This window comes from Breoghania sp. L-A4 (assembly GCF_003432385.1).
Taxonomy (GTDB): domain Bacteria; phylum Pseudomonadota; class Alphaproteobacteria; order Rhizobiales; family Stappiaceae; genus Breoghania.
The window spans coordinates 1,310,762-1,541,447 of the sequence record NZ_CP031841.1 but is presented as its reverse complement, the minus strand read 5'-3'; the positions used below and the strand labels follow the sequence as shown (position 1 = coordinate 1,541,447).

Genomic DNA, 230,686 nt, shown 5'->3' with positions numbered 1-230,686 from the left:
GCAAACGACCTCGTCGGCGGCTTCGAAAAACTGACCCCAGCCCTCGCGCCACTGGTCGATCGTTTGGGCTTGCGGGTTGCTGGCATAGGGGTTGTGCGGCAGGCAAGCGCGACAGGTGGCCAGATCGGGGATGCCGCAGAAAATCCCGTCCTTGTTCAAAAGGGTGTAGGCGGGGCACACGGGGTAGAAGTCGTGCATCGCGATGCGCATCCGCGCCGTGTGGCGTTGCTTGAGCCGGATCGCGAAGGCCACCAGATCCAGCGGCGCGCCATGGCTGACAAGGTTGTTGTAGAAGATCTCGCCAACGGCGACATGATCGTCGATGAGCCTGTCGATCTCGTCGAGCGAGTGGGTCACCAGATCAAACCGGCTGTCGTCCAGGTACAGGCGCAGCGCGAACCCGCCGGCCGCTGTGCCGCGAAGATTGTGCAGCAAGAGCACGGCCTGGCCGGCCGCGGTGCGCTCGTGAATCAGGCGGTCACGATAGTGCGTGGCGCCACCGCCGAGATCGTGGTCAATCACCAGCACCGGGGCCGCGCCGCGGCGCGCGCCGGCGATCAGCAGCGCAGCGATCGTACGGGACTGCAGCGGCGGATCGCTCTTGACAAATGCGTCCACCGCGGCCGCGTAACCAGGGTGGCGGTCCTGCACGCGGCGCAGGTTCTTCTGGCGCAGACGCTGGCGTGTCTCGCCTTCGAATGAGCCGCCATGCTCGTGTTGCACGAACAGGTTCTCGACCAGGACGTTACGGTGACCAGCCGCAACGGCGCGCAGGCACCAATCGTTCTCCTCGCCATAGCCAAGGCCGAAGGCCTCAGCATCAAACGGGCCGATTTTCCGCCAAACATCACGGTTGACGCCCATGCAGAAGCCGATGGCTGTCGGCAGTTCGATCGGCTGGACCGGGGGGCGGATCCGGCCGAACGCCGCATCCACGCTCTCAACGCTTTCCCCGCGCAGCATCCTGTTGTCATGGCAGAAATCCGGGAAGCTGCAAATGGTGGCGGCGTTGGAGAAGGGTGTCGTGGAGGCGATGGTGCGATCGCGCCCGATCGGCGCCATCAGCCGTTCCAGCCAGCCCGGCGGCACAATCGTGTCGGCGTTGAGCAACACGAAATCGTTCGATGCGTGCTCCACGGCGCGGTTGACGGAGCGCACGAAGCCGAGATTGACCTCGTTGCGGAGCAGAAGCGGATTGTCGAAGCCGTCAAGCAGTCGTTCGAGCAGCGGTTCGATCCTGGGATCCGGGCTGGCATCGTGAATGACGAGCAGACGAAAGGGCGTCGACGTATTGCGGCGCAGGCTGTCGAACAGCGGCTTGAGATGGTCGAAGCCATTGTATACGGGCACGATGACATCGATGGGCGCGTCGAGAGGGGCGAATGACGCCGGTTCGGCGATCCGCTCGAGTGTGGCGGCGAGAGGGACCGATTTGTGCGGTGGCGAGCCGCTGTCGAGCAGCCCGAAGATTTCGCGTCGGAGGCGGCGAAAGTCGCCGCGCAGTATCCAGCCGGCGGCGAGCCGGATGTTGCCGGCGTCAAGTTCGGCCCACACGGCTTTCGCCAGAGACCACCAGGCCACCGGGGCGCGGCGCACGCGCGCGGTGACAGTGTGTTTGCGGCCGTCGGAGGCGGTGAAGACGAGCTGCACACTGCGGCTGCGGAAGGCGGGCACCGGCATGCTTGCGGTGAAGCCGCAATACTGGCTTTGGGCAGAAGGGAGGATATCGCGCACGTCACCGCGTGCGAGCCCGTATTCGACCGAGAGAAGCCTGCTGTCGCGCCGCGGATCGCGTCCGAGCACGACACCATCCACGGCGGCCATGGCGGCGTCCTCGAAGAACGCCCAGCCGCGGACTGTCAGCGTCGTCGGGCTTGTATGGCACCGGTCGACACAGGCATGAAGCCGAGGCGCCACACTGAAGCGGTTCAAGCGATTGCGGCCGTTCGCCGCGCGCTTGCGAAACAAGTCGAAACGGCGGAGCATTTCTGAGACGGCTCTGGACCCGGACAGAGTCATGCTTGAGATCACCTTGCCGCCATCGATAAACGTATTGGTGTTTGCCAGAGGATGGCTCTCGAGTTCATCGGAGCGGGCGACAGCCTAACGCAAATACTGGCCACCATTCACATCCAGCACCGCCCCTGTAATAGAACGTGCCGATGCACCCAGGAGCGTGTCGACCAGCGCGGCGATCTCGCTTGCCTCGGCCGCGCGGCGCAGCGGTATCGTCGACAGCGTGCGCTGATAGAGACCATCCACCAAGTCGTCGGTCATGCGTGTGTCGTTGGTCATGCCGGGCGCAATGCCAACAACGCGTGTCCTGGGAGCCATCTTTAGCGCAAGCGACTTGACCAGCGAATGGATGGCGCCCTTGGTCGCGGCATACGGATCATCATGACTGCCCTTGAAGCCCGAGATGGAGCCGAGCAGCACCACGGCGCTGTCCTCAGCCAGACAAGGCGCCAGGGCCTTGATGATGACCATATTAGCGATGACGTTGACGCGGAAGAGATGCTCCATTTGCGCCGGCGTCGATTCAAACATTGTTCGCCCTGGCAGTTCGCCCGCGAAAAGCACGATGCCGTCGAGCGGCGCGGAGAAATCCTGCAGGGTCTGCTCGAGGAGGTCGAGGTTGTCGAGATCGGAGAGACCGTTCCAGACGATCACGTCCGAGTGCACGGGCCGCCGGGACAGCGCGCTCACCGAGTAGCGCCCGCTCTCGGCCGCAAACTTGAGAAAGGCGGCACCGATGCCGGAGGTGCATCCTGTCAGGAAAACATGCTTTGCTGCCGTATCTGCCACATCGTCTCCCTTAACCAGCCTCGGCCGGCCCACGGGGCCGCAAGACCTTGAAGGCCGGCCCATCTCCATCAGAGTGAGCTAAGGAACTGGGGCGCTTCCTGTCCGAGGAACATCTTCAGTTCTTCGCGGGTCCAATCCTGTGCGTACATGACGGGCGCCGACAGGTCGAGTGGGCGCGTTCTTCCGAATGGAATCTTGATCAGGTTGAACTTGCCGCCAAGGTTTTCGCTGAGGCGCACCTCGGCCGGTTTTTCGCCGTCTGTGTACGGTCCCTCGACACAAGCCTTCATCAGTGAGATCAGCCCGTCATTGCGTGCAATTATCAGCGAGACCTGATTGAAGCCGGCAAGTTGCACCAGTTCGGAGGTGCCATGCTTGTAGCCCTTACCCGGAGCGGCCCCGAGCCAGACCGGATAGATGCTCGAATGGGTGGCCTCCTGGAGGAGATTGGGGCCCCGTAGCAGACAATCCTGCTCGACATAGACAAACCAGTCCGCATCGCAGGCCAAGGCATAGGCGCTGCTGAGATAACACGACCGCGTCCAGCCGCTATACTTGGTTTGTATAGTGCCGTTCCTGATAGCGTTTCCGGTGCCGTAGTTCTCGTCGAGATTGATGACCTCGACGCCGTCGTACGCTTTGAAATTCGGCTTGCGTTCATTGGCGGAATTAATGACGACGATTCGATCCGGGTCAATGTACTTGCGAACGAAATGGTGCCACATTGGAAATATTCGTTCGTGTCGGGTCAGAGTGGTTTGCGACAGGGCATCGGGCGCCCACCATCCCGTACCAACAATAATCTTCATGCTTTGATCCCGTCAGAATATTGCGAACTGATCGCTCTCGATAGCGGATACGTTGCCGTCTTTAACGTTGACGATGTCGCTTATAATCGCATTGGCGGCGAAAAATATAGTGTCTATTTTCTCCAGGAAAAGCGAATAGATAGTGTGCTGCCGGCGGACAACGCAGGCGCGGAAAGCTGTTTTTGCAAAGAATTTTGTCTTTACCGATTTCTGAACGCCGGCGAAGCGGAAGGTATCCCGAAAGGCTGGAAAATAGACCATCGCTTCCGATTCCATGGCCTCGCGCAGGGCGGCGACTTCGTTCTTGTCCACCGCATCGAGACGCGCCTGCGCCTCCTGAAACGAGGGGTATTGACCGAGCGGCGTGTGTCGCACGGAGGACAGGGTAAACAGGTTGTCGGCGACCGGGTAGATCGAGAACAGATCGCCGTCGACGAGGGTCAGGGCGAAGAAATCGGGAGTGCCCTCGTAAAACATCAACAGCGCTGGCTCGAAATAATACTCCTCGCGAAACTGCTCCGCAAAGAGTGTGCCCCACGTCGCATCGACGACATAGTCGAACCGTTCCGATCCGACGCTGACGCCACCGTCGGCCGTATGGCAAATGGGGCCAGCCGGTGTGCCGAAGTGGATCTTCGAGCCGAGTTTCTTGGTGAAGTAGTCGACCGCCTTTTCAGTGTAGATCAGCCGTTCATCCACGGCGACCGCGCCGCTCACGTGGTGCAACCCGTAGGCCGACGCGTCGACGGCACGCGACTGCAGCCCGCTCGACGACATGATCGCCAAATAGGTCTCCAGGTCGATCAGCGATTCGTGCTGCGAGACGGCGTAAAGATTGCTGTCCGGACTCGGCGAGATGAGGCTGTTGTAGCGTTCGAGAAAGCGATTGAAGCCATCCCGCGTCTGGTTGCGCGTCGAGAAGGAGCGCGCATAGTGGAAGCCCAGGTGCAGCCGGAACTGGTTGTTGCCGGACGCTCCACTGAAGATGCGGTCTTCCTTTTCGAAGAGATGGATATCCCAGCCCAGGCTATCCATAAGGTTTGCCGTATGGCAGCCGTACCAGCCGGCACCGATGATCGCGACTTTCGCCATTCTGTTTCCCGATAATTCCGATGCGCGTTGCGGCAGGTTCTTGCCGCGGCAGCGCTCCGCGCCGACGTCCGCGACCACTTGCTGCTCAGTGGTTCAACTGAATCGCCACGACGGCGCCTGTTGCAGCAGCGGGCTCCATTCCGGATAGCGTCCGAGAATGGGATACAACAACGGATAGCGTTCGAGAGCTTCGAAGAAAAGCTCTTTCAGGCGCGGGTAGCAGGCCACGATGTCCGGCGAGTGATAATGGGAGAAATAGACGTGACGGGGCGGGAACGCCTTGAGGTGCGAGGGATAGTTGAAGTCTTCCGGGAGTTGCTCCAGATCGTAGCCAAGCCGCAGTGCGGCAACGGGTGCCGCGATCTGATCCAGCCAGGGGCGCTTGTTCCACACGTCCTTGCAGGCATTGAGCGTCTGCGCGACCTCCAGCCATTCCTCGCAAAACCGCGCCGGTTCGTTGACGGCGATGAAGCCGGCATTGAAATAGGGGCGCATACGTTCTCCCGTGGCGGTCGCCACCATATCGGCCTTGGGAAGCCTCATCCCGAACAATCGGTAGACCGCATGCCAGTCGCCACCGCCGCGGCTGAACGTGTCGATGTCTGCCGGCTTTGCGGCGAAATCCGACATCAACAGATAGTGGCTGGTGAAGGGCCGCAGCAGCATCATGTCGCTGTCGAGGAAGATCGCCGGTTCGTCGATACCGCGGAGGCTGCAGATCTTGTTCCCGTACGGGTACTCGAGATCGATCTCGTTGCGGATGGCTACGGTCTCGATGCCGAGCTGGTCGAACAGCGCTTTCGTTTCCGGGCTGAGCGCCCCCCAGCGTTGCACAGGCTCGACCACGCAGCAGCGCACCACGCCGGGCGTATAGTTCATTGCAAGAGTGGTGGCGAGGAGCGCGCTCTTCGCCTCCAGCGGTCCGCCATGAGCAACGAATACGAGCTTATGCATGGGCCTTTACTGCCGCTCCCGAAGCGCTCGCGGCCTCGCGGTCGCGCAAGGCTTCGACGAGGGGAAGGATCTGAGTGTCGGGATTGCAGTAGCGTTCCCAGAACATCTCGGTGCGCCGGCGGGCCTCCGTGCGGGCTCCCGTATCGCCGGCGATTGTTCGAAGAATGTCACTGACAGTGCTTTTTTCGCAATCCGGCACCACCCAGCCGGCACCGGTCTCCTCGACGAGTCCGCCGAGTTCGGTGAAGGCCATCTGCAAAACCGGGCAGCCCGACGAAATCGAACTGACGGTGCGCGTCGAATAGGACATCTCGCGCTCGTCATTGAGGGCGGAGATGTCGAGCGCGACGTCCGAGCGCGCATTCAGCATGCGGTAGCGTTCGAAATCACAGAAGGCGTACGTTGTGACATGCGGTGTCGCCACGATCGTCTCGTAATGCAACTCGGTGCCTGCCGTCAGCAGTTTGGGGTCGAGATTCGGGTTCGTCTCCGCGCCAATGATCAGCATGGTCGCTCCGATTTCCTCGGACAGGTCGATAAGGTCGCGCGGCGTGAGGCTGGAGATCCAGAGCTGGCGATAGCCGCCCGAAAAGATTGCGAGCGGTCGCGATTGATCGGCTGGCCGCTCGATCCAAGGCAGCGACATCCTCACGTTGAGGACATCGCCCTTGGCGGCCGCGCCGGAGAGGCTGGCGCAATAGTCCTGAGCATAGGCGGTATGCCTGGCGCCGTTGGCGATGACGATGTCCGCCTGGCGGAGTACCGCGTCCTTGACTCGCTTCGACTGTTGCAGCCTGCCCGGCGCGTGGATGAAGCTGTGCTCGATCTGTGTCGCGCTGAGAAAGTCGTAGATCAAGGTGACCTCGGTGCTCTTCTCGAAAGCTTCGAGCGTCACCCAGTTGGGACACAGCACATGTGTGTACTGTTTGTTGAGCAATGCGAACATGTGGTTGTCGGGCAGAATCCGCAGATAGGGCGGAAGTGTCATCGGAAAGCCCTGCGACCACCGGTTCATGCGCTGCTGCGCGACGCGGCGCGGCACAACGATGTCGACGGCATAGCCGTGGGCGGTCAGGCCGCAATACAACCCGTAGGCGCGCAAGCCCTGAGCCCCGACCGGCATATGGCAGCCGGGCACCAGATCGTTGCACGTGATGGCAATGCGCATGGTCATGAATATGCGATCAGATTAACAAGAACGGAAGGGCTTATGCCGTCGTAGACGGGATAGGAAATAGTCTGAAACGTCTCGACATTAATACACCCGCCGAAGGCGCCGCCCAGATCGAGTACAATCTCCTCGATCGACACCGCGTGAATGCCAGTCGTGTCGCACGGCAGAACGTTTTCTAGAAGAATCAGAGAGCCCCCGCAGTTTAGCAGCTTGCGCCAGAGTGCGTAAAGCGCCCGCCGCTCCTCGGCAGTGCTGTGCTGCAGCACGTTGAAAGACAGCAGGATGTCGAATCTTCGCTCGGCTGTATCGAGAGCGTCCGCGTCGACAAAGCGGGCCGAGGGATGCCGCGCGCGCGCCGCGGCAAGTGCCTTCGGGTCGCGGTCGACGCCGCAATAGCGTGTCCGCGGCATGCATTGCGGGTACAGCCGCCCCCGCCGCAGCCAAAATCCAGGAGCGACGGGCGGGATGCGAGGCCGACGCGCTCCAGGGTTGGCCGGATCGCCTTTTCCAGGGCTTGGATCTGTTCCATGTGAACGATCTTGCTGGCTTTACGGCTGCCCAGTTGCGGTGCGTCCCTCCATGCCGGCTGCCCGGCGTAGATTGTGGCGAGGACGGCAGAGAGGTCGAGGAACGAGGGCAACTCGACGCGCTCCAGTTCTTCGCGCGCCAGCCTGATCAACGTGTCCCGTTCGGTGTCGGGAGCGATGATATACTCCGCCGATCCGGAGGTATCGCTCGATTCCGTGACCACCAGGCGGTCGTAGTCGGTGAGAGCAAAGCAGGCCGCCGCGGTTCGGCCGTCGGAAAGACACTGGTCCGGGCCATCGACAATGTAGAGTGGCGTTCGCCGCAGGGCCGCGCGAAGCATCCCGAAGTCCACTGGACGGTTTCCGATCTTCTCCGGCAGGCTGCGAAGGACAACGGCGTCGGCGGCGGCCACCGCGTTGACGAGCGCGTTGACATCATCCGGCGCACCGGTCTTGCCACCGCTGTCGTCGATCCATCCGGACTCGTCGATCAGAACAATCGTCATCGGCTTGCGCCTTCCGTGTTGCGCCTAGTCGGCCTTGCCCAGCCTCTTGCGCAGGTCGGTGATTTCCGCGGCCTGACGATCGATCACATGCTGCATTTGACCAAGACGCCGCTGAACGAGTTCGAAGTCCTCTTTCTTGGCCTCGTAACTGGCGTGCAGACGCGCCTGATCCTTGAGCAGGTAGGCGTTCTCATATCGAAGGATATCAAGTGTGGCTGACAACCGAACCGCGTCGGGCAGCAACTCGAAGATCTGTTTTTTCATCGCGCGATCTTTCTCCTGTCGTTGGCCGTCCGGGATCGTTCTTACTGACCGCCGTGGTCCTACCCGGCGACCGGACCGATGCGGCGAGCGCCGCTACGCGTGGTGTTTCTCTTTCGCCGCGGCGGAGGCGGGTTCCGAACACCTCATCAGCGTCTCGCGGTCGCGTTGCACGAGCCGCGCGAACCGGTGTTCCACGCGCTCGATCTCTTCGAGGAGGCGTTCGTCGTGGATGAACTCGTTGGGGCCAGCGTCGGTCATGCTGGATTCATCGAAAATTCCGCCGATCGATTGCCGCTTCAGCGGATATCCCCAGCTGTCGCGCAGGGTGTCGAACACGTCGCGCCCGCGGACCAGGTCGTCGATGCTGACCACCAGGCTCCGTCCCTCAAAGGTTTCGAGGAACTGGAGCGCTTTCTTGGAGTAGGTGAGATACATGTTCACTGCGAGGTCCGGCTGTTTCCAGAACTGGATATTGCTGCCGACAGCCTCGTTTCGCCGCAAATGCGCCGCCGCTCGCTTCTTCAATGAATGAACACATTGCACGCATGGGCGGAAAACGTAGAGAATCGACATGCCGGGAAAAACCCGCTGCCACTCGGGCAGGAACAGGCAGATGCGGGGATCCTTGACGCCCCACGCCGGATAGCGCGACTTGCGCATGCCGTATTCCGCCAGCCAGTTCCAGTCGGCCGTGGCGACGCTCGGCAGGAAGATCTTCGAGGTTTGCCAATCGGTGCCCGCATTCGCCAGCAACCGATTGTGGAACTCGATGACCTCCAAGTCCTCATAGTGGCCAAAGGGGTTGGACTCGTGAGCGCCTAGCAAGTTGTCCCCCAAGTGGAGCCCGGCATTATGCAGCAGGTTTGCCGTCAGAGACGTGCCGCTGCGATGAAACCCGCCGATGATCAATGGCGACGCAAACTGCGCCTGTCCGCCGCGGCCCATCACGACGTGTTTCCTTGGCTGCCTTCTTTGCGGTTGCAGAGGCGGCTGATGCGCATCCTTCAGGCTACTCGTTGAGTCGGTGGGCTGGCCGAGATGCTCGAGAAAATGCGCAAGCGGTTCAATGCCGCTTTTCGCCACCTCGGGATTTTGAGCAAGATAGGCCTTGATGTCGAAATCGGGGCAGGGATTGCGCCCTTCCCTCCAACCGAACTGACGATAATGAAGCAGCGGATCCATCTTCGCTGCCGCAACGTCGGGATTGGTCGCAAGATACCATTGAGCGTCGAAATACTGGTTCGGGTTGCGCAACTCCGCAGCACCCCACCGGGTATAGTGATAAAGCGGCTCCACACCACTCTCGCGCACATCCGGATTCGACTCCAGGTACCACTCCGGCTCGAAAAGCGGACCCGGCTTGCGTCTGCTCTTCCATCCAATGACGGTGTAATGCCATTTGGGCAGCAGCCTGGCCACGACTGATGAATGGTTCTGAGCCGCATACCAAGCTTCATCCAGAAGCGTATAATTTGCACGAAGCCGGTCAAGAAACGAGGTCATTCACATCGTCGTTTGTGTCGTGTTGGGATACTGCAGCACAATCGCATGGTCCTCTGCGCACCCCATCCGCCCGCGGAATGCCGAACGTTCCGGACGCTCCATCCGAATCTGACTCACTCTGAATTCGATTCGCCATGCCGTGCCACGCCATATTGTTAGGACAAGCGCCGCATGTACATGCGGCGCGGGGCTTCGTTTGTCAATTTACAGGTCGTCTTTTACCCTTTAATTGGCCAAGCTACGGGCCGGTATCGTGTTTCCGCCTCCATGGGTGATGACGTTTGTATTCACACATCCGATTTAAGTGCAAAATAAGGAGCAATGAATGAAAAACGACTGGTGCCGCAAGGTTGCGAACGACCACATCATGGATTTTTTCCGGGGACACGACTGCGGCGCGAAATCTTGCCTTGAAATATCCGGAATGGGCTGGGGCGCCGCCCATTTCAACACGTATCGGCACACGCGATATCCGGAAGTCGACGTGACGAATTTCCGGCTCCCGGAGCGCTATGATTTCGTTGTCGCCGATCAGGTTTTCGAGCACATCGCGGAGCCGCGCCGAGGGATCGAGAACTGCTTCTATCACCTGAAGCCTGGTGGCTATTTTGTCATGTCCGTCCCGTTCTTGATGAAGGTGCATGGCGCTCCGGACGACCACAATCGGTGGACTGAAAACGGTCTTCGGCAGTTGCTCATCTCTTCCGGATTCGAGGACACGCGGATCGAGAGCCACAGCTGGGGCAATCGTGATTGCGTGATCGCCAACTTTGACAGCTGAGCGCCTTATGATGCGGAGACCTGTTCGCTTGAGAATGAGCCACGCTTTCCAATCATGGTCTGGGCCTACGCCCAGCGCTAGGCAGTCGGTGCCGACCGGTGCCGGCACGGATTTGGTGCACAACGCGCGGGCAATGATGCCCGCGCCTTGCACCTGACCCCGCAGGACGCGGGGTCCCTGAGCCTCTTGGACCTGCGGGCAAAGTTGCGTGCAGCAACGACATCGTCCGGATGGCGCCACGACTGGGCGCGAACACGCCAGGACGAGTCAGACGCCCCGGCGTCAGATCCTCGGAGACGATGAGCGAGGTGACGAGGGCCGGGCCGGATGTTATATTTGACAGGGCGTCCGAAAACCGAATTCCTGTCGCAAATCATCCGGGAAGGGTCGCAAGCGCGCTGGGCGGTAATGATTTTTATCACGCGTGCTGGTGCGGTTTTGCGCGACGTTCAGGGTTGACCGAAACGCGAGCCCGGGCCCAGTATTGAGTGGCAATTTAATGTATTGACCCATCTCGCCTGTTCGAGGGCGATCGGCGTCCGCGCTTTTGCACAGATGCCGCGGATGCGAGAGATAATCCGACGTAGCGTTTCGTCTAATGCGGCGATGGTGAAGGCAGGGTGCCGGACAGCGACGTGTTCGCATATTTCAATCATTGGCAAATGCGAGTGGCCGCCTGACGCTTGCTTGGAAAAGGGCGGGCAGACATAGTCTCGGCCACGGGAATTTGAGGGAGTGGGGATCATGGAATTGATCGTGTTGCGGCCGTTCGGCAAACGTTTCGTGCTGGCGTTGATGCTGGTGGCGGTTCTGGCCGTGCAATTCTGGACTCAGTCGCGCTATCCGGCGCTCAACGAGAAGGCGATGATGAGCGGTGCGATCCAGCTTGAGGATCCGCTCGGTTTTGAAGCCTGGTTCCCGCTGAGCGACGAGGACACCACCGTGGTGCGGATCGGCAAGTCGACGCTGAACTGGATCAAGACCAACAAGCGCGGCATGACCTTCGGCATTCTCTTCGCCGCCGCCTTCCTGACGCTGCTGGGCTATTTGCGACGACACAGTTTCAAGGGCAGTTTTTCCAATTCGGCGCTCGGACTGGTGATGGGCGCGCCGTTGGGGGTCTGCGTCAATTGCGCGGCACCCATTGCCCGGGGGCTCTATTCGGGCGGCGCGCGGGCGGAATCGACGCTGTCGGCGATGCTCGCTTCGCCAACGCTGAACATCGTCGTCCTGACGATGCTGTTCTCGCTGTTTCCCTTCTACATGGCGGTGACGAAGATCGTGCTGTCGCTGCTGATGATCCTGGTCGCGGTCCCCATCATCTGCCGCTTCCTGCCCAAGGAGCAGTTGCAGGCCGCGACGGGCACGCGCGGCGCCACCGTCACCCCGGATCCGCATGTCAGCGCCGCGGATCAGGAAAACGTCTTCTGGGCGGTGCTCTATTTCGTCAAGGATTTCGCCTGGAACCTGTGGTTCATCCTCAAGACCACGCTGCCCCTGATGTTGCTGGCCGGTTTCCTCGGCGCGCTGGTGGCCACCCTGCTGCCCTCCAGCCTGCTCGAGAACGCGGGCTTCGGCCTCTTCGGGCTTATCGGCGCGGCGGTGATCGGCACCTTCCTGCCTGTGCCTATCGGCCTTGACGTCGTGGCCTCGGGCGCGCTGCTTCAGGCGGGTCTCGCGCCGGGCTACGTCATGGCGCTGTTGTTCACGCTGGGGATCTTCTCCATCTATTCGTTCTTCATCGTGGCGACCGCGATCTCGCTGCGCGCGGGGCTCATGCTCACCGCCGTGATTGCCATCGTCGGCATGCTCGCCGGCTTCGGCGTCTCGCAGTATCACGACTGGCAGACCCAGAGGGCGCTCAAGATCCTCACCGGATGGGAGTTCTCGCTGATCGGATCCGCGCACGCCGACGAGCTCGATCCCTTCCGCATGGTGCGCGATGGCGACAACCGGATCGCGCTGCATCAGCGGCCGTTCCAGCCGCGTTCGCCGGCCGCGGAGACGCCGTTCACGCGCACCGAGGCCTGGCACTTGGGCATCGACAAGCCGGTGGAGTTTTCCTTCGCCGACATGTGGCCGCCGTTCTGGGAAGGACGCTCGATCGCCTCGGGCGATTTCGATCGCGACGGCGACATCGACCTGGTGCTCGCCTCGACCGTGAAGGGGCTCTATTTCTACGCCAACGACGGCGCCGGAAAATTCGAGCCTGTGCCGTTTCCGATCGGCGGGATCGCCGACATGCCGGTGTTCAACGCGGTGCTGGTCGATGTCGACAATGACGGCTGGCTGGACTTGTTTCTCGCCACCTACCAGCAGGGCAATTATCTGCTGCGCAATGTGGATGGACGCTTCGACGTCGCCAACATGACGCCGGTGAAGAACCGGGAGGACGCGCCCCTGTCCCTGGCGCTGAGTTTCGCCGATGTTGATCGCGACGGCGATCTCGACGCGGCGCTGGGCAACTGGGCCGCGGGCTGGTACCGCCGCATTCCCGGCGAGGAGGCGCGCAACCGCATTGTGTTCAACGAGGACGGCGCGCTGACCGGCGAGCGGTTCACGGATCTGCCCGGCCTGCCGGGCGAGACGCTGAGCATTCTGCTGTCGGATATCAATGCTGACGGCGCGCCCGACCTGCTGGTCGGCAATGATTTCGAGCAGCCCGACATCTTTTATTACGGCGATGGCAAGGGCGGCTTTGAGCCGATCCGCCGCCAGGACGGCGTCGTGCCGATGACGACCACAACAACGATGAGCATCAAGACGGCGGACCTGGGCAACAGGGGCGGTCAGGACATCTACGTGGCGCAGATCGCGGGCCGCTCGTCAGGCGTCTCGAAGACGCTCAAGATGCGCGATCTTGATCAGTATTGCGATGCGGTCGAGCGTGACGGGGACAAGGCGACCTGCGCCACCAACATGGCGATCAAGACCTGGTACAAGTCCGGCCACAGCTTCAATCCCGGTTTCGCCGGCAAGTGCCAGGAACTGTCGGGCAACTATCAGACGGAGTGCAAGGCGATGCTGGTCAAGGATCTGGCGATCCAGAACCGCGACCCGGCGATCTGCGCGCTGATCCAGGCGGATCAGGTCCGTGTGCGCCACTTGTGCGACATGCATTTCAAGCCGTTCCGCAAGCCGACCGAGGCCGAGATGGCGGAGACAATTCCGCAGATCCTGCGCCGCAACGTGCTGCTGTCACGTCAGGAAGACGGCAGTTTCGTCGAAGGCGCGGAGGCCGCGGGCCTGGGTGTCGGCGGCTGGAGCTGGGACACGAAGGTGGCTGACGTCGACAACGACGGTTGGCAGGACATCTACATCGTCAACGGCACCTGGGTCCCCAACGAGGTCAGCCCCTCCAACCTGTTTTTCCGCAACAAGGGCGACGGGACGTTCGAGGAAGCCTCCGGTCCCTTCGGGCTTGAGGACTACCTGATCACCGCGGCGGCCGCGTCGCTGGACATCGACGACGATGGCGATCTCGATTTCATCACTGTGCCGGTCAATGGACCCGTGATGGCCTTCGTCAACAACTCGGCGGAGGGCAATGCGATCGCCTTCTCGTTTTCCGACCACATCGGCAACCGGTTCGGCGTGGGCAACAAGGTTGAGATCCGCTACGGCCCCAATGGCGAACAACGCCAGACCCGTGAGATCCAGTTGGGCGGCGGCTTCATGTCGTTCGATGCCTCCGTGGCGCATTTTGGCCTCGGTGACGCCGACCGGATCGACAGCGTCGCGGTCACCTGGGCGGATGGCGGACGGACGGTGATCGACGGCGGCCTTCCGGCGGGATCGCATTACCGGATCGAGAGGCGCGCATCGACGCCGCAATAGCCGGATTCGAGGCGCGCGACGCCGTTCATGCGCCGTCCGGCGCCGCGGCAATGACAACTGAATTCAAGAATCCGGGTGCCAAAAAAGGGCCCGGGGCTGGATCGTGTGAGGCGTTTTCATGAAGTGGCAGGAAGTCCGGATTTCCCGGTGCATTGGTATGGCTTTGGCCGTGAGTTTCGCCTGCGCGGCCGCACCCGGCGCGCTTGCGCAACAGTCCTCAGCCCCCGATGGGACGCCCGCGGCTCAGTCCGGCGCGGCGGACGTGGCGCCGGAGATGGCGCAATCGGAAGCCGCGTACAAGCAGGGCGACTATGCGACCGCCATCGCCATCCTCAAGACGCTCGCCGAGCAGGGAGATCCGCTGGCGCAGTTCCGGCTCGGGCACATGTACGCCGAAGGCAAGGGCACAGAGACGGATTACAAGGCGGCCGCGGAATGGCTTCTCAAGGCCGCCGAGCAGAAAAACGTCGAAGCGCAGACGCTTTTGGCCAAGTTCTATCTGCACGGGGCGGGCGTCGAGAAAGACGCCGAGACGGCCGCCAAGTGGTTTCTCAAGGCCGCGGAAAAGGGCAACGCGGTGGCGCAATACCATATCGGCTTGCTCTACCGCCAGGGCCTCGGCGTCGAGGCGAACCCGATCGCCGCCCTGAGCTGGCTGCAGGCTGCGGCCCGCCAGGACCTGGTGCTGGCGCAGTACCAGCTCGCGGTGATCTACGCCTCCGGGCTGGGAGTCGAAAAGGATGATGAAGAAGCCATCCATTGGATGACCCGGGCGGCGGAAGGTGGCTACCCGAAGGCGCAATATTTCCTGGCGCGAAACTTTGAAGCCGGATCGGGCGTGCCCAAGGATATGGCCGCGGCCGCGAAGTGGTACGAGGCCGCCGCCGAATCCGGTGTTGTCGACGCGCAGCGATTGGTGGGCGGGCTCTATCTCAAGGGAGAAGGCGTTGGCCGCAACGCCGAGAAGGCGGTGAAATGGCTGTCCGCGGCGGCCGACAGTGGCGACGCGGGCGCGCAGAGCACATTGGGCTATATGTACGCGACCGGCGATGGCGTGCCTGCGGATGATGCCAAGGCCGCCACGTGGTACGCGCAGGCGGCGGAAGGCGGCCTGCCCCGCGCCCAGGCGGCCCTGGCCGTATTTTATGAAAAGGGGCGCGGTGTCGCACAGGATGTCCAGCAGGCGGCGCATTGGTATCGTGCCGCGGCGAAAGCGGGCAACGAGCCGGCGCAAGTCCGGCTCGGAATGCTCTATGCAGAAGGACAGGTGGACATCGGGGATTCGGCGGAAGCGGCTGATCTCGTTTACCAGGCCGCTCTGAGCGGTGAGGACGCTGCCCGCGCATGGCTTGAAAAGGCGGCGGCGGACGGGCTTGCCGCCGCGCAGGGCCGGCTCGGGCAGATCTACTCGGAAGGCGCGGGCGTTGCCGTGGATGCCGGGAAGGCGGTGGATCTTCTTTCCAGGGCCGCGCGACAGGGCGATGCTTTTGCGCAGCTTCAACTCGGGCTCAAGTACGCCCGTGGAGACGGCGTGCCGCAGGACTATGTCCAGGCTCACAAATGGGTCAATCTGGCGGCGGCGACAGGCGATGAAGAAGCCATCAAGTCGCGCGCGCTCTTCGCCAAGCTGATGACGCCGGAACAGGTCTCTCAGGCTCAGGCGCTTGCGCGGGATTGGGAACCGTCCTCAGCCGACGGCGCGCAATGATCTCCCACGCCCCACGCGTTCAGAAAATGACGACAGAAACCTTCAATTTCTACCCGGTTTCGCGTGGGCGCGGTTTGCAGCGTGCCGCACGCGCGCTCGTTCTGGGTGGCGCGCTGCTTTGGGGCGCGCCGGCCCTTGCGGGGGAAGCGGTTGATCAGACAGCCGGGGGGCGCCTTCGGCGTCCACGGCGGACCCGATGGCGCGAATGGAGGCGCTGACAAGGGCGCACACGGCTTTGGAGCGCGGACACCATGCGGCCGCGCTGAGTTTGCTGACACCCCTTGCCGAACAGGGACTCGCGGACGCGCAGTCGGCGTTGGCGGGACTCTACGATCGCGGACTTGGGGTGCCGCAGAATTACGCGGCAGCCGCAGCGTGGTACCGCAAGGCCGCGGATCAGGGCGATGCGGCCGCCCAGAATGGCCTTGCGAGGCTGCTGGCGGGGGGATTCGGCGTACCGCAGGATCAGGTTGCGGCCCTTGCCTATTTCCGCAAGGCCGCCGAGCAGGGCGCGGCCGAGCATCAGTTCGATCTCGCGACCGCCTACGACAATGGCATCGGGGTGGACAAGGATCCGCGCGAAGCCGCCAAATGGTATGAGCGTGCCGCTAGTCAGGGCCTGGCCGAGGCGCAGGCGAGCCTCGGCGTGCTCTACTATACCGGGGCCGGAGTGCCGCGGGACCTTGGCAAGGCGCTGGAGCTGTATCGGGCCGCTGCCCAGCAGGGATCGGCGCGGGCTCAGAACAACTTGGGCCGGATGTACACCAAGGGCGAAGGCGTCGCGCAGGATTATGCATCGGCCGTCGACTGGTTCAGGAAGGCCGCGGAACAGGGCCTGCCGCAAGCGATCCGCAATCTCGGCGTGATGTATGACAACGGCTTTGGCATTCGGCAGGACGACGCGGCAGCCATTGAACTCTATCGCCTCGCGGGCCGAAAGGTCACTGTTCAACTCGATGATGTGCTTGCGGAAATCGGGCTGGTCTACGACCATCGCCTGGCGCCGCCGCTGTCGACGGGCGATCCCGCAGCGGAATTGGCCGCGACACGGGCCGCCGCCTCTCACGGCGATCCCGTCAGTCAGTTCATGCTGGCGCATGTGCTCGCCCAAGGGCTCACCGGCGCGCCGGACCTGCGCCAGGCCGGTGATTGGTATCGCAAGTCCGCGGAGAGCGGGCTCGTGTCCGCGATGACCAACCTCGGCCTGCTCTACCTGACCGGACGCGGGGTGCCGCAGGATTTTGTGCTGGGCTACATGTGGATCAACGTTGCGGCCGCCAGCGGCCAGCAAGACGCTGTGCGGGTTCGTGATGCGATCGGCCCGCGCATGACGTCACAGCAGATCAATGAGGCCCAGAAACTGGCAAGCGCGCGGTGGCGGAGCGCGCGTGAATCCGGCGTCCTTAATCAGGAACAATAGCGGAACAAGGCAAGCGCCCGGCTCAGCCCGATCCGGACCGGGAAGGCGTGGCCGCAGAGGTTCGTTAAATTCATATTTTATAGAGTTTTCAAGAGCCCGGCCTGGCGATCAGTATCCTGTGATTTGCGGCAGACAGGCCTCTCAAAGCGACAATTGCCATTGGCATGCCAAGCATCATTGTTTAATGTGCATCCCGTAACGTAATTTCCGAGTGGGACAAGTGCGCATGCACGGTCCCGCCGATCGACCCAGGGCCTCGCGATGAGGGGACGGGTGACTGTGTTTTGGAGAATGGGGACGATGACTCGATATTTGAATGGACAACGCATTGCAGTCGGTTTGACCGCATGCCTGTTGATGGGCTTTGCGAGCTCCGGCATGGCGCAGGGATTTAGCGCGAAAGGTAATTTTTCTGGCGCAACGGTGGCATTCGGCGCGCCGGCCGGTTTCACAAACTACCAGCTCACGGTCACCGGACCGAACGGCTTCAATGCAACGGTCTTCTCCAAGAAGGGCGCTCCCACGATCAATCTTCGCAAACTCGGTGTCGTGGATGATGGCGTCTACAATTACCAGTTGACGGCCGCCAGCACCGAACGCGCGCCCGTGCGGACGCCCATCGACAACGGTCGCGGCGCGCAGGAAAATACGGAAACCCTGGTGGGGGCGTCCAGCAGCGGCACCTTCATCGTCAAAGGCGGTGCGATCGTTCAGCCCACGGCTGAGACCGAAAATTGAGACCTGGGCTCAGGTGGAGAATTAGATCATGACAAATTTCAAGACATTCCGGACGTCGAAGATTGCCGCACTCTGTCTCGGAGCGACGCTGATTGCCGGTGGCGCCAAGGCGGACATCGTTCACAATGATGACGTGATCATCACCTTCAGCCTCTGCGTCGGCATGGACTGCGTCAACGGAGAAAACTTTGGTTTCGACACGATCAGACTGAAGGAAAACAACACCCGCATCAAATTTGATGACACCAGTAATTCGGGTAGCTTCCCGTTCAACGACTGGCAGCTGACCGCCAACGACAGCGGCAACGGCGGCGCCAACAAGTTCTCCATCGACGACATCACAAACGGCAAGACGCCGTTCACCATTGAGGCGAACGCGCCGACCAACGCGCTCTTTGTCGATGACGGTGGCCGGGTGGGCCTCGGCACTGGGGCACCAGTTGTGGAGTTGCACGTCGTGGACGGTGACTCGCCAACGATCCGGCTGCAACAGGACGGCAGTTCGGGCTTCACGCCGCAAACCTGGGATATCGCCGGCAACGAGGCGAATTTCTTCGTCCGCGACGTGACCAACGGCAGCAGGCTGTCCTTCAAGATCAAGCCGGGTGCGCCGGAGAACAGCCTGTTCGTCGCCGCCGATGGCGATATCGGCCTCGGCACCGGCAGCCCGGATTCGAAGCTGCACGTCAATGGTGGCGCAGCCCACATCCAGTCCTCGACCGGCGTTGCGAGCCTGCTCGTCGAAGAAACGAATACCGATGCGACATTCCGGACCATGTTCTCGATGACCAATGCCGGTACCGGCGGCATTGCCTACCGGATGACCACCAATGGCCTGTCCATCGACACCAACAATATCGGCGGCCAGTATCGCATCAACCTGGTGGATGGTGACAATCAGGAGCTGACTCTGGACACCGACGGCAACCTGACGATCGATGGCGGCCTCGTCACAGGCACGGCCGGTAGCTGTAACGCAGGAACGCCTTGCGATCTGGTCTTCGACCAGGAAGCCTATACGGTCCCCTCCATCGAGGACCACGCGCGCGAAATGTGGGCCAAGAAGCATCTTCCGGCTGTCGGCCCGACGCGGGCCGGCGAGCCGCTCAATGTGACCGTCAAGCTGACACGGATGCTCAACGAGCTGGAAAAGGCGCATATCTACATCGAGCAGCTGCACAAGCGGAATACCGCAATGAACGAACGCATCGGCGAGCTTTATGCGCGGCTTGATGCGATTGCGGAGACGAAGTGACCTGGTAGCGGCTCACTGACGGGAGGAATGGCTGGGGCGCGGGCATGATGTTACCCGCCGGCGCCCCGACGCGAAACCGGTGACTTGCGCAGGTCACCATGACGTCTGTGTCGTCGGACGTCTTTCGGTGTCATCCATGTGCTGTTGGTGGCATGGCGCATCACTTACCGTGCAGAATGGAAATATTCATCCGAAAAATCTGCCGGCGAGTAGCGAATATATTGACAAATATCACAGAGATTTTTGTGACATTGAATTATCAATGCTGGTGAGGTGGATATTTACTTCCCGTGCGCGGTCGCAATCGGACCCGCATGATTGATTGTGCATCGGGCACGTCCGGCGTTCCTCCTTGGGAACGATGGTTTCAGTGAGCACCCGGTGAGAAGTGGCCTTCCGCGGGACGGCCAGCCGCTTTCGAAAATGGGCCGGACGTTTCCCGGCTGTGCGGCGGCAGGACGTTTTTTGCCCCGCGCGATGTCCTGCCTGACGCCGCGGGGTCGCGCGCGCATCGGGCCGCTGCGCTCTCACGCGGTTTGAGCCGTGCGTCACCGCGTCGTTGCGACGCCTCAAACCGGCCGCCCCTTGCGCGGTGACAACAATCGGCGATGGCCCCAATGGGCGCGGTCCGGTTCACCGGACGTTGTCTTGCTGTCCGCGCCAAGGTCGCGCCGCGCGTCGTATGAAACATTTATTGTCGAGGAGAAGCATTATGAAACGCGTCTCAGCATGTTTGGCGGCAATTCTGGCTGCGGGGCTTGGCGCCGCGGTCAGTCCACAAGTCGTCTCGGCCCAGGGACTGGAGGCAACGATCAAGTTCACCGATACCGCGGTGATTGTCGAGACCAAGGGTCCCTACACCAACATGATGCTGTCCATTTCCGGACCCAATGAATTCTACACGGACCAGTTCTCCGGGCGCGAGCCGCCGGCCATCGATCTTCGCAAGATCGATGAGTACGACGACGGCGTCTATCGCTACCGGGTCACGGCGGCCTCGCGGCAGGTCGCGCCGATCCGGACCGCGCTGGACAACGGCCGTGGCGACATCGCCAAGGAACGCCTCGTGGGTGTTTCCACGAGCGGCGCGTTCATCGTCAAGGACGGCGTCATCGTGAAACACGAGGATATTCCAGAGGAAAAATAGGGCCTGGACTCTGACCGGAAGGAATTTTGATATGAGTGATTTCAAACACTTCGGGAAGGCCGGCGCCACTATCGTCAGCATCGGCACCCTGTTCGCAGCCAGCCAGGCGCTGGCGGATTTCGTCATCCTCGACGATCTCATCGTCGATGGCAGCGCCTGCATCGGTTTTGACTGCGTCAACGGCGAAAGCTTCGGTTTCGACACGATCCGGCTGAAGGAAAACAACCTGCGCATCAAGTTTGACGACACGAGCACCGCAGCGAGCTTCCCCAGGAATGACTGGCAGATCACCATCAACGACAGCGCCAACGGCGGCACGTCAAAATTCTCCATCGACGACATTAGCGGCGGCCGCACGCCGTTCACGATCGAGGCGAACGCGCGCTCGCACTCGCTTTACGTCGATGATGGCGGCCGCATCGGCAACCGCACCTCCACGCCATCGACGGAGCTGCATATCGTTGACGGCGACACCGCCACCGTGCGTCTTCAGCAGGACGGGACTGCCGGCTTCGCGCCACAGACCTGGGACGTGGCGGGCAACGAGACGAACTTTTTCGTCCGCGATGTCAGCAACGGCAGCACGCTGCCGCTGCGCATTCGTCCCGGCGCGCCGAGCAGTTCCATCTTCATCGATGTGGATGGCGACGTCGGCATTGGCTCGTCGTCTCCCGATGCTGCTCTGAATGTCGAGCGGAGCGACGGCACCGCGAAACTTCTTGTCGGCGATCTGGGCACTGGCTCCGACTTCCTGACGATGCTTGAGCTGAACAACGCCGGAACCGGCGGCATCGCATACCGGATGACGACAAACGGCCTGTCGATCGACACCAACAACATCTCCGGCGAGTACCGCATCAACATCGTCGACGGCGACAACCAGGAACTCGCCCTCGATGCCGACGGGAACCTGACGATTGATGGCGAGATCACAACATCGGGAAGCTGCAGCGGTGGCTGCGACCGTGTCTTTGACGCCGGCTATGCGTTGCCGACGATCGAACAGCAAGCGGCCGCGATGTGGGCCAACCGGCACCTGCCAAACGTCGGTCCGACGCCGGAGGACGCTCCGTTCAACATTAGCCGAAAGGTCGGCGGCATCCTGAATGAGCTGGAAAAGGCGCATATCTATATCGCGCAGCTCCATGCTCGCATCGAAAGATTGGAGACACGATTCGACGCCAGTGACGATCACTGAACCGTCATCGGCGTTCTTTTTGATGCCTCCCCGCCACGTGCCTCCGGCTTGGGTTGGAGATTGTTCGTGTCCCGTGGCGTGGCTGACGGTCGACGGCCGCGCTCTGCGGCGGGCCGGTCAGCGCGCCATGGCAGGCAAGCTGGTGAGGGGATCATCGCGCATGCTTGTCTGGACAAGATGCCGGCCACTCCGGTGCGCCGCTTGATCCCGCCATTCGACCGAGTTCGTGCTGTGCGGCCTGGCGCGCTCCCGGGCGGGAAAGGTCATGTGGGCTGGAGCGTGGGTTCCCGCGCCATTGTTCGCAGCCGGCGTCGGACTGGGCGTCCGATGAAGAGCGAGACGCCGGCCCTGTCGCCCGGCGCGGGCCGGCGCGGTCCTCACGCACGTGAAGCCGGCAGCGCCCTCGACTGGCCGAGAACACCTTGGATGCCGGCCGCCTTGATGCCTTCGTTGCATGGCGGGCCTTCCGACAGGAGATCGCATCCTGCTTCGGTGTCCATCACACCGGCGGCGAGGCGCGCGGCGGCATCGGTTCCTGAATGGACTGTTACAACCGGCGGCGCCCACACGCGGGCCTCGCCGGCAGGCGCCTGACGAGGATCATGCTGCGGCAAACATGACAGAGCCGTTGGCGGCATGGAAACGGAACCGATCCACCGCGGCCGAGCCGCCAGACTGAATAACCGAGCGGAGCCCCTCAGACGGCGGCCGCCCGGCCATTTCCCTTGGCGTCGCCGCTGTTCAGAGCACGCGCGATGCGCGCGACGAGTTCGTCCGGCGAAAATGGCTTCACGAGATAGTCCGCCGCGCCAAGCGACAGGCCTTCCACGACGTCGTTCTCCATCCTGCGCGCGGTGAGCATGAACACCGGTATCGTCGCCCAGCGATCGTCCGCCTTCAGTTCACGCAGGACCTGAAACCCGTCGAGGTGCGGCATCATGCCATCGAGGATCAGCAGGTCCGGGATGAAGGTCGCAACCTGATCCAGGGTCGACTGGCCGTCGTAGACGCTTACAACGTCGTACCCCTTCTGGCGCAACTTGTGCTCGAGCAACGAGACAAGCAACATATCGTCATCGGCGATCAGAATTTTCTCTTGTGCGCTCACAACGCCACTCCAATTCCATCTTCCGTCCGGAACACCCTCGCTCTTAGGCGACAAACAATGACGTTCCACACTCCAGCAACAGGCAACGCCGTTGCCATCTTTCCCCCTGAATCATCGATCTACCATCACTACATAAACTCGGAATCGTTAAATTATGGTTGTTTTCGAATTTTTACTATGTTTCATATACAGCATTGGCACTTTAAACATTACAACAATACACAAATACGTAGTTTAGACCGACACTCAACAGCAACGGCACAGGACATCATTCGTACCGAATACCTTTCATGCGGAATGACAACCCGGGGCGCATCAATGGGCGCTGTGTGGCTCGACGGGCTCCCCGCGCCGACACCTGCATCGCAGCCCGCGCCGGACCTTAAGAAACTCCGGACTTTATTATAACAACTTTCAAGTATTTTTATTACAATACACGTAGTATTGCAGATTAATTTTCGGCAAATCGCCCCTTTTGAAAGTGCGATAAGCATATTGTTAATATGAAATCGCATACGATGCTTACAACAAGACAATCAAGCGGCGGCGGGCGCGGTCGCCTCAACCACGGGCCGCCAGCCGCACCCGCTCCCGCCACAACAGGGAAACGTCATGACCGGCTCGCAGACGTCGACTGCCCTTGAGGATCCACTGCGCAAGCTCGCGCTCGCCTTCAGGCAGCAGGCGATCGCGGACGCCAGGACGCTGCGCGCGCTCGGCGCAACGGCTCATCACGAACAAAACGACGAAGCCCGCGGCGCCGCCCTGAGCGCCATCCAGACCCTCGCCCACAGACTGGCCGGGCGCGGCGGCACATTCGGGTTCCCCGAGATAAGCACCATCGCCTCCGAACTCGAGGTGAGCATCGACGCCGTGCTTCCCCGCCATTCCGGACTCCCCGCCGGCGCATCCACCGTCGCGAGAGCGTCCGCCCTCCCGAAGACTGCTCCCGGCGTATCCGAGCGGATTCAGGCGCTTGTGGAACACCTGTGCGCGACGATCGAGACCCTGAAGGTTTGAGCGCCTCGGATGATCTCGCCGGAGCACTCTCTCTGAGATATCCGCATGTTTTTGACACTCTGAAACCGCAACTGGAGAATATGTTCACAAAGTTTGAATATAATTTCCATACAGGCATGTAATATATGGACATATAGTTACGCATAAACATCAATATATGCGCTATTTTCTTCCGACTAACGACGATCCGACCATGGAATACATCGTGGTCGAAACGTTCCGGGAGGGGTGCCATATACGACCCGAGACAGTCGCACCGCACCGTCGGCGGCACGCGAACCATGCCCACCCTGAGATGCTGGAACCATGTCCTTTCGATTGAAGACCATTTTGGGAATTGCCGCCATTGAAGGCGTGCTCCTGCTGAGCCTGGTCTTGGGCAGCATCGACATTTTACGCAGTTCGAACGAGGAGTCGCTGCAGCAGCGCGCCCAGACGCTTGCCCGTGCGTTCGCCGTGATCTCGGGCAATGCGGTGGTGTTCAGAAAACACTCTCTGATGCAGACGGCCCTCGACGAAGTGGCCACCGAGAAGGGTGTGATCTATGCGCGGCTCAAGGACGTCGATGGCAATATCCTGATCGCGATCGACTTGCGTGACGTGCCCGGCCAGGCCTTTGTGGCCGACCGCACGGTCCGGACACGGGACGACGACATCTTTGAAACCTCCGCGCCGATTGTCGAGAACGGCCTGACGGTGGGCCGGGCGGAACTTGGCGTGAGCACCGCCTTCATCAACACGATGATTTCGTCCTCGGTCATGGAATTCATGATCATCGCGGGGATCGGCATTTTCGTGACAATCGTCTTCGCCTATGTCTTCGGCAGCCACCTGACGCGCCAATTGCAGACCCTGCGCGCAACCAGCAGCAGAATCGCCGATGGCGGCTCGGGAGAACAGGTTCCCGTCAGCGGCGATGCCGAAATCGCCGACACCATCCGCGCGTTCAACGGGATGTCGGCGCGGCTGAAGAGCTACTATGACGAGGTCAAGTTCAGCGAACGGCGCATGCGATCGATCTTCGACAATGTGGCGCTCGCGGTCACCACCTTCGAGGCGGATGGAACCATCCTGGAGTTCAACGCCCCGGCGGAATGGATCTTCGGCCACGCGGCGGAGGATGTGATCGGCAACAATATCTGCATTCTGATGGACACGCCGAGCCGACTGCCGTTCACGGCCCTCATGGAGGACTGCAGGTCCCGTCCCGCCGATGAGCGGCTGGAATTCCAGCTCAACATCGATGCGGTGCGCAAGGACGGACGATTGTTCCCCATCGAACTGATCATAAGCCGTTACGTCTTCGACGGCGCCGACAGCTATACAATGCTGATGCGCGACGTCTCGGCGGAAAAGACGCTGATGCAGAAATCGCTTCAGGCGCAGAGCGTGTTCGAGAACATCGGTGATGCCATCGTCATCACGGATTCCGAGAACAAGGTGGTGCAGGTGAACCCCGCCTACACTCGGATCACCGGTTTCGGGGCCCATGACGTGATCGGACAGACGCGGCGGATCAGCCGCACCGAGAGCCTCGACCACGATTTTTTCGCCACCATCTGGGAAAGCCTGACCGAAAACGGCATCTGGTCAGGCGAGGTCTGGGACGCGCGCAAGAACGGCGAGATCTTCCCCGCGTGGATGACCACCACGGAACTGACCAGCGACACCGGCGAGGTCACCAACTACATCAGCACGTTCCGCGACATCACCGAATCCAAGAAGGTGGAACGGATCAAGCAAGAGTTCGTCTCCACAGTCAGCCACGAATTGCGCACGCCTGTCACGTCGATCAAGGGGTCTCTGGGCATCCTGCAAAGCGGCGCCTTCGGCCCGTTGCCGGAAAAGGCCGCAAAGATGCTGACGCTTGCGGCGAACAATTGCGACCGGCTGATCCTATTGATCAACGACATTCTCGACATGGCGAAAATCGAATCCGGCACCGTCGGGTTCAAGATGAAGCCGGTCAACCTCAACGCCTTCCTCGACGAGGCGATTGCCTCCTGCCAACACTATGGGGAGGATCGCGACATCCGTATCAAGCGCACCGGCGCCGCGCTGTCGGCCTTGCTGCTCGCCGACAAGGGACGGCTCGTCCAGGTGATGGCCAACCTGATGTCGAACGCGGTGAAGTTCTCGCCTGACGGCGGAACGGTGCGCGTCAGCACCAAACGCCTTGATGGCGCGATCCGCATCTCGGTGTCCGACGATGGTCCCGGCATTCCGCCCGCGTTTCACAGCCAGTTGTTCGAAAAATTCACTCAGAGCGACGCGTCCGACGGCCGATCGCGCGGTGGCACGGGTTTGGGGCTCAGCATCGCCAAGGCGATCGTCGACATGCACGGCGGCTCCATCCACTTCGTGACGCAAGAAGGCAAGGGAACCACATTCAACGTCGATCTGACGGAAACGAAAGACCACATCCAGTCCCCCAAGAAGACCGGAAACGGGCCTCGTGACCCCCAGCAACATGACCCGCAGCCAAACCGGATCGCGAGAGGAAGCACAGATGCCGCAACTCAGGAAGATTGTCTACGCGGACGACGAGCCGGATATTCGTGAGGTCGTTTCCATCATCCTCTCGGCAATCGGCAACTACGATGTGGTGTCCTATGCATCGGGCGCCGAAGCGCTCGAAAAGGCCGCGCACGAATCCCCTGATCTGATCCTGCTCGATGTGATGATGCCGGGCCTGACGGGTCCCGAAACCCTTGCCGAGCTCCGTCTCCGCCCGGAAACAATGAACATTCCCGCGATCTTCATCACCGCCAAGGCCCAGGCCCATGAGATCGCCTGGCTGATGGACACCGGCGCCGTCGGCGTGGTGACCAAGCCCTTTGATCCCGCGACGCTGACACAGCGGATCGAGGAGATCTGGGCGGCGCATTCCAGGCAGCTCCTCGCCTGACCCGCGCCTGCCCGCCGCCTGACGGACCTCAACGAAAAGAGCCCGCTCCGGTTTCCCGGGCGGGCCCTTGGCCGCTTCGGATATCCGGAGCGGCCATTTTGTATTGAACGCAGTCCTTGAAGACTGCCTGCTGACAGACGTCAGGCGGCGGCGACCCGCTCAAGGAAGCTGTCGACGGTCAGGCGCAGCTTGCCGCTCTGTTCGTTGACCTCGCCGGAGGCAACCAGAACCTGATTGGCCGACTCCATCGTCTCGCTGACCGCGCCGGTGACATGGTTCATGTTCGCGACCACCGACTGTGTACCGGCCGCGGCTTCCTGGACGTTGCGCGAGATCTCCGTGGTGGCGGCCCCCTGCTCGGTGACGGCCGCCGAAATAGACGACGTGTACTCGTTGACCTTGTCCATCGTCTCGGTGATCAGGCGGATAGCTTCCACAGCCTCTTCAGTCGACGCCTGGATTGCAGCAACCTGCGACCCGATTTCTTCGGTCGCCTTGGAAGTCTGCGTCGCCAGTTCCTTCACTTCGGAAGCAACAACCGCGAAGCCTTTGCCGGCCTCACCGGCACGTGCCGCCTCGATCGTAGCGTTGAGAGCCAGCAGGTTGGTCTGTTCAGCAATCGCCTGAATCAGGCTGACCACGTCGCCGATCTTGGAGGCTGCTGTGGCGAGGCCGCCAATCTTGGAGTCCGTAGCGGCAGCATTCGCGGTCGCCTGGCCAACGATGTCAGTGGTCGTGGTGACCTGACGGGAAATTTCCTCGATCGAGGCCGCCAGTTCTTCCGCGGCCGCGGCCACGGTCTGCACGTTGCTGGAAGCTTCCTCGGAGGCCGACTTGGCGCCGGCAGCCTGCCCGGACGTCTCATTGGCAATGCCGGTCAGGGTGCGCGCGGTTTCCTGCATGTTGTCGGCATTGGCGCCGACGGCGTCCAGCAGTTCGCGAATTTCCGTGCGGAAGGTGCCGATCAGGCTGTCGACGGTCTGCTGGCGCTTCTGACGGGCTGCCTGCTCGATTTCACTCTCCGATGCAAGACGGGAGCGTTCGATCGCGTTGTCGCGGAAGACGGCGACGGCGCCCATCATGTCGCTGAGTTCGTCGTTGCGCTTGCCGCTGTCGAGTTCAAGCCCGGTGTCACCATCGGCAAGCCGCTTCATCGCATCGGTCAGGCCACGGATCGGTGACGTCACGGAGCGCCCGACAAGGATGTTGAAGGCCACCAGGAAGACGCCGCCAAGAACCATCGTTACGACGAAGATGATGATCGATTCCTGGCGAAGGCTCGAAAAGAACTCCGTGTAGTCGCGGACGAAGGCGACAGAACCGATCGGCTCTTCGGATTTTCCAAAGAAGACCGGTGCGGCAGCGACCTGAAGGTCCGTCGCGCCCGAGAAAATAATTGTTTTCTCTACGAGTGCCGCCTTGGCGAACTTCATGGCGTGTTCGGCCTGCGCCTCGATGACAGCCAACTGCGAGATCACCGCACCGTCGTTGTCAAGCGCAATGAAGTAGGCGCCTTCAAAATTCACGTCATCTCGCAGGCTGGCGAACAGTGCGTCGATTGCGTCGGCTTTCTTGAAGCGCACACCGCCCGAAATCTGGCCGGCGGCGAGGCTAATCACCTGTCGCTGCGCGATTTCGATATCGTGGGCCGCATGTTTATTCGACGACCAGAAGGCGAGGCCGGAGGCCACGAGGAAACCAGCGAACAAGCACAGGAAGGCATAGCCCGTGATCTTGAAGCGTATCGACGTACGCCTTGGGCTGCTGCCATTCCCCTTTGCATCGTTCTTAAGTGCTTTCGGCATCTTCATGACCTCCGCCCTCCCTTTGTTCAGTTCAAGAGTTCGACGTTGACACCAACGGTGATTGCACCGATCGGCTCGCCGGAATCCGGATCCGTAACGGTCATGCTCACCTGGCTCTGATAGGCTTGGGTCGATTCATCCTGCTCGACGTCACCCAGATGGATCGCGCCGGCGCCCATGGGGAACGATTTCTGCCATTTGGCTTCATCGCCCTGCCAGTAGTCGGAGGTCACGTCACTCTGGGCGACGTTCAGGCCCTTGGCGTCGGTGACAAAGATCTCGGAAAACAGCCCGCCGCTGGCCTCGCGCTTGCCGGCGAGGAATACGGACGCGGGCTTGGCCAGCGTGGCGCTGATCAGCGGCTGATCGGACGCGCCAACCTCGGCGCGCCACTGCTTGTCGAGCGCGTCGATCTTTGCCTGGTCATAGCCGGAGGTTTCCGCATTCTGGGCCTTCACCGCGGCAACAACTTCGGCCGACTGGGCAATTGCGGCGATGTCGCCGTTCGCCAGTTCGGTCAGCTGCGGTGCAAATTCATTGGCGCTGGCCGAACAGACGGCCAGTCCCATTGCCGCTGCGGCGAGCGGCATCATCAAAAGTCGGAAGTTCATCGTGCGTCTCCACTCTAGGGATATCGTTCTATTGCTTTTATTCGCCGGATCATGCCGACGCGGAATTAACCTCAAGTAAATAACGAAAGTCCGCTTTGTATTTTTTTCGAACACGCCTATGGACAACTACGCATTGAGGCAATTCATAAGATACCATACAAACAACGATCTCGAATAAAATCGATTATCATGCCAATATTTTTAAGTTTTTAATGTCGCAACAACCAAGCCTGATACCGCTCGAAAATATACCTAGAGTCATCGACTGTTTTTTACAAATCTAATTAAATTGGATACAATCCCACTCTTTGTTTCTCGCACCAAATAATCTGTATTTCCAACGCAATATCAAAATATAAAGCTGCCAACTTCCTTCTTTTTCATGTAGCCACACATTTAAATGGTTGTTTAAATTTCCCTTTTTTAAGTTCTGCTCTCTCCACAACGTTCAATCCCGGCTCCTGGTATACCAAATACCTGTCCGCTCGGAGGACAGTCACGGTGCAACGCAAACAAAACCCTGCCGAGTGCCCTGGCGCTGTCATGTCGTCCGCCACACGGCGCGCGATGAACACGCCGGGGGTCTCGTGCATGATCGTGTGCCTCCACAATGATCTGAGAAGAGCGACGCGGCGTGGTCCGGATCACCCGTGACCAAATCGCGTTACACCACGCGCGACGCCGTCTGACGCGCGGGATCAACGCACATATCCTTGAGGATGGTCGATATACGTTATTCTACAAGTTTTCCGACGAATTGGATTCACAAAATGTGAATATATATTGCTTATATACTGAAAACTCGCGGGATCTGTCACCATACATTGAGACTCTCTTGCCCCACAACGCAAACGCTCCGCAAACATTTAGCTGGACCGACAGATGGCTCGACTATGAGTCATTGAATTTCGACATCCCGCAACTGCGATATCTACTAAGTATATTTCCAGAGTCCGTCGCTCTCTTCGATTCAGACATGCGCTACATGGCCGCGAGCAATCAGTGGCTGTCGGACCACGGGCTGGAACACCAGGATTATGTTGGCGTCTCGCACTACGAGTTGTCTCCCGAGATCCCCGAACACGGGAAGGCGCTGCATCGGCGCGCGCTCGATGGCGAGGCGATCGTCAGCTACGATGACGATGTTGATCAGACGGAGGCGACACGAACCTGGCTGAAACGGGAGATCATGCCCTTGCGCGACGCCGGCGGCACCGTCCGCGGGCTGGCGATCTTTGCGAAGAACATCAGCCCCGACATCGAGCCTCAGATCCGGTTCATCGAGCAGGCGCGGGTCCTCGACGAGACCATCAGGCGCCGCACGGCCGAACTGGAACGCAGCGAAAGACGCTTCCGTTCGGCCTTCGAGAACTTCCCCATCGGGCTCGTGATCTACTCCAGTGAAGGCACGATCGAAACCTTCAACGCCGGTGCGGAGGCCATATTCGGCTGGAACGCGGCCGACGCGGTGGGCCGCAACGTATCCACCCTGCTCGCCGACGGGCTGCCCGGTGACCGCGATGCCGAACTGAAGCATCTGTTCCAGACGGCCGATCCGAAGGTCGCCGGCAGGCCCATCGACGCCATCGGACTGCGCAAGAACGGCGATGCCTTCCCGGTGCAGATGAGGGTCGGTGCAATCGACACAGGGGAGGACGGATCGTATCTGGGCGCGCTGACCGACGCCACCGAGATCAAGGCCTTGCAGGAGCAATTGCTGCGCGCCCAGAAAATGGATGCCATGGGCCTTTTGACCGGCGGCATCGCGCATGACTTCAACAACATTCTCGGCATCATCATGGGCAACCTCGAGATCCTCCGCCTGGAGATCGACGAGAACAGCCCGGCCGTGAAGCTCATCGACAGCGCGCTGGCGGGCACGACGCGCGGCGCTGAGATCACGCGCAAGCTGATGGTGTTCTCGCAGGGTGAAAATCCGGTCTCCGGCCTGCACCATCTCAATGACATCATTCGCGGTTTCGACGAGTTGTTGCAACGTTCGCTCACCGCGTCGATCGACGTGGAGCTCGCTCTGACCGATCCGCTGTGGCCTGTGGAAATCGACCCGGGCGGCTTCGAGGAGACCATTCTCAACCTTGCGCTGAACGCCCGAGACGCAATGCCTGAAGGCGGGTCGCTGATCATCGAGACCGCCAACAAGTGGCTGGACGAGGCTTGCGCCTCGCACAATTCGCAAAGCCAGGCTGGCGAGTTCGTCATGATTTCCGTCAGCGACACCGGCTGCGGCATGTCCGAGCACGTGAAGGCGAAGGGGTTTGAGCCGTTTTTCACGACCAAGCCCCGCGGCACGAGCACCGGTCTCGGGCTGGCGATGGTCTATGGCTTCGTCAAGCGCTCGGGCGGGCACATGAAGATCTATTCCGAGATCGGCGAGGGAACCACGATCCGCCTGTTCCTCCCCCGCGCCCGCCTGGGCGAGGTCACGGAGACGCCGGCGGAGGATACGCACGCCCCACTCCCGCGCGGCCACGAAACAATCCTGGTTGTCGATGACGAGCCGGGCCTGATCGCCATCGCCGCAGCCGTTCTTGAGCGTCTGGGTTACACGGTCCGGCACGCCAGCGATGGATCACAGGCCCTGCGGCTGCTCAGGCAGCACGACGACATCGACCTGCTGTTCAGCGACGTGGTGATGCCGGGCGGCATCGACGGTTACAAGCTGACCACGCTCGCCCGGGATATCCATCCCGGGCTGAGGGCGCTGCTCACCAGCGGCTTCACCCCCAAGCATGAAGAACACTCCCAGAGCAGCCGCGGCGAGTGGACTCGGCTGAAGGCCAACCTGCTTGGCAAGCCGTACAATCAGGCGGAACTGGCGGTCGCCATCCGCGCGGCGCTGGACGCCGGGGAAGACCCAGCCTTGGGCTGATGAATGGGCCGGACCTGGCGTTCACGCGCCGGCGCTCCGGCCCGCGGCCTCTACGCTCCGGCCGGCAAGACCGCCTCGATCGCGGCAATCTGCTGCGCATGGCCGATCACCATCTCGCCGATGTTCTGTAACCGGCGGTCTTCCAGCATGTCCTCGCCCGGATGCGCCGCGCCCCATTCGTTCAGCACCGCGTCACGACGGCGCAGGAGGCTCTCCAGCTGCGGCTTGTAGAGCACGACCATGGCGTTGAGCCACTGGCTCACCGCCCAGTTGGGATGCGCCAGGCGAATGGCGAAATGGTCGATCAGGTCGATGACGTCGGCGGCGCGATAGAGCGTCTCGTTGGTGACCCAGCGGTTGGTGGTGAAGATCCGCAAGGGGCGGCCGTGGCTGTCGACGCTGATTGCTCCGATATGAGCGAAGCGCGCGCGCTCATCCTGCGGCACGACGGCGCCGGGCAGGTCCCAAGGCTCAAGGCCCGGCGCGATTTCCGCCGGACGCACGAAGAGATGGAAGTGCCCATTCTCGCCCTCGGTCATCTCTTCGGCCGCATGGGCATGATAGAAATACTGGCTGTGCGTCTCGGCATCGACGATGTCGCCCTTCGGGTAGCGCTCCCAGGTGACGAAGTCGCCCTGCCCGCGCAGAACCTCCGAGACGACGCTCATGCCGGATTTGGCGAGTGCCTGCTCGCATTCGAGCACCGTCGCCGCCGCGTCGTGCATCGCCTCCAGCCGCTCCGGCGAAAGCCGCGCTAGATCGGGGCCTGCGGCGTCGGCCGCCCTTGTCTTCACGGCAGCGGCTTCGGCAGACATGGCATCGATCCTCCTTCGGACATGGCTTGCGGACGCTTTCCCAAAGCAAAACGGGGCCGGCCGGTGGCCAGCCCCGCATGGCGTATCGGCGTTCCGCTCAGAGCGGCGGCATGCCGAGCTGTTCGCGCACCGCCGCCTCGCGGCTCGTTTTCAGACCCACCGTGCGGCCTTCCTGGATGGCGATGTCCTTCGGAATGCCCGTGGAGGCGCGGTAGAGCGCCCAAAGCGCGCCGACGCGGTTGGACGACTCGCAGTGGACCAGGATCGGATAGTTGTTCGGATCGGCAGCGATCTTGGCAAACTCCGCCACCTGATCGTTGCTCGGCGCCTTGGTCGGCACGGCGATGTTGATGTAGCTCATGCCGGCCTTCTCAACCAGCGGGCCTTCCGCCTTTGCGCCTTCTTCCTCGGTGTTCAGGTTGACGATCGTCTTGAATCCGAGCCCCGCCAGCATTTCGATGCCGGTCGGCTCGATCACGCCGCCGGTGCCGATATAGGGCGTGGCGCGCAGGTAGTTGCTGACGATGTTGGGCATCTCGTTTCCGTAGACGGCCTGCTTGTACTTGGTCGTCGTATCGTAGAGATCCTTCGGCAGCGCGGCCGGGACTTCGGCTGCGGGCGCCGCGGCCGGGGCGGCGGCGGCCGGAGCGCACGGATTGACCGGCGCGGCTGCCGCGGGGCGCAGGGATTGGTGGCCTGGGCGCTGACGGCGGCGGGAACGGCGGCGCCAACGGCGATCGCGGTAACGGGAACCAGGGCCGCCTTCAGCAAGCTCTTGCGGGTGGATTTCTTCATGAGACGTATCCTGCCTGTGTGCTGGGAGTGGGGTTGTTCTTGGCGCCGGCGGCGTCGCCGGGCACGCAGACGTCCTCGGCCGTGAACGGGCCGCCGCGGGCGCGTTCCAGTCTGCTGCCGAGACGGAATCCGAGGATCGCGATGACGATCAGCCCGGCCAGGATCTGCCATTCCGGCAGACCGAGAAGATCGGGCAGGCGCTGGGCATCCGGCCCTTTCGCGGCGAAGTAGAAGCCGGTCATCGGCTCGAAGCCATAGGCGAAGACCGCCGTTCCGCCGACCATGCCGGCCACGAAGACCAGCGCATCGATGCGCCCGGAAGCGAGGCCGACGATGGAGGTGCCGGGGCAGTAGCCGCCAAGCGCAAAACCCGCGCCGATCAGCATCCCGCCCGCGGCGATCGCCCAGAAGAACAGCGTCGGCACGAAAACGGCGTTACCGGCAATGACGCCGCCCACGCGCAACAGATAGAGACCAACGGCCGCCACGAGGACCGCGGTGAACATCACCTTGAAGACGGCGAAGTCCTTGAGCGAGAACTGACCCGTCAGCTTGCGGGCGCTGCCAAAGCCGGCCGCTTCCAGCACGTATCCGAACAGGACGCCCGCCAGCAGGCCGCTGGCGACGCCGCCGTCATAGAACGGAATGCTCATTGCCAGACCCTCCGCGCAAGCATGCTGACGAGGAAGCCGGCGATGAAGAAGCCGGCCAGGAAGACGAAGCCGGCGACCGCCAGCGTCGCGCCGCCGGACAGGCCAAGGCCGCTGGTGCAGCCGCGCGCCAGCCGTGCGCCGAAGCCGACGAGCGCGCCGCCGGCAAACGCGTAGGCGAGCCGCTGGCCGCGAGACACATTCGGCCCCTTCTCGATCTGCACGCTGGAACGTCCGGCGCTGCGGGCGCCGAGATAGGCGCCGATCAGCACGCCGATCACTTCCCAGGTGATCCAGCTGGCAAGCACCGCGCCGGCCTTGACGAAGGGACCGAAGTAGGCGTTCGCGAGCGTCGCTTCCGGTGCCAGCCAGGCGCTGATCTGCGCCGCGAGCCGCGTCACGAAGCCCGAGGCCCCAAGACCATGGCCGGTGATCACGAAGGTCAAAAGTAGTGCTAGTCCAAGGGCCAGGCCCGCAGCGAGCGGCGGCCAGAACGGACGAGGACCTGCTGTCATCAGCATCCAACTCCCCATTTGAGTGCGATTTGATTTATTATATTATTATATACTAATGTTCATATTATTGCAATGGAACAAAGGTCCCCTCCCCGCATCACCCGGTCTCGCGCTCCAGGCGCGGGCAAGGCGTGGCATGGCCCCGCCTTGCCCGCAGACAGGCCGGTGCGGCGGATCGGCGCGGCGTCAGAACAGGTTCTCCACCGTGGTCAGACCCAGCACGGTCCAGTCCTGCATGCCGCCGCGATAGTAGTAAATCTTCTGAGGCGGAAAGCCCTCGCGAACCATCGCCTTGATGGCCTGCGGGCTTTGCGGACAGGCGGGGCCGTTGCAGAAGGCGACGACCTTGAGCGCGTCCGCGCAATCCCATGTCTCGCCCTCTTTCGCGCAGCCAAGCTCATCCAGCCGCTGCGCGACTTCGGTGTAGGGGATGTGCATGGAGCCGGGAATGGTGGACTTCACCCGCCATTCCACCGTGCGCATGTCGACGACGCGGAAGCTGTCGTCGGTCAACGCTTCCAGAACCTCCACCTCGCCGACAGGCACCACGCCCGGCACCGGCACGATCGGCTGCAGCACGCCGCCGATCAGCATCACGTCGTTGCGCGTCCGGGTGATCTCGACCGGCCCCTCCTCCGTCTGCACCGTGAGCGAGCGCATGTCGCCGATCATCTTGAGCCCCTCCTCCGCCAGGACCGGGGATGTGGCGCAGGCCATGCCAGCCAGCAGCGCCAGAAGCGCGACCCTCGTCATTTGTCTCATTGCGTTCCTCCATCAAATTATTACATACTAATATACGCATATGATAACAAAAGAATTGCGCCAGCGCAAAGACATTGGCGGACAATCCCGTTCAATGGGGAGCAACAAGGTCATCCGCGAATGGCGATGACCGGGGCGCGCGGGCGGAATCAGGCAGCACCGGTCCGCATCTGCGCCGGGGGGAACGCGCAACACGCAGTGCCGCGAGGCATCAGGAGACACGATCATGGCTCATATCGTTATTCTCGGCGGCGGCATCGCCGGGGTTTCTGCGGCTTATGAAATCCACGAAGCCCTGGGCAAGTCGCACAAGGTCACCGTGGTGTCCAAGGCACCCTACTTCCAGTTCACGCCCTCCAATCCCTGGGTCGCCGTCAAATGGCGCACCAAGGCGGACATCACCATTGATCTCGCCACCACCCTGCCGCGTCATGGCGTTGATTTCATCCATGCATCGGCTGAAAAGGTCATGCCGGAAGACAACAAGGTGGCTCTGTCGAGCGGCGAGCCGATCGCCTACGACTATCTTGTCATCGCCACCGGTCCCGAGCTGGCCTTCGACGAGATCGAGGGGCTGGGGCCCGAGGGCTTCACCGCTTCCGTGTGCGATGTCGAGCATGCCGCCGCGGGCGCCGAGACCTGGGAGGCCTTCTGCGCCAATCCCGGGCCGATCGTCGTCGGCGCGGTGCAGGGCGCGTCCTGCTACGGCCCGGCTTATGAATTCGCGATGATCATGGACACCGACCTGCGCAAGCGGAAGATCCGCGACAAGGTGCCGATGACCTTTGTGACCGCCGAACCCTACGTGGGTCACCTAGGCCTCGGCGGCGTCGGCGACACCAAGGGTCTTTTGGAAAGCGAAATGCGCGAGCGGCACATCCGCTGGATCACCAACGCCAAGGTCGACAAGGTCGAGGACGGCACGATGACCGTCACCGAGCACAACGAGGACGGCAGCGCCAAGAAGACGCAGGAACTGCCGTTCAACTACTCGATGATGCTGCCGGCCTTCCGCGGTATCCCGGCGGTGCGCGACATCGAGGGATTGGTCAATCCGCGCGGCTTCGTCATCGTCGACAAGCACCAGCGCAATCCGAAATATCCCAACGTCTTCGGCGCGGGCGTCTGCATCGCCATCGCGCCGCTCGAGGCGACGCCTGTTCCCGTCGGCGTGCCCAAGACCGGCTACATGATCGAAAGCATGGTGACGGCCATCGCCCAGAACCTGAAACAGATCGTCGCGGGCGAAACACCGACCAACGAGGGGTCGTGGAACGCCATCTGCCTCGCGGATTTCGGCGACGGCGGCGTGGTCTTCGTCGCCCAGCCGCAGAATCCGCCGCGCAACGTCAACTGGTCGGCCAGCGGCAAATGGGTGCATCTGGCCAAGATCGCGTTCGAAAAATACTTCCTGCGCAAGATCCGCAAGGGCACGACCGAGCCCTACTACGAGAAGATCGTCATGCAGACGCTCAACATGGGCGGCAAGTTGAAGGCAAAATAGCCCGGCACGGGACGGCGGGATCGCAACAGGCGATCCCGCATCCGTGGCGCGTCCGGGCCGGCGCTATGCCCGCACGATCACCGGAGTGCCGAGCGGCACGCGGTTGTAGAGATCGATCGCGTCCTGGTTGAGCATGCGGATGCAGCCGGACGACACTGCCTGGCCAATGCTCCACGGCTCGTTGGTGCCGTGGATCCGGTAAAGAGTGTCGCGATTGCCCTCATAGAGGTACAGCGCTCGGGCGCCCAGCGGGTTGGCCAATCCCCCGTCCATACCGCCATTGGCGTATTTCGAGAGTTCCGGCTGCCGCTCGATCATCGAGGCGGGCGGATGCCATTTCGGCCATTCCTGCTTGTCGCGAACCGTTGCGTTGCCGGACCAGGAAAACCCCTCACGACCGACGCCGATGCCGTAGCGGACCGCCGTGCCGTCGCCACGCACATGATAGAGAAAGGTGTTGCGCGGATCGACGACGACCGTTCCCGCCTGTTCCGGCGCCGGGTAGGACACCACCTGGCGATAGTAGACGGGGTCGATGCGGTTGAGCGGGACCGCGGGCACGATGATGCCGCCATCATTCTGGGCGGAATACATCGAGACGTAGTAGGGATCGATGCGAGATGCCGCCGACGCGGAGGGGCCCCTGCGCGGTGCGCCAGCGCAGCCCGCGAGCGCGAGCGAGGCGCCGCCGGCCAGAAGCGCCCGGCGGGTCATTTGCCCGCCGGGCGCCCCGTCCGTCTCATCATTCAAAAATCCAGCGCCGCGCTGGCCACCTTCCGGAAGAACATTCGTCGATTTGGGCATGTTGTTTCTCACCGTTGAGTTCCAATCCGGGACCGACACGCGAGACCTGATCCCTGCGCCTTTCCAGGCGAAACCTTGTCGAAAACGCGGAACAGCGTCCCCTCCACACAGTCAGGGCCGAAATTCGGGCACCACCGCCCGGTCTCCGCCCTTCGACACCCCCCGAATAGACATTCATATCCTGGCGACGCCGCTGATCTGTTCGCAAGGATAACGATTGCGGATGCTTCCGGTTCCCGAGGCCCGCGGAACGGGCCGCCCGCGAGCGGTCCGCTCGGCATCTTTCAAGGATCAATGCGCGGGAACCGACATCCAGACGGTGCTGCCTTCAACCGTTCCCGGCTGAAACGTCACAACGTCATAGGCATCCCCATGATCTCCCATCCCGGGGGAGCCTGCCGGCATGCCTGCGACAGCGATGCCGCGGATCTCCGGCCGCTCGCTGAGCAACCGGTCAACAGCCTCCAGCGGCACATGGCCTTCCACGACATATTGGTCAACCAGCACGGTGTGGCATGCCGCCAGGTCGTCGGGCACGCCGTGCTGGCGCTTGAGCGGAACGAAATCCTCCCGATGCACAATCTTGACCGTGTATCCGGCGGTTTCGGCAATCTCCACCCAGGCGGTGCAGCAGCCGCACCAGGGCGACTTGATGACCGTCATCGGCGGCTTTACGCCCTCCGCATGGGCTGCGGGAGCCGCCATGAGTCCGGCGGCGAAGGCTCCCGTTACAAACATTGCAATACGGTTCATGGGACTGTCTCCATTGCTGATGCGACGCATGGTTATTTCTTCTCCCGATAGCGGGCGTGGCAGCTCTTGCAGGTCTGCGCCGCCATGGTGAACAGCCCGCGCGGCGGCATATCCGCCAGCTCCGCGGCGCTGGCGGTTCCCGTCATCATACCGCCCATGCCTGGATTCGACATCCTCATGCCGCCGCTCCCCAGCCCCCGCCTTCGCGCTGCAACGACACCGCAAGGGCATCCGCATAGAGCTCCAGATCATCGGCCAATTGTTCGAATTCGGCCCACTCGTCCCAGATTCGCTCATGCGCCTCGCTGGTGCCCTTCACGCTGCCTTGCGGAAACAGCTCCGTCAGATCGCCGCCGGAATGCGTGCGCAAGACCGCGGCCGCCTTCTCTGCTGCGCCCGCGTCAAAGGGAACTTTGCCGGAAATCATGTGACCGAGCGCTTTCATGGCGCCGCCGAGGTTTCCCATCATCTCCATGCGCTGCTTGACGACGCCCGTCGCCCCGTCGTGCCCAAAGGCATGCTGCTGAAGTCCCATGCTGCTTGCCGTTGCAAGAATTCCGGCAATCAAGGCCATGCGCGTTGTCGTTCTCATGTAAAAATTCATTCTCTCATCCTGTCCGGGGATCCAAATGCGACCGATGGACAATCGGATTCCGGCCACAGCCTGCGCCGTGACGCATGCGGCAGCGCGTGCGCAACGGCGCAGACGAGGCGCCTTCGCCTCAGCGCCGGAGCGCAATCCGTATTGTCCGCGCTCAACTCCTCGGAGGAGGCGGATCGAGAGAAAACTGGGATAAAGACGACCGTTTCAAGCCGGCAGCCGCCAAACTGGCGCGCACCCATGCGCGCAACGTCATCGTGCCGCGGTCCGCCAGCACTCCGGCGGGCATGCAATGAACCTCGGAATACGTGCAGTCTTGATCGCGACCACCCGCCATGTCCGGGCAGGGGCCGCCCGCGCACGGATGCGCCGCTTCAGGCATCTTGATCATGGCGGCATGCGCCTGAGTGTGCGAGGGCGCCGCATAGGCGGACCCCGCTTCGGGCTGGCCCGCAAACGCACGCGATGCCACCGCCCCGAAGCTCGAGAGAGCGAGAAGCAATGCCAGCAGAATCCGCAATGAACATGCGCGCGCGATCATGAAATCTGGGTAGCGCCAATGCCGGCCAAAGGCAACACGTCAGCGATCACAACAGAGTCATTCCGCAGCCCGCTGGCAACGCCGGACCACCACGCCGCTCGCCGCCGGCATACGCAGTTGTGCGTTTCGCGCCATCCGCGCTGGCATTGCGCCATGCGGCCTCCTATCGTCTGTTCCCGTCGATTCCACGGGCTTGCGATCACAGCCTGAAGATCGGCATTTCATTATCCGTCGACATCTCGAGTGACCATGACCGAAACAGCCGCAGCCCCCTCCCCGACCCAGATCGCCTCAGGCATTGCCGCGCGCATCGCCGGCGAAATCGGCTGCCGGGCGGAGCAGGTCGCCGCAACCGTGCAGCTGCTGGATGAAGGCTCCACCGTTCCCTTCGTCGCGCGCTACCGCAAGGAAGCCACCGGCGGGCTCGACGACACCCAGTTGCGCACGCTGGAGGAGCGGCTGGTCTATCTGCGCGAGATGGAGGACCGCCGCGCGACGATCCTGAAATCGGTCGAGGAGCAGGGCAAGCTGACGCCGGAACTGGCCGGGCAATTCCGCGCCGCGGACACCAAGGCGGCGCTCGAGGATCTCTACCTGCCCTACAAGCAGAAGCGCCGCACCAAGGCGCAGATCGCGCGCGAGGCGGGGCTGGAGCCGCTGGCCGACAGCCTGCTCGCCGATCCCGCCCTCGATCCGCAGGCAACGGCAGCGGGTTACGTGGATGCGGACAAGAACGTCGCCGACACCAAGGCGGCGCTGGATGGCGCCCGCCAGATCCTGACCGAGCGCTTCGCCGAGAACGCCGCGCTGATCGGCCGCCTGCGCGACTTCGCCATGCGCAACGCCGTCGCCCAGTCCCGCGTCGTCGAAGGCAAGAAAACGGAAGGCGCCAAGTTCTCCGATTACTTCGAGTACCGCGAGAAATGGGCCGACATCCCCAGCCACCGCGCGCTGGCGCTTTTCCGCGGCCGCAACGAGGGCATCCTGGCGCTCGATCTGGCCATGGACGGCGAGACCGGTGAGGCGGCGGACGCCAAGGCGCTGTCGCAGCCCGAAATGATGATCGCCGGCGCGTTCGACATAGCCGATCGCGGCCGCCCGGCCGACAAGTGGCTCACCGACTGCGCCCGCTGGGCGTGGAAGGTGAAGATCGCGCTGCATCTCGATCTCGACCTCATGAACACCCTGCGCGAGAAGGCCGAGGAAGAGGCCATCCGGGTCTTCGCGCGCAACCTCAAGGACCTTCTGCTGGCCGCGCCCGCCGGCCGCCGCGCGACGCTCGGGCTCGATCCGGGCATCCGCACCGGCGTGAAGGTCGCCGTGGTGGACGCCACCGGCAAGCTGATCGACACATCCACCGTCTATCCGTTCCAGCCGCGCAACGACGTTCAGGGCGCGCTGGCCGCTCTCAAGGCGATGGTCGTCAAACACGACGTGGATCTCATCGCCATCGGCAACGGCACGGCGAGCCGCGAGACCGACCGGCTGGCCGCCGAGCTGATCAAGATGCTGCCCGGCGCCACGAAGCCCACAAAGGTCATCGTCAGCGAGGCCGGCGCGTCCGTCTATTCCGCCTCCGCCCTCGCCGCGCGCGAAATGCCCGACGTGGACGTGAGTTTACGCGGCGCGGCCTCGATCGCCCGCCGCCTGCAGGACCCGCTGGCGGAACTGGTGAAGATTGAGCCGCAATCCATCGGCGTCGGCCAGTACCAGCACGACGTCAACCAGGCCCGCCTCGCCCGGGCGCTCGACGCGGTGGTGGAAGACGCCGTGAACGCCGTCGGCGTGGACCTCAACATGGCATCCGCGCCGTTGCTGGCGCGCATCTCGGGCCTTTCGGAAGGGCTGGCGCAGGCGATTGTCGATCACCGCAACGCGTCGGGCGCCTTCAAGAACCGCAAGGAGCTGCTGAAGGTCGCCCGCCTCGGCCCCAAGGCGTTCGAGCAATGCGCCGGCTTCCTGCGGATCACCGGCGGCGACAACCCGCTCGACGCCTCCTCGGTTCACCCCGAGGCCTATCCGCTGGCCAAGAAGATCGTCAATGCCTGCGGCCGCGACATCCGCCAACTGATGGGCGACGCGAAGCTTCTCGCCGGCTTCGATCCGTCGGAATTCACCGACGAGCGCTTCGGACTGCCCACGGTGCAGGACCTGTTCAAGGAACTGGAGAAACCCGGCCGCGACCCCCGGCCCGAGTTCAAGACCGCCGCCTTCCAGGACGGCGTCGAGACCATTGCGGATCTGAAGCCCGGCATGATGCTGGAAGGCACCGTCACCAACATCACCAATTTTGGCGCGTTCGTGGACATCGGCGTGCATCAGGACGGGCTGGTGCACGTCTCGCAGATGGCCGACCGCTTCATCCAGGACCCGCACGCCGTAGTCAAGACCGGCGAGGTCGTCACCGTGCGGGTGCTCGAGATCGATCTGCCGCGCAAGCGCATCGCGCTCACCATGAAGAAGGACACGGGCGCCGCGCGCGAGACCCACGCGGATGCGCGCAAGGAGCGCCCGGCGCAGCCGAAGCGCAACAACAATCAGCCGAACCGCGGCGCCCAGGGCAAACCCGGCGGCCAGGCAAGCCGCGGCGCGTCGCCGGATGCGTCCGGCGGCAACAGCGCCATGGCGGCGGCGCTCGCGGCCGCGATGGCCAAGAGCCGCAAGGACTGAGCGGAAGGCGTCCAGGGCCAATCGCGTTTGACCTGGCGCCAACCGGCGGCTATGCAGATTCCACTCGTATTTTGGCCAAGGGATCCGCATGAGCCGGCTTGACAGCTTCATCCGCCGCATGACGGCCCAGAAGATCCTGCTTGAGCGGATTGCCGAATGGATCGCGCCGGTCGCTGGGCCGGTTCTGGAACTGGGCCTGGGCAACGGCCGCACGTTCGACCATCTGCGCGAGATCCTGCCCGGCCGCGAGATCTTTGCGTTCGACCGCAACCTCTACTGCCACCCCAGCTGCGTGCCCGACGACCATCACATGATCGTCGGCGAAATCCGCGAGACGCTGGAATTCTGCGGGCCGCGCATCGGCGCAAAGGCCGCGCTGATCCATTGCGACCTCGGCTCCGGCGATCCGACCACGGATCTCGCCACCTGCGCGTGGCTGTCGCCGCTCATCGACCGGCACCTGGGTCCCGGCGGCTACGTGCTCTCGGGCCTTCAACTGGATCTGGATGGTTTCGACCCGATGGATCTGCCCGAAGGCATTCGCCCGGGCCGCTATCACCTGTACCGCAAGCACGGCTGAGCGGCAGCTCAGAGCAGAAGCGACGCGCCCACCGAGACGAGCAGAAGCACGGCAAAGGTGACGTTGACGATACGGCTGGCGCGCGGGCTGCGCAGAAACCGGGTCATCGCCGCGCCCGCATGCAGCCAGACGATGTTCACCAGCATGATGATGAGCGCGAGAACCCCGATCTTCAGAACGACGTCCCACACGGGATGCGCGCCGATCAGCGCGAAGCCGGAAAAAAGCGCCGCCATCGCCGCATAGGCCTTCGGATTGACCAGCGAGACGAAGGCTCCACCCGAAAACGTCGGCTCGCGCCGGCCGGCAGGATCCCCGTCCAAGGGCGGCGCACTGGCGATGCGCCAGGCGAGATAGACGAAATACAGCGCCGCGGCCACGCTCACCACCGGCACGACGCCAGGCAGCGTCAGCATCAGCCCGGCCAACCCGGTCGCGATCACCGCCATGACCGCCACCATGCCGGTGAGAATACCGCCCAGATAGGCCGCGCCGCGCCGGGGACCGAAGGCCGCGCCCACGGCGGCGATGCTCAGCGTGTTGGGGCCCGGACTTCCGGTCAGCGCCAGTCCAGCGAGGATAAAGCCGAACAGATCCTGCATCCCAGTTCCCATCACCGATCCATGGCTGCGCCTGATGCGGCACGCCGCATTCGCATGTCCGGGCGAGGCTAACGCCGTCCGACGCGCCAGATGTTGAGGTAGTTGCCCAGAAAGACCAGCCCGCCGCCGATGAACACATATGGGTCCAGCGCCTCGGAATAGAAGATCATGCCAACCACGGCGATCAGCGGCAACCGCAGGAAGTCCATCGGCGAAACCACCGAGGCATCGGCATAACGGAAGGCGCGCGCCATGGCGAAATGCGCCGTCAGCCCGCCCAGCGCCACGACGATCACCCAGGGCACGTTGATCATGAGCGGAATTTTCGGCTGACCCAGCATGATGACAAAGGCCATCACGGCCTGCGTCAGCGTCATCCAGAAAACGATCGACAGTGTCGTTTCCGTACGCGAAAGGGCCTTTGTCGTCATGACATTGAAGGAAAAGCAGATGGCCGCGGCAAGCGCCGCCATCTCGCCAATGCCGATGGCGGTCATGCCCGGACGCACCACCACCAGCACGCCGATGAAGCCGATCGCCGTTGTGCCTAGCCGCCACAGGGTAAACCGCTCGCCGATGAACAACGGCGCCAGCACCGCGACCCAGATCGGCGTGGTGAATTCCAGCGCGAAGACCTGCGCCAGCGGAATGATGCCGATTGCATAAAACCAGAGGTTCTGGCCGGTGAAATGAAAGACGTTGCGGGTGAGGTGCAGTCCGATGCGCTGGGTCTTCATCTGCGCAAACTTGCGCGAGACGCCCACCACCGCACAGACGATTGCAAAGCCCATCACGCTGCGCCAGAACATCAGCGAAAACGTGTCGAGATCGCCGGTGACCTCGCGCCCGCCCACCGCCATGGCCGAAAACGACACCAGCGCCAGCGCCATCCAGGCCGCGGCACGCAGGGGGTGGTTGTCCACGGCATGCATGCCGCTGGTCTTCACCAAGGCCGGCGCCTCGCTCATGTCGTGAGATCCTTGCTTGGCCGCCGCGTCTGAGCGCCGGTCTCCCCGTGTGGCGAATGTCCGCTCCGCTTCACGCCCTTATATCCGACTCCCGCGCACTGCAAAGCCCCCTTGCGCGGGCGTCGCCTGCGGTGGCGCAATCCACCGCGCTGATCTTCGCACCTCCCAAAAGGCAACACCCCGCCCGGCAAACCGGACATTCCGCTAGGTCACTTTGACGGATGAAATCACCGCGTCATTCCGATAAGATTCCAGTCTTCCATTGGACGCGTTTTTTCGCCTCTTCCGCGAAGGAGGATTTCAAATGATTTTCATCAAACCATCCGCCGTCCTGGCCTGCGGGGCAGTGATGCTCGCAGCGGCGAGCCTGAGCTGCGGCCTGTCGGGCGATGCGCGCGCGCAAAACCTCAACACGCTGTATATCGAAGCGACGCCGCAGCCGCTGACCACAACCGGCGATACGATTTCCACCTCGGAAATCTCCGCCCTGGCGAACAGCGACTTCACGACCATCATCTTCGCCTTCCTCAACTATTGCGACCCGGTCATCTCCGGCGGCAAGCCGACCTCATGCAAGACCGATCCGCAAGATCCGAAATGGGTGTGGAACCTCTATGACCCGTATGATCAGGGCGGCGTGCACACCGATCTCGCCAAAGCCATCCAGGCACTCGCGGACAACGGCAAGGCCGTCTACCTGTCGATCGGCGCGGGCTCCAACCCGGAGACCTTCAACTATTTCACCAACCACTCCGGCCCCGACATCGCCAAGGCCATGGCCGGGCTGACGCGGTTCATGAAGGACTATCATGTCACCGGCATCGATCTGGACTATGAGGACAGCGCCAATACGCCTGGCGCGCCGCTCGCCAGCAACACCACCGGCTTCATCACGCTCGCAAGCGAGATCGCCGCGCTGTCGCCGCGACCGCCGGTTTCCATCGCCCCCTATACGCCGTCCGACAGCGACCCGGGCGAGCCCGAGCTCACGTGGCCGCTGACCGCCGGCATCACGGCGGACGCCTTCACTTCCGTGCGCTGGCAGACCTGCGCGCTGCTCAACGCCGGGCTCACCGCCAGCATCATCAACCGGCAGTATTATTCCGGCGGTTTCGTCGCCGATGTCCCGGCCGCCGTGGCGCAGGACCTGCAACCCTTCGCCTGCCCCACAAGCGCGACGTGCGGCACGCCCGGCAACCCGGCGTGTCCCAGCCTGAGCATCAATGCCGGCACGCTCGCCGCGGGCCTCGCGCCAGGGCAGAACTGCCAGACGGCGCCCAACGCCCCTTCTTCGCGGGCTGCCAGAAAATCCTGTGCTCGGTGATCACGTCAAAGACCATCCCCGGCGCGCGATCCGCCGGCGTCATGGAGTGGAACTGGTCGGTGCTGGGATCGAAAGCCGACGACTGGGCGGCGGAAATGGCCAACGCGCTGGCGGACGCTCCCGGCGCGTGCAACTGATTGACCACACCGGCCCCCATCCATCGCTGTTGCCGCGCGTCCGCACTGCGTTTTCCACCCTCGCCCCACCTTCCCCGTTGACGCCTTGGCCTGCGCCGCCTACGCACATCGAATGGATCACGTCTCGAAACTCGCTCTGGGCAGCATCGGCATCGGCGTGCTGGTGCTGGCGCTGAAATATGCGGCCTTTGCGCTGACGGGGTCGATCGCGCTTTATTCCGATGCGCTTGAGAGCATCGTCAATGTGGCGGCGGCCTGCGCGGCATTCATCGCCGTGCGCTACTCGGCCAAACCGGCTGACCGCAACCATCCCTACGGACACCACAAGGCGGAGTATCTCGCCGCCGTTGTGGAAGGCGTGCTGATCGTTCTCGCGGCCGTGTCGGTGTTCTACGAGGCCTGGCAGGCCTTTGAGGTTCCCCGCGCCATCGACGCCCCCTGGCAGGGGCTGGGGCTCAACGCGGTGGCCAGCGTGCTCAATGGAATCTGGGCCGTGGTGCTGATCCGCGCCGGGCGCGCCCGGCGCTCGCCCGCCCTGAGAGCCGACGGCCGCCACCTGATGACGGACGTGTTTTCCTCCATCGGCGTCGCCGCCGGCATCATTCTGGCGATCTACACCGGCTGGCTGATCCTCGATCCGCTGCTGGCCGGCTTCGTGGCGCTCAACATCCTGTGGTCGGGTTGGGTCCTGGTGAAGGAAAGCGTCAGCGGCCTGATGGACGAGGCGCCCGCGGCCGAGATCCTCGACCGCATCCGCGCGCAGATCTCGGAGGCCGGGGAAGGCGCGCTGGAGGCGCACGACCTGCGCACCCGTCAGGCCGGCCGCATCACCTTCATCGATTTCCATCTGGTGGTGCCGGGCGATCTGACCGTCTCCGCCGCGCACGCCATCTGCGACAACATCGAGGCGGCGCTTCAGGCCGACATCAAGGGCTCCGTGATCACGATTCACGTCGAGCCCGAGGAAAAGGCGAAACATTCGGGCGTGATTGTGCTGTAGGCGGCGCCATCGGCGCGCCACGCGGTGCCGCTGGCGCCGTGCAACATCTCAAGGCACCCGAAAATCGATATCCTTGACTATCTTTCAAGACAATACCCAATAATTTTGTACATTTTTCAATATATTTCGTCGTAATATTTACTAGATCCCTCTCTTTGTCTTGTACGATGCCCTCGATATTTATTTATTACAATCTTTTGTCATTCTTATATTTCCATATCGAAAATTTAAGTTCAAGAATTTGCATTCGATTTTCATTTCACTATATTAGAAATCCTAATCATAAATACACATCGTCACGTGCACGCATCCTGCGGCGGCAGGGTCCTCGCGCGATCCGCGCCGGTGCTCCAGCCAATCAGTCGCTGCGGGCTCCGCAGCCGGCCTGTGCCGCGACGCGCTGTGAAAGGGAGACCGCGATGAGCGACGAGATTGCCTTCGAGGAGATCAACGAAGCCAAGTTCAACATGGATCACATCTACAATCAGGCGGATCCGCGCGGCTATTTCCGGGAACTGAGGAAGTACGGCTATGCGATTCCCGGCGCCGCCCAGCCGGTGTTCGACACGCTGGTCCGTCACCTGCGGGCCCGGCGCCGGCACACCATCCGCGTGCTGGATCTTGGCTGCTCCTACGGGGTCAACGCGGCGCTTCTGAAATACGATCTTTCGCTGCCGCAACTCTACGACCACTGGAGCGCCTCCGCCTCGGATCCGGCACGATCGGACGAGGTGGTCCGCACGGACCGCCGCTTCTTCGACACGCTCGGGGTCAACAGCGACATCGAGGTCATCGGCCTGGATCAGGCCGAAAAGGCCGTGGGCTACGCCTCAAAGGCCGGACTGCTGGATGAAGGCCTGGCGATCAATCTGGAAACGGATCCGCTGCCCGAGGCCGCCCGCGCCGAGCTGTCGGCGGTGGATCTGGTCACCTCGACCGGCTGCATCGGCTACGTTACGGAGAAAACCTTCGCGCGGCTGCTGCCCGTGATCACCGAGGGCGAAAAACCGTGGCTCGCCAACTTCGTGCTGCGTATGTTTCCCTTCGACGCCATCGAGGAGGAAATCGCGGAATGGGGCTACGTGACGGAAAAACTGCCCGAACGCACCTTCGTGCAGCGCCGCTTCGCCTCGCAAGAGGAGACGGATCAGGTCCTTGAAACATTGCGATCGCTCGACATCGATCCCACGCCGGAAGAAAAGACGGGAAACCTGCTCGCCGAGTTCTACCTCTCCCGCCCCAGGGAAGAGGCAGAGGCGATGCCGATCGAGCGCCTCATCAGCCTGTAGGAGGCCTGCAGCGGCGGCCCGCCAACCGGCGCAAGCCGGCGCCCGGCCATTCATCTGCCATGGAAAGCGCTGTCACGCGGGCCGCGGCGTCACCGGGTCGATGCGATCGCCACCGCCCCCGGAATGGAGCGTAGCGCGGCCGCTTTTCGCCAGATGGCGCAGCCCCTTCGGCGTCGCCTCGACCATCGCGCCGTGCCCGTCCCACACCCGTGTGACGAAATCCTCGTCCCGCGCCGTCTCCCAGACCGTCAGCCTCGGGCACGACGTCCGCCATGCGTCCATCACATCCGCATAGGCGCGGGGTTTCTCCGCGACCCACTCCACCAGATCCAGCAGCAGCGCGTCGAGTTCGTCGGCCATGACTTGCTCCATTGCAACGGCGCCTCGCACGCCTCTGCGGGGCGACAACAGGCGCCGCCACTATAGCGCAGGGAACCAGAGGCCGGAAACCGCGGTCATGTTCCTATTCACATTCATTACTTTGAATGTATAGTGATGGCAAACCACCGCCTGAAGCGGAAGACAACGGGAGACACGCCATGAGATTTCCGCATATGACTGCCGGGAGCCGGGTGAGGGCGTCGGCATGGACCATAGCCGGCCTGCTCGCGGCGCTGATCGCATGCCCCGCGACGGCGAGCCAGGACATCCCTGACCAGTATCCCGCATCCCTGCTCTACTCCAAACCGATCGAAGTGATCCCGAACGTCTGGTCCGCCATCGGCGCCACCGCCCTCCCGGCTATGACAATTCCGGCCACAACAACAATCTCTCCTTCATCGTCACCGGCGACGGGGTGGTGGTCGTCAACGGCTCCTCCGCCTACCTGCTGGCCAAGGCGCTGCACGACGAGATCAGGAAAATCACCGACCAGCCGGTCAAGCTGGTGATCAACGAGAACGGCCAGGGCCACGCCATGCTGGGCAACAGCTACTGGGCGGAGCTCGGCGTGCCGATCCTGGCGCATGAGGACGCCGCGGCCGAGTTCGAGGACCGCGGCGCGCAGGCGCTCGCCTCCATGCAGCGCTACAACCGCGAGAAGGCCGAGGGCACAGAGATCGTGCTGCCGACGGAGACGTTCGAGGACGAGAAGGTCATCGAGATGGGCGGCATGCGCATCGAGGTGAAGAACCTCGGCCCGGCGCATTCGCCCGGCGACATCGCCGTCTGGCTGCCGGAGCAGAGGCTGGTGATCGCCGGCGACATGGCGTTCCACGAGCGCATGCCGCCGATCTTTTCCGACACCAACACCGCCGACTGGCTGGAGAGCTGGGAGAATTTCGAGGCGCTGGGCGCGCTCTACGTGATCCCCGGCCACGGCCATCCCACCAACGTCGACCAGGTGCGCCGCTACACGAAGGACTATCTCGTCTATCTGCGCGGCAAGATCGCGGAGGTGCTGGAAAACGGCGGCACGCTGGACGAGGCCTATTATGTCGACCAGAGCCCCTACGCCCGCCTGGACACGTTCGATGAACTGGCCACCAAGAACGCCGGTCAGGTGTTCACCGAAATGGAGTTCGAGTGATGCGGGCGATGCTGATCGCGGCGCTGGCGGCCTGCCTGGTCGCGCTCCCGGTCCGGGCTGACGAGGACGCCATCGAGGCGATGCAGGGCTACATGGAGTTCGCGCCCTATGACGCGGGCATCATCGTGCCGGAGCAACTGACCGAGGACGTCTTCCCCGACATCCTGTTCATCGACACCCGCGACGCGGAGCAATTTTCGGCGGAGACCATTCCCGGCGCGGTCAACATCGAGTGGCGCGAGGTGCTGGGGCGCATCGACGAAATCCCCGACGACGGGAAGGTCGTCGTCTTCTGCAACACCGGCAGCCTGTCGGCGCAGGCGGCTTTTGCCCTGAGGGTCGCAGGCCGCGAGAACGTCGTGGTGCTGCAGACCGGGTTGATCGGCTGGAAGCAGAACGCGCCCTACAGGCCCTGACGCCATTGCCCTGCCGGGCCGTCCTCTACCCCGGCCAGGGAAGGTCCTGGTGAAAGATGACGGCGAGCACCAGGACATCGAGCGTCAGATGGAATCCGGTGTAGACCGCCGCGCTCCGGGGCTTCAGGCTTTCAACGATCGCGGCGCGGTTGTCCATCTCCCCGGGAAGCATGGCCAATAACGCGCTGCGCAGGCGCCCGAGCTGCTTGATGGCCCCCAGATTGGAGAGCGCGAAGACGATGAAGGCGCCGGCCAGCACCGGCTTGATCGCCGGCGCGGAAACCGTTGCGTCGGAGCCCGACAGCGAGATAACCGCCCCGATGACGGTCGACGCGACGGCGATATAGATGTTCCAGTAGGTGTTGACCGCGCCGGCGCGGTCGATTGCGAAGCCCAGGATGCGGTCGGCGTCCATGGCGAAGGTCCTCCTGCGGTTGCGCGCTGCATGGAAGAGGCTCAGCAGGTCTCAATCGACCGGCATCACGGCGGAATCCTAAATCCTGCAAGCGCTGAAGCCAGCAGAGCGGCACAACGCACCACAGCGTCGGGCGCGCCTGCGAATGCAAATCCCTGCACTGCGGCGACACTGGTCACGGACGAGCGGTCGCAACTCCAGTCGCTGCCGGCCAGCGCGTGGAACCGGTTGACCGTTCCGGCAAACGCCAATGGATCGGCGTCAATGATCAGCGACGCCTCGACGATGACCGCGCCGTCGCCGCGCCAGCGCTGCGCCAAGCCGCCGATCTTGCGGCCGCCTGCGGCGATGTCGTAGCCCCCGGCGCAGGGCGCGCGCGCCACCGCGCCGATGCGCGCCCGCACGCCGAGACGCTCCAGCGCCGCGATGCAAGGCTCCGCCAGCGCCCGGTACATCGCGTCGAAGGACGCCCCGCCCGCGTGCTCGCGGGTCGTGATCACGCTCACCTGCAGCGTGCCGGGCGACACGGCGAAGGCGCCGCCGCCGCTGGCGCGCACCACCACCGGCCAGCCCTCGCCCGCCATCACCTCGCAGGCGTCAGCGTATGAGGGAAGCCGCGTCTGCGAACGAGTCACCACAAGCGCCGGCAAGGCGCGCCAGACCAAGAGGAAAGGCGGGCGCGCGCCCGCGACAACCGCCTCCGCCATGGCCGCGATCCTCGCCAGGCGCTCCTCCGCCGGCGCCGGCTCGAGCAGATACAGCGTCTCAAGCGGCGGGTCCGCGGATTCAGCGGTGGCGGCGGCCAGCAGAACGCTCATGCCGGCTCGATCCGGCCGATCACCGTGCCCGGCGTCACCACGCCATCCTTGGGCACCAGAATCGTCAGCCGGCCACTGTCGGGCGCTCCGATATCGTAACTGGTCTTCTCCGCCATGACTTCCGCGATCGTCGCACCCTCTGTCACGTCGCTGCCGTCGGCGTAGAACCAGTTGGCGACGATGGCCTCGGGGATCCGGCCCGTGTCCCAGAGGCCATCGGGAATCCGCACCTCGCTCATGCGGCCACCCTGGGCAGCATGGCCCGCGCCGCAGCCATGATCTTCTGCGCATCGGGAAGCGCGAAGTTCTCCATGGGCCGGCTGTAGGGCACCGGGATATCGGGATAGGCGATGCGCTTGGGCGGCGCCTTCAGCATCGCGGGATCCTCCTCGGCGATAGAAGCGATGATTTCCGCCGTCATGCCGTAGCTGGAATAATCCTCGTCGACGACGATCAGCCGCCCGGTCTTCTTCACCGAGGCAATCACCGTCTCGCGGTCCAGCGGCACCAGCGTGCGCAGATCGATGACCTCCGCATCGACGCCCTCCTTCGCCAGTTCGCCCGCCGCTTCCATCGCCCGGTGCACCATCATCGACAGCGCCACGATGGTCACATCCTTGCCCTCGCGCAGCACGTTGGCCTTGCCGAAGGGGATCTCGTAGGCGTCTTCCGGCACCACAGCGGCCGCCGTCTCCGGCCAGTCCATCCAAGCCAGTCCCTGCAACCCCTTGTGGAACATGAAGATCACCGGGCTGTCGTCGCGGATCGCCGAGATCATCAGCCCCTTGGCGTCATAGGCGTTGCTTGGTGCCACCACCTTCATGCCCGGCAGATGCGCGAAGGTCGCGTGCAGCGCCTGCGAATGCTGGCCCGCGTCGTTGTAGCCGCCGCCGGTCGCCGTCATCAGCACCATCGGCACGGTGCAGTTGCCGCCGGAGAAATAGATGTTCTTGGCCGCCAGATTCGAGATCGCGTCCATGCAGACGCCGTAGAAATCCACGAACATCAGTTCCACGATGGGCCGCATGCCGGCCATGGCCGCGCCGACGCCCGCGCCGATAAAGCCGGTCTCGGAGATCGGCGTGTCGCGGACGCGTTCCTCGCCGAACTCGTCCAGAAGCCCGGTTGTGGCGCCGAAGATGCCGCCATAGGTGGCGATATCCTCGCCCATGACGAACACCCGTTCGTCGCGTTTCATTTCCTGGCCGATGGCCTCGGCCATGGCACGGGAGATGGTCAGCACTCGATTGCTCTGCATTGTATCCTCCCCGGATGCGGGACTGCGGCGCTTGAGGCGCGCGAGATTGGTGAAACTCAGGCGAAGACGTGCTCCAGCGCTTCTTCCGGCTCCGGATAGGCGCTGTCGCGCGCATACTGGATCGCCGCGTCGACCTCCGCCTTCACCCGCGCCCGGATACCGTCGAGATCAGCCTGGGTCGCGGCGCCAGCCTCGACCATGTGTTTTGCCAACCGGTCGATCGGGTCCTTGGCCTTCAATGCCGCCACCTCGCCCTTGGGCCGGTAGAGTTCCGGATCGCCCTGGAAATGGCCGTAGTAACGATAGGTCTCGATCTCGATCAGGCTTGGCCCCTCGCCGGCGCGGGCGCGTTTCACCGCGTCGCCCGCCGCCGCAAACACCTTCAGCGTGTCGTTGTCGGCAACATGCACGCCTGGAATGCCGTAGGCGGCCGCGCGCACCGAATTGTCCTTGACCGCCGTCGACTTGGACTTGGGCACCGAGATGCCCCAGGAATTGTCCTCGATGACGAAGATCACCCCGAGTTTCCACACCGCCGCGAGGTTGAGCGCCTCGTGGAACGCGCCCTGGTTCGCCGCGCCATCGCCGAGATAGGAGACGGCGACGCTGTCCCTGCCCTGCATCTTCGCAGCCAGCGCGCCGCCCACCGCCGGCCCGGCGCCTTGCGCGATGATGCCCGAGCAGGCGAAATTCACCTTCGGGTCGAGCAGGTGCATGTGTCCGCCGCGGCCGCCGGCGAGCCCGGTCTTCTTGCCGAAGATTTCCGCCGTCATCTTGTTGAGATCCACGCCCTTGGCGATCGCCGCGTGATGCGGCCGGTGGGTCGCGGTCACGGTGTCGTCGTCGCGCAAATGCACGCAGACGCCGGCCGCGCATGGCTCCTGTCCGGCAGAAAGATGCATCTCGCCGGGCACCGGCCCGGATCCGATGTCGAATTTTGGCGATTTGCCTTCCATGTAGATCGCCGCCAGCGTGTCCTCGTAGTAACGCGCCTTGGCCATCCTCTCGTACATCCAGGCAAGCTGTTCATGCGTCGGCGTCATTGCGCCTCCTCCCCTTGGCTTTTGGCCGGGTGCGCACAGCGTCCCGGCACAACGAAACCCTACGGAAGGCCACGGCCCGGGGCATTGAGATGCATCAAGAGAAATGACAGGGGTCCAGCGCCGCCAAACGAAAAACGGCACCACCGATTTGACCCATCACAAGGCACGCGCGCTCCAGATCCTGCAAGATTTGACAAGGTACATTCATCCCTGTGAGAGAGGTCGTCATGTTCTCCCTTCGATGCATCAGAACCACACGCGCTGTCTGCCTGGCGGGGCTTCTCGCCGCGGCATGCACCGTGCCCGCCGCATTTGCGGAAGACGAGCCACGTGAGAACGTCACCTTGTCGGGCAGCCATGCGGACGTGCAGTTTCTCGCCGGGCGCTCGGTCACGGTCACCGCCGACGTCAGCGACGATGTCTTCGCCGCCGGCCGCTACGTGACGTTCGACGCCGCCAGCATCGTCAACGCGATCGTCGCCGGCTACGCGGTGGAGCAACGCGGCGGCAGCATGTCCGACATGATCGCCGCCGGAAACACGGTGACCGTCTCCGGCGTTATTCGCGACGACATCGTCGCGGCGGCCCGCAGCCTGCGCATCACGTCGAGCGGCTCGGTCGGCGGCGACGCCCGGATGGCGGCGGAGACCATTGATGTCGACGGCGCGATCGGCGGCAGCCTGCGCGCGGCGGCCCGTCAGGTCACCATCAACGGCACCATTTCGGGCAAGGCCGATCTCTTCGCCGAGCGCATCGTCGTCGGTCCCGAGGCGACGATCACCGGGGATCTCATCTATCGCGGCGATACGGCTCCAGAGGTCGCCGCCGGCGCCACCATCGGCGGCGCGATCCGCCACATCGACAGCACGCTGCCACAGATGACCCGCATCGGCATGGCGATCCTGGGCGTCGGCATCGCCATCGCGGTGGGCTGGGTGATCGCCAGCTTCGTTCTCATCGCTCTCGTCCAGCTTGTCTTCCCTCGCCTCGTCGCCGACGCGACGGTGCGCCTGCGCACACAGCCCTGGTCCAGCCTGGGAATCGGCATCGCGGGCGTGCTGATCGGCTGCATTCTGATGGGGCTTGCGTTTGCTTCGATCTTCGCGATCCCGCTGGGGGTCGCCCTGATGGTGAGCCTCGGCGGCGTCAAGCTGCTCGGGCTGACGGCGCTGGGTTACTGCATCGGCCTGATGCTCGACCGCAAGAACGGCGCGGCGGAAGACCGGCCGCGCGGCGCGCGCATCAGCTGGTCGCTGCTCGGCGCGCTCATCGTGACCGCGGTGTTCCTCATTCCCTTCGTCGGCGTGGTCCTCGTCGTCCTCGCCGTCGCCGCCGCAATGGGCGCCGCGGCGGTGGAACTGTGGGGGAGGCTCCGGACGGTCTGACGAACAGCCGGATCGTGTTATAGGGTGGTGTGGCAGACGTCGTCCCAAAGGCGCCGCCGCGCCATCCTTCCTTGTCCCGCCCGCGAGTATCCATGACCCTGTTCACGCCGCTCACGCTTCGCGATGTCACGCTACGCAACCGCATCGCCGTCTCGCCCATGTGCCAGTATTCCGCCGGCGACGGTCTCGCCAACGACTGGCATCTGGTGCATCTGGGCAAATTCGCGCAAGGCGGCGCGGGGCTGGTGTTCACCGAGGCCGCCGCCGTCTCGCGCATCGGCCGCATCACTCACGGCGATCTCGGCATCTGGTCGGACGAGCACGCGGCGGCGCTCGCCCGCATCACCGGCTTTTTGCGCGCCCATGGCGCCGCCTCCGGCATCCAGTTGGGCCATGCCGGCCGCAAGGCCTCCATGCAGCGCCCCTGGGAGGGCAATGCGGCGCTGACCGGGGCCGAATTTGCTGCCGGCGACATGGCCTGGCCGACGCTCGCGCCCTCCGCCCTGCCGGTCGACGACGGCTGGCTGGTGCCGCGCGCCATGACCATCGACGACATCGCGCAGACGGTCGCCGACTTCGCGTCCGCCGCCCGCCGCGCCGACTGGTGCGGCTTCGATGTCGCGGAGATCCACGCCGCCCACGGCTATCTGCTGGCGAGTTTCCTCTCTCCCGTCTCCAACAAACGTGACGATGCCTACGGCGGATCGCGCGAGAACCGCGCCCGCGCGCTGTTTGAGACGGTCGACGCGGTGCGCGCCGTCTGGCCGGAGCAAAAACCGCTGTTCGTACGCATCTCCTCGGTCGACGGGTCGCCCGACGGCTGGTCGCTCGACGACAGCGTGTGGCTCGCCGGGGAACTCAAAACGCGCGGCGTCGATGTCGTCGACTGTTCATCGGGCGGCATTTCAGGCTCGGCGACAGCGGCCAAACGCGCCGCACCCGAGCCCGGTTTCCAGGTCCCCTACGCCGAGCGCATCCGCCGCGAGACCGGTATGAAGACCCAGGCTGTCGGGCTGATCTTCGAGCCTGCACAGGCCGAGGCGATCGTCGCCTCGGGCCAGGCCGACATCGTCGCGCTGGGCCGCGAGATGCTCACCGATCCCAACTGGCCCCTGCACGCGGCGGATGCGCTGGGCGCCGACACGGCCTTTGCGACCTGGCCGAAGCAATACGGCTGGTGGCTCGACAAGCGGCGGCAACTGGTCGGCCGGTAAACGAATCCGGTATGCGTGGCGCTCAACGCCTTCCTCACCTCTCCCAAGGGGAGATGTCGGCGCGACTGCGCCGGGTGAGGGGTTTCACTCGTCCCAACCTGCCTCCCCCGCCCGTACTCCTGTCAGCCGAGCGCCCCCCGGACGCCCATCCTTCGAGACAGCCGCTGCGCGGCTTCCTCAGGATGAGGCAGTGCGTGTTACGATTTTCTGACCCATCAACACGATGACCTCATCCTGAGGAGGGCCGGAAGGCCCGTCTCGAAGGATGGGCCGCATCTTCGATGCCCCGCAGAGGACGGCGGGCGCCTATTCCAGCGAAACCCAGATGCCGCCCTTGCCCGACGACTCGATACAGGCCTCGATGAAGGCGAGACCGGCCACGCCGTCGCCGACGGTGGGATAGGTGACGGCGGGATCCGGCGGCGTGCCGTCACGCGCGGCGCGCATGGCGCTCGCGGCTTCCGCATAGATGTTGGCGAAGCCCTCCAGATAGCCTTCGGGATGGCCGGCCGGCACCCGGCTCATGCGCGCGGCCTCCGCGCCCGCTCCCGCACCGGCGCGGGTGATCAACCGCTTCTGCTCGCCGAACGGCGTGAACCACAGCCTGTTGGGTTCTTCCTGGGCCCATTCCAGCCCGCCCCTTGAGCCGTAGACGCGCAGCCGCAGCCCGTTCTCGTTGCCCGGCGCCACCTGGCTTGCCCACAGCATGCCGCGCGCGCCGGTCGAATAGCGCAGCAGCACCTCGATGTTGTCGTCGAGCAGCCGCCCCTCGACGAAGGTGGAGAGTTCGGCCAGCAGGCTTTCCGGCATCAGACCCGAGACGAAGCCCGCCAGATTGTAGGCATGGGTGCCGATGTCGCCGATGCAGCCGCCGGCGCCCGAGCGTTTCGGATCGGCGCGCCACTCCGCCTGCTTGTTGCCGGTGCGCTCCAGGGGCTCGGTCAGCCAGTCCTGGGCGTATTCCACCTGGACCACGCGGATGTCGCCGAGCACGCCTTCGGCCACCATCGCGCGCGCCTGACGGATCATCGGATAGGCGGTGTAATTGTGCGTGAGCACGAACAGCTTGCCGCTGCGCGCGACGATCCCGGCCAGCTCCCGCGCCTCAGCAAGCGTCGTGGTCAGCGGCTTGTCGCAGATCACGTGGATACCGGCTTCAAGGAATGCCTTGGCGGGGCCGAAGTGCAGATGGTTCGGCGTGACGATGGCCACCGCCTCGATGCCGTCGGGCCGGGCGGCCTCCGCCTCGGCCATGGCGGCAAAATCGTCGTAGACGCGGTCGTCGCTAAGCCCCAGTTCCCGTCCCGAGGCGCGGTTGCGCGCCGCATCCGACGACAACGCCCCCGCGACAAGCGTGAAATGCCCGTCCATCCGCGCGGCGATGCGGTGCACCCCGCCGATGAACGCGCCCTGCCCGCCGCCGACCATGCCCAGCCGGATCGGAGATCCCGCCGCCGTTTCGTCGCGTCCCTCGATGGTCATCATCGTCCTCCCGCTGTTCAGCTCAGTCCCAGCATGCGCCGGTTGGCGGCCTCGTCGGTGCCGGCGCCCGCGAAGTCGTCGAACGCATGCTCGGTGACGCGGATGATGTGATCCTGGATGAAGGGCGCGCCCTCCGCCGCCCCGTCCTCGGGATGCTTCAGGCAGCACTCCCATTCCAGCACCGCCCAGCTGTCGTAGTCGTATTGCGCCAGTTTGGAGAAGATGCCGGCGAAATCCACCTGTCCGTCACCCAGCGAGCGGAAGCGCCCGGCCCGGTCGACCCACGACTGGTAGCCGCCATAGACGCCCTGGCGGCCGGTCGGGTTGAACTCCGCGTCCTTGACGTGAAACGCCTTGATGCGTTCGTGATAGATGTCGATGAAGGCGAGGTAGTCGAGCTGCTGCAGCACGAAATGCGAGGGATCGTAGTTGATGCAGCAGCGCGGATGATTGCCGACGCGTTCGAGAAACATCTCGAAGCTGGCGCCGTCGTGCAGGTCCTCGCCGGGATGGATTTCAAAGCAGACGTCGACGCCGGCCTCATCATAGGCGTCGAGGATCGGCCGCCAGCGCGCGGCGAGTTCGTCGAACGCCGCTTCCACCAGCCCCGCGGGACGCTGCGGCCAGGGATAGACATAGGGCCAGGCCAGCGCGCCGGGAAAACTCACGTGCGAATGCAGCCCAAGATTTCTTGAGGCGGCGGCGGCCAGATGCATCTGCTGCACGGCCCATTGCTGGCGCGCCTTGGGATTGCCGCGCACTTCCGGCGCCGCGAAACCGTCGAACGCCTCGTCAAACGCCGGATGCACGGCGACAAGCTGCCCCTGCAGATGCGTCGACAGATCGGTGATCTCCAGACCGTGGCCGGCGAGCATGCCCTTGATCTCATCGCAATAGGTCTGCGAGGAGGCCGCCAGGCCGAGGTCGAACAGCCGCGCGTCCCAGCTCGGGATCTGCACGCCGCTGTAGCCCAGGCTCGCCGCCCAGGCGCCGATCGCGTCGAGCGAATTGAACGGCGCGTCGTCACCCGCGAACTGGGCGAGGAACAGCGCCGGGCCCTTCATGGTTTTCATGTCTCTGCCTCGTCGAAAAGGATGTCGCCCGGATCTCTTGCCGGCCACACGCGCTTGTGCCGCGGGCGTCGGGGAGCGCGCGTGATGGGCCGCGCGCCCCCGCCGGGTGCGGAGGTGCCCGGGCATCGTGTCCGCGGTCCGGTGACCGCGGGATGCCCGAGGCACGGGAGGTTTCTAGAACGGGCTGTCGGGGTAATAGAATTCCTCAGCGTTCTCCGGCGTGACCAGCGGCGCGCCGAGGATGTAGCGGCCCTGGATCACGGCGTTGGAGACGTATTTCAGCGCCGTGACTTCCATTGCCGTGGCGATCATCGCCGGCGGATAGAGCACGTCCACGGGGACCAGCGAATCGTGGTCCATCACCCGCTTGATGATGTCCTTCATGCCGGCGCCGCCGACGATGAAAAGCTCCTTCTCGCGCCCGGCCTGCTTGACCGCCTCTATGACGCCCAGGGCGATGTCGTCGTCCTGCGCCCAGACCGCATCGATCTTGGGAAAGCGCGACAGGAAGTCCTGCATCACCTCGAAGCCGTCGTCGCGGTTCCAGTTGGCGTGCTTCATGTCGAGGATCTTGATGTCGGTGCCCTCGATGCCCTTCTGGAAGGCCTCGACGCGCTCGTCGTCGATCACCGTCGGGATGCCACGCAGCACCACGATGTCACCCTTGCCGCCGAGCTTTTCCTTCATGTATTCGGCCGAGACGCGGCCCAGTTCCGGGTTGTTGCCCGCCACATAGACATCCTCGATGCCGGGCTGCGACAGGCCACGATCCACCACGGTGATGAAGGCGCCGCTGAGCTTGACCCGGCGCACCGGCTCCGTCAGCGGCTCGGATTCAAACGGCAGGATCACCAGGGCGTTGATGTTGTGCACCGACACGAGGTCTTCCAGATCGTTGGCCTGCTGCGTCGGGCCGCTCGCCGTCACCAGCACGATCTCGAGGTTCGGATAGGTCGCCTCCAGCCGCTTCTTGGCTTCGGCGGCGTGCCAGTTCAGGCCGCCCGCCCAGCCATGGGTCGCGGCCGGGATCGACACGCCGATCTTGACCTTCTCCGCGGCCGCCGCCACGCCCGGCAGCACCATCAAGGCGGATAAGGCGATACCCGCCAGTTTTGCCTTCAGTGTCATCGCATTGCACTCCCTGTTTTGGTGAACGGCCGCGATTGTCGCGTGCCCTTTTTCAGACCGGGATCTAGCGTCCCGTTCGATTGCGGGACCTTATTTTCCCGTGTCCTTGCGCCAGCTTCCGCGCTGCAGATAGACAGCCACGATGATGATGATCCCCTGCACCGTGCCGTTGAGATAATTGGAGATCACGTCGGTGAGGTTGAGGATGTTGCCGATCATCGTCAGCAGGATCGCGCCGATGACCGTGCCGCCGATGCGGCCGTAGCCGCCCTTGAGCACCGTGCCGCCGATGATCACCGCGGCGATGGCTTCCAGCTCCCACAGCACCCCGGTGGACGACGACGCGGAACCCAGGCGCGGCACGTAGATGATGGTCGCCAGCGCCACGCACAGGCCCTGCAGCATGTAGGTCAGCGTCTTGACCCGGTCGACCTGGACGGCGGAGTAGCGCGCCACGTCCTCGTTGGAGCCGATGGCGAAGCAGTGCCGGCCGAAGCGCGTGCGGTTGAGCAGCACCCAGCCCAGCGCCGCGATCACCACGAAGACGACCACCGGTACCGGGATACCCAAGATCGCCCCGTAGTAGACGGGGCGGTAGGCGCCGCGAATGGCGAAGTCGAGCGACAGCGTGCCGCCGTCGGCGAGATAGGTCACCAGCGAGCGGAAGATGCCCATCGTCCCGAGGGTGACGATGAAGGCCTCGATCTTGCCGCGCGTCGAGACCAGGCCGTTCAGCGCCCCGGCCGCGAACCCCAGCCCCAGCGACAGCACGACGCCGATGGCGATCACGACATAGGGATTGTCGACCGAGCCGGCGGCCGCGTTCATGGCGATGATCATGACGCCGGAGATGAAGGCGGCCATGGCGCCCACGGACAGATCGATGCCGCCGGCGGTGATGACGAAGGTGGCGCCCACGGCGATGACGCCGATGAAGGCGCTGCGGGTCAGGATGTTGGATATGTTGCCGTAGCTGAGGAACGCCGGGTTCACCAGCGTGCCGACGATGATCAGGGCGATCAGCGCCAACAGCGGTCCCCAGGTCCGGAAATCGAACTCGAACGACCGCGGCAGCAGCCCCATGTTGCGCACAAAATCAGGCATCGGCGTCCACTTTGTTCTTGAGACCGGCGGCGTAGCGCATGATCTCGTGCTCCTCGATTTCGTCGCCCTCCAGCAGGCCGACGATGCCGCCCGCCCGCATCACCGCGACCCGATGCGACATGCCGATGATCTCTGGCAGTTCCGACGAGATCAGGACGATGGATTTGCCCTCGGCCGCCAGCGCCGCCAGGAAATGATAGATCTGCTGCTTGGTGCCCACGTCGATGCCGCGCGTCGGCTCGTCGACGATGATGATCTCGGGTTCGATCTCCATCACCTTGGCCAGCAGCAGCTTCTGCTGGTTGCCGCCCGACAGGCTGCCCACAAGTGCGCCGGGGTCGCGGGCGCGGATGTCGAAGCGGCGATTGGCGCGCGCCAGGGCCAGTTCCTCGTGCCGCTCGTCGATCAGCCCGTGCCGGGTGAAGCGCTCGAGCGCCAGAAGCGTCAGGTTGATGCGGCTGTTCATGTTGAGCAGCAGCCCCTTGCCCTTGCGGTCCTTGGTGAGATAGGCGATGCCCGCCTGCGACGCCTGCGCCGGTGTCTCGAATCGGGCTTGCTCGCCGCGCAGGCGCAGGCTGCCGGCGTCCATGCGGCGCAGACCCGCCACCGCCTCGAACAGCGCCGTGCGGCCGGCGCCGACCAGGCCCGCGATGCCGAGAATCTCGCCCTTGCGCAACTGGAACGCGGCGTTCGTCACTTCGCCGGCAACCGAAATCCCCTCGCCTTCCAGCACTATTGGCGCATCCACGTCCGGTTCGTATTTGGGCGGGAACATGTCGCTGAGTTCACGCCCGACCATGGCGCGCGCCATGTCTTCCTCGCTGAGTCCGGAGGCCGGCCGTGTCGTGATCCTCTGGCCGTCGCGCAGGATGGTGACCCGGTCGGCGAGCAACTTCACCTCGTCGAGCTTGTGCGAGATGAACACGATGCCGACGCCCTGATCGCGCAGCCGCCGCACCTGCTCGAAGAACGAGACCGTCTCCGCCGCGCTCAGTGCCGCCGTCGGCTCGTCCATCACCAGCACGCGCGCGTCGCGGCTCATCGCCTTGGCGATCTCCACCATCTGCTTGTCGGAGACGGCGAGATCCTTGATCCGCGTATCGGGATCGAGATCGACATGCAGGCGCTCCAGCACGTCCTCGGTGAGCGCGCGCATGCGGGCGCGGTCGAGGAACCAGCCGCGGCGCAATTCGCGGCCCAAAAAGATGTTCTCCTGCACCGTCAGTTCGGCGGCGAGGTTGAGCTCCTGGTGAATCAGCACGATGCCCAGCGCCTCGGCGGCGCCGTTCGGCGGCAGCACGACGGGTTCGCCGCCCAGCATCAGCTGCCCCAGCGTGGGGCGCAGGAAGCCGGTCAGGATCTTCATAAGGGTGGATTTGCCGGCGCCGTTCTCGCCCAGCAGCGCATGCACCTCGCCGGCGCGGATGTCGAAGTCGACGGAAAACAGGACCTGCACGTCGCCGAACGACTTGCTGATGCCGCGGCCCTGCAGCAGCACGGGGGCTGAGTCTGCGGTCGCACCGGTGGCGTCCATGGCTGTGGCGGCTTGCGACACGGTGCTCTCCTCCCAAAGAACAGGTGCGGTCACGACGGCAGGCTCGCCATTGCCTCTGGCGATTCCCGAACGGGATTACGCCGCCGGCGACGGGCCTCACGGGGCGGACGAATGAACGTCTCTTTTCCCCACGTTTCAGCCAATGTAAACCTTTTCATAAAAAGTGCAAACATTTTCAATTTCGCCATCATTCGGGCTATCATCGCCACCGCGCCACACAGTAAGACGGCGGAGTCGTTCGGACGACGCCGGATCAGGTGCCAGCCATCCGACGGGCAGCGGGAGACCCTTTTGCAGCACAGCAAGCCGGCCACGATCGAGGACGTCGCGCGAATCGCGGACGTCTCCATCGCCACGGTCAGCCGGGCCATTCATTCACCGGAAAAAGTCGCCGAGAGTACGCGCAAGCGGGTGCACGCGGCGATCTCGCGCACCGGCTACATGGCCAACGCCATGGCGCAGAACCTGCGCCGGCAGTCGTCGCGGATGATCCTCGTGATGATTCCGGACATCGGCAATCCGTTCTTCTCCAACATCCTGCAGGGGCTTGAGAGTGTCGCCAACAAGCGCGGCTACGGTCTGCTGATCGGCAACACCGAGCGCGACCCCGAAATCGAGGCGACCTATCTCGCCTTCACCCGCTCGCACAAGGCCGACGGGCTGGTGCTGCTGACCGGCAACCTGCCGTGGGGCGCCGGCGCCACGCCCACGCGGCTGCCGCCGGTCATCGCGATTTCGGAAATGCTACCCGATGAGGCTGCCCCTTTTGTCGGTATCGACAACGTGCAAACGGCGCGCGGCGCCACCCATCACCTGATCGAGCAGGGACACCGGCGCATCGCCCACATCGCGGGACCGTCGGGCAACATTCTCTCCGTCCAGCGCCGCGCCGGCTACAATCAGGCGCTGATCGCGGCGGGAATCGCCGTTGACGAGGCGCTGGTGCTGGCGGGGATTTCTCCATCGAGAGCGGCCGTCAGGCGGTGGAGCGGCTGTTCATGCGCGACACGCTGCCCACGGCCTTCTTCTGCGCCAACGACGAGATGGCAATCGGCGTGATGCTGGCGCTGAGCGCGCGCGGCCATGCGGTGCCGCGCGACTTTTCCGTGATCGGCTTCGACGACATCCAGTTCGCCAGTTGCACGGTGCCGCCGCTGTCCACCGTGCGCCAGCCGCGCCGCAAGATGGGCGAGGAGGCCATGACCGTGATGCTGGACATGCTGGCGGGCAAGGACGCACCGAAGGAGCCGGTCATTCTGCCCACCGAGCTGATCATCCGCGGCAGCACCGCGCCGCCGGGCGGCGATGCCTGGGGCCCAGGAACTGAAGGCACTGAGCCCGATTCAGATGTGCACCGTCTCGGGATAGGTCTCGCACAAGTCGTCAAGAAAACCGCTGGCGTCCCATTTGCCACGGCCGGCGCGCGGCAGCGGCACGGCGACGTCGCCGACCACGGACGCCGGATGGCCGCCCACCAGCAGCAGCCGGTCGGCCAGACGCACCGCCTCGCGCACATTATGGGTGACCATCAGCACCGTGGCGCGCTGCGTCTGCCACAGGGTCTCCAGCAGGCTGCGCAGCCGCTCCGCCGTGCGCTCGTCCAGCGACACAAACGGCTCGTCCAGCAGCAGGATATCCGGCATCACGGCGAAGGCGCGCGCCAGGGCCGCGCGGCGCGCCAGCCCCAGCGACAGCTCGGAGGGGTAGCGGTCGCGCATCTCCTCAAGGCCCAGCGTTGCGAACAGCGCGTCGAGATCCGGCGTGCTTCCGGGCGGCAGCGCCAGGCGCACGTTCTGCTCCACCGTGCGCCACGGCAGCAGCCTTGGCTCCTGGAACACCGCGGCGATGCGCGCGCCGCCGTCGGTGTCCGCGTCGCCGGCCTCGCGCCGGGCGTCGGGCAGACGGATTGCGCCCTGATAGTCGTCGTCCAGACCGAGGATGATGCGCAGCGCGGTCGTCTTGCCGCAGCCCGACGGCCCGATCATGCAGGTAAACGTCCCGGGCTCCAGCGTGAAGGCGAGATCGCGCAGCACCTCGATGGAACCGCCCTCGGCGATATCGAAGCCCTTGCGGCGGATCGCGACCTCAAGCCGGTTTCGGCCGCCAGCGGTTGAGATGGGCTTCAAGGGGCTGCACCATGAAAAATTCGATTGCGAGCATCACGATGACGAAGGCCAGAGCGTAGCCGAGAATCGCCGCCACATCGAAAAGTTGAAAATAGAGATGGATCTGGAAGCCGACACCGTTCGACCGGCCGAGCAGTTCCACCACGAGCACGATCTTCCAGATCAGCGCCAGGCCCGAGCGCCCGGCCGCCGCGATGAACGGCTGCAACTGCGGCACGATGACATGGCGCAGCATGCGGGCGCGCGAGAACTTGTAGACCTTCGCCATTTCGCCGAGCTGCGGATCCAGCGCCCGCGCTCCCTCGCGCAGGGTGATCACCACGTTGGGGATCTTGTTCAGCGCCACGGCGGTGATGGCCGCGGCCTCCGTCAGGCCGATCCAGATGTAGCACAGCACGATCACCACCAGCGCCGGCATGTTGATCATCAGGATCACCCAGGGATCAAGCACCCGGTCGAGCGTCCGGTGCTGGCCCATCGCGACGCCGATGGCCGAGCCGATGGTCATGGAGATGACGAAGGCCGCCACCACCCGGGCAAGCGTGATGCCGAGATGCGGGAACAGCTCGCCCGCCAGCGCCTCGCGGATCATGAAGGAGACCACGGCCTGCGGTCCCGGCACGTCGGAGCTGCCGGCGATGGCGGCGATCCCCGCCCACAGGGCGAGGAACCCGGCCACCGACAGCAGGCCGATGGGAAGACGCGTCAGGCTTCGCAAGGCGCGTGCTCCCCATCGTCCGTCAGGCCCGCCATGGACACTCCGCCCGACCCGTCAGGACCCATTGACCAGCACGGGCCAGAAGGTGCCTGGCGTCATCGCCTTGGCGGGCCGACCAGCTTCTCGCCGCCGATCTCCGCCAGCACATCGTAGATCCGCGCCGTGTCTTCCATTTCCTCGGCGATGGGGCGGTCGGGGATGCCCTCGCGGAACCGGTCGCGCAAGGCAGCCAGCGTCGCGTCATCGCCCGCGCGGGTCGCCGCGCGCAGCTCCTCCCAGACGGCGTCCGAGGTGCGCATCAGTTCCTTGGCATCGCGCGACGCCTGGATGAAGTTCTTCACCGCGCCCACGTGTTCATTCGCCCAGTCCTCGTTGAACACGTAGCCGATGGCCGAGATGGGCCCGCGGGCGCCGAGCTTCATCGCCGCATCGTTGGCGCCGATCAGCTGGGTGAACCCCTTGGCTTCCAGCCGTGCGCTGTAGTGCCAGTAGTTGAGCACAGCGTCCACTTCGCCCTGCTCCGCCTTCTTGGCCAGCAGCGGCGGCGCGCCGAACACCTGTTCGGTCTCGTCCTTCAGGTCGAAGCCATATTCTTTCTTTGCCAGGCCACGCAGCATCAGCCAGCTCTTGTCGAGCGGCCCGCCGGCCACCGCCAGCGTCTTGCCCTTGAGATCCGCCAGCGTCTTGATGCCGGATCCGGGCGGCACCATGATCGCGCCCACCGACGAGCTGTACGGCACGAAGGTCAGCTTCTTGCCCAGGGAGCGCTCGCGCGAGACCCACAGCCAGTCCGAGACGATCATGTCCACGTCGCCCGACAGCAGCGCCACCGTGGTCGCCTGATTGTTGGCAAGCTCCACCACATCGAGCGAGATCTCGTTGGCCTCATCCAGCTTGTGGCGCTGGATCACGTCCAGTTCCCAGTTGACCGTGCCGAACTTCAGCACGCCGATGCGGATGGTTTCCGCGGCCTGCGCGGCAGGTGTGAGCGCCACGGATGCGAGAGCGGCAACGCCCGCAAGCGCCAAAGCCGCGGCGGATGGCCTGCGCACGCCGGTTGTGTCGCACCAGCCGGCGGCCAACGTCTTGAAAATGCCCATGTGGTCCTCCCAACGGCGGTTCCGGCTGGAACCGGTCACGCCCGCCCGCCGGCGCGCGGCCGGAAGGCTTGTTTCTGCTATCGGGGCTTTGCGGCGGCGTCCGGGTACCCGTGTGCAACCGCCAGAATCCCCTGCAAACGCCTCTTGCGGACGCCTGACTGGCCGTGATCGTAACCAATGCCCCGCACACGGGAAATAGTGCCTATGGGCTATGCGGAACCGGATGATATTACATGTAAGATGCGGACGGCGGCACGCAATCCGCCAGAGGCCGCGCGGCCGTTGAGAAGCCTGCCTCACGGGGTGAGACCCGGCAATGCTTGCGCTGCATGCGACGCGCGCAATAGGCTTTCCCCAACGATCATTCAAATGGATGATTCCCATGGGCGGGGGAGACCATATGAACGGCTCGATGGATCTGGGAATGAGCGACCGCGTCGCGCCACTGGTCGCCGCCGTGCGCGCCATGGTGCGCGAGGAGATCATGCCGCTCGACGTGGAGTATCACACGGAGATCGGCAAGGCCGGCGACCGGTTTGTCTTCACCGCACGCCAGAGCGAGATCCTGGAAAGCCTGAAGGCCAAGGCGCGCGAACGGGGCCTTTGGAATTTCTGGCTGACGGATTCGACACGCGGCTTCGGCCTCACCACCGTCGAATACGCCTATATCGCGGAACAGACCGGATGGGCGCGGATCGCGGCGGAGGTCTTCAACTGCTCGGCGCCGGACACCGGCAACATGGAGGTGATCGAGCGCTACGGCACGCCCGAACACAAGCAGCGCTGGCTGAAGCCCCTGCTCGACGGCGAGATCCGCTCCGCCTACCTGATGACGGAGCCGGACGTCGCGTCGTCGGACGCCACCAACATCGCCATGCGGGCGCATCGCGACGGCGACACCTGGGTGCTCAACGGCGAGAAATGGTGGGCGTCGGGCGCCGGCGATCCGCGCTGCGAAATCTACATCGTCATGACCTGCACCGATCCCGGCGGCGCCAAACACGCCCGTCACTCGCAGTTCTTCGTCCCCGCCGGCACGCCGGGCATCGAGGTGCTGCGGCCGATGGAGGTGTTCGGTCATGACGACGCGCCGCACGGCCACATGCATATCCGCTTCACCGATGTGCGGGTGCCGGCGGAAAACCTGATCCTCGGCGAAGGCCGCGGCTTCGAGGTGGCGCAGGGGCGGCTCGGGCCCGGCCGCATCCATCATTGCATGCGCGCCATCGGCCAGGCGGAGCGCGCGCTGGATCTGATGTGCCGCCGCGCGCTGGACCGCACCGCCTTCGGCAAGCCGCTCACGGATCTCGGCGCCAATCACGACATCATCGCGGAATGCCGCATCGACATCGACCAGACGCGGCTCCTGTGCCTGCGCGCGGCGCACGCCATGGACACGCAAGGCGTGCGCGAGGCGCAAGCCTTGATCAGCCAGATCAAGGTGGCCGCCCCGCGCATGGCCTTGAAGGTCGTCGACGAGGCGATCCAGATGCACGGCGGTATGGGGATCTCCCAGGACACGCCGCTGGCCGCCATGTGGATGCAACTGCGCACCCTGCGCTTCGCCGACGGACCCGACGCCGTGCACCGCCGTCAGGTGGCGCGCGCGGAGCTCAAACGCATCCGCGAGGCCAACGCCTGAACCGCGCGTCTTCGTTTCCACGGCCCGCGCGAACGACGGGCCGATGATCACATGCACCGTCACAACCGTCTCAAGCCGGACGTTGATCCGGCGCCAACCCGGGGAATCAATGGCAGACAAGGACGCAACGTTCGAACGCGGGCTCGAGATACGCCGCGAGATGTTCGGATCGGCGGGCGCCGAGCAGCAGACCGACAACGCCACGGACTTCACATGGCCGCTGCAGGACATGGTCACGCGCTACTGCTTCGGCGAGGTGTGGGATCGTCCCGGCCTCGACCGCAAGACGAAATCCATGATCACGCTGGCAATGCTCATCGCGCTGGGCCGGCCGCACGAGATCAAGATCCACGTGCGCGGCGGCCTTGAGAACGGCGTCACCAAGGACGAAATCCGCGAGATCCTCGTCCACTCGATGATCTATTGCGGCGTGCCCGCCTGCGTCGACGGCTATCGCGCGGCCACCGAGGTGCTCAAGGAACTGGGGCTGGAATGACCATGGGTTCGGAAAACAACACCACCCGCGTCGGCTTCATCGGCATCGGCAACATGGGCGGGCCGATGGCGGCCAATCTCGTGCGCGCCGGCTTTGCCGTCACCGTGCACGACACCAATCCGGAAGCCGCAAAGGCCTTCGCGGCCGAGCACGGCGGGACCGCCGCCGCAACACAGGCCGAGCTGGGCGCCGCGTCGGACATCGTCGTCACCATGCTGCCGACGGGACAGATCGTGCGCTCCGTGCTGCTGGAGGGCCGCGGCCTGGTCGAGGACCTGCAGCCCGGATCGCTGGTCATCGACATGAGCTCCTCCGACCCGCTGGGCACGCGGGAGCTCGGCGCGCAACTGGCGCGGCGCGGCGTCGCGCTGATCGACGCGCCGGTATCGGGCGGCGTGCCGCGCGCCATCGACGGATCGCTCGCGATCATGATCGGCGCCGACGATCCCGCCGCCGTCGCCCGCGCCGTGCCGGTGCTCAACGCCATGGGCGCCAAGCTGTTCGAGACCGGCCCGCTCGGCTCCGGCCACGCCATGAAGGCGCTGAACAATTTCGTTGCCGCGGCCGGTTTCGCCGCAGCCAGCGAAGCGCTGATCGTGGGGCAGGATTTCGGGCTCGACCCGTCCGTGATGATCGACATCATGAATGTGTCAACGGGGCGCAACTTCTCCACCGAGAGCACCATCAAGTCCCAGGTGCTGACCGGCGACTTCGCCTCCGGCTTCGCGCTTGCGCTGCTCGCCAAGGACGTGAAGATCGCCGCCGACCTCGCGGAAGGCATCGGGCTTGACGTGCCCTTGATGCGGCAGACGTCCTCGCAGTGGCTCATGGCGCGCGACGCGGTGGGCGGCGACAAGGACCACACAGAGGCGATCAAGGCGTGGGAGCACGCCGCGAAAGGATAACCAAACCCGCCGTATCCGCCCCCTCTCCCTCAGGGAGAGGGTCGGGGTGAGCATCTGTGTTTCAGGTCAAGTGTATTTTGGGGTCCACAGTCTGTCCTCCTTGAGCAGGGTGTTGGCGAGGATGATGAGCTTTCGCATGACGGCGGTGAGGGCGACCTTGGGTTTTTTGGCGTTGTCGCGCAGGCGTTTGTAGAAGGCGGCGAGGTCGGGATTGTACCTGGCGGCGGACAGCGCTGCCCAATAGAGCGCGCGGCGGGGCATGGCGCGGCCGCCCCTGATGTGGCGCGGCCCCCGGATGTCGCCGCTGTCGTTGGCGAGGGGGCGACGCCGGCCAGGCTGGCGCAGGCGTGGCGGTCGAGCTGGCCGAGCTCGGACATGTCGGCGATCAGCACGGCGGCGACGGTGGCGCCGATGCCGGGGATCGAGGTGAGGATGGCCTGGCGCCGCGCCAGCCCCGGATCGTCGGTGATGCGGCGCCCGATCTCGCGGGCCAGCCGCGCGATGTGCCTGTCGAGGCCGGCCAGCCGCCGCCTGAGCTCGGCCTTGAGGACGGCGACGTGGCTGGCCGTCAGCCGGTTGGCGAGCGCGGTGCGCTCCTGGGTCGCGGCGGCGCGCGCATGCACCAGCTCCCGCAGGTCCTCGAGCGCTTCGGGCGCCGGCGGCGTGGCCTGGGGGGCCAGCGTCGCGCCGAGGATCGCCAGCATTTTCGCGTCGACGCGGTCGGTCTTGGCGCGGCTGCCGAGGACTTCGGCGAACAGCCGCGCGCGCAGCGGGTTGACGACCGCCACCGGCCAGCCGGCCTGGGCCAGCGAGCGGTGGACGAGCCGATGGTAGCTGGCCGTCGGCTCCAGCACGACGCGCGCGACGTCGTGTCGGGCCAGCAGCCGCTTCAGCCGGCTCACGCCGTCGCGGTCGTTGGCGAGCCTCAGGCCGTGCCCGAGGGGATGCAGGTGGATGTCGAGATGGTCTTTACAGACGTCGATGCCGACGTAGACTGGCTGTGCGCCGGGTGTTTGCGGCTGGATCTGGCCTTGCATGCGGGTCTGGCTCCCAATCATCTGTTCAGAACAGGCGCAAAGGGATCGGCGGACCAGGCTCACCCGCGGGTCTTGACCAAGGGGATCGCGGCCCCGTCGATCCGGCCGCGTGCGGATGGCCATCCGCACGCGGCCAGCACAAATCATCGCCGATTTGCGCTGGAAACAACATGCAAGGGGTTGCGATCATTCGGGGTTGCGGAGAACCCTGCTCCCCTCACCCGGGCGTGCCGCTCGACTTCTCTCCCCATGGGAGAGGTGATCGGGCCGTCAGTCGTTGAGGATGACCGAAGGGGCAAAACCCCACGCGCCTACCCGGCTGCGTGGGCCGCAAACCCCTTGGCGCGCAGCTCGCAGGCGGGGCATGCGCCGCAGCCGTAGCCCCAGGGGTGCAGCGTGTCGCGGGTGCCCATGTAGCAGCTGTGACTGTGCTCGACGATGGTCTCCACCAGCGGCGTGCCGCCCAGATCCTCGGCGAGCCTCCAGGTCCGCGCCTTGTCGATCCACATCAAGGGCGTGTGCAGCACGAAGCGGCTTTCCATGCCCAGGTTCAGCGCCACCTGCAGCGCCTTGATGGTGTCGTCGCGGCAATCGGGATAGCCGGAATAGTCGGTCTCGCAGACGCCGGTGACGATGTGCTTGATGCCGCGCCGGTAGGCGAGCGCGGCGGCGAAGGTCAGGAACATGAGGTTTCGTCCGGGCACGAAGGTGTTGGGCAGCCCGCCTTCCGCCATGGCGATCTCGACGTCGCGGGTCAGCGCCGTGTCGGAGACCGCGCCCAGCGCGGACAGATCGATCGTGTGATCCTCGCCCAGCCGCTGCGCCCATTCGGGCTTGAGGGCGGCAAAGCGGTCACGCAAGGTCGCCCGGCACGCCAGTTCCACCACGTGGCGCTGGCCGTAGTCGAAGCCGAGCGTCTCCACATGGGCGTAGCGTTCCAGCGCCCAGGCCAGACAGGTGGCGGAATCCTGTCCGCCGGAAAACAGCACCAGCGCCTTGTCCAAATCAGCCTGTGTCGCGCTCATCGATCAATCGCCCTCGTATTCCGCCCAGCAGTCGGCGGTCTCAAACACGCGCACGGCGCTCAGCAGCGGCAGAAGCGGTTTCGTACGCTGCCAGATCCACACGGCGATGTTCTCCGCGGTCGGGTTTTCCAGCCCCTCCACCTCGTTGAGGCAATAGTGGTCGAGCCGCAGCAGCAGCGGACCGAAAGCCGCCTCCACGTCGAAGAAATCCACCACGAATCCGGTCTCGGGATCGACAGGGCCGTCCAGCACCAGCTCGACCCGGTAGGAATGGCCGTGCATGCGGTGGCAGCGATGGGTCTGAGGCACCTTCGGCAGCCGGTGCGCCGCCTCGAAAGTGAAGGCCTGGGTAATCTTCATGGAATTCCGATCAGCTTGTGCGTTTGCAGGCTGAGCCGCCAGCGCGGATGCGCCATGCAATAGGCAACCGCGGCGGCGGTGTTCTGCGCCACGTCCGGGCCGTCCATCGGCTGCAGCCAGAACGTCTTGAAATCGAGATGCGCCACGGCCTCGGGCATCAGTCCGGGCTGCGGAAACACGAGCTTCAGCTCGTGCCCGCGCGTGGCCACCAGATCGGCGCCATCCTTGGGACTGACGCAGACCCAGTCGAGCGCCTCGGGAGGGGCGATCGTGCCGTTGGTCTCCACCGCACATTCGAACCCACAGGCGTGCGCCGCGGCCAGAAGCGCGTCGTCGATCTGCAGCAGCGGCTCTCCGCCGGTGAACACGATGAAGCGGTTGTTCGGATCGTCGCCCCAGGCCTCGGCGATCGCCGCGACCAGCGCCGCCGCGTCGCGGAACTTGCCGCCGCCCTCGCCGTCCGTACCGATGAAATCGGTATCACAGAACCGGCAGACGGCGGTGGCGCGGTCCTGCTCGCGGCCCGACCACAGGTTGCAGCCGGCAAAACGGCAGAACACTGCCGCGCGGCCCGCCTGGGCGCCCTCGCCTTGCAGGGTCTTGAAGATTTCCTTGACCGCGTAGCTCACGATCGTCTCTCAGCAGTTGGTTGGACGGAGGCGGCCCGCTGCGGTTCGGCCTTGCGTCATCCCCGGATCCGATGATCCGGCGCAAGACGCAGTAGCGCACAAGCCGCGGCCGCGCAAACGGCAACAACCCGCGCGCGGACAGGACAATCCGCTCGCAGGTCGTTTGATCTTTTCAGAAAGACGGTGGCCCGAACGCGCCCGCCTGCTCTAAAGAACAAGCGCGGGCAGCGGGATCAGGCCAGGAGCCTCAGCCGCGGCTGCGGGGAGCGACTTCCGGCTTCTTCTTCGGGCCCGGAATCAGGCCTTCACGCTGAGCGAGCTTGCGCGCAGCCTTGCGGGCGCGGCGGACGGCTTCGCCCTTTTCACGGCAACGCTTCTCCGACGGCTTCTCATAAGCGCGCCGTGCTTTCATTTCGCGGAAGAGACCTTCACGCTGCAACTTTTTCTTCAGTACCCGAAGAGCCTGGTCGACATTGTTGTCGCGAACGAGAACCTGCAATTGCTCACCTGATTAAGTGTGTGCGCCCCGTCGCATCGGACGACGGAAGGCAATCTGTTGATGGCCAGGATGGCTGACCCATGGGAGGCGCACAATATCAACTTTTTCGCCAAATGCACCCCTTGCCCCGGGCTTTTTTCGCCTTTTCCGCCGGGATACGGCCAACACAGGGAATTTTCGGCCGCTGAACCGCGCCAAACCCGCACCACGCCGCCGATTGCCGGCACGCCGGCGGTCTCGCGAATGAGGGCCAGGGACCTGCCCCGCGCCGCCGCGCATCGCCATAAAGCCGAATGCGACAAAGCCGCATCATTGTTTCTGCGCGCCCGATGGGGTACATGAGCGGTGCGGCGCATGGCGTATTGCCGTCGAGCGGCCGGACGAACGGCCGCCCCGTATCATCACCCCACACTTCGTCGGGCGACACCATTCAGTCGGGCGCGATTACCGCGAACGACACAAACGGCACTGACTTCAACACGCACGAGGACTCACTCTAGTATGAAGCAAACGATCGTAGCTGGCTTTTCAGACCGTCGCAAATCAGCGGACGAAGCCAAACAGGAGCTTCTCAAGAAATTCAAATCCGCGCCGAAGGCGGACGATCCTGAAATGATTGCCAAGCGCCAGGAACGCGAAGCCGTTGCGGCGGCGCGCGAAGAGCGCCAGGCCGAGCGCCTGCGCCTCAAGAAGGAAAAGGCCGACCGGCTGGAGGCCGAAGCCAACGCGGTCGCGGAAGCCGAAGCGCGCGCCAAGGAAGAAGCCGAAGCCGCCCTGCGCGCCGAAGCCGACGAGCGCGAAGCCGCGAAGAAGAAGCTGATCCAGAGCGTCGTGATCAACGAAGAAGAACGCAAGGCCGAACGCGACCGCAAATACGCCGCGCGCAAGGCGCGCCAGAAGCGCTAGGCGGAAGCACCCGGAATGCCTACCGGCCGGCGCGGGACGTCCCCGCGCCGCCGGGGCTTGCGAACCAGATCACATGGCGCGCGCCGCGCTTTGCCTTGTTGGCGCGCACCGTAACCTCCTCGACCGCGAATCCCGCCTTCTTCAGCCGCTGGGCGAATGCCCGGTCCGGGCCTGACGACCAGACGGCCAGCATGCCGCCGGGCCGCAGAGCCGCGCGCGCCGCCAACAGCCCCTCCATCGCGTACAGCCGGTCATTGGACGCCCGCGTCAGCCCGTCCGGGCCGTTGTCGACATCCAGCACAATCGCGTCGTAGGCGCCCTTGCCATCCCGAATCAGCGCGCCAACGTCACCGACGTGGACACGCACGCGGGGATCCTCGAGACAATCGCCGAACACCGGCGCCATGGCGCCGCGCGCCCAGCCGACGACCGCGGGCACCAGTTCCGCCACCGTCACCCGCGCCTTGTCACCGGCGGCATCGAGAGCCGCGCGCAAGGTGAATCCCATGCCGAGCCCGCCGATCAGCAGCCGTGGACCGTCCTTCAAGACCGAAGCCCCCAGCCGGTCGCAGGACATCGTCGCCAGCGCCTCCTCGGAACCGCTGAGCCGGCTGTTCATCAGCTCGTTTGAGCCCAGCATGATGGAGAACTCGTCGCCGCGCCGCTTCAGCCGCAGTTCCTCGCCGTCCGGCGCCGTCGCGGTATCGAGGTGAATCCAGGGAATCATGGGCCGCTCGTAGCAATAGGCAGGGTGTCTGCGCCCTCTATAGCGCACCTGAACGCGCAATGGGCGCCGGATGCGATGCGGATGCGAATTCGGCCGCCGATTGACGGCCTTCGCGCAATGGCGGTACAGCAACGCCATGCTCAACACCCCGCCCCGCCCCTTCGTCTACGATCCGCCCGCCGAGCCACGGCTGTGCGTGCTGCATCGCGACGACGATCTTCTGGTGCTGGCCAAGCCCAGCGGACTTCTGTCGGCGCCCGGCAAGGCGATGGACCATGCCGATTGCCTGGAGGCGCGGGCGCGCGAAATGTACTCCACGGCCACCATGGTGCACCGGCTGGACTGCGACACCTCCGGCGTCATGGTTTTCGCGCTCAACCGCGCGGCGCACCGGCATCTGGGACTGCAGTTCGAGCGGCGGATGATCGGCAAGCGCTATGTGGCGCGCGTCTGGGGCGACGTTGCGGAAGACGAAGGCGAAGTCGACCGACCGCTGTGCTCCGACTGGCCGAACCGGCCCAAGCAGACCATCAACCACGAGCGCGGCCGCCCGGCGCTGACCCGCTGGAGCGTGCTGGCGCGCGAAGGCGGCGTCACCCGGATGCTGCTGAGCCCGCACACCGGCCGCACGCACCAGCTTCGCGTGCACATGGCCTCCCTCGGCCATCCGATGCTCGGTGACGCGCTCTATGCCCCCGATGCCGCGCTCAACGCAGCGGGGCGGCTGCAGCTCCACGCCGAAAGCCTGAGCTTTCGCCATCCCACCGGCGGCCGGCCGTGCACCTTCACCGAGACCTGTCCCTTCTGAAGCTGCCCAGGTCATGGTTTGGCGCCAAAAGCGGTTGCATTGCGGGCCGTCAGAGCCTTGTATCTGCGTCAATGTTTCTGAATGCACGCGCCGCTCCCTTCCGTCGGCGCGCGGATGTGACCGGGGATGCCGGCGGAGCGCGCCGGCGCGTTTTTCAGGGTTCGCTCCCGCCGATGCCCGACAAGAGGATCGTTTCATGACACCTGGCCTGTTTCGCGCCGCCGCCGCTTGCGCGCTCTTCCTTGTTCCGGGCGGACTGGCCCACGCGGCGCCCTATGGCGCGGACGATGCGCGCTATGTGACGTCGTCGCAGGATCCGGCCGTGATCGACTACGTCATGTGCCTGGAGCGCGAGGTCGGCCGGGTGCCGCGCAATGTCGGCATTCAGGATGCCATCGACACCGCCGCGCGCGCCTGCCGCGATGCCGCCGACCGGATCCCCCGCCGGCCCGGCATCCCCCGGCCCTCGAAATTCAGGTGATGGTGCTGGAATGCGGCTTCCGCCCAGGCGACGGGGCCCCGACAGCGGCTGTGGCGAAGGCACGGGGCTGGACGTCCCCTCTTCGCAGCCCGAGCCGCCCGTGCCCGATCCCGATCCGGCGGACACGGTGACACTGCAACCGCGCGTCATTGAGCTGGGCAAATGGGCCGAGGGCCTCGCCTACGACGGCCAGTGGCTGTGGGCAGCGGAGAGCGGCCAGCGCACCATCGCCCGCATCGACCTGCCGCGCGGCCGCGTGGCCGACCGGGTCCGAATCGGACGCCTGCCCGTCGACATGGCGTCCGCCGGCGACGGCACCGTCTACGCCATGGTCAACACCGACAAGCTGATCCGCCGCATCGACCCGCGCGGCCGCGACAGCGTGCTGGCGACGTTTTCCGGCTGCCCCGAAGCCATGAGGCTGGACGGCGACGATCTCTTCGCGCTGACCATGCCCGAGTGCAGCTCGGTCTCCAGCCGCGTGACGCGTGTGCACGCCCGCTCCGGCGGGATGGCGCACTCCGCCGTGCTGGCGGAGTGGGGGCAGGCTCTGACCACCCACGGCTCCGACGTCTGGGTGGCCCACGCCCGCGTCCCCGCGCTGACCCTCGTCGACAAGCAGACGATGCGCAGCGTCGAGCTCGACGTGCCTGGCGCCTCCTTCTGGGCCATCGCCGCCAATTCCCGCGCCGTCTACGCCGGCGGCCGCGTCGATGACGACAACAGCCGCGGCCTCGTCGTGATGTTCGACCCGGCGACCCGAACCGAGGTCGCCCGCGCCGCGCTGTCCGAGCGGATCGCCGAGATGACGGCCGACGACGGCCACGTGGTGGCGGTCGGCGAGAGCGGCACGGTCTGGGTGTTTTCCGCCGATGACCTGCAGCTTCAACGCACCATTCATCTGTCCACCGGCCCGTTCGAACCGCGCTCGGCGATGATCCTCGACCGCGAGCTGCTGATCGCCAGTTCCCGCTACCGGGGCGACAATGGCGCGGTCTTCCTGCTCGGCGGCTGGCGCCCGGGCGAGCAGCCGGCACGGGCCGGCGGCGCGATTCCGCCGCCCCACGGCGGCGACGATCCGGCTGGCGGCTTCCCCGTCGCGGCCGGCTCCTGGGGCGGCAAGGTGCGCGGCGGCCCCGGCATGAACTACGAGCAGGTCGGCTCGCTCGCCGAGGGCGCGCCGGTGCTGCTGCTCGAGGATACAGGCGTCATGATGAACGGCTATCCGTGGTTCCTCATTCGCTTCAACGGAAACCGGACGGGGTATCAGTGGGGCGGCATCCTCTGTGCCACGCGTGACCCGGTGGACGGCGTCTTCGAGACCTGCACGCGGCCGCCGCGCTAGCCGCCCCGGCTCGCGCCGCGGTACCACACGCACGTCAATCGCAGGGCCGGCCTTGTCCGCTCACACTGGTCTGGTACGAAGCATCCGCGCCGCGCGCCCGCCTGCACCAGTACAAATCACAGTTGACCGCAATAGATAATTGAGATGTACTTTCCATTCAGGTCAATTTCTCCGTATTTATTCGTATATTCCGACCCATAAAGCAGGAGTCATACTGAATGAAACCTTACTTAAGACCCCTTTTTGCAGTATCCATGACAGTTCTCCGGATTCTGGCCCTGGTCCTGGCGGTCGGATCCTTCGCGGGTCTCGCGAGCGCCACCGAGGAACACCTCGGCGCCCCGTCGGCCGGCGCCCAGGGCATGCCGGGCGCGCAAGGCACATTCGAGTTCAAGCCGACCGACTGGACGGGCATGGGCACCTCCTCGTGGTGGACGGACACCGACGGCGTCGATCCGGGAAGCGCGGGCTGCCACATCGGACGCACGGAAGACGGCACGCTCAGCGGCCGCACCTTCGGCGAGGCCTGCACCGAGGCCGGACTTCTGGTGGAATCCAATCCCGGCGCGGAAGAGCTGCACAAGCACACCGACGACATCGGCCATCCCGATCTGTTCGACTGCAACGCCTGGTGCACGGGTCAGGGCAAGGCCTCGGGCATGTGCGTCGCGGCGGAAGCCCCGCCCTGCGCCTCCTCCGCCATCTGCAGCTGCCAGTAACACGACTGGGCACCCCCGGCACAAAGGCGCGTCATCGGCGCAAGACTGACGACACCGCCTTCAAGCCTGTGCCCGGAGGCGGTTTTGTTTGCGCGCCAGACCCGCGCAGCCGGTCCGGGCGCTCAGCGCGCCGCGGGCACATGCCGTGGCTGGTATCGGCCGGCGACGCCGATGCCGGCGGCGATCAGGCACAGGGTGCCGCAGGTGAGCCACAGCGGGTTATAGCTGCCGTACTCGAGCCACAGCAGGCTCCCGGAGTAAGCCATCAGCCCGGCGCCGAGCTGGTGGAAGGTGTTGACCCAGCCGAACACCGACGGCCCGTCCTCGCCGAAGACCCGGTTGCAGACCGCGATGACCGGAGGCACGGTGGCGACATCCATGATGCCGAAGACGATGGCGAAGGTGACGATGCGCGCGTCGAAGACGCCGGTGAGCACGAAGGGCAGCGACAGCAGCGTCAGCGCCCGGGCGGCGAAGACCACCGCCAGGATGATCCGGACCCCGATGCGGTCCGTCAGCCACCCCGACGCCGTCGTGCCGGCCACGTTGAACACGCCGATCAGCAGCAGAACCCAGGACGCGGTCGTCACGGTCAGCCCGCAGATGCTGGCCGCCACCGTGAAGTGGCTCCACATGATGCCGTTGGTCGTCGCGCCGCAGATCATGAACCGCGCCACGAGAACCCAGAAGACCGGCGTCCTGACCGCCCCCAGCAACCCGCTGAACAGACTTTCAGTCATGCTCGCGCGGCCCCGCCTTTGGCGCGCGGAAGGGACATCCGGCTCGGCGCCGCGCAGGAAAATGGCGTTGACAAGAATGGCCAGCAGCGCGAGCCCGGCCGAGCCGATGAGAGGCGCGCGCCAGCCGAAGGCGGTCATCACCTCGGACCAGACCGGCAGCAGCGCGAATTGCCCGAAGACGCTCGCGGCAACCAGATATCCCGAGATCGTCCCCTGCCTGTCGGGAAACCACGTCCGGACGATGAGGCTGCCGTAGGCCATCGTCAGGCAGCCGGTGCCGACGCCGATGACAATGCCCCACACGAGGTTGAAGACCAGCGGCAGCGGCACGAGCGCCATGCCGCTGCCGAAAACAAGCATCAAGAGGGCGGCATTGGCGACCCTGGCGATGCCGAAACGCTGCATCGCATGGATCGAAAAGGGAGCGGTCAGACCGTAGAGGAGCATGTTGAGCCCGATTCCCGGGCCGACGGAGCCCACGCTCCAGCCGAGCCGGGCGACGAGATCCGTGGTCAGGAGGCCGGCGAGGGTCGTATAGGATCCGGCGGCGACAATACTCGTAATGCCCGCGATCAGGACCCCGCGCCGGACCTTTCGCAAATCCAGTTCCTCGCGGCATTCCGAATTCATGGATCCATCGCAAGCGTCCAGCGTGCGTGGGTTTGTCGTGGACATGGAAACGGTCGCTCCCTTGGGTTCAGCAGCTACTCCCCTTGGTGCTTTTTGTTCGCCTCTTTCACAAACGATATAAAGTTGCGTGGGGTTAAGTCTGTCTAATGCCTCCAGAATTCCGCCCCCGGCGCGGCATGCCTCCCTTGAACTGGCTGCGGGCTTTTGAAGCCGCCGCGCGGCACATGAGTTTCAAGAACGCGGCGGAAGAGCTCAACGTGACGCCCGCCGCGATCAGCCAGCAGATGCGCCAGCTCGAGGACTATTACGAGGTCCGCCTGTTCGACCGCTCGCCGCGCGGGCTCACGTTCACGCGAGTGGGGATGCTCGCCGCGCCGCTGCTGACGGCGGCCATGAGCACCATGGAGTCCGCCTGCGACGCGATGAAGAACCACGGCAAGAAGGACGTGCTGGTGGTCACCGCGCCGCCCTCCTTCTCCATGAAATGGTTGATCCCGCGTCTGGAGGATTTCCGCGAACGCCATCCCGACATCGAGATCCGCATTGATGCGCGACGCGCTGACGGACTTCAAGGATGGCTGGGCGGACGTCGGCATCCGCTACGGACCCGGCGACTATACCGGCGTGCACGTGGAGCCGCTGGTCGAGGACGTGTATTTTCCGGTGTGCAGCCCGAAGCTGCTTGAGCCGCGCGGCGGTCCGCTGCGCCCGGAGGATCTGCGGCGCCACCGGCTGCTGCATGTGGACTGGCCGGCGCTGGCATCCACCGCGCCCAGCTGGGAGATGTGGCTGCGGGCGGCGCACATCGAGCATCCCGATGCCGACACGGGCCACCGGTTCACCAGCGAGATGATGGCGCTGGATGCGGCGATCGCCGGGGTCGGCGTCGCGCTGGTCAGCAGCGCGATCGCCGACATCGACATTCGGGCCGGCCGGCTGGTGACGCCCTTTGCGGACAACGCGATGATCAGGACCGGCTTCCGCTACCACCTCGTGCTGCCGAGCGACCGCAAGCCGAGCGGCGACATCTCGCTGTTCTGCGACTGGCTGCGCACCGAATGCGCGTCTCGGAGCTACGTCTCCACCGCCTGGCGCGGCGCAGGCCAAACAGGACAGGCATGGATGCCCGGTCGAGGCGGCGGCGCGGGTATCGGGTATCGGGTATCGGGAAACAGGCTTCGGGAAGGCCTTGAATCCAAGGAAAGAATGGTCGGAGTGGCAAGATTCGAACTTGCGACCCCCTCGTCCCGAACGAGCTTTACCGCATCAAATTTCGCAGAAAACCGCCGTTTTTGATTCGGAACAGCGCGGGAACATCCCGGTTTGTTCCGGGGTTTCCGGGCGGTATATGGGCGGGCGCCCGGTTTTGTTCTCAAGCCGCGATAATCGGGTTCACAAGGCGCCGCCTGGGCTGAACCGATGGAAAGAGCAATCGCGCTTTTTCTAGGGAACCTCCCGCGCGATGGCTGTCCGATGGGGTGCCAAAGCGAACCGGTGTCTGAGACCGTAGCCGGCGGATCTATTTGCCGGTCTATCAGATCGAATTTTGACTTGTGATATTTGCAACATTGGCTGCATTAATTGCAATATACGCATTTGAACCGCGTGGCTATCGTTCCTCCAAACTTGGGAGGAGTTGATATGAAGCACTTCATGAAGCGGATCGTGGGGCCCTCGCTGGTGGCCGCCGCGCTGTTTTCCGTACCCGCAATGGCAGGGCCGGATGACGACACACTGCGCGCGGCGATGAGCGAGGAAATCCTCAATCTCGACTACAATTACACCACCAAGCGCGAGTATATCATTCTTGCGCAGATGACCGACACGACCCTTTTCGATCTGGATCCGGTCACGCAGGAATACCGCCCCGCCGTCGCCACGGGCTACACCTTCGTCGACGAAACCACGCTCGACATCACCCTGCGCGACGACGTGACGTTTCACGACGGCTCGGTACTGAGCGCCGAAGACGTGGCCTATACCTACAACTGGATCATCGGCGACGACAGCAAGTCCAACGCGTCGGGCACGATCGGCCGCTGGCTCGAACATGCGGAAGTCACAGCCCCCGACACGGTGCGGTTTCACCTCAAGAGCATTTATCCGCTGGTGCTGCGCGACATGGCGCAACGCGTCATGCTGCGTAAGGCGGGGACCTATGACGCCGGTGGCACCATCAACCGCGACGCAATGGCCCAGAAGCTGATCGGCACAGGCCCGTACAAGGTCGTCCGCTTCGAGCCCGGCCAGGAACTGGTGCTCGAGCGTTTCGAGGATTTCTTCGGCGACAAGCCGGCCATCAAGACCATCGTCGTGCGCAACCTGCCCGATACCGGCACGCAACAGGCCGAGTTGATGAACGGCAGCATCGACTGGATGTTCAAGGTGCCGCTGGACCTGGCCGAGAGCCTGGGCGCCACGCCGCTGGCGACGCATCTGAGCGGCCCGGACCTGCGCGTTGCCTTCGTGGTGCTCGATGCCGCCGGCAACACGGATCCGAAAGGGCCGCTGACCAAGGTCAAGGTGCGCCAGGCCATCAACCATGCGCTGAACAAGGCGGAAATGGCCAAGTTCCTCATCGGCGGCTCGGCCGAGCCGATCCACACGGCCTGCCATCCGGCGCAATTCGGCTGCGACCAGTCGGTGCGCGACTACCCCTACGATCCCGCCAAGGCCAAGGCGTTGCTGGCGGAAGCCGGCTATCCGGAGGGCTTCGATCTGGAGCTGTGGGCCTATCGCGACAAGCCCGTCGCGGAAGCGGTCTCGGCCGATCTGACGGCGATCGGGATCAACGTCAATCTGCGCTACGTCAAACTGGAATCGCTCAATCAGGCGCGCGCTGCGCACGATATTCCCGCCTATATCGGCACCTGGGGATCGGGCGGAACCGCCGATACCGCCGCAATCGCGCGGATCCATTTCTCGATGGAGACGGACCGCAACCTGTCCGGCGACGAGGCGCTGGCGGCCGACGTGCTCGCGGCTGAGCAGACCAATGACCAGGAAGAGCGGGCGGCCGACTATACCAAGGCGCTGGGCACGATCGCCGAGCAGGCCTATTGGGCGCCGCTGTTCACCTATTCCGCGAACTATCTGGTATCGCCCCATCTCGATTTCCCGCTGGATCCGGATGGCCTGCCCAGGCTGCAGAATTCCAGCTGGAAGTAACAGGCAAAGGGGCGGGCCGGCGGCCCGCCCCACACCGGAGGGCGTCAACATGCTGAAATACATTCTGCTGCGCGGGCTTCTGGCCCTGGCGGTGGCCTTCACCGTCTCGCTTGCGGCCTTCTTCCTGCTCAACATCGCCACCGACCCCGCGCAGGCCATTGCAGGGGAGAATGCCACCGAGGAAGTCGTGCAGACGATCCGGGACCGCTACGGGCTCGATCAGCCGATCCCGGTGCGCTACGCGCGGTGGCTGGGCGGCGTGTTGCAAGGCGACTTCGGCGAAAGCTACTACTGGCACAAGCCGGTGGCCGAGCTCGTGGCCGAACGCGCCGGGGTCACCATCACGCTGGCGCTGGCCGCGCTCGCGGTGACCATCGCGATCTCCATCCCGCTGGGCGCTCTGGCGGCGCTGAATCCCAATACATGGATCGACCGCATGGCGCTGGGCGTCGCGGTGTCGGCGCAAGCCGTGCCCAACTTCTGGCTGGGGCTGATCATGATCATCCTGTTGGGGGTGATGCTGCCCATCCTGCCCATTTCGGGCGACGATAGCTGGCGCCATTTCATCCTGCCGGCCTTTGTCCTGGGCGCCTCTTCGGTGCCGGCGGTCATGCGCCTGACCCGCACCGGACTGATCGAGGTAATGGGCGCGGACTACATCCGCACCGCCAGATCCAAGGGTTTCCGCGGCATCGGACTGCTGCGCCGGCACGCGCTGCGCAACGCCCTGCTGCCGGTCATCTCGGTGCTGGCGGTTCAACTGGGCCAGAAATTCGGCGGCTCGGTGATCACCGAAAGCATCTTCGCCATCAACGGGCTGGGGCGGCTGGCGCTGGAGTCCATTCTGGGCGCCGACATTCCCACCGTGCAGATGCTGATCTTCGTTTTCGCCATCGTCTTCGTGGCCATGAACCTGCTGGCCGATATCCTCAACGCCGCCCTCGATCCAAGGATCCGCATCGCATGACGCAGATCGACACAGTCGGCGCCCTCGAGCCCGAAGAAGCCGCGCCCTACTCGCCACGCGAACTGATGCTCCGCCGGGCCAGGTCGCACAAGGGCTTCCTACTGGGCGCGGCGATCATCGCCACGCTTGCCATCATCGCCCTCTGCGCGCCTTTGCTGGCGCCGCATGATCCCTTCGCGCAGTCTCTGAGCAGCCGCATGCTGCCGCCGGCGTGGAGCAGCGGCGGCGTCTGGGATCACCTGCTGGGCACGGACCAGAACGGGCGCGACTACCTGAGCCGGCTGATCTACGGCGCCCGCATCTCGATCTCGATCGGACTGGGCGCCGCCACCATCGGCCTGCTGATCGGCGTGACGCTGGGCGTCATGGCGGGCTACTTCGGCGGCTGGATCGATCACGCCGTCAGCTTCCTGCTCACGGCGCAACTGGCCCTGCCCGGCCTGCTGCTGGCCATGGCGCTGGTGTTCATCATCGGGCCCTCGATCTGGGTGGTGATCGGCATCATCGGCGTGCTGCACTGGACCTACTACCTGGTGGTGACACGCGCGGCCACGCAGCGCATCCGCAACCTCGATTTCGTTGCCGCCGCCAGCGCGTCCGGCGCCACGCCGCTGCAGCTGATCTGGCACGAGATCCTGCCGAACCTGATCCCGCAAATCATCGTCATCTTCACCTTCGAGCTCGGCATCGCAATCCTGGCCGAGGCCTCGCTGTCGTTTCTCGGCGTCGGCATCCAGCCTCCTACGCCCTCGTGGGGGCTCATGATCGCCGAGGGCAAGCAGGCCATGTTCTATCGGCCCTGGCTCGTGGTGCTGCCCGGCATGTGCCTGTTCATGCTGGTGATCGGCGCCAACCTGCTGGGCGACGGATTGCGCGACATCACCTCCCCGGACGGGCGCAACTGATGAGCAAACTCCTCGAAATCGAAGACCTTTCCGTCTCCTTGTCGGTGCCGACGGGTCGCCTGCATGCCGTGCGCGGCGTCTCGCTCGGCCTCGACCGCGGCGAGGCTTTGGGAATTGTCGGCGAAAGCGGCTCGGGCAAGAGCATGACGGCCCTGGCGCTGATGCGCCTGTTGCCGGCCAGTCCCGAGACAAGCGGCAGCATCCGCTTCGACGGCGCCGATCTCGGCGCGCTCTCGGACGCGGCCTTCTCGGCGCAGTATCTCGGTCACCGCATCGCGATGATCTTCCAGGAGCCCATGACCTCGCTCAACCCCGTCTACACGATCGGGCGGCAGTTGACCGAGGCCGCGGTGATCTTTGGCGGGCAGAGCCAGCAGGCGGCGCAATCGCGCGCCCTCGCCCTGCTCGATCGCGTGGGCATCCCCCAGCCCAAGGCCCGCATGGCGCAATACCCGCACCAGTTGTCCGGCGGACAGCGCCAGCGGGTGATGATCGCGCTGGCGCTGATGCTGGAACCGGAGCTGCTGATTGCCGACGAGCCGACAACGGCGCTAGATGTGACCGTGCAGGCGCAAATCCTCGACCTGCTGTCAGGACTGCGCCGGGAAATGAACATGGCGATGATCCTGATCACCCATGACTTGGCCGTCGTCGCCGAACAGACCGACCGTGTCGCGGTCATGTATGGCGGCGAGATCGTCGAACAGGGGCGCGCCGCAAGCGTCATGGCGGATCCCAGCCATCCCTATACGCGGGCGCTGCTCGGCGCGATCCCCAGAATGGACGGCCCGCCGCGCCGCCTGGGCGCGATCCCGGGCACGGTGCCCTCGCTGACGACGGAACCCAGGGGCTGCGTTTTCGCGCCGCGCTGCGGCTTCACGCGGCCCGACTGCGTCACGAGCCGCCCGCCCGAGCGGGGCGACGCCGATCACTGGCGCCGCTGCGTGCTCACCGACGCCGAACGCCCCGGTGCCGTTGCGGCCGCGCCGCGCCGCGCCGATCATATCGCGGCGGGACATGACGAAGCGGTCATCGAGGCGCGCGACGTCACGCAGGTCTTCACCTCGCGCAAGGGCCTTTTTGGTCCGCGCCACACCATCGTGGCGGTCAAGGACGTCAGCCTGAGCCTGAAGCGCGGCGAAACCCTTGCGCTCGTGGGGGAAAGCGGCTCGGGGAAATCCACACTCGCCCGCATCATGCTCGGCCTGACCCTGCCGAGCGCGGGCAGCGTCACCATGCTGGGGCGTCCGGTCGGCGAGCTGGCGCCGCTCGAGCGCGCCGGTCTGGTGCAACCCGTGTTCCAGGACCCCTACTCGTCGCTCAACCCCCGCCGGACCCTGGCCGAGATCATCGCAAGGCCCCTGGTGCTCCGCGGCACGGACGACGCGGCGAGCTGCGCGGCCAAGGCCCGCGAGGCCATGGAAATGGTCCGCCTGCCGCCGCGCCTTCTGCATTCCTATCCGTCGCAGCTCTCCGGCGGCCAGCGCCAGCGCGTGGCCATCGCCCGGGCCCTGGTCACCCGGCCGCAGGCGCTGATCTGCGACGAGCCCACCTCGGCGCTCGATGTTTCCGTGCAGGCGCAGATTCTCAATCTGCTGACCGACCTGCAGGCCGAGCTGGGGCTCAGTTGCCTGGTCATCACCCACGACATGGCCGTGGTGCACCAGATCGCCGACCGCGTGGCGGTGATGCTGGACGGCGAACTGGTCGAAGACGGCCCCTGTGAAACCGTGCTCAAGACGCCGTCGAGTGCGTATACGGCGAGCCTGCTCGCCGCCGCCCCCCAATTTCGTCCCGAATGGCTCCCAGTCGCATCGGTACAGGAGCCCCAGCAATGACCCTCACCCCCGACACCCTGTTTGCGCGCGATACGCTTTGGCAATCCTGGCTCGATGTCGAGGCCGCGCTGGCGCGGGCGCAGGCCGATCTCGGCATCATTCCCGACTGGGCGGCGGAGGCCATCACCGACGCGGCGCGCCTGGACACCCTGGGGCGCGAGGCCCTGGCCAGCGACATCAAGATCACCATGGCGCCGATCCTGTCGCTGACGCGGCTTCTGGGCAAGGCGTCGGGGAAGGCCGGGGACTACGTGCATTGGGGCGCGACGACCCAAAACGTGATGCAGACCGGGCGCATTCTGCTGATGCGACAGGCCGACCGGGCGATCCGCGAAAATCTGGCGCGCGCCACGCTGCGCCTGGGGCAGCTCGCGGCGGAAGGCGCCGAGACCGTGATGGCCGGCCGGACCAACCGGCAGCACGCCCTGCCGATCACCTTCGGATTCAAGATCGCCGGCTGGATCGAGGAAATGGACCGGTCCGAAGCCCGGCTTTCCGACGCCGCCGGCAGGCTGTTCGCCTTGCCATTCGGTGGGGCCGTCGGCGCGATGCACGCCTTCGGCGGGCAAGGCCGCGCGCTGAACCGCAAACTCGCCGCCGACCTCAGCCTGCGCGAATTGCTGGTGCCCGGCCGGTCGGTGAATGACCTGTTCGCCGAATACGTGCTGCAACTGGCGCTCCTGGCCATGTCCATCGAACGGATCATGTCGGAGTGCTATACGCTGATGTCCGAGGAAATCGGCGAACTCGCCGAAATGCTGGATCACGGCACGGTCGGATCGTCCACCATGCCGCAGAAGGTCAACCCGAAATTCGTCGTCCGCACCATTGCGCAGGCGATGGAACTGCGCGGCCTCGCGGGACCAGCACTGGAGACCGGGCGGTCGAGCCACGAGGGAGACGCCGTCGCCAATCACCTGCTCTCTTCGGTTCTGGACGCGGCGATCCCGCTGGCGTGGCGGCTGAGCGAGGGCTTCGCGGACTCCCTCCGGCGTCTCAGTCCGCGTCCGGACCGAATGGCGCGGAACCTGGCGCAAAGCGGCGGCGCGATTACATCAGAAAGCTTGATGATGGCCCTGGCGCCCCACGCCGGGCGGGCGCAGGCGCATGACATCGTGCATCACGCCCTGGAAGCCGGCGGGCCTGCGGCGCTGCCGGACGACCCGGCGATCACCGCCCATCTCAGCGCAGCCGAGATCGCCGCCGCGCTCGATCCGGCCGGTTATCTCGGCGACAGCGTGTCCATCGCCCAGGCGGCGGCGGATCTGGCAACCGTCGTGGCCGACCGGTTCAACGTAGCCGGCTAGATCAGCTGGAGGAGTTGGCGGGCTTGCGGCTCGCGGGTCCGCAACTCCTCGATGGCATCGCACATGGCATCGAGAAAACGCTCCGCCAGCGGGGCGCGAGGACCGGGCGGGTGCAGGATCGCATAGGTAATCCAGTGCTCTCCCTGCAACGGCCGCAGCACCAGACCCTCGCCCAGCAGAGGTGGCGCGCAGACTCGGTCGATCAGAGTGATTCCGAGCGCGGCGCGGACCATCTCGATGGTGACCAGCGTCGATGAGGTCTCGAACGGCGCGGTGATCGCATGACCGGCGGCACCCAGGATCTCGTCCAGGCGAGCCCGCCAGCGCTGGCCGGGCTCGAGCGTGGCGAAGTCCTGCCCCGCCAGATCCTGGATCGTCACCTCGTCCTTGCCGGTCAGGGCATGGGTGTCGGGCATCAGGACGCAGAGCCGCGACCGCAGGAAGGGAATGATCTGCAAGTCGATGATCGCGTTCTCCACCGGCAGCGAGATCAGCCCCAGATTGTAGCCGCGCGCGGCAACCTTGCTTTCGATCTCGAACCGGCTCTCGACATGGACGGTGCAATGAAAACCCGGCGTATGGGCCTTGAGCCAGGCGAGCCCGGCAACGGCGAGCCCATTGGCCAGCGGCGCCGCCGTGACCACCGAAAGCCATTGCTTGGGCCGCTGCCGAATGTCCTGGGACACCCGGGGAATTTCGTCGATGCCGATCAGGGTATTGGCGATCTGACGGTAAAACTGCTCCCCCTGCTCGGTGAGTTCCAGCCGGCGGCGCCCGCGCGAAAACAGCGCCAGTCCGATGTCCCGCTCCAATTGCGACAAGAGCCTGCTTGCGGCGGAGGTCGACATGTTCAGCCGCTCCGATGCGGCCGACAAGGTGCCGGCGAGCACGATCTGACGAAAAAGTTGTAGCGCGCGCAGGTTCATCCGCCTCAAGCACTCCGGTCCGTTGTCGCTCTGGTTTGTCATGTTAACCCAAACACGCCGGAGGATGGCCTGCTTGTCGATGGGAAAACACTTGACGCTAATATCACCAGGGAAGAATTGACCAGGCCCGAGAGCGTTTAATCAGAAACACCCCTGCATCGCGCGGATCGGACCCTTGGTATTATCGGCATGGACGTCCGCTTGTGGTTTCGCCGGATTGAATAGCCCCTAGATTTTTAGACGCCTTCCTTCCCAATTTTGAGGCAATGAGGCCTATATTGGCAAAGCCAATTTCACTGAAGAGTTCAAGCGCGATGCGGTGCGTCAGATCACCGAGCGGGGCGATCCGGTTTCCGAGGTGTCGCAGCGCCTGGGCGTGAGTGCACATTCGCTCAACGTGTGGCTGAGGCGTAGGCACCGGCGACTGTGAGGATGTGTGTTCTTAGGTTTATGCGGTCACAATTGCGGTACCATAACCCTTTATCAATAAAATTTACCGCATGACCGAACTTGGCGACAATCCAATCGTTTTGCGCATCGACGCGCGTCTCAAGGAGTTGGGCTTGAGCCGCGAGGCTGCTGCCGTCCAGGCCGGCCTGAGCCGCGATGCGATACGAAATCTTGCGCAAGAACCAAATCGCAAGCCGCGCGGCAGCATGCTCGAACGCTTGGCAGACGTTCTTCGCGTGCCGCCAGGCTGGCTGTTAACCGGCCACGACGCCGAGCAGGATCGTTTCACCCAATCGGCAGACTTCAGCCCATCTCCTGCAACGCAGCCAACGCGAAACGATGTTCCTGTGATGGGAACTGCGGCCGGGTCATTGATCCACGGTGATTTTGAAAGCTTTTCGACGAACGGCCCGATCGACCACGTCAGGCGTCCGCCGGTGCTTGTCGACGCCAAGGATCTATGCGCGATCTACATCACCGGCGACTCCATATCGCCCGAGCAAAAGCCGTGCGTCCTGCGATTTGTGCATCCTCATCGGCCGGTTCAACCCGGCTGTACGGTGATCGTTCAAACCCGCCGTTGGAACGACGATCCGAGTCAGGCCTACATCAAAACATTTGTCCGCCGGACAGCAGACCGCATTGTTGTTCAGCAGATCAACCCGGCCGCGACCATCGAGATCCCGATCGAGCACGTCCACACCATGCGGCGCGTCCTGACGATAAATGAGTTGTTTGGCGTGTAATTATCCGGCACAGATAATCTTCAGATCGCAGCCCTAAAGGGCGTTCGAATTTTATATTTTGCGTCAGCGCGGAGTCGCGACGCGACCACTATCCGAAACCGCAGTTCGATCGCTCAACAAAGCTGTTCAAATGATCCTGTTACGAAGAACGGGTCATGCTAGTCATTTCGGATTTCGGGCCGACACGGCCATTTGCGCGATACGCGACGAAGGTCGGCTTAGCGCCCCCCAATTGGACATTCATCAGCTCTCGGATCGCTCGCGAAAGCGGTCGCTCGTTCTGATCCGCACAAGGTCCCAGGTGGGCGGGAAGCGGAAGTTCGCTGCGCCGGACATGAACGGCGGCAACGTGCAGGGAGCAGGCGGCATATTGCACCGTCCAAACAGTTGGAGAAGCGCAGGCCAAGAGACCTAACGTTTGGCACCCATTAGATTGGCGGCGAGATAGTCGATCAGATCACCGTTCTGAGTACCTTGGCGGAAGCGTCGTTGCTCTTCAAAATCGATTGATGGCAGCATGTGGATGAATTGTTCGTCGGCATACAGGGCCAGCAACTGCTCAGGGTCGAGACCGCCACTGCGCAATCCAGCCAGATTGTTCCCGGCTTCGATTGCGGCACCGATCATCACGTCTGCGAGCTGCACCGCCGGGCTCTTCTTGGAATCCACTTGCTTGACCTCGGTCAGCTTCAAGGGGAAGCTGAGGGTCGTGATCTCGGTTGCACGGAATTGCGCGGTGTCGTTGTAGTAGATGAACCGCTGCAAAAGCTCATGATATGTGGCGAGGTTCTTGGACTGGTCGTGCTCAACACGATAGGGGCCATCTGCCATCACTTCCATCCGCGTTATCAGCGACTGCAGTACAACTATCGCTACGTCGGTGCTCAGTTCTGGGGTGGCAATGGCTTCTAGACATTCGGGGTCGGCGTACCGCGCGAGAGGCCCGATAACCTCAGGTATCTGCCCCCAGTTCGTCCCTCTGGCGGCTGCCACCAGTTCGTTGAGCACTCCGTCGGTTTTTTCCTTCATCGCTCGCTGAAAGGACACCATCAGCCTCTTGAACTGCGGCTTTCCGAGCAGAGTTGGCCCAGCCATGTGCAGCATGGAGGCCATCGCGTAATTCTGGCCATCCGCGTAGAAGTCGAAACCCCGTTCATAATAGTAGGGCTCCACGGCGTAGTCGACAAACATGAGCGTCAGCATGAATCGCTTGTCGCAGACGCAGGTCACGCACTTGAAGTCGCTCAAAAGGTCGCGCATCAGCCCAATTAGACGCGGGTGGTTGGTTTCCCGCCTCGACAGCGAACGGTATTTGAGCTCAGGCGCCTGCAATTTCGGAAAGTGCTGCTTAATCAGTCGCTTTGCGTCGTCATCAGCGATGGCGATCGCTGCCGCGCCCTGAAAACGTTGATCTGCGTTGAGCAAGTCAAACCCAGTATAGCCACTCTCGTCAATCCGAAAACATTCCATTGCCAAGCCATCCGTCCAGCACCACACGTCATAGGATAGGTGTCTATGATACTATTGACCAACCAATTCCCACCGAGTGTTAGCTTTCTGGAAGATGGACGTGGAACTTCACACCTGCGTGGACGCTGCATCAGGCAAGAATGTCCGAGAAGAGCTGGCTCCGGACCTTCGCCGCTCATTGGGTGAGGGGCCGGGAGCTACCTTTTACCCGAAACGTGAGAATGTCGGCTTCGCTTGTTCCATGGTCAGAACCCGCCATTCCCCTCCCGGCGCCGATGCTGCTGGGCTGCAACGCGCGCCCATCTCAGTCGTTCGGCGACCTATTCGACGAGCCCGAAAGCGGACGTCAATCGGACGCCGCTTGAACGGCAATGCTGTCGGACGATCCGGAACGGCAGCTGTGGATCCCTAATCGGGCTAAGCTGCCTTTCGTTCACGAAATTGGCGGCCCGCCCGACTAGCCATCAAAGGCTCGCATCATCCGCTTCCAGTCCCTCAATGAGGATCCGAAAGCGTTCGGCGTCGATTGCTGAAGCACGTCGGCGAGCAAGCCATTCGTCCGGCAACCCGGCGATCGCTCGAAAGCGAGGATAGAAGTCGCGCCGACGGTCTGCGTCTAGCGTCTCGAGCGCAAGCTTGGCCTTGTTGGACAGGCGTTGAGGCAGCCAGACCTCTCCGCGCCTGTTCGCGACCGCGATGAGGGACCGGTGGGTAAAGGGACTTGTATCGCCAGCGCGCAAGCTCGATTTCCCCCGATGATACTTCTGCAGCTTGAGTAGAAGGAGGAGGTTTCGATCCGTCGCCTCCAGAAGCGAATTCAACGCAGAGGTGCTGACGAATATTCGTGATCCCGTCTCGCTCCACGCTTGCTCCCCGCGGCCTCCTTCTGCACCCCAAGCCTCGGCATAAAACTGCGGGACGGCGTCGCTCGTCCATTGACGGACGACAGCATCACTAGGGACGACGCCGAGCGAATTCTTGGTGGGTTCTGTCGGGAACGGCCTGTCTAGGGCAGACGTACACCCGTAGGGGTCGTGACGGTCGAGCTGACGTTGGGTATTTGGCGTCTCTGCGATCCATGGTTGGACGCTATGACCCTCTTCCCCGAAATGGCGGGTAATTTCGTCCTCGTCATCCGGCAGCCAGCGAAAAAATGGCTCATCGGAAAGCAAGGTCATAGCCGCCGAACGAGCATCGGTCGGGTTCGCGAACACACTCTGGAGCGTCAGGGTTGTGTCCCGATTGATCGACCAACGACCGGACACTGGCGTCCATTCCGCCGCCAGTTTTCCGTCGCAAATGCCTAGCATCGGTGCCAAAAGCCCGGCATCTTCATGAATGGTGCTCCTCCTGTCACCGCACTCTGGCATGGGAACGTCTGATTCCCTGGCCAAATTGAGCGGATATGGATCGGTGAGATCAGCGAGCCACAATCCGTCATCGCGGGAAAGCAGGTATTCGTTCAGGAAAGCTGCCCAAGCGTCGCCGTTCCAATCTTCACCCACCACCTGACGCGACGAGAGAAAGTCGCCCGCGACAAGCATGAGGGCGTGCCAGCCGAGATATCCTCCATAGCGCTCACGATCGGGAACATAGCCGGAGGACCAACTCTCATCGTAGCTTGAGGTGCGCGGGCATACGTGCATTGCGCTGACGGTGCTGTCCCAACGCCGCACCCAGGCGCCAATACGATCCTCTACCTCCCAGCCAGGACAAGCGAAAACATGACACAGGCGCTCGACCTGATACTTGTTGAAATCGTAGTCTAGATGAAAGGCGTCCTCCGGTCGTGGCGAGGTGTCTGGCCGGGCGACGTAGCGGAACTCTCTATAGTCCACCTTGGAAGCGTGAAGGAAAGGCGAGACATTGGAGGCGGACAGCGTGCTGATGAGCGCCGCACCTTCCGCGGGGACGAGCGTGTGAGCAATTTCTCGCAATGTATCGATCGCGAACGACCGCATCACCACATGCGGAAAATCCGCGGACAGTGCGATGCGCTCAAAGAAGATCCGGTGTTGAGCTAGTCTTTCGGGATCGTCCTTGCTCACTCGCGCGAGCGCAATCAACAGCCAAAGCTGGGCGTGCATCGCATAGAATGGAAGTTTTGCGTCGCTGAAGGGCAGCCCCACGCCGGAGCCGAAACGGGCGATCAATAGATCTATGACATCAAAACGCCGGACCTTTGCTAAGCGCCTCACCGCGTGAACCGCACGCCAGCGCATCGCCGCGACGGGATGTCCAAGTCGAGCCCATACGAGACCAGCGACTAGCTCCGCCTCGTCCGCGGGGACTGAAAGTTGATCATTCCATGGGCCGTCGCCGACTTCGGTCGGCAACTTCTCGCCGCTGCTCGCCAAAAATCGTTCCAAACCATCGGCGATCGCCTGATTGCTGACGTCGGCGGCCAATCGAGCAGCCAATGCGAGCCAGGCGTTACCTCCCAATTCGTGCGCAATACCGCGGAGGCCGGCCACGACGTGCTCGACCAACGCTACCCGGTCAGCGAAGAAATACTTTTCGAGCCCTCGCCAGGCACCCCATGCGTCCGTGCTCGAGTTAGCAAGTTCCGCTGCATGTTTCGATGCTAAGCGCAGTGCAAGTTCTGGAAGCGCATCACGCATTGCAGCGGAGGTTTTACTCCACTCCTCGACGTAATCGTCCAGTGATCTGACCTTGTCCGCCAGCGTTGCATTGCTGGTTTCGACAACAGCTCTTACAAAACCGAGCCGCGCCGCCGGGGTGGATGCTCGCTTTGCAAGATCGAGTAAGGTTCGAACCGGCCATCGCCGACCGGTCTGATCCACTTCTTCGCTTGAGATTTGCCAATCGATCTCATCCGGGTCACTGAGATCCACCGGGAATATCGGGAGTGCTTCGGGACCGGCAGCCGCGGTCGATGACAATGGCGGTGTCACTGCCTCCTTACCACGGCGAGCAAGTAGCCCCTCGATCCGGCGGCGAGACGCCGATGCCGGAGGAAGCATCTGTCCAGCTAGTCGGTGCAAACCTTCGATCGTCTCCCGCGTCGGCGCGAGTTGATCGTCCCGATCAATCTCGACGAGAAGCATACTGAAGAACCACTCGTAGTGCTCCGGCGGAAGGGTCTTAAGCGCCTCGGACGCAAAATCCGAAATGTGCCAGGTCCACGCCTCTCCAGGCGGAGCTAAGCCGAACAGCGCCGCTGCGGTGGCGGGAGGAAGTTTCGATTGACGTATTAGGACCGTAAGCGCCGGACCAAGTGAAAGTCTCAGCCGCGCGACATCCCTGTCGTCAAGCCGAGCCAGCATCGCCAGCACGGCGCGACCGGCGATAGGTACCATCGTCTGAGCATATTCAATCCAAGGGAAACGCCCATCCTCACCTAGGTTAAGCTCCAGGATACGGGCCAGTGTGTGAGCCGCCTGCGCTGGCAATTCCGGGCCGGTATAGTGCGCTGTAAGTTCGAGCAAATGATTGGTGCGATCAAAGTCGTCCGAGCCGATGGCCTCTGCGAGGTCGAGCGCTCTTCTGACGTATGCCGCGGCTTCGTCGGTACTTACCCTCCACACCGCTCGTGCGAGCTGTCCATAGGCTGCCACTCTGGAACCGACATCTGTGTCGAGCTGAATTCTACGCTCAACCTGGCCGGCTAGGGTGAGTGCGGCATCATGACATGCCGGTATGCGCGAAAGTCTCGCCACGATTTCGGTAAGATCCGGGGTGAACATCCCCGGGGCACTCGCCAGCCAATCTGTCATTCGTTTTGCGATCGCTGGATTCAACGTGCCCAGCGCGTCGGCCACTTGGAATATTGCTCGAAAACCGGTCCGTGCGAGATATGCCTTTCCGTCGCGATAAGGGTAGTTTGAAGACCTCTCGACATCGCTAACAAGGCGATCGAACGCCGCATTCAACATCTCCGTCCGCGTGCGTCCAGCGGGCGGGCGGACAATGGTCGCAATGTTCTGAGAATATTGCACTAGCGGCCTAATCCGGCTGCTCAGAGCGCGCGAATAGTCCGATCGATCTTTGCCATTGAGTCCGGTACGTCGCTTTCGGCGCGGTTTGGTGCCGTCGTTTTTTGGCTCTGCCAGCTTCTGTTCAAGTGCGCGCGAAAACGCTGCTGCGCCGCGCCCGCGAGCACTTGCCGGGACGAGGTTGATGAGCTCTGAAGGCGCGATATCGATCAACGTGACGGGCCTTCGCCGAAGGGCCGATTTTACTCCGGCGGCCGCTACGGTCATATCAATGGTGCGGTCGACCGGGTAGTAGCTCGAATAGGCGTGGATGGATTGAACCTTGAGTCCGGCACCTTCTAAAAGGCTCATGCCCACTTCAGACAATCCAAGATCGGCAGCCCGGACTGCCGCCAGTACGCTCGCCATAGCCAAACCTGCGCTCTCGGCGGCGGTAGGCGGCGCGGCGGCCATCGCTCGGAGCATTTTCATATCTCGGATGTCGTCACGCGCAGTAAACAGCAGCGCGGCAGCGAAGAGTGAGCGTGATGGCAGGCGGCATCCTGACAATTTCGAAACAATGCGTACCGACGGGGCGTGAGACGTAATTCCGTGGCGTTCAAGAAGGTCGAAGAGATCTCTGAATTTTGCGAAGGCCGAACCGTCCTCTCTTCGTCCAAAAAACTCTGCTACGCGGACGTCGTTTCCGGCGAGCATTTCTACATATGCGAAGCCAACATCATCCCAATCTCCAGAAACGTCCGCAGTGTTAAACCAAGTGCTGCGTCGTGTTTGCGCTGCCCAGTTATGCCAGTCGATTGACCTACGGGAATGTCGCCGAGCTTCATCCTGATCGCCTACGAAAGCATTTGCCAAGGCCAGCGCAGCGTGCTTTCCCCCTGGCCAGCCAACATTCGTAACGGCGAGCCGTCTTAGCGCCTCGGGATCGTCAGAGACGGCTGCGAGGTCAGGATGCTCATAGAGAAATCGGTCGGAGCGCTCGTGACCGGCCGCAACGAGAGACGCCTCCAGCAACAGCTTTAGTAGATCATCTCGTCGGCCGAGTTCTCCTGTCAATGCTATGGCTGCTGTAATCCGGGCCAGGCGGATGTCTCTCGTGCTCACCTGCGTGGCACCTGCCGGCACACGAAGATCGTAAGCTAGCTGAATGAGCTGGTCGGTATCGCGAAGAGACGTCAGCAATGCCGGGAGCGCTCTGGCGGCGTAGTTCGACGTGAGTTGCCGGTCCTGTAGTGCGGCAATGACGCGGCTTCGGCTAGATTGATCGATCCCGTAGGTTGATCGAATTAGGGTTTCCGTCGGTTCGTCGCGGAACATCAGGCCATGGGGCGTGCGTTCGAGCAGCGGCGCCAGGTCGGTTGCGAAGCTTTCGACCTCTTCGGCCATCAGGCCTTGCGCGGCGGCGAGTTCCCCTATGGGCACCGGGGGCGCGAGCAGCGCGATTCCGGCGAGCAAGAGGTCGATGTCGGCGTTTGAGGCCCCCGCGTCCTCGCCGTGAGGCGTGCATCCTCAAGACGTTTCCGCAACAGAGCGTCGAGAAGATCGTGCGGTTCAGCGGGCGCATCGGGAAAAAGCAATGGGTCAAATGGGCGGCCCGATGTGATCAGGCTATCGAGACACCGTGGATTGCAACCCGACCGCGTAAGCAGCGCAGCAAATTCATCACCCGACGCATCCGGCACGCGCAGTGCAATCAGTGTTCGCGCTTCCACGTCTGTGAACGGCGGTATTTGGTATTCCCGATGGGCGCAGTCGCCGTTTGCGATCGCTAGCCTTTCGGTTCGACAGGAAGCGATCAATCGGACGCCGTCGATGGGGTCGACGCTTATGCTTCGCAAAAGGAGATGGGCAAACGACGTAGTAGCTGTTTCGTGTGCTGCTAGTCCCGCGTGGTCGATCGCGTCTAATACCAACGAGATGTGCGCTTCACGATGCGTGTTCCGGGCAGTAGCGACAGATTGGGCAAGGCGACGACGAAAGGCTTTTAGCAGGCTGGTTACATCAGCGACGGGAAGAAGAATGTCGCATAGTCCTTCGCCAGCGAGCAAGTTGGCTAGATGCACCAACGTTCGATCTGGAAGGTGTCGGTTGTCCGCTGGGTCACGCCACCGACCAGCGCCGAAGCCATCGAATAGGACTACCGGACCGTCAGCTCGAAGCTGATCGGCAAGTCCCTGCATCAGAACGGTCTTGCCCATGCCGCCTGCGGCGTGGACTATGAGCGGCGAACCTTGTTGTCGAGCCAGGGCTAGTATGTCGGCCAGCGCACCCCTTTGAACGACGTCGTCAACCTCTGGAAAAGCATCAGGCGTCGGATAGAGCCGATCCTCATGCTCAACCTCCAATTCGGCCAAGACGGCAACTCGGTCGACCCGCTTATCGGCTTCGCTGCCAGGACCGGCTTTGATTCTGATGAGGTTCCGGAGCTTGAGTAAGCGCTTCTCTGCGTCTGGGTCGCCGGGCTCGCTCCATGCCGCGAGCGTTGCAGAAATGACGCGTTCTGCGTCGAGCAGACTGCCCTTGCTTCCAACTAGTTCTAATCTGCGTAGCAGCTCGGAGGATCGATGAGGATAGTTCTCGAGAGCTTTCTCTATCTGCTTCGCTTGGCGAGCTATATCACCTTCAACCTCTGAGCCGGCAATAACCGCGGCAATGGCCAGCCCCAGATTATCGTGGATAGGTCTGTTGGTGGCGAATTCGTACCGGACGACATTTTGAACATGATCGTCACCATGAGTGGTACGAAGCTCGGCATCGGTGATCGCAAATTTCGAGAGGGTAGCAGCTAGGTCCGCGGCTCTCACCGCGATATCCGCGCTGGCGATCGAGTATTTGAACTGAACCGCCGTAGCCCGATGCGATCGAGCGACATCGGTCCCGCCATGGTATCGGACAAGGTCGGCAATTTCGACTGCGCCTGCTCCGAGGTCCTCCTCATCTTGCTCATCAAACCCTTCGAGCGTGATGGCAGTGAGGTCGGTCGACGGCAGAAGAAGCTCTAACGCCGTTCGTGCGGCCCAAGCCTCATGATAAGCGTGACCAGCCTTCGATGCTCGCACCTTATCAATAGCTATTGTGTCAGTGGCCGGAATTTCATCGCTCATCATCGATTCTTTTACCACGTGTTGTGTCTGCCTGAACTTAATCTACATCGGCTAAAGTGCCCGCTTCGATAGCGCCCTGCGACGAGTGTCGATCGCTTTCCCGAGAAAAGACGTTCATTAGCGACAGGTATCGTCAAAAGTGGAGTTAGAAGTCGAACGTCAGCTAGCGGCCCAGATCACGCGATTCGGATGCCGCGAATGCGACGAACGTCCGTTATTAGGCGAGCCCGTATGGATCGCCAATTTCGGCTTTGTTCGCGGCTACTGACCGAGACTTCGGTGCACCTGAATGTCAGCTTTCCCAATCTCTACGCCTGGGACCGGTCGGGCAGAAGACAGCCCCTGAGCGGACCTTAGCGGCTTTATCAAGACACTCCCGTGCGGCCCGTCAAAGCTGCCGTTCGAACGTGGTGCAGCATTTTGTAAATGCATTACATACTTTCGCCGAATGTTCAGACTGGTTACAGGTAGCTCATGGCGTACTTTTTTTTGGACGATAGTAAGCATCACTCCGGGGGTTTTCCCTCGCGGCCTTCGCCATTTGCGAAACAGACCCACAGGTCGAACTAGCCTCTCTCCATGTAAAAAACGGATTTGACCCATCTCTCTATGAGTTCAAGTCCTCTGCACGGATGAAAGACAATCCCAGATTGCGGAGTTTACGTGATGACCTCAAACAGTTCATTCGAAGCAGATGCAAGGTCTCTGTTTGCGTCGTCGAGGGAGACGAAAACATAGGTCCCGCTTCCCTACGTTTGCTTCAAAAAGCTCTCACGCACAAAAGATTCAAAGAACATCGGCATAAGGTTTACTTTGATGAGGGCCTGTTTTCTTCAAGGCAAGCAGCGGAGAAAATTGCTAGTGAGAGTGAGGGCCTCGAAAAATGCAGTTTCCATTTCGAGCAAGATTCAAAATCCGTTGCAGGCATTCAAGTTGCTGACCTCGCAGCTCACACATGCGGGATAATGCTTTTGGATGCGCTCGGGCATGTCGATAAAAAGGTGAGGATCAAGAATTCAGGCTATCTGGAGGAGGACGAAATCGAACTGGGCTTCGAGCTATGGGCCAGTTTACGGTATGAGTTCTTGAGCGAGAACAAAACAGATTTCAAAGACGAGTTTGATATCGCACTCGTGGCGGTAGAGCCTTACGGCCTATTCATTCATGATAGCGTTGGTGACGCGGTTACAGAAGCGGCGCGCGAACGATTTGGCGAAATGTATCTTGGCTGCATCCACTGAGCTAGTAGCTTGTACTGTCGTTGGGTGATGTTGGTTTTCGGCTCAAAGTTGAACTTGGTCTCCCCTTCGATCAACGACTGCTTTGCGCCAAATCCTGACGTCGACAGCCAAGGTGTTGCTTCGAGGCCGCGGGCAGAGGATGTCAAGGCTGCCTGATCGAGAACCGCGTTGCCAATATTCGTCACCGAATTTACATTGCACCATGGCATTAACCTGGTCGCAGAAAATTTCAATTAGGGGATAACAAGTGTCCGACGAGCGCGTCACCAAGAAGGAGAAGGACTTCTGGGGGAACGAAAGGGAGGTCGTCTACGAGAACGACCGAAAAGTAGGAGAGATCCGCAGCGAGGAACGTGGGGGATTCTTCGGATTCGGAGCCGAGACCGTCCGAGTCGAACGAGACACCTCTGGCAACGAGGTAGGCTACTCGAAGACCGAGGAACGTGGCGGGTTCTTTGGATTCGGTGCAGAGCCGACGCAGGTCAACTATGACACAAGCGACAACGAGACGGGCACCTCTCGCGTCGAGGAGCGCGGGGGCTTCTTCGGGTTGGGAACAGAGCACGTACGGGTCCATCGGGACAAGGACGGCAACGAGGAAGCCGTAAGTAAATGGGAGGACCGGGGCGGAGCCTTCGGCTTCGGTGCCGAACGCGTACGCGTTACCCGGCTCTCGGGGAACCAAGGGGCACAGCGGGGAAAGGTCGGCGTCGCCGACGGGTACTCGGGATCCTCGGGCGGATACGGCGGGACACCCGGCTCGACGCGTGCTGGAGGCCCGGGTAAACTTGTTCTATGGGCTCTGGGAATCGTGGTCCTCCTCGGCGTGGTTTCCCAGTTCTCCGTAGACCGACCGCGTGTTCCTCCGCCGCCGCCACCGCCCGTTTGGGTCGAAGCGGTACCGGTGCCGATTCATGCCCCCATGTTCAACACACCTCAGAAACTGCTCCGCTACACCTTTGGCTCCGTCTATCGACTGAGGTATTCCTTTATCATCGACACCGACGGAAGCGTCGGCGGCATCACCTACATCGATAAGTGCATTGTCGCTGCATCCTTCAACAATCCGCTGAACTCCCTCGGAGCGCCTGCCAAGGCATCGATGCGCTGGCCCGACATGCACGCGGGACCGGCGGGGGTCGCGCTCGCGAATTGGAGGTTCAGGCCCCAGGTCAACGGCGGCGAGACACAGCAGAGACGCGCTTACGTCGATTTCGTGATCCACAGCACCAGCAGGGATGCATGGCTGAAGCAATACGAAGTCCGTACTTCGCCGCCTGACAGGAGGCGGTGCTAAGGGGTTAGATCGCCGGCATTCGCTTGTGTTGCCATCGATCAACTCGCCAGCGTCAGCTTCTGGCCAAGAGCAGTCATTTCGAGGGCAACGCAATACCGGCGGCAATAGGGCCGCGAGGGGAACGTCCGCTCTCGATGGGTAATCAGAACAAGCGGACGCGATGCTGAGTGACTTGAGTGATTTGCCATCGCGACCTCAATGGTCGCATTGGCAAATCACGTGTTCACCTGCGCCTAGACTTTCCATTTGTCGTCCCATGTGTCGGCAAGCATAGGTACAGAAATTTCTTTTGGGCTTCCATCTTTCTTGAAGCTCTCCTCTCGGTGAACGGCCAAGCACAGGTAGATTATCGCGGCGCGTGCAAGTCCGATTAGCCTCAGCGCCTTCGCCTCGAAATCATGCCTTCCGACATGCAGGCCGATCTTTTCGGCTTCTGCATCATCAAAATTAACAAGGGTCACGCCCCATTGTTCGTGAATCTGGCAGTATTTGTGCTCAAGATGATGGCGCAGATGCGCCAGGGCTTCCGCGTCCGGTTCTGTGGCTTCCTGAAAGTCAGGATGATGAAGGTCTTTTGATAGCCAGAATAAGCCCCGAAGCGGCCAATTCTCCCTATCTTGGAAAAACGGCCGGATCGGTTTTGGGTTTCCTTTTGTCTCATACCAGATCGAGCTGAAGAACACTTTCTTTTCGGGAATGCCGAGTTCGAGGTAGTGGTTCAGGAAAAAGGCAATCTTATCGAATAACGCATACGTCATTCGATAGCCTTGTCGGGCCTTCTCGACGTTCACCCCGTAGCTCGGGTAGTCGAGCGTGTTTATGAGCTTCACGCCCTTGTCGGCGAAGTGCGCTGTGTCAGCCGTCATTCCCTCAAAAAGGAATAACCTTGCCGTAGTAAATTCCTGCTTGAGCTGATTGAAAAGTCCGAAGACTGTCGGCGGCATCGCTCCGACCTTGTCGAAAGGAAGTGTGATCGACGGCAGAACCAAGCTGTCGGCAGCGGCAATCGAGTATGTACCGAGGTCATTCATGGGATTGAGAAACAACCGTTTCTCCAAGCACCAACGACGATAGGCCTTCTCTGCCCTTGAGCGGCCCAGACTGTGCTCCTCTTCCAGGTTCTCATTGGCGGATGTGACATTGAGCCACGTTGAAATATCTTTCGCTCGCTCGGCAAAATAAGGAACAAGCTTTGCGTTCTCCGTACTTTCGTGCACAGCATCACGAGCTGTTGCTGCCACGAAGTTATCGTGAGCTTGCGCTGCAAGGAGTTGGGAGTGTCCGGGATCGCTGACTGAATCAGCATAGCTCAGCAGCCCCAAGCCTTTATTGAAGAGCGCCATGGCAAAGCGCCCCTCAATCGCGAGAGCTTTGTCCCAATAGTGAAGGGCTTCCACAGGGCGGCCAACTGAATTGAGCTTGCTGCCGAGATTGGTCAGAATTTGGCAGCGCCTGATTGGATCGAGTTTTTCGAATCCTTTATGCCTGACGGCCATACGCAGTTCGAGCAACTCGCTTTGGAGATGTTCCATCTCCCATTGCCATGATCGCGCCAGTCCCTCGTGGTGCTGGCGGTTGTTGAATGCGTTTGCGCGAAAGTAGTGCAGGAGAACTGCATCTTCATCGTGGATTGTCTTGCATGTCGCAAGCTTGTCGAGAACCGCAAACGCCCGGTCAGTGAGCTGCGGATCGCTCAGGTCAAAGCCTTCATCAATGTACTCACCCGCCTTGGCGAGCGATTTCTGGAATGTGGACTTGGCCAATAGACCTCGCATATTTGGGATGAGTTTGCGTTGACCAATTTTACGGCCAACGCTGTGCGAGCCGCAATAACTTTACTCCGAATTCTATTAAGAGGCTGCTCAATCCCGATCAAAGCGTGCGCTTAGCATCGGCGATAAAATTTCATTCTAGCACTTTGTCTGCTATGAGGAACCCGCGAGAAACGCTTGAACGACCTAATTGGGGGCGCGAAGCCGCCATCAGGTGAAGATCCGGCCAATGTCAGCTATGGGCCGTAAGCTGCCATTTAAAGCTACCTATCCTGAATGTCCCCTATGCGGACCTTCCGGCCGTTCGCCGCACCTGCAGCCTCACCTTCTCTACTTATTTCCATATTTGCCCGAGAAGCAAAGAGCCGCCTGATGGCGGTGCAGCATGCCGGGCGTGCTGCCTCCGATAGCGGCCATCCACATTCCGCTTCATAGACGGCAAACTCCTAACGCGCAGCTAGTATGCGGGGCCGGTATGTTAACCGTATAGAGCCGACGGTTCCACAAAGATGATTGTGGAGCTCAGGCTCTATCTGAGACGCATACAAGGAGTACGTCAGTCGATGAAGAAGCGGGCGGCTCATGTATAGAGCGGAACCGTCCTATGACCGCCTGACGGTCGGTCACACCACCACCACCGTGCCGCCGATCTTCATTGCATCGGCTATCGGTTTTGGGAGAAGGCTAGGTAGCAGCCTCCGCAAAGGATGAAAGCCATACCGCCCCATGTCGCGGCCAACGGAATTTCGCCGAAAAAGAGCCATCCGAAAAGGGCGCCCCAGATGATCCAAGTGTAGCGGATTGGACCGATTAGGGCGGCATCCGATCGTCTGAAGGCGAAGATGTTGCAGAGCTGGCCCGCCAGGGCGATTGGTCCCAGAAGAAGAAGCAAACCGGTTGCGGCGGGACCGAGTGAATTCCAAGAAGCCGCGGCCGGAACCGAAAAGAGGACTGTTCCGAAAAGACTGACATAGAAAAGTACGCTCACGCTCATCTCTGATCGCGCCAGCTTCTTAATCATGATGCTCTCAGTTGCCACGAGAAGCGCACCTAGTAGTGCCACACTGGCCGGCAACATGTCCTCAAGCTGCACCGTGGCCGCCCCGCTGGCAAGAACGACTACGGCTGCCCCGAGAAGGCATAAAGCGGCGGCCGCCCACTGCTTGGCGGAAAAGCGTTCGCCCAACAGCACCAAGCCTAAGATGATGACGAACAGGCCGTCCAAGAGTCCGATTGCGGTTGCACTGGTTACCGACATATGGCTCGCGGCGTAGATCGCGGCCATGCCGCCGCCGCCCCCGGCCATGGCTCGCAGCCCATGCACCGGCACCTGCCGCGAGCGCACCTTGGCCCGTTCAGAAGGAAAAATGGCGATCCAGAGTGTCATCGCGATCAGCGCGCCGACGTATCGGAACCAGATGAGCTGGCCTGCGGAGATATCGCCGCCGCTGAGCCTTCCAGAGATGTAGATGAAGCCGAACAGCCCTACGCCGAGGAATGCCCAGAACACCCCGGTCAGGTTGCTGCCCGCAAGATCCGGCTTCATTGTCGCATAGGTCATGGGGGCATGTCTTTATGAGAGGTTAGTGTCAGAAGAGGAAGCGCAAGCTGGAGGGGCTGGTCCCGAAGGCCGACGTGACGAACTCGTGCTGCACGCCACCCATCCATTTGGCGATGCGCGGGATCGTAGGGGCGCAGTCTGTCCCGTGGAAGTCGGTCGTGAGGAAGCACATGTCGCCCGTCGTGAGGTTACCGCCTCGCGCGGATTTGGCAGCGATGGTCGAGATGTTCATTGATTGCCGTCCAAGGAACCTGTGAGGCGAACCATCGGGACCTATGCACCAGGCCGGTAGCTCCGTTTTCCCGATGCCTTGCTGATAGCGGCTCAGGGTCAGCCAGCCTGCACCTAGGAGAGCCACGTCCTCACCGTTCGCCGCCTCGACTGCGTATGACCGCTCATAGCCAACCGTCTCCCCTACCTGACGGTGCACGACATCACAGACAGCCGTGGATACGTGCATCACCTGGGACGTGTTCCGCTCGCCATGCCCGTTGCCCTCCGTCAATCCGAGGAGCGAGCTGCCGATGCGGTCGAATACAGCACAGCCGAGATCTAGGAGACTATCGCTCTGTCCGAACGCACAGGACGACGCGGATGAGTAGGCGGATAGTTCTGGCAGCTTGCGACCATTCTCCCGCATATGACGCAAGAGCACCGACACCGCAGCGCGAAACTTGTCGATGGCAACGCGGCTCGGGTCGTCTCGATCCGACGGGTCTGCGCTTCCGGCATCCGGAAGATGGCAGGCGATGCTCGCGACCGTTACATTCGGCATGGCCATGATGTCGCGCGCTAGGACGTCAATATCATTAAGGTCCCTGAAGAAGAACCCGTTCCGTCCTAACCCGGCCGCATCTAGGCTGAGGTGGATCTCCGCGCGGGCCCCAAAATGGGCGTAAAGACGGGCGATCCGCTCGATCTTGTCGCGCGAGGCGGCCATCTCGCGGATGCGCCACCCGGCGCGGGCGGCCTGGCTGATTTCGGCCTCTGTCCCGACCCTGAGCCGGAGGAGCGGGGTGTTGGGGGCCATCTTCCGCAGCGCGACGAGCTCATGGTTATCTACGGCTGCCATGTGAGTGCACTGGTCAAGAAGGCACGAGCCAACGAGGCCGATGCCATGCCCATAGGCATCGCCTTTCAGGACCGCGCAGAGGCCTCGCGCTCCAAGTCGACGTCGGATGATGCCGACGTTTAGGGATAGCGCCTCACGGTCAATGCCCACCAACACCGGCCTCCCGCCGTCGCGCTGTTGAGATGCCAAGGCCGCTCTGTTGAACCTCCGCCTGCGGGATGCACTGAATGACGAATCGGAATGCATGTTCATGGCGCTGCCCTTCAGGGATTGTAACCAGCGTGCCGGGGGAGCGGCGGGTGACCGGCGACGGCCTCGAAGGGCTTCCGGCCCCACGTCATCCGGCACCACCCTCGGTAATGTCCTCAAGGCTTTCCTTGTCTTGGGGCTGTCCCACGTTGCACGCAGGTCGTCCGGCCAGCGATCGAGCCATTCCGGATCAAAAAGGGTCTCAACATATCTCACGCCGTGATCGGGAAGGATCGTCAGCACGTTGCGGTCCGGCTCCCGTTCCGCATGCCACTTCGCTACCGTCAGCGCGGCTCCGCTCGACGCGCCGACCAGCAGCCCGGTCTCGGCGTGAAACTGATGGACCTGCCGCACCATCTTGGGAACCGGCACCCAGTGGACCTCGTCGCAATCTTGGAAGCTGACATTGCCCATTGGAATGCCGGCGCCCATAGCGAGAACCTGCTCGAAGGACTCACGGCACATCCGTGTGATTTTGCTGGCTTTCGCCCCGAAAATGACACTCCTGTTGTGGTCGACCGCAACGACTTTCAGGCTGGGGTTATCTTCTAGCAGGACGCGGGCGAAGCCAAACAGGGATCCCCCCGAGCCGACAGTTCCGACGAGCGTGTCAAAACGGCGGCCTTCATCGAGGAGCTGCGTGGGAAAAGGGCGATAGGACGCGGCATTCAACGGGTTCGTGTATTGCTTGGGCCAGAAGGCGTCAGGGTTCTCTTGGAGCAGCTCTGCAAGCACGCCAAGCCGCGCCTGCTGGATCCCGCCTTCGCAGAGATTGCTCTGATTGACCACATGGAGCTTTGCCCCGAGACTTTCGAGTCTCCAGCGAACGACTTGGGAGACTGGCCCTGTGACGAGGGTGAGGCGTAATCCGAATTGGGAGCACAGGATCGCGAGCGCAAGGGCAAAGGTGCCCGAACTGCTTTCGATGACATGACTGCCGTGCACCAAGCGCCCGGATGAAAGCGCGTCCTCAATGATGCTCTTTGCCGGCGTGAATTTCATGAGGTCGAACTTCGCTGCGGTCAGGTTCGGGCGGAGGTTGACGAACATCGGCTCGGAGAAGGTCCGAAGCACACTGGGGTGGGGCTTGGCAAAATTGATGGTCATGGTGAACTTTCCGATGTCAGATTCTGTAAAGACCGAGATAGCGGCTGCCCCATGACGTGATTTCCGATGAGGCTTCATTTAGGCTGGATTGGAGGGGGAGAGCATCAAGGGGAAAAATTAGTCCTGCGATCGTTCCCGAGTGAGAAATGCAGATACCCGACGCACTCACCGTCTTCCGGAGTACCAGCAGGTGCTCAATATTGCTCTTTGGGTATTTCCGCTCGTTGATCATGGCGCTTTCCGTGGCGATCGCCGCCACGGAGCGGACGTCGCCGTCGCGGACTGCAAGTCTCAGGCGTTGCAGGAGCTCGTCGAAGTGGCCGATTTCGGCAGCGGAGTATTCGGCCGGAGGCATGTCATCGGTAACGAAGACTTCGCCAGGCATCATGTTGACGCCAAGGACGTAGAAGGGCGGAAGCCTGACGCCGAAATCCTCCCTGACCTTGCCATCGCGCTGCGCGAAAAGCCTTACGTTGTGATCCAGCATCGTGGAATCGCACGCGTCCTCGACGCTGAGCACGAGCGCGACGAGATCATCCATGCCCGTCAGGTGTCCGCATGCCTGATCCAAGGCGCGGACGGTGGCAACGATATCGGCAGTTGATGAGCCCATTCCGATGCCAGGTGGGATGCTACTGACGATGTCGATCCGGAAATCTTGATCACGCGGCACATGGTGGAGGTTGCGGTATGTTTCTGCGGCCCGTGCCACCTTGCTCAGGCCGCGGGGCGCCTCGATGTTGCCATCCCCGGGAAAGATGATCGCGCGAGCAGTCGAGCCGACGCTCCGGCACGACAGCGTCACCAAACCCCTGAAGCTGCCTCCCTGGCCATCGCTAAACCGCCCTTGCAGCAGTTCCCCGAAGTGCCCCGAGCAATGGCCGACCCCCTGCCACAGCCAGCTATGGAGATCCAATCTCTCGAAATTCACCATCTGCCGCATGCTCGCACCCGGATTGCGTTGCAGCGCGGCACACGCTCATGAAAATGCATGGCACCATACCGCAGCAGATAATTGTAGAAACACGCTCCCCGCCTATCGCGCGGGCAGCCCATACTAACAAATAGGTAGAAGTTACCCCTACGGTCATGACCATATCTACCGAGATTCACAGAGATCAAATAGAGATGTTCACGTCTTCCATTCATTTGTGATATGGATAAGCGATGAAGTTGACGACGACCCAGATCGAAGCCTTTTCCGCAGTCTTGGCGATGGGAACAGCGACGGGTGCGGCGAGTATTCTCAACACATCTCAACCCTCCGTCAGTCGTTCCATCAAGCAGCTGGAAGACGCGACGGGGCTGCGGTTGTTCGACCGCTCTAAAGGAGGTTTCCTCCCGACCGCTGCGGCAGCGGAGCTGTCGGCGGTGATCGAAGAGTCCTACCGCGGCATGAACGACATCCGCAGGACGGCCGAGGCTATCAGGAAGCGTGAAACAAAGCACATCCGCATTGCCTGCCTGCCGGCATTCTCAAACATGTTTCTTGCCGACGCTATCTCGAGGCTGATGGAGAGGGATCCTGCCCTCTCCGTCTCAGTCCAGTCCTTGCTGTCGAAGGAGGTGCATTCAGCGGTGCACAAGGGCCTCATCGACATCGGCATTGCTGCCTACGAGGTGGATGATCCCAACCTTTCGGTTCACCGGTACACGACCATGAGCGAGGTCGTCTTACTGCAGCGCTCCCATCCGCTGGTAGAGGAGGAAGTGATCAGGCCACAGCATCTGTCAGGGCAGAACCTGATCCTGCTGTCGGCCTTCGACCCGTATCGCATCCGTCTTGATAATCTTCTTGCCTCCGAGAATGTCTACCCGTCCAGGACGCTGGAGGCGGAGACATCTGCCGGAGCCTGCGCCTTGGTAGCCTGCGGGATGGGCGCGGCGATTGTGAACCCGATAACCGCTCTGGAATATCTCGACAGGGGACTGGTGATCAGGCCGTTTTCTCATGACCTTCCCTTCGTGACGACCGTCGTCTCCGCAAAATCCGGCTCGCAGCCAAGGCTCGTCCGCGAGTTCGAGAAGACCCTTATAACGAAACTTGCGTTGGCGAAGGCCGAAATCGCATGCGGCCTATGCTCTCAATGACAAATGTCCTCTGACCTGAGACCCGACTCTCTTAATCCGGTCTCGCTGCACAGCCAGTGTGCCACCGAAGCGCCAGATAACTCTTTGCAGAAATCAAAGCGGCCTTGCTGAGCCCTCACATGGGTTTCTAAAGATGGCAACGGCGGTGAGGAAACCTGCGCGATCCGCTTGTCGCAACTGCTAATGCCGCGGAAAGCACGGGTAATGGTAATCCTCCCCGTTTTAACGGGGCGCAGAAGTAGAATTTACGCGGCCATCTTCAGTTTCTGGACGGGTGTCATCCCGCCGTTGCCCATGTTGGGGCGTTCGTTGTTGTAGGACCACAGCCACTCGGTGGCAATCTTCTGCACCTCGTCGATGGTTTCGAAGATATGGAGGTCCAGCCATTCGTGCCGGACCGTCCGGTTGTAGCGCTCGACATAAGCGTTCTGCTGCGGCTTTCCGGGCTGGATGTGGGCCAGCGTGATGCCATTGTGCTCAGCCCATTCCATCAATGTGCCGCTGATGTATTCCGGGCCGTTGTCGACCCTGATCGTCTTCGGCGCGCCGCGCCATTCGATGATCTGGTTTAGCGCCCGGACCACGCGTTCGGCGGGAAGAGAGAAGTCGATCTCGATGCCTAGGCCTTCACGGTTGAAGTCGTCCAGCACGTTCAGCAGCCGGAACTGACGACCGTCGCCGAGCCTATCAGCCATGAAATCCATCGACCAAACCTCGTTTACGCCTTCCGGCACCGCCAAGGCTTCAGGCTTGTCCCGCTTCAGACGCTTGCGCGGCTTGATCCGCAGGTTCAGTTCCAGCTCGCGGTAGATCCGGTAGACCCGCTTGTGGTTCCAGCCATGCCCTTGGACGTTGCGCAAATACAGGAAGCACAGGCCGAAGCCCCAGGTCTTCCTTGCTGTTGTCAGCCCGAGCAGAAGATCGGCGATCTGCTCGTTCTCATCGTCCAGCTTCGGGCTGTATCGATAGCACGTCTCGCTGACCTCGAAGGTCCGACACGCCAGCGCAATGCTGACGCCCTTCATCGCCACCGCCTTCACGGCCAACTCTCGGCGCCGAGCTGGCCGGATCATTTTTTCCGAGGCCTCCTTCAGAAGGTCATTCTGCATGCTGACATCGGCATACATGCGCTTCAGGCGACGGTTCTCCTCGGCCATGGCCTTCATCTCGGAAATCAGGCTCGCATCCATGCCGCCATACTTCGCCCGCCACTTGTAAAGCGTCGCACTGCTCATGCCGTGCGCGCGGCACAGCTCGGCAGCAGGAACACCGCCCTCCATCTGGCGCAGCACGCCCATGATCTGCGCTTCGGTAAATCGTGTCTTCTTCATCGGAATCTCCTCGTTCATCCTGCCGAGAAAATTCTACTTCCGTATCCCCCTAAGATCGGGGGATTACCCCCGCACCAACGGCTGCTTTGGAGAAGCTGCACCGCAGCAGCAGGTCGGGCCTCATAATCCGCTACGACTCAACTCTAATTGCTGTGACTGCACTCGCTGCGACAAGCATGAACGTCGGAGATGGGCTCGAAGCAGACATCGACAAATCGAACGTTGAACGACCGGGATGGGGACGCAAAGTGGTCGTGTCAGGAATTTCTCCTCGACGACCGCTATGGAGCCGATTCCTGTCCTTCCGCTAACGCGTGGTCGCCAGCATAAACAGTTGTGAGATGTTGGCCGGCGGTGACCGCTACCGGCCCATTGCAGCCGTTCGCAAAGAGACGTGTGAACGGCCGCAATGGGCCGGAGTTTTACACCGCAAAACGGATCAGTTTTGCGATTGAACCTAATGTTCATTCGAATTTTGATAGCGCGCTTCTAATACACTCCACACAAACATGGCGAAAAATAAAAACAAGGCCCATAACAAAACCAGTCTTCCTACCCAGAACTTCCAACTCGTCAATCTAAGTTGCCAATTTTGGGTGGTGTCGTGGAATATTGATCCAAGTGAATATGCAGGCAACCGAAACGCAAAAAATAGATCTTCGACTAAATCAAAAGTAAGAAAGACGAAGCAAACTAATACTGAAATACGCAATGCGTACGTCACATTTTCGCGATTAAAAGATCGAGAACTAAATAATAGCCAAGAAATTGATATTAATAGGTAAAATACTGCGAGAATGCACATTGCCCAAAATGTAGGCGCTCCAAGTCTGCCTGAGAATCCAAAGATTTTAGGAAATTCGATCCCCATATCCCCACTGTTTAGTGCCGGTGTATTTTCAAGCAAACTTAAGCCGAAAAATAATACTGAAAGCACGACCAATATAGCGAAGGTGGAATAGCTCTTATCCCAAGCCTTTGCATCCTCAGCTACGGCAAGGAGACTTACTTTCCGAGGGCTAATTACGATATCGAATAGCAATTTTGGTAGTAAAAATATTGATGAAATGATCTCGAATGTGAAACTCATTTTGGTAAACCTTCAACGGGAAATGAGATGTTACCAACGAGATGCTCTCGTGATGGATGTAATATTTCATCTGGAATTTTAGCTATTTTGTGGGGCTTGGCAAAGTGCAATTTCGGCCACATAGTTGCCCCTCGTCACTTCTGCAAACATGGCAGCTTCGCGCCCCCAGTCCCGGTCATTGAGCTGCTCTTGATCTGATCCTGAAAGCAGCCGCTCGCCGCTGGGCGAAAGAAGCTCGAGCAAGGCGCGGATCGAGGGCCGGAACGATCAGGCCGCCTATAGCGGATCGTGGCTTCAGGTCCCGAAAAACGACAAGCGGGCGGTCTTCACGCCCGCCGTACATGCGCAGCGAGCTGTCGACTACCTGCACGGCCTAAGGAAGTCTTGGCGGATAGAACCTATGCGATGGAAAATCACAATCGCAACAAGATCAGGAAGGCGCTCGGCGACACACCGGTCGTCACGCCCGGTATTCCCGATAAATACGAATTCATGCAGCCCCAATTGGTCGCGCTGCTCAAGGAGCGGTTGCCGCGCTACGCTGATTGGCTGCGCATGATCATGATGATCGCCATGGTGGTGATCATCATAGTCATCTTCGTCATCATCTTCGTCATCATCGTCGGCGCCGACGTCGGCGTCATGGGCGCCATGGCGGCGATGATGGTGCCGATGGTGTAGGCATTGTAGCTGCGGTGGGGCGCAAGCCCCCGGTACCGTTGCACGGCCCCTTGGTCCCGACCGGTGGGGAGGGACGGTGGCGACATTCTAACCTTTGCGTGCATGAAATACGCGAAAGTTAGAAATTCTTGACATCTGATGTGAAAAATTATAACTATCCCGTAGGTAAAATACGCGAAAGTTAGAAAATTGCTCTATCTCGTCGGCGAAAACCTCGACAAAACCCGTGCCCACTATCAGGCCGAAACCGGCAAGATCGTGCAGCTCATGCGCGGCATCTATGTCGATGCCGACGCCGATGCCGATGCCAGTGTGCTCAGGCATGCGATCCGGATCGCCCGCTATCTCTATCCGCGGGCCTATCTCTCGGCCGCCAGTGCCGTTCTGCTCGCGCCGACGCGCGATGGCCGGCTCTTTATCAGCGGGCCGCGCAACCAGCGCACCCGGATCAGGACCCTGGAAATCATCCAAAATGCTGCACCCGATCACCCGGCTGTTGCCAGCGCCACCATCGATGACGGGCTAGGAGAGTTCCGAACCAACGTCTCGTCCATTCGTCAGCGCTTTCTCGAAGCCTTCCGGCTGCGCAGCGAACACGCTGCCTCTATTGATGAAGCGATGCGCGCCGACATCGCGCAGCGGCTGGTTGCCGAGTATGGCGATCCCAAAGCAGCCGCTGATGCACTCTGGGCGCTGGCCCGTGAAAACAAATGGTATCGCGAAGGGGAGCAGGCCGAGCGCTATCTTCTCCATACGCCAGCTGAGATTGAGGTTCGCAATGAGGCGGCACTCGATTTCATCGTCGCCTGGCATGGGACCCACATCGGGCATCTCTTGTATGACGGCTTTGAATGGCGCTGGAAGCCAGACAAAGGGTTCGATCTGGCGCTGATTCAACAGCGCGTTCCCGGCAAGCTGCCGCCCTTCATTCTATCTCTTTTGCCCGAAGGGTGGCTGGAGCGTGTCCTCAAGGAAAGTGACGAGCGCGCCGTTCTGCGCTCGGGCAAGCGCTACATGTCAAATATAACGATCAGCACCAAGGCTGCCGATCTTGACGCCTTGCCCGCAGATGTTCTGGTCAGTCGTCTGGACGACTTCAAAACCGGCGGCATGTTCACCGGCACCTATGCCGGCCCAAGCCGCGGCGACATCGAGCAGAGCTTCGAAGAAAAGCTCGCGCGCCTTTACGCCAGCGCCGACACACCGCGTCTGTCCGGCGTCCAGATCAAGGCGCCGATGTTCCTCAGTGAAGACGGGAAACTTGTTCCCAGTACCGGCCTGCCTTTTACGCACATACTCAAACCTGCCGGGACCAGCGGCTTTCAGGCGCTGCCGGTGATCGAGTTTCTCGCCATGGCGCTTGGCCGCCATGCCGGGCTCGACGCGCCGTCGACGGCGTTGACCGTTATGCCGGACGGCATGCCACCGGCACTGATCGTCGAGCGCTTCGATATTCGCACTTCGACGGATGACACGCGGCGTCTCGTGCTCGAAGATTTGTGCTCGGTCCTCGATCTTCCCCCCGACGCCAAATATGACGGCACGGTAGAGCGTATCGCCCGCGCCGTCAGACCGCTCTCGACCAATCCCGAAGCCGATCTGCTGCTGGTGCTTAAACGCGCATTATTCGCCTGGCTCATTGCGGACGGAGACATGCACCTCAAAAATCTCGCGCTGCTCAAGATCGCGCAGCCGGACGCACGCAGCTTTGAGACCGTGGGGCTCGCGCCGCTGTATGATGCCGTCACCACGGTCGTCTTTCCCGGCCTTGAGCATGACCGCATGGCCCTGAAGATAAACGGCAAGGATAATCGCCTGCGCCGCGCTGACTTCCTTAAGATGGCAGCGACGGCCGGCCTGACTGCCACGGTAGCGAACCAGGCGATCGAAGAATTGCTTTCAGGACTGCGTGCGGGCGTTGACGCGGTCACCATTCCGGATGTCGCCCGCATAGACGAAGACATTGCCGGCAAAGCCGAGCAGATGCTCGCAATCTGTCGTGAGCGCATCGGCGAATTCAAATGATGTTGGACCTTATCCTTCCGAGTGAATCGAACTTCACGTGGGTGATCGAAGCAAATACGGCACGTCCACTTCCCTGCCTCTTTTTCCAGAAGCCGCCATTCCCCTCACGGCCCCAATCCGGCCGTTTGTTCGGCCCGCAGCGAACGACCGATTTCCGCCCTTTGTGGGCGTTTGTTCGGTTCGCAACGAACGGCAGCATTGCAGATTGGACCGAGCACCGACGAACGGCCGATGTGGCGGCGCGAAACGGTCCTTAATTGAGTGGCTATGCGAAGAGGTTCATCTCAATCTGGGCAACCGCTGGTTCCACCGTCTCGATCTGAACAATCCGACGCCGGACCACTCCACCATTTCAAAAAACAGGCATGGGCGGTTCCACAACAGCGACCTACTGGAGCACGTCTTCAAAACGGTCGTGGCGCGTTGAATCGAGAAAGGGCTGGTGAGCGGGCAGCGCCTTGCCGCCGACACGAGTCTGATCCAGGCGGACACCAACTGGCAGAACTCCGCGCCGCAATTGGAGTGGGCGCCTGACAAGATTGATCCTTCTATTGCCCCGCGAGCGGTCAGGGAATATCTGGAGCCGCTCGATGATACGGCCTTCGGTGCGGCCAGCCCGGTGGAGCCGAAGTTCACCTCTCTTTCCATTCCGATCGGCTTCATGCCATTGTACGTTGCGTCATTTTCATGAACTTGGAAGCAGTGGATTGGCGTTTATTTTGATACGTTTCGGAATTTTCGGGATGATTTACTTTTTCGGACGGCGCAAGCGAGCAGAAGACACAGCCTCCTCCACGGAACCGGATCAACATCCGGTTCCGCAGGAGCGGTGGCGAGGCGAGCCAACGTCGGCTCGCCAGGAGGCAGGAAGAGCAGTTGCACGCTGGATCGTGCCGGGCCAACTGGTCGTCATCGCCGGAATTCGGATTACAGACGGCAACTTCTATTTGGGTTCGCTCCTCGGCGCGCCCGACCATTCCGGGCCTGACAAGGCGCTGGTGAACCCGCATTTGACTGTCGGCAACGACACTGATCACAGCGGCGACACCATGCCGTATTGGCCCTCTTACAGCGAGGTCCACCCAAACGCTCGGCGCAGTTACCTCACGTGGCTCGCCTCCGATCGCGACGATCCGGCGACCTACATCGGATACGTCTTCCTCTATTTTTATGGGCTCGAGCGCCGGTTCTTCCTCGATGACGCGCCCAGTGATAACGCATTACTCATCGCTGAGGTTCGTCGGCTCCTGTTGATCTATGGCGAGAACGATTCATTCAATCGCTATGCGACGCAGTTCCTCGAATTCGCGCATTCGATCACCGGCACTCTCGATACGAGGCCCGACATCGACGCCAGGCCTCGCTCCGGCTACGGCTATGAATTCCCCTTGCCGGCACGGCTCTATCTCGGCACCCGCCTCGACAACGGCCACACTTTCGACGCGGACGATTGTCTCCTCTGGCTCGTCTCGTCTCCCGACACACGTCTGCGGACACCCGCGAAACGGTGCTTCGATCTGTTCCGCCCCTTGTGGCGCATCCGCTTCCGCGAACGCCACCCTGACGGGCTCGCGGTCCGCACACCGAAGCGGACTCTGAAGAATATCGGCTACAGGGCCGCGAGCGGCACATTTACGGCAAATCTGACCGGGGCCGAAGCGCTGCCCGACATCGCGGCGCTGACAGGGCCGTTGAAAGGGCTCAAAGCAATCGCCGAGACCTGCACGAGCGAACTGGAGAGCTACAGCCGCTTCATAGGCAAGCGCCCCGGCGCGGCATATGAGACGGAAGCCGCGGTCCTGCTTCCCAACGCCTTGCTGAAGGCCGAGGACCACAATCCGCTCAAGGCTCTGGCCGGAAAACTTACGGATGAGTTGGGATATCGCAAGACCGGCAGGCTTGCGCTCGCCCGGCTCTGCGAGACAATTGGGCTGGACGCGCCACCGGAAGGCAAAGTGCCTGCCGCTCATCTGAACAGGCTGGGCGCGGCACTCGACAGGCTGGACATCGGCTTTGAGCCGGACCGGCGCTACGGCGCGATATCCCCACCCGCTGATGGAACAATCGTCTTCTTCCGCGCGTCCAGTGCGGGAGCTGTCGACAGCGGGAGCGCCCCGTTCCGGGCCGCGCGGACCGTGGTGGAGATCAACGCGCTTGCCGCCCTGGCGGACGGAACGGTGGATGCCAGTGAAGTGGCGGCGTTGCAGGAGGAAATCCGGGCAATTCCGGACCTCGGCGCCATGGAGCGCGTCCGCCTTCTCGCCTATGCTAGCGCACTCCTGGCCGGGACTGCCAACAGCCGCGCCTTGATGAAGGGAATCGGCAACCTCAGCGACGCGGACCGGCATCGCGTTGCACAAGCGGCGGTCGCCGTCGTCCTCGCCGACGGCCACGTCTCGCGCTCGGAAGTCGTCTTCATCGAAAAGCTATGGAAGTCGCTCGGCCTTCCCCGGGACGAGCTTTACAGCGCCCTTCACAGCGGTACCGTCACCGCGGATGAACCTGTGACGGTCCTGCCTGAGACATCCGAGCGCGGCCATACCATTCCCCGGCCCCGAACGGCCGAAAAGCCTGGGGTGGAAATCGACAGGGCACGGCTCGCCCGCATCGTGTCCGAGACCAGCGCCGTATCCAGCCTACTGGCCAATATCTTCGTCGAAGACGACCGCCCGGCCGCGCGGTCCCGCTCACGCGCGAATGTCGGCCCGTCCCCCTTCAACGGCCTCGACAGCGAACACGGCAATCTGTTGCTGTTTCTGCTCAACGAGGAACGTGTGGATCGGTCGGCATTCGAGTTCCGCGCAAAGCAGTTGCGGGTTCTACCGGACGGCGCCATCGAGACGATCAACGAATGGGGCTTCGAGATCTACGACGAGCCCATTCTTGAGGATGAGGACGAACTCGCGGTCATCGCCCATCTGCGGCCGCTGCTGGAAGACGTGTGTCGGGAAAAGAGGGAGATGGAGCTATGAGCACGCACAAGCCGATCCGCGGCAAGGACCAGGATACGATCCTCCAGGCGCTGGCCGCGGGCGTTGTGCCCCGCGCGGGTCTCCAGCACATTCAGGTCGGCCGCGTCGGCGAGATCTCGGCTCTCGTGCGCGACATCGACCGGATTGCCGAGGGCGGCGCAGCGCTTCGTTTCATCATCGGCGAATATGGGGCCGGCAAGACCTTCTTCCTCAACCTGACACGCCTCATCGCGCTCGAACGCAAGCTGGTGACGATCCATGCCGATCTTGCTCCCGATCGGCGCATTCATGCAACCGGAGGCCAGGCACGTGGCCTCTACGCCGAAGCCGTACGCAATATGGCAACCCGCACCAAGCCGGACGGCGGGGCACTGGCCAGTGTGGTTGAGAAATTCGTCACCGAGTGCGCGCGTGAGAGCGAGCATCTCGGTTCGTCTGTGGAGCAGACAATCGATGAACGGTTGGCGCATCTGCAGGATCTGGTCGGCGGCTACGATTTCGCCACCGTGCTCAAGGCCTATTGGCGCGGCAGCGAGGGTGACGACGAGATCCTGAAAGGCGCCGCCCTGCGTTGGCTGCGCGGTGAATATTCGACCAAGACGGAAGCGCGCCAGGCGCTTGGTGTCCGCACGATCATCGACGATGCGGATGTCTATGGAGGATTGAAGCTGCTGGCGGCCTTCGTTCGGCAAGCCGGATATTCGGGGCTTCTCGTGGTGTTCGACGAGATGGTGAACCTCTACAAGCTGCAGAGCGCACAGGCGAGAAACCAGAACTTCGAGCAAATTCTCGCCATGCTGAACGACGTGCTGCAAGGCGGTGTCTCGGGCCTCGGTTTCCTGTTCGGTGGCACGCCTGAATTTCTGATGGATTCGCGCCGGGGTCTGTACAGCTACCCGGCTCTGCAATCGCGCCTAGCGGAAAACGCCTTCGCGCGCGGCGGACTGGTCGATTTCACCGGCCCCGTCATCCGCCTCCAGAGCCTGACGCCGGAAGAGCTGCTCGTGCTGCTCGGCAACATCCGCAAGGTATTTGCCCTCGGCGATCCGGAAAAGCATCTCGTGCCGGATGAGGCGCTGGCAGCATTCATGGATTACTGCAACCAGCGTATCGGGGAGGCCTATTTCCGCACCCCGCGTTCCACCATCAAGGCCTTCGTCCAGTTGCTGGCCGTCCTGGACCAGAACCCGGGAACAAATTGGCGGACGTTGCTGGGAGAAGTCCAGCTCACCGCAGACATAGATGACGGCGCCGAGGATGAAGGCGACGCGAGTTACGGCGCGGATGACGACCTTGCCTCCCTCCGTCTCTGAGGCCGCCTTCGACCGGCTGCACCCGGAGATCCGCCGTTGGATCTGGGAGCAGAACTGGTCGGAGCTGCGTGATATGCAGGAGAAGACGATCCACGCCGTTCTGGAAGGAACGGACGACGTCCTGGTCACCGCCGCGACGGCCGCGGGCAAGACGGAAGCAGCCTTTTTGCCGGTCCTGACGCGGATCGCCAACCACGAGGGAGGCGGCCTTTCCGCGCTCTATATCGGCCCGCTGAAGGCGTTGATCAACGACCAGTTCCGCCGGCTGGAGCCCTTGTGCGATCGCCTCGACATTCCCGTCGTTCGCTGGCACGGGGATGCTCCCTCGGGCGCCAAGACGAAGGTGCTGCGCAACCCCTCCGGCATCGCGCTGATCACGCCGGAATCGATCGAGGCCTTGTTCGTCCGGAAGCCCGACGCCGTGCGGTGTCTCTTCGGCGCGTTGGATTTCATCGTGATCGACGAGTTGCACGCCTTCCTGCAAGGCCCGCGCGGCCTGCATCTGGCGAGCCTGCTGCGCCGGATCGATGCGTTCGCGGACAAGCGCGCCCGCCGGATCGGCCTGTCCGCCACGATCGGCGATCTCACCATCGCGGCACGCTGGCTGAACTGGGAGGCCACCGCCGACGTCCAGATCATCGAGGCCACGTCCGGAACGCCGGAACTCAAGCTACAGATCCGCGGCTACGTGGAGCCCGCGGACGTCGATTTCTTCGACCTCGTCGAGAACGAACAACCGCCTGCACGGGCACTCGATGAGATCGGCGACCACATGTTCGCGACGCTGCGCGGCAGCAACAATCTCATCTTCGGCGGGTCGCGCAAGATGGTCGAGACGATGACTGATCGGCTTCAACGACGAGCCGAGCGCCATGGGACTCCCAACGAGTTCTTCGCCCATCACGGCAGCCTCTCCAAGGAAGCGCGCCACGAGGTTGAGGCGCGGCTCAAACTGGGCTCTTTGCCAACCACGGCGGTTGCCAGCACGACATTGGAACTCGGCATCGATCTAGGCTCGGTCAAATCGGTTGCACAGATCGGCGCGCCACGCTCGCTCGCCTCGCTGAAGCAACGGCTCGGCCGCAGCGGCCGGCGCAAAGGGGTCCCGGCTATCCTGCGGATCTACATTCGCGGGCCCTACCTGGTGCCCGAAAGCGGCCCACTCGACCGCCTGAGGTTCGACCTTGTACAGGCCGTGGCCGCGATACGGCTCTTGCAGGCGCGCTTTATCGAGCCGCCGGAGCCCGATCCGGCCATCGTCACGGTCGCACTGCACCAAACCCTGTCGATCATCGCTGAGTGCGGCGGTGCGCGGGCAGATGCACTCTATCGCGCAATCTGTGGGTCCGGACCGCTCTCGGCGCTTGCGCCCGGGGACTACGCCACCTTACTGCGCCACATGGCATCGCTCGATGAGCCGCTGCTTGAGCAAGCACCTGACGGCACGATCATGCTTGGGCCCCAGGGCGAACAGCTGACGACGGCACGCGACTTCTACGCCATCTTTCCCACAGACCAGGAATGGCGGCTCGTCGCCGGCGATCGCTTTCTCGGCACGATCCCGATCTTCAACAAACTCGGCCCGGGATCGATCCTTCTGTTCGCCGGGCGCCGCTGGCGCGTCGAGACGGTCGACGACCACGGCAAGGTGCTGCAGGTCGCGCAACACAGGGCCGCGAAGGTGCCGCTGTTCGAAAACAGTCCCGCGGAGCAGGCCCATGATCGATTGATCGAGGAAATGCAACGGGTCTTGCTTGACGATGAAATACCGGCCTATCTGGACACAATCGCCGGCCAGATGCTGACTGAGGCGCGAGAGGCATACCGGGACCTGCGCCTGAACCGAACGAACGCAATCCCCGAGGACGACAGCACCCACCTCTTCACGTGGCGCGGAAGCAAGGCGAACGAGCTTCTTGCCCTGTATTTTCAAACCGCTGGCGTGAAAGCGTGGCCGCACGAGGCCGGCATAACCCTTGGCGACACGGATTGCGACGAGGCGCGACGGCTGCTCGAGCACATGGCGGCGAGCCCCACGCCCACGGCGGAGGCGCTCGCGGATTTCATCGAAAATCTGGGCGACGCCAAGTACGACGAATACGCGCCATCTTCCGTGCTGCGGCGCCTTTGGGCGAGCGAACGGAAAGCGCTGGCGGCAACGTTGCCTGCAATCGCATCAGCGATGTTGTCATGAAAGCAGAGCTGCTGTCGCATCTGCGAAACCGCCGATTGTACGTCGGGTCGAAACATCGAGAGCCACGCCAATCCGGAGCATCGGAAAGACAATCCGCTGAGCGCAGCCAAGAATAGCCAGATTGGCGCGACCACGACGTAGGAACGCGAATTTTAGCTCGCCAACCATCGGATGTTTCAGGCCGCGAAGCGCTCCCGGGCGGCCGACAGGTCCATGGAAAGATACCCCGGTCGATCACAGTGCGGGGCAAGCCGCACCGGAGCGTTTTGCGGCGCCAGCCTTCCAAACGGTCGATCAGTGTTTGAGACAAACCGCCCATGTGCCGGCAGCAGGCCACGCTATTTAGCCCGGCACTTTAGCTCTTTAGGCTTTGCGTTTCGTGTCAGACTGGCGAGATCCTGCGCGGCCGCGCCCCCGCAGGTGGTTTGGGCGGATACGGTCCCTAAATCCGGGGGGCCCGCCTGCCCTCGCCGCGCTTTGACCGATACAGCCCCGGTTGAGGCTGCGGTGGCCACCCTGCCTCCTGTCGGGGGCCACACGGACCGGCAGGACCGGCAAGGGGTGCTTCGCGTGGCGGTCCTGATCCCCTCGCCAGCCCTGTCGCGGCAGGACCGCCCGATGAGACCACCGGCGCGGGCATGGCACCCCTGCCGGTTCTTTAGCGCCTCAACCGCTGAGTTTAGCGGGCTGGCCTTTTGCCCCCAGAGGCCTCAACTCGCGATGCTGACCGCATGACCTTCACGCACCGAGACGGTGCCTTGCCGGCCAGCACCCTGCCCCTGTTCCATGAGTTCCTCGATCAGATCGGAGATCCCCATGCCGAGCCATGGCTCAAACGGCGCGCGTGGTCCGGTGACCGCATGGCTCGTCAATCGCGGCCGCAGCAGGGCTGCAAGGAATGCCAGGGCAAACCGCCAGTCGCGATAGATCGACCAGGCGTGGGCCACGACTTCCAGCGATGGGCGCAACTCCAGATCGCAGCGATGCGGCACGTCGCGTAATCCCCGTTGCCCCCGCTCCACCCGCTTGACCACCTCCGGCTTGCCGTTGGCCCCGATAAAGGGGCGCAGTTCCGGCTCATAATCCCAATCCGGCCGTGTGCCCGCCATGCCGTAGCCCAGAACAAGCCGACGCTCGTGCTCGTCCATCCCGCGCAAGGCCTCGCCGACCAGCACCGCGTCCGGGTGCATGGTGCCCTTCCCGTTCGCGCGCCCGAACGTGTCGACCCTGGTGCCCAGCTGCAGGATCGTCTCCACACTGTGCCAGCTCGACCGCAGCCCCTCCGGCCCAAAGCCACCTTCCGACAGATCATGCCCGACCGCCTGATCACGCAACGCCCAATGCACCAGATCCTCGATATCGATTGATTTCATAGCCGGAACCACCTTCTGTTCACATTAGGGACGCTGGGGACGATGGGGACGCAACAAAAGACGCCATAATGGCCTTACTTCCCTATCTTAACATTCTGATTTATATAGTTATTTTGTCTATTCTCGATGATCTAGGGAAGGTAGGGATGATGAAAGTGAAGAAACGCATGAGAGAGAGAATTGCATTTCCCCCAGACCCCGCTTTCAAGTCTCACGCGCGTACCCGCAATTTGCGTCCCTAGCGTCCCTAGCGTCCGAAGCCCTTGTTTCCCTTCGTACTTCCCAAGGGCAGCAAGGCGACGGGGCATCCGCTTGCGCCCCCAGCGCCCCTGATTTGGGCGCATTGCCCGCTCACTCGCGGCCGTCGGGGGTGTAAGAGGGGATCGGAGCGGAGCCAAAATCGCTCCTGAGACGAATGCCGCGATAGACGGTGTTGCCGTTCGTCTTGGCCTTGGCGAAGCCGAGCTTTGAGGCCTTGCGTGGCAGCTGCCGATTGAAGGTCGAGGCGGTCCAGTGATTGAACGCGGCCTGGTCACAAAATATCTTGTAAGCGGTGTAGAGCGCGCCCGGCGTCATCACGTCGTTCGGGTCGCCGGTGATATCACACGCCGCCGCGATGAATGCCCCGACAGGGTCGCTTTCCTCGCGATAGCTGTCGGTCGCGGCGCGCACTTCGTCGGGCACCTCCAGCCCATAGGTCAGATAGTCGAGCGCGCCCTCGATCATCCAGTTGAGGACGCCGGCACGTTCCGCCCACAGCTTGTCCGGCAGCCCCTGGTCAACGTCCTCGCGCGGGATCTGGATCTCCCACGGTACCAGCAGCACCCGGCGCCAAATCCCGTCGTCGGTACCACGCACATCCGGCTTGTGGTTGCCCGAGATCACCAGCTTGAAGGTCGGATAGACTTCATTGAATTCCGCGTGCAGCCGCCGGATCAGAATGGGCTCGCCGCCCGTCAGTGCCTTGACCACGCTTTCGCGCAGCTTCATGCCTTGCTCCGGCTCCGAGGCCCGCACCATGCGCGCGCCGGGCAGCCGGGCCAGGTCCGGGGTCGCCTCGCCGCCCTTGCGGCGCTCGTCACCGGCCAGTGTTTCAAAGGGCACTGTCGTGGAATAATCACCCAGGATGCGCGACACCAGATCGACCAGCGTCGACTTGCCGTTGCGGCCCTCGCCGTAGAAGAAGGCGAACACCTGTTCGGTCGTCAGCGCCGTCAGGCAATACCCAAAATAGCGCTGCAGAAATTTCCGGATCGTCTGGTTCGGCTGCACCCGTTCAAGAAACTCATGGAACAAGGGCGCCGACGCGCCGGGGCTGTGGTCGACCGGCATCAGTTTGGATATCAGATCGCGCCGATTGTGCTCCGACGCCTGGACACCCCATGCGTCGGGAACCGTCGGATGAAGCCCCTGCACAAGCCGGATCGTGCCGTTCTGGCAATTGATCGCCAAAGGGTCCGCGTCGAGATCAGAAACCGTCCAGCTGACATAGGGCGCGCCCTCGCGCAGCATGTTGTCGAGCTTGCCGCTGGACCCTGACGTCTTGCCGTAACGCCGGCGCCCGGACTTGCGCCCCTTCAGCGCCTTTTCCGCGTCCGCACCCTCAGCAACGATCCGCTTCAAGCCCGCGTCCGCCGCCTTGTCCTCGCTGCGTGTCAGCGCGTCCGCAGCCTCCTTGGCCGCCTCGATCGCCTTTGCCTCGAAGGGTGCTGCATCGATCAACCGCGCTTCCAGCACGATACGCTCGACCACCTGGTGCGCCAGCGGCCGGATCAAACGCCCCTCGACATCTTCCGCCCAGCGCATGCCGTCATAGACATGCCAGCCGATGCGCGCGACGTAGAGCACGCCATCGCGATTCCAATGCAGGAACCGGCGCCCGTTGCCGATATCGGTTTCCGGTTCCGCGGCGCAAAGACCGAGAATGGCCTCATTGACAGGTCCACTGCCGCCCTCATGGCTTTCGCTTGCGGGGGGTGACGGAGGGGCGGTGTCATCGCCGCCATCCGTTGGGCCAAAGTCATAGGCCTCGGCCGCATCAATGCGCGAGACGATTGCACCATAGGCTTCATGGTCATCGCTCATGGCGCCCCTGGTCCGCTGTAAACATCCGCGCGCTTGGTCGACGCCGCCGGCCTGCGCAATGGATCGTTAAAATCCTCATCATCATCCGCCCAGGCACTGCGGATCGTGCGGCCCGGTTGCATCCAGCGCCGTGCCGCCCGCATGTGGACCTGTTCGGCCGTGAAACGATCGCTGTCGCCATCGCCCAGCATCAGGGCCTCAATGATCGTCTCAGGAAGCATGAGCGCCCGCTCGTCGTTGGGATGAGGCTCCGGTCCCGGCACCCGTGAGGCGCGCAGCTGGCCGGTGCTGGTCGTCACGGTCATGGTCGGATGCTTCACCGTGGCCACCGCCTTGCCGCCCAGGTGCTGCAGGTCGACCGAGGCCGCATAGCCGGTCGTGGTGAGCCGCGCCTGCCCGCGTACGCGCAGCTCCGCCTGCCACACCGAGCGCACCGTCTCGATCCCCTCGCCGATCACCAGCCGCTGAAAAGCCTGACCATAGCGACGCGGGTCATGCAGCAGGATCCAGCCGCGTTTCTTCGAGCCGCGGATTTTCTTGGCCGGCAGATCCTCGCCGGTGACCGGATGCGCGAGGGAGAGTTTTGCGCCGGGTCGGTCCTTGTCGAACCACGTCATATGCACGCCGAGGAACCGTCCGTCAGGACCCGTGATCGCGGCCAGCATCGCCGGGCCGGAATAGATCAGCACCGGCCTCTCGCCTTTCTTCAAAGGCGGCAGCCAATAGGGACACTCGTGCAGATAGCGCAGCGGCGCGTCTTCCGGCGCACTGAGGCCGCGTCCGTGGAAATAGAGAAGATTGCCCGGCGAGGTGACGAAGCCGCGCCCCGCTTTCCAGATCCGATAGGCCTTGCGCCGCTCTTTCTCGCGAAACGCGTTCTCGGCTTTCTCGCTCGCCACCTGGCGCGCCGCGCGATCCGCTTGCCGCAGCACCTCTTCTGCCGGGTCCGGTGGCGGCGCATCCGCACGCCCGCCAAGCAGCTCGACGGCTTCGACAAAAGACAGCCCGTGCCGTTCCATGAGGTATCGAATGCCGTCGCCGGCCGCACCGCAGCCAAAGCACTTATAGGTGCCGCGCCGGTCATCGACATGGAAGCTTGCCGTGCGCTCCGCATGGAACGGGCAGCACGCCCAATGATCGCCCGCGGAGACATTGGACTTGGACGCATCCCAGCTCACATCGCGACCGACGGTTTGCGAGATCGGGATCGCCTTGATGCGATCGAGTTCTGACGCCGAGAAGGTCATTGCCACCGCCCCGCAATCCGCGTCTGTCTCGGAGCTTTCTCCCGCGACGCACTCGTGGCCACCTCGCCGCGCTGGCGCCGTGCGACGGCCGCACAGAGTTGTCCTAGCCGGCACTTCATCCAGCGGTTTTCCGCTTCCAGAAAATTGGTGTAATCGGCTTCCGCGTCGGTTCGCTCCCACCGCCTGCGGGCACGCTCCATCGCCATGGCAAGGGCGCCTTCTTCGAAACTCGTCAGCATGGCTCGCCCTCCCCCTTCCATTCCATCAGGATCGACCAGGCGCCGTGATGTGTGCCGTGCAGATCGTCCGCGACGACCCAGCCCGCAGCCAGAAAATGAACGAAGTCCGTCAGCAGGACGTATCGCAGCCAGCGGATCATGGGCGGGCCTCCAGCAACTCGGCGAAGCGGATCAAAAATTCGGCGCTCACCATGGTTCCCCAGGATTTGCACAACGTACCGCTGGCCGTCGTCCGGCAGACTGTCCAGTTCGGCCTCGGCCTTTGTGAGCAAGCCCCGCAAGCGCTCAATCTCGGTGCGGTCGAGCCGCGGCCCGGTGCCGTCGCGCGGCAGGCAAAGCCGCACGTATTCCGCACCTGTTTCCAGCCGGACCGCATGCGCGCCGATGAAGGGTTCACCGCGCATCGCGATACCGCTCGGTGATTTGGACGGTGCGCCCGGACCGGGTCTCCACAAGGCTCAGCACGCCTTTGACGGCGAGCCGGCTGGCCAGAACCGCCGTGACCGAGCGCGACATCGCGCTCACGGTCGCCAGGCGATCGATGGAGACCGCGCCCGCTTGCGCCTCAGTTGCGACCAGACGCAAAAACGTGCGTTCATCGCCGCCCATCGGCGGCAATGCATCCAAGGGCCAAACTGCCGTGACATAGCCTTGCGGCGTCGCGTGAAACGCCACCTGTCTTGAGACCACCAGTTCGATCAGAACGGTGGAGGCCGAACGCAGGTGCAATCCGTGCGCCGCGATCAAGACTGCAGCCGTGATCCCGCCCGGATGGGCCGCATAGAGATCGGCAAGCCCCGCCAGGACAGAAGTCGCGTTGCGTTCAAGTGCGCGACGCGGCGCAGTTTTGTCAGAGAGAATGCGGGGCCTCATTCGGACACCCGCTTGCCTTCGTGGCGCGCAACGGCCTTGCGCACGGTTGCACGCCCCGTTTGCCCCGCCGCACCAATGCGGTGCGCGCTGTACCAGCGGGCAATTTGGCCCACCGACCACTGCAGCTCGTGCCGCAGCCCGTGAAACAACGCGTCGCGGGCATCGACGACCATCCGGGTTTTGTCCTGGCCGAAAAGCTCGCTGGTGGAAACGCGGTGCCGGCCCTGGACGCCGGCCATCAATGCCTCGACTGGTGAGCCCGGGTCACAAAAGGCCGGAACATCAACGCCGATCGACATCGTGTCGAGCCAGCGCAGGATCGCCTCGGCCTCCCCATTTGAGGTCACCTCGTGGGCCAGCCTCAAGCGCGCCAGCAAGGCATTGTTGGCAGCCTGCGCCCGCGCCTCCCAGGTGGGATCCACCTGGTCGTCGAGATCCACGTCCTCGCCAGGATCGAGGCCAGCGTCAAGGTAAGGGTCAGCGTCGAGGCCAGGGACAGCGTCGGGCGCCAGTGCCGCTTGCGCAATGCGTGCCAGCGACGCCGCAAACCAGTCGTCGACACGCAGCAAGGCCGCATCCACGTCGAAGGAGACATGCGCCAAAAACTGAACAGCCGTATTCATGCCCCTGCCCTCGCCGGTTTGTCATCGGTCTCTTCAAGATGCTGCAGGTGCATGTCGACGGCGGCCAGCGCCTCGATCGCTTCCTTGACCTCGCGCCTCAGATCCATGTCTCGGGACTCATCGACGGTGATCGTGCCGCCGGTGGACAAGGCCTCGCAAAGCCGCGACACCGCTTGGCCGGCCTCGCGCGCCACATCACCAATCTCACGAGCCCAATCGGAGCCGGCGCCCACCGCCGGCAGCGGCACAAAGACACCACCGGAAAGTCGGCACAGTTCGACCAACGCCACAGGACCGCCGTCGAGCGTCAGGTCAAGCAAGACGTCGACCGGGCACTGAATGTCGCGATAACGATCGTTGGCGGCATTGGCGTAGTCGGACAGCGTCTGCGGCCCGACGCGCGTGATCGATGCGGCGGATTCCTGCCCGGCGCAGGCTTTTATCTGGCGCTTCATCGCCAGCTTGAGCGCGTTGCGCTGATGATCCGTGGAAGCGCGCGCCAGCTTCATGCCGAACCCTCCGCATTTGCGACGGGGTTGCGGGATGACACCTGCGTCAACAGACGCGAATGTAATGGCGAAACTTCTGAGGTCATGCCAACCCCTCCTGAGCAGAAAATTGGGGCTGCGCTTCCACCAGAGGGCGGGAAACTTCCTCGGGCCATTCGGCGCCATCGGGCCAATTGTTCGAGAACCAGGACATGGCTCGCTCATAGCGACCAGTCGAGATATCGGCGCCGTTCGCGATCTGATCGAGCTTGCTACCCTGATCGAGTGACAGCGTGGACACCCGCGAGCGCGACAATCGTCGCGTATCGGCAAAGGCGTCAGCGATATGGAGAAGTTTTGTGCGCAATGTCATCATGCGGCAAAATATGCGGCTTATTAACCGCGTCGTCAAGGCATTTTTACCGCTTACACAAGCCTTATGTTTCGCGGCAGAATGACCGCACCATGAAAACCACGGCGAATCCCGGGCCTGCGGGCCACAAAAACGAACGGCTTATCGCCAAAATTGAGGAGCGATTGCAGACGCTCAACATGTCCCGCGCGCCGCGTCGCTGGAAGTTGGACAAAATCCGGATCTACTCCGCAATATCCTGTCCGGGCGCGCCCAGAACCCGCGCATGGACACACTTCGAAAAATCGCCAAAGCTTTGAAAACAAGCGAAGAGTGGCTTCTCGAGGGGGCGGATGAATCAATGTCATCAGCGCCCGAAGTTGATAGGAGCGCCGCCACTGCGCCAACGCAAACGGACATGATGCGCGATATTCCGGTCATGGGAACGGCGCGAGGCTCGGCTATTCATGAGGATTTCGAGGGTTTCGACATCAATGGCCCGGTCGACTATGTCCATCGCCCACCCGCGCTCGCTGGCGCAAAGGACATATATGCCATCTATGTCGCGGGCGATTCGATGGCGCCGCAGCACTCTGCCGGCGAATTGCGATTTGCCCATCCGCATCGCCCCGTCCAGCCTGGGTGCACGATAATCATCCAGACCCGGAAAGAGAACGGCGATCCCGGGCAGGCCTATATCAAGAACCTTGTGCGGCGCAGTGCCGGAAAGGTCACCGTTGAACAAATCAATCCGCCAGCGACCATTGATATTCCAACCGAGAGCATCGTCAAGATGCACCGCGTGTTGACGCTCAACGAGCTGTTCGGCATATGATCGCCAATAAGGCGGCCCTGGCTTCAGACTGCTTAACTCACCGCCGCAACTGGCGCACACCGCCAAGTTGGCCACGGGGCTTCAATTGCCTTTGCAGCGCAAAGATGCCGTCATAGGCGCCCTCCCCAACTGGCATCGCGGCATTCTCGTATAATTCCAAAACACTTTAGCGCATCAGGATAAGACGTTGAGGCCACCGCTCAAAACTTGAACTTGTGCGGTGCATTGCCAAGGCCCTTGCGGATCTCCTCCTTCAAGCAAACGTCGAGCAGAAGTAAGAGTCTCCGGAACAACTAGCCACATCATCGCGATGACGGCCGTCGCTGACGGAATGCTGTCCCAGCCCAGCTTTAACTGGTCATAGGCCGGCTGCTCCTGATCAAAGCATGCGCCAATTGTCACCTCCGATGAGGCCCCCGAAAATCGGCAACTTCCGGCGATACTTCTGAGAATCGTAGTGCGGCAGATCCTGCGCAAAAGCACCGCCACTCCACGCCACTGACAACGCCACGAATGGTCAACGGCCACACATTTCATACGCGATAACAAGCTGCCTTCGGCCATTTGCGAGCCCAAACACCAGCGCACTCAGGAGAGCGAGCCGGGCTCTATGTTTGGCGACCATTTAACATAGCTGCAATTCGACTGCATGAATTACGGACTAGAGGTATATTTACCTCAGACTATTGACGCGGTAAATTAGCCGCATTATCGTCTCCCCCGAAATACGACAAACGGTCAGGGAGAGCAGTATGCCGGACACTTCTTATCGCACCCTTGTCGCCTGCCAGGCTGAGGCTACGGCAACAAAAGCCGCAGCCTGTCATATCGCTTCAGAAATCGAGCGGCTGACGGCCACAGCGAACGGCGCTCCCCTGCAAGCCGCATCCCACCCGTCGCGGCAGAGGACACTTTCATGAACGCGCTACGCGATGCGGCAGCCCTGTGCGCCCTCCTTTCCCTTCTCCTCAGCGCCGGTTTATGGCTCGACGCGATCGCTAAAGGGTTTTGACGATGGATTCCAATTCAGGCGGTCAGGCAGCCGAACTGCTGCGCTCCTTCCGCGACCGTATCGTGCGGCTTGAGGAAGAAAAAAAGGCGATCTCCGACGACATCAAGGAGGTCTACAAAGAGGCTGCAGGCACCGGCTTCGACCGCAAGGCGCTGCGTGCCATCGTCAAGGAATCCATGGAGAGCGACGCCGATCGCGAAGCGCGCCTTGAAGTTGAAGCCGTCACAGACCTTTACCTCGCCGCCCTCGGCATGCTCGGTGGCACACCGCTTGGCGCCGCCGCGCGCAAACGGATGTCCGGCGGCGAGCCGGAAGCCACACACGATCGCCCGGACAACATGGCACCGGACATCGATGAAGATGGCGCCATGTCGCCCGATGCTGTCGAGGACGCCCGCGAGCGCGGCCGCCAGGGCGCGCGCGACCGGCGAAAAATCACCGACAATCCTTACACGGCCGATGACCCGCGCCGGGCAGCATGGGACGAAGGCTGGTGCCAGGAATCCGGATCTGACGGCATGGACATTCCCGATGCGTGGAAACGCCGTAAACCGAAGAAAAGAAGACCGTTTGGCGACAACGGTGAGGCCCCCGAATGAGCGCCGCCACGCGCCGGCAGTCGGGTCTGGCCGACATGGAAAAGCTGCGCGCGGCATTGCGCGGAAAGGCCGAGGTGCTGGCCCCCGGTGATGCCGAAGAGCCCATCCTGCACCCGGCCGTGCGCGCCGCAATCTATGAGTGGCTGACGGAAATCAACGCCGCTGGCGAACTCTCTGCCGTTGGCGTGAAGCCGCGCACCACGGCGCTGCTGTCCGGCCCGCCTGGCTGCGGAAAGACAACCCTCGCCCACCACCTGTCCGCCCGGCTTGGCGTGCCAATGGTCAACGTCGGGCCAGAAACGCTTTACGACGCGCACCTGGGCGCCAGCGAGCGAAACATGGCCGACCTCTTCGACGTCCTCGCGACGACGAAAGGCCGCTGCATTGTCTTTCTCGATGAGATCGATGCGGTCGGCACCAAACGCGCGGCGGATTCCGGCGGCGGCGCACAGAACGCCCGCAATTCGATGCTGACTGTGTTGCTGCGCCGAATTGAATCCTTCGCAGGCATTCTGATCGCCGCCACGAACCGACCAGATACGCTCGACCCCGCGCTTTGGCGCAGGTTCGGCATGCAGATTGATGTGGCGTTGCCGGACGAGGACGCCCGCTACGCCATTCTCAAGCGCTACGGCATGCCATTCCTGTTCGACGAGGCAGCGCTCGACTTGCTCGCCGCAGTGTCCGAAGGCGCAGCGCCGTCGCTGCTGCGCCAGCTGATGGAGGGTGCCAAGCGCCAGATCGTGATCGGCGGGAGGATGCGCCGCATGCCCGCAACGGCGGCGGAAGCTTTCCGCCTGGTCGTGGCGCAGACGCGGCCCCACCCCGACTATGAGCCGCCGCCACTCTGGCGCGACACAGATGTGCTCGCCGCGCTTCAACCAACCCCTTGGCCGCCGGAAGTCGCCAACAAAGCGGAAGATTGATCCCATGACGAATTCCGTGACGTCGGCGGGCGATCCACGCCCCGGCAGCATCAAGCTTCCATTGCGGCTTTGCGACGAGAGCATGGGCGTCATCCTCGGTGCCGACGGCTCTGACTTCCTGACGGTCGACATCGATCGCGCCAGGGATGACGTAGCAGCCGCCGAAATCGCGCGGTGGGACGTGACCCACCATAAACCCCATTACAGCGCCCAGGCGGCGGCTGCAGACCACGGGAATGCGAATTGATGGGCAGCAACACCAACATGGAGGGGGCAGAATTATCATGACCACCCAGCCCGCGCCGTCATGGGATGACGACACGCCCATCACGCTTGATGAAGCTTGCGAGGTGCTGTTCCGCGGCGCCATCAAGTCGGCGACCTTGATGGCCGAAGCCGAGCGCGGAAATTTGCAACTTGAGAAAATCGGGCGGCGGTTTTTCACGACGCCAGAGGCAATCCGGGAGATGAGAACACGATGCCGCGTCCAAGAAAAGAAGCAAGGCTCCGACTCAGGAAAGACGGCGACCGAAAAATCTGGGTCATCAAAGACGGATCGAGATACGTCCGCACAGGCTGCTTTGAAGAAGATGTTAGCGGGGCTGAAGAGCGGTTCGCCGAATACCTCGCCGACAAATATGAGCCGCCCGTCAGCCGAAGTGGTGCCGATATCACAGGGGCGGACGTGATGCTGTTCTACGCCAAGGAGCGGGTTCCGAAATTGGCCAATCCCAGCATGGAGGCCGACTTCATGACGCGATTGCAGCTGTTCTGGGGGGCCAAGGCGCTATCCGAGGTCAAGGGCTCGACGTGCCGGGCTTATGCGGCTCTGAGGATCGCCCAAGGGGTCAAGAGCGCCACTGCGCGCCGGGAACTGGAGACCTTTCGCGCGGCCATCAATTTCTACGTGAAGGAATTCACGTTGCCATTCCGGCCGACCGTCGAGTTGCCGGCAAAATCGCCGCCGCGCGAACGATGGCTGACCAGGAGCGAGGCCGCGCGGTTCATCGCTGCGGCGCGCGCGCGCGGCAATCATCATGTCGCAAGGTTTATCCTGATTGGCCTTTACACCGGCACCAGATCGAATGCGATCAAGACACTGCAATGGACGGCGAACACGGAAGGCGGATGGATAGACCTGGAGCACGGCGTCTTCTATCGGCGCGGTCTGGAAGCGATCGAAACGAACAAACGCCGGCCGCCCGTGCGCATTCCTGAACGCCTGCTGCCGCACCTCAGGCGCTGGAAAAGGCTCGATGGAATCGGGAAATACGTCATCCACCGGGATGGCAAGCCGATGGCCTCGCTGCGCAAGGCCTGGGCGAACAGCCGGAAGGACGCAGGGCTTGGGATCGAAGTGATCCCTCACACGCTGCGGCACACCTGCGCGACGTGGGGAATGCAGAACGGATCGGAGGTGTGGGAATTGGCCGGATACCTCGGCATGTCACCGAAAATGCTGTCCGACACCTATGGTCACCACCATTCCGATCACCAATCGGGCGCTACGCGGGCGATCTCAATGCGGCCGGGCGGGCGCTAGAAACAGGGTTTCCGGGCGGTTTCTGGGCGGACACAAAGACAGGGAATCGGGATTCACATGCTAAGTGATTGGAAAGAATGGTCGGAGTGGCAAGATTCGAACTTGCGACCCCCTCGTCCCGAACGAGGTGCGCTACCAGGCTGCGCTACACTCCGACTGCCTTGGTGGCGGACTTATAGCGTTGACGGCTGACGCCCGCAAGCGCGATTTGCGCGTCTTTTCAGACGAATGCCCGTGCTTGTGGATGACGTGCCAACGCGCGGCCGCCGCGCGCGGCCGGGCAACCGGTCACCACCGCCGTCCGCGGCGCGAAGCCGGCCTCTTTCCTCGAGACATCCTCCCCGGGACATCGCCAACCGCGCGGCATCGCCCGCGCCTGGCGGCGTGCGGCAGGGGATCGGCGCCAAGCTGTTGATGGTCGTGCGCCGCCTCCCCGATCCGGCCTTATCCGTCTTGCGGGCCACGTTTGCAGCCGCTATACGGTGGGCGCTGCAAGCGTGGCTTGGCACAGACGGGTCACACATGCACGCGATGGGGCGTGGCCAAGTGGTAAGGCAGCGGCTTTTGGTGCCGCCATTCGCAGGTTCGAATCCTGCCGCCCCAGCCAACCTTTTGCCAAAGCCTTTTATGACTTAACGATTTCGTCCGGCCTCGAGTCGTGACCATGCGCATCATGCTTTCAGGTCACATAACGATAGCAATTGCACGACAGCCAAGGCCCTCCCCGGCAAATTGAAATAGGCAATGTTTACGGCTTGGCCACAAGGCATCGATTCCACTCTGCCGCACGGTCAAGTTCGCCAGATTGTCCATAACACCAACCGATGCCCTTGAGGCTCTCGCCAATCTCCTCACGCCGCTCGCAAGCGTCGAGTGTCGTGACCTCGTCGCCTGGACCACCGCGACATAGATCGTTTTCCTTGTGCCACAAGCCGACGATCCGAACAGGCCCAGTCGGCTTGGCATCACGTTGGCGCACTTTGCTGGATTCAGAGAGAATAAGCTGACGGTCGATGTCAATCGTTAAGACTAAATCCGCAGCACCTGAAGATGTTGCCTGGCGCAGATCGCTATGCGCATACCAATTCACCTCCGCACTGACCGTGCATGCCCCATGACACCGCACAGTTGCTGAACCGGGTGAGAGGGCGTAGATCCGCGTCGGCCATCGCTTTGCAAACGCATTCTTCTCCTTGAGAATTTCGCTCCGCGATGTCGGCTTGCCGTAGAAGGAAACCGTTTCAGCATAAGCGCCCGACAGGACCTGCAACGCCACTTCGTTTGGCAGCGACCAAGCGGCATGCACCCGTTTGATGAAATCAAGCGCCATGTCTTCTTTTCGCAAAACCGCTGGTCGAGAAGGTGGCAAGGGTACGCCCGACGGCATCGTTGTCGGTGAAGACTCCGGAGGCGCATGACTGGTCACGGCGTACTGCTGCATCTCTGCAGCCGTCAGATAGCGAATATCACGGCTATCGATCGAGAGGCTCAGCCGAAGCAGCCCAGGATCCACCCCCAACTCTATTAAATAGGCGATTACCTCAGCGGTTAGCGCCTGTATCGCACTCACCGCTGTCTCTGCGTCGATGCGCGCGTTCGGTGCAAAAGAGGCACGATGAACTCCGATAGATCCGGCTTCCGCAATACGCGTGACACCACCCAGAAATGCCAATGCGCAGGCTGATGCACACTCTGCAGCACGAAGCTGAAATGTTCCGAGACCAAGACTGCGGATCGTTCGTCCAAACCTCATCGCGGCATCAACATTTCCGCCTGCGGAGTCAAACGTAACAAACAGTGGGCGATACCGCGCCGCAGCCACGATCAAAGAATTAACGTCGTCGTCCAGGGCGAATTCGCCGCGCACGATAAGTGCGCGAACGTCGCCATTGATTGGCTCAACAGTCACCGCTGAAGCGAAGGACATACCGGCCAAAACAAAACCAAAAAGCGCAATTATCAACCGCATCTGCTGTTTACCCCTGTGCCATAGAGACTAGGACAGAAGATATGGTGCAATCCAGCGCCGGCTTTCCCAATAGACACAGGCCCCACTGGCGCTCTCGGATTCCGGCAAGCCCAACTTCAATTGCGGCGAACTAACCACTTCCGCGACATTTGCTAAATCAAACAATTCACCCTATAGAACCCCGGCGTTGCTGATCGGCGGCGTGGCTTTTTCAGTGAAAGAGAATTTTGGGGACCGGGGCCTCTCGTTGACGTCGTGAGGCCGCCGCTGGGGGATTGTTTTATGCGAAATATCCATGTGCTGGTGGCGCTCGGCCTGGCTGTGTCCGGCTGTGCGACGGTGACGCGCGGCACGACCGAGGAGGTCCGCGTCGTGGTGGATCCGGCCGACGCCAAGGTCGAGACGACGATCGGCCTGTCGTGCACGGGAATGCCGTGCAATCTGCAGGCGAAGCGCAAGGCCGAGTTCACGGTCACCGCCTCCAAGCCTGGCTACAAGCCCGAAAGCGTCTTTGTCTCCACCGGCATGTCGGCGGGCGGGGCGGCCGGCGTTGCGGGCAACATCCTAATCGGCGGCGTGATCGGCGTCGGCGTGGATGCGATTTCCGGCGCCACGCTCAGCCACGCGCCCAATCCGGTGCTGATCGCGCTCGAGCCGCTCGATCCGGCAAACAGCGCGACGCCGCCGGGCGACGTCAAGAAGCTCGAGGAACAGGAGTGGGACCGCAAGAACAAGCCCCAGGGCCCGCCGATGTCCTGACCGGGATGATCTGAATCCGACGCCCCCTGGTGTCCCGGCCGGGACACCAGGGGGCTGGCGCGCGGCCAAATCGTCAGCGGCGGCGGCATATGCTATAGGGGCGGGATACGCCCGACAGCCGCGAGCCTCTCCATGTCCGACAATGACGACACCCCCAATTCTTCGCCTCGCCGCCCTGCTTCATGCATGAACTGGAGCCGGAGTACGCGGCGGCGGGCGGCGACGCGGATCTCAAGCGCTGGCGCAAGGCGGAACGCGCACGACAGATCGCGGCCCGGCTGGCCATCCCGGCGGACGAGCGGCGCGGCCATTCCGAGCGCATTGGTGAAGCGCTCGACCACCTCCTCGGCACCCCCGACGGTCTGACGGTCAGCCTCTACTGGCCGTTTCGCGGCGAGCCGGACCTGCGCGACTGGGCCGCCGGGATTGCCGCGCGCGGCGGGCGCTGCGCCCTGCCGGTGGTCATCGAGCCGGCGGCACCGCTGATCTTCAGGCGCTGGACCCCCGGAGATCCGCTCGACCGGGGCGTGTGGAACATTCCCATCCCCACAGCAGACGCCGAGCAGGTGATGCCGGACGTCGTCATCGCGCCGCTGGTCGGTTTTGATCCGCGCGGCTTTCGGCTGGGATACGGCGGCGGGTTCTTCGACCGCACCCTGGCGGCGATGCCGCGCAAGCCGCGCGTCATCGGCGTCGGCTACACGGCCCAGCGCATCCCGACCATCTATCCGCAGCCCTATGACATAGCGATGGACGTGATCCTTACCGAGGACGGTGTTTTCGGCGCCTGAACCGGGCGCGCGTGGTCAGTCGCAGCGCGCGGTCATGCCGCCGTCGACGACGATCTCGGTGCCGGTGATGAAGCGCGCCTCGTCAGACGCCAAAAACAGCGCCGCGTTGGCGGTGTCGCGCCCGTCGCCCATGAAGCCGAGCGGAATGCGCGCGACGCGGGTCTTCAGCAGCGCCTCGACGTCGCCACCGGCGCGCTGGCCCGCAAGCCGCGCCTCCACCATCGGCGTGTGCAGCTGCCCCGGCACCACGGTGTTCACGCGGATGCCGCGCGCGGCGTATTCCACCGCCACCACCTTGGAGAACTGGATCACCGCCGCCTTGGTCGCCGCGTAAGCCGTCTGGGCCGCCCCCGTCCAGCGCATGCCGGAGGTCGAGGACGTGTTGACGATGGCGCCGGAACCCTGGCGCTCCATCACCGGCAGAACCGCCTTGCAGGTGAGATAGATGCTCTTGAGGTTGAAATCGATCTGCCTGTCCCAGACCTCCTCGGACATCTCCACCGGCCCGCCCTTGGCCGAGCCGCCCACATTGTTGACCAGCACGTCGATACGTCCGAACCGGGCCACACAGGCCTCGGCCATGGCGGCGACAGCGGCAGAATCGGTGATGTCGCAGATGTGCCCGACGATCTCACCGCCCGCGGCTTGCGTGCGCTCAAGGGTCTCCTTGAGCGCCTCGGGATTGAGATCGACGGCAAAGATCTTCGCGCCTTCTTGCGCGAAGCGCACGCAGGCGGCGCGACCGTTGCCCCACCCGGGACCGACGCAGCCGGCACCCGTGACAATCGCGATCTTGCCTTCAAGCCGTCCGGCCATGATCAGCTCCTCACTTCTCGAAGCGATACAAACGCATCGGATTGTCGACCAGCAGCTTGCGCTGCAGCTCAGCCGTCTGCGCCATCTGCGGGATCAGGTCGACGAGCACGCCGTCGTCCGGCGGGTCGGCCCGGAAATTCGGGTGCGGCCAGTCGGTGCCCCACAGCACCCGGTCGGGAAATTTTTCAACCAGCGTGCGGGCGAAGGGCACCGCGTCGGCATAAGGCGCATCCTGCCTTGAGGCGCGCTCGCAGCCCGAGACCTTGACCCACATGTGTTCGTTCTCCATCAGCCGCTGCAGCGCGCCAAACGGCGCCTGATCGAGCCCCTGGCTGGCGTCGATGCGGCCCATGTGATCAATGATCACCGGCGTCGACGCCTTCGCCAGCCCCGGCGCCATGCTCTCGATCAGCGCATTGTCCATGTGGATCGCCAGATGCCAGTCGAAGCGCGCCAGCCGCTCGGACAGTCGCAACAGCTGCTCCATCGTCGCCCCGGGCGTCAGGTGCGCCATGTAATTGAAGCGGATGCCGCGAAAGCCCATGTCGTGATGCCGCGCGATGTCGTCGTCCGACACGTCATGCGGCATCAGGGCGACGCCGAGGTACGTGCCCTGCCTTGCGGCCAGCGCGTCGGCGGTGGCGCGGGTGTCGAACCCGTGCACGCCGGAATGCACGATCACGCAGCGCTCGATGCCAAGCGAGTCGTGCAGCGCGAAGAGCTTGTCCTTCGGCGCGTCGCCCGGATGCAGCTTGCTGGCCGGATCATAGGGAAACACGGCGGCCGGCCCGAAGACGTGGCAATGGGTGTCGCACGCCCCCTTGGGCATGGTGAAGGCGGGCGCGGACGGCGCGGGATGATAGGTGATCGGGGCGGTGGTCATGGCAGGGCTCATCAGGTTGAACGGGGTCTCCGCCCGCACGAACGGGCGTGCGGGCCGGCGGGGAGGACGCCGGCCCGGAGACATCGCGGACTACGCGAGTTCGGGCACATGGCCTTCGGGCGGCGGCACCTCGAAGACGTTAATGGTCATGGAAATCAGCGTGTAGTAGCCAAGGATCCCGGTCAGATCGACAACCGCCTCCTGTCCCAGAACCTTGACGGCGCGGGCATAGAGATCGTCGCCAACCCTCCGCTCCACGTGCAGGGTCTTGGCGAACTCGTAGACCACGGCCTGATCCTCGGCCTCGAAGATCGGCTCGCCGCCGGTGCGGATCGCCTCGACGGCCGCCTCCGGCACGCCGGCCTTCAGCGCGATCGCCTTGTGCGCCGCCCATTCGAACTCCGATGCCCAGACGCGCGCGGTTGCCAGGATCGCCAGTTCCGACAGCCGCGGCTCCAGCAGGCTGTCATAGCGGCAGTAGCGGCCCAGCGCCTGCGCCGCATCGGCCAGATCGGGACGGTTCAGCCACACGGCAAGCGGGCCGCGAACGCCTCCGCGCGGACCGGAGGCGATGGCGTCGTAGACTTGCTTCTGGCGCTCCGACAGGGCATCGGGGTCAAGCGGCGGAATGCGGCTCATGCGGTCACCTCTTGTGGCATGCGGGTGGCGTTGAAGGCGGGCTCGTGGGCGGCGAAGGCCTCCAGCCAGCCGGTCAGAGCGGGATAGCGGCCGCGCCACTCCACCGGCTTGCGCCAGTCGAGATAGCCCAGCGCGCAGGCCAGCGAGATCGACACGATGTCGGTGACGTTCGCATCGGGCAGGTTTGCGGACATCTCCGCGAGCCCGCGCTCCACCTTGCCGCGCTGATGCGCCAGCCACACCTGGGAGATCTGCGCGGGCTCGCGAAACCGCCCCTCGTAGACCATCAGCAACGCGGCATCCGCGATGCCGTCGGCGAGTGCGGCGCGGGTCTGCGCGACGGCGCGGGTCAGGGCCGGCGCCGGCAGCAGGGCGTCGCGGCCCGACCAGCGGTCGAGATACTCGATGATGACGCGGCTGTCATACAGCGCCGTGCCATCGTCGAGCAGCAGGCAGGGCATCTTGCCCAGCGGGTTCTGCGCGCGCAGGCTGTCGCCCTCGTCCCGCGTGTCGGCCGGCACCACCTCGATCCGCCCGGCCAGATCCAGCACCTCGATGGCGATACGGACCTTGCGCCCGAAGGGAGACGTCAGGGTCGAGCGGAGGGTCCGCGGCGCCGGCTTGGCCGGCCGCGGCTGTGTCGCACGTGCGGTCATGCTCGTGTCCTCACTTCATCGTCTGCGGCAGGAACAGCGCGATCTGCGGGAACAGGCACAGCAGCAGCAGCATGACGAAGCCCGCGAGCACATAAGGCACCAGCCCGCGGAAGACGTCCTCGAGCTTCACGCGCCCTTCCGAGGAGGCCTGCACCACGAAGCAGTTGATGCCCACGGGCGGCGTCACCGCTCCGATCTCCACCAGCAGCACCACGAAGACGCCGAACCAGATCGGATCGAAGCCGAGCTTCATCATCACCGGATGGGTGATCGGCAGCGTGATGGCCAGCAGCGCCGGCGCGTCCATCATCATGCCGAGCAGCAGATAGATCACCACGATGATGCCCACCACCACCCAGCGGTTGACGTCGAGATCCGTGAGAAAACCGCCCAGCGCATTGGCGACGCCGCTGAGCGCGAGGAACTTGGAAAACACCAGCGCGCAGATGATGATGGCGAAGATCATCGCCGAGGTGCGAATGGTGTCGAGCAGCGTCTCGTTGAGCTTGACGCCCTTCAGCCCGCGCTGGCGGATGACGGCGAGCGAAAGCGTCAGCGCCGCGCCGATGCCGCCGGCTTCCGTCGGCGTGAAGATGCCCAGGTACAGGCCGGAGATGATGCACACGATCACCAGCAGCAGCGGTCCGGCGAGACGCAGCGAATAGACCTTCTCGCGCAGGCTGTAGTTCGCCTTGACGACCGGCGCCAGCGCGGGATTGCGCAACACCGTGAGATAGGTGGCGAGGCACAGGATGGTCGCGAACATCACGCCGGGAATGACGCCGGCGATCAGCAGCCCGCCGATGCTGGAGTCGGTGAGGATGCCGTAGACCACCACCAGCGCGCTGGGCGGGATCATCACCGCCAGGGTGCCGGCGATGGCGATCGACGCCGAGGCGAGCCGCTTGTCGTAGCCGCGATCCAGCATCTGCGGCAACGCCAGCTTGGTGAACACCGTGGCGGTGCCCACCGAGGAGCCCGAGGCCGCGCCGAAGGCGGCCGCGCCAATCGTGGTGGAGATCGCCAGACCGCCCTTGAGGTTGCCCAGCCACTTGCTGGTCGCCTCGAACATGTCCTCGCCGAGCCCGGCGCGCATGGCGAAGAAACCCATCAGCAGGAACAGCGGGATGACGCTGAAGTGGAAGGAATGGGTGGTGTCGAAGAACACCGTCGACAACATCGCTGTGGCGCCGTGCACGCCGACGATGGAGGCCAGGCCCAGCGCGCCGACGGCGCCGAGCGCCACCATCACGTTGACGCCGAGCAGGATGGCGGTGAACAGCGCGGCAACGCCGATCATTCCGATTTCAAGACCGGCCATTATTCGGTGACCTCTTCATCGCCCGCGCGCCCGAGCGCCTCGCGGACGGCACCAAGCGCGAACTGGACGGCAAGCAGACCCAGCCCGGCGAACACGACGAATTTCACGGGATAGAGCGGGTAGCGCACCGCGCCCCACTGCTGCTCGTTGATGGCCAGGGACTGCATGGCGTACCCCCAGGCGGCAACCGCGCACCAGCCGAAGAACAGGGCGCCCGCGATGAGGGCGAACAGACGCGCTGCGCGGCGCAGCGGCGGCGCCAGCCGCTGGGTGATCAGCACGACGCGGATGTGCCCGCCTTCGTATTGCGTCAGCGCCAGCGACAGGAAGATCAGCACCGTCAGCATGGACTCGGTGATCTCGAAGGCCCCCGATACCGGCGCGTTGAACAGAAAGCGCGACACCGCGTTGGCGACCACCAGCACCATCATGGCGAAGGTGATGTAACCGGCGGCAAGCCCGCATATGCGCAGCACGGTGCCGTAGCCGCGCCAGAGCTGGTCGAATGACGACATGGAAACCTTCCCCATTGGAGCCGGGCCGCCTCCGCACGAAACGTGAAGCGGCGCGGCGGCGATCACCCAAATTCAAACGCTCGCAGCATCGCGCGGCCGCGTGACCGCCGGCAAGATGCGCGGCATGTTTCGCCCGATTGTCAGCACGCCGGACCACGGACCGGGCGGCGTGGTGAAGAGATCCGGGAGAGGCTTTGCCGCCCCCGGATCGGTCCGGTTCGCCGTCAGGCCGTTGCCTGAACGCGCAATCGCGACGATCAGAACTTCAGTTCGGAGATGATCTCGTCCGAGGGGACGCCGAGCGCGTCGGCCCGCGAGATCCATTCCTTGCGCACGTTCTGGATGCGCTCGTCGTCGATGACCGCGATCAGCTCCTCGCGCGGGAAGGCGATGACCTCGACGCCCTTCTCCGGCCAGCCGGCGCGCACCTTGGCGTCGTCGGAATCCAGCTCATCGGCGTATTCCCTGGCATAGTCGTGACCGAGCTGGTCGACGACGGCCTTGGTCTCCGCGTCCATCGCCTTGTAGCTGTCGAGGTTCATGGCGATCAGGTGGCCGAAGGACGCGCCAAGCGGGATCTCGATGTAGTATTTCGCCACTTCATCGTACTTCCAGCCGTGCGCCAGCGCCGGGCCGATCGGCGTGCAGTCGAGGATGTTGCGCTCCAGCGCCTCATAGGCCTCCGAGGTGGCGACGGAGACCGGCGTGGCGCCGAGTGCTTCCACCAGGGCGGGATAGGCGAAGCCGTAGGTGCGGATGCGCTTGCCCTTCAGATCGGCGGCCGAGCGCACCGGCGAGGTGCACAGCATGCCGTAGCTTTCCAGCGGGCGGAAACCGATGGCCTTCAGGTTCTGGCTTTCCAGCTCCTGGGAGAACTGCGGATACTTGGCGTGCCACTTCTCCATCAGCTCGGCGATCTCGATCGTCGACTTGGGCTGCGGAATGAAGAAGCCGACCGCGTTGTTGAGCGGGAACTTGTCCGGGAAGTACGGCGTGATGATATCGCCGAAATCGCCGACGCCGGCCGCAAGCGAGTCCGGAATCTCCCGGGTCTTGGCGACGGAACCGCCCCAGAACACTTCGATCTCGTGCTTGCCGCCCGTGCGTTCCTTGAACTGGTCGACGAACCACTGGGTCGAGATCGCCTGCGCGTCTCCCGCGCCCTGCGGCTTGAATGTGATCCACTTGTAGGTCGTGGCCTGCGCCTCGAACGAGAAAGTCGAGGCGGCAAGGCCCAACGCAAGCGCGGCGCTTGCCGCGAAACCGCGGCGGCGTAGTGCAGTCATGTTTTCCTCCCAGGCGCTTTTTCGTAACGCCGATTCAGCCCATCAGAGTCATCGGCCGGATGCGTGCCGGCGATGTTGGGGATTAGACGGGTCGGGCAGCTATAATTCAAATACTATAGTTTTATGCATGCCATGCCTTTTGGGCATGGATGTGCATTCCCGGCGAAGCGCCCGCCGCCCCTGCCCCATCATTTCCAAGTTCCGTCGCGCAGCAGTTCCTGGACAATCTCACGGATCAGATCCTCGATGACCACCAGCGTCTGTTTGCGGCTCTGGTCCTTGCGCATCGCCACGCACAGGGTCCAGGTGATCTCGGGCTCGTGGATGGGCACCGCCTCGAGCTGGCCCTGCTGCACCTCGGAAATCACCGCGCCGTAGGTGAGGATGGTGAAGCCGTTTCCGTGCCGCACCAGCGACTTGGTGTGCCACAGGCCGTCCGATCGCGTCACCACGTTGAGGGTCAGGGCGAGACGCTCGGAACTGTCGTCGAGCAGAATGCGCAGGAAATTCGGCCGGCTCGGCAGGATCAGCGGAAACTCCGCCGCCTCGGTCAACGTGTACAACGGCTTGTCGAGACTGCCGGGCGGGCCGACCAGGCACAGCCGCTCCACCAGCAGCTCCGAGATCTTGATTTCCGGACGCGAGGCCGGATCGTGCATCACCGCGACGCCGATCTCGTTGTTGGCCAGCTTCTTTTCCAGCTCGCCGGAAAATCCCTCGACGAAGCGCAGCTCGATTTCCGGGTAGAGCTCCCGGGTCCGGCGCAAAAGCGGCGGCGCGATGAACTCCCCCGGCGTCGGCGGTATGCCGACGGTCACCACACCGGCCGGCGTCGCGGAATGACTCGTGACATCGTGATGGGTCTGTTGCAGCTGGTTGAAGATCACATAGGCGCGGCTGAGCAGGATCTCGCCGGCCTCCGTCAGCTCCACACCGCGCACGTGGCGGATGAACAGCTCGACTTGGAGATCCTCCTCCAGCTTGCGGATCTGCCGGCTGAGCGCCGGCTGCGCCACCCGCAGCCGGCTGGCGGCGCGGGTAAAACTCTTCTCCTCCGCGATGCAGACGAAATAGCGCAGCGCGCGGAGTTCGATTTGCCAGTCGGCGTTCATGGTGTCCGCGATTCCGTTGACAGTGTCGGCTTACGGGACGCCGAGGCGCTCCCATGGTTCAGGACCGCAGATCAATACACGAAGATCGCGCCGCCGCCGCAATGGTTTTGCGGGGCCGTTTCCCCAAGGGCGCGCCGGCACGACTTTCGTCTAAGCCGGCTTGCGAGCCGCGCCGCGCCGCGGATCGGGAATCCCTGACTCCATCGGGACTTCGTGCGATCCGCCCCCGCGCCGGTCCCGCCCGGCCGCAGCCGGGTGTGGACAGGGCGGTTGATCGCGCGTTCCAAACCATGCACAAATTCGGATCACCCCGCCGGAAAAGATAGCTCCCATTGCATCGCCCGCGCGGGTCCGCTAGAAAAACTAAATCGATTTAAAAAAAGCACACCAGGGAGAGAAATGCACATGTTCAAGACCATTTTGGGCGCCGCCGCCATCGCCGTGTCGGCCCTTGCCTTGTCCGGTCCCGCCGTGGCCGCGGACTACAACTGGACGTTCCAGACGTCCGAGACCGCCGGTGAGCCGGGCTTTATCAACAAGCAGAAGTGGGCCGATAGCGTCAAGGCGCTGTCCGGCGGCCGCATCGAAATCGAGATCCTACCGATCGGCGCGGTCGTGCCGCACACCGACACGCTGGAAGCGGTCGGCGCCGGCATTCTTCAGGGCCACCTGACCGATCCGAGCTATTTCGCCGGCCGCGACCCGGCGTTTGCCATGATGGGCAACCTCGTTGGCGCCTGGTCGGACCCGTTCGAGCTTCTCGGCTTCATGCAGTCGGGCGGCGGGCATGAGCTCTACGCGGAGCTGGTCGAACCCTACGGCGTTCACTTCATCGGCGCCGCCGCGACCGAGCCGGAAGCCTTCGTCTCCAAGGTACCGATCCGCACTGTCGAGGACCTCAAGGGCGTCAAACTGCGCGCGCCGGAAGGCATGGTCTACGAGATCTTCTCCAAGGCCGGCGCATCCCCGGTGGCCCTGCCGGGATCGGAAGTCTTCACCGCGCTCGACAAGGGCGTGATCGACGCGGCCGACTACACCGTCTTTGCCGCCAATCAGGGCCAGGGTATGAACGACATCGCCCACTACCCGCTGTACCCCGGCTTCCATTCGCTGCCGCTGATCGACATCTCCATGACCAAGTCGATCTGGGACGACCTCCCCGACGACCTGAAGGCGGTCCTCAACGCGTCGGTGGACACCTTCATCTTCAACCACGTCTATTCGGTGCGCAAACTCGATGCGGAAGCCGTCGCCAAGGCGAAGGCCAACCCGGAGATCGAGATCATCAACTGGTCGGGTGACGAGCGCGCCAAATTCCGCCGCATCGCGCAGCAGGAGTGGCAGAACTGGGCCGGCAAGACCGAGATGACCCAGCGCTACTACGACGCCGTCATCAAGTATCTCGAGGGCCGCAACCTGCTGTAGCATCAGCGGGTCTGTTCTCAATCTTATCTGCGCCCGGAGGATCCTTCCGCCGGGCGCAGTCTTGCGGCCGGAGAGACAATCAATGTTGGACGATTTGGATGTGGACGCCCACCGCGACGGCGGCGATCCAGAGGTGCGCACGAAGCTGGACCGCGTGGTGGCCAATGCCGCCAAGCCACTGTCCTGGGCGATCTTCATCGCCTTCGGCGTCAGCGTGTTCGAGGTCATCTCGCGCTACGTCTTCGACAGCCCGACCTTCTGGGCGCATGAGACCACGACCTTCCTGATCGCCGCGATCTTCCTCATCGGCGGTCCGATCGCGCTGGCGCGCAACAAGCACATCCGCGTGCGCATGATCTACGACAGCGTCTCGCCGCGCGGCCGCCGCTGGCTCGACATCCTCAACTCGATCATCGCCATGGTCTTCTTCGCCGGCCTCGGCTACGCCGGCGCCACCATGTCGTGGAAGGCCACGCACACGCCCACCGGCGATTTCCACTTCGAGGGCACCGGCACCGCCTGGAACCCGCCCACGCCGGCGCTGTTGAAGATCACCATCTTCCTTTGCGTGTGTCTGATGTTCATCCAGACCCTGCTGCATCTGATCAAGGCCATCCGCCGCGACGTCTCCGCCACCGCGGGCAACGACGCGACGGGGGAGAAGTAGCATGGGCCTGAGCAGCATCGGCATCGAGCTGGGCACCTATCTTCTGGTCGCCAGCATCTTCATTCTTCTAATCACCGGACAGCCGCTCGCCTGGGTCACGGGCCTTGTAGCGCTGGTCTTCACCTTCGGCTGGTTCGGCGGTAACGCGCTGCCGCTGGTGACTTCGCGCATCTTCGGCTTCATCACCGAATATTCGCTCGTCGCCATCCCCATGTTCATCCTCATGGCCGCGCTTCTGGACAGATCGGGCATCGCCAAGGACCTGTTCAACGGCATGCGCGTGCTGGCCGGGCGCCTGCCCGGCGGCGTCGCCGTGCAGACGCTGATCGTCGCCATCCTGATGGCCGCCATGTCCGGCGTCATCGGCGGCGAGATCGTGCTGCTCGGCATCCTGGCGCTGCCGCAGATGCTGCGGCTTGGCTATGACCGAAGCCTGTCCATCGGCGTGGTCTGCGCGGGCGGCTCGCTCGGCACCATGATGCCGCCTTCCATCGTGCTGATCATCTACGGGCTGGTCGCCGGCGTCTCGATCGCCGATCTGTTCGTCGCCGCCATCACCCCCGCGCTGCTGCTGCTGACCTGTTACGTGGCCTACGTGCTGGTGCTGTGCCTGCGCGATCCCCGGCTTGGGCCGCCCATGTCGGCGGAGGAACACGCCGAGGAATCGGTGTCCAGCGCGCTCAAGTCGCTGGTCGCTCCGCTGTTCATCGTGTTTGTGGTGCTGGGATCGATCTACGGCGGCGTCGCCTCGATCACCGAAGCCGCGGCGCTGGGCGTTTCCTCGGTGCTGATCGTGTCGGGGCTGCGGCGCGAGCTCAACGGCAAGATGATGCAGGACAGCCTGGTGCACACGCTGGAAACCTGCGGCATGATCATCTGGATCGGCATCGCCGCGGCCGTGCTCGTCGGCGTCTACAACCTGATGGGCGGCAACCGCTTCGTCTCCGCCGCGATCCTGGGACTGGACGCCTCGCCCGTGGTCATCATCATGGTGATGATGCTGATCCTGCTGGTGCTGGGCATGTTCCTGGACTGGATCGGCATCGCGCTGCTGACCCTGCCGATCTTCGTGCCGATCGTCATCAAGCTCGGCTACGATCCGATCTGGTTCGGCATCCTGTTCGCGGTCAACATGCAGGTGAGCTACCTGACCCCGCCCTTCGGCCCCGCCGCCTTCTACCTCAAGAGCGTGGCGCCCAAGGACATCACCCTTCAGCACATCTACACGGCGCTGCTGCCGTTCATCGTGCTGCAGCTTCTGGTGCTCGCCCTGCTGCTGTTCGTCCCCGGCATCGCGACCTGGATGATCTAGAAGAGAGGCCCGTTCGGAAGCGCGAAAGCGCCCCGCCTACAGGCGCCATCACCCGGCGATGTGGCCGACATCTCCAGCGATGGCATCGGCACGCTGACCAACACGATCGTCTGATGTCTCAGGCGGCCACGCAAAGCGCCGCCCCGGATCCGATCCGGGGCGGCGTTTTCAATGGATCACGCACATCCCCGCACATGGTCCCGCCTCCACTGGCCGGCGGAATGCAGGCGCGCGAAGGACCCCGCATTCCCGCGCCCGGGACGCGCGCTTGTCGCGGCCGGGCGCGCCCGCAACAACCAAAAGCCTTTCCCGGCCTTCCGGAATGCGTTCGAAAAACCTAGACGAAGGTCTTAAACACGGGCCTGTTCGCTGCAATGCAACATTTGCGTAAACACAAGATTTCGCACACTGAATTTACTCGTCAGTAGAATTTAGTACTATGGTGCTATCGACAACCAGAGACCATTTCCGGAGAGTCATCGATGCTAGTTTGCGCTTCACCGCGAGCGGTCGTCGTACGCGAGTGCAGGACAACAACAAGCGTAGGGGATGGAAATGCAAAGGTTAAAGCTACTGGCAGCCATATCGGTGGCTGCGATGACGGCGTCATCAGCGGCGATCGCGAACGATGGCTTGCTGGAGATGCAGAAAAACGCCAGCGACTGGGTCATGCCGCTGGGCAATTATTCCAGCACGCGGTACTCCGAACTGGACCAGATCAACAAGGACAATGTCGGCGACCTGCAGGTGGCCTGGACATTTTCCACGGGCGTCCTGCGCGGCCATGAGGGTGGCCCGCTGGTGATTGGCGACGTGATGTATGTGCACGCGCCGTTCCCCAACACGGTGTTCGCGCTGGATCTCAACGACAACGGCCGGATCATCTGGAAATACGAGCCCAAGCAGGATCCGAATGTCATCCCGGTGATGTGCTGCGACACAGTCAACCGCGGCGTGGCCTACGGCAACGACACCATCTTCCTGCATCAGGCGGACACCACGCTCGTGGCGCTCGACGCAGCCACCGGCGCGGTCAAGTGGTCGGTGAAGAACGGTGACGCTGGCAAGGGCGAGACCGGCACCTCGGCACCGCTGGTCGCCGGCGACAAGGTGCTGATCGGCATCTCCGGTGGCGAGTTCGGCATCCAGGGCCACATCACCGCCTACAACATCTCTGACGGCGCCATGGCCTGGCGCGGTTACTCCGTCGGCCCGGACGAGAACATTCTCGTCGATCCGCAAAACACCACGCATCTCGGCAAGCCGGTCGGCGAAAACTCCGGCACCAACACCTGGGAAGGCGATCAGTGGAAGATCGGTGGCGGCGCCACATGGGGCTGGATGTCCTACGATCCGGAGCTGAATCTGGTCTACTACGGCTCGGGCAACCCCGGCACGTGGAACCCGGTGCAGCGCCCCGGCGACAACCGCTGGTCGATGACCATCTTCGCCCGCGATCTCAACACGGGCATGGCCAAGTGGGTCTATCAGATGACCCCGCATGACGAGTGGGATTACGACGGCGTCAACGAGATGATCCTTGCCGATCTGGAAATCGGCGGCGAGACCCGCAAGTCCCTGGTCCACTTCGACCGCAACGGCTTCGGCTACACGCTTGATCGTGTGACCGGCGAGCTGCTCGTGGCCGAGAAATACGATCCGGCCGTCAACTGGGCGACCGAAGTCGTGATGGACCCCAACTCCGATCAGTACGGCCGCCCGCAGGTGGTTGCCGAATACTCGACCGGCCAGAACGGCGAGGACGTCAACTCCGAGGGCATCTGCCCGGCGGCGCTTGGCTCCAAGGATCAGCAGCCGGCCGCCTATTCGCCGAAGACCGGCCTGTTCTACGTGCCGACCAACCACGTCTGCATGGACTACGAGCCGTTCCAGGTGTCCTACACGGCCGGTCAGCCGTACGTGGGCGCGACGCTCTCCATGTATCCGGCACCCGACAGCCATGGCGGTCTGGGCAACTTCATCGCCTGGGACGCCGCCAAGGGTGAGATCAAGTGGTCGCTCCCCGAGCCGTTCTCCGTGTGGTCCGGCGCGCTAGCAACCAACGGCGATGTCGTCTTCTACGGCACGCTGGAAGGTTACCTGAAGGCCGTCGACGCCTCGTCTGGTGACGAACTGTTCCGGTTCAAGACCCCGTCCGGCATCATCGGCAACGTCAACACCTACGAGCACGGTGGCAAGCAGTATGTAGCCGTACTGTCGGGCATCGGCGGCTGGGCAGGCATCGGTCTTGCGGCCGGCCTGACCGAAGACACAGCCGGTCTGGGTGCGGTTGGCGCCTATAAGGCACTGTCGAGCTACACCAACCTCGGCGGTCAACTGACGGTGTTCGCCCTCCCGGACTAAGGTCGCCAGACCTGAGCCAAACGAACGCCAGCGGGGCCGGTCCTTTGAACCGGCCCCGCCTTTTCTGAAGATCCGGGATTCACGACACGAATATTCGGCAAGGCCCGGGCGCAAGCCGGGCCGCGATGAGCCGGCAGACCGGCCGGAACGAAACCACCAAGACACAACAAGACACGGCGACGGGAGAGAATTTGATGCGTTCAGGGTTGAGAGTGCTGTCCATCGCGGCAGGCGCCATGCTGGCCATGGCCTTTGCGGGGCACACGGCCTTTGCCGATGACGGTGAGGAGGTCGACTGGGAGAAGCGCCCCTATATCGTCCGCGACGGCAAGGTCGACTACGGCACCTACAACGGATTCCGGCGCTACCACTCCGCCTGCCACGTCTGCCACGGTCCCGACGGGCTGGGTTCCAGCTACGCGCCGGCGCTCAGGGATTCGCTGAAGACCATGAGCTACAGCGAGTTCCTCGATGTGGTCGTCAACGGCCGCCAGGTGGTCAACACGGCGCAGGATTCCGTGATGCCCGCTTTCGCCGAATCCGCAGACGTTATGGAATACATCGATCACATCTACGCCTATCTGAAGGCCCGCGCGGACGGCGTCATCGGCCGAAACCGGCCGCCCCGCATCCCCGCCGACGAGGACCCTGTGTTCAAGGAATGGAAGGCCAGCCGCTGATGCAGGCGCTATTCGCACGGCGCGGCGTCGCTGCCGCGAACCTCTCTGCCATGCGAAGACCTCTGGCCGCCGCCCTCGCGGCGGCGGCCATGGCCTCATTGGCGCTCGCGCCGTCCGCGCGCGCCGCCACAGGAGAAGTCGTCGACCGCAGCACGCTGAAGGTCTGCGCCGACCCGGGCAACCTGCCCTACTCCAATGACAAGGGCGAGGGCTTCGAGAACAAGATCGCCGAGCTGATCGCCAGCGACCTCGGCGTGCCCATCGAGTACACCTGGTTTCCGCAGACCGTCGGCTTCGTGCGCATGACGCTCGCCGCCAAGCGCTGCGACCTGATCATCGGCGTGGCCACCACCAACGAGCTGATGCAGAACTCCAACCCGTACTATCACTCCACCTATGTGATGGTGCGCCGGGCCGATACCGAGGTCTCTGGCCTCGACGATCCCATCCTCAAGACCATGACCATCGGCGTTCAGCCGCGCACGCCCGTCGCCAGCCTGCTGGCCCGGCGCGGATTGCTGACGCGGCTCAAGAGCTATCGTCTGGTGGTCGACACGCGGCTCGAGAAGCCGATCAAGGCAATGGTCGAGGATGTGGCGGCCGGAGAGATCGACGTGGCGCTCGCCTGGGGTCCGCTCGCGGGATATTGGGCGCGGGAAACCGACCCCACGCTGGTGGTGACGCCGGTCGCCGCCGACCCTTCCGGGCCGCGCCTGAGCTACCGCATCTCCATGGGGCTGCGCTACAATGAACCCGAATGGAAGCACACGCTCAACGAGATCCTCAAGCAGCGCCAGGACGACATCAACGCCATTCTCGCCAGCTACGGCGTGCCGCTGCTCGACACGCTGGGCAGGCCGATCGTCATCAAGGCGGAGGCCACGGACGACGATGCGCCCTTCGAGGTCACGGTCGAGGAACCGGACGACTACCGCGTTACCGATTACCGCGCGCCGGTGCCCGCGGGGCTCAAGGGCGCGACCACCGTCAACGCCGCCGGGCTGAAGGATCTGCTGGCGGGCGGCGGCGGCGTCCTGATCGACGTCTACCCCGCCGCGCGCAAACCCGAGAAGCTGTCGCCGACCGCCATCTGGAACGAACCCAAGCGCGACACGGTGCAGGGCGCGCACTGGCTGGCCAACATGGGCCTGGGCCGCCTGCATGAAAGCGAGGCCGAGGCCTTCCGCGGCGAATTGGCCGCGCTGTCGGACAACGGCGCGAAACCTCTGGTGTTCTTCTGCGAGCCGGAGTGCTGGATGTCGTGGAACGCCGCCAAGCGGGCGCTGGAGTTCGGCTTCAAGAATGTCGTGTGGTTTCCCGGCGGCGTCACCCGCTGGCAGGAGGCCGGCGGCGCGCTCGAAACCGTCCGCCCCTGGCGCCCGGACATCGCGCACTGACGGGCACGCCATGAGAGCGCAAGGACAACCCGATGCTCTACGAGGTCCTGATCACCGTCTGCCTGATCGCCAACCCGGCCCATTGCCGGCAGGTTCCCGTGCCGGTGAAGCTTTACGCCAGCATCCGCGAATGCTCCGCGCACGCGCAGGTCGACGCGCTGCGATGGGCGGAACGCAAACCCGGATGGCGGATCGCCGGATGGACCTGCGCGCCGCCGAGTGCAACCATCTGATGAGCCGGACCGCCTCCCCACACGCCACGCGCCGCCGGGTGCTGCAGGGCCTCGGCGCCGCCGCCGCCATCCTCCCGCTCGACCCCGGCCTCCTGCACGCCGCCGCGGAGCTGCCATTCGTCGAGGTGGCCAGCGGGATCTACGTGCGGCACGGGGTGCAGGAGGAACTCTCGGCGGCCAACGGCGGCGCCATCGCCAACATCGGCTTCATCATTGGCGCCGACAGCGTCGCGGTGATCGACAGCGGCGCCACCCGCCAGCAGGGCGAGGCCGTGCTGCGCGCCGTCGCCGCGGTGACCGACCGGCCGGTCAGCCACCTCATCGCCACGCACGTGCATCTGGACCATTGCTTCGGCCACGCGGCATTCGACACCGGCAGCCTTGTCTCGCTGGGCCATCACCGCCTGCCGCGCGCGCTCGCCGAACGCGGCCCCTTCTATCTCGAGCGCATCCATGCGCTGTCGCCGGACTTCGCCAGCACCACCTTCGTGCCGCCCACGCGGACGGTCGAGGACACGCTGACCATTGATCTGGGCAACCGCCTCATCGAGCTCGCCGCCTGGCCGGCCGCGCATACGGACAATGATCTCACAGTCTTCGATCACCGCACGAAAACGTTATGGGCGGCGGACCTGCTTTTCGACGCCCGGTTGCCTACACTGGACGGCAGCCTGCTGGGCTGGCTCGAGGTGCTCGACCGGCTGATCACGCCCGATGTGGACCTGGTCGTTCCGGGCCATGGCGGCATCAGCGACGGGCGCGCCACGCTCGCCCGGCAGCGCGGCTATCTCGCGGCGATCCGCGATGGCGTCCGCGACGCGCTGGACGACGGGCTCGACATTCCGGCCACGCTGCGGCGGCTGGAAGACACCGGACGCGCGGACTGGCTGCTGTTCGACGCGTTTCACGGCCGCAACATCGTCACCGCCTACACGGAACTGGAGTGGGAATGATGGTACAGACACCTCTCGGATCGATGGCGCCCCTCGCGGCACGTGTCGCCTTGGCCTGCGCCCTGCTGCTTCCGGCAACCCTGGCCCGGGCCGATGAGGGCAGTTGGGCCGACATTCGCGCCAGCCTGTTCGGCGAAACCCGGGCAATTGAGGACGGCGCCGGCGTCATCGCGCTGGAGGCCCCCTACCGGGCGCTGGACGCGGCCACCGTGCCGATCAAGATCGTTCCGCAAATCCCGCAAAGCGCGAACCGCTACATCAAGACGCTGACGCTGATCATCGACGAGAACCCCTCGCCCGTCGTCGGGACCTTCCGCTTCTCGCCCGACAACGGCATCGCCAGCCTCGCCACCCGCGTGCGCGTCAACGCCTACACCAACATCCGCGCCATCGCCGAGACCAACGACGGCGCGCTCTACATGACCACAAAATACGTCAAGGCCTCGGGCGGCTGCTCCGCGCCCGCCGGCAAGGACCACGAGCTGGCGCTCAGCCGCATGGGCAAGATGAAGCTGAAGCAGATCGGCGCCTGGCACGCCGGCCAGCCGGCGGAGACCCAGTTCATGGTCTCGCATCCCAATTATTCGGGCATGCAGAGCGACCAGGTGACCCAGCTCTGGATCCCGGCCGACTACGTGCGCACCATCGAGCTGACGCTCGGCGACAAGCCTGTGCTGTCGTTCGAGGGCGATATCTCGATGAGCGAGAACCCCTCGATCCGCTTCTTCGTCAAGCCCGAGGACAGCGCGGTGCTGCACGCGAAGGTCACCGATTCCGAGGACCGGGTGTTTGAGCAAAGCTGGCCGGTCCACCTCGAGCCCGCATCGTGACCCCTGATCGACTGGACGCCTGACACCGAACGCTCCAAAGAGGACACGCCATGAACCGCGCCGCCCCCGTCGTCCTGGCGATCGCCGCCCTGCTCGCCGCGACCGTCGCGCCCCCCGCCATCGCCGCGGACGCGCCGCGCATCGCCGTGTTCCCGTTCGAGCTCAACGACACCAGCGGCGAGCAGCGCGACACGCACGATGCGGAGCAGGCGCGTCTTGCCATGGTCACCCAGGTCGCGGGCCGCATGCTGGCCGAACGCGGCGCCGAGATCGTCGATGTATCCGCCTATGCCGGGAAGCTCGAGACAATGCCGCGGCTGTGGCAATGCAATGGCTGCGAGGTGCCGCTGGCGCGCGAGGCCGGCGCCGACATCGCCATCACCGGCATGGTTCACAAGGTCTCCACCCTGATCCAGTCGATCCTGCTCATCGCGCGCGACACCGAAAGCGGCCGCATCATCGGCAACGCCTCGGTCTCCATCCGCGGCGACACGGACCAGGCCTGGCGGCGCGGCGTGCGCTATATCGTCAAGCGCGACATGCTCGGCGAAACCGTCCACGCCCGTCTGCGTCATATCGATAATTAGGGCTCGATTGGAAACCGGGCGTTTTCCCTGAAACATCAACTTGCTCCCCTCTCCCCCCTTGCGGGGAGATGCCGGCGCAGCCGACAGAGGGGGGGAGCCGCAAACTCCAGGCCCCGTCACCTACCCCCTCTGTCACCCTTCGGGTGACATCTCCCCCGCAAGGGGGAGATGGGAGCCCGCTGGACGTTCTCAGCAAGGTCTCCGCTCTGCCGTTAAACCGGACAGCAGTGGCACAAGGCCTAGGACGACGATCGAGGCGCATGAGCCTTGTCGTCAAATTCAAGGGCGGTCCTCGGGCCGCCCTTTTTGCTGAAATTGACGCACATAACCCCGGTCAACGGTGCGAAATCACCTCTCCCATGGGGAGAGGTCGGGCTGAAAGCCCGGGTGAGAGGATGCGACCCCTCCGCATCCCTCCGGCCTCGCCCCCCTCACCTCAACCCTCTCACCATGGGAGAGGGAGCCAACCCCGCGGTGTCGTCGCCATGTGCGATTTCCGAGCCCCTTGCGGGGGAGAAAACGCGCGGCGCAATCGCGGATGCCCACGTCCATCACACTCCCCGCCCTATCGGACTTAAGACCCATCCCGCGCCGCTTCCGCCTCGCACATTGCTTCGCTAAGCTGCGGGCAGAAATCCCAGGGAGGGGCGGATGCAATCAGGCAAGGAGCCGCCGCGCGCCAGCGTGGCCGCCAATGACGACGCGCCGGCGTTGCGGGTCACCGGCGTGTCCTATGCCTATGGCCGCCACCAGGCACTGGACAATGTGAGCTTTCAGCTCGCGCCCGCGAAGGTGACCGCGCTGCTCGGCCCCAACGGCGCGGGCAAGACCACGCTTTACTCCATCGTCACCGGGCTGTTCGACAGCCGCGCGGGCGCCATCGAGATCGCCGGGCACGATCTGCGGCGCGACCGGGCGGCGGCGCTGTTTCGCATCGGCATCGTGTTCCAGGCCCAGACGCTGGATCTCGATCTCACCGTGCAGCAGAACCTGCGCTATTTCGCGGCCCTGCGCGGGCTGTCCCGAAGCGCCGCGCATGCGCGCATCGACACGCTGCTCGACCAGGTGGGGCTTGCCGACAAGCGCCGCGTGAAAACCCGGTCCCTGAGCGGCGGACAGCGCCGCCGTGTCGAGGTGGCGCGCGCCCTGCTCGATCATCCCGCGCTGCTGCTGCTCGACGAGCCCAGCGCCGGGCTCGACATCGCCACGCGGCGCTGGCTGGTCGATCACGTGCACCGGCTGGCGCGCGAGGAGGGCATCGCGGTGCTCTGGGCCACCCATCTCACCGACGAGGTCATGCCGGAGGATCATCTGATCGTGCTGGAAAAGGGCCGTGTGGTGGCCGACGGCCCGCTGCCCGATGTGCTGGCCGCCGCAGGTGAGACCACGCTGGACGGGGCGTTTGCGAAACTCACCTCGGCGCCCGTGGGAGAACGCCTGTGAACCCGCGCGCCCCGCATCCCGTCCGCGCCGCCCTGCCCGCCCATGCGGCGCGCGCCTTTGCCGCCATCCTGCAGCGCGAGCTTTTGCGCTTCGTGCAGCAGAAGGAGCGGTTTTTCGCGGCCCTCGTGCGCCCGCTCATCTGGCTTCTGGTCTTCGCCGCGGGCTTTCGCGCGACCCTCGGCTTGTCGATCATCCCGCCGTACGAGACCTACATCACCTATGACGTCTATGTGGTGCCCGGGCTCGTCGGCATGATCCAGCTCTTCAACGGCATGCAGTCGTCGCTGTCGATGGTCTACGACCGCGAGATGGGCTCCATGCGGGTGCTGATGTCCACGCCCCTGCCGCGCGGCTTTCTGCTCGTCGCGCGCATGCTCTCGGGCACCTTCGTCTCCATCATCCAGGCCTACGCCTTCCTCGCCATCGCCTACGCCCTCGGCACCGACGTGCCGCTCGAGGGTCTGCTGCCGCTGTTTCCCGTGCTCATCCTCACCGGCATGACGCTCTCGGCGCTCGGCACCTTCCTCTCCTCCTGGATCCGCCAGCTGGAAAACTTCGCCGGCATCATGAATTTCGTCATCTTCCCGATGTTCTTCATGTCCTCCGCGCTCTACCCGCTGTGGCGCGTGCGCGAGGGCTCTGTGACGATCTATGAGCTGTGCCAGTGGAACCCGTTTACCTACATCGTCGAGCTGATCCGCCATGCCATGTACCAGACATTCGAGCCCTTCTCCTTCGCGGTGGTCGCCGGCACGCTGATCGTCTTCACCCTCGCCGCCATCATCGGCTACACCCCGGCAAGAGGCGGGCCTGCGGCCGGGCGGAAGGGGTAGAGGGACAGACGGGCATAGGGGCATAGGGGCATAGGAAGTTCACCTTCGTTTCCCCGGACGCAACGCGACACCGGCTCGAGAGCCAACCGCCATATACCGAGAGACCCGTCTCCGCCCCCTCTCCCTCCAGGGAGAGGGCCGTGTGAGGGCCCGCACGCCACACCCGCCATGCCGCGCCCGAGCAGACGCCCTTCACCCCACCAATCCAGCCCGGGCCCCTGTCCTTCGGCGCCCCCTCATCCGGCCTTGCAGGCCACCTTCTCCCCAAGGGGAGAAGGGAAGGGCGCAGGCTGCGAGATTCAGCAGGTCACAGCGGCTCACGAGTCGCACCCACCGCCTCCGCCCCTCTCTCCTTCCGCACGAAACCCCGCCGCCTCCGCCGCTCTCTCCGCCCGACCGGGCTCCGACGTTTCCGCCTCTCTCTCCTCCGCCCGAAACCCCGCCGTCTCCGCCCCCTCTCCCTCCAGGGAGAGGGTTGGGGTGAGGGATCAAAACTCACGGGGATACGGAGATCCCGGCTCACCCGGCGCGGAGCCTGTCCTTGTGCTGGCCACAAGCAAGACCCGAGGGGACCGGCCTCTCCCCATGCGAGAGGTTGTTCAAATCCCGCGCGCTCAGCGGTCACCCCAAGCCCACCACCCCCGCGATGTCATCCCGGGCGAGCACAGCGAGATCCGGGACCCACTATACCGCCCCGCAAACACGGGCGCCGGAGCGTGCTCTCGCTTACGCCAAGCTCTACAGCGAGCGCCGGAACCGACGCCGCGCTGGATTGAATGTACGCGCGCTGTCTCGGCGTCGTCGTCGCATTGGCATGCAGCTTCACCAGCATGACAGTCGTCCCTTCAACCATGCCTGCCCCGTTCGCACCGCCAGCGCATCAAGCCAATCTTCCGGGACACAACACGAAGGCGGGCATCCAGTAACCACAGGCCTCACGGCCCGCACACCACCGCCTGCCACACGGAGTACTGGATCCCCGCGCAGGCCTGCGGCCTCCCGAGGATGACACCCAGGGAACACAGTTGACGACATCGGCGGCGCACCGAGTTGCTTTCGTGGCGCAGTGGTTCGCCAAGGCACGATGAAACAGTGACAAACCGAACCCGACACGGCTAGTCTCAAGGTATTGTCATAAATGCATTGTCGGGGGTCGAAATGGCGCAATTCGACGATTTCAGCGGCCCAAACGGCCAGCCCACGGAAGCCGAGCGGCGGCTGATCGCGGCGACGCAGGCCGGCGAATGGGCCGAGTGCCAAGACATCGCCGAGAAGGCGGAAAAGACCGTGTCACCCGCCCTGATCCGCGCCCTGGCGACGGGCGTCTTCGAGCACAAGGATTCCAGCGGCTGGGCCTTGGCGCCCGACGGTATCCAGCTCTTCGGCGCCACAATCCCCGAGCGCCTTGGCCTCGCCAACCTGCGCATCCCGGCCTCGCTGAAATTCATCACGTGCGCATTTCCCGAAGGCGTCGATCTGAGTGATACGACGATCCAGGGTGCTGTATTTTTCCGCAAGTGCGCCATCGACGGCGAATTCGATATCAATAGCGCCGATATCGCCGGGCAATTCTCTGTCAACAACACAACGTTTCACAACGATGGAGGACGCGCCGTATGGGCTCAAGGCGTCAAGGCGACCGTCTGGTTTATGGATAATGCCGAGGTCACCGGCGAATTCACTATCCCCGGCGCCGAAATCACAGGGCAGTTCTCTGCCGACAACGCCAAGTTCAGCAACGCCGGTGGCAACGCCATTTTCGCACAAGACGTCAAAGCGGCAGATTTGCTCATGCGGAATGCAAAAATCGAGGGCGACGTACTACTCAATCATGCGCACATTCACTCTATGCTCGACCTGTCCGGCACAAGTTTCACCGCCTCGCGTCATCGCGCCCTGACGCTGTCAGACGCCGAAGTCCAGGGCCCCGCCAATTGCGAGAACGCCTGCTTTCTCGGCCATATCCATGCCAGCCGGGCGCATTTTCATGGCCAGGTGTCATTTCGCGGCGCCCAACTTGTCGCCGCCACGCAGGCGCGTAAGGCCGGCGATCTCCAAGCAAGGCTCGCCGAGACAGTCAGTGATTCCGACCGGACCCGGCAGAACCGGTTTCGCCATCATGCGCTTGTCCTGCGCGAGGCGGTGTTTGAAGGGCGCCTTATCATGCCGGAGACCTGCCCGGAAGGCATCGTCGATCTGGGCCGCGCCCGCTGCGACACGCTGGAAGACGTTGCTTCCGGCTGGCCGCCGATGCTGGTTGCCGGTCAAGACACCTGCGACCAACGCCTGTGCATCATCGAAGACGGAATGCCCATCGACATCCAGCATCTCGTGCTCGACGGTTTCGAGTGCAAGCATTTCGAGCATCCCGACGGCACCGACCGTCCCGTCGGCGATGGCGCAGGCCCCGCCCGCATTGTCTGGCTTGCCGGACAGTCGGCGGATGATCTGAAGACCCATTTCAATCCCCAGCCCTGGCGCATGACGTCGGCCGTGCTGCGCGCCATGGGATACGAGAAAGCGGCCGACAAAGTTTCGGTCACCCGCCGCACCCGCCAGCGCCTCTCGAATGGCACGCCTCGGCGCACGCGGCTGCTCGGCTGGCTGCTGCACCGCACAGCCGACTATGGCTACAATCCGCTGAAGGCCGTGGTGTGGTCGACGGGCATCGTCGTCATCTTCGCTTTGCTTTTCGCAGGCGGCAATGCGCTCTGCGAGAACGCGCGTTGCGGCGCCCGCGATGCCTTCCTGCAGGCCCGCCACGGCGACATCAATGAGGGCGCCTATCCCGCCTTCCAGCCGCTGCTCTATTCGCTCGATCTGTTCGTGCCGATCCTCGATTTCAATTCCGAAAGTTTTTGGCGAGCGGATACCGACGCGAAAATCCCGCTTGAAAAACCCTATCTGAAGCTCGGCTTCGGCCCTCTCTTCGTCGCCCAATCGATCCCCGTCGGCTGGCTGCTGCATCTTCTCGCCATCGCCGAACGCGTGATCGGCGCGATCATGGTCGCCATCGCGATTGTCGGCTTCACCGGGCTGGTGAAGCGCGAGGAAAAGTAGCCCGCAAGGCGCATTGTGGTGCGACCGGCGCGAGCGTTTCTCTATCTCCCCATGGAAAGGCAGACGTCCGGCGCCCGCGCATGAGCGTGCCGCCCATCCTTCGAGACGGGCCGTCGGCCCTCCTCAGGATGAGGGTGGACAGGTTTCATAAAGATCTCAACGCGATGACCTCATCAAGAGCAGGAATTTTCTGCGTCTCCCCATGGAAAGGCAGACTTCCGGCACGCGCATGAGCGTGCCGCCCATCCTTCGAGACGCGGCCCTCCTCAGGATGAGGTTGGAAGGGTTTCATAAAGATATCAACACGATGACCTCATCCTGAGGAGCCGTCGAAGACGGCGTCTCGAAGGATGGGCGGCTTGATCGAAAGCCAGCCCCTTCCAGGCGCCCACCTTTCCGCTCCCTCTCCCTCAGGGAGAGGGTTGGGGTGAGGGGACCAAAACTCTCAGGGATACGGCGCGGCCTGCACCCCTCACCCGGGCGTGCCGCCCGACCTCTCCCCCTGGGAGAGGTAAAGGCCCTTCCCGCCGCCCCCCAACGCAAAACGGCCGGAGGTTTTCGCCACCGGCCGCATCCCCCGATCGCCCCCAAGACACACTCGGGGCGCGGCGCGCTATCCGCCATTGACCCCGTTGAGGATCCGCGCGTGGTGGCGCAGGTGGTCTTCCATGAAGGTCGAGATAAAGAAATACGAGTGATCGTAGCCCGGCTGCATGCGGATCTTGGCGCTCTGCCCCGCCGCCTTGCAGGCGTCGATCAGCCGGTGGGTCTGCAGCTGTTCGTCGAGAAATCCGTCCGCGTCGCCCTGGTCCACCAGGATCTTGGTCGGAAAGCCGCGCGCGCGCACCAGCTCGCAGGCGTCGTGCTGCGCCCATGTGCTCTCATCCGGACCGAGATAGGCGGTGAAGGCCTTCTGGCCCCAGGGCACCTTGGTGGGGGCGACGATGGGCGAAAACGCCGAGACGGAGGTGAAAATCTCGGGGTTTCTCATGGCGATGGTCAGCGCGCCGTGCCCGCCCATGGAATGCCCAAAAATGCCGCGCGCGCCGGCGCGCACCGGGAATTCCGCTTCCACCAGCTTGGGCAGTTCCTTGGTGATGTAGGAATACATCTGGAAGTGCGGCGCCCAGGGTTCTTGTGTGGCGTCGACATAAAAGCCCGCGCCCTGACCGAGATCATAGGCCTCATCATTGGCCACGCCCGGCCCCCGGGGGCTGGTGTCGGGCGCCACGACGATCATGCCGCATTCCGCCGCCATGCGCTGGGCGCCGGCCTTGACGGTGAAATTCTCCTGCGTGCAGGTCAGGCCCGAGAGATAATAGACCACAGGCACGGGTCCGCTCTCGGCCGCCGGCGGCACGTAGACGGAGAAGGTCATGTCGCAGGCACAAACCTCGGACGCATGTTTGTAGACACCCTGGACGCCGCCGAAACTGCGGTTCTCGGAAACGGTTTCCATCGAAAAAATCCTTTATTCGCTTACGCTTCGGTCAGATCCAGATACATCACCAGCGCGTCCACATAGCCCTCGCGCGGATGCAGGAACGCACCCGGCAAGCGTCCGACGATCTCAAACCCGTGGCTCTGCCAGATGGCGATGGCGCGCGTGTTGGTGGACACCACGAAGTTGAACTGCATGGCGCGAAACCCGCGCGCCCGCGCCGTCTCCAGCGCATGCGCCAGCATCCTGCGGGCCACGCCCCGGCCGCGCGCCGCATCCGCGGTCACAAACCCGCAATTGCACACATGCGCGCCGCCGCCCTTCTGGTTGGGGCCGATGTAATAGGTGCCCAGCGCCGCGGCGCCGTTCCCGGCCGGGTCCTTCGCCCCGTCCTCCGCGATGAACACCTCGTGCCCGCCGCGCCAATAGGCCAGCGCCGCGTCGCGGCCGATATCACGATCAACCGCATAGGTATCGCCAGCCGAAAACACCGGCTGCAGCATGGCCCACATCGCGCCGTCGTCAGACGGCGCGATGGGACGCAGGGCAACATCATTCATGATCAGTAGAGCACCACCGAACGGATCGATTCACCGGCATGCATCAGGTCGAAACCCTTGTTGATGTCTTCCAGCGGCATGGTGTGGGTGATCATCGGGTCGATCTCGATCTTGCCGTCCATGTACCAGTCGACGATCTTCGGCACGTCGGTGCGGCCGCGCGCGCCGCCGAACGCCGTGCCGCGCCAGGAGCGGCCGGTGACCAGCTGGAACGGACGGGTCGAGATTTCCGCACCCGCCGGCGCCACGCCGATGATGATCGATTCACCCCAGCCCTTGTGGGCGCATTCCAGCGCCGTGCGCATCACATTGACATTGCCGGTGGCGTCGAAGGTGTAATCCGCGCCGCCCTTGGTGAGATCCACCAGATAGGGCACCAGGTCGCCCTCGACCTCCGAGGGGTTGACGAAATGCGTCATGCCGAAGCGTTCCGCCATTTCCTTCTTGGAGTTGTTCAGGTCCACGCCGACGATCATGTCGGCGCCCGCCAGCCTGAGGCCCTGCAGCACGTTGAGCCCGATGCCGCCGAGACCGAAGACCACCGCCTTGCAGCCGATCTCCGCCTTCGCCGTGTTGATCACCGCGCCGATGCCGGTGGTCACGCCGCAGCCGATGTAGCAGACCTTGTCGAACGGCGCGTCCTCGCGGATTTTCGCCAGGGCGATTTCCGGCACCACCGTGAAATTGGAAAACGTCGAGGTGCCCATGTAGTGCAGGATCGGCTCGCCATCGAGCGTGGTGAACCGCGAGGAGCCGTCCGGCATCAGGCCCGCGCCTTGGGTCGAGCGGATCGCCTGGCACAGGTTGGTCTTGGGGTTTAGGCAGTACTCGCACTGCCGGCATTCCGGCGTATAAAGCGGAATGACGTGATCGCCCGGCTTCAGCGTGGTGACGCCCGGGCCCACCTCGACGACGACGCCGGCGCCCTCATGGCCCAGGATCGCGGGAAACATCCCTTCCGGATCGGCGCCGGAAAGCGTGAATTCATCCGTGTGGCAAATGCCGGTGGCCTTGATCTCCACCAGAACCTCGCCCACTTTCGGACCTTCCAGACGAACCGTGGTGACTTCCAACGGCTTGCCCGCCTGCACAGCCACTGCAGCGCGTACATCCATAGCTGATATTCCTTCGGTTTATCCTGCCCAACATCATGCCGGCCGGTTTGCATCGGCCCTCGCCGCTGCGGGTCCACCCGTGCGCATGAAAGCGCGTTTCTCGAACTGTCTCGCCAAGGTCATCCGGGCGATGCCGCGGTTTGCGGAAATCCGCCCCGCCGACAGACCTGCGTTGTTGGTTTTACGGGAAAATTCGGGTTCCGTTCTATGGTCCGAAAGTACTCATTTACGCCCACGGAAAGCCCGCGGAACGGTCCGGCGCACACCATCGCACCCGCCCATTCGCGGCGCGCGGGCGAAGCGCCGCCCACCTCCAGCAGGCTGGCGCGGCGCCGCAACGCCATGCGGCCGGTCCCCTGTTAGCAAATCCGCACCCGCACCGTCACGATGCGGCGTCTCTTTTGCGCAACAAATAACAGGCAGCGCCTGATCTGCAAGCGGGCGGAATGCGCACAGCGCCGGTGAGCAGACGCCGGACACGGAGCGCCAGGCTCCGTCCGTGCGTTCGCCGCCACGCGCGCCGCGCGGACGGAGACGAAGGCCGCGCGTGAGGAAAAATCCTCACATTACTGTAATATCAGCGGGCTGCCGGAGACCGGTTCCGAGACGTCGCCGCGCGCTCCAACCGGCACTTTAGGCCTATGTTTTCTCGCCAAAAAACCTGCACTATATAACAGTGATATCCTTGCACCAGACAACCGCCGGCAGAGCGGTCCGCAAGGCGGGGGAGGAAAAGTGACCAAGCGTTTCCAGAAAACCGGGGCATTTCTGCGCGCGCCGTCCCTGCGCGCCTGCCTGCTTGCGCTCGCCTGCGCCGTGATCGCCTTCCCAGCGCGCGCGGCCGATCCACTGTCCATCGACATCGTGTTCCTGACGCGCATGGAGGAGCCGCGGCTGCCGCTGTCCTTCATCGAGCCGGTGGTCGAGGATCCCGGCGTCTGGGGCGCGCGGCTGGCGATCAAGGACAATCAGACCACCGGCAAGTTCATCGGCCACGCCTACAATCTCATCGAGATCACGGTGCCGGCGGACGGCGACGCCGGCGCGGTGTTCGCCGAACAGCGCGCCACGGGGCGCGACTATTTCATCTCCGATCTGCCGCGCGCCGATCTTCTGGCGCTGGCGCAACACCCCGACGCCTCCGGCGCCCTGATCTTCAACGGCCGCGTCGGCGACGACGATTTGCGCACCGGCCTGTGTTTCCCCAATGTCTTTCACACCGCGCTCAGCCGCGCCATGCGCACCGACGCCCTGGTGCAGTTCCTGGTGTGGAAGCAATGGTCGCGGATCTTCCTGTTTTCCGGCACCCAGCCCAACGACGTGGCTTATGCCGATGCCGCGCGGCGCTCGGCGAAGAAATTCGGCGCGAAAATCGTCGCCGAGGACACCTACGCCTATTCGCCCATCGCCCGGCGCACCGACAGCGGCCACATCCAGGTGCAGCGGCAATTGCCCATCGCCACGCAGGAAGGCGGCGAGCATGACGTGCTGATGGTCGCCGACGAGAACGAGGTGTTTGGCGAGTACCTGCCCTACAACACCTATCTGCCCCGCCCGGTGGTCGGCACCCAGGGCCTGTCGGCCTCCTCCTGGCATCGGGTGCAGGAGCAATGGGGATCCACCCAGTTCCAGCGCCGGTTCACGGAGATCGCCGGCCGCTGGATGGAAGAGCGCGACTATGGCGCCTGGCTCGGCGTTCGCTCCATCGGCGAGGCGATCACACGGGTCGGCAACGCACGGACGGCGGATGTGCGCGCCTATCTGCGCTCCGAGGATTTCAAGCTCGGCGGCTTCAAGGGCTCGGGGCTCAGCTTCCGGCCGTGGAACCAGCAGATGCGCCAGCCGGTGCTGGTGATCAACAAGCGCGTGCTGGTCTCCGCCTCGCCGCAGCCGGGATTTCTGCACCAGCGCACGACCCTCGACAGCCTCGGCTACGACAAGCCGGAAACCCAATGCGCGCTCGAATGAGAACTGTCGATTTCATTCTCCAGGCCGGCGTCCGCCGGTCCGAATTCATCACCCGGCAGCCAGTGCCCGCCAGAGACAAGCGTCTCCCTGCCATGGCGCAAGCAACCCGGACACAGGGAAAGGCCAGTACATGACACGCGGAGTTCTCAGACAAACCACCGCCATGCGCCTGCTCTGCGCAGTGGCGCTCTCGATCCTGCCGGTGGCAAGCGCCCAGGCGCTGACCATCTTTGTCTCCAACGAGAAGGGCAACTCCATCTCGGTGATCGACGGCGAGACCTACGAGGTCACGAACACGGTGCCCATCGGCAACCGCCCGCGCGGCATCGCGCTGAGCAAGGACTTCAAGCATCTCTACGTCTGCGCCTCCGACGACGACCACATCGTGGTGCTGGACACGGAGAGCCTGGAGCCGGTCGGCACCCTGCCGTCGGGTCCCGATCCGGAACTGATGGTCATCTCTCCGGACGGCAAGCGGCTCTATGTGGCCAACGAGGACGACAATCTGGTCACCGTCATCGATCTGGAGACCAGCAAGCAGATCAACGAGGTCGAGGTCGGCGTGGAGCCGGAAGGCATGGGCGTCAGCCCGGACGGCAAGACCATTGTCAACACGTCCGAGACCACCAACATGGCGCATTTCATCGACGCTGAGACCTTCGAGATCACCGCCAACGTGCTGGTCGACCAGCGGCCGCGCTACGCGGAGTTCACCGCCGACGGCGCGGAGGTCTGGGTCAGTTCGGAGATCGGCGGCACGGTCGCCGTCATCGACGCGGCCACCCGCGAGATCAAGAAGACCATTTCCTTCTCCGTCCCCGGCCTGCAGCCCGAAGCCATCCAGCCCGTCGGCATCCGCATCCTGAAGGACCGCTCCAAGGCCTATGTGGCTCTCGGTCCCGCCAACCGCGTCGCGGTGATCGACGCGCAGAGCTTCGAGGTCGAGGACTACCTGCTGGTCGGCCAGCGGGTCTGGCAGCTCGCCTTCACGCCCGACGAGAGCGAGCTTTATGCCTCCAACGGCATTTCCAACGACGTGTCCGTCATCGACGTGAAGCGGGACAAGACACGCAAATCCATCACTGTCGGCAGCTACCCCTGGGGCATCGCCATCAAACCCTGATCCGCGGCGCCACCCGAAACGATGCTTACAGAGGAAACTCACCGATGACACACATGCTTCGCCTCGCCGCCATTGCCGCGGCCCTTGCAATCACCGCGACCGCGGCGCGCGCCGACGGCTATCTCGCCACCAAGCCGATCGAGCTGGAAACCCTGGTGCTGGGCACCAACCCGATCGGCTTCGATGTCTCCGTGAAGGAATACCAGTTGCGCACCGGCCAGGCCTATTCGCTGGAGATCGAGAGTTCCGGCTTTCAGGAATATGCCATCGTGGCGCCGGAATTCTTCGATTTCATCTGGCTGCGCAAGATCGAGGCCGGCGGCATGGAGATCAAGGCCAACTCGATCTACGAGCTCGAATTCGAAAACGAGGGCTCCGCGGAGATCTTCTTCGTGCCGATCAAGCCCGGCACCTACGAGATGTACGCCCGCGGCCTCAAGGAAAAGGGCACGTCGGTGACGTTCATCGTCAAATGACCCAGTATCGACAAATGACCCGATATCAACGCAATCCCTTGGGCGCGGTCACATGAGCTTGCTTCGCCCATCCCCGGTGCGGCGGCCGGCCCGGCTCGCAGGCCTGCTGGCCGCCGCATTGCTCACCTCATTGCCCGCCATGGCCGCGGGCGATGATCCCGACTGGCCCTGCATCCAGCGGCTGGTGCCGCGCATCTCCCCCGCCCAGGTCTGGACGGGGCCGGAGCCCAAACCGGAGATGTGGGCCGGCAATCTCGACATCTCCCGGCTGGCGTCCAAGATCGCGGTGCGGCGCACGCCGATCAGCGAGGCGGAGAAGCTGGTCGAGCGCTTCGCCGAAAAGCAGACCGAGGCGCTGGGCACCCAGGGCGCCAACCGGGCGCTGACGGGATTGTTCGGCCGTTCGCTCGACATCATCAATGCCAACCGCGCCTCGCTGATCGCCGGCATCAAGCGCTTCGCCAGGCGCCAGGCGGAGCTGGCCGCGCGCATCCGCGACAATCGCGCCAAACTGCAGGACGGCGGCGACGCGGAGATCTCCGACGGCGTGACGCTGGACGACGCCCTCACCTGGGACCTGCGCATCTTCGACGAGCGCGAGAAATCCCTCACCTATCTGTGCGAGCAGCCGGTGCTGCTGGAAAAGCGCGCCTTCGCGCTGGGCCGCACCATCGGCTATTACCTGGAAGATTGATCATGTTTGCATTCGAAAAAACCCTGCGCCGCACCGTTGCCTTCGCCGCTTTGATCGCCACGCTGGCCGCAGGACCGGCCGCCGCGGAAGGGCTCGAGGGGCTGACGCCGAATTCGGCCGCCGCCGGAATCTACGGCACCGACCATCTCGCCGGCATGGCCGACACCGCGCATCTGGTCTACGACTACGACCTCGCCGGCGCGATCATGCCCAAGCCGTTCCATGACGAGGTGGTGCTCGACTTCGCCCGCAAGGAGAAGGCCGAGGAGCGCACCTATGACGTCACCGTGTCGATGTTCACCCAGACCCGCAACCAGAGCGTGGGACCGATCACCTCGACGTCCGTCAATCCGCTGGTCATGGTGTTTCTGCAGCGCGACGTGAACCAGATGGGCCGCTCGACCGGCGGCTCGAGCCATTACTTCCGCAATGTCATCCGTCGCGCCATGGCCGCCGCCGGCCATCACACGGAAACCCCCGTGAGCATCGACTGGCAGGGCAAGACGCTGGAGGCCACGCGCATCTCCTTCCAACCCTTTATTTCGGACAAGAACAAGGCGCGGATGGAATCGTTCGCCGCCAAGACCTATTCGTTCACGCTGGCGCCCGGCGTGCCCGGCGGCGTCTATGAGGTCGGCAGTTCCACCGCGGAGCCCGGCGGCGACAAGGTGCTGCTGCGCGAGACCTACCGGCTGCGGGAGAGCACCCAATGAGGCTTGCGCTCTCCATGGCCGCCGCCCTTGGTCTGGCGGCGCTCGCGCCGGATGCGGCGCGCGCCAACGACTATCCCACGGAGGTGGTGGCCGACTATGTGTTCGGCTGCATGGCCGCCAACGCCCAGACCCGGACCGCGCTGCGCGAGTGCTCCTGCAGCATCGACGTGCTGTCGACGCTGCTGTCCTATGAGGACTACTCCATGGCGGAGACCGTGCTGCGCATGCGCCAGGTTCCCGGCGGCGGCGAGAAGATGGCGCTGTTCCGCGAAACCCCCTTCGCCAAGACCGCCGTCGATACCCTCCGCCGCGCGCAGGTCGAGGCCGAGGTGCGGTGTTTTAGGTAGGGGTTGATGGCCGCCTCTTAACGACTGTTGTTGCAATGCAGCCAGACTTGCATTGGGCCGCGAGTTGGTGTTAGTTCGTCATCCATTGAACGACGGGCTCTGAACTTTATACGCCATCCACTGCGCAAAGCTTCTTAGCATCGGCGTTGGGGCGTGTATATTCGTTGTGGGTACGAGCCAAATTGCAATATTTTTAGCAAGCCTATCTTAGCAGAAATCGTCTTCCTATTTGATACTGCACCCTTCCTGGTAAGTCTAAAATTAATTTTTCTCCGATAGCAACACAGATCAAATATACATAAACTGGAAAAAACCGGACAGCGACACAAGCCCCGCCTCATATCGCAAACAAAAAAATTTTCGATCGCTTGCACGCAAAAATTGCGCTGCAAACTATGATGATGTCGACAAGGAAAAAACAGCAAACTAGATGTTCTCAATAAAGGACATAGCGAATATAATCAGAGCTACAAGGAGGTGAAGAATGTTTGATAACCTGCTGTATGAGGCACAAAGCGGGCGCCTTGATATTGCAATAGCCAAACATGCAAAAACTGATTATCGCATCGTTCATGAAACTGAAGCGTTCGCAATTCTGCCGACTGTTTCACCGATAACTTCTGGTCATTGCCTTATTGTTCCCAAAGTTCAGTGTACCGGGTTCTACGAAGTAAACAACGATACATATAAAACATTGCTGTATGAGCTACGAAAAAAAAATTTCTATCGTAATGGATATATAACTTTTGAGCACGGAGTATACGATGCATCTGAGTATCGGTGTGGTGTCAACCACGCACATATGCATATCATGCCTTGGAGGACAAATTTCCTTCCGTTCATTCGGCAACAGCTGTTAAAACTGTGTGAGAAGGAACCATTTAAGCTTGTTGACCAAATATGTCTCACAGATCTGCGCGCATATGACGATAAGCAGACATCCTATGTGCATGTTGAGAGCCATATCGGGACAAGCTTCAGTCTCATGGGTCGGAATTTACCAAGTCAAATAATGCGTAATATCGCGGTCGATTTTGGATACTCTTGCAGCCGGAACTGGAGAAAGCTCGATAATTGGGACCTCTTTTCAGAAACTCTAAAACTTTGGGGAACTGTTTAGATGGTCGAAATTGTATATGAAATGCTCTCGGATCGTGAAAAGTCTTTAATTGAATGTTGTCTTGATCGAATAGGCAACGGGGCAAATAGGATTTATATAGCCCCCTTTGATCGAGTGGGTAGATCGGGGGCGAGATTGTTTCGTGTATTCTTTTGTCCGGACAAAGATTGCTATCCACATATAGTAAAAATCGATCGAAAAGATCGAATTCAGAGAGAGTACGAAAACTTTCAAAAAATTCAAAACTACCTTCTTCCTGAGACGACTGGCGCACCGCGTGAGCCAATCTATGAATCAAGAGAGGCGGAAGAAGCACTCGGCATTTTATACTTTCAGATAGTGAGTGACAGCAATTTTGACTCTGCAAGAACTTTACAGTTATCTGATATTATATTTGATGTGTCCAATGACCCAGATATAGAAAAAGAGCGTTTAGATTGCCTGCGCAATATTTTTGACAGACTTTACGGCATTTGCCTTTCACGAACTGCTGATACTTCTAATAATGAACCAACTTCAGTTCTCTTAAAAGATGAGTTTGAATGGCACATAAGCGCTATTAAACGCTTAAATCCAAGGAAAAAATATGGACAAATAGTCGGTATCGAGCATATCGATGAAGCAATGTCTACGTGTGCGGGGGCCAATTTTGCCAATCCGGTACGTTTGTTTGAAGAGATATCGTCCGGCAAGGGCATCTGGGAGGAACCGGTCATTAGAAATCTAAAACACGTACACGGAGACCTTCATTGTAATAACATCGTTCTGAATTCCGAGAAAAAGCCAGTTTTAATTGATTTCGCCTGGGCTCAACTTAACGCCGACATACTAAAAGACTTCGTCTTACTCGAAAATTCTATTCGAGTAGTGATGTTTCCGGCTTACGTTAATCTTGATCGACATAAAGAAATTGATGAATTTTTGCTGGAAGAAGACGGACCGTTAAAAGCACGTAATTTACTGACCGGGGATGAACCATTGTTTTTACATTACGTTCGCCTATTGGAAATTGTTGAAATAATTCGGAAATATGCTCGACGATATGGCGGAAAGGGTTATGATTGGCCCCAGTACCTGCAATCTCAATTCATAACAATGTATCGCCAACTTGCTTACGACACACCCAACAGTATCGTCGGCTTCCGTACACTCGGCATGATAGGGAATAGGGTAAAACATGAACACCAACGATCTTGACCCAATGTTAACTGTAGGTGAAGTTGGTGAGAAAAGACTGATTAGGGACCATATTCGACCGCTAGCCCAAAAGACTGGGCGGACTAATTCCATTTGGGACGATTGCGCAACAATATCGGCTGGCGTTGACAATATCACTATCACTACCGATAAGATCCCAGAGGATCTTGTCGCGTGGAAATACGGCCTTATGGATTCAGTAGCGCTGGGCAGATATCTTGTTGAGGTGAACGCGAGCGACATTTGCTCGATGGGTTGTCAGCCTAAATATCTACTAGTAAATGTAGCTCTTCCGCGAAATTTTAGCGCAAGCGAGTTTATAAAAATTTATTCAGGAATATCTAAAAGATGTAGAGAGCTAGGTATTTCAATTGTTGGCGGCGACACTAAATTCGCTTCGAGCCTTTCACTTGTGGGGATTGCAGTAGGTTACGGCGCTAGCGGCAATTTCCACCGTTACACAGCGGGGCCATCCGAACTGGTATTCGTCACGGGAAAGGTCGGGGATTTGGTGCAGCGCTCCGCCTTATTGTCAATAACAAATGGGATTCTCGAAAGCTTGATGAAAATACTCAACGATCGCTCTACAATTCAATAGTGTCACCAATTTGCGAGGCACGTTTAGTGGATGCTTTAGTGCACACTGGCTTAGTTACCTCATGCATGGATATTTCAGACGGATTAGGTCAATCGCTTTTAGAACTGGCGGGCGCCTCCAATGTTGGGATTTCAATTAACGGCGATTCGATACCTTTGAGTACGGGCGTCGTTGAAGCATCCGAGATCCTAGGATGTAGTTGGCCTGAGATTGTCATGGGCCCGGGGCTTGATCTTAAACTCCTAGGCACTATGGCAGACTGCGATGCTAGCAGAAATGCCTGCGATCAGCTCGGCATTTCAATTATTGGCAGAACGACAACTGACAGAAACCTAAAGTGGATTTCTCGCGACAACGTCTCAATGAAAATTGAAGGTTATGATCAGCTCAAAGATGATCTACTTATATCACTCAAGAATTAATCTTTTTCAAAATCTATAATAGGCGCATTCTCTGTAATTTTGCTATACTGATCGGAGAGTTCCCTAAGATTGTCTGAGAGTTTATTGGTATCAACATTTTGGCTTGATTTGGATATTGCAATCTCAGCCTCCAATCTTCTTCTAATATTTGAGTATAACCCGCCTGTTATTCTATGTTTTTCAGCCCGCTCGTTGTATCCGAGAAAGGTCATAAGAGAACTTAGTATTGCAGCGACCATACTTACGCCCGCTATTAATAAAATAATATAACGTGATGTAATTTGCCCTTCGCTCGCAGAAATAAAAGCTGTTGATCCAACAATTGTGGAAATGATAATAGCCGGAATTCCCAAAAAATAATGCATTCTCTTTAGTCGAGCCGCTTCTTTAAGCTGGTCGATAGATGCTCGGCGAGATCGTTCCTGCAGCCTCACAAGCTGATTTAGTATTTCATCTGCCATCAAAAATGCCTATCAAACATTGTATTTATCGACATGATACTCGCAAATCTCTTACGAACTTTTCTATCCCAAAATGGCAAGCTCGGGTAGGGACAATTTACGGCATGCCATCTTATCGATTGTGATCGTGTTGACCTTTGGAGACTAGATATGTGGCGTGGCGACAACTATCCAACCCAACTCGGGGCAGCATAGTCACAGTCCGGCCGTCGATACCCTCCGCCGCGCCCAGGTCGAGGCCGAGGTGCGGTGTTTCCGCTGAAAGCGATGGCGTCACCGCGCGACCGGGATCCCGGGCCGCCGGTTTGAGCGACTGCTCAGGGCGACGGTTGCCAGCTCAACTTGAAATTTTTTCGCCGCTGATCAGCAGGGTAACCAGCGCGCCGCTTTTCGACCATTCGTAGGTGACCGATCCTCCGAGCTGGCCTTCCATCGTCTTCCGCACGAGACTGCTGCCATAGCCGCTCAGCTCCGGCGGGCTCTCCACTTCCGGGCCTCCTTGCTCCACCCAGCAGATCTGGACGTCCTCATCCAGCATGCTGCCGGAGACATCCAAAGTGCCGTCTTCCGCCGAGAGCGAGCCATATTTCACGGAGTTGGTCGCCAGTTCATGCACGATGAGAGCGAGCGCGGTCGCGGTGACATGGCCCACCCCATGCGCGGAACGGCAACCCTGATGCGCCCGGCAAATGCGGACTCGTCATCGTAGGGCGCCAGCAGCACCGTGAAGATGTCGCCGAGCAGGGCGGTCTTGCCTTGCTCTCCCGGCAACGGCCGAACCAGGTCATGGGCCCGATCCAGCGCCGTCAGGCGGTTGACCAGCTGCTTCGTCATGTCGTCGATCGAGGTCGATGAGCGCGACGTGATCCGCGTCAGGCCGGTCGCGATGGCCAGCAGATTCTTGACGCGATGGCTCATCTCGCCCGCCAGCAGCTCATGACCCTCTTCCGCCTGCTTGCGGTCGGTGATGTCGAGGAAGATTCCAGTGACCACGCGCTTTACCATTCCGGCATCCTCACCTTGCCCGCGCGCGGAAATCCAGCGGACGTGCGCGCCCACCATGGTGCGGAAATCGATCTCATAGGAGCCGACGGTCGCTCTGGTGGCGGAGAAGGCCGCGCTCACGCGATCCTTGTCCGAAGGGTGGATCTTCTCCGACAGGCTTTCAAATGTGAGAGCCTTCCCGGGCGTAACCTCCCAAAGCTCGTATCCCCGCGTGTCCATCGCGAACGCATCGGTGTCGACGTTCCAGGTCCACAGGGAAACGCCCGCCGCGTCCACGGCGCGCCGCAGTTCCGCGTATCCCCATTCAGGGGTGTCCGGTTCGGTATTGGACAAGGTGCCTCGCATGTCTGAACAAGCGCGAACGACGACACGTCCGCGCGATGTCAGACCTACATCAAGTCAAGCGCGGAGTCTGTATTCAAACACCCTCGCTTCCGCGCAGGCCTGCCATGAAACCGTCGCCGAAACCGCACGCCGCAATCCGTCCCGCCTTGGGTCCGGGCGGCGGCGAGACCATGACGCCGGTTCGCGCCCCCGTCGCCAGGACCGCAATAGACCAGCTCCACCGCGCGCAGGCCGAGGCGGACGTGCGGTGTTTCCGGTAAAGGCTTTTCGGTCCTGACTGTTTTCGGGCCTCACAGGACGCGTTCGTATAACGCCTCCTCTTTCGGAGCGCCCGCCACGATCCAAGCCCGCCGCATCCGCCCCCTCTCCCATGGGGAGAGGGTCGGGGTGAGGGGTGCCGGGTTCTCAGGGATACGGTGAGGCTGGATCCCCTCACCCAGGCGTGGAGCCTGTCCTTGGGCTAGAGCCGAGGGCCCGACCTCTCCCAACGGGAGAGGTGATTGGGAGCCGGTTCGCTGAGATCCTGCCGTGGACGCGTCACGCCCGAGCACACCGCCAACGTCAGCCGGCGGGCGCCAGTCCGAGATATTTTTTGGCGTTGCCCTCAAAGAACGCGGGCGCCCAATCCCGGATCTCTTCGTCATCAAAGAACTCATAGAAGGCGTTCAGATACGCCCGCGTACGGCCAATTGCCTGCGGCATCGACCAGTCGGTACCGTAACACACCTTCTCCTTGAAATGACGCCGCGCACCGTCCGGCTTGGGCGCCGTCAGATAATGCTTGAGCCGGTCAAAAACCCGGCAGCGCCGGTTCGGATCGAGGACATCCAGAATATATCCCAATCCGAGATAGACGTTGTCATAGTCCTGCGCGAGTTGAATGACCCGGTATGCAAAGCTTTTCTCGAAGTCCTCATCGGACGCCGCCGCCCACCCGTACCAGTCGATTTCCGTGGCTCCGCCCCCGTGTCCGAGGAACAGCCAGAGATCTCGTGCGGCGTACCTCTCCATCGCGCGGCGCCACAGCTCCGGGTCCGCGTAGATGCCGTATCCCTCTTTCGCTGAAAACCCGACGGGCGTGCAGTGGGTGAACATCCGCAGGCCACGTTGCGCGAAGTACGGCAGGATCTCCGCCATTGCCGCCTGGGCGTGCGGGGCGGGGGCGGCCTCTTCCGCCCGGTCTGCGTAGACGGGAGGCGCGCCGGGACCCACCGGCGTGACGTAGCTGCGGTCGTCGATCGGCCGGTAGCCGAGCGGGCAGTAGATCTTGAACCCCTTCGCGCCATGGGCAACGCCATGCTCGACGTAGGACTTCCAGTCCTTGCTGCGGAAGGGATCCACCGCCCCGTAGGAAATCAGTTTTCCGTCGGTTTCCTGGGCCAGCGCGTTCATGCGGCGCATCTGTGTCTTGAAATCGAAATGCGGGCGCTTGAGATTGCGCCCCCACAGCTCCGCGTAGGCTTCCTGCATGTCCATCAGCACGCCGACATAATGCGTGGCGTCGACCCCGTCGGCGGGTTTGCCCTTCGCGTAGTCCTTCTCCAGGACCCGGTAGCGGTTCCGCTCTGAAAGGGCCATCACGCCGATGAAAAGCAGCACCTGGCGCAGGCCTCGCACTTGCGTCGGGCTCAGGCCGGCCGCCTTCAGACCGCGATCGGTTCCCGGATCGAAATCCTCATCGAGGTGCAGGTGAACCGCCTCGTGAAAGAAGGGGCTGCCGGAAACCCTCTGACCCGCCACGGAGAAACTGCGCGCCAGCAGGCTGTCCAGTTCATCGGGGATGTCCACGTCATCGCCGAAGACCGATTTCTCGGCGAGCGGCTCCACATGCAGGATCCGGCTGCTCATCGGCGGCCGGTCGATGCCCGCTTCGCCCAGTTCGGTCGCAATGTCGTCGATGCCGCCAAGCGCCTCTTGCAGAGCCTCCTCCTCGTCCGGGCTGCGTTCGGCAAAGCTCTGGTAGCGCCGGATCAGCGTCCGGGTTCGCCCGGTCGTCACGCGCATCAATTTGTCCGCGTCCCGCCCGAGAAGAGCCTCGACAAGGTCGTCCTGGTTCTCGTCATCCGCGGCGCCGAAGTCGCTGACACCCGTGATGGAAAACGCAATGCGCGCCAGGCCGCGCGCAAGCAAGTTGGGAACCCCGAACGAGCGCAGAACGCCGTGCAGCGGCAGATATCGTGCCGTGAAGAGATGCGTGTGCATGTCGATAAAAGGATATTGAGGAGGCATGGTGCAATTCCCGCGCTTTATTCTGATTCAGAAACAGATTTTCTCTTTTGTGAACCCGAACTCAACTCTCTACCTGTGAAACAGGACAAAATCTCCAAAACACAAACCATCAGGAACACGCATAATGCGCGAATAGTTCCTTTTGCGGAATTCGGCGATTTGGTTGCTCAGACAAATAATTTTCGAGTATGGACACCTTGAGCGAGAAATCAACGCGGGCCGTCGAAATTTCAGGCCGCCCGCGCTGGGCTCCAGCGCGCACCCATGGGCCCCGCTGCAGAATGGCCGCGGCCCGCTCCGCACCCGTCGCCCATCCTTCGAGACGCCCGGCAGGCGCCGGGCTCCTCAGGATGAGGACTGTCGTGTTGACGTTTTGAAGATAGCTGCAAACGCGCCCTCATCCCGAGGAGACCCGAAGGGCCGTCTCGAAGGATCGGCCGCTTGTTCCTCGTATGCATTCTCGGGACAAGCCCGCCGTATCCGCCCCCTCTCCCAAGGGGCGAGGTCATTGAGAGCCAGACGCGCCTGCGCAATGCCCGGCCCCCTACCCTCAACTCACCCGGTAGTGACGAGACATTGAGCCGCCCTTCCCCTCTCCCACCGGCCAGTCCAAGGACAGGCTCCGGTGGGAGAGGGGAACAAGGCTTTGCGCATCGCCGAGCGCCGCGTGCGCGTTCGCCTCGCCGCGATTGACGGCAGAGATGGACGGGAAGCGATCATTCGGTGCACTTGGGACCGACTCCCGGAATGCGCCACAAGCTGCCTTGGGACTTCCGGCGATATGACCACCACCCGACGCTCATCTTCGCTCTGTTTGATCCACCAATTCAGCCGCCGCAAAGGTTAGGCGAGTCACTCAGTAAATTCCTGGAATCAACCGGTAGCGCACGCGCTGCGAATAGTCTCGATAACCCGGCAACTCTTCCTGCAGGGTCCGGTCTTCGAGTGCGGTTCTGGTCACCGCGATGATCAACGCCACCGCAGCTGGAACAAGCGCCCACACCGAGCCCAAGGCCAGCACAATACCCAGCAGCGGCGGAATGTTTCCCGCATAGCCCGGATGCCGCACAATCCGGTATGGGCCAGTGTCACACACCACATGCCCGCGATCCGTCTGAACTGTCACCACGCTGAAAAAAAAGCGGTTCTCCGCCAATGCCCACGAAGCGAAAGCGTATCCGAGCACGATCAAGACGAAGCCGGGCACGACGAGCCACAACGGAAATTCAGGGGACCAGCCAAAGCGGTGATCCAGCCCTGCCACAATGACCATTGGGTATCCAAGACTGACAGCCATCAGCGGAGCAAGCACCTTGTCCCAGGCCTTCGCGCTTCGGATGTTCTCAGTATTTTGTCGTTCGGCCATCAAGCCCGGATGCCGCTGTTCCGCCCAAATGCGCCCGCCAATGCCAGCTGCAACGATCAGCAGGGAATAGATCCACGCCTGCCACCAACCGAAATCTCCTCCGCAGGTCAACAAAGCCAGTGGGATAGAGAGATACACCACAACGATACCGAACCATTGGCGCAGGGAGTCGGTTTGAACTGCTTTATGACCAACCATCTTCGATGACATGGCTTTCCCCCAAAATCACGCGGCTTCTATTGAGTTCCCAATGAATGAATTTACCGGCCTGTGCGGCTTTTGGCAGGCCCAGTGGGATGATCGGTTAGCCCAACCCGACTGTGGGCGTCAAAGGAACAAGCCCAACAAACTGAAAGTCGGCTGAGGCCGTGACTTTGGACCACGATAGTACGCTTCGGGTTGGAAGCGAGTGAAAGTTCAGCCTATGGCGAATGACCGCTCCGGTCCGTATCCTGAAATTGCGGCAAGTTCTCCTTCTGGCGCAATGCAGCCCTTGGTTCCCTCTCCACTCAAAAGCACCCCACCGCCCACGACAAATTTGACACTTTCCCCACGCCCTGCGCCCATGAGGAGCGCAACACGAAAACGGAACACGCAGCATGATCCTCGACCTTCACGTCCACCTGGCGTACCGGCTTGCGCGGCCGACGGATCTGCTGTTGCAGATCGAGGCGGCGGATCTCGCGGATCAAAAAGTGCTCTCAACCAGCCTCGACACCTCCGATGTCAGCCATTTCGTGCGGGTTGCGGCGGAGGATGGCCTTGGCGAGCGCATCTGGCTGCGCGCGGAGGAGGAATTTCACTGCGACTACAGCGCGCGCATCGACGTGGACCGGCCGACGCTCGACATATCGGCGCTCGATGCGGTCGCGCCGCACCTGCTGCCGGGCGACACCGTGCGCTATCTGATGCCCTCGCGCTACTGCCCGTCCGACGAGTTCCAGACGTTTGCCGCCGCCGAGTTCGGCCATCTTGAGGGCGGCGCGCGCATCGCGGCGATGCGCGACTGGATCAACGGCGCCTTCAGCTATGTCCCGGGCGCGAGCAACGCGCAGACGACGGCGCTCGACAGTTTTGTGCAGCGGCAGGGGATCTGCCGCGACTTCGCCCATGTCCTGATCACGCTGGCGCGCGCCTCGACGATTCCGGCGCGCTTTGCCAGCGTCTATGCGCCCGGGGTCAGCCCGCCGGACTTTCATGCCGTGGCGGAGGTCTATCTCGACGGGACCTGGCATCTTGTCGATGCGACCGGCATGGCGCCGGCGGACACGATCGCGCGGATCGGCGTCGGCCCCGACGCCGCCAATGTCGCCTTCCTCAGCGCCTTCGGGCAGGTGACCTTCGTTGAGCAATCCGTCTCCGTGACGCAAGCATAGATCCGCCCGCGTCACGCGGGATCCGGCCCACGCTCCCCCACGCGCCCCGGCCTTTTGCGCTGGCAAGGCGTCCCAATGACCTAGTTGCATGCCTTCCTGCGATGTCGGACACTTGAACCAACAAGAACAGTGTTGGAACGCCTCATGTCCGCCGCAGAAATTGGCTTCGCCGGCCTGCCCCGTCACCGGAGATCAGATCACCGGAAACCAGGTCGCCGGGACCCGGCGCCGGGTCGCTGGACGGCGTCCCCCCTGACATCGCCGACGCCGGCTTCCCCGACACCGAGGCCCCGGCGCGGCCGGTGGTCGCCCGCGCGTGGTCGCAATCGCGCCAGCCGGAGCGGATCATCGCCGAGCTGATGCTGGGCATGCGCGGCTGCAACCCGGCGCTGATCACCCTCTTCGTCTCCTCCAACCTGCCGTATGAGGAGATCCTCGACGCGCTGACCAAGGAGTATCCGGGCACCAAGGTGGTGGGCTGCACCACCGCCGGCAGCCTGACGGCCACGCGCTACGAGGCAGACGGCGCCATCGCCGTCGGCTTCGACCGTTCCGCCTTCACCTTCGAGACCTGCCTGCTCACCAACTTGCGCGACTATTCCATGGCCGGCAGCGGCGAGGCCATCGAGCAGGTGTATTTCGACCTGCTGCGCCGGCTCGAGCCCGGGCGCGACAATTTCTTCGCCATGCTGCTGGTCGACGGGCTGTCGCGCCGCGAGGAGGAAATCGCGGCCTCGGCCTACGCGGCGCTCGACGAGGTGCCGATCTTCGGAGCCTCCGCCGGCGACAATCTGAATTTCGACACCACGCAGATCTTCTATGACGGCCAGGTGCTGGAGGATTCCGCGCTTGTGGTCATCGGCGCCTCCTCGCGGCCCGTGGAGGTGTTCAAGTTCGAGCACTTCTGGCCCACCGACGAGAAGATCGTCGTCACCAGCGCCGATCCCGAGCGCCGCATCGTCTGGTCGATCAACGCGGAGCCGGCGGCGGCCGAATACGCGCGGATGATCGGCGCGGATCTCTCCCAGCTGACGCCGGAGCTGTTTGCCGCCAATCCGCTGCTGGTGCGCGTGGGCGGCGAGTACCACGTGCGCGCCATCCAGAAGGTGGGCGCGGACGGCGCGCTGCATTTCTTCTGCGCCATCGACGAGGGCATCGTGCTCACGCTGGCGCACCCGGAGGACATGCGCGACAATCTGGTGAAGAACATGGCGCGCATCGACGAGCGCCTGGGCTCTCTCGAGGTCGTGCTGTGCTTCGACTGCATCCTCAGGCGGCTGGAGGCCGAGCGGCTGGGCATCAAGCCGGACCTTTTGAAGATCTTCGAGCGCTACAACATGATCGGCTTCAACACCTACGGCGAACAGTACCGGTTTTTGCACCTGAGCCAGACGCTCACCGGGCTCGCCATCGGAGGCCCGCCGTGAGGGATGCCGAAAGGGATCCGGCATGAGCATCCTGTCGCTGAACACCGCGGACGCGCTGGAGGACCGGCTGCGCGCGCTGGAGGCGGAAAACGCGTCGCTTCGCGGCGAGAACGTCAAGCTGAAGACCGTGCGCGACGCGCTGATCCGCCAGGTCGACCGCAGCCACGACTTCACCGGCAACGCCTTCAAGCTGTTCCAGTCGGTTGCGGAGCTGGAGACCAGCGTCGAGAAGCGCATCCAGCGCGTGGCCCGCGCCATGAGCGAGGCCAAGATCGCCCGCCGCCAGTTGCAGCAGGCCATCGATTCCATCGGCGAGGGCTTTATCCTCTACGACAGCGACGACCGCATCGTCCTGTGCAACCGCAAGTACCGCAACTTCTTCCCAATGATGGAAGACCTCCTGAAACCCGGCACCCATTTCCAGGAAATCGTGCGCCGCGCGGCGGATGAGGCGGTGGTGGCCGAGGCCGTCACCGACCCGCAGGCCTGGATCGCCGCGCGCACCGAGCGCCACCGCCGCAAGCGCTGCCAGTTCCAGCAGCTGCTGTCGGACGGCCGCTGGATCCAGTTCTCCGAGCGCGACACCGATGAAGGCGGCAAGGTCGTCATCGTCTCCGACATCACCCACTTCAAGCGGCTGGAGGAAACCCGGCGGCTGACCAAGGCGGACAAGCAGTCCGGCGTGCTGGTCACCACCGTCGCCTCCATCGCGCAAGGCGTGGTGGTCTTCGACGACGAGCTGAAACTGGTGGCGTGGAACTCCCAGGCCGCCATGCTGCTCAACCTGCCTTACGTGGACGTGCACCAGGGCATGGCCGTGGGCGCGCTCTTGAAGCTGATCTGGAGCCACGGCGCGCGGGTGCCCTCCCAGCGCAAGATCGAGGCGCGCTTCTGGATCGCCAACGTCACCAAGCGCTATCCGCTGCGGCTGGAGATCTTCTATCCCGGCGGCCGCGTGGTGGCGGCCAACTTCCGCACCATGCCCGACGATGGTTTCGTCATCACGCTGACCGACGTCACCGCGCAGATCGACGCCGCACGGGTGCTGGAACGCTCCAAGGAGGAGCTGGAGCAGCGGGTGATCGAGCGCACCGCGGAGCTGACCGAACTCAACGAGATCCTGCACGACGAGGTCCGCCGGCACGAAAAAACCGCCGCCGATCTCGAGCGCGCCCGGCGCGCGGCGGAAGAGGCGAACCTGTCGAAGACCCGCTTTCTGGCGGCCGCCAGCCATGACCTGCTGCAGCCGCTCAACGCGGCGCGTCTCTATCTCTCGGCGCTGGAGAACTCCACCAACGTGCAGCCGCACGACCGCGAGCTTCTCGACAGCATCTCCCAGGCCTTCCATTCCACCGAGGATCTGCTCAGCGCGCTTCTGGACATCTCCAAGATGGACGCGGGCGGCTACCGGCCCCAACCCGTGGCGATTGATCTCGGCGCCTTGTTCCGCAACCTGGAGACCGAATTCGGGGCGCTGGCGCGCCAGCACGGCATCCGCCTGCGCATCGTCAAATCCAGCGCCGTGGTCTGTTCCGATCCGCAGCTGCTGCGCCGCATCGTGCAGAACTTTCTCTCCAACGCGCTCAAATACACCGCCAGCGGCTCGATCCTGATCGGCGCGCGCCACGCCGGCGGCCGCATCCGCATCGAGGTGCACGACACCGGCGCCGGCATCGCGCCGGAGGATCACAAGGTGATCTTCGAGGAGTTCAAGCGCGCCTCGGCCACGGCCCAGGCCACCAGCGGGCTGGGGCTGGGGCTGGCGATCGTCGAGCGCGCCGCGCGCCTGCTCGACCACCCGATCGGCCTGCACTCGCGTCCCAACAGCGGCGGGGTTGGCGGCTCGTGCTTTTCGGTCACCGTCCCGCTGGCGGCGCGCGGCGCAAGCGGCGGCCGGGAGGCGCTTCCCGGTCCCCGGACCCCGGCGCATCAGGATCCCGCCTCCGGCCCCGCGCCGGTGTTCATCGCCCAGCCGCCGGCGCATGTCCGCGCCCGCCATCCGGCCGATCAGGTGATCTTCGTGCTGGAGAACGACGCGGAGGTCTCCCGCGCCATGACCAAGCTGCTCGACAGCTGGCGGCTGAACAACGTCTGTGCCGCCTCGTTCGACGCCATGCTGGAGATCGCGCGGCGCCGGGGCCTGCGCCCCAGCGTGATCATCGCCGATCTGCATCTGGACGGCGCGCTCGACGGCATCGACGCCATCACCCGGCTGCGCAGGGAACTCGACGGCCCGGACGGCCCCGCCACCCCCGGCATCCTGGTGACCGCCGACCAGACCCGCGAAAACACCGACCGCGCCAAGGCGGCTTCCATCGAGTATTTCCCCAAACCCGTGAAACCGGGACAGCTCCGGGCCTATCTGTCGCATCTCGCCGTAGGGGCGTAAGCACCCTCACCCCAGCCCTCTCCCTGAAGGGAGAGGGGGCGGATACGGCAGACACGGCGCTCGGCGGCAAACACGGCGCTCGGCGGCAGCCACCGGACCGTCCGCAGTCCCTTCCCTTCTCCCCGCCGGGGAGAAGGGGACGCACAGCGCCGGATGAGGGGGCGCCCGGACGCGAGGTGATCGTGCTTCCCTTGCCGCGCGTTATGTCCCCGGCCGGCGACGGCACGTCTCTCCCTGGACGCTGTCGCGGCATAGATATTTTAAATAAATTCGTCTTTCGCGCCGCGCGGCCGATTTATATGCCCGCAACAAACGCACACTCGTCAAATTATCATGAAATATATCGACATCCAGAAAGCTGAAAAGGGGCCCACCTGAGCATCCTGTTCCGGATGAGATCAATCTCTCAGTGTGGTATCTCGCGTCGTATTCTATAAAAATACATCGTCTTGTCATGCAAGTTGTACGCATTTGTGTGCTACAATGCGGTACCTGCACGTGATCATACGTGCCTGTCCCCAACCGATTGGACGTCAATCATGCAGATTCCCGAATGGACACAACCCGCGCTCATGGGCGCGGCAGCGGGCGCCGTCGCCCTGGCGATTGTCGGCTTCAACTGGGGTGGCTGGATGACCAGCAGTTCCGCGAACGCGCTTTCCAGCGATTCCTCCGAAGCCGCGGTTGCCGCTGTCTTGACCCCTATTGCATCCGCAGCTCAACGACCGATCCCAAGGCGGCGGAAGTTCTGGCGGAACTCAAGGCGGCCAGCAGCTATCAGCGGCGCGGCATCGTCGAAAAAGCCGGCTGGGCGACCCCTCTGGGCGCCGAACGGCCCAATCGCGACCTTGCCCAGGCCTGCCAGATCGCGCTGTCCAAGGACACGTAGACCCTCGGGCGCCCAAGCGCGGCTTTGGGCTTTCCGGGGCGCCCGTCGCTCCGGAAAGCGGCCTCGCGCCCTGTCATGCAACACCGGACCGGACGGGCACGCGGAACGCGTGCGCTTTCCGGATCACGGGTCTTTGCGATCCGGGCCCGCCGCGCGCATGCGTGCTCGGCAAAGCAAATGCGGGAATTGGCGCGGGGTTTGCCGGCTACGCCGCAAGCTCCGGCGGCAACAGACCGCTGCGGTAGAGAATCGTCGGCTCGTCGTAGCAGTCGGTCTCCGCATCGACCTCCTGCGAGTAGGCGACCACGCCGTCCCGCGTCGTGGCCATGCGTTCGGCCATGACGATCGCCGCATCCGCGCTGCGCGCGGTGCGCTGCTGATCGGCGATCAGCGCCCGGCCCTTCTTGCGAAAACTCTGCACGGCGTATTGAGTCGTCATGGTGGTCCCTCAGGTTGACCACGGTCGTATCACGTCGCCCGCCGCGGATGCGGTTTCTTTTCTGAGACCACGCACCGGAAATCCGCCCGCATCCTCGTCCCCGCCGACCATCCCGGACAATCAGCGGGCGGACCAGTGGTACTTGGGCGGCCCATGCGATGCCCTCACTGTCTTCATGCTTTTCCCCGGTGTCATCCTCGGTGGGCCGCAGGCCTTTCCGGAGCCTAATCTTCCGTGTGGCCTGCCTTGGCGCGCATCTTGCGGCCTGCGGGTCCTGCAGGCCCGCCGTCACGGGAATGGCACGATGGAGATGAATGACGGCACGATATCAAGGCCAAATGCAGGCCCTGGCGGCAAGCCCTTCCCTTCTCCCCGCCGGGGAGAAGGTGGCGCACAGCGCCGGATGAGGGGGGTCAACGCTATCCGTATCTGTCTGACCTCGCCGCCCTCACCCTCTCCCTGAAGGGAGAGGGGGCGGATACGGCAGACGCAGCGCTCGGCGGCAACCCCTTCCCTTCTCCCTGCCAGGGAGAAGGTGGCGCGCAGCGCCGGATGAGGGTCCGCCCCTACCTCGAATAGGTCCCGGTGCGTTCCTCGCCTTTTGGCGTAAGCCCGATGGCCTGGTCGAACACGCCGCCCTGCGCCATGAGCACGGCCTGCATGCGCGAAGAGACGTCGAGTTTCTTGAGAATCGCGGAAACGTGCGCCTTGACGGTCGACTCGCTGATCGACAGCTCGTAGGCGATCTGCTTGTTGAGCAGCCCCTCGCCGAGCATGCGCAGCACGGTGGACTGCTGCGGCGTCAGCGTCTGGATGACGCGGGCGGTCTGCATCACGTCGCTGTCGGAACTTTCGAGATCCGAGAGCGCGAAATGGGTCTCCCCGGCGAGCACGGAGCGCACGGCACCGACGATCTCCTGGGCCGAGGCCTTCTTGTTGAGGAAGCCCAGCGCGCCATAGGTGCGCACCAGTTGCTCCAGCCGCGCGTCGTCCAGCCCCGAGAGCACCAGAACCGGCAGTTTGGGGGCGGTGGCGCGCAGATCGCGCAAGCCGTTGAAGCCGTCCACGTCGGGCAGCTTCAGATCCAGCATCACGAGATCGATGTCGTCGCGCTGGCGCACGATCTCCATGGCGCCGGCGGCGGAATGCACCTGGATGAAACGGCCGCCGGGATACGCCGCCTTGAGCGTCGCCTCCAGCGCCGCGCAGACCAACGGGTGGTCGTCGACGATCAGGATAAGCATGCGTTGCCCCTCCCTAGGGCACCGCTGATACGCGGATCACTTGTTCTATTTGCCAGTAGACTAACCGAAGCATGGCGCGGATGGCAATTCGCCTTTCGCGAGCCGGCGCGGGTTCGATGAAAGCCGCCGGCGCAGCGATCGCGGCCGCGCCGGCGGCCTTCTAGAGCGTTTCCTTGTTAAATAGAACCATTCTGCGGAGATGAATTTTGTCGAGGATCAAGAGGATTGGCGAAGGGCATATCGCGGATATGGCCGAGACGGGCCTCGCCGATAATCGGGAAAATTCATCCCGCCCAAAGGGTTGGTCGAAACCGGCCGTCCGCCGCGTCAACGGCCTCCGCCGTAGCATGGGCTACGCCGTTCGCCCGTTTCCTCGCGGATCGAACCGGTTTGGACCAACAGAATTGATCCCAATTAACAAGGAAACGCTCTACGCCGCGGGACAGCGGGCGATGACCTTGATCTCGAAGTCGAACCCGGCAAGCCAGGTAACGCCGACCGCGGTCCAGTTCGGCAAGGGTGGTTCGGCGAAGACGCGGCTCTTCACCTCCATGACGGCCCCGATCTGGGCTTCGGGGTCGGTGTGGAACGTGGTGACGTCGACGATATCACCCAATCCGCATCCCGCGGCTTCCAGCACGGCCAGGAGATTGTCGAAGGCCAGTTGCACCTGTTTCGCGAAGTCGGGCTCCGGCGATCCGTCGGGGCGGCTGCCGACCTGACCGGATACGAAGAGCAGGTCGCCGGACCGGATCGCGGCGGAATAGCCATGCTGTTCATACAGGGCGTGTCGATTGGCTGGGAAAACGGGTTCGTTGCGATGCATGTCGGTCGTCCTCTTGGTGGGTCGCCTCGCGAGGCGGTTTCATATACGATACGTATGCGACGTAATTCACATACGCCTCGTATGTCAATAGTCGAGACATGCGCCCGCAAGGAGGAATGATGGCCGCCACACGCGCTCAGATGATGGAAGAAACCCGCGCCAAGCTGATCGTGGCCGCGCGGAAAGCCTTTACCGAGAAGGGATATGCGGCCACCTCGATGGACGACCTGACGGCCGCTGCCGGGCTGACGCGCGGCGCGCTCTATCACAATTTCGGCGACAAGCGCGGCCTTCTCGCGGCTGTCGTGGATGAGGTCGACGGAGAGATGGCGGCGCGCGCCATGGCGGAAGCGGAGCGCCAGGGCGGCAGCGACTGGGACAAGCTTCTCGCCGAAGGCGCGGCCTATATCGAGGCGGCCATGGACCCCGAGATCCGGCGCATTGTGCTCCTGGACGGCCCGGCGGTGCTCGGAGACCCGTCGCACTGGCCAAGCCAGAACAAGTGTCTCGCCGCCACGATGCACACCCTGGAGACCCTGGCCGCGCAGGGCGCGATCAAGCCGGTCGCCATCGAAGCCGCCGCCCGGCTTCTGAACGGCGCCGCCCTCAACGCCGCGCTCTGGGTTGCGGCAAGCGACGCACCCCGCGAGGTTTTGGAGCAGGCCGTCGCGGCATTCGAGCAGCTCGCCTCAGGCCTTCTGACCGACGCGGGCGCATTGGCCGAGCGTTCCTGATCCCCGCGCGCTCCATCGCGCGCCGCCGTCTCAAGGGCGGACCATCCGATCCCTTTAGCCCGCTCGGACCGTGGGTGACCGACCCGCCGCGATCGCTTTCACAAGACTGTCAACGTCATGCCCCGGACGCGCAATGACGGCACGACCACCATGGAGATGCGCGAGACATTCCATGAGAGGGTCGAAGTCCTGCGGGCCGATCCCGACGCCTGGCTCATCCATTGCAACACCGGGCGCCCACATCTGGGGTATCGCGACACGGGCCGCAGACCCATCGAAGCCGCCATGTCATTCGCAAGCCAAGAAGGACAAGTGGACACCTGGCCCAGCCAAGGCGGTTGTATTTTCAATTCACACCAGGCGAGGGCCTCTTTGCCTCGATCGTGGCCCCGGTGTGGACATGGCTTGGGATAAGGATCTGAAAAATCAGACCGCTCGGCGCGTTGTCTGCGAGAGAGACGGTGCCGTGATGAGCACGCACGATATCGGAGACGATAGAAAGTCCGAGCCCGAAACCTTCCTGCCCTTGCGTCCGCGCATCCTCTCCCTTGAAGAACGGCTCGAAAACCCGCGTTCTCAAATGGTCTGGAATTCCGGGTCCGTTGTCGGTGACAAAGATCTCGCAGCCCGCCTCGCCGTTTCGCAGACTGACAATGACCTCAGTCGCGAACTTGACGCTGTTGTCGCAAAGGTTGGTCACCGCGCGCATGATGGCCAGTGGTTTGCAATCGATGATCGTCCGATTGGGCCCCTCGAACCGGACCCGGAAGCCGACATCGCTGAACTCCGCGCAAACGGTTTGCAGCAGGCTGGCAACATCAGCACGTTGTATGGGTTCGGTCGCATAGTCCTCCCTGAGGTATTTCAGGACTTCGTTCAGGAGGCTGTCGATGCGCATGACGTCAGACAACAGTCCCTCGCGCACCGGGCCTTCCTCCATGCGATCGGCGCGAAGCCGCAACCGGGTCAACGGGGTTCGAAGATCATGGCCAATGCCCCGCAGCATCCGTGTCCTTGTTTCGACCATCACCCGTATCCGGCTTCGCATCGCGTTGAGAGCATGGGCGAGCGCAATGATCTCGACGGGTCCGCGTTCTTCGAAAATCTCCGTGCTGTTTGCAATGTCCGAATGCGCGGCCGCTTCGGAAATCCGCTTGATCGGCTCGGTTATGACGCGAATGGCGAATATGAAAAAGAAGGCGATCAGGACGACGATGGCAACAGAATAATATGGGCCCTCGTTCAGGATCGAACTGTTCAGGATCGTATCCGGAAAACCGGAAAAGATGAGGAGCGTGGAGTCGTCGACCTTTGATGCAATCACTCTCTCCCCGTTCCAGAAGGTACGCCAGCCTCCCACGGGCAGGAGCATGTGATCGGTTGGAAAGAACCAGTCGACGGCCATGGCCAGCGCGCCTTCAGGTTCCGACGGTCCGGTGAAGGTCTCGCTGACCGAAAAGGGTTCCAGCGAGAAACGCCAACCGGCAGCGCGCGATGACGAAAGAATTGCCTCGCGTGTGCCCGGTGCGGAGTTTTTCAGGAGTTCCGCCATCGTGTCAACGCGCATGGCGATATCTTCAATGTCCGGCGCGGCATTCCTTGCCAACTGCTCCAATACTCTGCCGACGACGCCGACAACGATCAGCGCCATGACAATGATGAGCGTGATCTGGCCTCTTATCGTGATGGGCAGGAAACGCGTCAGCCTCATAGTTCCTCGACATTCGCGGTAAACATGTAGCCGCCGAGACGGATGGTCTTGATAACAACGGGGTCGCGGACGTCTTGCTCGATCTTTTGCCTCAGTCGGCTGATATGAACATCAATGCTGCGCTCGATTGGACCGGCCAGACCGGCATGGGTGACCCCCAAGAGTTCCTCTCGCGTCAGAACGCGGCCGGGGTTTCGGCAAAAGGCAAGCAGGATATCGAACTCATGCGTCGTCAAGCCGATGCGTGCGTTGGTTGGATCGTAGAGCTGCCGTCGAATGGGATCCACGAACCATCCGTCAAAACGCAGTTGCCTTTGTCTCGGATCCTTTTGCGAAGGCAAGGCCGCGCGCCGCAGCAGGCCGCGTATCCGCGCGATGAGCTCCCGCACGCTGAATGGCTTCGTGACATAGTCATCGGCGCCAATCTCGAGACCGACGATCCTGTCAATTTCCGCATCGGCTGCCGTCAGCATGACGATGGGAATATCCGTCGTAACCCTGAGCCGCCGGCACAGACTGAGGCCGCTTTCGCCAGGCAGCATGACATCAAGGATCACCAGGTCGAAATTGGATGCCCGCATGCACGCATCCATTGCAACGCCGTCCCGGGCGATCTCCGCGATCATTCCACTTTCGTTAAGGCTGTCGCGCAGCATGCCGGCGATCGGTGTGTCGTCCTCGACGATCAGAATTCGAGAGGCGTCCGACACGCTCTGGCTCCCTTCACCGTCGACACTCTGTCCATTTTTTGAATAGCACGGCGGCGCATCTTCTTTGGATGCGGAAATATTAAAATTTGTTTCAGATCCCGCCTCTTTCGGGCCGGCCCGCAACAAAACTTCACACAAGCAAACATTCCGGCGGTCCGCGTCGTGGCACAAGAGAGGCCTCAAAACCGCCTTTTCAGATTTAGCCCTGCGCGGGCAAATGTGTGAAGGCAAGGATCGGAGATTTCATGTTTCGCAAGTCGAAGTCCGCAGCGCGCGGAACAGTTCCCATCGCACTCGTCATGTCGCTCATGCCATCGCTTGTCTACGCCGCCGATGCATCACCGGATTCCGGTCCGGCTGCCGTACCGCGCATGCCCGATCCCCGGCGCTTTGCTTTCCCTGTGCGCCAGAAGCTTCACAACTGGGAGGTCATGATCGGCGCCGGCGTGATGTATCAGCCCAAATATGAGGGAAGCGATGAAATGGAAGTTTCGCCGCTTCCGTTCGTCTCGGCGACCTTCTTCGATCGATTGACGATTGATCCGACCGGCGTCGAGCTGAAGGCCTATGAACGGGGTCCGTTCCGGTTCGATGTGAAGGCCGGCTACGACTTCGGTCGCAAGGAAAAGGATGCAAAAGCTCTGCGCGGGATGGGCGACGTCGATGGCGGCGTGACCGTCGGCGGCAAGACGACGTTCAGCTACGGACCGGCCGAGTTTTTCGTCTCCTTCGACAAGACCATTGGTGGCAGCGACGGGCTCCTGGGCACGGTCGGTGCCGAATTCACGCAACCGGTCAATGAAAAGCTGATGCTTGGCGCGGGCGCCTCCGCGACCTTCGCCGACAAGAACTACATGGAATCCTATTTTGGCGTCACCGCGGCTCAGGCCGCACGATCCGGATACAAGGCATACAAACCGGATTCGGGCGTGAAAAGCATCGATCTCTCGGTGTCCGCGACCTACATGTTCAATGAAAACTGGATGGTCCGCGCTGAACAGGAAGTCGGATTTCTGGTGGGGGACGCCGCGGACAGCCCTCTCGTGAAGCAAAAGGTCCAGCCGAAGTCCATGCTGGTTCTGGGCTATCGCTTCTAGGAACAGGGTTGGTCGAGAGCGTCCTGTTCAGGCATGAGCACGCGTAGCGCTCAGCCCGCCAAATCAGCAGCGACGCACACCCTTCACGCAAACGTGGAGCACGAAACGGCAAGTGCCGCCGGCAACGTTGGAGTCAGCGTCAACAGCGGAAAGGTGGCGCCCTGGCACAGACGTCTCTGCTTGCCTGAATGAACATGAGCCAGATCTTGCAGACACCATTCTGCCGATAGAGGCATCGCCCGGGATCTACGCCGTCGTAGCGGTACTTGCGGAAGGACCCACTCGGCCTCTCGGGCTCGAATTGAAGTCTCCGCCAAGCGAAATCCGCACCCATACTGCGCAACACCAACATCGGAGCAGAAACTGATATGAAGCCAATCGCGAAACCCCTGAAGCACCTTGGAATAGGACGCCGCAACTTTCTAAGCGGCGCGGCCGCGCTCGGTGTTGGTGCCGGATTGTCCGCGCCTGCCATTATCTCCAAGGCCGCGGCGACAGAGATCTCGGACATCTCGTTGCGGGACCAGGACCTGCCGTTTATCGGCACGGAAGAGACCTTTTCCACCCACGAGTTGATGGTGCTGAACGACAGGCTGTTCCTCGAGGATACTGGTCTTGCCGAACTCGGCCCGCGCCGCATCGGCGCAATGGATGAGGCGGGGATCAACGTTCAAATCCTCTCCGCCCATACGCCAGGTGTGCAGAATGTCCCAGGTCAGGAGGGCATCGACTTTGCGTATCGTCTCAACAAATTGCTTGTCGATGGACCGATGGCCACCTATCCGGGGCGGTTCCAGGCATTTGCAACCTTGCCGTTGCAGAATCCGGAGGCCTCAGCGGACGAACTGGAGCGCGCAGTTCGGGAAGATGGTTTCCTGGGAGCCCTGACCAATGGAATCATCGGGAAGAAATTTCTCGATCATCCCGATTTTGAGCCCGTGCTCGCGCGTGCCGAAGCCCTTGATGTGCCGATATACATCCATCCCGGCATCCCGCCTGACGACGTTTTCCAGATCTACTACAGCAATATGCGGCCGGAATATCAGACGGAGTTCCAGGACCAGGTTCTTAGCATCGTGGCATATGGATGGCACCAGGAAGTCGTTACTCAATGCCTTCGAATGATCACGTCCGGGGTATTCGACAGGTTTCCCAAACTGCAGATCATTATCGGCCACATGGGAGAGGGCCTTCCGTTCTTCTACAAACGTATCGTGGAAAAGATGAGCGAAGTGACCGAAAACAGCTTGGACAAGCCGTTCGAGCAGTATTTCCATGACAATTTCTGGTTCACAACCAGCGCATTCTTCCAGGATGAACTGCTCGATCTCTTGCTGAAGTACATCAGTGTAGATCGGGTGATGTTTGCAACCGACTACCCGTTTGTGAACATGAAGGAAGGAACCGACTGGTTTCGGGCCGTGGATCTGCCACGCGAGGCCAAGGAAAAAATCGCGTTCCGAAATGCCGAAAAACTGTTCGGCATAAAGGTCTGATGCATCCGCACCGGATCGAATGATGCCGATCTGGTTTTCTTGTCGGCGCGGACACAACCGGAGATCACTTTGGCTGTATCTTGAGGGTACAGCCAAAGGACACCAGATCAGAGGCGGGCACAGGCGCGTTCAATGCTGCGAAATGCCGCTGCCGGGCGAGCTTGCAGGCCGCATCGCGCGGCTCCGACTTCCTTGATGGCAATGCTCGTCCCATGGCCGAGGCCTCCTTTCCCAAATTGGCGTGGAAGGAAGGTTGAGTGGACAGATTGAAGGATGACCGGGGAAGGATGGCCGGGCGTCACCGCCGGCGCATTCACCGACCGGAATTTTCCCGAACCACGTCTCCCTCCATGAGCACCGCAAGCATTCCCGGGTCGTGATCCCGGGCAAAGCCGTCGAGCATTCCCCAGATCGCCAGAAGCCGGCATCGCGGCACTGAAGAGACCAGGCAACCAGGCGCCGCGCACAGCGCATAGGATGCCCTCTGGTGCGCTGCCGTTTTCAAGCACACGATGATTGATGGTTTCGGGCCTTTGCGGACCTTGCTGCGCAGTGCAACGATTGACTACTTCGAGCCCGAAGCCGACATTTCATCCGATTGTAGTGAAATAATGAAGGCAGGCCACCGCTTCATTGGACCACCCGGATTCTGGCTAAAAGATCAGGCGGCTGTCAAGCTGCCAAAGGCGAACTCCAGCGCAGATTTCCACTCCTTACCGTAGTCGAAAATCGCCTTCTGGGCTGCCAAATCCCATGGTTTCAGCCCCAAGAGATTGCGGCAGCGCGCGGCGGCATAGTGAAAATGCGAGGATTCGATTTTCACTCGCCGCTGAATCTCTCCGACAACGTGTTCTTCTTTCCAACGAGCCACCATAAAGCGCGCTTTCGCTATGATCGGTTGAAACTGCCAGTCTTCTTCCATGGTTGAGAGTTTGGCCAGTGCCTTCAAATCATCGTCCCAAATATCGTCCATCAATAGGCACTCATATACGGACATACTGTTTTCCAACGCCCAACGGTGGAGCGCTGGAAGTTGGTCGTCATAAGGTTTGCGAAAACGGCTTTCGATCTCGTCATACCGGCGTTTGTATTCTTGATCGACAGAGGACTTGCACCCAATGCCGAAAGATCCGTCAGGCTCTGGGTAGCCGAATTCGGTATTCAAAGCTCTGTGTTTTACGTCACGCTCATGAATCATCCGCCAAGATGTTTCCAAATAAGCGGCCTTGCATTCCGAATATCGCCGAATAAATTCACCCCGGATTTGCGAACGATAGGCCATGCTCCTTACCCTACCTAACTCGCTTACCAACCAAATCATTGACTACTGCATAGTCTTTGATCGCAATCAATCTGCCCGGGCCACCGATCTGGTGATAACCAAAGACCGCTCCATCCAGATTTGTGAGGTCTATCTGTATACCGCCGAATTCGTAGGTGCGACGGTAGCGCTCTTTGATTTTCCATCGGGGTTCTGCAATGTCATGCGCAAATGCACACCGAATTTGATAGCACAGCGCAATACACTGATCGTTTTCGGATCGTATTGGGTTGGGTAAGTCGTACCCTGCCTCGTACCTAGCCCTATCGAGGGTGATTGCCGCCGCGCCAAAGGCAATTGTCAGATTATTTTCGAATGCGAGTATGAAGTCATTTTCGTTGTCAAAAATTCGAGCCGGCAAAACAAAGATTTGGCTCTGATCTTCGCTTTTAAATGTGATTTCGGAGTCCAAGCCTTCACGGTCTATTTTCCCCTCAAGAGCATAGTGATATAGCTTCCACGAAAAGAAAAGCTGCGCAAATGCAGTGGGTAAGTAGTGCATTTTTCACCCCGTCTAGCCAGCGGATCTTGACTAAAGTAGTCGGATTTTACTTGGTTGCCTTGCATTCAACGTCGACCTGTCGCCGAATCATATTCGCGTTTGCCATGGTATAGCCATGCCGTAGTCTCCGAACGTGGGACACTATGCGCTTGAGCTGAGGCAGCTTGGTTCGCACAGCAGACCTTGGCTTGGACTGCAGCATCCGTCCGCTCCCCGCCCGAAGCGGAAGTTGCTTCGGGCAATCGAATGTTCAATTCAGCGGATAATGTGCACCGCACATCGGGCATGGCGCACCACTCTGGCGGCGGTTGAGCCGAGGAAGAAGTCCTCGAGTCCCGGCCTGTGCGAGGCCATTATGATGCAGTCGATTGCGTTCTCATTGGCATACTCGACGATCGAGCGTCCCGCATGCCCGGACATGAGGCACGTCGACGCTCCAGGCAATGCAGCGGCGGACTGTTTCAAGGCCTTCTCAGCCTCACTGCGCGACTTGGCCAAAAGATCACTGGGTATTTGGGATGCGACAAAGCCTGGTACCGCCTCCATTACGTGCAGTACGGTGAAGTTTGCGTCCTCGTCCGCCAGGGCACGCGCCACAAGATAAGATGCTTGTGTATCGTGAAGCTCATCGATGAGAATTGGGATGAGGATGTTTTTATACATGGCTTTGTCTCCCTCTGATAAGTCTAAAGCGATGGTCGGAGCCCTGAACAACCGTATTTTCGACCATGCCCTTTAAACTCCTTTCAAATTATTTCGGGATTATCACACATACTGGCGCAATTTTTTTTGACTTGGCTCAAAACGTCGTCTCACACCTTCGCCAAATTCATATGCCCTGACCCAAGGTCAGCGTCTCATCGTGAGAGCGCATGAAGAGTCTGAATTTGGTGCCCTTGAGACGATCCGCTTTGTCCGCAGAGCTGCCGTTTGTTCATTCCGCCGCGAACGCCCACTTCCCGCCCCCATCCGCCGCCAACCGCGGGGCGTCGGTACCTGGCGATCGCTACTTCCCTACCTGATCTCCCCCGCGATCGGCTTGCCCATCAGGGTCTCGATGTCGCCTTGCGTCCAGTTGCGGCCGTCGGCATCGCGCAAGGCGAGCAGGACCAGCAGCTTGGCCTGGGCACACGGCACGGTCATGTCGCGCGGGGAGATGGCGCCGGCGTCCGCCAGCCAGGTGCCGGCGGCGTAGGTGCCGGCGGTGACGCGGCCGGCGGTCACCTGGGTGCCGGCGAGCAGCACGGCGCCGGCCTCATGCGCGCGTTCGAGCGCGCGGAACACCGCGCCCGCGCGCGGATCGTCCGGCCGGTCGGTGGGAAGATTGCCGCTGCCGTAGCCCAGCAGCAGCAGCCCGCCCAGCCGGGGGCTTTCGGCCAGCGCCTCGAGCATGGCGGCCAGAGGCCCGGCGGCGCTTGCGGGGGACGCCGGCACCACGGCCACGTCGCGCGCATCGATGGTCTTGGCCGCATGCGCCAGTTGCGCCTGCGCGCGGGCGAGCGCATCGCCGGACACCGGGCCGCCTGATGCCGGGCCGCCAGACGCCAGGCCGCCACCGGGCGCCGCGCTCAGGGTCTCGAGCCGGATGCCCAGGCGCGCCAGCGGCGGCGCGTTGGGGCTGGAAAACGCGTTGAAATCCGCGGTGCTGGTCTTCAGCGCGCGGTTGCCCTGATACAGCGTGTCGTTGAAATAAAGCCCCACCCCGGCGATGCCCGCCCGCGCGCAGGCGACGGCGCCCAGCAGGTTGCGCAGGGCGTCGGTGTTGGCGACCACCGAATGGCCGCCGTCATCGCGGTGAAACAGCGGCCGTTGCGCGCCGGTCAGGATCACCGGCTTGTCGAGCGGCGCCTCGGGCGCGCCGTTGGCGTCCACACCGGTGAGCAGGAACGACAGCGCCGAAGCCGTCCAGGCCATGGTGTCGGTTCCGTGCAGCACGATGAAGGCGTCGTGCTCCGAAAATATCGCCTCCCCGGGCGCGCCGAGAATGTGGCGCGCGATCACCGTCCAGTCGGCGGGCTGCAGGTTGGAGCTGTCGAGCGCCGGCGTCAGCCAGGCGAGGCTGAGGACCGCGTCGGGATGGGCCTGCGCGATGGCGGGCGCGATCAGCGCCTCAAACGCGTCGCGAAACTCCGGCCCGGACATCGGCGCCAGAGGACGGCCGACACAGCCGATGGTGCCGCCGGTGTAGAGAATGCGGATTCGGAACGCCATTTCGTCTCCCGGGTCCTGCTGCGCGCTGGGCGTCAAATCCGTTTCGAATTCCATTCAAATCCATCTCGAATTCGACTCTAGAAACCGTCAAATAACTCTCAAAAAGCGCGAAAATAGTCTGACAGGTTGCTCACGGTGCTCAGGCGCGCTTGCGCGCCAGATAGACCGTCTGGGTCTCGGTCACGTCGCGTAGCGGATTGTCAAACGTGACGGGTTCCGCGCGCACATCGTCGAACACCTCCGCCAATACGGATGTGAAGCGTGCGTCCGCCGCATCGTTCGACCACAGGCCGAAGATCCCGCCGGGCTTCAAGTGTCTGGAAAAGCGTTGCAATCCCTCGCGGCCATAGAATGCGGCGTTGGCGGAATCGAGCCAGAAATCCGGCGCATGGTCGATGTCCACCAGCACCGCGTCGAACGTCCGGCCGGGGGCTTGCGGGTCAAGACCTTCGCTTGAGGCCGCCAGCGAGAAGAAATCGCCATGGATGAACCGGCAGCGCGGATCATTGGTCAGTTCCGGCCCGAGCGGCACAAGGCCCTCGCGATGCCAGTCGATCACCGCCTCCAGCGCGTCGATGACGACGAGCGAGGCGACAGACGCATGCGCCAGAACCGCCTGCGCCGTATAGCCCAGGCCGAGACCGCCTACGGCCACGTCAAGTCCCTGATGATCAAGCTGTTTCAGGCCCAGATCGGCGAGCGCGATCTCCGAGGCCGTGAACAGGCTCGACATCAGGTGCTCCTCGCCGAGCTTGATCTCGAACACGTCCACATCCAGGCGCAGCTCGCGCCGGCGGCGCAGGATCAGCGCGCCGATCGGCGTCGGGCGGTAGTCCAGTTCCTCAAACAATGCGCTCACGCTCGGCTCCCGGTTGCGGCCGGCCTCGCGCGACCGGCCGTCCCTTGATAGGGGCCGCACCGCATCAAGCGCAACGCAAAAAGGGAGCGGTTTCCCGCCCCTTCAATATTCGATCGTGTTCGGAAAGCCCCGCCTCAGGTGCGGTGCGTCCTTACGCGGCGATCGCGTCGAGCTGCGCGCGGGCGGAGGCCAGCGCGGCGGCCTTCGCGTCATCGCCAAACGCCAGCTTCTCGGCGCGCACGAAGGTCACGTCCGAAATACCCATGAAGCCGAGCATGTTGCGCAGATGCGGCTCCTGGCTGTCCATCGCCATCGCCGGGCCTTCGCTGTACAGCCCGCCGCGCGTCTCGATGACCACGGCGCGCTTGCCGGTCAGCAGGCCCTTGGGGCCGGCCTCGGAATACTGGAATGCGATGCCCGGGCGCAGCACGTAGTCAAACCAGGCCTTGAGCTGCGAGGGGATGCCGAAATTGTACATCGGCGCGCCGATCACCAGCGTGTCTGCGGCCAGCAGCTCGGCCACCAGCGCATCCGACAGCGCCAGCGCGTCTTCCTGCGCCGCATTCGCCGTCACGCCGCCGCGAATGGCGGCCACCGCGTCCTGGGAGAGGTGGGGCACGGGCTCGGCGCCGAGATCGCGCAGGGTCACGTCGGCGCTGGCGCCGCTGAGCCGGGTGATGGCGTCATTCACCAGCTCGCGGGAGACCGACGTGTCGCCTGACACGGAGCTGTTGAGCACGAGAACGTTCGTCATTTGAAGCACCTTGACCTTGGGAGAGGTTCTGTTGAAATCCTGAGCCTCAAACTAGTGGTTCAAAATGCGCATCAATAGCCCTATGTTCAGCACTACATTGTTGACTTAAAGGGAACAGCCAGAGCGATTCCTCAGACTTCTGACAAAGCCGTTGAACTCTCGTTCGTCATGCTCGGGCTTGTCCCGGGCATCCATAAGCCATTGAAAAGAATGGATCCTCGGCACAAGGCCGAGTATGACGAAGATCGCGGAGGCGGTTTGTCATCAAGCTCAGGAATGGCGCGAGCAGTTCCTTGTTATAGGGAACCACTCCAGATGTCCGACCTCATCGACATCCGCAGCCTCATCGTGGTGCTGGAGACCGGCGGCTTCAGCCGCGCCGCCGCCCAGCTCGGCGTCTCGAAATCCATCATCAGCCGGCGCATCGCGCGGCTGGAGGAGGATCTGGGAACCCGGCTCTTGAGCCGCACCACCCGCGGCATCTCGGCCACCGACGCAGGGCTGGAATTCAAGGCGCGCGGCGAGCGTATTCTGGCCGATCTTCAGGAGGCGCGCGACGCGGTGCAGCAGCGCGGCGACGGACTGTCCGGACGGCTGCGCCTGTCCGCGCCGCTGTCGTTCGGCGTGCGCTACATGGCGCCGCTGCTGGCCGAACTCGCGCAGCGCCACCCGCGGCTGGAAATCGACGCCGCCTATTCCGACCGTATCACCGACATCGTCGGCGACGGATTCGACGTGGCGCTGCGCATCGGCCGGCTGAAGGATTCAAGCCTCGTCGCGCGGCGCATCGCGCCGGTCTATACCGCGGTCGTCGCCAGCCCCGCCTATCTGGAAGCGCACGGCACGCCACAGCAGCCCGACGACATCAACCGCCACGAGTGCCTGATCTACTCCGGCGCGACGGTCGCCGAGTGGCGCTTCAAGGCGGGCCGCAAATGGGTGTCCGTCCATCCGCAGGGCCGGTTGCGCGCCGACAGCGGCGAGGCGATCCTGCGCTGGGCCACCGACGGTCTCGGCCTCGCCGCGCTGCCCACCTTCCTGTGCTCCGACGCAATTCATTCCGGCAGCCTCGTACCGGTGCTCACCGACTATCCGCTGCCCGAGGCAGCCCTGCACGCGGTGCGCCCGCCCGGAGTGCATGTGCCGCGCAAGGTGCGCATGCTGATCGACGCCGCCGTCGACCGCTTCGCCGAGGACCACACCTGGGACCCCTGCCGCCTGGCGGTCTGCCGCGCCAACGCCGCAACCGGGAACGCGGAGAAGGAGGCGGCGGAATAGTCCCGCGCACGCCTTCGCCGCCCGGCGGCCGCGCTGTATCGAGGTCGGTACCGGCGTCGCCATGAAAGGCGCCCTTGCCGGCACAAGCACGCCTATGTCCGCGACGATGACCGGAACAATAGCACGGCCCAGGGCGACGGGGATTGATCGGCGTGATATTCCACCGTCTGCCGCCCGATCGACCGCCGCCAGAACGGGGATTGTCCTGCACCACCGCCACGCAGTGCCAAGAGATGGCGACACACGCGAAGCCTCGTCGAACCCGCCCCCTCTCCCTCAGGGAGAGGGTTGGGGTGAGGGGATTCGGGTTTTTAGAAATGCGCGGAATCCTGCGCCCTTCACCCGGCGCTGTCGCGCCGACCTCACCCCATGGGAGAGGTGACGTGCCGCCGGTCTCCGGGCCCACACATGTCTTCACGTAGACACTGCGACGCGCACCACACCCACGGCCGTCATCCCGGGTCAGCAAAGCACCATTTCATGCTGCATTGCGTCCAGGGTGACGCAACGCAAGTATCAACAGGACGGCCCAACTGGCACTCGCCGCCTCCACAAACTCTCGACGTCATACCCCGGCGAAGTCCGGGGTATCCACTCTGAGCGCGACAGCCAAAAGGCGGACAGACGATCACCGGACCATCGTCCGTGGCCAATCACATGCGCCTCAACAAGCAGAGGTCAGAGTGGATTGCCCGGACTGACGCCGGGCAATGACGTGCCGATAGAGCGAGGCGCGCAACATACTCCTCATGCCGAGGGCCGGCACAGTCGGCGCCGCCAAGCATGGGCCGCAAGCCCCGCCCCCTCATCCGGCGCGTGCGCGCCACCTTCTCCCCGGCGGGGAGAAGAAATGGCCGTGCCGCCCGATCCTGCGGTAGCCAGATCGCCGGGGACAACGCTCCCCCCACACGAGACAAAAAATTTTCGCGTGCACCCGCCACACCGGGGACAAATCCGGGCGCCGGACCATAGCGCGCTGCCGGGATCGTCCGGGCGGGTGACCGAACCGGCACGCCGGGCGCTGTACGCAATCGATTTCCTTGTTATAAAATCCAAGGCCCTCCGCTTCGCAGCTCTCACAAAAATACAGGTCGACCTGATGCCCATGGGGAATGAAACCGCTCACGCCAAGACGGCCAACGCCGAATGGATCCGGGAAGAAGACAACCGCCTGACGACCGGCGGCGGCCGCTACACCAACGACATCGCGCTCGACAATCAGGCGCATATGGCGATCGTCCGCGCGCCCGTCGCCTCCGCCCGGATCCTCTCCATCGATTGCGCCGAGGCGCTGGCATTGCCCGGCGTGCTGGCGGTGTTCACCGGCAAGGACGCGAAAGCTGCGGGATTCGGCATCATCGAGCCCGCGCCGCGCCACAAGCGGCCGGACGGCGAGACGATGTTCATCACCCGATACGGCGTGCTTGCGGACGAGCGCGTGCGCTTTGTCGGCGACGTGGTGGCCGTCGTGGTGGCCGAGACGGCCGAGCAGGCGGAAGACGCCCGCGAAGCGGTGCTGGTCGACTACGAGGAACTGCCGGCGGTCACCGATATCGCCAAGGCGTTTGCGGACGGTGCGCCGCTGGTCTGGGACGAGGTGCCGGGCAACATCGGCTTCCGCTTCGAGGCGGGCGACGCGGCCGCGACGCAAGCCGGCATCGACGCCGCCGATCACGTGGTGGAGCTGACGTTTCGCATCTCCCGGCTGACCGCCTGCGCCATGGAGCCGCGCGCCGCAATCGGCGAATACGACCCGGCGGCGAACAAATACACGCTCACCCTCGGCACCCAGACGACGCATACGGTGCGCGAATACACCGCCAAGCAACTCGGCGGCATCGACAAGGAAAAGATCCGCGTCGTCACCCACGACGTGGGCGGCTCGTTCGGCATGAAGAACGCGCCGATGCCGGAGTATCCGCTGGTGCTGTGGATGGCGCGGCAGTTGGGCCGGCCCGTGCGCTGGCTGGCCTCGCGCAATGAATCCTTCCTCGGCGATCCGCACGCGCGCGACAATCTCACCACCGCGCGGCTGGGACTCGACAGGAATGGGCGGTTTCTGGCGCTGCAGGTGGAGACGCTGGCCAATCAGGGCGCCTATTTCAACCGCATGACGCCGCAGGCCTCCACCGGCAATATCGGCGGCCTGGCAGGCGTTTACCGCACGCCGGCCGTGCATGCGCTGGTCTACGGCATGCACACCCACACCCAGCCGACCACGCCCTATCGCGGCGCCGGACGACCCGAGGCGACGTTTGCCATCGAGCGGCTGATCGACATCGCGGCCAGTGAGTTGGGCATCGACCGGGCCGACATCCGCCGCCGCAACCTGATCCAGCCGGACCAGATGCCGTTCAAGACTGGCCTCACCTACACCTACGACAGCGGCGACTTTCCCGCGATTCTCGAGGAAACGCTTCAAGCGGCCAACTGGGATGGCTTTGAGGCCCGGCGGAAGGCCAGCGAGGCGCGCGGCCTGCTGCGCGGCATCGGACTGGTCAATCCGATCGAGATCGCCGGCGGCCCCTTCGGCAAGCCGTTCGCGGAATTCGCGGAAATCCGCTTCGACAAGAGCGGAAACGCCAAACTGCTGATGGGCGGCCAGGACTGCGGCCAGGGCTTTTCCACCACCTTCCGGCGCATGACCAAACAGATGCTGGGGCTGGCCGACGACCGGCTTTCCGTCGTTACCGGCGACACCGATCAGGTGAAGGACGGCGTCGGCACCTTTGGCTCGCGCACCATGTGCACCGGCGGCACGGCGCTCTACCGCGCGGCCGAAGAGGTCAAGCGCAAGGCACTGGAGCTGGCCAGCGAGGAACTGGAGGCCAGCATCGAGGATATCGTCTTCGACAACGGCACCTTCCGGGTGACCGGCACGGACGCCGCCATCCATCTGCACGATCTCGCGGCAAGGGCGCCCGACCGGCTGACCTCGGAGGTCAAGGAAGCGCCTGAAAACGCAACATTTCCCAACGGCTGCCACATCTGCGAGGTGGAGATCGATCCCGAGACCGGCCAGACGGATCTCGTCTCCTATGTGGTCACCGACGACGTGGGCACCGTGGTCAACCCGATGCTGGTCAAGGGCCAGATCCACGGCGGGGTGGCGCAGGGATACGGCCAGGCGGTGGGCGAGGCCATCGTCTATGACGCGGACAGCGGCCAGCTCGTGACCGGCTCCTTCATGGACTACCGCATGCCGCGCAGCAATGACCTGCCGTCGATCGAGGTCATCAGCCATCCGGTACCCACGGCCACCAACCCGCTCGGCGTCAAGGGCGCGGGCGAGGCCGGCACCGTGGGCGCGCTGCCGTGCGTGATCAACGCCATCGTCGACGCGCTCAAGCCCTGCGGCATCCGCCACATCGAGATGCCGGCGACACCGGAGAAGATCTGGCAGGCGATCCGCGACGCCACGGCCGGAGGGAACGCCCGATGACCGGCGAAGCCTGGGAGAAAAAGCCATGAGCGCCATCATCACCGTGGACTGGGGGACGACCCGGTTTCGCGCCGCGCGGCTCGATGCCTCGGGGGCGGTGCTCGAGGCGATCGAGGATCCGCGCGGCGGCATCCTGCAGATGACCGGCGAGGCCACCGGCTTCGAGCGCTATCTCGCCGACAAGCTCGGCCCCTGGCTGGGCGATGCGCCCGTGCTGATGGCCGGGATGATCGGCTCCAGGCAGGGCTGGATCGAGACGCCCTACGTGGAGGCGCCCGCAAGCCTTTCCGCCATCGCCGGAAAACTGCAACGCGTTCCCTTTGCCGCGGCACCCGCCTTCGTGGTGCCGGGGGTCGTCTGCCGCGCCGCCTCCGGCGCGCTTGATGTGATGCGCGGCGAGGAAACCCAGATCCTGGGCGCCATGGCGCTCGAAAGCATCGAGCAAGGATTGATCGTCCTGCCGGGAACGCACAGCAAATGGACGCGGGTTGAAAACGGGCAGATCACCGGATTCGCCACATCGATGACCGGCGAGCTGTTCGACCTTCTCGGTACCCACGGGCTCCTGGCGCGCACCATGACGCCCGGAGCCTTCGACGGGACGAGCTTTCTCGCCGGCGTCGAACGGGCGCGCGCGCCCGGCGGCCTGTCGCATCTTCTGTTCGGCGTGCGCACCGAGGGCCTGCTCAACGGGCTTTCGGGCGAAGGCCAGCACAATTTCCTGTCGGGGCTGCTGATCGGAGCGGAAATCGCCGGCATGCGGTCGCTCGACCCGGACGCGGGCGCCGCGTATGTAATCGCCAGCAGCGAACTGGCGAAACGCTACGGTCTGGCACTGACACATTTTGACATCACCGCCACGATACTGTCCGGCGAGACCTGCGCCCACGCGGGCCTTCTGGCCTTGGCGCAACACGCGGAGCTTCTGTCATGAGCACTCTTGAAAACACATTCGCCCACCACCTTGCGGCCACGCCCGTGGTCGCGATTCTGCGCGGCCTGCAACCCGCTGATGCCGGCGCCGTCGGACGGGCGCTGATCGACGCAGGCATCCGCCTCATCGAGGTGCCGCTGAACCGGCCGCATGCGCACAAGGCGCTCGCCACGCTGATCGACGCGGTGGGCTCGGACGCCATGGTCGGCGCGGGCACGGTGCTTGATGTCGGCGAGGTCAACGTCGTCAACGACCTGGGCGGGCGGTTCATCGTCTCCCCGGACACCAACGAGAGCGTGATCGCGGAAACCAAGCATCGGGGTCTCATCTCGCTGCCGGGCTTCTTCACCGCCTCAGAAGCCTTTCGCGCGATCCGCGCGGGCGCCGATGCGCTGAAACTGTTTCCCGGCGACATCGCGGGCGCCGCGGGCGTCAAGGCGCTGAAGGCGGTGCTGCCCGACGACGTGCCGCTGCTGGTGGTGGGCGGGGTCTCGGCAGCCAACGCCGCGACCTTCAAGACCGCCGGCGCCAGCGGCTACGGCATCGGCTCGGCGCTGTTCAAGCCCGGCTGGACGGCCGGGCAGGTGTCCGAGGCGGCGACGGCATTCGTTGCCGCGATCCGCGGCTGAGCCAAAGCCGCTAGTGATGCGGAGCGTTGCCCGATGCGATCGCCAGATGGTGCTGCTGGTGGTGCATGCCCTGCGCCATGACGCCGATGAAGCCCAGCGCCCGGATCTTCTCGCCGTCCGCATCCGTGTCGCCAACAACGCTCAGAGCCGCGCCGGCAGGTGTTTCGATTGCTTCGAAGCGCCAGGGACCGCGTCCGGCCATCGTCGCGGCATGGGCGGTGACCATGCGGCGGATCGCGTCGCCCGTGCGCCCCTCGCCGCGCACCGTGAAGCGCGTGCCATGGGGGACGGGGTCGACGGAAACCTGAGCATTCAGCGTGACCTCGTTCATGTCGATCAGGTGCCGTCGCAGGGCCTCGATGTCGACCGAAGACCAGTCAGTCTCGGAGTCGGCTTCCAGCAGCGCGACGATTTCCTGGATGGCCGCGAAGGCCCCCTGCCCCGGCTCCAATGGCGCGGGCGCGGCGGTCTGTTCGGACTGAGCCATATGCACGGCGTGGTCCATCGCGCCGTCATGGCGCGGCATCAACGGCGCGGTCTGCCCGGCAAAGGCAGGCGAGACGGAAAGCGCGAACAACACCGGTACGGCGAAACGGATCATCGGAAACCTCGGGCGGTTGGGACATCACACCACAATGATTGCCATGGGGATGCCGGATCGCACATGATAGCGATCATGTTGCATCCCCTGTTCGAACAGCTTTCCGACCTGACCAGCCACGAGCAGGCGCTCGCGGCGGGCGAGACGCTGTTTCGCCTCTCCGATCCTGTCGCGGCGCTCTATCTCGTCGTCACCGGAACGCTGCGTCTCGTGCGTCACCAACCGAACGGCTTGGAGCTGACGCTGCAGCGCGCGGACCCCGGTGGCATTCTGGCGGAGGCCTCCGTATTTTCCGATCGCTATCATTGCGATGCGATCGCCGCGACGCCGGCCATGGTGCGGGCGGTGCCGCGCGCCCGGCTGAAGGCTGCCATGGCGCAGAGGCCGGAGCTGGCGGAAGCCTGGACCCGGCATCTGGCGCACGAGGTGCAGAAGGCCCGGGCTCTGGCCGAGATCCTGTCGCTGAAGACGGTGCGCGAGCGCGTCGACGCGTGGCTGCTGCTCAGCGGAGACGGATTGCCGCCAAGGGGCGAACAACGCGGCTTCGCGGCGCACATCGGCGTCAGCCCGGAAGCGCTGTACCGCGAACTGGCGCGCCGCCGCGCCGGCTGACGGCGCACGCTTTTAGGATGGATCCGGACGCATGTCTCAGTTGGGCAGCGTGTAGCACTGCTCGGTGACGCAGCGGTTGAACCCGACCGCGCCGCACTCCGCGTGGCAAGCTCTGAAAATCTCGCCGCAGCTGCCGTCGTCACCACCGTTGGCGACGCATTGGTCGAACTGATCGCTGCATGAGCGCTCGCAGAGATCGCGGTTGGCGACGCAGCGCATGATGCACTCGTCGCGGGTTTCGGCGAGGATGATCCGTCCCGGCGGCGCGACCCAGAACGTCCCGCCGGCGCCGGCCGCATCGCCGGAGATGACGATCGCCGCCAGCGTCACGGCGAGAACCATCAGGACCCGCGTGCGCCAGTGCCCGCTCGGCTTGTGATGAAGATGCGTTTGATTGCCATACATAGCGCCCTCCCGGCTCGCTTTGCACGGCGCATTCTACCGCAAAGCGCGCGCATTGACACGCGCTCACGCGAGTCCCGCCGCCGTGATCAGTTCGCGCGTATAGGCCTCGCGCGGGTGCTGGAAGATGGCGTCGGGCGTGCCCTGTTTCGCCTGTTTGATCGCGTCACGGTGCATTGTTTCGTGCGCTGGCAAGGCGGCGCTGGTGCGGCAGGAACATCTTGGAGTCCTTGCCCGCGTCCATGCCACTCCAAGCGGCAAAGCAAAAACGACAGAGAGAAACCAACCGCCCAACCGCTTCCGCTACAATGGGCGAAAGTCCGTTCCGTCGACGAGAGGCCTGACTTGTCCGTTTGGTTTCATAAAATCCGTCTCGGCAGTTTGGTATTTGCGTTGGTTTCGCTCCAAGGCACCTTGACGGTGTCTGCACAAGAAGACCAGAAGCGCTCCGACGAGCAGACCGTGTCTTTCCTGGTGGACGACCAGGAGGTCGTTGGCACGCTGACCATTCCGCGCCACATTTCGCGGCCGCCCGTGGTGCTGATCCTGCCTGGGACGAGCGGTGATCGTGACGGCTCCCGCATCCACGGTGACGGCAGAGGCCTGTTCACACGCACGGCGCAACTCTGGGCGGAAGCCGGCATGGCCAGCCTCAGGATCAGTCCGCGCGGACGCGGCGGATCGGACGGTGACTTCTCGAACACGAGCTTCGACAGCCGCATTGCTGAGGCCGAGGCGGCGATCGGCTGGCTCTCGGCGCGCACGGATCTCGACCGTGACAGCCTTGCGGTGCTCGGCCATAGCCAAGGCACGATTATCGCCGCCCGACTGGCGCGGCGGTTTGAGGACCGGATCAAGTCCGTCGTGTTGTGGGCGCCGATTGTCGATCCGCTCGCCAGCTACACAAGCAGCATGGGGTCGGCAACGCTTGCGAAAGGCTTGCACGCCGAACGTGGCGAAATCGTTCGCTGGCGCGGCGTTGGCGGAACGATACGGGCTTTCAAATCTGACTTCTTCAAGGGTCTGCTGACGGCCGATCCACTGGACGATATTTCACACTTCCATGGCCGTCTGCTGACGGTCACCGGCCGGCGCGACCGATGGGCACTGACGGCGTCCGCGAAGATCCTTGCGGACCATCATCCCGGCGAACACTCCTTCGCGGAGTTCGACGTGGGCCATCGCATGGGAGCCAAACAAGGCTTGGCGACAGTTGATGAGGTCGCCCAGCACACAGTCGATTGGTTGTTGGCGGCAGAGGGAAACCGGTAGCCCGACTGTCGCGCTTTCAGGTCGCATCCAATCCCGCCGCCGTGATCAGTTCGCGCGTATAGGCCTCGCGCGGGTGCTGGAAGATGGCGTCGGGCGTGCCCTGCTCGATGATTTTTCCCGATTTCATCACCATAACCTCGTCCGCCATGGCCCGGATGACGGCAAGGTCGTGGCTGATGAACAGATAGGTCAGGCCATGGGCGGCCTGGAGATCGCGCAGCAACGTCATGATCTGCGTCTGGACGGTGCGGTCGAGCGCCGATGTCGGCTCATCGAGCACCACCAGTTTCGGTTTCAGGACGATGGCGCGGGCGATCGCGATGCGCTGGCGCTGGCCGCCCGAGAATTCGTGCGGATAGCGGTTGCGGGCGTCAGGATCGAGCGCCACCTCCTGCAGCGCCGCGCAGGCGCGGTCATCGCGCTGACGGCGAGAGAGCTGCTGCTCGTGCACCAGCAGGCCCTCGGAGACGATCTCGCCCACAGTCATGCGCGGGCTGAGCGATCCGAACGGATCCTGGAACACCAGCTGCATGTCGCGCCGAAGCCTGCGCAGATCACTGCGGTGCAGGGCGGAAAGCTCCGCGCCCTCGAAGGCGATGCGGCCCGAGGCGGGCAGCAGACGCAGCAGCGCGCGGCCCAATGTGGACTTGCCCGAGCCGCTTTCGCCCACCAGCCCCAGCGTCTGGCCCTCGCGCAGGACAAGGCTCACGTGGTCCACCGCGCTCAGCACGTGGGCAGCCGTCAGGAGCCCGCCGCCCAGGCTGAAGGCGACATGCACGTTCTCGGCCAGCAGCAGCACCGGCGCATCGCGCGGCACCGGCGGCTTGCGCCCCTTGGGCTCGGCATCGAGCAGCATGCGGGTGCAGGCGTGCGCGGGCGCATTGAATATCCGCGCCGTATCGCCCGTCTCCACCACCGCGCCGTCCTGCATCACGCAGACCCGGTCGGCGATACGCCGCACGATGCCCAGATCATGGGTGATGAACAGCACCGCCATGCCGAGACGCCGCTGGAGGTCCGCGATCAGCTCGAGGATCCGCGCCTGGGTGGTCACATCCAGCGCGGTCGTCGGCTCGTCGGCGATCAGCACGTCCGGGTCGTTGGCCAGCGCCATGGCGATCATCACCCGCTGGCGCTGGCCGCCGGAAAGCTCGTGCGGATAGCTGTCGAGCCGCCGCGCGGGATCGGGAATCCGCACCAGGCGCAGCAGCTCCAGCGCGCGGACCCGCGCCGCGCGGCGGCCGAGACCGGCATGGTGGCGCAGAAGCTCGACGAGCTGGTGCGCGACGGTGTAGAGCGGATCGAGCGAGGTCATCGGCTCCTGGAAGATCATCGTGATCTTCGCGCCGCGAATGCGATTAAGCGCCCGCGGGCTCAGGCCGATAAGCTGGGTCCCGCCATACAGCACGGAGCCCGTGGCCCGGCCGTTTTTCGCCAGCAATCCCATGGCCGCCATCACCATCTGGCTCTTGCCCGAGCCGCTCTCGCCGACTACGGCCAGCGTCTCGCCCCGCGCCAGTTCCAGCGATACCCCGCGCACGGCCTCCAATGGCCCTTGCTGCGTATCAAACGCCACGTGCAGATTGTCGATGCGCAGGACCGGCGCGCCCATCTCAGCGGTCCTTCGGATCGAGCGCGTCGCGCAATCCGTCGCCGATGAAATTCAGCGCGAACAGGATCGCCGTGAGAAAGACCGAGGGAAAGATCAGCATCCACCACGCGCCCTGCAGGTTGCGCGCGCCTTCCGAAATCAGCACGCCGAGGCTGGTCATCGGCTCCTGCACGCCAAGGCCGAGAAACGACAGAAAGCTCTCCAGCAGGATCACCTTGGGCACCAGCAACGTCATGTAGATCACGACCGGTCCGAGCGTGTTGGGGATGATGTGCCGACGCACGATACCCGAGCTGCTCACCCCCATGGCCTGCGCGGCCTGAACGTATTCCTGCCGTTTCAGGCTCAGCGTCTGGCCGCGCACGATGCGCGCCATGTCCAGCCACTCAACGGCGCCGACGGCGAGGAACATCAGGATGATATTGCGCCCGAAGACCACCACCAGAAGGATCACGATGAAGATGAACGGCAACGAATAGAGCACGTCGACGGTGCGCATCATCACCCGGTCGGTGCGGCCGCCGATATAGCCCGCGGTTGCGCCATAGAGCACGCCGATGGTGATGGCGACGAGCGTCGCCAGCAGCCCGATGCTCAGCGAGACGCGGCCGGCCACCAGCGTCCTGCTGAAGAGATCGCGGCCGTTGGCGTCTGTGCCGAAGAGAAAGCGGTGACGGGTGACATCGGCGCGCAAGGTGGCCCGCAGTCCGTCTTGCGAGATGTCCTCAAGACGCGCGTTGGCAAACAGATCGCCGCGATCCAGATAGCGCGTGACGCGCGGATCAATCGCGCGGTTCGACGAAACCGCGATGCTGATCGCATCACCGTTCAGCGAAATCTCTTCGATGGTAAGGCGGGCGCGGCGCAACGCGCTTTCCACCATCGGCGCGATCTCGACCTCGTGCGGATAGGCTGTGAGGCTCGCGGGCACCTTCACATAGTCACGATAGATGGCGTCATAGGCGTGCGGCGAGACCATCGGCCCGATGAGGCTCGCGATGACGGCCAATGCCAGCACCAGCATGGAGGCGACAGCGGCGCGGTTGGCCAGAAGACGGCCGCGCGCATCAGCCCACAGGGAGCGGCCACCGGCGGCCTGAGGCGCGGCCGATGCGGGAGTGCGGAGGCTACTCATGGCGCACCCTTGGGTCGATCAGCGCATAGGCCAGATCGACGAGCAGGTTGAACAGCACGACGAAGACGGCGATCACGATCACGGTGCCCATCACCAGCGTGTAATCGCGCGCCAGCGCACCCTGCACGAAATACCGGCCGATCCCGGGAATGCCGAAGATCGTCTCCACCACCACGGAACCCGTGAGCAGCGCCGCGGCGGCGGGGCCGAGATAGGAGATCACCGGCAGGATGGCGCTGCGCAGCGCGTGCACCACGACCACCGAGCGCGCCGGCAAGCCATAGGCACGGGCCGTGCGCACGTGGTCGGAGCGCAGCGCCTCGATCATCGAGCCGCGCGTCAACCGCGCCACGACGGCGATCTGCGGCAGCGCCAGGGTAATCACCGGCAAGACCCGGTTGACGAAGGCCCCTTCCCCCCAGCCGCCGACAGGCAGCCAGCCCAGCCAGACCCCGAGCATGAGGGTGAGCACCGGCGCCACGACGAAATTGGGGATGGTCACCCCGATCGTCGCCGCCGCCATGACGCCGTAGTCGAGGCCCTGGTTCTGTCTCAATGCGGCGAAGACGCCCATGGCGCCGCCCAGCGCCAACGCCAGCGCGAGCGCGGAGACGCCAAGCTGGATGGAAATCGGCAGGCTGCGGGCCAGGAGCTCGTTGATGGTGAAATCGCGGAAGAAGAAGCTGGGGCCGAAATCGCCCGTCGCCACGTTCCGCAGGTAGATCAGATATTGCTGCCAAAGAGGCTTGTCGAGCTGATAGACGCGCGCGAGGTTCTCCATCACCTTCGCCTCCAGCGGCCGGTCCAGATCGAACGGTCCGCCGGGAGCGATGCGCATCAAGAAGAATGACAGCGTGACGATGACAAGCAGCGTCGGCACCGCCCAGAGCAGCCTGCCCAAAACGTAGCGCAGCATGGGCTCTCGTCCTTTCGCCGCGCGCCTACTCGATGATCCTCATGTAGCGCGTGGGGTGGATGTTGAGCAGATTGTCCTGCCATCCCTGGAGCTTGTCCGACACCATGCTGAGCGAGCCGTAATAGAGCAGCGGAATATACGGCAGGTCGCGCATGAAGATGGTCTCCGCCTGCTTGAGGATCTCCGCGCGCTTTTCCAGATCGATGGTCTTCGCGGCCTCGTCCATCAGCGCGTCATACTCCGGGTTGGCATAGTTGGCGTAGTTGAAGCCGGGATTGTCGCTCTCCACCAGAAACAGAAAATTCTGCGGATCGGAATAGTCGCCGATCCACGCCGCCCGCGCGACGTCGAAATCCCCTTGTCGCGCAAATGCGCGTAATAGGACGCGGTGTCGGAGTTGAAGAACGTCACGGTGACGCCGAGCGGCTTCCACATGTCGGCAATCGCCACCGCCGTGTTCTTGTGATTTTCCGCCGTGTTGTAGCGGATTTCGACCTCCAGCGGATTGTCCTCACCGTAGCCGGCCTGCTTGAGAAGGCGCACCGCCTCGTCCTCGCGGTCGAGCGGATCCATGTCCTTGTAGTCGGCATAGGCCGGCTCGCCGTAGTTGCCGATGCCCGGCGGCACGAAGGAATAGGCGGGAACCATGGTGCCGCCCCAGATCTCCTCGGCGATGAAGGCGCGGTCGATGGCCATGGACAGCGCGCGGCGCACGCGGACGTCCTTGAACTTCTCCTTGTCCGCCTTCACGGCGTAATAATAGGTGCCGAGATAGGGCGCGACGCGGAACTGGTCGCCAAGCGTTTCGCGCATGAAGGCGGCCTGCTCGGTCGGCGCGTCGTTGTTGGAATGCAGCTCGCCCGCCTGGAAGCGCCTGAGCGCCGCGCCGCGGTCCTCGGTGGGATAGAAATGCACCGTGTCGATGGCGACCTGGTCCGCGTCGTGGAAATACGGGTTCTTGCGCAGCGTGATGCGGGCGTTGGGCGTGAATTCCCCAAGCGTGTAGGCGCCGTTCGACACCATGATGCCCGCCTTGACGAAATCGCCGCCGTGCGCCTCGATGGTGGCGCGATGCACCGGAAAGCCGGTCTGGTGGGTCAGCAGATCGAGGAAATAGGGCGTGGGCGCCTCAAGCTCGATTTCCAGCGTCAAAGGATCCTTCGCCCGCACGCCCAGAGCGTCTGGCTGCAGATCCCCCTTGAAGACCTTCTCGGCATTGAGAATGGGAAACAGCACGTTGGCGTATTTGGCGCCCGTCTCGGGCGTCATGATGCGGCGGAACGAATAGACGAAGTCGTTGGCCGTGACGGAATCGCCGTTCGACCATCGCGCGTCATCGCGCAGGGAAAACGTGTAGAGCCGGCCGTCGTCCGACAGCGTCCAACTTCCGGCCACGCCCGGCACGGTTCTGGCTGCCGCGTCCTGCGCCACCAGTCCCTCGTAGAGATCGCGCAGTACATTGGCCTCGTAGACTGTCGAGGTCTTGTGCTGGTCCAGCGTCTCCGGATCGGCCGTGTTGCCGCGGTGATAGACCATCTCGGCGGATGCGCTGAATGCCGTGACCGCCAGGATCGCGCCGGCGGTCAGCAGGCTGCGGATTGGCTTCATCGTCATGACCCGTGCCTCCTTGCGTGACGTTCCGCGACAAGAGTCCGCTCAATCACCGCAAAAGGCAACGGGGCAGCGGCGATCTGATCAGATCAATGGATCTTGCGGTCGCGGAGACGGTCCAGACGATCGCAAAGCGCGCCTCGTCCGGTCTCGGAGATCACTCGAATGTCAGTTGCACCTTGACCGAGCGGCCGCGATCACCGGCGGCCTCGAAAGCGGCGACCGCCTCGGCCAGCGGATAGCTGCCGGTGATGATCGGCGTGACATCGATGGCTTTGGTATCGATGAGGTGCACCGCTTGCGCATATTCCGCGTGGAAGCGGTGCGTGCCCCTGAGCGTGATCTCCTTGCCCACGAGCATGTTGATGGCGACCGGCAACTCGCCCGCCACACCCACCTGCACGATTGTGCCCTGCGGCCGCACCGTTGCGAGCGCGCCGCGCAGGGCCGAAGGCGCGGCCGAACACTCGAACGCCACGTCGAAATGACCCTTGTCGGCGGCATAGGCCTCCATCTCCTCCGCGTTGGTGGCAACGTTGATGGTGCGCGTCGCGCCCATGCGCGTGGCGACGGCAAGCGTCGCGTCCTGCAGATCGGTGACGACGACCTCCGACGCGCCGCCGTGCTTCGCCACGGCGGCGCAGAGCGACCCGATCGGCCCGGCGCCAGTGACCAGAACGCGCTTGCCGTGAAGATCACCCGCCTGATTGCCGGCGTGGACACAAACCGCGAGCGGTTCGGCGCAAGCGGCTTGCGCAAGCGTGGTGTTCGGGCCGACCGGCTCGCATTGGACGGCGTCGGCGACGATGCGGTCGCGGAACGCGCCCTGCTGATGCGGAAAACGCAGCGCCGAGCCGTAAAAGCGCATCTCCAGGCAGTGCTGGAACTGACCCTCGCGACAGTAGCGGCAGTGGCCGCAGGGCCGGCTCGGATTGAGCGCGACGCGGTCGCCAGGCTTGACGCGGGTGACGCCGGCGCCCACCGCCTCGATGATGCCGGCCACCTCGTGGCCGAGAATGATCGGCTCGCGCACCCGGATCGGGCCGAAGCCGCCCTCGTGATAGTAGTGCAGGTCCGAGCCGCAGATGCCGCCGGCGCCGATGGCGACCAGCACCTCGCCCGGCCCGGGGGCGGCGACTGTGTCGGTCTCGATGCGGATGTCGTGCATGTCATGGAGGCGGCAGACGCGGGTTTGCATGGCGAAGAACCTAGTCGAGCAGGATGGAGGGCAGCCAGGTGGCGATCGCCGGCACGTAGGACACGAGCAGCAGAACCGCGATATTGGTCAGCAGGAACGGCGCGATGGCGCGCACCACCGGCGTCAGCGGCAGCCTGGCGATGTTCGCGCAGACGAACAGGCAGACGCCGACCGGCGGCGTGGTCAGGCCGATCATCAGGTTGAGCACGGCGAAGGTGGCGAAATGCAGCGGATCGACGCCGACGCCCTGCGCCAGCGCCAGCAGCGGCACGAACAGGATGATCAGCGCGGCGATCGTCTCCATGAACATGCCGACGAACAGCAGCAGCACGTTGATAAGAAGAATGACGAGATACTTGTTGTCGGTCACCGACAACACCGCGGCGGCGATGGTCTGCGGGATGCGTTCGGAGACGAGGATCCAGCCGAACACGTTGGCGAAGCCCACCAGCGCCAGGATGGCGGCGGAGGATACGGCGCTGTCGATGACGATACGCGGCACCGCGCGCAAGGGCAGTTCACGATAGATGAAGAAGCCGACGACAAAGGCGTAGACGCTGGCGACGACCGCGGTCTCCGTCGGGGTCGCCAGCCCCGTCAGCAGCCCGCCAACGATCAGCGCGGTGAGTGCCAGCGCCCAGAACGCGCCGAGGAACGCCTTGCCGAGTTCACCCAGCCCCTGCCAGGGCTGGCGCGGAAAGTCGCGGCGGACCGCGATGATATAGGTGGTGACCATCATCGCCAGGCCCATCAGGACGCCCGGGACGGCTCCGGCGAGAAACATCTTGCCGACCGAAATGCCCGACAGAGCGCCGACGATGATCATCGGCACGCTGGGCGGGATCATCGGTCCGACGGTCGAGGAGGCAGCCGTGACGGCGGCGGCGAAGTCGCCCGGATATCCGGCCTTCTTCATGCCCGGGATCATCATGCCGCCGATCGACGCGGCGTCGGCGACGGCGGTGCCGGAAATGCCGCCGAACAGCATCGAGCCCGCGACATTGGTGAGCCCCAGGCCGCCGCGCGCCCAGCCAACCAGCGCGTTGGCGAAACGGATGATGCGGCCGGTGATGCCGCCGCTGTTCATCAGGTTCCCGGCGAGGATGAAGCCGGGAATGCACAGCAGCACGAACACGTCCATGCCGGCGTACATCTTCTGCGGCATGACCGCGAGGGGAATGCCGGCGAAGAACAGATAGGCCAGCGAGGCGAGACCCAGGGTGACGGCCACCGGAATGCCGACGATGAGACCGCCGATGAACACGGCGATCAGAATGGCGAGACTCATGACGCGTCACCGGGCTCGGACTGGGGCAGGCCGTCGGACTCTCCCGCGAGCATGGCGACCGCGCGCAGGAGGGAGAAGACAAGCAACGAACTCAACAGCACCAGAACGCTGATATGGATGTAATTCATGCGCCAGCCGAGGGCGGGCGAGGTCTGGAAGGCACCGATCGACGTGAATTGCCAGGCCGGCGCCAGCAAGGCGCCGCACAGGAACGCCGTGGCGAGCGCCGAGATGAGCCGCAGGCGCCACGGCCAGGGGCCGGGAAGCGTCTCGCAGACCAGATCGACGTTGACGAGATCGCCATTGCGGTAGGACAGCCCGACGCCGCAGGCGGCGAGATAGAGCAGCGCGAAACGCGTCAGCTCCTCGGTCCAGACAGGAGAGTCGGAAAACACCGAACGGCCGAGGACCTGGATGAGCACGGCAATCATCAGCACCACGAAGGCGATGCCGGTGGCCGCGCGGCTCAGCCTCTCGAACAGGGAAATCAGGTGTCGCATCGGCGCGCGGCTTTCCAAAAGTACGGCGCCGGACCCTGTGTCCGGCGCCGCAGGATGCATCAGTTGGCGAAGAGGCCCTCTACGATCGTCTTGATCTCCGGCTTCACATTGGCAAGCACGGCATCCTTGGCCTGAGCAGCGAATGCGGCGCCATCGACGTCGACAAAGGTCATGCCCTTTTCGGAAAGTTCGGCAACGAGCGCCTGCTCATCCTTCAGGAACGCCTCGCGCTCGAAGGCCTGGGCGCGCTTCGCGGCTTCCATCACCGCCGCCTTGTCGGCGTCCGAAAGCTTGCTCCAGGTCAGTTCGGAGATCACCAGATAGATCCACGAGCGCACATGCTCGGTCTTGTTGACGTATTTCTGAACTTCGTTGAAGTTCGCCGACTTGATCAGCGCCAGCGGATTTTCCTGCGCATCGATCGTTCCGTTCTGCAAGGAGGTGAACACTTCCGAGAAAGCCATCGGCGTCGGGCTGGCGCCAAGCGCCTTCCAGACATCGACAAACAGCGGCACGTTGGGCACGCGCAGCTTCAGGCCATTGAGGTCGTCCGGCGATTCAATCGGGCGGTTCGAGGTGAGATTGCGCGGACCGCGGGCGAAATAGGCGATGGGCCGGACCCGGGCCTTCTCAATGATCTCGGCCTTGATCTTGTCGCCGATGTCGCCGCTCGCGACCTCGTCCATATGCGCCAGTGATTTGTAGGCGTAGGGCACGGCAAGCAGGGCCGCCATCGGCGCCCAGTTCTGCAGGCTCTCGCCGGTGATCGTCATGTCGGCCGTGCCGAGCTGCATGCCGTTGATCAGGTCCATTTCCTTGCCCAGCGACTCGTTGGGATAGACCTCGACCTCGATGCGCCCGTTGGTGAGCGCCTTGAGTTCCTCGCCGAATTTCACCGCGGCCTTGTGCCAGATGTTCTGCTCGTTGGCGAGATGGCCGAGCTTCAGCGTGATGTCGGCGGCCATCGCCTGGCCCGTGAAGACGGTGGCGGTGAGGCCGGCAAGCAGGATTTTTCCGAATTTCGAAGTGTTCAGCATTGTTTCCTCCATATGCTGTCGTGTCATTCGCGCGGGCCTATCCGTCCGCGTCGTCGAAGAATTCCGGTCGCTCAGCAGCGATGACCGGCAGATCGTTGAGAACCTCGCGCAGATGTCCGCGCATGGCGGCTTCGGCCGCCGGCACGTCGCCGGAGGCGATCGCCTCGGTGATGGCGGTGTGCTGGGCGACAAGCTTTTCCAGGGGGAACTGAAAGGCCGACAGGTAGCGGACGCGATCCATCTGCGCCTTTACGCCTTCCACCACGTTCCAGGCGTAGGCCTTGCCGGCGGCCTCGGCGAGGGTGCGGTGAAACAACTCGTCAAGGGCGATGAACCCCACCGCATCGTGCCCGGTCAGCTTGCGCTGCTCGACCAGTTGCCGACGCAGCTCCGCCGCCAGGGCGGGGTCCGGATCGGCGGCAAGCAGCTTGATGACGTCGGCTTCGATCGCCTCGCGCACGAAACGCGCATCGATCACCGCGGACACCGCGATCTTGCGCACGAATGTGCCGCGCTGCGGCCGGATCTCGAGAAGCCCTTCCTCGGCGAGCTTGATGAACGCCTCGCGCACCGGCTGACGGCTCAGACCGTAGGCAGCGGCGATCTCGGATTCGGAAATACGGCAGCCGGGCTGCAGATCGCTCTGGATGATGCGCTCACGCAGGATTCGATAGAGCTGCGGCCCCACGACCTCGCCCTGCCGGATCAGCCAATCCGTTTTGACCTGTAGGTTCATCTCGTCCTCCCGCGGTCAAGATCGCACCATACTTCCATACTAGTCAACAAAATATCTTCTTGCTAAAGATAGGCCCCGGCGCACCAATGCCGCTCGAAGCAGAAACGGTGAGAATTTCATGAGACAGACCTGGCGCTGGTTCGGACCGCGCGACCTTGTGTCCATCGATGACATGCTGCAGGCCGGGGTCGAAGGTGTCGTGTCGGCGCTGCACCACGTGCCGACGGGCGCCGTGTGGACGCCTGAGGAGATCGCGCAGCGCCAGTACGATATCTCCGTCATGAAGGACGGCACGCCCTCCGGTTTGCGGTGGGAGGTGGTCGAAAGCCTGCCGGTTTCCGAGGACATCAAGAAGCAGCAGGGCGACTGGCGCGCGCACATCACCGCCTACAAGGAGAGCCTGCGCAATCTCGCCGCCGCCGGCATCGAGGTGATCTGTTACAACTTCATGCCGGTGCTCGACTGGACGCGGACGGATCTCGCCTGGCGGCTGCCCAACGGCGCCACCTGCATGCGCTTCGACTATGCCGACTTCGCCGCCTTCGACATCCACATCCTGGGGCGTGCCGGCGCGGCGGCCGAGTTCCCCGCCGACATCGCCGAGGAAGCCGGCCGGCGCTTCGCCGCCATGGACGAGACCACGCGCCAGGCGCTGGCGACCAACGTGGTGTTCGGTCTTCCGGGCGCCGCCGAGCATTTCACCCTCGACGACGTGCGCCGCCAGATCGGCGAGTACGCAACCGTCTCGGCCGACCGTCTGCGGTCGCATTTCGTGGCGTTTCTGGAGGAAGTCGTGCCGGTGGCCGAGGAACTCGGAATCCGATTGTGCTGCCATCCGGACGACCCGCCCTTCGGCCTGCTGGGGCTGCCGCGCGTCATGTCGACCGAGGCCGACTTCACCGCCATCCTCGACGCAGTCCCCTCTGCAGCCAGCGGCATCACCCTGTGCTCGGGTTCGCTCGGCGCCCGGCCCGACAATGACCTGCCCGGCATGATGCGCCGGCTCGGCGGCCGCGTGCACTTCCTGCACCTGCGCAACGTCACGCGCGAGACGGACGGCCTCCGCGGCTCCTTCCACGAGGCCGAGCATCTGGGGGGCGACACCGACATGGTGGCGCTGGTCGCGGCCGCGCTCGATGAGGAAGCGGCGCGCCGCGCGGCCGGCCGGCCGGATCACGCGATCCCGATGCGGCCCGACCACGGCCAGGACATTCTCGACGATCTCGGCCGCCGCGGCCAGCCGGGGTATCCGGCCATCGGGCGGCTGAAGGGACTGGCGGAACTGCGCGGCATCATGACCGCCCTGTCGCATCCCGCGTCGGGGCGGCACCCATGAACCGCCTGCCCCGGCTTGTATCAGTCGATGACATCGCCGCCGGCGTGCGCCGGCCGGCCTACAGACCGGAGGATCATGCGGCAGGCATCGTGCATCTCGGCATCGGGGCGTTCCACCGGGCGCATCAGGCGGTCTATACCGACGACGCGCTGGCGGCGAGCGGCGGCGACTGGCGCATCATCGGCGTCAGCCTGCGCGGGACAGCGGCCGCGGACGCCCTCAACCCGCAGAATGGTCTCTACACGCTGATCGAGCGTGGCGAAGGTGAGGCATCGGGACGGATCATCGCCAGCCTGGATCGCGTCATCGCGGCCACACGGAAGCCCGGCGCGGCGCTTGCCGCCATGACCGATCCCGCCATCCGCATCGTCAGCCTGACCGTCACCGAAAAAGCCTACGGCATCGACAGAGCCGCGGGCGGCCTTGACGAAAGCCATTCGGCGGTTGCCTACGATCTTGGCGATCCCCGCGCGCCTTCTGGCGTGCTCGGCCTTCTGGTCGAGGCGCTGCGCCTGCGCCGCGAGGCAGGAACGCCGCCGTTCACCGTGCTGTGCTGCGACAACCTGCCCGACAATGGCGCGCTGCTGCGGCTGGGCGTGGTCGACTTCGCCAGCCGCGTCGACCCGGGCCTGGCCGCCTGGATCGAGACCAGCGTGGCGTTTCCCGCCACCATGGTCGACCGCATCACCCCCGCCGTGACACCCGCGGCACTCGCCGACACGGCGCGGATGACGGGACGCGACGACCAAGCGGCGATCGAGACCGAGGTCTTCACCCAGTGGGTGATCGAGGACCATTTTCCGCAAGGCCGGCCGAACTGGGAAGCCGGCGGCGCGATCTTCGTCGCCGACGTGGCGCCCTATGAGCGCATGAAACTGCGCATGCTCAACGGCACGCATTCGATGCTGGCCTACGCGGGCTTTCTCGCCGGCCACACGCTGGTGCGCGATGCGATGGCCGATCCGGCGCTGAGCGCCCTGGTCACGCGTCATCTGAAGGCCGCCGCCGCCACCCTGGCGCCGCTGCCGGGGATCGATCTCACCGCCTACGCGGCGAGCCTTGCGGCCCGCTTCCGCAATCCCTCGATCGCGCATGAGACCTATCAGATCGCCATGGACGGTACCGAGAAGCTGCCGCAACGCCTGCTGCAGCCGGCGCTCGTCGCGATGGAACAGCGCCAGGACATCCGCCCCTTCGCCTTCGCCGTGGCCTGCTGGATGCGCTATTGCCTCGGGCGGACGGATGATGGCGTGGCCTACGCGCTTCGCGATCCCCGCGAACAGCACATCCAGGCCGCGCTGGCGCGCGTCGACACGCGTGATCCCGCGGCCATCGCCGGCACGCTCCACGCGCTGCCGGGTGTCTTCCCCGCCCCCTGACCGCCTGCAAGCCGTGGCGCGCACGCGTCGAGACGGTGCTGGAATGCTTGCTGGAGTCCGGCGTGCGCGACGCCATCAGGACCGAAGCGCGCACCGCGGCACGCTGACCGCCGGAAGTCAATCGGGCCGCGCTTTCGCAACCGCAGTGCGTTGAACGGACCGAAGGGGCGTGGCGCCAGCAGGCAGGGAGCAACAAGCAAATAAACTCAGATGCTTGCAGTCCCGCGCCCGCCAATTTCCTCATCAAATCGTTTGCTGTAGCCATCCAAGAAATCAACCGGCACCCTTGACGCCAAGATCCGCATTGAGGCCCGTGCCGCGATGGCTCGATTGGATGGGAAGTCAAACCTGCCAGGATGATGTTCCAGGCCCTTACCGTAAGGGAATTCGACGAAGGGTGCGTCGATAAAGAGCACTCAAGATTTGATTTCAAGCACCTTTTTGAGTATTTTTTCCTTTACCCGACGTTTTCGGGAGGCATTTTCAATAACCTCCAGTTGCGTCCACAGCATCTGTAAATTTTGACAGTCCTCCATGAGATACTACTCATCTTTGCGATGTCATATTGTTTTAGCGTTGCCGCATCGGGGCCAGATCCTGAATTCTACTGTCGGACAGCATCGTAAAAAATTCTTATGGCGCCAAGATTTTTTCTCTGTTTCTCCGGCAATGCTTTGCGGGTAACGTGCCGACTGATCAACGAGCGTGATATTGAAAGGCAGCGAGAAGGCGATGGATGTCTATTTGATCGCTCCGATGCCGACTTTCGGCCTGGACACGCTCGTCTCGGATAAGGTCGTACACTTGAATGAGCGGTATGCGCTCATGGCGGCTGCCGGGATCGCGACGGTCGCCGCGTTTTTCGACAGCGATTTCGGGCTCAGACTGTGTGACGAGTTGATCGAAGACGTCGATTTTGAAGATCCGTCCGAGGTGATCTGCATCAGCATGAATGTGGCGCAAGCGGCACGGGGCATCGAGATCGCCCGGCGGTTCCGCGCCATGGGCCGAACGGTCATCATGGGAGGCGCGCATGTTTCCCTGGCCCCCGAAGTCTTCGAAGGGGAGGCCGAGTGCCTGGTCATCGGGGAGATGGAGCCGGTCGCGGAAGAGTTCGTCCGGAACTTGCGCGATGGGCAACTCAAACCGCGTTACCACGGATCCAAAGCCGACATGGCACAATCGCCCCCGCCGCGGTGGGACCTTTATCGCAACGACCGTGCCGTATCGGGAGTCGTCCAGACCAGCCGGGGCTGCCCATTCGAGTGCAATTTTTGCGACGTCATTCAGTATCTGGGCCGCACACAGCGTCACAAGCCGACGGAAGCGGTTATCGCCGAGACGCAGTCTCTTTATGACCACGGCTATCGCAGCATACAACTCTCCGATGACAACTTCACGGTCTATCGCCAAAGGACCCGTACGCTGCTCGATGCGCTGGCCGCGTGGAACGGCCGCGACGGGCGCGACCCGGTGCAATTCATCACCCAGGCGTCCATCGATCTGGCTCGCGACGATGATCTTCTGCAGCGCTGCAATGAGGCCGGCGTCAGGGACATCTTCATCGGCATTGAGACAAGCAACATCGAAGCGCTGAAGGAATCCAAGAAGCGTCAGAACTTGCGTCAGGACCTGGTTCAGCAAACCGGGAAGATTGTCGAAGCCGGAATCGCCGTCACCTCGGGGATGATGGTGGGGTTTGACGCCGATGATCTGAGCTGCTTTGAGCGCCAGTTCGCGTTCGGCATGGCGCTGCCCATTGTCACCCTGCGGGTGACGGTTCTTGTGGCGCCCATCGCAACGCCGCTTTATGCCCAGATGAAAGCGGAGGGGCGCCTTTTCAGAAATGGCGAGGAGGACGTCTTTCCGGGAGGCGATCTGTGGACCAACATCGAGCCGCTCAACATGAGCCGCGAGCAGCTGGCCGAAGGGGCGGTGTGGTTGGTGAATGCTCTGTTGGAGCCGGACAATGTGATACGGCGGTTTGAACACATGACGTCCCTACTCGGGACCCCTCCAGAGCATTTACGCCGGCCGCTTCACCAGAAGATGGGCGGCACCGGTGCTGCCGCCATGCTGAAACTCATGAGGGTCGGAGCCAAGGACCCGGGCGCCCGCCGCGTGATCGAAGCTGTCAACGAACTGTCCAAAGCGCGCCCGGAAATATCATGGGACCTCGCGACAGCGTTGTCGTCTTACTTGAATTCCTATCTCTCCGTTAAGCAATTGCAGGGACATAGAACAAAATCAGGTCGCCAGATTGCCGCGTACGCCGATGCCTCGTGAACCCAAAATATCCATGATCCCGCCGACCGGTATGTCCCGTCACGGCAGAGGTTGATTCCGGTGATGAAGAGTCTGCGCTCAGACGTTCTGCGCAATCTCGAGTTGAAGTCAGATGAGCGCCAAATCACGGTGTTGGGGCGTCACGGTCGGGCGAACCACTACACCGGCGGGCAATTGCTGGCCGAGGCGGAGCAGTGCTTGCGGCAATGGGACGCCTGTCTGGGCGCGGGGCCGCATGTGCTCGTCGCGGCGCTGCCGCCGGGCGAGACGTTTCTTTTTTCGCTGATCGCGTCGCTGATCGGCGAAGGAACGCTGGTGCCCGTGGCGCCCCCACGCCCGTCCGATCCTCCCGGCCGGCTGCGCCACATCGCGCAAACCTGCCGGGCTACCGCCGTCTTGTGCATGGCGGCCCGCCGCACGGCCGTCGAAGAGCAGTTGCGCGATGGGGACGGGCTTCCGGTCTGTGCCGTGCTGGCCGTCGACGATCCCGTGCCGATGCCCCTGGGCGGCGCTGGCCGCATCGCGGACCGGACAATCCCGATCATTCAGCATACATCCGGTTCCACCCGCCTTCCCAAGGCGGTTCCGATCACCGCGGCGCAGATACGGGCCAATTGCGCCATGATACAAACGCTGTGGGGCATGAACCGGCAAACGGTCATGGTGAACTGGCTGCCGCACTACCATGACATGGGGCTGATGGGCGGCATTCTCTATCCGCTTCTCAGCGGGGCTTACTCGGTGCAGATGAGCCCCTTCGAGATGATCCGCAGCCCCCTGTCCTGGCTACAGGCGATCGCGACCTACCGGGCGACGTTCAGCGGCGGTCCGAGCTTTTCCTTTCAGGAGTGCCTGACGCGAATCGCGGAGGAGGACTGCGCCGGGCTGGACCTGTCGTCTTGGCAGCGCGCCTTTTGCGGCGGCGAACCTGTGCCGGCGGGCCTCTTGAGCCGGTTCCGGCAACGTTTCGCGCGATCCGGTCTTGCGCCGGACTCCGTGTTCGCATGTTACGGAATGGCGGAATATACGCTCTTCTCCGCCGGAGAGCCCGAAAGCCGGTCCCCGGACACGGATGTCTCGGACATCCCGCAAGGCTGGACGGCGGTTGAACCGTGCCTGTTGTCCGAGCATACGCGGCGCAATATCCGGATCACCCACCCGAAAACCGGCGCGGCGATACCGGATGGCGAAACGGGTGAGATCTGGCTGCGCGGGGCGTCGGCCAGCACCAGCTACCTGGGCGCGCCGGAGGAGACGGACGAGACCTTCGAAAACGAGGCCGATGGAACAAGGTGGATGCGGACCGGGGACCTCGGGGGTGTTTCGGGCAACCGCCTGTATGTCACCGGTCGCCGGAAGGACGTCGTGATCGTCAATGGCCGCAAGGTCGCCGCCAGCGAGATCGAATGGCTGGCCGCGCGCGCGGATTCGGGGCTCAATCCCATGGCGGCAGCGGCTTTCATGCCGGAACCGGCCGCAAGCGGCCACGCCAGCCTCTACATCGAATTGCGGCCTGGCACGCCAAGGCTGAAGGATCCCCGGCAGATCATCGCGCGCATCAGGCGGTCCGTCGCCGGCAGCTACAGTGTGGTGCTTGATGATATCCGCATCCTTCCGCGCGGCGCCTTGCCCCGCACGAGCAGCGGCAAGATTCGCCGTCAGACGGTTGCCGCCACATTTAAGGAATTCGGAGCCTGTCTTTCCGAGCCGGAGGACCTCCGATGACGGGCAATATCTGGGTCGATCCCGCATCCTTCGTCACCAGCCCGCCCGAAGCGGACGCCGTGTTGCGCATGCTCGAGTTGCCGAGGATCGACCACTATCTCGACGCGCTTTCGAAAGATGGCGGCATCGACCTCGGAAACCTCAGACGCCTGTCCGCGAACACGCTGGTTGCCATGACCGGCGAAGACCATCTGAAGACCAGGCGGGTCATCGCGCCTTTTTTCAGCAAGACGGGCCTCGCCTGCTGGAGCGGCGTGCTCGAGGGCGCGCTGAACCATGCGCTCGACCGGCTGGCGGCCGCGTCGCGGCCCGATCTGGTCGCCGACTTCACCATTCCGCTGTTCATTGAGGTCATGCCGCGGGTGCTCGGCCTGTCCATCGACGCGAGCGAAGAACGTTTCCGGGCCATCGAGACGGTTCAGCGGATCACGGAGCCCTACCTTTCCGTACCCACCTTGAGGAAACTGGATCGGGCGGTCGGTGAGCTCATCACCGCATTTCCGGATGCATCGGCTCCAAGCAACGAAGGCCAACCGGAAACCCTGCTCCAATGCCTCTATCGCCGATGTGACGAACTGCCGGAGGATTTGGACGCCCGATATCTCGTGCTGGGGCTTCTGGCCGGCTCGAACTCGGCAACGCAGTCGCTGGCCTTTGCGCTTTATGGCCTGCTGACGGGCCCAAGCGCCTTGTGGCAAGACGCGGCCCGCCCCGACTGGGCCTCGCGTGAGCTGCCGCGCGTTCTCAGTCTGTATCAGACGACCAGGACCCTGGTGCGTGTGGCGGCGCGTGCGACGGAGGTCGCGGGATGCCCTTACGACAAGGGGCAAACAGCGGTGGTCGATATCGTCGGGGCCAACGCCTGCCTGCGTGGCGGCGCGGAACCGGGCCGGCTTCACATGAGCTTTGGCAGTGGGACCCACAAGTGCCCCGGATCGTTCCTGACCGAAGTCCTGTTTTCCCAGGCCATTCCGGCTCTGGCGCGCCGGTTCCCGCGCCTTCAACTCGACAAGGAACTCTGCAGCTTCGTGCAGACGCCGATGATGCAGACGCCGGTCGCCCTGCCTTGCGAAACCGTCGCCGGTTCGCGCCGGCTCTCCAGCCGGCTGTGCGAGATCCAGGACATGGACCTGGCGCGCCAGGTCGTGCGCGGCAACGATCACTTTGCCCCGCCCCGGATGGCGGAGCATCTGACGACGCTGGCCGAGCGAAGCGGACGCGACCTGACCACCGCGATCCGCGTCGCGCGAAACGCCCTGTTCTTCATGGATGGGGAGCGCCATCGGGTGCTGCGCGACCGTATCATCGACACCCTCGGCGCCAGCCGCCTGCGGGACTGGAGCGGTCCGCTGGAGGCGGCCATTGCAGGCGCGCTGGACGGATTGGCGCAGACGAGCGAGCCCGATCTGGTGACCGGCTTCGCCGACCGGATGCGCCAGGACGTCGTCGCGCCCGTCCTCGGGATCTTTCCTGAAGATCCGGAGCGTTTCGAGCAACTCGCCCCCAGGCTTCAGGACGTGCTGGAACCGTGGCTGTCGCTGCGGGAACTGGAGCGCGTGCAGTCGACCTTTGGCGAGGCGCTCTCCTTGATGACCGTTCCGGCCCCTCACGCGGGGCCGCGGTCTCTGTTAGAGGATCTGCTTGCCGCGCGCCCTGAGGGATTTTCCGCCATGGACATCAAGGCCGTGGTCCTGGTTCTGTACGGCGCCGGTTTCAATCTCTCGCACACGCTTGCCAACATCCTGCACTGGATCCTGACGCGCCCGCCCGAGGAGCGCGCCGGGGCGGATGGCGCGGAATGGATCGACAGCCGCCTGGAGGATCTGATCGCGCTGTGCGGCAGTCCCAAGTTCATCTACCGCATGGCGCGGCACGATCTTCAACTGGGCGACGTGCCGATGAAGACGGGCGACACGGCGCGTGTGAACATCCAGGCCGTCAACAGGGAGCAGGCCGGCGGCGCCGGGCATCTCTCCTTCGGCCACGGGCTCCACCGCTGCGTCGGGGCCGGCCTGTCGCGGCTGGTGATCCGGCGCGCCGTGCCCGCCCTGTTTTCCCGATATCCCGATATTGCCCTGGTCGCGCAGGGCCAGCGGTACTTCCCCCTGTCGCAAACGGTGGCGCTAAGCGCCCTGCCCTGCACCGACACTCCAACAGAGAACAAGAAGAATGACGCTATCCACCGAACTGCTTGAGTTCTTGCGCCAGCAGATCGCACAGCGCACCAAGCTCAATATCGAAGACATCTCCGAGGACTCGGTTCTCATGGATCTTGGGCTCCAATCGATCGATGCGGTGCTGCTCTGCGGCGATGTCGAGGACCGTTTCCAGGTCGAAATGGATCCGGCCGATATCTTTGACCATGAAACCTTGGGGGCATTTGCCAAGTCGATTCTGCAGCGCCTGGCGGACTGATGACGATCTTTCACCTCGGGTTGTCTACCTCTGGTCACGATCCCGCTCTGGCGATCGTGGACGAGACTGGTCGTGTGATGTTTGCCGAGGCGACCGAACGTTTTGTGCAGGACAAGCGCGCCTGGGGTATTGCGCCGGATCATGTGAACCATCTTGAGGCGGCGCTGGCAGCGATCGGTTTTGATCCGCAAACCGATGAGCTGCGGGTCGCGACGAGTTGGAAAACGGTTAAGGCGGACCTGCCGGTGCAGCTTTCGAACGCGCTGCTTCCCGCCACCGACGGCCGTTGGCTTCGTCAATTGCATACGGGAATTCATGCCGCTGCCGGAGCTTCGCTGTTGCGTCTGGGACTGGCGCAACACATGCCCGAGGTCAGCCGGTTCGATCACCATCTCTGTCACGCCGTGGCGGCCAGCCTGTTCGCTCCGGTCGAGGATGCGGCCTGTCTGGTCATCGACGGCGAGGGCGAGGTGGGCGCGGTGTCGCTGTTCGATCTGCGCGATCGGAAGATCCGTCGCCGCTGGCGATCCTGGGGACCGGGCAGCCTGGGGACGCTCTACGCCTGGCTGACGGGACTGTGCGGCTTCGATTGGCGCCTGGGTGAGGAATGGAAGGTCATGGGGCTGGCGGCCTATGGCAAGGTGCGGCCAGAACTGCGCGACGTGATGAGCTCGATTGTGTCGGTCGAAAAGGGGCGCCTGCGTTTCGCGGATGAAGATGCCCTTGTCAAGGCGCACGAAACGCTGCGGCCCTTTGCCCGGAGCGCCGGCGCCTCGCCGCTGGAAGCCGCGGATCTTGCGGCGAGCGGTCAGGCCGCCTTTTCGGAACTGGCCGACCAGGTCCTGACGGAATGCCTGGACGGGGCGCAGGGAAATCTGATCCTGAGCGGCGGGTGCGCATTGAATTCCTCCTACAATGGCACAATCGCGGGACGGACCGGATTCGAGCGTGTCTTTGTTCCCCCCGCTCCCGCCGATGACGGCAATGCGATCGGTGCCGCGATCCTGAGCTGGATGCAGACCACGGGGACGAGCCGGATACCGGTTTCCGACGGCTCTCCATTTCTCGGCAGCACGCCCTCGCGAAAGGCGCTGGCGCGGCTTTCGCATCTGGGCCGCTTCGGGATGGTGAGCGATATCTCGGGCGGCAGCGCCGGTGAAATCGCCCGGCGGCTGGAGCAGGGAAAGATCATCGGCGTCATGCGCGGGCGGGCGGAGTTCGGCCCGAGGGCTCTCGGGAACCGGTCCATTCTGGCCGATCCGCGCAGCCCTGACATGAAGGAAAGACTCAATCGTGACGTGAAGGGCCGTGAGCCCTACCGGCCTTTCGCTCCGGTGATCGCGGAAGAGACTGTATCGGACTGGTTCGAGCGGCCTCAGGCCTCTGCGTACATGTCGTTCGCACTGCCTTGGCGCGACGACCGGAAGGATCTGGTTCCCGCGGTCGTACACGAGGATGGCACGGGTCGCCTGCAGACCGTCTCGGCGACGAACGCGCCATGGATGTATGATGTCGTTCAGGCGTTTGGCGCATTGACCGGTGTGCCGATCGTGCTCAATACCAGCTTCAACATCATGGGCAAGCCGATCGTTCACTCGATTGAGGATGCCCTGGCTCTGTTCATGACCTCGGGACTGGATGCGGTGTTGATCGGCGAGCTGTTGCTGGAGAAACGGGATGGATAGGGGCAACGTTTCGGATCAGAAACTCAAGCTCATCGCAAACTACGTGGCGCACTGGCGAGGCAGGAAGACCGGACGATTCAACCTGATCACCATCGCGAACGAATCCGGAACCAAGCCGCCGCTCGTCTGGGTCTTCAACGCATCGCACGAATTTCCCTCCATGGCGGCCGAGCTGGGACCGGACCAGCCCCTGATCGGCATGCGATCGCTGCTGCACATAATCCGTACCGGCGATGGCAGTATTTGGGACACGAGAACCCTGGCTGACATTTATGCGGCCGATCTGCTGCCTGTTCTGGGATCCGAAAAGGTCTACGTTGGCGGAAATTGCGCGGCTACGCCCGTTGCGGCCGAGATCGCGAGAATTCTGATTCTGAACGGATGCAAAGTTCAGGGTTTCATCGGTCTGGAATGGTCGGTTCTTCCGCCATTGCCTGTGCGCTGCACGCTGGTGTTCGGCGCTGAAAGCGAAAAATACAATCCGTTTTTGCGCAACATCGATCCTTGGCCGCTCTGGCGCCGCCTCTTTCCAGACGTTGTCTGCGAAACAATTCCTGGCGAGCATGGCACTTTTTTGGATCCGGATGTCATTCCACCGTTTGCCGGCCATGTGCGGTCGGCTCTCTCGCTGCCACCTGCTGGACTTCATGAGTTGCGCGCAAAGACAAAGATCGGACGGCTGCTGAAGTCGGTTCAGACGAGCAAATGGCCTTCCATACTCGCAGACAGGATACGGTTGGCGCTCAGGTTGCCGTCTGCGCCCCACAACGGGTCGCGTCCAGAAACAAGGAGTGAAGACCTGCCCAAGCCGGTTCGGCCAGGCACCCGCTTTTCCCTTCGCCTTGAACCCTCGGCGAAAGTCCGGCCGGGAGACGACGTGCTGGCTCTGTGGGACAGCCGCGTCTTTCGGAACCTGCCCGCTCATCAGACGGCCATCCCGACCCGGCGTCCTGATGGATCCTGGCAGGTCGAGCTCATAGCGCCCAGCGCACCCGGAGTCTGGACGCTGCAGACATTCTTGTGTCACGCGGGCCGTGGCCCGCAAAACTGGACCAACGATACGACGCGGTATTGTCAAGTGACGGTCGAAGGCCCTGCGCTTGCGCTCTGATGGATACGGCGCCCGCCAATGTGCGCGACGGACCCCGTATTCGGAAGGATCCGCAAAGCCGCTGGCACGGGCGTCACACCGGTCCCCCGCGCGCTCGTTGGACGATTTCATGCGATTGGGAAGACTGCCCAATAGCGATCGCTTCGCGGAATGGGCTGGCGTGCCATCAACATTCACGCCCACACGGCACGTTTCAGACAAAAGGCGTCAAGCGTTCCCCGCACCCTGTGCCAAATGCGCCCCGCACCTTGGCGCAAAAGGCAATCAATTCAAAAACTTAAATGGGGGAAGTGGTGCCCGGAGGCGGATTCGAACCACCGACACGCGGATTTTCAATCAGAATACCATTGATACCGGCCAAGGCTTTGCCGCTTCGGCGGGTGTCAAACCGGGTACCAAAAATCAAGCACTTAGCGACGGTTTGGCAAACCCGTTTTCGGAGGAAATCCGCGATTGCGCCCACCTGATCCGGCGCATCGGAAACGGCCGTCACGCCACCCCGGAAACCATCCTCGAGGACAAGCACGAGGCAGCGGACCGGCTCCTGTTGATCGCTGATCGCATGGAGCTGGCGCGATGACGGAAGACACCTGGGCAAGGGGCCGTGAGCGCATCAACCGCACCATCGCGGCGGCGACCTCGCCGCGATTTGGGAACTATCCCGGCCTGCTCGCCGTCCACGAATTTCAGGAAACCGAAATCCCGCCCCGCCGCTGGTGCGTGCCCGAGTGGGTGCCTGACCGCACGGTCACGGCGCTGTACGCGGACGGCGGCACCGGCAAGAGCCTGCTTGCCATGCAACTGGCGACGGCGGCCGCGACGGGCACGTCGTGGCTTGGCATCGAGGTGCCGCAGCGCACGGTGCTGTTCGTGTCCTGCGAGGACGAGCGCGACGAATTGCTGCGACGCCAGGACGCAATCAACCGTGTTCATGGGCTGGACTTCGAGGACTTTGGTGGCCGCTATCACTGGCTGGACAAGACCACCGGCGAGACGCTGCTGATGACCTTCAAAAACGGCATCGGCCAGCCGACGAGCTTTGGCAAAAACCTGATCGATCTGGCGAAGGAAATCGGCGCGCAGCTGATCGTGATCGACACCGCCGCCGACACGTTTGGAGGGCGGGAAATCGAGCGCCTGGAGGTGCGCCAGTTCCTCACATACCTGCGCCGGATCGCCACGGAAATCGACGGTGCCGTCGTCGTTCTCGCGCACCCCAGCGTCGCGGGAATGAAGGATCGCGGATACAGCGGCTCGACCGCGTGGCGCGCCAGCGTTCGCTCGCTGATCACCTTCGAATTTCCCGAGGTCGAAGACGACGCGCCGGGACCGGCAGACCTGCGCATCCTGACGCGTCGCAAGTCCAATTACGCCAAGATCGGAACGACCATCACCGCGCGGTATGTGGGCGGGGCCTTTGTCGCCGAAACCAAGGAGGTTGACGGCTCACTCATGGACAGCCTGCAAGACGAAATCACGTTCATGAACGGGCTTCGCAAACTGCTGGAGGCGGGCATTTGTCCAAGCGTGAACCGGACACGGCCGGAGTACGCTCCGCGCCAGATGAAACGCTACGGCGGAAAGGAGGCGAGCCAGCTCCCGATTGACCGGCTGGAGAGGGCCATGCGGCGGCTCTTCGACAAGGGCGAAATCCACGTCGTCGAGCACCGCAAAGGGTCCAAGCCCGTGGTGCCGATCGACTACGATTTGAGCACATGGAGGACAGCGAAATGACGTGCCGACAGCTGCCGATAGCTCGCTGTAACCCATTGAAATCATTGTGCCGACATATAGCTCCCTCGGTGCCGATAGCTCGCTGTAAGCCATTGAGATATAACAACTCTTTTGTGCCGACATATAGCCCCCTCTCCCCTACGGGGGAGAGAGGGGGACGCTTGTCAGCGCGTCCCCCTCTCCACCGGCGTGGAGGGGCGGCTGGCGACGGCGGGTCCTTCCTGCCCCAAGCCAATACGGGGCGACTGAGCGCACGGGTTTTTTAGACGGCGGAATTTTAGGATCTAAAATCGGGATCAAGCGGATGGCGAGACATGCAGGAAGTGCAGGGCTTTGACCTGATCGGAGGAGCGGACAGCGGACCCAAAACGCTGTCCAAGCGCGCATTCGGCGAGGCGATTGGCGTCTCGGCCGGCCGCGTGTCGCAGCTCATCGCCGCCGGCCTGCCGGTGGAACCCAACGGGCGAATCGAGCTGGCGAGAGGCCGCGACTGGTACCGCGAGAACGTGGACGGCAACCGCCGGCGCGGCGAGGCCGGCGACGACTGGACGCTCGCCAGCGCCAAGGCCGAACGGGAGGCGGCGGACGCGAAGACGGCGCGCCTGAAGGCGGAAATCCTCGCCGGCAACCTGATCGAGCGGCGCGCCGCCCTCCAGGCAATCGAGAGCCGCGCCAGGGCGGAGCGCGACGCCTGGATCGGCTGGGTCAACCGCGTCGCCCCGGCGCTTGCGACCAGCACCGGCGGCGATCTTTCGGCCATCGTGGCGATCCTGGACCGCGAGGTGCGCGACCAGCTCGCCAGCCTCGCCAGAACACCGCTGGAGGCCATGGGCGATGATTGATCTGGCCGCGATCACGCCGGGACTGGTGGATGCCGCAAGGCGGCGCGGGCTGGCACCGGAGCCTCAATTGAGCGTCTCGGAATGGGCGGACAGGAACCGCGTGCTGCCGGCGACGAACGCGGAGCCAGGCGCGTGGCGCACGTCTCGCGTGCCCTACCTGCGCGAGATCATGGATTGCCTGTCGGTCGCCTCGCCGGTGGAACGCGTGGTGTTCATGAAGGGCGCGCAGACCGGCGGCACGGAAGCCGGCATGAACGCGATTGGCTACTGGATCTCGCATGCGCCGGGCCTGATCCTCGCCGTCTGGCCGTCCATCGACATGGTGCGGCGGAACTCCCGCACCCGGATTGAACCGCTGATCGAGGGCACGCCGGCCATCCGCGAACGCATCGCGCCGCCCAAATCACGCGACAGCGGCAACACGATCACGCTCAAGGAATTCCCCGGCGGCGCGCTGGTGATGACCGGCGCGAATTCCGCCACCGGCCTGCGCTCCACCCCGGCGCGCTATCTGGTCCTGGACGAGGTGGACGCCTTTCCGGCCGACGCGGACGAGGAAGGCGA

203 protein-coding genes, 2 tRNA genes and 8 pseudogenes (2 of these 213 cut by a window edge) are annotated in these 230,686 nt (G+C 63.2%); 109 read left to right on the top strand and 104 right to left on the bottom strand.

Translation table 11 applies throughout. The annotated features are described in order from the left end of the window. The 9 genes from D1F64_RS07150 to D1F64_RS07110 form a co-directional block, all read right to left on the bottom strand. Positions 1-1,932, bottom strand: partial view of a glycosyltransferase gene (locus tag D1F64_RS07150; protein ID WP_162901382.1) — the 5' portion only. Its footprint begins 567 nt before the window's first position; the window shows 1,932 of its 2,499 coding nt (coding positions 1-1,932); its start codon is at positions 1,930-1,932; its stop codon lies beyond the left edge, outside the window. Positions 1,933-2,103: 171 nt separating this feature from the next. Then, on the bottom strand, positions 2,104-2,805 hold the full coding sequence (locus D1F64_RS07145; protein ID WP_162901381.1) for an SDR family oxidoreductase: 702 nt from the start codon (positions 2,803-2,805) through the stop codon (positions 2,104-2,106). 68 nt (positions 2,806-2,873) lie between these two features. Continuing rightward, positions 2,874-3,614: a hypothetical protein gene (locus D1F64_RS07140; protein ID WP_162901380.1), complete on the bottom strand. Its 741-nt coding sequence runs from the start codon at positions 3,612-3,614 to the stop codon at positions 2,874-2,876. A 12-nt stretch (positions 3,615-3,626) separates the two neighbouring features. Further along, on the bottom strand, positions 3,627-4,784 hold the full coding sequence (locus D1F64_RS07135) for an FAD-dependent oxidoreductase (RefSeq protein ID WP_117411865.1): 1,158 nt from the start codon (positions 4,782-4,784) through the stop codon (positions 3,627-3,629). A 15-nt stretch (positions 4,785-4,799) separates the two neighbouring features. Continuing rightward, positions 4,800-5,660, bottom strand: a complete 861-nt coding sequence (locus D1F64_RS07130; RefSeq protein ID WP_162901379.1) for a hypothetical protein — start codon at positions 5,658-5,660, stop codon at positions 4,800-4,802. Further along, a complete protein-coding gene (locus tag D1F64_RS07125) occupies positions 5,653-6,834 on the bottom strand; it encodes a hypothetical protein (RefSeq protein ID WP_117411863.1) in 1,182 nt (393 codons plus the stop codon). The genes D1F64_RS07130 and D1F64_RS07125 overlap by 8 nt, the downstream gene beginning before the upstream one ends. A 202-nt stretch (positions 6,835-7,036) precedes the next feature. Further along, a complete protein-coding gene (locus D1F64_RS24350) occupies positions 7,037-7,867 on the bottom strand; it encodes a hypothetical protein (RefSeq protein WP_248304651.1) in 831 nt (276 codons plus the stop codon). A 24-nt stretch (positions 7,868-7,891) separates the two neighbouring features. Beyond that, entirely contained in the window at positions 7,892-8,131 is a 240-nt protein-coding gene (locus D1F64_RS24345) for a hypothetical protein (RefSeq protein ID WP_117411861.1), read from the bottom strand. A 93-nt stretch (positions 8,132-8,224) separates the two neighbouring features. Next, positions 8,225-9,634 carry a hypothetical protein gene (locus D1F64_RS07110; RefSeq protein WP_162901377.1) on the bottom strand — a complete coding sequence of 470 codons (1,410 nt, stop codon included), beginning with the start codon at positions 9,632-9,634 and terminating at the stop codon, positions 8,225-8,227. Positions 9,635-9,959: 325 nt separating this feature from the next. On the opposite strand from D1F64_RS07110, the gene D1F64_RS07105 reads away from it, so the two are divergent. The 8 genes from D1F64_RS07105 to D1F64_RS07070 all read left to right on the top strand — a co-directional run bounded on the left by D1F64_RS07105 (position 9,960) and on the right by D1F64_RS07070 (position 21,718). Then, on the top strand, positions 9,960-10,415 hold the full coding sequence (locus tag D1F64_RS07105) for a methyltransferase domain-containing protein (protein WP_117411859.1): 456 nt from the start codon (positions 9,960-9,962) through the stop codon (positions 10,413-10,415). Between the two features lie 744 nt (positions 10,416-11,159). Next, positions 11,160-14,252 carry an FG-GAP-like repeat-containing protein gene (locus D1F64_RS07100; RefSeq protein ID WP_117411858.1) on the top strand — a complete coding sequence of 1,031 codons (3,093 nt, stop codon included), beginning with the start codon at positions 11,160-11,162 and terminating at the stop codon, positions 14,250-14,252. 157 nt (positions 14,253-14,409) lie between these two features. Next, a complete protein-coding gene (locus D1F64_RS07095; protein WP_162901376.1) occupies positions 14,410-15,960 on the top strand; it encodes a tetratricopeptide repeat protein in 1,551 nt (516 codons plus the stop codon). Positions 15,961-16,165: 205 nt separating this feature from the next. Next, entirely contained in the window at positions 16,166-17,380 is a 1,215-nt protein-coding gene (locus tag D1F64_RS07090) for a tetratricopeptide repeat protein (RefSeq protein WP_162901375.1), read from the top strand. 300 nt (positions 17,381-17,680) lie between these two features. Next, entirely contained in the window at positions 17,681-18,118 is a 438-nt protein-coding gene (locus tag D1F64_RS07085; RefSeq protein WP_162901374.1) for a hypothetical protein, read from the top strand. Between the two features lie 133 nt (positions 18,119-18,251). Beyond that, positions 18,252-19,373, top strand: a complete 1,122-nt coding sequence (locus tag D1F64_RS07080) for a hypothetical protein (protein ID WP_162901373.1) — start codon at positions 18,252-18,254, stop codon at positions 19,371-19,373. A 712-nt stretch (positions 19,374-20,085) separates the two neighbouring features. After that, positions 20,086-20,520 (top strand): hypothetical protein, encoded by a 435-nt coding sequence (locus D1F64_RS07075; RefSeq protein ID WP_162901372.1) that lies wholly within the window; start codon positions 20,086-20,088, stop codon positions 20,518-20,520. 31 nt (positions 20,521-20,551) lie between these two features. Continuing rightward, on the top strand, positions 20,552-21,718 hold the full coding sequence (locus D1F64_RS07070; protein WP_117411852.1) for a hypothetical protein: 1,167 nt from the start codon (positions 20,552-20,554) through the stop codon (positions 21,716-21,718). Between the two features lie 697 nt (positions 21,719-22,415). Here the strand turns inward: D1F64_RS07070 and D1F64_RS07065 are convergent. Then, positions 22,416-22,826 carry a response regulator gene (locus D1F64_RS07065; RefSeq protein WP_117411851.1) on the bottom strand — a complete coding sequence of 137 codons (411 nt, stop codon included), beginning with the start codon at positions 22,824-22,826 and terminating at the stop codon, positions 22,416-22,418. A gap of 612 nt (positions 22,827-23,438) precedes the next feature. Here D1F64_RS07065 and D1F64_RS07060 point away from each other — a divergent pair. The 3 genes from D1F64_RS07060 (at position 23,439) to D1F64_RS07050 (ending at position 26,754) form a co-directional block, all read left to right on the top strand. Beyond that, positions 23,439-23,846, top strand: coding sequence for an Hpt domain-containing protein (locus D1F64_RS07060; RefSeq protein ID WP_117411850.1), 408 nt, complete (start codon positions 23,439-23,441; stop codon positions 23,844-23,846). Between the two features lie 306 nt (positions 23,847-24,152). After that, positions 24,153-26,408, top strand: coding sequence for a PAS domain S-box protein (locus D1F64_RS07055; RefSeq protein ID WP_117411849.1), 2,256 nt, complete (start codon positions 24,153-24,155; stop codon positions 26,406-26,408). Then, positions 26,356-26,754 carry a response regulator gene (locus D1F64_RS07050; protein ID WP_117411848.1) on the top strand — a complete coding sequence of 133 codons (399 nt, stop codon included), beginning with the start codon at positions 26,356-26,358 and terminating at the stop codon, positions 26,752-26,754. The genes D1F64_RS07055 and D1F64_RS07050 overlap by 53 nt, the downstream gene beginning before the upstream one ends. Before the next feature lie 140 nt (positions 26,755-26,894). Here the strand turns inward: D1F64_RS07050 and D1F64_RS07045 are convergent, their stop codons facing one another. Next, on the bottom strand, positions 26,895-28,565 hold the full coding sequence (locus D1F64_RS07045; RefSeq protein WP_117411847.1) for a HAMP domain-containing methyl-accepting chemotaxis protein: 1,671 nt from the start codon (positions 28,563-28,565) through the stop codon (positions 26,895-26,897). Positions 28,566-28,585: 20 nt separating this feature from the next. Continuing rightward, on the bottom strand, positions 28,586-29,152 hold the full coding sequence (locus tag D1F64_RS07040) for a hypothetical protein (RefSeq protein ID WP_205470684.1): 567 nt from the start codon (positions 29,150-29,152) through the stop codon (positions 28,586-28,588). 853 nt (positions 29,153-30,005) lie between these two features. Here D1F64_RS07040 and D1F64_RS07035 point away from each other — a divergent pair. Continuing rightward, positions 30,006-32,060, top strand: a complete 2,055-nt coding sequence (locus tag D1F64_RS07035; RefSeq protein WP_162901371.1) for a PAS domain S-box protein — start codon at positions 30,006-30,008, stop codon at positions 32,058-32,060. Between the two features lie 50 nt (positions 32,061-32,110). Here the strand turns inward: D1F64_RS07035 and D1F64_RS07030 are convergent, their stop codons facing one another. From D1F64_RS07030 to D1F64_RS07010, 5 genes are all read right to left on the bottom strand, one after another. Next, positions 32,111-32,875, bottom strand: a complete 765-nt coding sequence (locus D1F64_RS07030; RefSeq protein WP_117411845.1) for a hypothetical protein — start codon at positions 32,873-32,875, stop codon at positions 32,111-32,113. 97 nt (positions 32,876-32,972) lie between these two features. Next, on the bottom strand, positions 32,973-33,410 hold the full coding sequence (locus D1F64_RS07025; protein WP_117411844.1) for a sulfur transferase domain-containing protein: 438 nt from the start codon (positions 33,408-33,410) through the stop codon (positions 32,973-32,975). A 256-nt stretch (positions 33,411-33,666) separates the two neighbouring features. Then, the gene (locus tag D1F64_RS07020) at positions 33,667-34,323 is read right to left on the bottom strand and encodes a DUF6691 family protein (RefSeq protein WP_117411843.1); all 657 of its coding nucleotides are present in this window, start codon (positions 34,321-34,323) and stop codon (positions 33,667-33,669) included. After that, positions 34,320-34,835: a YeeE/YedE thiosulfate transporter family protein gene (locus D1F64_RS07015; RefSeq protein WP_117414482.1), complete on the bottom strand. Its 516-nt coding sequence runs from the start codon at positions 34,833-34,835 to the stop codon at positions 34,320-34,322. The genes D1F64_RS07020 and D1F64_RS07015 overlap by 4 nt, the downstream gene beginning before the upstream one ends. A gap of 186 nt (positions 34,836-35,021) precedes the next feature. Then, complete coding sequence (locus D1F64_RS07010; protein ID WP_205470682.1) at positions 35,022-35,597, bottom strand: rhodanese-like domain-containing protein; 576 nt, start codon at positions 35,595-35,597, stop codon at positions 35,022-35,024. 226 nt (positions 35,598-35,823) lie between these two features. On the opposite strand from D1F64_RS07010, the gene D1F64_RS07005 reads away from it, so the two are divergent. After that, on the top strand, positions 35,824-37,101 hold the full coding sequence (locus D1F64_RS07005) for an FAD-dependent oxidoreductase (RefSeq protein WP_117411841.1): 1,278 nt from the start codon (positions 35,824-35,826) through the stop codon (positions 37,099-37,101). Between the two features lie 63 nt (positions 37,102-37,164). Here D1F64_RS07005 and D1F64_RS07000 read toward each other — a convergent pair whose 3' ends face one another. The 4 genes from D1F64_RS07000 to D1F64_RS06990 form a co-directional block, all read right to left on the bottom strand. Then, positions 37,165-37,815, bottom strand: a complete 651-nt coding sequence (locus D1F64_RS07000) for a L,D-transpeptidase (RefSeq protein WP_117414481.1) — start codon at positions 37,813-37,815, stop codon at positions 37,165-37,167. A 381-nt stretch (positions 37,816-38,196) separates the two neighbouring features. Beyond that, positions 38,197-38,688 carry a DUF411 domain-containing protein gene (locus D1F64_RS06995; protein WP_248304649.1) on the bottom strand — a complete coding sequence of 164 codons (492 nt, stop codon included), beginning with the start codon at positions 38,686-38,688 and terminating at the stop codon, positions 38,197-38,199. 2 nt (positions 38,689-38,690) lie between these two features. Continuing rightward, positions 38,691-38,837: a hypothetical protein gene (locus D1F64_RS23185; RefSeq protein ID WP_162901370.1), complete on the bottom strand. Its 147-nt coding sequence runs from the start codon at positions 38,835-38,837 to the stop codon at positions 38,691-38,693. Then, complete coding sequence (locus D1F64_RS06990) at positions 38,834-39,250, bottom strand: cytochrome c (RefSeq protein ID WP_162901369.1); 417 nt, start codon at positions 39,248-39,250, stop codon at positions 38,834-38,836. Before D1F64_RS06990 ends, D1F64_RS23185 begins: the two co-directional genes overlap by 4 nt. Positions 39,251-40,049: 799 nt before the next feature. On the opposite strand from D1F64_RS06990, the gene D1F64_RS06980 reads away from it, so the two are divergent. After that, complete coding sequence (locus D1F64_RS06980; protein ID WP_117411837.1) at positions 40,050-42,470, top strand: Tex family protein; 2,421 nt, start codon at positions 40,050-40,052, stop codon at positions 42,468-42,470. An 88-nt stretch (positions 42,471-42,558) separates the two neighbouring features. Continuing rightward, on the top strand, positions 42,559-43,050 hold the full coding sequence (locus tag D1F64_RS06975; RefSeq protein ID WP_117411836.1) for a class I SAM-dependent methyltransferase: 492 nt from the start codon (positions 42,559-42,561) through the stop codon (positions 43,048-43,050). Positions 43,051-43,058: 8 nt separating this feature from the next. On the opposite strand, the gene D1F64_RS06970 is transcribed toward D1F64_RS06975, so the two are convergent. Both D1F64_RS06970 and D1F64_RS06965 read right to left on the bottom strand, forming a co-directional pair. After that, on the bottom strand, positions 43,059-43,652 hold the full coding sequence (locus D1F64_RS06970; protein WP_117411835.1) for a LysE family translocator: 594 nt from the start codon (positions 43,650-43,652) through the stop codon (positions 43,059-43,061). Positions 43,653-43,720: 68 nt separating this feature from the next. Continuing rightward, positions 43,721-44,620 carry a DMT family transporter gene (locus tag D1F64_RS06965; protein ID WP_205470681.1) on the bottom strand — a complete coding sequence of 300 codons (900 nt, stop codon included), beginning with the start codon at positions 44,618-44,620 and terminating at the stop codon, positions 43,721-43,723. 304 nt (positions 44,621-44,924) lie between these two features. Here D1F64_RS06965 and D1F64_RS06960 point away from each other — a divergent pair, with 304 nt between their 5' ends. The 4 genes from D1F64_RS06960 to D1F64_RS06950 all read left to right on the top strand — a co-directional run bounded on the left by D1F64_RS06960 (position 44,925) and on the right by D1F64_RS06950 (position 48,370). Beyond that, complete coding sequence (locus tag D1F64_RS06960; RefSeq protein WP_117411834.1) at positions 44,925-45,944, top strand: glycosyl hydrolase family 18 protein; 1,020 nt, start codon at positions 44,925-44,927, stop codon at positions 45,942-45,944. Continuing rightward, positions 45,941-46,081 carry a hypothetical protein gene (locus D1F64_RS23180; protein WP_162901368.1) on the top strand — a complete coding sequence of 47 codons (141 nt, stop codon included), beginning with the start codon at positions 45,941-45,943 and terminating at the stop codon, positions 46,079-46,081. The genes D1F64_RS06960 and D1F64_RS23180 overlap by 4 nt, the downstream gene beginning before the upstream one ends. A gap of 112 nt (positions 46,082-46,193) precedes the next feature. Continuing rightward, on the top strand, positions 46,194-47,081 hold the full coding sequence (locus tag D1F64_RS06955; protein ID WP_117411833.1) for a cation diffusion facilitator family transporter: 888 nt from the start codon (positions 46,194-46,196) through the stop codon (positions 47,079-47,081). 419 nt (positions 47,082-47,500) lie between these two features. Next, positions 47,501-48,370, top strand: a complete 870-nt coding sequence (locus tag D1F64_RS06950) for a class I SAM-dependent methyltransferase (RefSeq protein ID WP_117411832.1) — start codon at positions 47,501-47,503, stop codon at positions 48,368-48,370. Between the two features lie 72 nt (positions 48,371-48,442). Here the strand turns inward: D1F64_RS06950 and D1F64_RS06945 are convergent, their stop codons facing one another. After that, positions 48,443-48,730, bottom strand: a complete 288-nt coding sequence (locus tag D1F64_RS06945; RefSeq protein ID WP_205470680.1) for a hypothetical protein — start codon at positions 48,728-48,730, stop codon at positions 48,443-48,445. Between the two features lie 436 nt (positions 48,731-49,166). On the opposite strand from D1F64_RS06945, the gene D1F64_RS06940 reads away from it, so the two are divergent. Both D1F64_RS06940 and D1F64_RS06935 read left to right on the top strand, forming a co-directional pair. After that, the gene (locus D1F64_RS06940; protein WP_205470679.1) at positions 49,167-49,898 is read left to right on the top strand and encodes an MBL fold metallo-hydrolase; all 732 of its coding nucleotides are present in this window, start codon (positions 49,167-49,169) and stop codon (positions 49,896-49,898) included. After that, a complete protein-coding gene (locus D1F64_RS06935; RefSeq protein WP_117411831.1) occupies positions 49,898-50,314 on the top strand; it encodes a rhodanese-like domain-containing protein in 417 nt (138 codons plus the stop codon). Before D1F64_RS06940 ends, D1F64_RS06935 begins: the two co-directional genes overlap by 1 nt. A 25-nt stretch (positions 50,315-50,339) precedes the next feature. Here the strand turns inward: D1F64_RS06935 and D1F64_RS06930 are convergent, their stop codons facing one another. The 5 genes from D1F64_RS06930 to D1F64_RS06910 form a co-directional block, all read right to left on the bottom strand. Further along, positions 50,340-50,729, bottom strand: coding sequence for a hypothetical protein (locus D1F64_RS06930; RefSeq protein WP_117411830.1), 390 nt, complete (start codon positions 50,727-50,729; stop codon positions 50,340-50,342). A gap of 65 nt (positions 50,730-50,794) precedes the next feature. Beyond that, the gene (locus D1F64_RS06925; protein WP_117411829.1) at positions 50,795-51,547 is read right to left on the bottom strand and encodes a hypothetical protein; all 753 of its coding nucleotides are present in this window, start codon (positions 51,545-51,547) and stop codon (positions 50,795-50,797) included. Next, positions 51,544-51,786, bottom strand: a complete 243-nt coding sequence (locus tag D1F64_RS06920) for a biotin/lipoyl-containing protein (protein WP_117411828.1) — start codon at positions 51,784-51,786, stop codon at positions 51,544-51,546. Before D1F64_RS06920 ends, D1F64_RS06925 begins: the two co-directional genes overlap by 4 nt. Beyond that, positions 51,783-52,805 carry an alpha-ketoacid dehydrogenase subunit beta gene (locus tag D1F64_RS06915; protein WP_117411827.1) on the bottom strand — a complete coding sequence of 341 codons (1,023 nt, stop codon included), beginning with the start codon at positions 52,803-52,805 and terminating at the stop codon, positions 51,783-51,785. Before D1F64_RS06915 ends, D1F64_RS06920 begins: the two co-directional genes overlap by 4 nt. Positions 52,806-52,861: 56 nt before the next feature. Further along, positions 52,862-53,848, bottom strand: coding sequence for a thiamine pyrophosphate-dependent dehydrogenase E1 component subunit alpha (locus D1F64_RS06910; protein ID WP_117411826.1), 987 nt, complete (start codon positions 53,846-53,848; stop codon positions 52,862-52,864). Positions 53,849-54,147: 299 nt separating this feature from the next. Here D1F64_RS06910 and D1F64_RS06905 point away from each other — a divergent pair, with 299 nt between their 5' ends. Next, a complete protein-coding gene (locus D1F64_RS06905) occupies positions 54,148-55,233 on the top strand; it encodes a polymer-forming cytoskeletal protein (RefSeq protein WP_162901367.1) in 1,086 nt (361 codons plus the stop codon). Between the two features lie 92 nt (positions 55,234-55,325). Further along, on the top strand, positions 55,326-56,447 hold the full coding sequence (locus D1F64_RS06900) for an NADH:flavin oxidoreductase/NADH oxidase (RefSeq protein WP_205470678.1): 1,122 nt from the start codon (positions 55,326-55,328) through the stop codon (positions 56,445-56,447). Positions 56,448-56,753: 306 nt separating this feature from the next. Here D1F64_RS06900 and D1F64_RS06895 read toward each other — a convergent pair whose 3' ends face one another. The 5 genes from D1F64_RS06895 to D1F64_RS06875 form a co-directional block, all read right to left on the bottom strand. Next, the gene (locus D1F64_RS06895; RefSeq protein ID WP_117414479.1) at positions 56,754-57,929 is read right to left on the bottom strand and encodes a Gfo/Idh/MocA family oxidoreductase; all 1,176 of its coding nucleotides are present in this window, start codon (positions 57,927-57,929) and stop codon (positions 56,754-56,756) included. A 17-nt stretch (positions 57,930-57,946) separates the two neighbouring features. Beyond that, entirely contained in the window at positions 57,947-59,002 is a 1,056-nt protein-coding gene (locus D1F64_RS06890; protein WP_117411823.1) for a sugar phosphate isomerase/epimerase, read from the bottom strand. 174 nt (positions 59,003-59,176) lie between these two features. Beyond that, entirely contained in the window at positions 59,177-60,130 is a 954-nt protein-coding gene (locus tag D1F64_RS06885) for an ABC transporter substrate-binding protein (protein WP_117411822.1), read from the bottom strand. A gap of 90 nt (positions 60,131-60,220) precedes the next feature. Beyond that, a complete protein-coding gene (locus D1F64_RS06880; protein WP_117411821.1) occupies positions 60,221-61,234 on the bottom strand; it encodes an ABC transporter permease in 1,014 nt (337 codons plus the stop codon). Next, positions 61,227-62,768, bottom strand: coding sequence for a sugar ABC transporter ATP-binding protein (locus D1F64_RS06875; RefSeq protein ID WP_117411820.1), 1,542 nt, complete (start codon positions 62,766-62,768; stop codon positions 61,227-61,229). Before D1F64_RS06875 ends, D1F64_RS06880 begins: the two co-directional genes overlap by 8 nt. A gap of 312 nt (positions 62,769-63,080) precedes the next feature. Between D1F64_RS06875 and D1F64_RS06870 the strand changes: the two are divergent. Further along, positions 63,081-64,087: pseudogene (locus D1F64_RS06870) on the top strand (LacI family DNA-binding transcriptional regulator); the annotation flags it as partial. 45 nt (positions 64,088-64,132) lie between these two features. On the opposite strand, the gene D1F64_RS06865 reads toward D1F64_RS06870, so the two are convergent. From D1F64_RS06865 to D1F64_RS06855, 3 genes are all read right to left on the bottom strand, one after another. Continuing rightward, on the bottom strand, positions 64,133-64,915 hold the full coding sequence (locus D1F64_RS06865) for an ATP-binding cassette domain-containing protein (RefSeq protein ID WP_248304757.1): 783 nt from the start codon (positions 64,913-64,915) through the stop codon (positions 64,133-64,135). After that, a complete protein-coding gene (locus D1F64_RS06860; protein ID WP_248304648.1) occupies positions 64,875-65,633 on the bottom strand; it encodes an ABC transporter permease in 759 nt (252 codons plus the stop codon). Before D1F64_RS06860 ends, D1F64_RS06865 begins: the two co-directional genes overlap by 41 nt. A gap of 95 nt (positions 65,634-65,728) precedes the next feature. After that, positions 65,729-66,733 (bottom strand): ABC transporter substrate-binding protein, encoded by a 1,005-nt coding sequence (locus D1F64_RS06855; RefSeq protein WP_248304647.1) that lies wholly within the window; start codon positions 66,731-66,733, stop codon positions 65,729-65,731. A 412-nt stretch (positions 66,734-67,145) separates the two neighbouring features. On the opposite strand from D1F64_RS06855, the gene D1F64_RS06850 reads away from it, so the two are divergent. The 3 genes from D1F64_RS06850 to D1F64_RS06840 all read left to right on the top strand — a co-directional run bounded on the left by D1F64_RS06850 (position 67,146) and on the right by D1F64_RS06840 (position 69,776). Beyond that, entirely contained in the window at positions 67,146-68,375 is a 1,230-nt protein-coding gene (locus D1F64_RS06850; RefSeq protein ID WP_117414476.1) for an acyl-CoA dehydrogenase family protein, read from the top strand. Positions 68,376-68,484: 109 nt separating this feature from the next. Continuing rightward, positions 68,485-68,871, top strand: a complete 387-nt coding sequence (locus tag D1F64_RS06845) for a carboxymuconolactone decarboxylase family protein (RefSeq protein WP_117411819.1) — start codon at positions 68,485-68,487, stop codon at positions 68,869-68,871. Then, complete coding sequence (locus D1F64_RS06840) at positions 68,868-69,776, top strand: NAD(P)-dependent oxidoreductase (RefSeq protein ID WP_248304646.1); 909 nt, start codon at positions 68,868-68,870, stop codon at positions 69,774-69,776. The genes D1F64_RS06845 and D1F64_RS06840 overlap by 4 nt, the downstream gene beginning before the upstream one ends. A gap of 66 nt (positions 69,777-69,842) precedes the next feature. Here D1F64_RS06840 and D1F64_RS06835 read toward each other — a convergent pair. The 5 genes and pseudogenes from D1F64_RS06835 to rpsU all read right to left on the bottom strand — a co-directional run bounded on the left by D1F64_RS06835 (position 69,843) and on the right by rpsU (position 73,326). Continuing rightward, positions 69,843-70,813: pseudogene (locus tag D1F64_RS06835) on the bottom strand (IS110 family transposase). Between the two features lie 311 nt (positions 70,814-71,124). Beyond that, on the bottom strand, positions 71,125-71,838 hold the full coding sequence (queC, locus tag D1F64_RS06830; protein WP_117411817.1) for a 7-cyano-7-deazaguanine synthase QueC: 714 nt from the start codon (positions 71,836-71,838) through the stop codon (positions 71,125-71,127). 3 nt (positions 71,839-71,841) lie between these two features. Beyond that, positions 71,842-72,198: a 6-carboxytetrahydropterin synthase QueD gene (queD, locus tag D1F64_RS06825; protein WP_117411816.1), complete on the bottom strand. Its 357-nt coding sequence runs from the start codon at positions 72,196-72,198 to the stop codon at positions 71,842-71,844. Next, on the bottom strand, positions 72,195-72,827 hold the full coding sequence (gene queE / locus D1F64_RS06820; RefSeq protein WP_117411815.1) for a 7-carboxy-7-deazaguanine synthase: 633 nt from the start codon (positions 72,825-72,827) through the stop codon (positions 72,195-72,197). The genes queD and queE overlap by 4 nt, the downstream gene beginning before the upstream one ends. A gap of 247 nt (positions 72,828-73,074) precedes the next feature. Next, positions 73,075-73,326 carry a 30S ribosomal protein S21 gene (gene rpsU, locus D1F64_RS06815; RefSeq protein ID WP_117411814.1) on the bottom strand — a complete coding sequence of 84 codons (252 nt, stop codon included), beginning with the start codon at positions 73,324-73,326 and terminating at the stop codon, positions 73,075-73,077. A gap of 501 nt (positions 73,327-73,827) precedes the next feature. Between rpsU and D1F64_RS06810 the strand changes: the two genes are divergently transcribed. Continuing rightward, positions 73,828-74,232: a DUF6481 family protein gene (locus D1F64_RS06810; RefSeq protein ID WP_117411813.1), complete on the top strand. Its 405-nt coding sequence runs from the start codon at positions 73,828-73,830 to the stop codon at positions 74,230-74,232. A gap of 19 nt (positions 74,233-74,251) precedes the next feature. Here D1F64_RS06810 and D1F64_RS06805 read toward each other — a convergent pair whose 3' ends face one another. After that, the gene (locus tag D1F64_RS06805; RefSeq protein WP_117411812.1) at positions 74,252-74,959 is read right to left on the bottom strand and encodes a hypothetical protein; all 708 of its coding nucleotides are present in this window, start codon (positions 74,957-74,959) and stop codon (positions 74,252-74,254) included. A gap of 136 nt (positions 74,960-75,095) precedes the next feature. Between D1F64_RS06805 and D1F64_RS06800 the strand changes: the two genes are divergently transcribed. The 4 genes from D1F64_RS06800 to D1F64_RS06785 all read left to right on the top strand — a co-directional run bounded on the left by D1F64_RS06800 (position 75,096) and on the right by D1F64_RS06785 (position 78,312). Then, a complete protein-coding gene (locus tag D1F64_RS06800; RefSeq protein WP_117414475.1) occupies positions 75,096-75,767 on the top strand; it encodes a pseudouridine synthase in 672 nt (223 codons plus the stop codon). Between the two features lie 196 nt (positions 75,768-75,963). Then, positions 75,964-76,248: a hypothetical protein gene (locus tag D1F64_RS06795; protein ID WP_117411811.1), complete on the top strand. Its 285-nt coding sequence runs from the start codon at positions 75,964-75,966 to the stop codon at positions 76,246-76,248. A 10-nt stretch (positions 76,249-76,258) separates the two neighbouring features. Then, positions 76,259-77,593, top strand: coding sequence for a hypothetical protein (locus D1F64_RS06790; protein ID WP_117411810.1), 1,335 nt, complete (start codon positions 76,259-76,261; stop codon positions 77,591-77,593). 254 nt (positions 77,594-77,847) lie between these two features. Beyond that, complete coding sequence (locus D1F64_RS06785) at positions 77,848-78,312, top strand: hypothetical protein (RefSeq protein ID WP_117411809.1); 465 nt, start codon at positions 77,848-77,850, stop codon at positions 78,310-78,312. A 122-nt stretch (positions 78,313-78,434) separates the two neighbouring features. On the opposite strand, the gene D1F64_RS06780 is transcribed toward D1F64_RS06785, so the two are convergent. Continuing rightward, entirely contained in the window at positions 78,435-79,727 is a 1,293-nt protein-coding gene (locus tag D1F64_RS06780) for an MFS transporter (RefSeq protein WP_117411808.1), read from the bottom strand. 140 nt (positions 79,728-79,867) lie between these two features. Here D1F64_RS06780 and D1F64_RS06775 point away from each other — a divergent pair, with 140 nt between their 5' ends. The 7 genes from D1F64_RS06775 (at position 79,868) to D1F64_RS06740 (ending at position 87,867) form a co-directional block, all read left to right on the top strand. Next, positions 79,868-80,368, top strand: a complete 501-nt coding sequence (locus tag D1F64_RS06775) for a LysR family transcriptional regulator (RefSeq protein WP_162901366.1) — start codon at positions 79,868-79,870, stop codon at positions 80,366-80,368. Further along, a complete protein-coding gene (locus D1F64_RS24340) occupies positions 80,277-80,978 on the top strand; it encodes a LysR substrate-binding domain-containing protein (protein ID WP_346432320.1) in 702 nt (233 codons plus the stop codon). The genes D1F64_RS06775 and D1F64_RS24340 overlap by 92 nt, the downstream gene beginning before the upstream one ends. Before the next feature lie 345 nt (positions 80,979-81,323). Further along, on the top strand, positions 81,324-82,850 hold the full coding sequence (locus D1F64_RS06760; RefSeq protein ID WP_117411806.1) for an ABC transporter substrate-binding protein: 1,527 nt from the start codon (positions 81,324-81,326) through the stop codon (positions 82,848-82,850). Positions 82,851-82,899: 49 nt separating this feature from the next. Then, positions 82,900-83,817, top strand: a complete 918-nt coding sequence (locus tag D1F64_RS06755; protein ID WP_117411805.1) for an ABC transporter permease — start codon at positions 82,900-82,902, stop codon at positions 83,815-83,817. After that, a complete protein-coding gene (locus D1F64_RS06750) occupies positions 83,814-84,722 on the top strand; it encodes an ABC transporter permease (protein WP_117411804.1) in 909 nt (302 codons plus the stop codon). The genes D1F64_RS06755 and D1F64_RS06750 overlap by 4 nt, the downstream gene beginning before the upstream one ends. After that, a complete protein-coding gene (locus D1F64_RS06745) occupies positions 84,722-86,560 on the top strand; it encodes an ABC transporter ATP-binding protein (RefSeq protein WP_117411803.1) in 1,839 nt (612 codons plus the stop codon). Before D1F64_RS06750 ends, D1F64_RS06745 begins: the two co-directional genes overlap by 1 nt. Beyond that, complete coding sequence (locus tag D1F64_RS06740; protein WP_162901364.1) at positions 86,557-87,867, top strand: lyase family protein; 1,311 nt, start codon at positions 86,557-86,559, stop codon at positions 87,865-87,867. The genes D1F64_RS06745 and D1F64_RS06740 overlap by 4 nt, the downstream gene beginning before the upstream one ends. Here the strand turns inward: D1F64_RS06740 and D1F64_RS06735 are convergent. Continuing rightward, complete coding sequence (locus tag D1F64_RS06735; RefSeq protein WP_162901363.1) at positions 87,864-88,793, bottom strand: LysR family transcriptional regulator; 930 nt, start codon at positions 88,791-88,793, stop codon at positions 87,864-87,866. The genes D1F64_RS06740 and D1F64_RS06735 overlap by 4 nt on opposite strands. Before the next feature lie 277 nt (positions 88,794-89,070). On the opposite strand from D1F64_RS06735, the pseudogene D1F64_RS06730 reads away from it, so the two are divergent. Both D1F64_RS06730 and D1F64_RS06725 read left to right on the top strand, forming a co-directional pair. After that, a pseudogene (locus D1F64_RS06730) lies at positions 89,071-89,202 on the top strand (transposase); the annotation flags it as partial. 91 nt (positions 89,203-89,293) lie between these two features. Further along, positions 89,294-89,989, top strand: a complete 696-nt coding sequence (locus tag D1F64_RS06725; RefSeq protein WP_117411800.1) for a helix-turn-helix domain-containing protein — start codon at positions 89,294-89,296, stop codon at positions 89,987-89,989. A gap of 411 nt (positions 89,990-90,400) precedes the next feature. Here the strand turns inward: D1F64_RS06725 and D1F64_RS06720 are convergent, their stop codons facing one another. The 3 genes from D1F64_RS06720 to D1F64_RS23725 all read right to left on the bottom strand — a co-directional run bounded on the left by D1F64_RS06720 (position 90,401) and on the right by D1F64_RS23725 (position 98,522). Further along, positions 90,401-91,459: a DUF3800 domain-containing protein gene (locus tag D1F64_RS06720; RefSeq protein WP_117411799.1), complete on the bottom strand. Its 1,059-nt coding sequence runs from the start codon at positions 91,457-91,459 to the stop codon at positions 90,401-90,403. 464 nt (positions 91,460-91,923) lie between these two features. Beyond that, positions 91,924-96,870, bottom strand: a complete 4,947-nt coding sequence (locus D1F64_RS06715; RefSeq protein WP_205470677.1) for a hypothetical protein — start codon at positions 96,868-96,870, stop codon at positions 91,924-91,926. Continuing rightward, entirely contained in the window at positions 96,828-98,522 is a 1,695-nt protein-coding gene (locus tag D1F64_RS23725) for an NACHT domain-containing protein (protein WP_205470676.1), read from the bottom strand. Before D1F64_RS23725 ends, D1F64_RS06715 begins: the two co-directional genes overlap by 43 nt. Before the next feature lie 629 nt (positions 98,523-99,151). On the opposite strand from D1F64_RS23725, the gene D1F64_RS06710 reads away from it, so the two are divergent. Next, entirely contained in the window at positions 99,152-99,760 is a 609-nt protein-coding gene (locus D1F64_RS06710) for a hypothetical protein (RefSeq protein WP_205470675.1), read from the top strand. A gap of 247 nt (positions 99,761-100,007) precedes the next feature. Beyond that, entirely contained in the window at positions 100,008-101,057 is a 1,050-nt protein-coding gene (locus tag D1F64_RS06705; protein WP_117411798.1) for a hypothetical protein, read from the top strand. A gap of 233 nt (positions 101,058-101,290) precedes the next feature. Here the strand turns inward: D1F64_RS06705 and D1F64_RS06700 are convergent, their stop codons facing one another. The 4 genes from D1F64_RS06700 to D1F64_RS06685 form a co-directional block, all read right to left on the bottom strand. Next, positions 101,291-102,820 carry an LA2681 family HEPN domain-containing protein gene (locus tag D1F64_RS06700; RefSeq protein WP_162901362.1) on the bottom strand — a complete coding sequence of 510 codons (1,530 nt, stop codon included), beginning with the start codon at positions 102,818-102,820 and terminating at the stop codon, positions 101,291-101,293. A gap of 673 nt (positions 102,821-103,493) precedes the next feature. Further along, on the bottom strand, positions 103,494-104,390 hold the full coding sequence (locus D1F64_RS06695; RefSeq protein ID WP_117411796.1) for a DMT family transporter: 897 nt from the start codon (positions 104,388-104,390) through the stop codon (positions 103,494-103,496). Positions 104,391-104,418: 28 nt separating this feature from the next. Next, complete coding sequence (locus tag D1F64_RS06690) at positions 104,419-106,818, bottom strand: pyridoxal-phosphate dependent enzyme (protein ID WP_162901361.1); 2,400 nt, start codon at positions 106,816-106,818, stop codon at positions 104,419-104,421. 16 nt (positions 106,819-106,834) lie between these two features. Beyond that, positions 106,835-107,761 (bottom strand): hypothetical protein, encoded by a 927-nt coding sequence (locus tag D1F64_RS06685; RefSeq protein ID WP_117411794.1) that lies wholly within the window; start codon positions 107,759-107,761, stop codon positions 106,835-106,837. A gap of 224 nt (positions 107,762-107,985) precedes the next feature. Here D1F64_RS06685 and D1F64_RS06680 point away from each other — a divergent pair, with 224 nt between their 5' ends. Further along, on the top strand, positions 107,986-108,909 hold the full coding sequence (locus D1F64_RS06680) for a LysR substrate-binding domain-containing protein (RefSeq protein ID WP_117411793.1): 924 nt from the start codon (positions 107,986-107,988) through the stop codon (positions 108,907-108,909). 245 nt (positions 108,910-109,154) lie between these two features. Here D1F64_RS06680 and D1F64_RS06675 read toward each other — a convergent pair whose 3' ends face one another. After that, complete coding sequence (locus D1F64_RS06675) at positions 109,155-110,240, bottom strand: IS3 family transposase (RefSeq protein ID WP_117414474.1); 1,086 nt, start codon at positions 110,238-110,240, stop codon at positions 109,155-109,157. Positions 110,241-110,697: 457 nt separating this feature from the next. After that, a complete protein-coding gene (locus D1F64_RS23175) occupies positions 110,698-111,330 on the bottom strand; it encodes a hypothetical protein (RefSeq protein WP_162901360.1) in 633 nt (210 codons plus the stop codon). A gap of 250 nt (positions 111,331-111,580) precedes the next feature. Between D1F64_RS23175 and D1F64_RS24335 the strand changes: the two are divergent. The 7 genes and pseudogenes from D1F64_RS24335 to D1F64_RS06645 all read left to right on the top strand — a co-directional run. Then, positions 111,581-111,709, top strand: a pseudogene (locus D1F64_RS24335) (antirestriction protein); the annotation flags it as partial. A gap of 26 nt (positions 111,710-111,735) precedes the next feature. Beyond that, the gene (locus tag D1F64_RS06670; RefSeq protein WP_117411792.1) at positions 111,736-112,011 is read left to right on the top strand and encodes a hypothetical protein; all 276 of its coding nucleotides are present in this window, start codon (positions 111,736-111,738) and stop codon (positions 112,009-112,011) included. Positions 112,012-112,200: 189 nt separating this feature from the next. Next, positions 112,201-114,036, top strand: a complete 1,836-nt coding sequence (locus tag D1F64_RS06665) for a type II toxin-antitoxin system HipA family toxin (RefSeq protein ID WP_117411791.1) — start codon at positions 112,201-112,203, stop codon at positions 114,034-114,036. A 265-nt stretch (positions 114,037-114,301) separates the two neighbouring features. Beyond that, positions 114,302-114,688: pseudogene (locus D1F64_RS24330) on the top strand (transposase); the annotation flags it as partial. Between the two features lie 55 nt (positions 114,689-114,743). Beyond that, complete coding sequence (locus D1F64_RS06655; protein ID WP_162901357.1) at positions 114,744-117,008, top strand: TerB N-terminal domain-containing protein; 2,265 nt, start codon at positions 114,744-114,746, stop codon at positions 117,006-117,008. After that, positions 117,005-118,321 (top strand): ATP-binding protein, encoded by a 1,317-nt coding sequence (locus D1F64_RS06650; protein WP_117411788.1) that lies wholly within the window; start codon positions 117,005-117,007, stop codon positions 118,319-118,321. The genes D1F64_RS06655 and D1F64_RS06650 overlap by 4 nt, the downstream gene beginning before the upstream one ends. Continuing rightward, on the top strand, positions 118,266-120,515 hold the full coding sequence (locus D1F64_RS06645; RefSeq protein WP_248304645.1) for a DEAD/DEAH box helicase: 2,250 nt from the start codon (positions 118,266-118,268) through the stop codon (positions 120,513-120,515). The genes D1F64_RS06650 and D1F64_RS06645 overlap by 56 nt, the downstream gene beginning before the upstream one ends. Before the next feature lie 710 nt (positions 120,516-121,225). Here the strand turns inward: D1F64_RS06645 and D1F64_RS06640 are convergent. The 9 genes from D1F64_RS06640 to D1F64_RS06600 all read right to left on the bottom strand — a co-directional run bounded on the left by D1F64_RS06640 (position 121,226) and on the right by D1F64_RS06600 (position 127,819). Next, positions 121,226-121,888, bottom strand: a complete 663-nt coding sequence (locus tag D1F64_RS06640; protein WP_117411786.1) for a hypothetical protein — start codon at positions 121,886-121,888, stop codon at positions 121,226-121,228. A 351-nt stretch (positions 121,889-122,239) separates the two neighbouring features. Then, complete coding sequence (locus D1F64_RS06635; protein WP_117411785.1) at positions 122,240-123,973, bottom strand: phage/plasmid primase, P4 family; 1,734 nt, start codon at positions 123,971-123,973, stop codon at positions 122,240-122,242. After that, complete coding sequence (locus D1F64_RS06630; RefSeq protein ID WP_117411784.1) at positions 123,970-125,220, bottom strand: CHC2 zinc finger domain-containing protein; 1,251 nt, start codon at positions 125,218-125,220, stop codon at positions 123,970-123,972. The genes D1F64_RS06635 and D1F64_RS06630 overlap by 4 nt, the downstream gene beginning before the upstream one ends. Beyond that, entirely contained in the window at positions 125,217-125,459 is a 243-nt protein-coding gene (locus tag D1F64_RS06625; RefSeq protein WP_117411783.1) for a hypothetical protein, read from the bottom strand. The genes D1F64_RS06630 and D1F64_RS06625 overlap by 4 nt, the downstream gene beginning before the upstream one ends. Next, complete coding sequence (locus tag D1F64_RS06620) at positions 125,453-125,863, bottom strand: hypothetical protein (protein ID WP_117411782.1); 411 nt, start codon at positions 125,861-125,863, stop codon at positions 125,453-125,455. Before D1F64_RS06620 ends, D1F64_RS06625 begins: the two co-directional genes overlap by 7 nt. Next, complete coding sequence (locus tag D1F64_RS06615; protein WP_162901356.1) at positions 125,853-126,188, bottom strand: hypothetical protein; 336 nt, start codon at positions 126,186-126,188, stop codon at positions 125,853-125,855. The genes D1F64_RS06620 and D1F64_RS06615 overlap by 11 nt, the downstream gene beginning before the upstream one ends. Before the next feature lie 140 nt (positions 126,189-126,328). Continuing rightward, entirely contained in the window at positions 126,329-126,955 is a 627-nt protein-coding gene (locus D1F64_RS06610) for a hypothetical protein (RefSeq protein ID WP_117411780.1), read from the bottom strand. Continuing rightward, positions 126,952-127,464, bottom strand: a complete 513-nt coding sequence (locus tag D1F64_RS06605; RefSeq protein ID WP_117411779.1) for a hypothetical protein — start codon at positions 127,462-127,464, stop codon at positions 126,952-126,954. Before D1F64_RS06605 ends, D1F64_RS06610 begins: the two co-directional genes overlap by 4 nt. Before the next feature lie 82 nt (positions 127,465-127,546). Further along, positions 127,547-127,819, bottom strand: a complete 273-nt coding sequence (locus D1F64_RS06600; protein WP_248304644.1) for a hypothetical protein — start codon at positions 127,817-127,819, stop codon at positions 127,547-127,549. A gap of 262 nt (positions 127,820-128,081) precedes the next feature. Here D1F64_RS06600 and D1F64_RS06595 point away from each other — a divergent pair, with 262 nt between their 5' ends. From D1F64_RS06595 to D1F64_RS06575, 6 genes are all read left to right on the top strand, one after another. Continuing rightward, positions 128,082-128,630, top strand: coding sequence for a S24 family peptidase (locus D1F64_RS06595; protein ID WP_117411778.1), 549 nt, complete (start codon positions 128,082-128,084; stop codon positions 128,628-128,630). Between the two features lie 1,014 nt (positions 128,631-129,644). Then, complete coding sequence (locus D1F64_RS25340; RefSeq protein ID WP_117411777.1) at positions 129,645-130,241, top strand: DUF2312 domain-containing protein; 597 nt, start codon at positions 129,645-129,647, stop codon at positions 130,239-130,241. Beyond that, on the top strand, positions 130,238-131,167 hold the full coding sequence (locus D1F64_RS06585) for an ATP-binding protein (protein WP_117411776.1): 930 nt from the start codon (positions 130,238-130,240) through the stop codon (positions 131,165-131,167). Before D1F64_RS25340 ends, D1F64_RS06585 begins: the two co-directional genes overlap by 4 nt. A 4-nt stretch (positions 131,168-131,171) precedes the next feature. Then, the gene (locus D1F64_RS06580; RefSeq protein WP_117411775.1) at positions 131,172-131,414 is read left to right on the top strand and encodes a hypothetical protein; all 243 of its coding nucleotides are present in this window, start codon (positions 131,172-131,174) and stop codon (positions 131,412-131,414) included. A gap of 37 nt (positions 131,415-131,451) precedes the next feature. Then, entirely contained in the window at positions 131,452-131,856 is a 405-nt protein-coding gene (locus D1F64_RS23165; RefSeq protein WP_162901355.1) for a hypothetical protein, read from the top strand. Continuing rightward, the gene (locus D1F64_RS06575) at positions 131,856-132,710 is read left to right on the top strand and encodes a site-specific integrase (protein WP_162901354.1); all 855 of its coding nucleotides are present in this window, start codon (positions 131,856-131,858) and stop codon (positions 132,708-132,710) included. Before D1F64_RS23165 ends, D1F64_RS06575 begins: the two co-directional genes overlap by 1 nt. A 78-nt stretch (positions 132,711-132,788) precedes the next feature. On the opposite strand, the gene D1F64_RS06570 is transcribed toward D1F64_RS06575, so the two are convergent. Then, positions 132,789-132,865, bottom strand: a tRNA-Pro gene (locus D1F64_RS06570). Positions 132,866-133,242: 377 nt separating this feature from the next. Between D1F64_RS06570 and D1F64_RS06565 the strand changes: the two genes are divergently transcribed. Beyond that, positions 133,243-133,317 (top strand) — tRNA-Gln (locus D1F64_RS06565). A 141-nt stretch (positions 133,318-133,458) separates the two neighbouring features. Here the strand turns inward: D1F64_RS06565 and D1F64_RS23160 are convergent. Then, positions 133,459-134,679: a hypothetical protein gene (locus D1F64_RS23160; protein ID WP_162901353.1), complete on the bottom strand. Its 1,221-nt coding sequence runs from the start codon at positions 134,677-134,679 to the stop codon at positions 133,459-133,461. 282 nt (positions 134,680-134,961) lie between these two features. Here D1F64_RS23160 and D1F64_RS06560 point away from each other — a divergent pair, with 282 nt between their 5' ends. Both D1F64_RS06560 and D1F64_RS06555 read left to right on the top strand, forming a co-directional pair. Next, positions 134,962-135,438: a translation initiation factor 2 gene (locus tag D1F64_RS06560; protein ID WP_117411773.1), complete on the top strand. Its 477-nt coding sequence runs from the start codon at positions 134,962-134,964 to the stop codon at positions 135,436-135,438. Between the two features lie 182 nt (positions 135,439-135,620). Continuing rightward, a complete protein-coding gene (locus D1F64_RS06555) occupies positions 135,621-136,229 on the top strand; it encodes a 5-formyltetrahydrofolate cyclo-ligase (protein ID WP_117411772.1) in 609 nt (202 codons plus the stop codon). 15 nt (positions 136,230-136,244) lie between these two features. Here D1F64_RS06555 and D1F64_RS06550 read toward each other — a convergent pair whose 3' ends face one another. From D1F64_RS06550 to D1F64_RS06515, 8 genes are all read right to left on the bottom strand, one after another. Then, on the bottom strand, positions 136,245-137,045 hold the full coding sequence (locus D1F64_RS06550) for an SDR family NAD(P)-dependent oxidoreductase (RefSeq protein WP_117411771.1): 801 nt from the start codon (positions 137,043-137,045) through the stop codon (positions 136,245-136,247). Between the two features lie 10 nt (positions 137,046-137,055). Then, positions 137,056-137,928 (bottom strand): amidohydrolase family protein, encoded by an 873-nt coding sequence (locus tag D1F64_RS06545; RefSeq protein ID WP_117411770.1) that lies wholly within the window; start codon positions 137,926-137,928, stop codon positions 137,056-137,058. A gap of 90 nt (positions 137,929-138,018) precedes the next feature. Further along, positions 138,019-138,567, bottom strand: a complete 549-nt coding sequence (locus tag D1F64_RS06540; protein ID WP_117411769.1) for a carboxymuconolactone decarboxylase family protein — start codon at positions 138,565-138,567, stop codon at positions 138,019-138,021. Then, positions 138,564-139,223: a glutathione S-transferase family protein gene (locus D1F64_RS06535; RefSeq protein ID WP_117411768.1), complete on the bottom strand. Its 660-nt coding sequence runs from the start codon at positions 139,221-139,223 to the stop codon at positions 138,564-138,566. The genes D1F64_RS06540 and D1F64_RS06535 overlap by 4 nt, the downstream gene beginning before the upstream one ends. Positions 139,224-139,233: 10 nt before the next feature. Then, positions 139,234-140,544, bottom strand: coding sequence for a TRAP transporter large permease (locus D1F64_RS06530; protein ID WP_117411767.1), 1,311 nt, complete (start codon positions 140,542-140,544; stop codon positions 139,234-139,236). Further along, positions 140,544-141,059, bottom strand: a complete 516-nt coding sequence (locus D1F64_RS06525; protein WP_162901352.1) for a TRAP transporter small permease — start codon at positions 141,057-141,059, stop codon at positions 140,544-140,546. Before D1F64_RS06525 ends, D1F64_RS06530 begins: the two co-directional genes overlap by 1 nt. 257 nt (positions 141,060-141,316) lie before the next feature. Beyond that, entirely contained in the window at positions 141,317-142,345 is a 1,029-nt protein-coding gene (locus D1F64_RS06520) for a C4-dicarboxylate TRAP transporter substrate-binding protein (protein ID WP_117411765.1), read from the bottom strand. A gap of 188 nt (positions 142,346-142,533) precedes the next feature. Continuing rightward, positions 142,534-143,457 (bottom strand): LysR family transcriptional regulator, encoded by a 924-nt coding sequence (locus D1F64_RS06515; RefSeq protein ID WP_117411764.1) that lies wholly within the window; start codon positions 143,455-143,457, stop codon positions 142,534-142,536. A gap of 405 nt (positions 143,458-143,862) precedes the next feature. Between D1F64_RS06515 and D1F64_RS06510 the strand changes: the two genes are divergently transcribed. The 12 genes from D1F64_RS06510 (at position 143,863) to D1F64_RS06460 (ending at position 156,181) form a co-directional block, all read left to right on the top strand. Then, the gene (locus D1F64_RS06510; protein WP_117414472.1) at positions 143,863-144,882 is read left to right on the top strand and encodes a TRAP transporter substrate-binding protein; all 1,020 of its coding nucleotides are present in this window, start codon (positions 143,863-143,865) and stop codon (positions 144,880-144,882) included. A gap of 82 nt (positions 144,883-144,964) precedes the next feature. Beyond that, entirely contained in the window at positions 144,965-145,549 is a 585-nt protein-coding gene (locus D1F64_RS06505) for a TRAP transporter small permease (RefSeq protein ID WP_117411763.1), read from the top strand. 1 nt (position 145,550) lies between these two features. Beyond that, positions 145,551-146,861, top strand: a complete 1,311-nt coding sequence (locus tag D1F64_RS06500) for a TRAP transporter large permease subunit (RefSeq protein ID WP_117411762.1) — start codon at positions 145,551-145,553, stop codon at positions 146,859-146,861. A gap of 555 nt (positions 146,862-147,416) precedes the next feature. Then, positions 147,417-149,225, top strand: coding sequence for a methanol/ethanol family PQQ-dependent dehydrogenase (locus D1F64_RS06495; protein WP_117414471.1), 1,809 nt, complete (start codon positions 147,417-147,419; stop codon positions 149,223-149,225). A 194-nt stretch (positions 149,226-149,419) separates the two neighbouring features. Further along, positions 149,420-149,905, top strand: a complete 486-nt coding sequence (locus D1F64_RS06490; protein WP_117414470.1) for a c-type cytochrome, methanol metabolism-related — start codon at positions 149,420-149,422, stop codon at positions 149,903-149,905. Then, positions 149,905-151,302, top strand: coding sequence for a quinoprotein dehydrogenase-associated putative ABC transporter substrate-binding protein (locus D1F64_RS06485; protein WP_162901351.1), 1,398 nt, complete (start codon positions 149,905-149,907; stop codon positions 151,300-151,302). The genes D1F64_RS06490 and D1F64_RS06485 overlap by 1 nt, the downstream gene beginning before the upstream one ends. 32 nt (positions 151,303-151,334) lie before the next feature. Next, entirely contained in the window at positions 151,335-151,535 is a 201-nt protein-coding gene (locus D1F64_RS23155; RefSeq protein ID WP_162901350.1) for a hypothetical protein, read from the top strand. Then, on the top strand, positions 151,502-152,488 hold the full coding sequence (locus D1F64_RS06480; RefSeq protein ID WP_162901349.1) for a quinoprotein relay system zinc metallohydrolase 2: 987 nt from the start codon (positions 151,502-151,504) through the stop codon (positions 152,486-152,488). Before D1F64_RS23155 ends, D1F64_RS06480 begins: the two co-directional genes overlap by 34 nt. Then, the gene (locus D1F64_RS06475; RefSeq protein ID WP_205470674.1) at positions 152,485-153,318 is read left to right on the top strand and encodes a quinoprotein dehydrogenase-associated SoxYZ-like carrier; all 834 of its coding nucleotides are present in this window, start codon (positions 152,485-152,487) and stop codon (positions 153,316-153,318) included. The genes D1F64_RS06480 and D1F64_RS06475 overlap by 4 nt, the downstream gene beginning before the upstream one ends. A gap of 50 nt (positions 153,319-153,368) precedes the next feature. Then, positions 153,369-153,905, top strand: coding sequence for a DUF3280 domain-containing protein (locus D1F64_RS06470; RefSeq protein WP_117411758.1), 537 nt, complete (start codon positions 153,369-153,371; stop codon positions 153,903-153,905). 651 nt (positions 153,906-154,556) lie between these two features. Further along, the gene (locus D1F64_RS06465; protein WP_117411757.1) at positions 154,557-155,348 is read left to right on the top strand and encodes an ATP-binding cassette domain-containing protein; all 792 of its coding nucleotides are present in this window, start codon (positions 154,557-154,559) and stop codon (positions 155,346-155,348) included. A gap of 32 nt (positions 155,349-155,380) precedes the next feature. Beyond that, positions 155,381-156,181, top strand: a complete 801-nt coding sequence (locus tag D1F64_RS06460; RefSeq protein WP_248304755.1) for an ABC transporter permease — start codon at positions 155,381-155,383, stop codon at positions 156,179-156,181. Positions 156,182-156,887: 706 nt separating this feature from the next. Here the strand turns inward: D1F64_RS06460 and D1F64_RS24320 are convergent. Beyond that, positions 156,888-157,013 (bottom strand): annotated as a pseudogene (locus D1F64_RS24320) (IS481 family transposase); the annotation flags it as partial. A 326-nt stretch (positions 157,014-157,339) separates the two neighbouring features. Between D1F64_RS24320 and D1F64_RS06450 the strand changes: the two are divergent. Next, entirely contained in the window at positions 157,340-159,241 is a 1,902-nt protein-coding gene (locus tag D1F64_RS06450; protein ID WP_117411755.1) for a hypothetical protein, read from the top strand. 613 nt (positions 159,242-159,854) lie between these two features. On the opposite strand, the gene fghA is transcribed toward D1F64_RS06450, so the two are convergent. The 3 genes from fghA to D1F64_RS06435 are packed head-to-tail and all read right to left on the bottom strand — an operon-like array spanning position 159,855 to position 162,357. Further along, entirely contained in the window at positions 159,855-160,700 is an 846-nt protein-coding gene (gene fghA, locus D1F64_RS06445; RefSeq protein WP_117411754.1) for an S-formylglutathione hydrolase, read from the bottom strand. Positions 160,701-160,720: 20 nt separating this feature from the next. Next, positions 160,721-161,242, bottom strand: a complete 522-nt coding sequence (locus D1F64_RS06440; protein ID WP_117411753.1) for an N-acetyltransferase — start codon at positions 161,240-161,242, stop codon at positions 160,721-160,723. Between the two features lie 2 nt (positions 161,243-161,244). Then, entirely contained in the window at positions 161,245-162,357 is a 1,113-nt protein-coding gene (locus tag D1F64_RS06435; protein WP_117411752.1) for an S-(hydroxymethyl)glutathione dehydrogenase/class III alcohol dehydrogenase, read from the bottom strand. 735 nt (positions 162,358-163,092) lie between these two features. Here D1F64_RS06435 and D1F64_RS06430 point away from each other — a divergent pair. The 10 genes from D1F64_RS06430 to D1F64_RS06390 all read left to right on the top strand — a co-directional run bounded on the left by D1F64_RS06430 (position 163,093) and on the right by D1F64_RS06390 (position 171,015). Next, positions 163,093-164,325, top strand: coding sequence for an ABC transporter substrate-binding protein (locus D1F64_RS06430; protein WP_205470673.1), 1,233 nt, complete (start codon positions 163,093-163,095; stop codon positions 164,323-164,325). A 130-nt stretch (positions 164,326-164,455) separates the two neighbouring features. After that, complete coding sequence (locus tag D1F64_RS06425; protein WP_162901348.1) at positions 164,456-165,448, top strand: YVTN family beta-propeller repeat protein; 993 nt, start codon at positions 164,456-164,458, stop codon at positions 165,446-165,448. Between the two features lie 44 nt (positions 165,449-165,492). Then, complete coding sequence (locus D1F64_RS06420) at positions 165,493-165,924, top strand: copper-binding protein (RefSeq protein WP_117411750.1); 432 nt, start codon at positions 165,493-165,495, stop codon at positions 165,922-165,924. 52 nt (positions 165,925-165,976) lie between these two features. After that, positions 165,977-166,618 carry a hypothetical protein gene (locus D1F64_RS06415; protein WP_162901347.1) on the top strand — a complete coding sequence of 214 codons (642 nt, stop codon included), beginning with the start codon at positions 165,977-165,979 and terminating at the stop codon, positions 166,616-166,618. A 2-nt stretch (positions 166,619-166,620) separates the two neighbouring features. Then, positions 166,621-167,331 carry a hypothetical protein gene (locus D1F64_RS06410; RefSeq protein ID WP_117411748.1) on the top strand — a complete coding sequence of 237 codons (711 nt, stop codon included), beginning with the start codon at positions 166,621-166,623 and terminating at the stop codon, positions 167,329-167,331. After that, the gene (locus tag D1F64_RS06405; RefSeq protein ID WP_117411747.1) at positions 167,328-167,678 is read left to right on the top strand and encodes a hypothetical protein; all 351 of its coding nucleotides are present in this window, start codon (positions 167,328-167,330) and stop codon (positions 167,676-167,678) included. Before D1F64_RS06410 ends, D1F64_RS06405 begins: the two co-directional genes overlap by 4 nt. A 484-nt stretch (positions 167,679-168,162) precedes the next feature. Further along, positions 168,163-168,798, top strand: coding sequence for an HIT domain-containing protein (locus tag D1F64_RS06400; protein ID WP_117411746.1), 636 nt, complete (start codon positions 168,163-168,165; stop codon positions 168,796-168,798). After that, the gene (locus D1F64_RS23150) at positions 168,799-169,995 is read left to right on the top strand and encodes a hypothetical protein (RefSeq protein WP_162901346.1); all 1,197 of its coding nucleotides are present in this window, start codon (positions 168,799-168,801) and stop codon (positions 169,993-169,995) included. After that, positions 169,976-170,593, top strand: a complete 618-nt coding sequence (locus tag D1F64_RS06395; RefSeq protein ID WP_117411745.1) for an AIR synthase related protein — start codon at positions 169,976-169,978, stop codon at positions 170,591-170,593. Before D1F64_RS23150 ends, D1F64_RS06395 begins: the two co-directional genes overlap by 20 nt. Next, the gene (locus D1F64_RS06390; RefSeq protein ID WP_346432305.1) at positions 170,593-171,015 is read left to right on the top strand and encodes an AIR synthase-related protein; all 423 of its coding nucleotides are present in this window, start codon (positions 170,593-170,595) and stop codon (positions 171,013-171,015) included. Before D1F64_RS06395 ends, D1F64_RS06390 begins: the two co-directional genes overlap by 1 nt. Here the strand turns inward: D1F64_RS06390 and D1F64_RS06385 are convergent. From D1F64_RS06385 to D1F64_RS06370, 5 genes are all read right to left on the bottom strand, one after another. Further along, on the bottom strand, positions 171,012-171,476 hold the full coding sequence (locus D1F64_RS06385; protein WP_117411743.1) for an SLATT domain-containing protein: 465 nt from the start codon (positions 171,474-171,476) through the stop codon (positions 171,012-171,014). The genes D1F64_RS06390 and D1F64_RS06385 overlap by 4 nt on opposite strands. Positions 171,477-171,813: 337 nt before the next feature. After that, positions 171,814-172,068 carry a hypothetical protein gene (locus tag D1F64_RS25335; protein WP_346432304.1) on the bottom strand — a complete coding sequence of 85 codons (255 nt, stop codon included), beginning with the start codon at positions 172,066-172,068 and terminating at the stop codon, positions 171,814-171,816. Continuing rightward, entirely contained in the window at positions 172,065-172,814 is a 750-nt protein-coding gene (locus D1F64_RS06380; protein WP_346432303.1) for an HWE histidine kinase domain-containing protein, read from the bottom strand. The genes D1F64_RS25335 and D1F64_RS06380 overlap by 4 nt, the downstream gene beginning before the upstream one ends. A gap of 573 nt (positions 172,815-173,387) precedes the next feature. Beyond that, positions 173,388-175,055, bottom strand: coding sequence for a hypothetical protein (locus D1F64_RS06375; RefSeq protein ID WP_162901344.1), 1,668 nt, complete (start codon positions 175,053-175,055; stop codon positions 173,388-173,390). 856 nt (positions 175,056-175,911) lie between these two features. Beyond that, positions 175,912-176,631, bottom strand: a complete 720-nt coding sequence (locus tag D1F64_RS06370; RefSeq protein ID WP_117411741.1) for an isoprenylcysteine carboxylmethyltransferase family protein — start codon at positions 176,629-176,631, stop codon at positions 175,912-175,914. 389 nt (positions 176,632-177,020) lie between these two features. Here D1F64_RS06370 and D1F64_RS06365 point away from each other — a divergent pair, with 389 nt between their 5' ends. The 4 genes from D1F64_RS06365 to D1F64_RS06350 all read left to right on the top strand — a co-directional run bounded on the left by D1F64_RS06365 (position 177,021) and on the right by D1F64_RS06350 (position 182,502). Beyond that, complete coding sequence (locus D1F64_RS06365) at positions 177,021-177,797, top strand: transglutaminase family protein (protein WP_117411740.1); 777 nt, start codon at positions 177,021-177,023, stop codon at positions 177,795-177,797. Positions 177,798-178,099: 302 nt separating this feature from the next. Further along, positions 178,100-179,224, top strand: coding sequence for an FIST N-terminal domain-containing protein (locus D1F64_RS06360; RefSeq protein WP_117411739.1), 1,125 nt, complete (start codon positions 178,100-178,102; stop codon positions 179,222-179,224). Between the two features lie 22 nt (positions 179,225-179,246). Then, the gene (locus tag D1F64_RS06355; RefSeq protein WP_117411738.1) at positions 179,247-181,613 is read left to right on the top strand and encodes a PAS-domain containing protein; all 2,367 of its coding nucleotides are present in this window, start codon (positions 179,247-179,249) and stop codon (positions 181,611-181,613) included. 553 nt (positions 181,614-182,166) lie between these two features. Next, a complete protein-coding gene (locus D1F64_RS06350) occupies positions 182,167-182,502 on the top strand; it encodes a hypothetical protein (RefSeq protein ID WP_248304643.1) in 336 nt (111 codons plus the stop codon). A gap of 205 nt (positions 182,503-182,707) precedes the next feature. Here the strand turns inward: D1F64_RS06350 and D1F64_RS06345 are convergent, their stop codons facing one another. The 3 genes from D1F64_RS06345 to D1F64_RS06335 all read right to left on the bottom strand — a co-directional run bounded on the left by D1F64_RS06345 (position 182,708) and on the right by D1F64_RS06335 (position 185,011). Beyond that, positions 182,708-182,941, bottom strand: a complete 234-nt coding sequence (locus D1F64_RS06345) for a hypothetical protein (protein WP_162901343.1) — start codon at positions 182,939-182,941, stop codon at positions 182,708-182,710. Between the two features lie 566 nt (positions 182,942-183,507). After that, a complete protein-coding gene (locus D1F64_RS06340) occupies positions 183,508-184,185 on the bottom strand; it encodes a response regulator transcription factor (protein WP_117411736.1) in 678 nt (225 codons plus the stop codon). A 430-nt stretch (positions 184,186-184,615) separates the two neighbouring features. Beyond that, positions 184,616-185,011, bottom strand: coding sequence for a RidA family protein (locus tag D1F64_RS06335; RefSeq protein WP_117411735.1), 396 nt, complete (start codon positions 185,009-185,011; stop codon positions 184,616-184,618). 119 nt (positions 185,012-185,130) lie between these two features. On the opposite strand from D1F64_RS06335, the gene D1F64_RS06330 reads away from it, so the two are divergent. Together D1F64_RS06330 and D1F64_RS24315 are read left to right on the top strand one after the other, a co-directional pair. Next, positions 185,131-185,745 carry a TetR/AcrR family transcriptional regulator gene (locus tag D1F64_RS06330; RefSeq protein ID WP_117414468.1) on the top strand — a complete coding sequence of 205 codons (615 nt, stop codon included), beginning with the start codon at positions 185,131-185,133 and terminating at the stop codon, positions 185,743-185,745. 150 nt (positions 185,746-185,895) lie between these two features. Further along, positions 185,896-186,054: pseudogene (locus tag D1F64_RS24315) on the top strand (IS481 family transposase); the annotation flags it as partial. Between the two features lie 37 nt (positions 186,055-186,091). Here D1F64_RS24315 and D1F64_RS06325 read toward each other — a convergent pair. Then, the gene (locus tag D1F64_RS06325; protein ID WP_117411734.1) at positions 186,092-187,456 is read right to left on the bottom strand and encodes an ATP-binding protein; all 1,365 of its coding nucleotides are present in this window, start codon (positions 187,454-187,456) and stop codon (positions 186,092-186,094) included. Continuing rightward, positions 187,453-188,112 (bottom strand): response regulator transcription factor, encoded by a 660-nt coding sequence (locus D1F64_RS06320; protein WP_248304754.1) that lies wholly within the window; start codon positions 188,110-188,112, stop codon positions 187,453-187,455. The genes D1F64_RS06325 and D1F64_RS06320 overlap by 4 nt, the downstream gene beginning before the upstream one ends. 299 nt (positions 188,113-188,411) lie before the next feature. Here D1F64_RS06320 and D1F64_RS06315 point away from each other — a divergent pair, with 299 nt between their 5' ends. Together D1F64_RS06315 and D1F64_RS06310 are read left to right on the top strand one after the other, a co-directional pair. Further along, a complete protein-coding gene (locus tag D1F64_RS06315) occupies positions 188,412-189,263 on the top strand; it encodes a MipA/OmpV family protein (RefSeq protein ID WP_117411732.1) in 852 nt (283 codons plus the stop codon). A 368-nt stretch (positions 189,264-189,631) separates the two neighbouring features. Continuing rightward, complete coding sequence (locus D1F64_RS06310) at positions 189,632-190,759, top strand: amidohydrolase family protein (protein ID WP_117411731.1); 1,128 nt, start codon at positions 189,632-189,634, stop codon at positions 190,757-190,759. A gap of 661 nt (positions 190,760-191,420) precedes the next feature. On the opposite strand, the gene D1F64_RS06305 is transcribed toward D1F64_RS06310, so the two are convergent. The 6 genes from D1F64_RS06305 to D1F64_RS06280 all read right to left on the bottom strand — a co-directional run bounded on the left by D1F64_RS06305 (position 191,421) and on the right by D1F64_RS06280 (position 196,406). Continuing rightward, positions 191,421-192,041, bottom strand: a complete 621-nt coding sequence (locus D1F64_RS06305; protein ID WP_162901342.1) for a hypothetical protein — start codon at positions 192,039-192,041, stop codon at positions 191,421-191,423. Positions 192,042-192,051: 10 nt separating this feature from the next. Next, entirely contained in the window at positions 192,052-192,582 is a 531-nt protein-coding gene (locus D1F64_RS06300) for a hypothetical protein (RefSeq protein ID WP_117411729.1), read from the bottom strand. 255 nt (positions 192,583-192,837) lie between these two features. Beyond that, the gene (locus D1F64_RS06295) at positions 192,838-193,245 is read right to left on the bottom strand and encodes a universal stress protein (RefSeq protein ID WP_117411728.1); all 408 of its coding nucleotides are present in this window, start codon (positions 193,243-193,245) and stop codon (positions 192,838-192,840) included. A gap of 351 nt (positions 193,246-193,596) precedes the next feature. Continuing rightward, positions 193,597-194,793 carry an asparaginase domain-containing protein gene (locus D1F64_RS06290; protein WP_162901341.1) on the bottom strand — a complete coding sequence of 399 codons (1,197 nt, stop codon included), beginning with the start codon at positions 194,791-194,793 and terminating at the stop codon, positions 193,597-193,599. Positions 194,794-194,932: 139 nt separating this feature from the next. Continuing rightward, positions 194,933-195,652, bottom strand: coding sequence for a spermidine synthase (locus D1F64_RS06285; protein WP_117411726.1), 720 nt, complete (start codon positions 195,650-195,652; stop codon positions 194,933-194,935). A 151-nt stretch (positions 195,653-195,803) separates the two neighbouring features. After that, complete coding sequence (locus D1F64_RS06280) at positions 195,804-196,406, bottom strand: NAD(P)H-dependent oxidoreductase (protein WP_117411725.1); 603 nt, start codon at positions 196,404-196,406, stop codon at positions 195,804-195,806. 315 nt (positions 196,407-196,721) lie between these two features. On the opposite strand from D1F64_RS06280, the gene D1F64_RS06275 reads away from it, so the two are divergent. From D1F64_RS06275 to D1F64_RS06260, 4 genes are all read left to right on the top strand, one after another. Beyond that, positions 196,722-197,684 (top strand): LysR family transcriptional regulator, encoded by a 963-nt coding sequence (locus D1F64_RS06275; RefSeq protein WP_117411724.1) that lies wholly within the window; start codon positions 196,722-196,724, stop codon positions 197,682-197,684. 1,099 nt (positions 197,685-198,783) lie between these two features. Continuing rightward, positions 198,784-201,126 (top strand): xanthine dehydrogenase family protein molybdopterin-binding subunit, encoded by a 2,343-nt coding sequence (locus D1F64_RS06270; RefSeq protein WP_248304642.1) that lies wholly within the window; start codon positions 198,784-198,786, stop codon positions 201,124-201,126. 25 nt (positions 201,127-201,151) lie between these two features. Further along, on the top strand, positions 201,152-202,060 hold the full coding sequence (locus tag D1F64_RS06265; RefSeq protein WP_117411723.1) for a 2-dehydro-3-deoxygalactonokinase: 909 nt from the start codon (positions 201,152-201,154) through the stop codon (positions 202,058-202,060). Then, on the top strand, positions 202,057-202,689 hold the full coding sequence (locus tag D1F64_RS06260) for a 2-dehydro-3-deoxy-6-phosphogalactonate aldolase (protein ID WP_117411722.1): 633 nt from the start codon (positions 202,057-202,059) through the stop codon (positions 202,687-202,689). Before D1F64_RS06265 ends, D1F64_RS06260 begins: the two co-directional genes overlap by 4 nt. A gap of 10 nt (positions 202,690-202,699) precedes the next feature. Here the strand turns inward: D1F64_RS06260 and D1F64_RS06255 are convergent, their stop codons facing one another. Further along, positions 202,700-203,290, bottom strand: coding sequence for a hypothetical protein (locus D1F64_RS06255; RefSeq protein ID WP_205470672.1), 591 nt, complete (start codon positions 203,288-203,290; stop codon positions 202,700-202,702). 63 nt (positions 203,291-203,353) lie between these two features. On the opposite strand from D1F64_RS06255, the gene D1F64_RS06250 reads away from it, so the two are divergent. Next, complete coding sequence (locus D1F64_RS06250) at positions 203,354-203,902, top strand: Crp/Fnr family transcriptional regulator (protein WP_162901340.1); 549 nt, start codon at positions 203,354-203,356, stop codon at positions 203,900-203,902. A gap of 36 nt (positions 203,903-203,938) precedes the next feature. Here D1F64_RS06250 and D1F64_RS06245 read toward each other — a convergent pair whose 3' ends face one another. Beyond that, positions 203,939-204,307, bottom strand: coding sequence for a hypothetical protein (locus tag D1F64_RS06245; protein WP_162901339.1), 369 nt, complete (start codon positions 204,305-204,307; stop codon positions 203,939-203,941). Between the two features lie 342 nt (positions 204,308-204,649). On the opposite strand from D1F64_RS06245, the gene D1F64_RS06240 reads away from it, so the two are divergent. After that, positions 204,650-205,576, top strand: coding sequence for an alpha/beta fold hydrolase (locus D1F64_RS06240; protein ID WP_162901338.1), 927 nt, complete (start codon positions 204,650-204,652; stop codon positions 205,574-205,576). Positions 205,577-205,592: 16 nt separating this feature from the next. Here D1F64_RS06240 and D1F64_RS06235 read toward each other — a convergent pair whose 3' ends face one another. The 9 genes and pseudogenes from D1F64_RS06235 to D1F64_RS06195 form a co-directional block, all read right to left on the bottom strand. Next, the gene (locus tag D1F64_RS06235) at positions 205,593-207,188 is read right to left on the bottom strand and encodes an ABC transporter ATP-binding protein (protein WP_117411718.1); all 1,596 of its coding nucleotides are present in this window, start codon (positions 207,186-207,188) and stop codon (positions 205,593-205,595) included. Between the two features lies 1 nt (position 207,189). Beyond that, a complete protein-coding gene (locus D1F64_RS06230; RefSeq protein WP_117411717.1) occupies positions 207,190-208,323 on the bottom strand; it encodes an ABC transporter permease subunit in 1,134 nt (377 codons plus the stop codon). Then, the gene (gene oppB / locus D1F64_RS06225; protein ID WP_117411716.1) at positions 208,316-209,239 is read right to left on the bottom strand and encodes an oligopeptide ABC transporter permease OppB; all 924 of its coding nucleotides are present in this window, start codon (positions 209,237-209,239) and stop codon (positions 208,316-208,318) included. The genes D1F64_RS06230 and oppB overlap by 8 nt, the downstream gene beginning before the upstream one ends. A gap of 25 nt (positions 209,240-209,264) precedes the next feature. Then, a pseudogene (locus tag D1F64_RS06220) lies at positions 209,265-210,847 on the bottom strand (peptide ABC transporter substrate-binding protein). A gap of 160 nt (positions 210,848-211,007) precedes the next feature. Then, positions 211,008-212,048: an L-idonate 5-dehydrogenase gene (locus D1F64_RS06215; protein WP_117411715.1), complete on the bottom strand. Its 1,041-nt coding sequence runs from the start codon at positions 212,046-212,048 to the stop codon at positions 211,008-211,010. 10 nt (positions 212,049-212,058) lie between these two features. Then, positions 212,059-213,336 carry a TRAP transporter large permease gene (locus D1F64_RS06210; protein WP_117411714.1) on the bottom strand — a complete coding sequence of 426 codons (1,278 nt, stop codon included), beginning with the start codon at positions 213,334-213,336 and terminating at the stop codon, positions 212,059-212,061. Beyond that, on the bottom strand, positions 213,333-213,836 hold the full coding sequence (locus D1F64_RS06205) for a TRAP transporter small permease (RefSeq protein ID WP_117414465.1): 504 nt from the start codon (positions 213,834-213,836) through the stop codon (positions 213,333-213,335). The genes D1F64_RS06210 and D1F64_RS06205 overlap by 4 nt, the downstream gene beginning before the upstream one ends. A 59-nt stretch (positions 213,837-213,895) precedes the next feature. Beyond that, positions 213,896-214,873 carry a TRAP transporter substrate-binding protein gene (locus tag D1F64_RS06200; RefSeq protein ID WP_117414464.1) on the bottom strand — a complete coding sequence of 326 codons (978 nt, stop codon included), beginning with the start codon at positions 214,871-214,873 and terminating at the stop codon, positions 213,896-213,898. A 37-nt stretch (positions 214,874-214,910) separates the two neighbouring features. Further along, complete coding sequence (locus D1F64_RS06195; RefSeq protein WP_117411713.1) at positions 214,911-215,609, bottom strand: GntR family transcriptional regulator; 699 nt, start codon at positions 215,607-215,609, stop codon at positions 214,911-214,913. Between the two features lie 118 nt (positions 215,610-215,727). Here D1F64_RS06195 and uxuA point away from each other — a divergent pair, with 118 nt between their 5' ends. The 12 genes from uxuA to D1F64_RS06140 form a co-directional block, all read left to right on the top strand. Continuing rightward, positions 215,728-216,945: a mannonate dehydratase gene (gene uxuA / locus D1F64_RS06190; protein WP_117411712.1), complete on the top strand. Its 1,218-nt coding sequence runs from the start codon at positions 215,728-215,730 to the stop codon at positions 216,943-216,945. After that, entirely contained in the window at positions 216,942-218,324 is a 1,383-nt protein-coding gene (locus D1F64_RS06185; RefSeq protein ID WP_117411711.1) for a mannitol dehydrogenase family protein, read from the top strand. The genes uxuA and D1F64_RS06185 overlap by 4 nt, the downstream gene beginning before the upstream one ends. A gap of 711 nt (positions 218,325-219,035) precedes the next feature. Then, positions 219,036-220,610 carry a radical SAM protein gene (locus D1F64_RS06180; protein WP_117411710.1) on the top strand — a complete coding sequence of 525 codons (1,575 nt, stop codon included), beginning with the start codon at positions 219,036-219,038 and terminating at the stop codon, positions 220,608-220,610. 63 nt (positions 220,611-220,673) lie between these two features. Then, positions 220,674-222,335 carry an AMP-binding protein gene (locus D1F64_RS06175; RefSeq protein ID WP_162901337.1) on the top strand — a complete coding sequence of 554 codons (1,662 nt, stop codon included), beginning with the start codon at positions 220,674-220,676 and terminating at the stop codon, positions 222,333-222,335. After that, on the top strand, positions 222,332-224,530 hold the full coding sequence (locus D1F64_RS06170) for a cytochrome P450 (RefSeq protein WP_117411708.1): 2,199 nt from the start codon (positions 222,332-222,334) through the stop codon (positions 224,528-224,530). The genes D1F64_RS06175 and D1F64_RS06170 overlap by 4 nt, the downstream gene beginning before the upstream one ends. After that, positions 224,505-224,750, top strand: a complete 246-nt coding sequence (locus tag D1F64_RS06165; protein ID WP_117411707.1) for an acyl carrier protein — start codon at positions 224,505-224,507, stop codon at positions 224,748-224,750. The genes D1F64_RS06170 and D1F64_RS06165 overlap by 26 nt, the downstream gene beginning before the upstream one ends. Beyond that, on the top strand, positions 224,750-226,435 hold the full coding sequence (locus D1F64_RS06160) for a carbamoyltransferase C-terminal domain-containing protein (protein ID WP_117411706.1): 1,686 nt from the start codon (positions 224,750-224,752) through the stop codon (positions 226,433-226,435). Before D1F64_RS06165 ends, D1F64_RS06160 begins: the two co-directional genes overlap by 1 nt. Next, a complete protein-coding gene (locus tag D1F64_RS06155) occupies positions 226,428-227,546 on the top strand; it encodes a hypothetical protein (protein ID WP_117411705.1) in 1,119 nt (372 codons plus the stop codon). Before D1F64_RS06160 ends, D1F64_RS06155 begins: the two co-directional genes overlap by 8 nt. 97 nt (positions 227,547-227,643) lie before the next feature. After that, positions 227,644-228,126, top strand: coding sequence for a hypothetical protein (locus tag D1F64_RS23145; protein WP_162901336.1), 483 nt, complete (start codon positions 227,644-227,646; stop codon positions 228,124-228,126). Further along, the gene (locus D1F64_RS06150; RefSeq protein WP_117411704.1) at positions 228,123-229,280 is read left to right on the top strand and encodes an AAA family ATPase; all 1,158 of its coding nucleotides are present in this window, start codon (positions 228,123-228,125) and stop codon (positions 229,278-229,280) included. Before D1F64_RS23145 ends, D1F64_RS06150 begins: the two co-directional genes overlap by 4 nt. A gap of 314 nt (positions 229,281-229,594) precedes the next feature. Beyond that, on the top strand, positions 229,595-230,122 hold the full coding sequence (locus D1F64_RS06145; RefSeq protein WP_117411703.1) for a hypothetical protein: 528 nt from the start codon (positions 229,595-229,597) through the stop codon (positions 230,120-230,122). Then, positions 230,115-230,686, top strand: partial view of a phage terminase large subunit family protein gene (locus tag D1F64_RS06140; RefSeq protein ID WP_117411702.1) — the beginning only. The gene runs 1,297 nt beyond the window's last position; only the first 572 of its 1,869 coding nucleotides appear in the window; its start codon is at positions 230,115-230,117; its stop codon lies beyond the right edge, outside the window. The genes D1F64_RS06145 and D1F64_RS06140 overlap by 8 nt, the downstream gene beginning before the upstream one ends.

Excerpts from the sequence above, each read along its gene's own strand:
- D1F64_RS06440 (WP_117411753.1), bottom strand. The coding sequence starts at position 161,242 with ATGAATGATGTTGCCCTGCGTCCCATCGCGCCGTCTGACGACGGCGCG.
- D1F64_RS06415 (WP_162901347.1), top strand. The coding sequence starts at position 165,977 with ATGAGCTTGCTTCGCCCATCCCCGGTGCGGCGGCCGGCCCGGCTCGCA.
- D1F64_RS06435 (WP_117411752.1), bottom strand. The coding sequence starts at position 162,357 with ATGGATGTACGCGCTGCAGTGGCTGTGCAGGCGGGCAAGCCGTTGGAA.
- D1F64_RS23160 (WP_162901353.1), bottom strand. The coding sequence starts at position 134,679 with ATGCGGTTGATAATTGCGCTTTTTGGTTTTGTTTTGGCCGGTATGTCC.
- D1F64_RS06490 (WP_117414470.1), top strand. The coding sequence starts at position 149,420 with ATGCGTTCAGGGTTGAGAGTGCTGTCCATCGCGGCAGGCGCCATGCTG.
- D1F64_RS06675 (WP_117414474.1), bottom strand. The coding sequence starts at position 110,240 with ATGAAGAAGACACGATTTACCGAAGCGCAGATCATGGGCGTGCTGCGC.
- D1F64_RS06255 (WP_205470672.1), bottom strand. The coding sequence starts at position 203,290 with ATGATCCGTTTCGCCGTACCGGTGTTGTTCGCGCTTTCCGTCTCGCCT.
- D1F64_RS06280 (WP_117411725.1), bottom strand. The coding sequence starts at position 196,406 with ATGACGAACGTTCTCGTGCTCAACAGCTCCGTGTCAGGCGACACGTCG.
- D1F64_RS06545 (WP_117411770.1), bottom strand. The coding sequence starts at position 137,928 with ATGACCACCGCCCCGATCACCTATCATCCCGCGCCGTCCGCGCCCGCC.
- D1F64_RS06400 (WP_117411746.1), top strand. The coding sequence starts at position 168,163 with ATGTTTGATAACCTGCTGTATGAGGCACAAAGCGGGCGCCTTGATATT.
- D1F64_RS06245 (WP_162901339.1), bottom strand. The coding sequence starts at position 204,307 with ATGTATGGCAATCAAACGCATCTTCATCACAAGCCGAGCGGGCACTGG.
- D1F64_RS06650 (WP_117411788.1), top strand. The coding sequence starts at position 117,005 with ATGAGCACGCACAAGCCGATCCGCGGCAAGGACCAGGATACGATCCTC.
- D1F64_RS06725 (WP_117411800.1), top strand. The coding sequence starts at position 89,294 with ATGACCGAACTTGGCGACAATCCAATCGTTTTGCGCATCGACGCGCGT.
- D1F64_RS23725 (WP_205470676.1), bottom strand. The coding sequence starts at position 98,522 with ATGATGAGCGATGAAATTCCGGCCACTGACACAATAGCTATTGATAAG.
- D1F64_RS06365 (WP_117411740.1), top strand. The coding sequence starts at position 177,021 with ATGATCCTCGACCTTCACGTCCACCTGGCGTACCGGCTTGCGCGGCCG.
- D1F64_RS24350 (WP_248304651.1), bottom strand. The coding sequence starts at position 7,867 with ATGACGATTGTTCTGATCGACGAGTCCGGATGGATCGACGACAGCGGT.
- D1F64_RS06600 (WP_248304644.1), bottom strand. The coding sequence starts at position 127,819 with ATGATGACATTGCGCACAAAACTTCTCCATATCGCTGACGCCTTTGCC.
- D1F64_RS07090 (WP_162901375.1), top strand. The coding sequence starts at position 16,166 with ATGGAGGCGCTGACAAGGGCGCACACGGCTTTGGAGCGCGGACACCAT.
- D1F64_RS23165 (WP_162901355.1), top strand. The coding sequence starts at position 131,452 with ATGACCACCCAGCCCGCGCCGTCATGGGATGACGACACGCCCATCACG.
- D1F64_RS06580 (WP_117411775.1), top strand. The coding sequence starts at position 131,172 with ATGACGAATTCCGTGACGTCGGCGGGCGATCCACGCCCCGGCAGCATC.
- D1F64_RS06270 (WP_248304642.1), top strand. The coding sequence starts at position 198,784 with ATGCCCATGGGGAATGAAACCGCTCACGCCAAGACGGCCAACGCCGAA.
- D1F64_RS06610 (WP_117411780.1), bottom strand. The coding sequence starts at position 126,955 with ATGAATACGGCTGTTCAGTTTTTGGCGCATGTCTCCTTCGACGTGGAT.
- D1F64_RS06495 (WP_117414471.1), top strand. The coding sequence starts at position 147,417 with ATGCAAAGGTTAAAGCTACTGGCAGCCATATCGGTGGCTGCGATGACG.
- queD (WP_117411816.1), bottom strand. The coding sequence starts at position 72,198 with ATGAAGATTACCCAGGCCTTCACTTTCGAGGCGGCGCACCGGCTGCCG.
- D1F64_RS06325 (WP_117411734.1), bottom strand. The coding sequence starts at position 187,456 with ATGAGGCTGACGCGTTTCCTGCCCATCACGATAAGAGGCCAGATCACG.
- D1F64_RS07055 (WP_117411849.1), top strand. The coding sequence starts at position 24,153 with ATGTCCTTTCGATTGAAGACCATTTTGGGAATTGCCGCCATTGAAGGC.
- D1F64_RS06450 (WP_117411755.1), top strand. The coding sequence starts at position 157,340 with ATGGCGCAATTCGACGATTTCAGCGGCCCAAACGGCCAGCCCACGGAA.
- D1F64_RS06920 (WP_117411828.1), bottom strand. The coding sequence starts at position 51,786 with ATGAGCGAGGTGCGGATTCCCGATGGCCTCTGGGACACGGGCCGGATC.
- fghA (WP_117411754.1), bottom strand. The coding sequence starts at position 160,700 with ATGGAAACCGTTTCCGAGAACCGCAGTTTCGGCGGCGTCCAGGGTGTC.
- D1F64_RS07010 (WP_205470682.1), bottom strand. The coding sequence starts at position 35,597 with ATGAGACAAATGACGAGGGTCGCGCTTCTGGCGCTGCTGGCTGGCATG.
- D1F64_RS06480 (WP_162901349.1), top strand. The coding sequence starts at position 151,502 with ATGGACCTGCGCGCCGCCGAGTGCAACCATCTGATGAGCCGGACCGCC.
- D1F64_RS06530 (WP_117411767.1), bottom strand. The coding sequence starts at position 140,544 with ATGGCCGGTCTTGAAATCGGAATGATCGGCGTTGCCGCGCTGTTCACC.
- D1F64_RS06900 (WP_205470678.1), top strand. The coding sequence starts at position 55,326 with ATGACCCTGTTCACGCCGCTCACGCTTCGCGATGTCACGCTACGCAAC.
- D1F64_RS06990 (WP_162901369.1), bottom strand. The coding sequence starts at position 39,250 with ATGAGAACGACAACGCGCATGGCCTTGATTGCCGGAATTCTTGCAACG.
- D1F64_RS06915 (WP_117411827.1), bottom strand. The coding sequence starts at position 52,805 with ATGCAGAGCAATCGAGTGCTGACCATCTCCCGTGCCATGGCCGAGGCC.
- D1F64_RS23175 (WP_162901360.1), bottom strand. The coding sequence starts at position 111,330 with ATGAGTTTCACATTCGAGATCATTTCATCAATATTTTTACTACCAAAA.
- D1F64_RS07070 (WP_117411852.1), top strand. The coding sequence starts at position 20,552 with ATGAGTGATTTCAAACACTTCGGGAAGGCCGGCGCCACTATCGTCAGC.
- D1F64_RS06350 (WP_248304643.1), top strand. The coding sequence starts at position 182,167 with ATGGACACAACCCGCGCTCATGGGCGCGGCAGCGGGCGCCGTCGCCCT.
- D1F64_RS06405 (WP_117411747.1), top strand. The coding sequence starts at position 167,328 with ATGAGGCTTGCGCTCTCCATGGCCGCCGCCCTTGGTCTGGCGGCGCTC.
- D1F64_RS06185 (WP_117411711.1), top strand. The coding sequence starts at position 216,942 with ATGAACCGCCTGCCCCGGCTTGTATCAGTCGATGACATCGCCGCCGGC.
- D1F64_RS06850 (WP_117414476.1), top strand. The coding sequence starts at position 67,146 with ATGGATCTGGGAATGAGCGACCGCGTCGCGCCACTGGTCGCCGCCGTG.
- D1F64_RS06975 (WP_117411836.1), top strand. The coding sequence starts at position 42,559 with ATGAGCCGGCTTGACAGCTTCATCCGCCGCATGACGGCCCAGAAGATC.
- D1F64_RS06250 (WP_162901340.1), top strand. The coding sequence starts at position 203,354 with ATGATAGCGATCATGTTGCATCCCCTGTTCGAACAGCTTTCCGACCTG.
- D1F64_RS06750 (WP_117411804.1), top strand. The coding sequence starts at position 83,814 with ATGACGCAGATCGACACAGTCGGCGCCCTCGAGCCCGAAGAAGCCGCG.
- oppB (WP_117411716.1), bottom strand. The coding sequence starts at position 209,239 with ATGCTGCGCTACGTTTTGGGCAGGCTGCTCTGGGCGGTGCCGACGCTG.
- D1F64_RS06410 (WP_117411748.1), top strand. The coding sequence starts at position 166,621 with ATGTTTGCATTCGAAAAAACCCTGCGCCGCACCGTTGCCTTCGCCGCT.
- D1F64_RS06345 (WP_162901343.1), bottom strand. The coding sequence starts at position 182,941 with ATGACGACTCAATACGCCGTGCAGAGTTTTCGCAAGAAGGGCCGGGCG.
- D1F64_RS06690 (WP_162901361.1), bottom strand. The coding sequence starts at position 106,818 with ATGACCATCAATTTTGCCAAGCCCCACCCCAGTGTGCTTCGGACCTTC.
- D1F64_RS07085 (WP_162901374.1), top strand. The coding sequence starts at position 17,681 with ATGACTCGATATTTGAATGGACAACGCATTGCAGTCGGTTTGACCGCA.
- D1F64_RS06425 (WP_162901348.1), top strand. The coding sequence starts at position 164,456 with ATGACACGCGGAGTTCTCAGACAAACCACCGCCATGCGCCTGCTCTGC.
- D1F64_RS06740 (WP_162901364.1), top strand. The coding sequence starts at position 86,557 with ATGACCCTCACCCCCGACACCCTGTTTGCGCGCGATACGCTTTGGCAA.
- D1F64_RS07045 (WP_117411847.1), bottom strand. The coding sequence starts at position 28,565 with ATGAAGATGCCGAAAGCACTTAAGAACGATGCAAAGGGGAATGGCAGC.
- D1F64_RS06875 (WP_117411820.1), bottom strand. The coding sequence starts at position 62,768 with ATGGACGCCACCGGTGCGACCGCAGACTCAGCCCCCGTGCTGCTGCAG.
- D1F64_RS06155 (WP_117411705.1), top strand. The coding sequence starts at position 226,428 with ATGGATAGGGGCAACGTTTCGGATCAGAAACTCAAGCTCATCGCAAAC.
- D1F64_RS06760 (WP_117411806.1), top strand. The coding sequence starts at position 81,324 with ATGAAGCACTTCATGAAGCGGATCGTGGGGCCCTCGCTGGTGGCCGCC.
- D1F64_RS23185 (WP_162901370.1), bottom strand. The coding sequence starts at position 38,837 with ATGAGGATGTCGAATCCAGGCATGGGCGGTATGATGACGGGAACCGCC.
- D1F64_RS06535 (WP_117411768.1), bottom strand. The coding sequence starts at position 139,223 with ATGACCGCACGTGCGACACAGCCGCGGCCGGCCAAGCCGGCGCCGCGG.
- D1F64_RS06620 (WP_117411782.1), bottom strand. The coding sequence starts at position 125,863 with ATGCGCGGTGAACCCTTCATCGGCGCGCATGCGGTCCGGCTGGAAACA.
- D1F64_RS07125 (WP_117411863.1), bottom strand. The coding sequence starts at position 6,834 with ATGACCATGCGCATTGCCATCACGTGCAACGATCTGGTGCCCGGCTGC.
- D1F64_RS06575 (WP_162901354.1), top strand. The coding sequence starts at position 131,856 with ATGCTGTTCTACGCCAAGGAGCGGGTTCCGAAATTGGCCAATCCCAGC.
- D1F64_RS06500 (WP_117411762.1), top strand. The coding sequence starts at position 145,551 with ATGGGCCTGAGCAGCATCGGCATCGAGCTGGGCACCTATCTTCTGGTC.
- D1F64_RS07110 (WP_162901377.1), bottom strand. The coding sequence starts at position 9,634 with ATGACCTCGTTTCTTGACCGGCTTCGTGCAAATTATACGCTTCTGGAT.
- D1F64_RS06195 (WP_117411713.1), bottom strand. The coding sequence starts at position 215,609 with ATGAACCTACAGGTCAAAACGGATTGGCTGATCCGGCAGGGCGAGGTC.
- D1F64_RS06315 (WP_117411732.1), top strand. The coding sequence starts at position 188,412 with ATGTTTCGCAAGTCGAAGTCCGCAGCGCGCGGAACAGTTCCCATCGCA.
- D1F64_RS06995 (WP_248304649.1), bottom strand. The coding sequence starts at position 38,688 with ATGCGTCGCATCAGCAATGGAGACAGTCCCATGAACCGTATTGCAATG.
- D1F64_RS06275 (WP_117411724.1), top strand. The coding sequence starts at position 196,722 with ATGTCCGACCTCATCGACATCCGCAGCCTCATCGTGGTGCTGGAGACC.
- D1F64_RS06340 (WP_117411736.1), bottom strand. The coding sequence starts at position 184,185 with ATGCTTATCCTGATCGTCGACGACCACCCGTTGGTCTGCGCGGCGCTG.
- D1F64_RS06295 (WP_117411728.1), bottom strand. The coding sequence starts at position 193,245 with ATGTATAAAAACATCCTCATCCCAATTCTCATCGATGAGCTTCACGAT.
- D1F64_RS06800 (WP_117414475.1), top strand. The coding sequence starts at position 75,096 with ATGCTCAACACCCCGCCCCGCCCCTTCGTCTACGATCCGCCCGCCGAG.
- D1F64_RS06515 (WP_117411764.1), bottom strand. The coding sequence starts at position 143,457 with ATGAACGCCGACTGGCAAATCGAACTCCGCGCGCTGCGCTATTTCGTC.
- D1F64_RS06260 (WP_117411722.1), top strand. The coding sequence starts at position 202,057 with ATGAGCACTCTTGAAAACACATTCGCCCACCACCTTGCGGCCACGCCC.
- D1F64_RS06555 (WP_117411772.1), top strand. The coding sequence starts at position 135,621 with ATGCATGAACTGGAGCCGGAGTACGCGGCGGCGGGCGGCGACGCGGAT.
- D1F64_RS06330 (WP_117414468.1), top strand. The coding sequence starts at position 185,131 with ATGGCCGCCACACGCGCTCAGATGATGGAAGAAACCCGCGCCAAGCTG.
- D1F64_RS06720 (WP_117411799.1), bottom strand. The coding sequence starts at position 91,459 with ATGGAATGTTTTCGGATTGACGAGAGTGGCTATACTGGGTTTGACTTG.
- D1F64_RS06685 (WP_117411794.1), bottom strand. The coding sequence starts at position 107,761 with ATGCGGCAGATGGTGAATTTCGAGAGATTGGATCTCCATAGCTGGCTG.
- D1F64_RS06355 (WP_117411738.1), top strand. The coding sequence starts at position 179,247 with ATGAGCATCCTGTCGCTGAACACCGCGGACGCGCTGGAGGACCGGCTG.
- D1F64_RS06970 (WP_117411835.1), bottom strand. The coding sequence starts at position 43,652 with ATGCAGGATCTGTTCGGCTTTATCCTCGCTGGACTGGCGCTGACCGGA.
- D1F64_RS06165 (WP_117411707.1), top strand. The coding sequence starts at position 224,505 with ATGACGCTATCCACCGAACTGCTTGAGTTCTTGCGCCAGCAGATCGCA.
- D1F64_RS07005 (WP_117411841.1), top strand. The coding sequence starts at position 35,824 with ATGGCTCATATCGTTATTCTCGGCGGCGGCATCGCCGGGGTTTCTGCG.
- D1F64_RS06980 (WP_117411837.1), top strand. The coding sequence starts at position 40,050 with ATGACCGAAACAGCCGCAGCCCCCTCCCCGACCCAGATCGCCTCAGGC.
- D1F64_RS06605 (WP_117411779.1), bottom strand. The coding sequence starts at position 127,464 with ATGAAGCTGGCGCGCGCTTCCACGGATCATCAGCGCAACGCGCTCAAG.
- D1F64_RS06300 (WP_117411729.1), bottom strand. The coding sequence starts at position 192,582 with ATGCACTACTTACCCACTGCATTTGCGCAGCTTTTCTTTTCGTGGAAG.
- D1F64_RS06885 (WP_117411822.1), bottom strand. The coding sequence starts at position 60,130 with ATGACACTGAAGGCAAAACTGGCGGGTATCGCCTTATCCGCCTTGATG.
- D1F64_RS07100 (WP_117411858.1), top strand. The coding sequence starts at position 11,160 with ATGGAATTGATCGTGTTGCGGCCGTTCGGCAAACGTTTCGTGCTGGCG.
- D1F64_RS06230 (WP_117411717.1), bottom strand. The coding sequence starts at position 208,323 with ATGAGTAGCCTCCGCACTCCCGCATCGGCCGCGCCTCAGGCCGCCGGT.
- D1F64_RS06560 (WP_117411773.1), top strand. The coding sequence starts at position 134,962 with ATGCGAAATATCCATGTGCTGGTGGCGCTCGGCCTGGCTGTGTCCGGC.
- D1F64_RS06235 (WP_117411718.1), bottom strand. The coding sequence starts at position 207,188 with ATGGGCGCGCCGGTCCTGCGCATCGACAATCTGCACGTGGCGTTTGAT.
- D1F64_RS06200 (WP_117414464.1), bottom strand. The coding sequence starts at position 214,873 with ATGCTGAACACTTCGAAATTCGGAAAAATCCTGCTTGCCGGCCTCACC.
- D1F64_RS07050 (WP_117411848.1), top strand. The coding sequence starts at position 26,356 with ATGCCGCAACTCAGGAAGATTGTCTACGCGGACGACGAGCCGGATATT.
- D1F64_RS06790 (WP_117411810.1), top strand. The coding sequence starts at position 76,259 with ATGCGGCTTCCGCCCAGGCGACGGGGCCCCGACAGCGGCTGTGGCGAA.
- D1F64_RS06785 (WP_117411809.1), top strand. The coding sequence starts at position 77,848 with ATGACAGTTCTCCGGATTCTGGCCCTGGTCCTGGCGGTCGGATCCTTC.
- D1F64_RS07140 (WP_162901380.1), bottom strand. The coding sequence starts at position 3,614 with ATGAAGATTATTGTTGGTACGGGATGGTGGGCGCCCGATGCCCTGTCG.
- D1F64_RS06510 (WP_117414472.1), top strand. The coding sequence starts at position 143,863 with ATGTTCAAGACCATTTTGGGCGCCGCCGCCATCGCCGTGTCGGCCCTT.
- D1F64_RS07015 (WP_117414482.1), bottom strand. The coding sequence starts at position 34,835 with ATGACAGCAGGTCCTCGTCCGTTCTGGCCGCCGCTCGCTGCGGGCCTG.
- D1F64_RS07030 (WP_117411845.1), bottom strand. The coding sequence starts at position 32,875 with ATGTCTGCCGAAGCCGCTGCCGTGAAGACAAGGGCGGCCGACGCCGCA.
- D1F64_RS06695 (WP_117411796.1), bottom strand. The coding sequence starts at position 104,390 with ATGACCTATGCGACAATGAAGCCGGATCTTGCGGGCAGCAACCTGACC.
- D1F64_RS06735 (WP_162901363.1), bottom strand. The coding sequence starts at position 88,793 with ATGAACCTGCGCGCGCTACAACTTTTTCGTCAGATCGTGCTCGCCGGC.
- D1F64_RS07020 (WP_117411843.1), bottom strand. The coding sequence starts at position 34,323 with ATGAGCATTCCGTTCTATGACGGCGGCGTCGCCAGCGGCCTGCTGGCG.
- D1F64_RS06680 (WP_117411793.1), top strand. The coding sequence starts at position 107,986 with ATGAAGTTGACGACGACCCAGATCGAAGCCTTTTCCGCAGTCTTGGCG.
- D1F64_RS06485 (WP_162901351.1), top strand. The coding sequence starts at position 149,905 with ATGCAGGCGCTATTCGCACGGCGCGGCGTCGCTGCCGCGAACCTCTCT.
- D1F64_RS06420 (WP_117411750.1), top strand. The coding sequence starts at position 165,493 with ATGACACACATGCTTCGCCTCGCCGCCATTGCCGCGGCCCTTGCAATC.
- D1F64_RS23150 (WP_162901346.1), top strand. The coding sequence starts at position 168,799 with ATGGTCGAAATTGTATATGAAATGCTCTCGGATCGTGAAAAGTCTTTA.
- D1F64_RS23155 (WP_162901350.1), top strand. The coding sequence starts at position 151,335 with ATGCTCTACGAGGTCCTGATCACCGTCTGCCTGATCGCCAACCCGGCC.
- D1F64_RS06745 (WP_117411803.1), top strand. The coding sequence starts at position 84,722 with ATGAGCAAACTCCTCGAAATCGAAGACCTTTCCGTCTCCTTGTCGGTG.
- D1F64_RS07000 (WP_117414481.1), bottom strand. The coding sequence starts at position 37,815 with ATGACCCGCCGGGCGCTTCTGGCCGGCGGCGCCTCGCTCGCGCTCGCG.
- D1F64_RS07040 (WP_205470684.1), bottom strand. The coding sequence starts at position 29,152 with ATGATGCCGCTCGCCGCAGCGGCAATGGGACTGGCCGTCTGTTCGGCC.
- D1F64_RS06960 (WP_117411834.1), top strand. The coding sequence starts at position 44,925 with ATGATTTTCATCAAACCATCCGCCGTCCTGGCCTGCGGGGCAGTGATG.
- D1F64_RS06525 (WP_162901352.1), bottom strand. The coding sequence starts at position 141,059 with ATGTCGTCATTCGACCAGCTCTGGCGCGGCTACGGCACCGTGCTGCGC.
- D1F64_RS06265 (WP_117411723.1), top strand. The coding sequence starts at position 201,152 with ATGAGCGCCATCATCACCGTGGACTGGGGGACGACCCGGTTTCGCGCC.
- D1F64_RS06710 (WP_205470675.1), top strand. The coding sequence starts at position 99,152 with ATGAAAGACAATCCCAGATTGCGGAGTTTACGTGATGACCTCAAACAG.
- D1F64_RS06965 (WP_205470681.1), bottom strand. The coding sequence starts at position 44,620 with ATGAGCGAGGCGCCGGCCTTGGTGAAGACCAGCGGCATGCATGCCGTG.
- D1F64_RS07130 (WP_162901379.1), bottom strand. The coding sequence starts at position 5,660 with ATGCATAAGCTCGTATTCGTTGCTCATGGCGGACCGCTGGAGGCGAAG.
- D1F64_RS06175 (WP_162901337.1), top strand. The coding sequence starts at position 220,674 with ATGAAGAGTCTGCGCTCAGACGTTCTGCGCAATCTCGAGTTGAAGTCA.
- D1F64_RS06950 (WP_117411832.1), top strand. The coding sequence starts at position 47,501 with ATGAGCGACGAGATTGCCTTCGAGGAGATCAACGAAGCCAAGTTCAAC.
- D1F64_RS06370 (WP_117411741.1), bottom strand. The coding sequence starts at position 176,631 with ATGTCATCGAAGATGGTTGGTCATAAAGCAGTTCAAACCGACTCCCTG.
- D1F64_RS06465 (WP_117411757.1), top strand. The coding sequence starts at position 154,557 with ATGCAATCAGGCAAGGAGCCGCCGCGCGCCAGCGTGGCCGCCAATGAC.
- D1F64_RS06880 (WP_117411821.1), bottom strand. The coding sequence starts at position 61,234 with ATGCCTGATTTTGTGCGCAACATGGGGCTGCTGCCGCGGTCGTTCGAG.
- D1F64_RS06150 (WP_117411704.1), top strand. The coding sequence starts at position 228,123 with ATGACGGAAGACACCTGGGCAAGGGGCCGTGAGCGCATCAACCGCACC.
- D1F64_RS06205 (WP_117414465.1), bottom strand. The coding sequence starts at position 213,836 with ATGCGACACCTGATTTCCCTGTTCGAGAGGCTGAGCCGCGCGGCCACC.
- D1F64_RS06645 (WP_248304645.1), top strand. The coding sequence starts at position 118,266 with ATGAAGGCGACGCGAGTTACGGCGCGGATGACGACCTTGCCTCCCTCC.
- D1F64_RS06955 (WP_117411833.1), top strand. The coding sequence starts at position 46,194 with ATGGATCACGTCTCGAAACTCGCTCTGGGCAGCATCGGCATCGGCGTG.
- D1F64_RS06635 (WP_117411785.1), bottom strand. The coding sequence starts at position 123,973 with ATGAGCGATGACCATGAAGCCTATGGTGCAATCGTCTCGCGCATTGAT.
- D1F64_RS06810 (WP_117411813.1), top strand. The coding sequence starts at position 73,828 with ATGAAGCAAACGATCGTAGCTGGCTTTTCAGACCGTCGCAAATCAGCG.
- uxuA (WP_117411712.1), top strand. The coding sequence starts at position 215,728 with ATGAGACAGACCTGGCGCTGGTTCGGACCGCGCGACCTTGTGTCCATC.
- D1F64_RS06930 (WP_117411830.1), bottom strand. The coding sequence starts at position 50,729 with ATGGACGCCGACCGCATCCTGGGCTTCGCAATCGACCGCGCCGGCGCG.
- D1F64_RS06470 (WP_117411758.1), top strand. The coding sequence starts at position 153,369 with ATGAACCGCGCCGCCCCCGTCGTCCTGGCGATCGCCGCCCTGCTCGCC.
- D1F64_RS06385 (WP_117411743.1), bottom strand. The coding sequence starts at position 171,476 with ATGGCAGATGAAATACTAAATCAGCTTGTGAGGCTGCAGGAACGATCT.
- D1F64_RS06910 (WP_117411826.1), bottom strand. The coding sequence starts at position 53,848 with ATGACGCCGACGCATGAACAGCTTGCCTGGATGTACGAGAGGATGGCC.
- D1F64_RS06895 (WP_117414479.1), bottom strand. The coding sequence starts at position 57,929 with ATGACCATCGAGGGACGCGACGAAACGGCGGCGGGATCTCCGATCCGG.
- D1F64_RS06755 (WP_117411805.1), top strand. The coding sequence starts at position 82,900 with ATGCTGAAATACATTCTGCTGCGCGGGCTTCTGGCCCTGGCGGTGGCC.
- D1F64_RS06170 (WP_117411708.1), top strand. The coding sequence starts at position 222,332 with ATGACGGGCAATATCTGGGTCGATCCCGCATCCTTCGTCACCAGCCCG.
- D1F64_RS06840 (WP_248304646.1), top strand. The coding sequence starts at position 68,868 with ATGACCATGGGTTCGGAAAACAACACCACCCGCGTCGGCTTCATCGGC.
- D1F64_RS06335 (WP_117411735.1), bottom strand. The coding sequence starts at position 185,011 with ATGCATCGCAACGAACCCGTTTTCCCAGCCAATCGACACGCCCTGTAT.
- D1F64_RS06375 (WP_162901344.1), bottom strand. The coding sequence starts at position 175,055 with ATGCCTCCTCAATATCCTTTTATCGACATGCACACGCATCTCTTCACG.
- D1F64_RS06640 (WP_117411786.1), bottom strand. The coding sequence starts at position 121,888 with ATGAAATCAATCGATATCGAGGATCTGGTGCATTGGGCGTTGCGTGAT.
- D1F64_RS06780 (WP_117411808.1), bottom strand. The coding sequence starts at position 79,727 with ATGTCCACGACAAACCCACGCACGCTGGACGCTTGCGATGGATCCATG.
- D1F64_RS06890 (WP_117411823.1), bottom strand. The coding sequence starts at position 59,002 with ATGAAAACCATGAAGGGCCCGGCGCTGTTCCTCGCCCAGTTCGCGGGT.
- D1F64_RS06945 (WP_205470680.1), bottom strand. The coding sequence starts at position 48,730 with ATGGCCGACGAACTCGACGCGCTGCTGCTGGATCTGGTGGAGTGGGTC.
- D1F64_RS06935 (WP_117411831.1), top strand. The coding sequence starts at position 49,898 with ATGCGGGCGATGCTGATCGCGGCGCTGGCGGCCTGCCTGGTCGCGCTC.
- D1F64_RS24345 (WP_117411861.1), bottom strand. The coding sequence starts at position 8,131 with ATGAAAAAACAGATCTTCGAGTTGCTGCCCGACGCGGTTCGGTTGTCA.
- D1F64_RS07105 (WP_117411859.1), top strand. The coding sequence starts at position 9,960 with ATGAAAAACGACTGGTGCCGCAAGGTTGCGAACGACCACATCATGGAT.
- D1F64_RS06670 (WP_117411792.1), top strand. The coding sequence starts at position 111,736 with ATGGAAAATCACAATCGCAACAAGATCAGGAAGGCGCTCGGCGACACA.
- D1F64_RS06540 (WP_117411769.1), bottom strand. The coding sequence starts at position 138,567 with ATGAGCCGCATTCCGCCGCTTGACCCCGATGCCCTGTCGGAGCGCCAG.
- D1F64_RS06550 (WP_117411771.1), bottom strand. The coding sequence starts at position 137,045 with ATGGCCGGACGGCTTGAAGGCAAGATCGCGATTGTCACGGGTGCCGGC.
- D1F64_RS06520 (WP_117411765.1), bottom strand. The coding sequence starts at position 142,345 with ATGACTGCACTACGCCGCCGCGGTTTCGCGGCAAGCGCCGCGCTTGCG.
- D1F64_RS06505 (WP_117411763.1), top strand. The coding sequence starts at position 144,965 with ATGTTGGACGATTTGGATGTGGACGCCCACCGCGACGGCGGCGATCCA.
- D1F64_RS06475 (WP_205470674.1), top strand. The coding sequence starts at position 152,485 with ATGATGGTACAGACACCTCTCGGATCGATGGCGCCCCTCGCGGCACGT.
- D1F64_RS06630 (WP_117411784.1), bottom strand. The coding sequence starts at position 125,220 with ATGACCTTCTCGGCGTCAGAACTCGATCGCATCAAGGCGATCCCGATC.
- D1F64_RS06595 (WP_117411778.1), top strand. The coding sequence starts at position 128,082 with ATGGACACACTTCGAAAAATCGCCAAAGCTTTGAAAACAAGCGAAGAG.
- D1F64_RS07075 (WP_162901372.1), top strand. The coding sequence starts at position 20,086 with ATGAAACGCGTCTCAGCATGTTTGGCGGCAATTCTGGCTGCGGGGCTT.
- D1F64_RS06310 (WP_117411731.1), top strand. The coding sequence starts at position 189,632 with ATGAAGCCAATCGCGAAACCCCTGAAGCACCTTGGAATAGGACGCCGC.
- D1F64_RS06290 (WP_162901341.1), bottom strand. The coding sequence starts at position 194,793 with ATGGCGTTCCGAATCCGCATTCTCTACACCGGCGGCACCATCGGCTGT.
- D1F64_RS25340 (WP_117411777.1), top strand. The coding sequence starts at position 129,645 with ATGGATTCCAATTCAGGCGGTCAGGCAGCCGAACTGCTGCGCTCCTTC.
- D1F64_RS06305 (WP_162901342.1), bottom strand. The coding sequence starts at position 192,041 with ATGGCCTATCGTTCGCAAATCCGGGGTGAATTTATTCGGCGATATTCG.
- D1F64_RS06925 (WP_117411829.1), bottom strand. The coding sequence starts at position 51,547 with ATGAGCGTTCTGCTGGCCGCCGCCACCGCTGAATCCGCGGACCCGCCG.
- D1F64_RS07025 (WP_117411844.1), bottom strand. The coding sequence starts at position 33,410 with ATGCCCAACATCGTCAGCAACTACCTGCGCGCCACGCCCTATATCGGC.
- D1F64_RS06625 (WP_117411783.1), bottom strand. The coding sequence starts at position 125,459 with ATGCTGACGAGTTTCGAAGAAGGCGCCCTTGCCATGGCGATGGAGCGT.
- D1F64_RS06160 (WP_117411706.1), top strand. The coding sequence starts at position 224,750 with ATGACGATCTTTCACCTCGGGTTGTCTACCTCTGGTCACGATCCCGCT.
- D1F64_RS06215 (WP_117411715.1), bottom strand. The coding sequence starts at position 212,048 with ATGCAAACCCGCGTCTGCCGCCTCCATGACATGCACGACATCCGCATC.
- D1F64_RS06805 (WP_117411812.1), bottom strand. The coding sequence starts at position 74,959 with ATGATTCCCTGGATTCACCTCGATACCGCGACGGCGCCGGACGGCGAG.
- D1F64_RS06845 (WP_117411819.1), top strand. The coding sequence starts at position 68,485 with ATGGCAGACAAGGACGCAACGTTCGAACGCGGGCTCGAGATACGCCGC.
- D1F64_RS06795 (WP_117411811.1), top strand. The coding sequence starts at position 75,964 with ATGACACCTGGCCTGTTTCGCGCCGCCGCCGCTTGCGCGCTCTTCCTT.
- D1F64_RS06585 (WP_117411776.1), top strand. The coding sequence starts at position 130,238 with ATGAGCGCCGCCACGCGCCGGCAGTCGGGTCTGGCCGACATGGAAAAG.
- D1F64_RS07095 (WP_162901376.1), top strand. The coding sequence starts at position 14,410 with ATGGCTTTGGCCGTGAGTTTCGCCTGCGCGGCCGCACCCGGCGCGCTT.
- D1F64_RS06210 (WP_117411714.1), bottom strand. The coding sequence starts at position 213,336 with ATGAGTCTCGCCATTCTGATCGCCGTGTTCATCGGCGGTCTCATCGTC.
- D1F64_RS06320 (WP_248304754.1), bottom strand. The coding sequence starts at position 188,112 with ATGCTGCGCGACAGCCTTAACGAAAGTGGAATGATCGCGGAGATCGCC.
- D1F64_RS06855 (WP_248304647.1), bottom strand. The coding sequence starts at position 66,733 with ATGGGCATTTTCAAGACGTTGGCCGCCGGCTGGTGCGACACAACCGGC.
- queC (WP_117411817.1), bottom strand. The coding sequence starts at position 71,838 with ATGAGCGCGACACAGGCTGATTTGGACAAGGCGCTGGTGCTGTTTTCC.
- D1F64_RS06145 (WP_117411703.1), top strand. The coding sequence starts at position 229,595 with ATGCAGGAAGTGCAGGGCTTTGACCTGATCGGAGGAGCGGACAGCGGA.
- D1F64_RS07060 (WP_117411850.1), top strand. The coding sequence starts at position 23,439 with ATGACCGGCTCGCAGACGTCGACTGCCCTTGAGGATCCACTGCGCAAG.
- D1F64_RS06395 (WP_117411745.1), top strand. The coding sequence starts at position 169,976 with ATGAACACCAACGATCTTGACCCAATGTTAACTGTAGGTGAAGTTGGT.